This window comes from Pseudomonas sp. 2835, from assembly GCF_050435905.1.
Lineage (GTDB): Bacteria > Pseudomonadota > Gammaproteobacteria > Pseudomonadales > Pseudomonadaceae > Aquipseudomonas.
This window is the reverse complement of record NZ_JBNDLE010000001.1, coordinates 288,357-510,002: the sequence shown is the minus strand read 5'-3', so window position 1 is coordinate 510,002 and position 221,646 is coordinate 288,357. Positions and strand designations below refer to the sequence as shown.

The window sequence follows — 221,646 nt, the reverse complement described above, 5'->3', positions numbered from 1 at the left end:
TTGCTTGCTTGCTTGCTTGCTTGCTTGCTTGCTTGCTTGCTTGCTTGCTTGCTTGCTTGCTTGCTTGCTTGCTTGCTTGCTTGCTTGCTCTGCGTAAATTCCGAGTTTTGTATGGACATTGCTAATTCGTACTGTCAGAAATGAATAGGTAAAGCTACCTATCCCGCCTCCTGCTCGACATCAGACGATTCTCATTTTGGCTGAACAGCCTGATCTGCCCCTCAATCGCTGCGCTTGCTCTTTCGGCTGTATGGCCGCCGGTAGCCGATCCCCAATTCCTTGAGGACGGGCCGCCATTGGTGATGCAGATTGGAGGTTGGCTGCACACATTCTGCGTTTTTTGACGGCGCAAAGATGTACAGCGTCTCCTGTCAGATTTTGGGTTTTACGTTCTTCGCTTGCTCATCAGACAGTTTCTTGTTTCGATCGGCTTCGGCGTTAGCATCACGCGCAGCCAGCTCGTCAAACATCGATTTGACGTCGATGATGGACACCGTGTAGTGAGGCACCATTTCGTCTGGTTGTTCCGAAGCGCCAACCTCGATGATTTTCCCGCAGGTTGGGCTAAACGATTGCGGCGCGGGAAACGACACACCGGGAATGTTGCTGTTGGCGCTGCGCACGCCCTTGCATGGGCCCTCTGAGCTGGGGCCAAAGTACTGTTTCCCGTCGCGGTCGTACTGCCAGACGAGGCCGAGCGTCATCATCTGGGTAATGTTCGACGGTTTGCCGAACTTTTCAGTCAAGGCCGCTTTAAGCGCCTCTGTCTTGATGCGCGACCCATCTTCGAAGCGTTGAACACGCGCAATGAACCAGACTTTTCCGGCATCATTCTGCAGCGCTGCAAACTCGTCAGAAGGCCCCCCCGCATTGCTGAGGCCGGTTCCTTTGAGTCGGTCTGCTGTAACTGCTGTAACGCCGGCTTCCTTGCCGTCACGCAGCATCAAGGGCGAAAGCTTGAAGTTTGGGTTTGCCTCTGCAATGGCTTCTTTGGCGACAGCCAACGAGGATCCAAGGGCGACGCCCGAAATGTCATCTGCGGCCAGGACAGCCGTGCAGGTTAATGTGGCGAGAAGGGCGGCGATGCCCGAACGTTGAAAACGCATGAGAAATAGTCCTTATCAAAAATCAGCATACCTGCAAGGTATGCATGCTGCTCCTGTTGCGCAGTGCGGCGTGGCCGCGCCGAATATTAACATCAACCTGCCGGAACAGTGTCAATGCTGGCGCGCATTCAGGGGCAAGACATAGGCTTCGATGCGTATCAGGTGAAGGCAATTCGGGCGAATCGATCTGGCGAGATAAATCCGAAATTCAAAGCACGCCAGGGCGGGGTCAAGAACAGGAACAAACGCAAGGGGTGAGGCTAGCGTTGGTCATCGCGCACAGTGACCCTGATGCCCGTGGCCACAATCTCGTACTCCGTCTCGGAAATCTGTTTCACATCACCGCCGAACTGCATCTCGAAATGCTTGCGGCCTTCATGGCGAACCATGCCGTGAGATGAGCGCTCAACGGTCTCGTCCTGATAAATGTTGATCACGTACTGCACGTTGTCCGTGCCGACCCCCACGAGCTTTCCAACATATTTATCGGCCATGTTCGAACTCCTTGCGTGAAGCCTCAAGGTAGCGGGTACTGGCAGATCTATCCACTGCCTTGAACGGTGCGGGTCACCCTGCTGGTGTTTTGTGGCCTGGGCAGTGCTAGGCTTTGGGCGAACCACACCATCCAGGGAACCGGAAATGAGCTTCGACTGGCACGCAGGGCCGATTACCCGCAGCACGCCGCTGGACAAGCATTACCGCAATACCCAGGAGGTCCGGCGGTTTCTGATTGGCCAGTGCGGGGCGTCATTCAAGTTCGATCGGGCCTTCATGGCTTGGATTAAAACGGCGGAACCTCTGACGATGGGCGACGTGGCGGATGAGTGGACGCGGACTCACCGTTGATCTGATCCTGGCGTTTGCCGATACGGGCCACGGTATGAACAATGGCGCGGCGCATCAACTCGCACTCGTCGTCCGAGTCGATATCTGATCCTTCAGTCCAGTCGTCCGGGTTGTTTCCGTAAAGGTCCCTCGGCATCGCGCAGAGAAACGCGCAATCGATATGAATACCCAGTTTCACCGCCAGGCGCAGGGCATCGCCATCATCCAGCAGTGGGTTCCACAACACTGGGCGTTGCTCAACGCGCAGCAGAAAACCGTATTCACCGACCCTCGGGTGCCCTGCAATGCCTGGCCACGCGTCTGTCCAGTCGATGAGTTCATAGCCGGCAGCCCTGGCCGCCAGTTTCAGTAATTCCCGGTCCGTTGCCACAGTATTCATGCTTGCTGCTCCTTCAGAGCTGCACATGATACCCATGTTGCCCGTGCCCTGTGATTGCCTTTAGGAATCGTCTGATACAGACCTGCCGCGGGCAAGTCCAGAATCGGCGCATGACTTTCGATCCCCGCATTCCTCAGCTTGTGCGCACGCTCAAAACCGTTGCTGGCATTTTACTAGCGGTAATGGCCAGCGCTTCGGCACGGGCCGACATCACCTTCGACGGCTTTACCCGGTTCGTTTTCGAGGGCACGCAGAAGCAGTTGCCGCTGATTATCGTCAATCAGGGCAATGAGCCGGCACTGGTGCAGGTCAAGCTCGACTGGGGCGACAAGCAGGACAGCCGCGAGTTGCCCATGGCCGTGTCGAAACCCTTGTTGCTGATCCCCGCCAACAGCAAGGCATCGACCGACATTCTCTATCAGGGGCAGGGCCTGCCTGAGGACCGCGAGTCGTTCCTGTTGCTGAAGGTGCTGCAAATTCCGAAAAAGACCGCCGACAGCAACGCCATGGCGATTGCCTTGCAGCACAACCTCAAGCTGTTCTACCGGCCGCAATTACCGGGCTCGGTCAAGGAGGCTGTGGAGCAGCTGCGCTGGTCTGCAATTGCAGGCGACAGCTATGAAGCGCGCAACGACTCGCCCTATTACCTCACCCTGACCGAGGTCGGTTTGCTTGATCATTCAGGCGCCGCCTGCGGCAAGGTCATTGATCATCTGATGATTGCGCCGTTTTCAACCTATCCATTGTCCGTGAGCGGCTGCGACCGGCCCGTCGGCCAGGTGGCGTACGCCTTTATCAGCGACGCCGGGCTGGCCCATGCGCGTCGTAGCGAGCTGTAGTTGTGATTAATCCGGAAGGCGTTGCCATGTTTAGCAGACAGTTACTTTTTATTGGCGTTTTGTTTTTTTTGAGCATTCCTGACAGCTATGCGCTGAAATGCCAGAAGACCGGTTCGGCGCTCATCAATGACACGACCACCATTACCGATACCACCGCCATTCCCAACTCGTTGCCTGCCGGCACAATTCTCTGGCGACAACCCACGCAAACCATCAGCGTCGAGTGTTGGGTGGACTTTCAGGGCAGCCCTAGTGAAAAAATTTACTTCTACATGAACCCGAACAGGGTCAATCTTGGCAAGGACATCGAAATCGGCGTCACTTACCAAGGTAAAGACTATTTGTACTCTTCCCTAACGGGTGGAAAGCTGGACATCGGTTGGACTGTGGCCGGCTGTCCAAAAGGCGATACTTGCGGCTGGCAAAAAGAAAGCAAAGCCATGACCTACTCGTTGTTCTTCGTCAAGAAGTCGCCAGCAGGCGATAACAAGGAAGGACCGATCACTTCACTTGCCAACTACCGGGCGTTCCAGTTTGACGGGGTTGGCGGTGTGCGGCCCGGCGAGAGCTACAACATCACCGTCAACGGCCTGAACAAATTTCGCTACCTGCCTTGCGAGTCGTCGATCAACATCCAGCCGAGTGTCATCAATTTCGGTGCGATCCGTACCTCAGGCGCCAAGGTCGGCGCAACGATCAAGGAAGTACCGTTCACCATCACCGAACAGCGCACCTGCAATGCCGCCTACGGCCTGGGCGGATATCTGGAGCCGTTGACCGCGACCTTGAACGCGGCCCAGGACACGCTGATCCCGACCGACAATAAGTCGGTGGGCATCAGCCTGATCAACGAAGACGATCAACGCGCGTTGTTTTTCAAAAAAGAGTTCTTGCTGACCCCCAAGACCACTTCGACCACCAACACCCACAACTTACTGGCACGCCTGAAATGGATGAGCGCGACGCCGACCTTCGGTGAGTTTAACGCCGGCGCGACCCTGGATATTTTCTATAAGTAAGCTGCAGGGCTGTTGTAGACTCGCCGCTTTGCCAGGGAGGCGCAGCGGTGTATCGGTATCTTTACTGGGTTGCATTTGTGCTACTGACCGGCTGCAGCACGCAGGTGGCGCCGGTCATCGACGAGTCGTTGCTGCCGGTATATAGCCCGCAATTGCACACCAATACCTACGCACGCTGGGGGGAAGAGGGTGTGCAACGCATCAGCCGGGCCCAGCGCCAGGCGCTGTACGCTATCGCCCGCCAACCGGCCTGTGACCAGGTCACGTTTCTGGCCCTCACCGAGACCATGAGCCAGCCACCGGCAACCATCGTGACCTTCGTTCAATGCCGCAACCTCTGGCGCTTCTACATCGACCAGGATGCCCGTGTGCTCAGCAGCGAGCACCGGGGCTAGGCCACTCTTTACCTTTATAGGGAAATCCCGATGTTCAAGATGAACGCACTGGTGCCGGAACTGATCGTCAGCGACCTGCAGCGCAGCCTTAAGTTTTACTGCGACATTGGCGGTTTTGCGCTGGAGTACCAACGCCCCGAGGACAAGTTCGCCTTCCTCTCGCTGGGCAACAGCCAGATCATGCTCGAGCAGGACTGGCACAGCGAGTCACCCTGGCGCGTCGGCCCGCTTGATGCGCCTTTTGGCCGAGGCCTGAACCTGCAAATCCGCTGTGAAGACGCCACTGCACTGGCCGGCGCATTCGAGGCCGCCGGCTACCCGTTGCGGCGTGGGGTGGAGGATCACTGGTACCGCAGTGATGAGCGTGAAGCCGGCCAGCGCAATTTCCTGATTCAGGACCCGGATGGCTACTTGCTGCGCTTTTTCCAAGACCTCGGCTTTCGCCCCTGCACATAAGGACACCGGCAAATGAACACGCCCATCACTGGCTGTGCGGTTCCGGGTAATGCGCGCATCCACCTGCAACTGGCCGGCGCCTATTTCGTCGATGCGCACCGGGCGCAGGTGGCAAACGCCGAGCGCACGGCGCTGGGCCATTTCTTGCGGCTAATGAGCAGCATGCCGGGCTGGATCGATAACCTGATGGTGCTGCGCAATCGCCTGGTTCGCCTGTGCGGCCTGAAAGACCTGGGGCGCTTGTCGAGGGTCGACCTTGAGCGCGACGAGGGGTCTTACCGGGTCGATGAACGCATCGGTATTTTCACCCTGATCAGCAACAACCCCGACGAAGTGCTGCTGGTCGATCGCGACAAGCACCTGGACGTCTACATCTCCCTGCTGCGGCTACCCTTGGGCGCCGACAACCGCCGCGAGATCGTGGTGTCCACCGTGGTGCACACGCACAATCGTCTCGGGCGTTTGTACATGCTGCCGGTCGCGCCGTTTCACCGGTTTATCGCGCCCATTGCCCTCAAGCGCTTGATCCGCGCCAGGTAGAGGCTGGTCTCAGACGAAACCTTGGCCGGCAAACCCGCGTGGCAAACGCTGGCGGCCGGGCAGGGCGCTCAGGCGCTCGATCCAGGCACTGCGCCAGTCGCTGGCAGTATGTTGCGTGGCAGATCTGCGCGCCCGTCGGGCGGCATTGCGCTGGTCCTTGCGTGCGGTCTTGAACGCATCGGTGTTGCGGCAGCTACGGCATTTGACCCGATTGAGTTCGCTGGTGGCGACCAGGTTCTTGCCGTGATGACCGCAAGCAAGATGGCCGGCGGTCTTGAAGTGAGTGACCATGGGTATCCTCCTCGGCACTGTTGCTTAACAACAGGCTCTAAGGGTTGGACCGCTTGGGCAGGTGCAGGTTCGGCGCTGCTACAGGGTGACAATGGCCAGCGCCAGTTGCATGTCGCTCATCGGCCGTGGGCCGCTGCCGGCCCGGTATTCCTGCACCGCACGTTCGAAGGCGACGCCGCGTATGGCGCCGTCGGAGCCGACGAACGCGGTGGCGTCATCCTTGGCCGACTTGAACAGCGCCGGCGCACCGGTGGTTGTGATAAACGGGCTGGCCACGACGACGCTGACGCCAATTGCCACCACCATGGTGCTGCGTTCGATCGGGTTTTCGATCGGTTCACCGGCCCTGGCCGGCGATGTCAGCCCCAGCACCACCAGCAGTGCTGCAATCTTGCCCACGTCCATGTTACTGCCGCTCCGTTACTTGAGAGGGGTGTTGCGTGAAGCTGTGTGACGGTTGTATGACGGATAGCGGCGCATTTTCGTCACCGCCCAGCACAGCAGCAGGCCGACGATCAGTAATGCGCCGGCAAACCACAGGTTGAACAACAGGGTCCGGTGGAATTCTTCTGGCTGCAGGTCGGCGTAGTAGGTGATGTAGCCGGAGCCCGTGCGACCACCACGGGGCATGCGTACCCAGCCGCGTTCCTGGTCTATCCAGTACGACAGGGTCAGCCATACGGCGCCGGTCAGTGCGGCGATGGCCAGGGTCAGTACCCCCAGGTCGTTGCTGTCCCATGGGCGAATGCGTTTGCGCATAAGCGTCCTTGCTTGCTGCCGTCATCCGACGGCTGGAAAACCCCCAGCATAACAGCTGATGGCTAAAAGCCCGACGTCTAACCCGGGCGTTGCAGGCAGAACTTGTCGCTCTACGGCCTTGCGCAGTTCGCTGCACAGGCTTCATTGTACGCTTGTGCAGATTTAAAACAGAGGAGTCGGTAGTGCGCAGGATCGAGCGGTTTACAGCCAACAGGCGCGGGCGGGACGTTGCCGTGGGCGATATCCATGGGCATTTTTCACGCCTGCAGGAGCGGCTGGCAGCTATTGGCTTCGATCCGGCGGTAGACCGCCTGTTCAGCGTTGGCGACCTGGTTGACCGCGGCCCGGAGTGCCCGCAGGCCCTGGAGTGGCTGGCCAAACCATGGTTTCACGCGGTGCAGGGCAACCATGAAGCCTTGGCGATCACCCACGTCGACGGCGGCACCCTCGACTACAGCCAGTACCGCGCCGCCGGCGGCGGCTGGTTCCTGGCCCTGGACAGCGATGAACAGGCGCGCTTCGCCGAGCGTTTTCGGCGCCTGCCGCTGGCCCTTGAGGTGGAAACCGCAGGCGGGCTGATCGCCCTGCTGCATGCCGATTGCCCGTTCGGCCGCTGGTCGCAGCTGCGTGAGCTGCTGGCCGGCACGCCACCGAGCGAGGTCCAGGAGGTTTGCCAATGGTCGCGCAAGCGCCTGGCTGCCGGCGATGAGACACCGGTCGAGGGGCTGCGGGCGCTGGTGGTCGGGCACACCCCGCAGCGCGAAGTGCGGGTGCTCGGCAACATCTGGCATATCGACACCGGCGGTTGGGCCAGCGGCCAGTTCAGCCTGCTCGACCTCGCCAGCCTCACGGTGCTCAACGCCACGCCAGGTGAATGATCACTCCAAGCGCCAACACCATCAGCACCGCCCCCGACACCCGTTCAAGCGATGGCAGCAGCCGTGCAAAGCGCCGGCGCACCCGCAGGTTGCCAATGGCCGCGGCCACCAGTACGTCCCAGAGCAGTACTGCGCTGAACATCCACAGGCCATACAGCCATTTCCAGCCAGTACTGGCCTGGCTGGCCGCGACCATGCTGGCCAGGCTGACGTAGAACAGCGCGTTCTTGGGGTTGAGTATCCCCGACACGAAGCCCATCACCAGCCCCTGGAACCACGGGTTCTTCAGCAGTAGCCGGGGATCGGCCATTTGCGTCAGCGAACTGCTGCCGGCATGGCGTATGAACAGCACGCCGAGGTACAGCAAGTAGGCGCAACCGGCCAACTGGATGACGGCGAACAGCGTGCTGTCCGGGCGCAGCGCCGACACCCCGGCAAAGGCTGCGACAATGAACGCACCATTGGCCAGGGCAATGCCCAGGCAGGCGCCTGTCGCCTTGAGCCAGCCGGCGCTCATCGAGGTGCGCGCGACCAGGAAAAAATCCGGGCCGGGGGACAGCAAGGCGAGAAAGTGCGCGGCGGCAATGAGTAAAAACTGTTCCATCGGTTTCGGACTTCTTCAGCGAGAGGGCTGCTGATTGTCCGTAGCGGCGGCTGCGTCTGTATTGAAGAAAATTGCGCGTTCAGGCGCGGTACGAACCGGGCGTCACCCCGGTATGGGCCTTGAATACCCGCTGGAAGTGACTCTGGTCGGCAAAGCCCAGGCGATAGGCGATATCGGCCATGTCCTGGCCCTTGCGCAACCACTGGCGGGCGCGGTTGATGCGCTGGTTCAGCTGCCAGGCATGGGGGGTAAGGCCAGTCGCTGCGCGGAACGCACGGATTAACTGGTAACGGCCCATGCCGGCGCTGCTCGCCAGTTGCCCCAGTGAAAGGCTGCTGGCGTCTTCCTGGGCAAGGCGCTCGAGCAAGGGTTGCAGGCTGCGGTCAAGCCCATCCACCACGGTGGCTGGCGCCGGATCATCATGATCACCGATGAACTCGATCAGCGCGGTCTCTTTCTCATGAGGGCTGGCCTCGGAGAACAGCAGCTCGTTGAGCCGGGTAAAGCGCTCATAGCTGGAGGGGTTGCGGCTGATCCGTGCAGGCCTTGCCTGAACCTGTGGGGCCAGGGCCGACTCCAGGCGCAGGTCCTGCAGCCAGGCGGCGTCCAGATGGAGCATCTGGTAGCTCCAGCTCAGCCCGGGTTCAGGGTTGCAGGCGTGCACGCAGTGCGCCGGGACGAACACCAGGGTGCCGGGGAACAGGCGCGTTTGCGCTTTGCCCGCGCCAGTGAACACACTGCAGCCCTGATCGACAGCGCCAATCGAGAAGCTCGGATGGCTGTGCGCCTTGTAGCAGGCACGGCTGTCGCAAGCGCGGCGGCTTTCGACAAAGGGCAGGGTCGGATCACGCCAGAACAGTGGAGGGTTTATGCCAGTTGCCCGAAGCATGCGCGACAGTCTCAAGGGGGCGAGCTTTCGAGCTTATCAAGCTGGCGCGAGTAATTCACTGATCAACAGTTGCGCAAGGCACGTTGCCAGGAACACAGTTTTTTCACCCAGCTGTACCTTGACCCCGACTCGCTGTGCACCGGAATCTTGTGGCTCCTGTCACCGGAGACCCCCCATGGACCTGTCCACCCTCGCGCTGTTCATCCCGGCCTGCTTTGCCCTGAACATGGCCCCCGGCCCGAACAACCTGTTGTCGCTGAACAATGCCAGCCGTTATGGCCTGCGCATTGCCTGTGTGGCAGGTATTGGCCGGCTGCTGGCCTTTGCCGGGATGATCGTGCTGGCGGCCATGGGCCTGGCGGTGGTGCTGCACACCAGCGAATACCTGTTCCTGGTGGTCAAGGTGCTGGGCGCCGTCTACCTGTTCTACATCGCCTGGCAGCTGTGGCGCTCGCCAGTGGGCGAGGCGCAGGTGGCCGATGGGCGCAACCGCGGCACCTTGCGCCTGGCGCGCCAGGAGTTCTGGGTGGCTGCGGGCAATCCCAAGGCGATCCTGATCTTTACCGCATTCCTGCCGCAGTTCATCAGCGTTGGCAGCCCGGTACCGGTGGCCGAACAGTTCGCCTGGCTGGGCGGCATGTTCCTGCTGCTGGAATGGCTGGCCATCGCGATTTATGGCTGGCTGGGTGCCTACCTGCAGCGCTGGTTCAACCAACCCGGCCCACGGCGGCTGTTCAACCGGGTCAGTGCCGCGCTGCTCAGTTGCGCCGGCATCGGCTTGCTGGCAGCGCGGCGGGCCTAGTAGCTCAGGCGTATGCCAAGATTGGCGCCGACCCCTTCCTGTTGCTGGGCGTCGAGGTTGGTGGTGTAGTCGATGCCAGCATGCACGCTGAAGTTCTGGTTGATCTGCGCGACCAGGCCGGTACCGATGTCCATGGAGGTGTAACGGTAGTTGGTCTTGACCTTGTCGAGGTCGTCGAAGGTCAGGGTGTCGCGGCCACCGTCCCCGTGCCAGATGTTGACCAGCAGGTAGGGTTGCAGGGGCATGGCAGCGGGTTTGAAGTTGCCTTCCAGGCGCACACCCAGGCGCCCGGTGAGCTCGGTCTGGGCGTCGAAACTGACGTTGGCGACACTGTCGTTGGCGCTGTCCAGTGAGACCTTCTGGGCGATGAGTTGCGCCTGCGGCTCGATAGTCCAGCGTGGCGACAGGGGGAACGGGTAGCCGGCCTCCAGTGAAGCTGTCCAGGCGTGACCGTTGAGGTCGAGCTTGTCGCCGCGATCGGATTTGGCCCGGCCGTCGAGGTCCGAATACTGCAGCACGGCATCGACATACCATTGCTGCGAGCCGATCAGGGTCCAGTAGGCGCCAACGCTGTCGCTGTCCAGTTGCAGGTCGCCAACCTTGTTGTCTTCAAAGCCCAAGGCGAAGCCCTTTACATCGCCGCTCAGGCGACTGTGACCGACATACATGCCGACGTGCTGGCGCATGCCATCATCGTTGAGCCAGGCATAGAGGTCCTGGCCAACCTTGAAGCCGTACAGGCTACCATCCAGGCTTGGGCTGACAGTGCCCGACCAGCTCTGGTGGAAACTGTCGCCATAGGCCTGGCCCCAGCTGGCCGATAACGCGCCATCCTGGTTCAGCAGGCTCTGGTCGCCCTGACGCTGGTGAAAGGTACCCAGCGCCGCGCGGGCAATCAACGCCGCAGCTCGAGGCGCGGCGGCGTAGGTGGCCACCTCCGGACGGTACAGCGGGATGCTCTCGCCGGGCGCCGGCGGTGGCGGCAACTCAGGTAGGTCGGGAGCAGGGCCGGGGGTTGGGGGTGGGATCACCACTACCGGTGTACCGGGATCGACTGGCGTACCAGGATCAACCGGTGTTCCGGGTTCAACAGGTGTAACTGGCTCCGGCAACGGGGTAGGCACCACAACGGTGGAACGCAGGTACCAGCTGTCAACGCTATCAGTTGTCACCCCGCCCTTGAACAGCCGATAGTCAAAAGCACCGGCCGACAGGGTCCGGGTCTGGACGAAGGCGGTGTTGCTGCTGGTGGCGCCGTTGATGGCTTCAACCACCTGGATGCCATTCTGGCTGGTTACCGCACCGGCGCCGCCGAAGTTGCTGATCTGCAGGTTGGTGCTGCCGGAGATCGTCCCCCCGCTGACCACCAGCCGATCAGACGGCGCACCATCGCCGCCCAGTACGCTGTTGAGCTTGAGGGTGCCGCCGTTGCCGACGTAGTTGCCTTTGACGGTCAACCGCCCTTGGGCATCGCCACCACTGCTCAGGTCGATAATCCCGCTGTTGTTGACCGTCAGCGGCTGGCCGGCGGTAAACGGGCCCACCGTTCCGGAGCGCGAGACCAGAGAACTGCTGCTGTCGATGTTAAGGCTTGTGGGCGCCGCAACGGCGCTGGCATCGCCCAGGGTCAGGGGGGTGTCGAGCTTGAAAACACTGGCGTTGACCAGGTTGACGGTTTCCCAGTTGATGTAGCGATCGCCCCCTACCGGCTGGCTGTTGTTGAAGGTCAGGGTGTCGATGCCTGCCCCTCCGTTGACGGTGATGTTGAGTACCGAGCTGTCGAGGCCTTCGAGGCTCGCCACATCATCGTCGCCGCCCATGTCGACGCTGCCGCGGATAACACCGCCTTGCCATTTGAGCGAGTCATTGCCGAAACTGGCCAGCAGGTTACCTTGCAGCGTACCCCCGGTAATCACGAAGACATCGGTGCCGCCACTGGTACTGATGTTGCCGCCGATGAACCCGGCATTGAGGAAAATCTGGTCATTGCCAAAACCTGTGACCAGGTTGCCGACGATGGTGCCGCCGGACATGCTGAAAATGTTGTTGTCCAGTTTCATGTCGACCCGGCCGATGCTGCCGCCGGAGAAGAAGGCGATGTCACCGTCCTCGAAGGCGCCGATGATTTGCCCCAGTGACATATTGAACGTATCGCGGCCATCGCCCTGCGCCAGGGACTGCAAAATGCCGCCGGTCATCAGGAAGTCATCAACCAAGGGTGTCTGGACGACGACACCGTAGACATCGCCGGGGTTGACCACCAGGTTCTGGGCCAGGGCGGTGAAGGGTAGGGCGCTGAGTACCGCGATAAGCGAGGTTCGCATCAGGCAGGCTCCGTATCTTCCAGGCATTGCCCCACTGGCTGTCCAGCCTCCCTGTTAGTACCGGACGGGTCTTGCAGTGCAGGTATAGAGCATTCGGCAATATCGGCAACTGGTAAAAATGCTGGGTGGCGAATGGCCGCTACTGCCCGCAGGCTGGCGAAAGCGACAGGTACTTATAGTGAAAGGGTCTGATTCGCCTGGGAAATATGGCCTAGTCTTGGGGCTGGACCGGGCAACACGGAACCGCTGTCCGCCACCTGCCAAGGAGATGTACCGATGCTCTCGACCCTGGAGTTGCGCAATATCATAGAAAGCAGTTTCTTACCTACACGTTGCCAGTGCTCCCTGGCCGCCGACCGTTCGCTGACCGTGCGGGTGTTCGACCGCAGCTGCCAGCGGGTCGACCTGCTGGTGACCGGCATCAATGCCGAGCAACTGACCAGCAGCCGGGCGATTTCCAACCTGATCGTCGGCCTGCGCAATGACCTTGAAGACCAACGCAGTCAACGCTCGCAGCGCCGTCGCGACAGCCTTTAATCGCGGTAGAACACCTGCACCAGGTGGTAGCCGAACTTGCTCTTGATCGGGCCGTGCACGGTGCGCAGCGGCTTCTTGAAAATCACCTGGTCGATGGCGCCGACCATCTGCCCCGGACGCACTTCGCCCAGGTCGCCACCGCGCTTGCCGGACGGGCAGGTGGAGTACTTCTTGGCCAGCACATCGAACGCCTCGCCCTTGGCGATGCGTTGCTTGAGCTGTTCTGCCTCTTCAGCGGTCTTGACCAGAATATGCCGGGCCTGTGCTTTCATCTGAACCTACCTTCGCAACGGGTAAAAACCGCGCATTATGCCTGATCGCGCAGCTCTTGGCGGTCACGAAATTGCTCAAGGGCGTCGGTGCCGGCGAAAGGCATACAGTACCTGTTTGCACCGCACCGCCGCTCCCACAGGGCTGTTATTCAAGCTGCAACGCTTTATTCCACTGTAGCTTTTTTCACTTTGTTCGAAGCCGACCACACGCGGTAGCGTACTTCGACACCTTCCGGCGCATACACCACCACTGGCAGCTTGCTGTTGTAGCGCAGCAGGAAACCGTCGCCAACCACCGGCACGAACGCCTGTTTCTTCTTGCCGTCCGGGCAGGCCATCAGGGTCGAGGCCGGGCCCGAGACCTTTTCCAGGCGGTAGTAGTTGTAGCCCCAGCCTTGCAGGGTCTGCTCTTCGAGGTTGCCGCCCAGGTGCTGGCGGTTGCAGTCGACTTCCAGCTGCTTGCCAGCCAGTACTTCAAGTTTGTAGGCCGACTCGTCAGCCTGTTTTGGCAGGTGGATCACCTGGCGGGTAAAGCCTTTTTCGGCCTCGGGGTAGGGCGCTACATCCTTGAGGCTCGCGGCTTGTACCGAAGTAGCGGCCGCCAGGGTCAGGGTGAACAACGCGGTGAGGGAGAGTGGGCGCATAAGGCCTCCTTGCAGGTAAAAAAACACGATGCCGCAGCCAGGTCGAAAGCTGCCCGTCACTGGGCCAGCCAGCCGCCATCGATGTTCCAGGCAGCGCCACGAACCTGGCTGCCAGCCTCGCTACAGAGGAACAATACCAGCTCACCCAGGTGTGCGGGAGTGACGAAGGCCAATGACGGCTGCTTCTCGGCCAGCAAGTCGTGCCGGGCCTGCTGCGGATCGACCCCGCTGGCGGCACGGTCATCGATCTGTTTCTGCACCAGCGGCGTCAGCACCCAGCCGGGGCAGATGGCATTGCAGGTGACGTTGCTGGTGGCGGTTTCTAGTCCGACCACCTTGGTCAGGCCGACCACCCCGTGCTTGGCGGCGACATAAGCGGCCTTGCCGGTGGAGCCGACCTGGCCGTGCACCGAGGCGATGTTGACGATCCGTCCCCAGTTGCGCGCACGCATGCCCGGCAGCACCAGGCGGGTGCCATGGAACACTGCCGAGAGGTTGACGGCGATGATCGAATCCCAGCGCTCCACCGGGAATTCCTCGACCGCCGCCACATGCTGGATGCCGGCGTTGTTGACGAGAATATCGACGCCGCCGAACTCGCGCGTGGCATAGGCGAACAGGTCTTCGATCTGCGCCACATCGCTGAGGTCGGCCGGGTGATGGCCGACCCGGGTGCCATGGCGGGCGACCTCGGCGATCGCCGCGCGAGCATCGCCAAAGCCATTGAGGATCAAATTGGCGCCGGCCTTGGCCAATACCTGGGCAATGCCCAGGCCGATGCCGCTGGTGGAGCCGGTGACGACTGCTGTTTTGCCGTTGAGACTCATGAGGTGCTCCTTAAACGATACCGGTGGCATAGAACGTAGCAATCACCACGAACACTGCCAGGGTCTTGATCAGGGTTATGCCGAAAATATCCTTGTAGGCCTCGCGGTGGGTCAGGCCAGTGACTGCCAGCAGGGTGATCACCGCGCCGTTGTGCGGCAGGGTGTCCATGCCGCCGCTGGCCATGGCCGCGACCCGGTGCAGCACCTCAAGGGGAATGCTGGCGGCGTTGGCGGCGGCAATGAAGCTGTCGGACATCGCCGCCAGGGCGATGCTCATGCCGCCGGAAGCGGAGCCAGTAATACCGGCCAGCAAGGTCACGGTAATTGCTTCATTGACCAGCGGGTTGGGGATCGCCTTGAGCGCGTCGGCCAACACCAGAAAGCCCGGCAGCGAGGCGATCACTGCACCGAAGCCATACTCGGAAGCAGTGTTCATCGCCGCCAGCAGGGCGCCGCTGACCGCGCTTTTGCTGCCTTCGGCCAGGCGGCTTTTGATCGCGCCAAAGCCTGCCACCAGCACCAGCAAGATGCCCAGCAGCAAGGCCGCTTCCACCGCCCAGATCGCCGTGAGTTTGGCGATATCGGTCTGCACCGGCGCGCTCATGCCTGGCAAACTGAGGCTATGGGTCTTGCCGTACCAGGCCGGAATCCAGTGGGTGAACAGCAGGTTCATCACCCCCACCAGCAGCAGCGGTGATAGCGCCAGCAGCGGGTTGGGCAGCTTGAGGTCGGCGGCGGTTTCCGGCTCGTTGCGCAGATCCGTGCCATAGCCTTCGCCGGCGCGCTGGGCTTTGTTGCGCTGGCGCTGCAGGTAGAGCATGCCGGTGCAGAACACGAACAAGGTGCCGATCAGGCCCAGCCAGGGCGCGGCCCAGGCGGTGGTGTTGAAGAAGGTGCTGGGGATGATGTTCTGGATTTGCGGGGTGCCGGGCAGCGCATCCATGGTGAACGAGAACGCACCCAGGGCGATGGTTGCCGGGATCAGGCGCTTGGGGATGTTGCTCTGGCGGAACATCTCGGCAGCAAACGGGTACACCGCAAACACCACCACAAACAGCGACACGCCGCCGTAGGTGAGCAGGGCGCAGACCAGCACGATCACCAGCATGGCCTGGCGTGTGCCAAGCAGGCGGATGGCGGCGGCGACGATCGAGCGCGAAAAGCCCGACAGCTCGATCAGCTTGCCGAACACCGCACCGAGCAAAAACACCGGAAAGTACAGCTTGATAAAACCGACCATTTTTTCCATGAACACCCCGGTAAAGGCCGGGGCGACCGCAGAAGGGTCGGTCAGCAGCACCGCGCCAAGGGCGGCAATGGGGGCGAAGAGGATAACGCTATAACCACGGTAGGCAGCCAGCATCAGCAGCGCCAGGGCTGCCAGGGCGATGATCACACTCATCGAGTGTCTCCTTGGGTGCATCTTGTTTTTATGGGTGGAGAGGCGATAGCGGGAATCGTGCCATGTTTATATGTCGTTGAATTTAAAGGTAAAAAATAGATTGTTTAATGAGTTCTATTAAATCTGTCTCTATGTTGAGACAAGCCCTGTGGGAGCCGGCGTTGCCGGCGATGGGCTGCAAAGCAGCCTCAAGCCTGGCAAGGCTGCGCCTTGCATCGCCGGCAAGGCCGGCTCCCACAGGAATCGGTGTTCGTCTCTATATGGAGATCTAATTCTATTTAATGAGACTTTATGTCCAGCGCCACCAGCTTCTTGTACAGCGTCGACCGCCCCAACCCCAGCTGCCGCGCCGCTTCCGGCACATTCCCGGCACAGCGCGAAAGGGTGTTCTCCAGCAACTGCCGCTCAAAATCCGCACACGCCTGTTTATAGCTCAGCACCGGCGCCTGGACCTGCAGCGGCGCCAGGGCGCCCAGCGCCGCCAGTACATCGCGCAATCCCAGGCGCGGCTGATCGGCCAGCAAGGTGGCCCGCTCCAGTACATTGCGCAGCTCTCGGATATTGCCCGGCCAGGCATGCCTGGCCAGCAGCGCCTGGGCGTCATCGTCGAGTTCGTGCTGGCTGCCCAGCTCTTCAAGAATCGCCTCGCTCAAGGCCGGCAAATCCTCCAGGCGCTCACGTAACGGCGGCACCTGGATCGGCAGCACGTTCAAGCGGTAGTACAGGTCGGCACGAAACTCACCACGGGCCATGGCCGCCTGCAGGTCGGTGGAGGTCGCGGCAATGATTCGCACATCACTCTGGATCATCTGGTTGGAGCCGACCGGCTCGTACTCCTTCTCCTGCAAGACGCGCAGCAGCTTGCTTTGCAGCGGCAAAGGCATGTCACCGATTTCATCGAGGAACAGCGTGCCGCCCTCGGCAATCTGCAGTTTGCCCGGGCGGCCCTTGCGCTCGGCGCCGGTAAAGGCGCCCGGGGCGGTGCCGAAGAACTCGGCTTCGAGCAGCGTCTCCGGGATTGCTGCGCTGTTGATGCTGACAAAGGCCTTGTGCGCCCGCGGCGAAGCGGCATGAATGGCATGGGCCAGCAACTCTTTGCCAGTGCCGGTTTCACCCAGCAGCAACACCGGGGAGTCACTGCTGGCGCCGCGCCGGGCGCGGCGCTTGACCTCAAGGCTGGCAGCGCTGGTGCCGATGAACTGGGCAAAGCTGTACTTGGCCTGGCGGGCGCGCAGCAACGAACGGGTCGAGGCCAGTTCCTGCTGCATGCTGGCGTAGCGCTTGAGCAGCGGCGAGAGGCTGCGCAACTCGTCGAACAGGGCAAAACCGATGGCGCCGATCAGCGTGCCGGCCGCGTCGTGCACCGGCAGGCGCATGACCACCAGCGGCTCCTTGGGGGTGTCGAGCATGTCCAGCAGGATCGGTCGGCCGTTGCTCAGCACCTCGCGCATCAGGCTGCCGGGGATGACGCTCTCGCACGGCTGGCCGATGGCGCTGCTGGCGTCTTCAAGACCAAAGCGCCGGGCGTAGCGCTGGTTCATCCAGACGATGCGCGCATCGCGGTCGACGATGATCGTGCCTTCGCTGGATTGCTCGATGATCTCGAACAGCGAACGAATCGCCAGCAGGCGCACCTGCTGGTAGTCCTTGAGGCTGTCACTGTCCTGCATGGGCCGCTCCGCCGGGGTAAAGGCTGCGATTATGCCCGTGGATCGAAGGCTTCGCGCAAGGCATCGCCAATGAACACCAGCAACGACAGTATCAAGGCCAGGGCAAAGAAGGCGGTAAAGCCCAGCCACGGCGCCTGCAAATGCTGTTTGCCCTGGGTCACCAGCTCGCCCAGCGACGCGCTGCCGGCCGGCATGCCGAAGCCGAGAAAATCCAGGGCGGTGAGGGTGGTGATGGCGCCGGTGAGAATGAACGGCAAGTAGGTAAGGGTGGCGTTCATGGCGTTGGGCAAAATGTGCCGCAGGATCACCCAGCGATCCGGCAGGCCCAGGGTGCGGGCGGCCAGCACGTATTCGAGGTTGCGCCCACGCAGGAACTCGGCGCGCACCACATCCACCAGCGCCAGCCAGGAAAACAGCGCCATGATTCCCAGCAGCCACCAGAAGTTCGGCTCGACAAAGCCACTGAGGATGATCAGCAGGTACAGCACCGGCAGGCCCGACCAAACCTCCAGCAGACGCTGGCCGATCAGGTCGACCCAACCACCGTGGTAGCCCTGTAAGGCGCCGGCGGCGATGCCGATCAGGGTGCTGATCAGCGTCAGCGCCAGGGCAAACAGAATCGACACCCGGGTGCCATACAGCACCCGCGCCAATACATCGCGGGACTGGTCGTCGGTGCCCAGCCAGTTGACCGCCGACGGCGGGCTGGGCGCGGGCACCAGCAAGTCGTAGTTGGGGGTGTCGGCGCTGAACGGCACCGGTGCAAACAGCATCCAGCCGCCCTGGCCCTCGATCAGCTGGCGTACGTACTGGCTGCGGTAGTCCGGCTGAAACGGCAACTGGCCGCCGAACTGCTGCTCGCTGTAGCGCTTGAACGCCGGGTAATACAGCTGGCCCTGGTAGCTCAACAGCAACGGCTTGTCATTGGCTACCAGCTCGGCGCCCAGGCTCACCAGCAGCAACAAGGCAAACAGCCACAGCGAAACCCAGCCACGGCGGTTGCGCCGAAAGCGCTGCAGGCGCCTGCGCGATACCGGCGACAGGCTGAACATCAGTGTGCCCTCGTGGCAAAGTCGATGCGCGGGTCGACCAGGGTGTAGCACAGGTCGCCGATCAGGCGCACCAGCAGGCCGAACAGGGTAAAGATGAACAGCGAGCCGAACACCACCGGATAGTCCCGTGACACCGCCGCCTCGTAGCTCATGCGCCCCAGGCCGTCGAGGGAAAAGATCACTTCGATCAGCAAGGAGCCGGCAAAGAACACGCTGATCAGCGCCTGGGGAATGCCGGCCACCACCAGCAGGATGGCGTTGCGAAACACATGCCCGTACAGCACCCGTTGCTCGCTCAGGCCCTTGGCCCGGGCGGTGATCACGTACTGGCGGGTGATCTCGTTGAGAAAGGCATTTTTGGTCAGCAGGGTCAGGGTGGCAAAGCCGCCAATCACCAGCGCGCCCACCGGCAGCACCAGGTGCCAGAAGTAATCGGCGATCTTGCCCAGCAAGCTGAGCTGGTCGAAATCTTCCGAGACCAGCCCGCGCACCGGAAACCAGTTCAGCGAAGTCCCGCCGGCAAACAGCACGATCAGCAGCAAGGCGAACAGGAACGAGGGCAGGGCGTAGCCGATGACGATCAGGCTGCTGCTCCAGGCGTCGAACGCGGTGCCGTGGCGCACCGCCTTGCGGATCCCCAAAGGGATCGACACCAGGTAGGTGATCAGCGTGGCCCAGAAGCCCAGCGACAAGGTCACCGGCATCTTCTCGAGGATCAGGTCGGTGACCTTGGCACCACGGAAGAAGCTCGAACCGAAGTCCAGCCGGGCATATTGGCTGAGCATCAGCCACAGGCGTTCGGGCGCCGACTTGTCGAAGCCGTACTGGCGCTTGATGTCCTCCAGCAGCTTGGGGTCCAGGCCACGGCTGGCCCTGGAGCTTGCGTGCAGGGTTTCGCCGCTGGCCCCGGGGGCACCGCCGCCAATGCCCTGCAGGCGCGCCACCGCTTGCTCGACCGGGCCACCGGGGGCGGCCTGGACGATGACGAAATTGACCAGCAGGATAATCAGCAAGGTCGGGATGATCAGCAGCAGGCGGCGCAGGATGTAACCGATCATGGCCGGCTTCCCTGGCGCTCGGCCATCTGTGCGTTGGTCAGCGGTGTCGGGCTGACTTGCCACCAGCTGTCCAGGCCTTCGTCGTTACTCGGCTGCACCTTGGGCAGGCCGAAGCGGTTCCACCACACCGTCGAGCTGCCTGGTGGGTAATAGTTGGGGATCCAGTAGTAGTTCCAGCTCAGCACCCGGTCCAGGGCGTGGGCATGACGAAGCATGTCGGCCTTGGTTTCGGCCTTGACCAGGCCGTCGAGCAGGCGGTCGACTGCCGGGTCCTGGAGCACCATGTAATTGTTCGAGCCTGGGTCGGTGGCTGCCGCCGAGCCAAAATAGTTGTACAGCTCAAGCCCCGGCGACGGCGACACCGGGTAGCCGGTGACGATCAGGTCATAATCACGAGCCATCAGCCGGTTGACGTACTGCGAGGCGTCGATGCGGCGGATCTCCAGGGTGATACCGATCTGTGCCAGGTTGCGCTTCCAGGGCAGCAGTAGGCGTTCGAAACCGGCCTGGCCATTAAGGAAGGTGAAGGTCAGCGGCTGACCTTCGGCATTGACCAGTTGATCGCCGCGCGGTTGCCAGCCCGCCGCTTCGAGCAGTTCGAGGGCTTGCAGCTGCTTGTCGCGGATCAGCCCCGAGCCGTCGGTGCGCGGCGCCTCGAACACCTGGCTGAAGACCTCGTCGGGCACCTGCCCGCGCAACGGTTCGAGCAGCTTGAGCTCCTGGGCGTCGGGCAAGTGGCGCGCCGCCAGGTCACTGTTGGCGAAAAAGCTCTGCTGGCGGATGTACAGGTTGCGCATCATCTGCCGGTTGCTCCACTCGAAATCCCACAGCAAGGCCAGCGCCTGGCGCACCCGGCGGTCCTTGAACACCGGGTGCTGGAGGTTGAAGACAAAGCCCTGGGCGGTCTGCGGTGCGTCCTTGGCCAGGTGCGCGCGCTGCAGGCGGCCATCGTCCAGTGCCGGGCTGGCGTAGCCGAGGGTATAGGCGGTGGCGGAGAACTCGCGGTTATAGTCGAAGCCCCCGCCGCGCAGCACCTGGCGCGCCACCTCGGTATCGCCGAAGTACTCGATGCGCACCTGGTCGAAGTTGTAGCGGCCACGGTTGACCGGCAGTTCGCGCCCCCACCAGTTGCGGTCGCGCTCGAAGGTGATGCTGCGGCCGTTGTCGACCCGCCCGACGCTGTACGGGCCGCTGCCCAGCGGCGCCTCGAAGCCTGCGCCATTGGCGAAGTCGCGGTCTTTCCACCAGTGCTCGGGCAATACCGGCAGGGTCGCCAGGTCCAGGGGCAGGGTGCGGTTCTGGTTGTTCTTGAAGTAAAAGATGATCTGCCGTGGGTTCTCGACCTTCACCTCGCAGATATCGGCGAACTGGGTGCGGTACCTGAGATTGCCGGCGCGCATGAACAGCTCGAAGGTGTAGCGCACATCCTCGGCGCGGATCGGCTGGCCATCGGCAAAACGCGCGCGTGGGTCAAGATAAAAGCGCAGCCACAGTCCCTGCGGATCGCGCTCGAGCTTTTGCGCCACCAGCCCGTACACGGTGTAGGGCTCATCCTGGGAACGCAGCGCCAGCGGTGAATACAGCCAGCCATCGACCTCGGCAACGCCAATGCCCTTGTCGATGTAGGGAATGATGTGGTCGAACTGGCCGAGTTCGATGGCCGAGCGGCGCAGGGTTCCGCCTTTGGGCGCAGCGGGGTTGGCATAGCTGAAGTGCGAAAAACCTGCCGGGTAACGCGGTGCTTCGCCATAGACGGTCAGGGCGTGCACAGGCGCTGGCGTGGCGGCGCACGGCCAGGCGAGGGCGAGGCCGAAGACGAACAACAGGAAGGGGAAGGGAGCGATTCGCAAGCGCCTGACCACCTGAACCACGACTGTGGCTGAAGCTTAGCAGGTCACTTGCGTGAACAAACCGGCCCTGAAGGCCGGTTTGCAGAGTAGCGATCAGTCCTGACGGCTGGTCACTTCCAGCAGGTGATAACCGAACTGGGTCTTCACCGGGCCTTGCACAGTGTTGACCGGGGCGCTGAACACCACGGTGTCGAACTCCTTGACCATCTGGCCGGGGCCGAACGAGCCCAGGTCGCCGCCCTGGCGGCTCGATGGGCAGGTGGAGTTGGCCTTGGCGATTTCGGCGAAATCGGCGCCGCCTTCGATCTGGGCTTTGAGTTCGTTGCACTTGTCTTCAGTGGCAACCAGGATGTGACGGGCAGTGGCTTTGGCCATGGGAGTGGCTCCTTGGGGTAAAACCTGAAGCCTAACGTAAATAAGAGTTGGCTGATAGTAATCGCGGGGCAAGGCGGATCGCCCCGCGATAAGGCTCACAACCGCTCAGCCGCCTCACGCAGCAAGCGCTCGGTCGAATCCCAGCCCAGGCAACCGTCGGTAATCGACACGCCGTATTTCAGCGGCTGCGCGCCCAGCGTCTGGCATCCGTCGAACAGGTGTCCCTCGATCATCATACCGATCAGCGACGTATCACCCTGCAGACGTTGCTCAAGCACCTCGTTGAACACTGCCGGCTGGCGCAGCGGGTCCTTGCCGCTGTTGGCATGGCTGCAATCGACCATGATCCGCGCCGCGACCCCGGCCTTGGCCAGGCCCTGGCGAGCCAGGGCGATGCTCTGGCGGTCGTAGTTCGGGCCCTTGCTGCCGCCGCGCAGCACCAGGTGGGTGTCGGCGTTGCCCAGGGTTTCGACAATCGCCGGGTAGCCTTGCACGTCCATGCCGAAATGCCGATGGCCGTGGGCAGCGCTGCGAATCGCGTCGCAGGCGATGCCGACGCCGCCGTCGGTGCCGTTCTTGAAGCCAACCGGCAGGCCCAGGCCGCTGACCATTTCGCGGTGAATCTGCGACTCGGTAGTGCGCGCGCCAATCGCCGCCCAGCTCAGCAGGTCATCGAAGTAGCCGGCCGCCATCGGTTGCAGCAGCTCGGTGGCTACCGGCAGCCCGCATTCGAGCATCGCCAGCATCAGCCCGCGCGACAGCGCGATACCGCCGTGCATGTCGTCGCTGCCATCCAGGTGCGGATCGTAGGCCAGGCCTTTCCAGCCGACGGTAGTGCGCGGTTTTTCGACGTAGGCGCGCATCACCAGGAGCATCTTGTCGCTGACATCCAAGGCCAGGCGCGCCAGGCGCTGGGCGTACTCGCGGGCTGAACGCGGGTCGTGCAGCGAGCAAGGGCCGACGATCAGCAGCAGGCGCTGGTCGTGGCCATCGAGGATGGCGCGCACGGCCCGGCGGTGGGCTTCGACCTGGGCGGCGAGGGCGGGGGAAAGCGGCATTTGCTGCTTGAGCAACATCGGGCTCGGCAGGCGTTGGCTGACGGCGCTGTTGGCAGCGCTGGGTTCGGACAGTGGCAGAGCGAGGGTGGACGATTGCATGTTCTGGATTCCCTGGGCGGCTGGCGGGGTCTGCCCCGCGCGGACGGCCCTATCGAGGTGTTCGACAGTTGGCCGGATTGGCGTCATGTGTTTGTGTGCCACCAACAAGTGACCGAACGGAGGCGGCAGGCTGGCCCGAACGGGATTGGCTAAATCGCCAGAAGGTGAAGCTTTGGTAACGGTAGGTGGCGTAGTTCATGTTCTGTTCCTCAATGTAATTCGTTGATTGCCGGGGGCCTGAAACGCAAAACCCCCGGTCGGGGGGCCGACCGGGGGTTGAGTATTCTCGTGTTCGGCGGCCCCTTGAAAGTGGGCGCCGGTGTGGGTATCAGCGGCGCCTGTGGCTAAACCAATACCCAAAATAAAACGCTGCCGGGGAGGCAGTCGCGCACTCGGCAGCGGCCACGGGGCGCGACAGGCGACCAGTGCTGCAAGCGTGAGTGAGGGTGGTGTGCGACATGTGACTCTCCAGTTGATGTGCCCGAGCTTACTTCAGGGCTTGCCCAGGTTTCAATGGCTAATTTGCATGATGGTGATGGAGCGTGACTATCGTCGCAGGTAGGCGGTGAAGTCGATGTCGCCGGCACTGAGGATCGCCTGCACCCGGTTGTGCACGTTGAGCTTGCGCAAAATCGCCGAGACGTGGGCCTTGACCGTGGTTTCGGCGATGTCGAGGTTGTAGGCGATCTGCTTGTTCGATTCGCCCTTGGTCATGCGTTCGAGCACCAGCAATTGCTTGCGGGTCAGGGCTTGCAGCAGCTCGGGGGCAAAGCCCTGATGGTCACCCTGGTTGCGCCGGCTGCTGCTCTTTTGCGTGCGGATGATGTCCGGCGGCAGGTAGACGTTGCCGTTGAGGATCTGCTCGATGGCCTCGGTCATCTGCGAACGTGGTGAGGATTTGGTGATAAAGCCCACGGCGCCGTAGGTAATGGCCTGCAGCACGACTTGCTTGTCCTGTTCGGCCGAAACGATCACCACCGGGATGGTCGGCGCCTCGTTGCGCAGGTTGATCAAACCGCCCAGGCCATGCATGCCGGGCATGTTCAGGTCGAGCAGGATCAGGTCGAGGTCATCGTGATCGCCGGTGATCGCCAGGGCGCTGTCGAGGTCGGCGGTCTCCATCACCTCGCTGCCAGGAAAGCCGTCGCTGATGACATTGTGGATGGCCTCGCGAAACAACGGATGGTCGTCGGCGATCAGAATCTTGTACATGGCTTTGCACCTTATTGTTGTGGTTGTGCTGCACCCCTTCATTACAGGCCAGGTGCAACGCTTTGGGAATGCGACCATCGACAAGCAAAACAGTACCAAAGTAGTAGCCGGGCGCCCAGACGCGCGTTCTAGCATGGGGTAAACCTGCCGGAGCTGCGAAGATGGCCATATTGCTGGTCGATGATCACCCGATGCTGCGCCTGGGCCTGGCTGCTGCGCTGCAACAGGGTTTGCAGGGCATGCCGGTGATCGAGGCGGGCAGCGGCGAAGAGGCCCTGCACAAGGTCGCAGAGCAGTTGCCGGGGCTGGTGATCATGGACGTCGGCCTGCCCGGGATCAGCGGCCTGGAAACCACCCGAAGGTTGCGCCAGCGCCTGCCGCAACTGCGCGTGCTATTCTTCAGCGAGCATACCGACCTTGGCCTGGTGCGCCAGGCGATGGCGGCGGGCGCCTGTGGTTTTTTGTCCAAGGCGGCGGGGCCGACAGTACTGCTTGAAGCGGTGCGCCGGGTATTGTCCGGGCATGCCTACATCGAGCAGGCATTGGCCACCGACCTGGCCTGCCAGGCAGGCAGCGCCCGCATCCAGGGCCTGACCCAGCGTGAAACGGAAATCTTCCTGATGCTGGCCAAGGGCACGCCGACCCGGTTGATTGCCGAGCAGCTGTGCATCAGCGCCAAGACCGTGTCCAACTACCTGACCCTGCTTAAAAGCAAATTGCAGGTCGCCTCCCAGGCCGAACTGGTGCATCTGGCCATCGAGGCGGGCCTGCTGCGTGTAGCGGCCTAGTCCCAGGTTTTCGGGCAGCCCTGGCAGCCCTCCATGTTGCTGTCCTGGAAGTTGGCGTAATGCTGGCGGCTGCCGCGCAGGTCGGCTTGCTCCAGGTTGCTTTCGCCGAACTTGGCTTCTTGCAGGTTGGCGTCGGCCAGGTTGGCGCCCTTGAGGTCGGCCTTGCTCAGCCAGGTCATTTCCAGGTCGGCGGCCTGCAGTTTGCTGTTGTGCAGTCTGGCCCCGGACAGGCGGGCGAATTCCAGGTAGGCGGCGCTCAAGTCGGCGTTCTCGAAGTTGGCGCCCTGGGCGAACATGCCCCAGGCCTGTACCGCGATCAGCCTGGCATCGCGCAGGTCGGCCAGGCGCAGGTTGCTTTGCTGCAGGCTGGCGCGGGTGAGGTTGGCGCCTTGCAGTTGGGCTTTTTCCAGGTTGGCCAGGTCCAGGCGCGCGTGGCGCAGGTTCGCCCCGCGCAGGTCGGCACCGGCCAGGTTCATTTTGCGCAGGTCCTGGTTGCTGAGGTCGGCGTTGCGCAGGTTGGCGTTGGGGCACTGGCTTTCCTGGGCGATGGTGCAGCCGTTGAGGGTCAATGGCACGTCGTCGTCGGCGAGGGCGGCAGTGCAGGCGAGGGTGAGCAAGAGCGGGAGGTATTTCATGGAGATCTCCTGGGCTGTGAAATGGCTATCGCGGGTCAAGCCCGCTCCAACACGGAGCGGGCTTGACCCGCGATGGGCTTAGCGCTGGGCCGTCTTGGTATCCCAGGCCGGGATCTTGAACACCCAGAACGAACCACCTTGGGCCACCGGCTTGGTCAGCTCGGCCATGTCGCCGCCCCACAGCGGTACCGCGCCGCCATAGCCGACAGTCACGCCGATGTACTGCTCACCGTCCTGTTCCCAAGTGATCGGCGGCGAGACGATGCCGCTGCCGGTCTGGAATTTCCACAGCTCTTCGCCGGTCTTGGCGTTGAAGGCCTTGAAGTAGCCATCACCGGTACCGGTAAACACCAGGTTGCCCTTGGTCGCCAGCACCCCGGCCCACAACGGCAGGCGTTCCTTGTGCTCCCAGACCATCTTGCCGGTGGTCGGGTCCATGGCCCGCAGCGAGCCGACGTGGTCCTCGTACATGCGCTTGATCCTGAAACCCATGCCCAGGTAGGCCGAGCCTTTCTTGTAGTTGACCTCCTCGGTCCAGTATTCCTCTTTCCACTGGTTCGACGGCACGTAGAACAGGCCGGTGTCCTGGCTGTAGGCCATCGGGTTCCAGTTCTTGCCACCGAGGAACGGCGGCGAGACTTCCACCGGCTTGCCCTTGGTCTGCCCGGGTTCCGGCTTGGCTGGACGCTGGCCGGGGTTCTCCACCGGGCGGCCGGTCTTGAGGTCGATGTGGCTGGCCCAGGTGATGTTGTCGGCGAACGGGAAGGCGTTCTTCAGTTTGCCGTTGGTGCGGTCGACCACGTAGAAGAAGCCGTTGCGGTCGGCATGGGCGGTTGCCTTGTACTGCTTGCCGTCCTTGTCCTTGTAGTCGAACAGCACCAGCTCATTGTTGCCGGAAAAGTCCCAGGCGTCGTTGGGCGTGTGCTGGTAGAACCACTTCACTTCGCCGGTAGTCGGATCGACGCCGACCTGGCCGGAGGTGTAGAGGCTGTCATAGTCGTGCGGGTTGCCGTCCTTGGAGGTACGTGCCCAGGTGTTCCATGGCCCCGGATTGCCGGCGCCGACAATGATGGTGTTGGTCTCGGCATCGAAGCTTGCACTCTGCCACGGCGCGCCGCCACCATGGCTCCAGGCTTCGACCTTGCCAGTCTCGGTGGTCGGGTCGTTGGGCCAGGACGGTGCCTTGACGTCGCCGGTGGGGGTGCTGTCCTTGCCGTTCAGGCGGCCCATGTGGCCTTCGACGAAGGGCCGCATCCACACCTCGTCACCGGTCTCCGGGTCGCGGGCATACAGCTGGCCGACCACGCCGAACTCATCGCCGGAGCTGCCGTGAATCAGCAGCACCTTGCCGCTCTTCTGGTCCTTGATCAGGGTCGGGGCGCCGGTCATGGTGTAGCCGGCGCTGTGGTCGCCGAACTTTTTCTTCCACACCACCTTGCCGGTGTCCTTGTTCAGGGCAATGACCTGGGCGTCGAGGGTGCCGAAGTAGATCTTGTCGCCATAGATGGCGGCGCCGCGGTTGACCACGTCGCAGCACGGGCGAATGTTGTCCGGCAGGCGATGGTTGTAGGTCCACAGGCGCTTGCCGGTCTTGGCATCGAGGGCAAACACCCGCGAGTACGACCCGGTGACGTAGATCACGCCATCGTTGACGATGGCCTGGGACTCCTGGCCGCGCTGCTTCTCGTCACCAAAGGAGTACGACCAGGCCGGGGTCAGCTTGAACACGTTCTGGTCGTTGACCTGGGCCAGCGGGCTCCAGCGCTGGGCATTGGTGCCCATGCCGTACTGCAGCACGTTGCCGGTGCTCTTGTGGTCGTCGGCGATGTCTTCCCAGCTCACAGGTTTCGCCAGGGCATGCGGGACCAGGGCCAGGCTGCCGAGCAGGAGGACGGTGTGCACGGCAGCTGTCAGCGGGGAAAGCGCGGCGGGTAACGATCTTATTGTCATGGTTGGAGTTCCCAATGAAGGTTTTGGCCTGCATAGCCTGGAACGCCAAGGTCTGGATCGATACGGAAAATCTCCCGGCTTTCACGGGAAAACTTCCCAGGCCGGGCATGATTTGGCACTGCCCCACAAGCGCTACTACCAAGGGAGGAGGCCGCGGCCACCAAAGCAGCATGGGGCCCTCGTCAGCCCGTTTCTAAGATGCCGGCACAACCTTTCAGTCGAGAGGTTTTTGCGTGCAAACAGCAGTCGAGGGCAGATCAATGAAAACAGCAAAAAAAACCTGGTTGAGCCTGATCGTCAGTGCCGGCCTGATGAGCAGCGCCGGGGCTTTTGCCCATGGCAACGTCACGCCGACTGCGGTCAATACCGGCAACCTGGAAAAGCTCGGTGAGCAGTGGCGCGCAGAAAACCCCTACCGCAACAGCAAGGATCACGACGAGGCGGTGTCCATCGGTGCTTCGGCCTACAACCAGAACTGCGCTGCCTGCCATGGTCTTGAGGCCAAGTCCGGCGGCATCGCCCCGGACCTGCGCCTGCTCGACGAAGGCGCTGCCGGTGATGAGTGGTTTGTCGAGCGGGTGCGCAATGGCGCGGTACGCGATGGGCGGGTGTACATGCCGAAGATGGCCGACTACCTCAGCCAGGAGGCTTTATGGGCTGTGCGTAGCTACCTGGACAGTGTGCGGGTAGACGAGTAGAAGGGCGATCGCGTCAAGGGGCGCATTAGCTGTCCCCTTGATGCGAAGGTCACTCAAAGCGCTTGAAAATGCTTGGCAGCAATTGTCTGATTGATGTCCCCTCGCCAGATCGCTTCAGCACCCGCTCCTAGCGATTGCTGCCATTTGGCCCCCAGGTAGCGATAGTCACTCAACTTGAGGTGGGCTTTGGCAAACTGGTCGAACTCAGCCTTTGCCGAGGTGTAGTGGAAGTGTGCGTACCACAAAGGCTGTGGCGGGTTCTGGCTGAGGTCACGAATCTCGTACTCCTGCAGGAAATCGCGGCGCCCGTCCTGACGTCGGGTCAGTTCGATCGGTCCTCCCTTCTTCCTGATGTCGACGGCGCCCTGTTCAACCAGATAGTCCAGCTGGCCGGCATTGGGTTTTTGACTGACCAGTGTCTGCGCCGTTCTCAATAGCTTGCCTTGTTCGACCAGCCTTGTAGCTTTTTCGCGCAGACGGGTAACCAGCAGTTGTTGGGTACCCAGCGACTCGATTCGTTGCGCGCGGGATCTGAGCTGTGCGGCCAATTCGCTCATCAGGTCTTCCAGGTCGGCGGGTATCGAGCCGGGCTTGATGTTGTTGCTAATACGGCTGGCATCATGGTCGATCGCGTTTAACCGCTGTTGAGCTTCCCCAATCAGTTGCTGCGGGTCGAATTGAGTCGTGGAAGCCGGCGGCGGCGATTCACGGTGCCATTTTCCCCGGGCGCCTTTCACATAGATTTCGTCGATACCGCCAAGACCCGTGACCTTGAACCTTTGTGGCTGCGCGCCTGCGGCAGGAATCTGCGAGCCAATAAGTAAAAACGCATCTTCTGTTTCAAACACCCGTGCCTGCGATTGGCCGGACGCGCCAGGCTTGGGGGTTGCCGTTTGACCTTTGGGGGCTGCGGCCAATTCCTTTTTGGCCAGTTGGCGCAGTTCCTCAATGGCTGTCGACAGGGAGGGGAGAAACCGCGATTCAAAGTAGTCAGGGTAGTTGGTTGACCACACCCTGAGATTCACAATGTGTTTCTCGTACGCATCGATACAGTGATTGAGGATGGTTTTGCGCTCACTGGCAAGGCTGATCTTGTGCAGATTGTTGTGGTTGTTGGCGGCATGCACGAAACGATTCCGAGCCTGCTTTACGCTGTCATTGAAGTACTGCCACGTGAGATCGTTTGCCAGGCCATGACGCTCAACCAGCTTTAAAAGTTCACCGGTCTTGTTGGCGAAGTGATTGAAGGTCAGTACATTCGGCAAATCTTTCTTGACCGTGTTGATGGTGGCGCTGTGTATCGAGTGACTGAGCCATTTCCTTATCTCTTTTTCCAGGTGCTCAATGTGATCCATTGTCTCAATAAACTGGCGGAGCTTTTGATTAAATAAAGCATATTGCTCTTTGCTCTTGATGGGCGTGTCCAGCTTGTTGATATCGTCTTGTAGGGCACTCGCGCGATGTTTCGCATGATTCACTCGATTGAGCGAGCGCTGCAGGATAATGGTCACCGTACTGCTTTTAAGGCCGGCGTTTTCTGTTAGGTTTCTACCGGTCAACAATGCTCGATAGTTGTCCAGTTGCTCGAAGACGACTTTCGCTTGGGCGATTTCGTTGGCACAGGCTTGGTCGATTCGCGCCAGCTCGGCAGCGTCGGAGGAACCCTGTATTTTAAGTTTATCCAGGGGGGCATACTGATCGACCAGCCTGCTGTAGCTGTGCTCAGTGGCTTCCTTCAGTGCCAGGCGACGACGGTAGGTGGCATCTGTCCACCAGCGGGGCAGGCGTTCACGGACAGGAGCAGGCCACAAAGGATCAGCAAGGTCGGCCAGGCGCCCAAGGGTCTGGCCACCGCCTGCACCGCCACCGCGCAGGTGCACGCCGTACAGCGCGAAATGGGTGTCCCATCTACCGTTGTTGTTGAGCGCGATGTTTTTTCTCCAGGTCTTGAACCTGTTGCCACGAAGACGCCAGGTATGTTCCGTGTCCAGCCATTGCACCTGGCAGGGGCGGTCACCTACCAGGATGAAATCGCCATCGGCGTGCTGGTAGATGCCTTTGTATTTGCCGACTCGACCCGGTTCGATTCCGGCCAATGACAAGGGGGCCTGATACTCATAACCTTCAAAGCGTGCCAGGCGTCGGGCCGTGCTGGCGCTGACAGGGCCGATGCCCGCCGTCGGGCCAGCGTGCAGCAGTTGCAACTGGCGTTTGCGGGTGAGCAGGCGCGCAGCCAGGGCCTTGAAACTCAAGCTTGGCAGCAGGTCGATGGCGGCGTCGACGAAGGCCAGCAGGGCTTGCTCGAGGGCCTCCAGCGCTTTGTAAACTTCATCCTGCAGCAATGCCCTGACCCCCTTGGCACAGGCGTCGAAAAAGTCGTAGACACTGACGACGGTGCCTATCACCGGTATGAAACCCAGTGCCATCTTGATGTAGTTGAAAACCATCCCGCTCTGGTAGGCAAAGTTTTCCAGCCACAGGTCACGGTTCGATCGCGAGGTCGCTCTGTGGGCTTCGAGCCTGCGTCCGGCTTGGGCATCCAGCAGGTGCTGGGCCAGGGACGTGGTCAAGGGCCAGGTCGTACCCAGACCGATGATGCCGTCGAAATGGTGCTCGATGGCCTGGCGTATCCGCGAGGCGTGTGCCGCTGGACTGCCGAGCAGGGCGCGTGAGGCCAGGTAGTCGATTTCGCCGCTTTGTTTGCTCAGGTCATAGAGGGCAAGGCGGGCCTCTTTGAGGCTAGGGTATTGGTGCACCAGCCGGGTTGGATGGTCCGGGCGGTAAAGCACGGTGACGCCGCTTTTCTCGTCGCAGATGAAGGTTACCCCGGACAGGGTGGTGCCGTAGCTTTCGGTGTCCTCGCCCCCTGCGGTCAGCCGGGCGGGGAACAGGCGAATGTCGTGGCCGTCCGCTTGGTAGGCCGCTGCGCTATCCGCGTCGATGGCGATGTTGAAGATTGTCTGGCCTTTGTCGTCCAGCTCGCCCTTGGCCCTGGCCTGGGCACTTTGCAACTTGAGCATCTGACGGAAAGGTTCGCCCAGGCATTGGCGACGATAGGCCTGGGCAAAGGGGCTTTCATGAGTGCCACGATATACCTCGGAAAGTTTATTCTCGTACTTCTGGGCCAGATTCAGGTCCCTGGCCAGGTCGCTCAGATAGGTTTTGTCGATGCCGTCTGTCAACTGTTGGGCCAGCGTCTGGTCCGGCGTTTGCAACTTGAGCCTAAGAAAGCTCAAGCGGTCGCGCATCGCCTCGTCGACGTTCTCCAGCAAAAGATTTTCCAGCGTCAGGTCTACCCAAGCGCTGCTGGGCTTGAGCGTCAGCTTCGTGGCAATGCCCTGGGGGCTTGTGCTGTCGACCACAACCCGGACCCACGAGGCGCTCTGCGGCAGGTGGAGGGTGATGGGGCTGTCATCGTATTCAGGAAAGTCCAGCTTCAGGCGCTCGCTGACGAGTTGGCGGCAGAACAGGTCGATGTGCGGCAGGTCGAGGGCGACAAGTGCCTGGGCCTTGTACATGGCGTTAATGAAGCCAAGGGTGCCGGACTTCAGCTCCTGGCGGTCTCCGTCGGACAAGCCTGCCAGCCAATCCGGGGAAATGTTGCTCAGAGCGGCACTGGTTTCCTGTTCCTGGATCAAGTTGAACGCATACTCGCGGGCGGCCTGGCGAGGTACGTTCAGGCGCTGTGCCAGCGTCTCGCTCACCGCCGCGGACGATGGGGCGCCAGCGAGTGCAATCCTGGCTTGGGCAAAGTGATGGGCCAGCACCTGGGCCAGGACATCGCCGGTCACCGGGCTCAGGCCCAAGGACTGATTATCCTCGGCACTGACCGCGAAGCAGCGTGCAAGCTCGTCATGGTTGGCGCAGCGCAGCAATCCGCCGGCCTCACCTGGCCAGTACAGTAGCAGGCTGTGGGGAGCGTCATCGTTCTGCAGGGTCACCACCAGGCAGTCGTGCAGGGTGGTGCTGGTAGAGGTTTCGGCGCCCTCATCCATCGACGTCGAGGTCAGCACCGGATGTGCCGCGACGATGCTGGAGCCTGGGCGCGGGAAGCTTTCGGGGTGATCGAGAAGACTTTCCAGCCATCTCAGCTCTTCGTTGTCGATCTCTCCCAGCAAGTTCTGAAAGCGGGCATGGGCGCGCAAGCCCTGATAATGCGCCTGGAGCAAATCTTCACTGGCAACAGGGATTTGCTCGCAGGCCCAGGTGTTGGCTTGTAGCTGTTGCTCGATGGCCTGTTCTGCTTGTTGGCAGGCATCCTCCAGGGCTTGCTGATAATCCTTGAGCGATTGCAGATTGGTTTCGGCCAGGCGGTCCATCAGCGCCTGCTGGGTGGTGATCTGTTGCAGGCGGATGGGGTAGGGAACATCAAGGCTCAGGTTGCCGAAATCATAGAGCGAACGTGCCTGGGGGGCGTCGCTGTCTGGCATTTCAATAGCCGGCGCCAGGCTCAATGCACTCGAATCGCTCTGCTGGGTATCGACCCAGTGGATGAGCGCCAGGGCGAGTTCGCCAAATTGCTGGATATCTGCTCCGGGCTTGTTGTCCAGTGCATCCAGACGCTCGTTGAGAAGGCTGTTGAACAGCGGGGCGAAGCCGGCCGAGAGGCTGTCGTGGCTTTCATAGCTGAAGCTTGAGGCCGTGGAACCAATGGCCTCTTCCAGATTCGACTGGGAGGTGTAGGCACTGAAGTTGGGCGTGCTGCCGGGACGATAGAGCATCAGTTGCGGTTCGTCTTCGATGTTGAACAGCAGCGCCCCCGGCATGACCTGGCCGTCGATCGAGAGCGTCCGGATAGCGATGGGCTTGCCTTCATGGCGAAGCCATTCGGGGTTATCGAGCACACCGCTGACCGAGCGCTGCTGTTGAGCATCGAAGTTACCCGTTGCCACTGCCACATCCCAACTGGCTCTGAAAACTTCCAGGTACTGGTTCAGGGCATGGCTGCGGCGGCTGACGGCGGTATCCGAGGCCCGCGCATACCAGTAGTCATCCCACTGCCGTCGGACTGCTGCGGGAATATCCAGTTGGGCAAGTTTGGCGAGCAACTGCGTGGGTGTCAGGCGCAAAAGCCGATGATCGGCGCTCAGGCCTGTCAGCTGGGCGCGCTGGTCGAGGTCTGCCGGGGGCTGAGGATACTGGCGCGTGTGGGCCGCAAGGGCGACCAGGCTGACATCGCTGTGGTGCGTGTCAGAAATCTTGAATCGCAGGGCAGTACTGAGCGGATCGGCACCCAGCTGTTCACGGACCAGATCCAGCAGTGCCTGGTAAATGCCGGGGGCCTGGGCCAGCAGGGTGTTGAATACGTTGCGATGTTCTTTCCAACGCAGGCTGGCATCGAGCAGCAAGGCGGTGTCGCGGTGCCTGGTTGTAATGAAATCTACTGGGGAAAAGGACAGGGGGTCGAGAGTTTCAGGCGCATCGCTCATGGCGTCATCCCAAATGTGAAGTTCTGCCGGGAGTGGCGTTCACATTGGGCGCGAGGCGATGCCTGGGAGGGTGATACATATTTACGGCGGGGTGCCCCGGGCTGTGCCGGTTCAGCGCGCCAGTGCGGATCCGGTCACATGGGCTGGTCCCCCAGCCCTGGACCGTAGCGTGTTACAAGGGATAGTGCTTGAGCTCCCGGGCAATCAGCATGCGCTGGATTTCGCTGGAGCCTTCGTAGATCTGGGTAATACGCGCATCGCGGTAGTAACGCTCGACCGGGTAATCCTCCAGGTACCCATACCCGCCATGCACCTGGATCGCCTTGGAACACACCCGCTCGGCCATTTCCGAGGCGAACAGCTTGGCCTGTGAGGCTTCGCTAAGGCATGGCTTGCCGGCGCTGCGCAGGCGTGCGGCGTGGAGGATCAACAGCCGTGCAGCATTGATCTGCACCTGCATGTCGGCCAGCAGGTTGGCGATGCTCTGGTGCTCGTTGATCGGCTTGCCGAACTGGATGCGGTCACGGGAATACACCAGCGCCGCCTCGAACGCCGCGCGGGCAATGCCCAGGGCCTGGGCGGCGATGCCGATACGCCCGCCTTCGAGGTTGGACAGGGCAATGGCCAGGCCCTTGCCGCGCTCGCCGAGCATGTTGGCTGCCGGGATACGGCAGTTGCTCAGGGTCACTGCGCAGGTGTCGGAAGCGCGGATGCCCATCTTGTGCTCGCTGCGATCAACCACGAAGCCTTCGTTATCGGTCGGCACCAGGAAGGCCGAGATGCCCTTTTTGCCCAGCTGCGGGTCGGTGACCGCAAAGACGATCGCCAGCCCTGCACGGCGGGCATTGCTGACGAACTGCTTGGCGCCATTGATCACCCAGTGATCGCCCTCAAGCTCGGCGCGGGTGCGCAGGTTGTGCGCCTCGGAGCCCGCTTGCGGTTCGGTCAGGCAGAAGCATCCGATCACCTGGCCGCTGGCCAGGCGTTCGAGCCAGGTCTGCTGTTGCTCGGCGCTGCCGTAAGCGAGCAGCGGGCCGCAACCCACCGAGTTGTGGATGCTCATCAGCGCGCCAGTCGCGCCGTCGCCGGCGGCGATCTCTTCGACCGCCAGGGCGTAGGCGACATAGTCGGTGTAGCTGCCGCCCCATTGCTCGGGCACGACCATGCCCAGCAGGCCCAGTTCGCCCATCTTTTGCACCACGCCATCGTCGATCCAGCCGGCCTTTTCCCAGGCCTGGGCATGGGGGGCGATCTCGCCGCGGGCGAAGTCCCGAGCCATGTCGCGGATCATGATCTGTTCTTCAGTCAGTTCCAGGTCTTGCATCTGCGTACTCCAGGCCTCAGAGGCCTTCGAAGAATTGATCCACGCGCTGGCGGTCGAGGCCGGCGAGGGTGGCGGGGTTCCAGCGTGGCTGCTTGTCCTTGTCGATGATCAGCGCGCGCACGCCTTCGATCAGGTCGCCATGCCCGAACCACTGGCGGTCCAGGTGCAGTTCCATCTTGAAGCAGTCCTCAAGACTCAGGTGGCGACCCCGACGAAGCATCTCCAGGGTCACGGCCATGGCCAGCGGCGAGCGGCTGTCCAGCAGGTCGGCGGTTTTCAGCGCCCAGTCGTGGCTGTCGGCTACTGTCACGGCCCGCAGTTGCTCAACGATACTGGCAACGTCGGGCAGGGCGAAGAAGTGATCGATGGCCGGGCGCAGCCTGGCCAGTGGCGCGTCTTCAAGCACCTGGGTGCCGAGTTTGGCCAGTGCACCTTGCAGGTCCTTGAGCGGGTGTTCGCCAAAATTCAGGGTGTCGAGGCGTTCATCGAGGCTGGCCAGCTTGCTGCTGTCCAGGTACCAGTCGGCCAGGCCGCAGTACAGCGCATCGGCCGCCTGCACCTGGACGCCGCTGACCCCCAGGTAGGTACCCAGTTCGCCGGGAATGCGCGAGAGGAAATAGCTGCCGCCGACATCCGGGAAGTAGCCGATGGCGGTTTCCGGCATGGCCAGGCGGCTGCGCTCGGTGACCACCCGCAGGTCGGCGCCCTGGGCCAGGCCCATGCCGCCGCCGAGGGTGAAACCGTCCATCAGCGCCAGGACTGGCTTGGGGTAATGATGGATGCACAGGTCGAGGGCGTATTCCTCGACGAAGAAATCCCGGTGCAGGCTGTCACCGGCCTTGTAGCTGTCGTACAGCGAACGGATGTCGCCGCCGGCGCAGAAGCCCTTCGGACCTTCGCCACGCAATACCACGGCATGCACCTGGGTATCGGCGGCCCAGGCGTCGAGCTGGCGCTGCAGGCTGCGGACCATGTCCAGGGTCAGGGCGTTGAGGCCGGCGGGGCGGTTGAGGGTCAAGTGACCGATATGGTTGCGAACCTGGGCCAGTACATGGACGTCGGTTGGCGCTTGAGCGTGCGCGGTCATCGCTTTCTCCCTGCTTTGTTATTGATTTTCCACGTGTTTTAACACGGTCTGGATAGGCGCTAGAGGATCGAAGGATCGTATCAGTGCAAATTTGCCCAATACAATCCGTAAATCTGCAGGCTGAGTCTGCATTTTTGCATGGGTGGGCGCGCCTGATGCACCGGGTCTTGCCACTTTAGCCTTGTGACACCGACGGGCAAGGGATTAGTTCCGCCTGCGGGCAGCCGGGCTCGTTGCGCCAAAGCAGCAGGGGACTTGCGCCAAGGCAGGGTATGGCCCCTTGCCTGGCCTTTCGATAATCGCCTCCGACATTCGTCCCCCCGTTTGCGGAGAGCGCCATGCACAACAATAACAATGCCAATCGCCGTTTCCTGCCAGTGCTGACCAGCCTCGCGGCCCTGGGCCTGAGCCCGCTGGCCGATGCCGAAATCATGCTCTACGACAAGGAGCAGACGACCTTTTCCACCGACGGCTACATCAACGCCTTCTACGTCAACAGCGACGTCGATCGCGCGGGGGAGCAGTACGACCGCCGCCAGTCGCGGGTGAAGATGGGGTTTCTGCCCAACTACCTGGGCTTCAACATGACCCGTCAGGTCGACGACCTCAAGCTCGGCGGCCGGGCCTCGTTCTGGGTGACCATCAACGACAGCGAAACCAACGGCACCGACACCGCCATCGACGTGCGCCAGTTCTACGGCACCGTGTCCAACCCCGAATGGGGCGAGGTGTTGATCGGCAAGGACTTCGGCCTGTTCGCCCGTTCCAACATCCTTCTCGACGAGTTGCTTGCCGGCTATGGCCAGGTCAGTGACACCCTGGGCCTTGTTGATGGCGGCGGGGTGTCGTTCGGCAACATCGGCAGTGGCTACCCATACCCGTTCCCGACCTCGCAGATCACCTACCGCACGCCCGTCATGGATGGCCTGCGCATCGCCGTGGGGATCATGGACCCGGTCGATACCAACGACGACAGCGCGGTGGGCAAGGCCTACCAGGAAAACCCGCGCACCGAGAGCGAAATCACCTACCAGTTCGACCTCGGCGGCGCGCAGATCTACAGCTGGCTCAACGGCACCTACCAGACCTCGGACAACACCGACAGCAGCGTCGATTCGGTCACTTCCAAAGGGCTCGGCTATGGTGTGCAGGCGAAGATCGGCGGATTGTCGCTGACCGGCTCCGGTTTTACTGCCAAGGGCATCAACCCGTTCTTTACCAACAACGCCGGCGAAGCGACCTTGCGTGAGGTCGACAGCAAGGGCTACCTGCTGCAGGGCTCTTACAAGCTTGGCAAGAACCGCCTGGCGCTGTCGTATGGCAAGACCAGGGACGATGGCAATGGCGCGGTGAACACCGGCGCCGACTATGAAACCCGCGGCATTGCGCTGTTTCATGACATCAACGACAACCTCAAGCTGGTGGCCGAGTACAACCAGTTCGAGATCGACGGCCATGAAGGCGATGCGCAGAACGAAGACACCGATACCTTCGCCGTGGGCGCGGTGCTGACCTGGTAAACACAAGGCCCTGGAACACCAACAAACCTGTGGGAGCTGCGTTACTGTCAACTCCGTGGGAGAGGGCACCCACAGGTTCAGCTCTACAACCAATGCCACCCACACCCAGTACCCAAGTAGCATTCGGCCTGCTACCGCGCCTGCCTAAACTGCCTGCATCGATCAATGCCTACCCAGGAGGCACCCATGCAGCAGTTCCCGGCCGAGGGCGTGATCACTGCCGTGTCGCGGGCCAGCGCCGCCGAACTCGCCGGCCAGGAACTGGCCAGCCAGCTGCTGCACCCGCACCTGGGGTTCGTGTTGTTCTTCTGCTCCGCCGAGTACGACCTGCCGGCCCTGGCCCAGGCCCTGCAACAGAGCTTCGGCGGCATTCGCCTGGCCGGTTGCACCAGCGCCGGCGAGCTCACCCCCGATGGTTACGGGCGTGGCTGTATCACCGCCCTGGGTTTTGATCACCGGCAGTTTTCCATCGCCGCCGAGCTGATCGACGCCATGCCGCAGTTCAGCCTGTTCCAGGCCCAGGCCACGGTCGAGCGCCTGGTGGGCGAGTGCCGCAGCAACAGCCTGGCGCCGATCAAGGGCCACAGCTTTGCCCTGACCCTGCTTGATGGCTTGTCGAGCCGCGAGGAGACAGTACTGGCGGCGCTCAGCGCAGCGCTGGGCGATATCCCGCACTTCGGTGGCTCGGCCGGTGACGACAATCATCTTCACCACACCCATGTGTACTTCGACGGCGCCTTTCGCAGTGGCGCCGCGGTGGTGCTGCTGGTCAACACCGGGCTGGAATTCGAGGTATTCACCACCCATCACATCGAGCCGCGCAGCGAAAAGCTGGTGGTCACCCGCGCCGATCGCCAGCTGCGCCGGGTCTACGAGCTCAATGCCGAACCGGCAGCGCTGGAATACGCGCAGTTGATCGGCGTGCCGGTCGGCCAGATCAACCATCGCACCTTCGCCGCGCACCCGCTGGCGGTCCGCCTCAACGAGCGTTACTACGTGCGCGCCATCCAGCAGGTGCACGAGGACCTGAGCCTGAGTTTCTACTGCGCGGTGGAGAACGGCATTGTCCTCTCCGCCATGCGCCCGGGGCCGTTGTTGCCGAATCTGCACAAGCTGTTTGCCGGGCTGCACCAGCGCCTGGGCCCCTTGCTGCTGACCATCGGTTGCGACTGCTTCCTGCGCCGCCTGGAGCTGGAAGGCAGCGACAGCCTGGCCGCGGTCGGCAGCTTTCTGCGCAGCCAGCGGGTGCTGGGTTTCAACTCCTACGGGGAACAGTTCAATGGCATGCACATCAACCAGACCTTCACCGGCGTTGCCATCGGCCGACCCCGAGGCCAGCGTGAACAGTGACGCGCGCCTGGCCGAGCTGCAACGGGCTAACCACAAGCTGCTGCGCATCAACGCCGCGCTGATCGAGCGCCTGGAGTCGGGCGCGGCGCGCCCGGATGACTCCTACGCGGCGTTCCAGCATTCGGTGGTGCTGGCCGAACAGGTGCGCGAACGCACCGATGCCCTGAACCAGACCCTGGTCGAGCTCAAGGCCAGCAACCATCTGCTCAGCGATGCGCGCTTGCGCGCGGAAACCGCCCACCAGCACCTGGTGGACGCCATCGAGAGCATCTCCGATGCCTTCGTGCTGTTCGACCCGGACTTGCGCATCGTCCTCTTCAACAGCCGCTTCAAGGCGTTCTGGGCCGGCAGCCGCATCCGTATCATCAGCGGCATGCGCCTGGCCGAGGTCAAGCGCCTGATGCATGGCAGCGGCCTGTTCAGCGAAGAGCAGCGCGGTGCCAGCGACGAGCACCTGCTGTACCGCCTGCACAACGGGCGCTGGCTGCAGGTCAGCGAGCGGCCGACCCAGGACGGCGGGCGGGTGATGCTGTTCACCGACATCACCGAGGTCAAGCACAGCGAAACCCGGCGCCGCGAGCAGGCGGTGGCGCAAAAATCCTACTTGCTGCAACGGGCGGTCGACAACCTGTCCCAGGGGGTGGCGATGGTCAATGCCGAGGGCGTGCTGGAGCTGTGGAACCGGCGCTTTCTCGAGCTCAGCGGCCTGGCGCCGATCGCCGCCCATCGTGCCTTTACCGAGGTGATCGCCGACAGCGAACTGGCCTTGCTGACCCCGGCCAGCCGCGACGGCAATGGCCGCTGCGTGCATGAACTGGAACAGCGCCTGTTCGACGGGCGCATGCTCGAAATTCGTACCCATCCGCTGCCCACCGGCGGCTTCGTCAACACCTTCACCGACATCACCGAGCGCTACCAGCACGCCGAGGCCCTGAGCGAAAGCGAGCGCTGGATCCGCCTGATTACCGACCACGTGCCGGCCCTGATCGCCTACCTCAACGCCGAACTGGTCTACGAGTTCACCAACAAGGTCTACGAGCAGTGGTACTGCTGGCCACCGGGGGTGATGCTCGGGCAGAACCTGCGCGAGGTGCACAGCCCCGAGCACTACCAGCGCCTGGAGGGCTACATCGAACGGGCGCTGGCCGGCGAAAGCGTGACCTTCGAATGCGCCGAAACCCACGTCAACGGCCAGGACCGTTACATGCTGCGCTCCTACGTGCCCAACCGCCTGGCCAGTGGCGAGGTAGTGGGGATCTTCGTGCTGATCCGCGACATCACCGAACGCCGGCGCAGCGCCGAGGCCCTGCACCAGGCCTACCAGAACCTGGAGGTGCGGGTACGTGAACGCACCGCCGAACTGAGCAAGGCCAAGCAGGAAGCCGAGCAGGCCAACCTGTCCAAGACCAAGTTCCTCGCTGCGGTCAGCCACGACCTGCTGCAGCCGCTGAATGCCGCGCGATTGTTTACCAGTGCCTTGCTCGAACAGAGCAGCGCCAACCCGGCGTTGGTACGCAATGTCAGCAACTCGCTGGACGATGTCGAGAACCTGCTCGGTACCCTGGTGGATATCTCCAAACTCGATGCTGGGGTGATCAAGGCCGACCTCGCCACGTTCGCCGTCAGCGACCTGCTCGACAACCTGGCTGCCGAATATGCCCATGCCGCCGCCAGCGAGGGCCTGCGCATGGCCTACGTGCCCTGCGGCCTGAGCGTGCACAGCGATATCCAGTTGTTGGCGCGGATCCTGCGCAATTTGCTCAGCAATGCCATCCGCTACACCCCGCGCGGCCGCGTGCTGCTCGGCTGCCGGCGGCGCGGCAAGGCGTTGTCGATCGAAGTCTGGGACACCGGCATCGGCATCGCCCCAGAGCGCCGCGAAGAGGTGTTTCAGGAGTTTCGCCGTGGTGACGTACAGCGCCCGGACCAGGACCGCGGCCTGGGCCTGGGCCTGGCCATCGTCGACAAGATCGCCGGGATCCTCAGCCACCGCCTGCAGTTGCGTTCAGTGCCGGGCAAGGGGTCGATGTTCGCCATCGAAGTGCCTTGCAGCCATCAGGCACCCAGGCGGCTGGCCGAGCCCGACCTCAGCGAGCCGCTGCGTGAACGCCTGGAAGGCGCGCGAATCTGGGTGCTGGATAACGACGCGGCGATCTGCGCCGGCATGCGCACCTTACTGGAACAGTGGGGTTGCGAGGTGGTGACGGCCCTGAGCGAGCAGGACCTGGCGCGCCAGGTGCCCTGCAACAGCGCCGAAGCCGACCTGCTGATCGCCGATTACCACCTGGACAACGGCCGCAACGGCGTCGATGCGGTGGCGGCGATCAACGCCCAGCGGGCTGTGCCGCTGGCGGCCTTGATGATCACCGCCAATTACAGCAACGAGTTAAAACAGCAGGTGCGCGAGCGCGGCCATACCTTGATGCACAAGCCGGTGCGGCCGATGAAGCTCAAGGCTGCCATCAGCCACCTGCTTGGCGCCGAGCTCAGCGCGCCACGCGGCCGCTGACGTAGTGTGCGCTGTCGTTGTAGCCGTGGGTCGAGGCGTGGCCCGGGGTCACCAGCGAATCGATGAAGGCTTCGTCTTCAGCCGTGATCTGCACCGCCAGCGCGCCGCTGTAGGTGTCCCACTGGGCTTCGGTGCGCGGGCCGACAATCGCCGAGCTGACCGCACGGTTGTTGAGCACCCAGGCAATGGCGAACTCGACCATGCCGATGCCCCTGGGCTGCAGGTAGGCGTGGATCTGCTGGGCGATCTGCAGCGATTCGGGGCGCCATTCGGTTTCCAGGATGCGCTTGTCCTGGCGCCCGGCGCGGCTGTTGGCGTCGGGGCTGGCATTGGGCGCATATTTGCCGCTGAGCACGCCGCGCGCCAGCGGGCTGTAGGGCACGATCCCCAGGCCATGGTGGGCGGCGGCGCTGAACTGCTCGGGCTCGGCCTGGCGGTTGACGATGTTGTACAACGGCTGGCTGACTACAGGCTTGGGCACGCCCAGGCGCTCGGCCAGGTTGCACAGTTCGCCGATGCGCCAGCCGCGGAAGTTGGACACGCCCCAGTGGCGGATCTTGCCCTGGCGCAGCAGGTCGCCGATGGCGCTGACGGTGACTTCAAGCGGGGTGTTGTGGTCTTCGCGGTGCAGGTAGTAGATGTCCAGGTAGTCGGTACCCAGGCGGGTCAGGCTGGCCTCGATGGCATTGAAGATGTGCTTGCGGTTCAGGCCGCTGCGGTTGGGCAGGCCCTCGGCGGGGCCGAAGCCGACCTTGGAAGCGAGGATCCATTCGTGGCGGTGGCGGGCGATGGCCTCGCCGACGATTTCCTCGCTGCGCCCGGCGGTGTAAACGTCGGCGGTGTCGATGAAATTGATGCCCTGGTCCCAGGCCTTGTCGATGATGCGCAGCGAGTCTTCGGTGCTGGTCGGCTCGCCGAACATCATACTGCCCAGGGTCAGTGCCGACACCTGCAGGCCGCTTTGGCCCAGTGGACGATAAATCATGATCGAAAGGCCTTTGGCGGTTGGAATTCGATCTGTTTTACACAGTTCCCGCTCTGATTAAAAGCATCGCCGGCAAGGCCGGCTCCCACCGCTCTGGCTTGCACAGAACCCTTGTGGGAGCCGGCATTGCCGGCGATAGGGGGCGCAGAGATTGTGATTTAGTTAGCCTGCTCCTCGACCAACCGGGCGCTGCGCACCCGCGAAACCCGCAGCGCCACCAAACTACCCAACACAATCAAGCCCGCCAGCGAATACAGCGCGGCATCGGTCGAGCCGGTCTGGTCCTTGATGAAACCGACCAGGTAGGGGCTGAGAAAGCCGGCCATTTGCCCGACCGAGTTGATGATCGCCAGGCCCGCCACGGCGGTACCGGCGCTCAGCAGCGCGGTGGGCATCGGCCAGAACATCGGCAGGCCGGTGAGGGCGCCCATGGTGGCAATGCTCAAACCGATAATCGCGATCACCGGGCTGTGGCCGAAGTTCACCGCGATCAGCAGGCCCAGGGCACCCATCAGCATCGGCACCACAAGATGCCAGCGGCGCTCGTTGCGCAGGTCTGCCGAGCGCCCGACCAGCAGCATGAACACCCCGGCCAGCAGGTAGGGGATGGCGCTCAGCCAACCGATCAGCAGGGCGTCGCTGAAACCCAGGTTCTTGATGATCGACGGCAGCCAGAAGTTGATCGCATAGACCCCGCTCTGGATACAGAAGTAGACAAAGCCGAAGGTCCAGATCAGCGGGTTGGCAAACACCGACAGCAGGCTGTCGCTGGTGGTCACCGGCTTGCTGGCGGCATCGGCCTTGAGGTCGGCCTCGATCATCTGCCGTTCGGCCGGGCTTAGCCATGTGGCCTTGGCGTAGCCGTCACTGAGAAGGAAGATTGCCAGAAAGCCCAGCAACACGGTGGGCAGGCCCTGGATCAGGAACATCCACTGCCAGCCGGCCAGGCCATGCTGGCCGGCGGCAAAATGATTGAGAATCCAGCCCGAGAACGGCCCGCCGAGCAAGCCCGACACCGGGATCGCCGACATGAACAGGGCCATGATCCGCCCGCGGCGGGTCGCCGGGAACCAGCGCGAAAGGTACAGCACGATGCCCGGGAAGAAGCCCGCTTCGGCGGCGCCGGTGAACAGGCGCAACACGTAGAACTCCATGGGCGTGGTGACGAACAGCAGGCAGGTCGACAGCGTGCCCCAGGCGATCATCATCAGTGCAATCCAGCGCCGCGGGCCGAAGCGGTTGAGCGCCAGGTTGCTGGGCAGTCCGCACAGCACATAGCCGATGAAGAAAATCCCGGCACCCAAGCCGTAGATGGTTTCGCTGAACTTGAGCGCATCGAGCATCTGCAGCTTGGCGAAGCCGACGTTGACCCGGTCCAGGTAGTTGAACAGGTAGCAGATGAAGATGAACGGAATCAGCCGCAAGGTGATGCGCCGATACAGCGCATTGCGGGTGACGTCTTGGCCTTGGTCAGGGGCAGGGCTGTATGACATGATTCTCTCTCTGTTGTTATGTTTATCGCCGCAGCCTGCATCGAGGCGGCTGCTGCGACGAGTCTCGGTGAGCGGGCCGTGGCTGTCTTTGTGCTTTTGCACAGCATTTTGTCTGGCCTGCTGTGCCCCGGACCAATCATTGCGACAACAAGGATCCTCCCATGTTCGAACTGGACCATGACCTGGCGCAAGACATCGTCGAGCGGGCGATGGCGATACTGCCGTGCAACGTCAACGTCATGGACAGCCAGGGCCTGATCCTCGGCAGTGGCGAGCCGGAGCGTATCAACACCCGTCACGAAGGCGCCCAGCTGGTGTTGGCCAATGGTCGGATCGTCGAGCTCGACGTCGAAGCGGCCAAGTGCCTCAAGGGTGTGCAGCCCGGGGTCAACCTGCCGCTGCTGCTCGACGGGCGCTTGATCGGTGTGCTGGGCCTGACCGGTGATCCGCAGCAGTTGCGCACCTATGGCGAGCTGGTACGCATGACCGCCGAAATGCTCCTGGCCCAGCGTCACCTGCAGGTCGAGCAGCAATGGCGGCGCCAGCGCTGCGATGACCTGCTGGCATTGCTGCTGGGCGGCTCTGGCGATTCGCCGCGGCTGGTCGACGAGGCCCGCCAGCTAGGGCTCAAACCGCAACTGCCGCGTATTCCCTGCCTGTTCGAGCTGGATGCCGGGCCCGCCGCCGAGGCGTTGGCCAGCTGGTTGATGAGCCGTTACCCCGACAGCTGGTGCGTAAGCCCCGCGCGCCAGTCGCTGCTCTGGTGCCGGCCTGCTAGCGTGGCGCTGGATGACATCAAACTGCTGGAGCGGCTGCAACGTCATGGCTGGCAGGTGCAGCGCCTGGCCGCAGGTTCGCCGGCGCAAAGTCTGGAGCAACTGCGCCGTGGTTATCGCCGGGTTCGCGACCTGCTGGCCTATGGCCGCGAAGTGCTGCCCGCCGAGCGCGTGCTGAGCCTGAGCCGCTACCGGCTGCCAGCGCTGCTGTGGCGCCATCGCAACGATGACGCCCTGGACGAGTTGCTCGAACCGCTGCAGCGCATTCGCGCCAAGGACAACAGCGGCCAGTTGCTGGCAACCCTGCGTGCCTGGTGCGCCCACGATGGCCAGAGCCAGGCCTGCGCCGACGCCCTGGGCATTCACCGCAACAGCTTGCGCTACCGTCTGGAGCGCATCGCCGAACTGAGCGAAGTCGACCCGCTGCGTATGGAAGGGATGCTCAGCCTGTACCTGGGCTTGCAGTTGCTGCCGGCCGGCAACTGAGCCGGTTTTGGCCAAGTGCCAAACAAGCGCAGGCGGTTTTTGTGCATCCGACTGACGAACAATCAAGGCTCAACTGTCAGCATGCAGGCATCTGGATCAGGAGAATCCCCATGAAAATCGTTATCGCCCCCGACTCGTTCAAGGACAGCCTCAGTGCCGAAGGCGTCGCCGACGCCATTGCTGCCGGTATTGCCCAGGTGCTGCCGCAGGCACAACTGGTTCAGTGCCCGATGGCCGACGGTGGCGAAGGCACCATGGCGGCCATCGTCGCCGCCTGTGCTGGGGAGCTGCGCAGCCTGCAGGTGCGCGGGCCCTTGGGCGAGCCGGTCGAGGCTGGCTGGGGCTGGTTGGCCGATAGCCACACGGCGATTATCGAAATGGCCACTGCCAGTGGCCTGCAACTGCTTACCCTGGAACAGCGCGACGCCTGCCGCAGCAGCACCTTCGGCACCGGGCAACTGATCGGCGCGGCGCTGGATGCAGGCGCGCAGCGGATCATCCTGGCCATTGGCGGCAGTGCTACCAATGATGCCGGCAGCGGCATGCTGCGCGCTTTGGGCCTGCAGCTGCTGGATGCTGATAATCAGCCGCTGGCCCAAGGCGGCCTGGCATTGGCCAGGCTTGCCCGCATCGATGCCAGCGCGCTGGACCCGCGGCTACGCGAGGTGCAGCTGGAAGTCGCCGCGGACGTCGACAACCCGCTGTGCGGCAGCAATGGTGCTTCGGCGATCTTTGGCCCGCAAAAAGGCGCAAGCCCCGAGCAGGTCCAGGCCCTGGACCAGGCCCTTGGGCACTTTGCCGACCACTGCGCGCAGCTGCTGGGCATTGATGTGCGTGATTTCCCCGGCTGTGGCGCAGCCGGCGGCATGGGCTTTGCCGCCAAAGCCTTCATGCAGGCGGCCTTTCGCCCGGGGATCGAAGTGGTGGCCGAGCTTGCCGGGCTTGAGGCGGCGGTGCAGGGCGCAGACCTGGTGATTACCGGTGAAGGCCGATTCGATGCCCAGACCCTGCGCGGCAAGACGCCGTTCGGCGTGGCCCGGGTAGCCCAGCGTCATGGGGTGGCGGTGGTGGTGATTGCCGGCACGCTGGGCGAGGGTTACGAACAGCTGTATGCCCATGGCATCGACGCCGCGTTTGCCTTGACCAGCGGGCCGATGACCCTCGAGGCGGCCTGTGCCAACGCGCCGGCCTTGCTCCAGGCCCGTGCCAGCGACATCGCCCGCCTGTGGCACCGCGCCCGGGCGCTGCCCGCCGGCTGACGGGTCGGCGTCATCGCCGCTAGCCACCCGTCATGTTCATGAAGCGCAAAATCTGCACTTCGCCATTGATATCGAAATCATGGCTGTAGGGCTTGAGGGTCATGGCCTGGCGGATGGCCTTGTCCAGGCGCTCGGTATCACCCGGATGGGCGCGCAGCACCTGCTTGAGATCAACGGCGTGCTCATTGCCCAGGCACAGCAGCAAGCGGCCTTCGACGGTCAGCCGCACGCGGTTACAGCTGGCGCAAAAGTTATGGCTGTGCGGCGAGATGAAACCGATGCGGATGTCTGGCGCCTCAGCCAGGCGCCAGTAACGCGAGGGGCCCTGGGTCGATTCGGCCGATTCAATCAGGCTGAAGTGCTCGGCGATACGCGCGCGCACTTCGTCGCTTGAACAATAGGACTCGCTGCGCTGGTGCTCGCTGATCACCCCCAGGGGCATTTCTTCGATAAAGGAGATATCCAGCTGGCGGTCGATGGCAAAGCGCACCAGGTCGACCACTTCATGATCGTTGCGGCCCTTGAGCACCACGCAGTTGAGCTTGGTCCGGCGAAAGCCGGTAGCATGGGCGGCGTCGATGCCGGCAATCACCTGGGCCAGGTCACCAGTACGGGTCAGGGCTTTGAATCGCTCGGCGTTAAGGCTATCGAGGCTGATGTTCAGGCGCGACAGGCCGGCATCGAACAGCGGCTGGGCCAGGCGGGTGAGTTGCGAGCCGTTGCTGGTCATGCACAGCTCGCGCAGGCCGGGCAGGGCAGCGATGCGCGCGCACAGCTCGACGATGCCGGCGCGCACCAGCGGCTCGCCACCGGTCAGGCGGATCTTGCGGGTGCCCATGGCGACGAAACGCTCGGCCACCTGGTACAGCTCCTCCAGGGTGAGGATGCGTTGGCGCGGCAGGAACTGCATGTCTTCGGCCATGCAATAGACGCAGCGAAAGTCGCAGCGATCGGTGACCGACATGCGCAGGTAATCGATTTTACGACTGTAGCCGTCGACCAGTTGTTTGCCGTTTGCACTCATGGTGGGCAGGGCCTCTTATCGCACGCCAGGGATGCGTTTGCGCACTGATTCTTTAATGATTGTCGAGGCTATTTAAATCGTCCGGGTTGGTCAAATCACTAATAATGACCAACTGATAAGGCTCATCTATCGGTAGCTTGCAGGCCCCGTATTACGCAGGTTTCAGCGTCGTGATAGAGGGTCTTGATCGGTTCGTCATTTGTTTTGATTAGACGCCTGAGTCCACCCTCAATAGCCTGAAAGGGTAGAAAACGAAGTTCGCCGTTAATCAACCTGTCATTAACAAGTTGTTAATCGGCGAAACGTTAAAGATGTCCTGCGTGCCAAGCGAGGAAGCCCCGATGAGCCAAGATGAACATATAAAAAACTATGACGCCCCCGCCGCCGGTTGGGGCGCGCTGAAAAGCGTGACCAAGAGCTGGCTGGGCAGTGAAAACGCCTTCAAGAACCTGCGCGTTATGCTCAAGACCAACCAGAACGGCGGTTTCGACTGTCCCGGTTGCGCCTGGGGCGAGTCGCCGGAAAGCGGCATGGTCAAGTTCTGCGAGAACGGCGCCAAGGCGGTCAACTGGGAGTCCACCGGGCGCCTGGTCGATCCGGACTTCTTCGCCCGCTACAGCGTCACCGAGCTCGCCCGGCAGAGCGACTACTGGCTTGAATACCAGGGCCGCCTGACCCATCCGATGCGCTATGACGCCGCCACCGATCATTACGTCGAAACCAGCTGGGAGGACGCCTTTGCGCTGATCGCCCAGCACCTCAACAGCCTCGAGTCTCCTGACCAGGCCGAGTTTTACACCTCGGGCCGGGCCAGCAACGAGGCGGCGTTCCTCTACCAGCTGTTCGTGCGCGCCTACGGCACCAACAACTTCCCTGACTGCTCGAACATGTGCCACGAGGCCAGCGGCGTCGGCATGTCGGAAACCCTCGGGGTCGGCAAGGGCACGGTAGTGTTCGACGACCTGGAGCACGCCGACGCGATCTTCGTTATCGGCCAGAACCCCGGCACCAACCACCCGCGCATGCTCGAACCGCTGCGCGAGGCGGTCAAGCGCGGGGCCCAGGTGATCTGCCTGAACCCGCTCAAGGAGCGTGGCCTGGAGCGTTTTCAGCACCCGCAGCACCCGTTCGAGATGCTCAGCAACGGCTCCGAGCCGACCAACACCGCGTACTTTCGCCCGGCCCTGGGCGGCGACATGGCGGTGATGCGCGGCATTGCCAAGTTTTTGCTGCAATGGGAACGCGAAGCCCAGGCCAAGGGCGAGCCGGCAGTGTTCGACCACGTCTTTATCGCCGAGCACACCTCGGGGCTCGACGCCTACCTGGCCGAAGTCGATGCCACCCGCTGGGCGCATATCGTCGAGCAGTCGGGGCTGAGCCTGGCTGAGCTGGAGCTGGCTGCGCGCATGTACCGGCGCGCCGAGCGGGTGATCATGTGCTGGGCCATGGGCGTGACCCAGCACCGCCACTCGGTGCCGACCGTGCAGGAAATCATCAACCTGCAGCTGCTGCGCGGCAACGTCGGCAAGCCGGGCGCCGGGCTGTCGCCGGTACGCGGCCACAGTAACGTGCAAGGCGACCGCACCATGGGCATCGACGAGCAGCCACCGGCGCGCCTGCTCGATGCCCTGGAAGCGCGCTTTGCCTTCAAGGCCCCGCGCCTGCACGGGCACAACGCGGTGCTGGCGATCCAGGCCATGGAAGAACAGCGGGCCAAGGTGTTCATCGCCCTGGGCGGCAACTTCGCCCAGGCCACCCCGGATACCCCGCGCACCCACGACGCCTTGCGCAACTGCGCGCTGACCGCACACATCGCCACCAAGCTCAACCGCTCGCACCTGGTCACCGGCCGTGACGCCCTGATTCTGCCGTGCCTGGGCCGTACCGAAATCGACCTGCAGGCCGAAGGGCCGCAAGGCATCACCGTCGAAGACACCTTCAGCATGGTGCATATCTCCCACGGCCAGCTCAAACCCTGCTCGCCGCTGCTGCGCTCGGAGCCTTCGATCATCGCCGGCATCGCCAAGGCCACTCTCGGCGACCGGCCGATCGACTGGGAGTGGACCGTGGCCGATTACGGCCGCATCCGCGAGCTGATTGCCGACGTCATCCCGGGTTTCGAGGACTTCAATGCGCGCTTGCAGCACCCAGGCGGCTTCCACTTGGGCAACACTGCGGCGCAGCGCGACTGGCACACGCAAAGCGGCAAGGCGCAGTTCACTGCCAGTGTGCTGCCGGCGCAACTGGTCAACGAAGAGGTCCTGGCCCGTGGCGACACCCCGGACCTGATCCTGCAGACCCTGCGCTCCCACGACCAGTACAACACCACCCTGTACGGCCTCGACGACCGCTACCGCGGGGTGTTCGGCCTGCGCGAGGTGGTCTTCGCCAACGAGCAGGACATCCGCCGCCTGGGCTTCAAGCCCAACGACAAGGTCGATATGGTTTCGCTGTGGGAAGACGGCCGTGAGCGTCGGGTCAGTGGCTTTACCCTGGTCGCCTACGACATTCCACCGGGGCAGGCCGCGGCCTACTACCCGGAGACCAACCCGCTGGTGCCGCTGGAAAGCTACGGCGACCGCACCTTCACGCCGACCTCGAAATTCATCGCCATCAAGCTCGAGAAGGCCAGCGCCGACAACCTGATTCCATCAGCGCACGTCTGACGCCGCCTTCGATTCACTGAGGCAATAGCGCCCAGCATCGCACTTTTTCCGATTTGTCGGCTCTATTCATGGCCAGGCGGCGCTGATCCCCAGCGCCGCCGCCGAATACCGACCGGTGCCGATGGTTGATCCGTTTCTCGTTTTCCTGCGACACCTGCGCCTGCCCGTGATGGCGGGCGTCCTGCTTGCCAGCCTCAGCGCCTGCAGCCAGCAACAAGGCCGCAACATCGCCAGCCAGTTCAGCGAAGGCCGCCCCCAGGAGCTGTTCCAGACCAGCGTAGACCGCATGGCGACCCTGTCGATGCGCGACAACCTGCGCAGCCTGTACGTGCTGATGAACAAGCTCTACCTGCGCAACCCCAACCAGTGGCGCCAGTCCGGTTACGTCGATGCCACCACCGCCGAACGGCAGATTCGCCAGGCCATCGAGCAACGCCAGCCGTTGCCGCAACTGGGCGAGCGCCGCGACCTGGCCGCGCTCAGCTATGCGCTTAGCCCGGAGTTTCGGGGTGATCGGGTCGGCGCTTTCATCTATGCCATCGGCAGCATGCTGGTCACCGCCCACGGCGGGCGCACCGAATTCTTCATGACCGACACCATCGACCCGCAGTTCGTCAGCAATGCCGCGCGCAACATCGAAAAGGCCACCTGGCTGCTCAGCCAGCGCCAGGACGCCAATGGCGTGCTGCTGTTGTTTTCCAACGAGATCTCGGAGGAGGGCAGCAACCTGAGCTTTGCCGTGGAGTTCGGCAAGATCGTCGCGCGCCTGGACCTGCTGGCGCAGATGCTTGACGAACGCTATCGGCGTATTGGCCTTAATTACGCGCAAAGCCTGCTGCTGATGAACTTCTTGCCGGTGCAATAGGCCAGGGAACTCAAGGTACTTGCAGCAATCCTAGTTGATGTAGGTACTCTTTATCCGGAGGCACCACCATGCGCCGTTTACTGCTCGTTTCCTCGCTTGTGCTCTGTCTGCCCTTCGGCTCGGCCCTGGCCAAAGTCGACGCCGGTGATGTTGCCACCTCGGCCGGGGTATCCGCTTCGCTGTACTCGACCTTCAAGGACGACAAACGCATCATCCCGGCCCGTGACGACGCCTCGTCGTTCATTGCCAGCGACGGTGCAATCCGCGGCGTGTACCTGGAGTCGATGCTGCAGAGCATCCGCGCGCAGAACCCCGACCTTAAAGCCAGTGATGAAGAACTGGCACGGGCGATCCTGCTGCAAGACCAGTTCGGCGCCGGGCAGTAATCACCCGTAGGGGCCGGTGCAGCCAGCACATCAGGTGTCGCCTGGATTACGACCGCTGCGCGCTCGATCGCAGGCAAGGCCAGCTCCCACAGGTTCGGTGTACACAGGTCCACATTGTGGGGCTTTGCCGGCGATGAGGCCGGTGCAGTCAGCACATCAGATGTGACTGAATTGCGACCGCTTCGCGCTCGATCGCTGGCAAGGCCAGCTCCCACAGGTTCGGTGTACACAGGTCCACATTGTGGGGCTTTGCCGGCGATGAGGCCGGTGCAGTCAGCACATCAGATGTGGCTGGATCACGACCGCTTCGCGCCCGATCGCTGGCAAGGCCCCACAGGTTCGGTGTACACAGGTCCATTGTGGGAGCCGGCGTTGCCGGCGATAAGGCCGCTACAGGCCTACCTCAAAGGGCCTCAATCGCCTGCCGGTAACGCTGCCCCGCCAGGCTCATGCTGTTGTTATGCGTCGCCCCAGGCACCAGCAGCAGGTTTTTCGGCTGCTGCGCCGCAGCGAACAGTTGCTCGCTGAACCGCGGCGGCACAAAGCGGTCGTCCAGGCCATGCACCACCAGCAGCGGCATGCCGATATCGGCAATCTTGTCGATCGAGTCGAACTTCTGCGACAGCAGCCAGCGCACCGGCAGCGAGGTTTTCGCCACAGCGGTGGCGGCATCGCCCAGGGAGGTAAAGGTCGATTCGATGATCAAGCCGCGCGCCGGCACCGGACGCTGGTCTTTGTGTGCTTGCTGGCCCAGCTGCGCGGCCAGTTCGACCGCCACTGCACCGCCCAGCGAGTGCCCGTAGATCAGCCGTTTACGCGGGTCGGGCTGCAACCCCTGCAAGCGCTCCCAGGCCACCTGCGCGTCCTCGTAGACCGTCGCCTCGGAGGGCAGGCCGCCACGGCTCTGGCCAAAGCCCCGGTAGTCGATGGCCAGCACAGAGTAGCCATGGTTATGCAATTGCTGGATGCGAAACAGCTGGCCCGTGAGGTTCCAGCGCACCCCGTGCAGATAGAGGATGGCCGCGGCATCGGGGCTTTTTGCTGGCCACCACCAGGCATGGATGTTCTGCCCGGCCTTAAAGCTTTCAGGCCGTAATTCAAGCTCCTGGACGCCTGCGGGCATGCCCCGGTACCAGCTGGCATTGCCCGGCTCGATGCGAAACAGCAACTCGCGCTCCTTGTGCTCGAGCACCGCGCAGCCCACCGGCAGGCCGACCACGACGCAGGCCAGGGCCAGCCCGAAGAGCCAGCGGCGAGGGCGTTTGAGCGAGAAGAAAGCCATGGCAAATCGTTCGTCTGAATACAAAGACGCGTTTTAACAGAAGCGTCGACGAACTGCACCTCGCCTATGAACGCGCCGACGTGGTCTCTGAGTCACACAATTGGCCAAACCAGCGGTGCCGGGCAAGTTCGAGCCTGGCTTGGGTGACGCTGGCAAGCCGCGCCTGATCACTGACGGCCATGCCTTCGAGGTAGACGAAGTGCACATTCTGAAGGCCCAGGGTGCCGAGCACGTGGCGCAGGTAGGCGCTGAGAAAGTCCGGCTGGCGGGCCCGTGCCCCGCGGTGGTACCCGCCTGAACTGACGATCAGGTACACCGGCCGGTCTTTGAGCAGGCCGACCTTGCCTTCAGGGCCGGCAATGAAGGTGCGGTGGATGCGCAGCACATGGTCGATCCATAGCTTGAGCGCTGCCGGCACGGTGAAGTTATGCATGGGCGTGGCAATCAGCAGCAGGTCGCAGATTTCGAGCTCGCTGATCAGTGCCTCGGAGCTTGCAAATACCGGGTCGTGCGGCGGTACAAAGCCGGTCAGCGCTGTCGCGTAGCCGGCACTCAACGGCGCCAGCGGCGTGGCAGCCAGGTCTCGCAGGGTCACCTTAAGGTGAGGGTACTGGTGGCGGATGCAAGCGACCATCTCACCGGCCAGGCGCAAGCCGATCGAGGCGCTGCCGCGCATGCTGGCATTGACCAGGAGCAGGTTATCCATGGCGCTGCGCCTCGGCGGCGGGCAGTGCCTGAACAAAATGCATGCCTTTGGCTAAGAGCCCCTCGCGGTAATAAAAACGCTGGGCCAGTGGCATATGCAGACCGGTATCGAGCACCAGGTAGGCATGGCCGTTGCGCAGGCCATCGGCGCGCGCGGCATCGAGCAACGCGGCGCCGACCCGCAGGCCACGCATGGCCGGAGATACCACCAGGTCGTCGACGTAGGTAAAGCGTCCATAGAGCAGGTTTTCGCTAGTCCTTACCCCTGCCAGCCCCAGCAGTTGCTTGCCGTAGAAAGCCCCGAGCAAGCGGTAGCCCTGCAGCGCCTGGCGCCTGACTTGCTGCGCGAACGCGTCGGCATCCACCAGGTGCGGCCGAAGTTCGCGCATAAGCTCGAAGGCGTCGCGTTGCTCGGTGCCTTCTTGCAGGTAGCGGATGGTTGCCTGTTCGCCCACGGGTTTCTCCCAGATCAATTTGAGCCGTTACTTTACGGCGGCAACGGACTACCTTATAGGTCCAACAAATGCACAAATGACTAGGACATGCCAGCCTCCAGCCCACCGACGATGACGCCCCTCTATCGACAGATCTACCTGCGTTTTCGCGATGCCATCAGTACCGGGCGCTTGCAGCCGGGTGAGCGCCTGCCTTCGGTGCGGGCGCTGGCGGCGGAGCTCAACCTCGCGCGCGGCACAGTTGAGGCGGCTTACCAGATGCTCGGCGGTGAAGGCTATGTGCAATCCAGAGGCCCGGCAGGCACGGTGGTCGCCCCGTCGCTCAGTGCCAGGGCGATTGATGCCGATGTGCCGGGGCCAGCGCTGGCCCCGGGGCCGCAGACATCTTTGCCAATGCCGTTGCAGATCGGCTTGCCGGCGCTGGACGCCTTTCCGCGCAAGCTGTGGACGCGCCTGGTGGGGCGTACCTTGCGCCAAAGCGGGGTGGAGGGCCTGGCGTACCCGGACCCTCAAGGGCAGCTTGCCCTGCGCCATGCCTTGGCGGGTTACCTGGCGGTGTCGCGGGGCATCAGCTGTACTGCGCAACAGGTTTTCATCTGCGCAGGCTACCGTGCCTGTCTCGACCTGATCTGCGCCAGCCTGCGGGAGGACGGTGACCGCTGCTGGTTCGAAGACCCGGGTTACTTCCAGGCCAGGCGTTTTCTGGAGCAGGCCCGGGTGCAGTTGGTGCCGGTGCCGGTGGATGGCGACGGCCTTGATGTCGACGCCGCTATCGCTCGGGCTGCTGATGCGCGCTTTGCTCTGGTCACGCCCCATCACCAGAGCCCCCTTGGCGTCACGCTGTCGCTGCCGCGGCGCCAGCGCCTGCTGGACTGGGCCAGTAGCCAGGGCAGCTGGATCATCGAGGACGACTACGACAGCGAATACCGTTACCGCGGCCGGCCAGTGCCGGCACTCAAGAGCCTCGACACCGAGGGGCGGGTGCTGTACTGCGCGACCTTCAGCAAAGTACTGGCGCCGGGCATACGCCTGGCCTATCTGGTGGTTCCCCAGGCCCAGGTAGAGCGCTTCGCCAGCGTGGCCCGGGACATGCACAACCACTGCCCGCAGTTGTTGCAGGCGACGGTGAGCGCATTTATCGAAGAAGGCCATTTTGCCCGGCACTTGCGCAAGATGCGCAGCCTCTATGCCGAGCGGCGCCGGCAACTGGTCGAGGCCTTGCAGGCCGAAGTCGGTGAGTATCTGCAACTGGACAATCAGGCAGGCGGCATGCACCTGGTGGCAGATGTGCGCAGCGGCCTCGACGATTGTGCAATCGCCCGGCGCGCGCGGGCGCTTGGCCTGGCGATCGAGCCACTTTCAGGCTGGTACCGACAACCCGGGCAACGGCCCGGGTTGTTGATCGGCTTTACCAATGTCACCAGCCGCGAGCAGGCCATTGCGCTGGCCAGGCAGTTACGCCTGGCGATGGGCAATTAGCCGTGGCGGCTGTCAGTTGCGGTCCACCCACACGGTCTGCGCATTGCAGAACTCGCGCACGCCGAAGTGCGACAGTTCACGGCCAAAGCCACTTTTTTTCACGCCACCGAAGGTCACCCGTGGGTCACTGGCGCAGTAGCCGTTGATGAACACGCCGCCGGTATCCAGTTCGTCTGCCAGTTGCTCGGCCAGCGCGGCGTCAGCGGTGTAGATGGTTGAGGCCAGGCCGAATTCGCTGTCGTTGGCCAGCTCCAGGGCGTGGCGGGCATCGCGGGCGGTGATGATCGAGGCCACCGGGCCGAACAGTTCCTGCTTGAACGAGGTCATCTGGTCGGTGACGTCGGCCAGCACGGTGGGCTGGTAGTAGTTGCCGTTGCCTTCAACCTTGCCACCACCGAGCAGCAGGGTCGCGCCTTCGGCCAGGGTCGCCTGGACTTGCTGGTCGAGCTCTTCGCGCAGGTCGAAGCGGGCCATGGGGCCGATGTAGGTATCGCCAGCATGCGGGTCGCCCATGACCAGCGCCTGGGTGGCCTCGACGAATTTGCGGGTGAACGCCTCGACCACGCCTTGCTCGACGATCAGGCGCTTGGCCGCGGTGCACACCTGGCCGGTGTTCTGGTAGCGGCCGATGACGGCGGCTTTTACCGCCTCATCAAGGTCGGCATCGTTGAGGACGATAAACGGGTCGGAGCCGCCCAGTTCCAGCACGCATTTTTTTAGCGCAGCACCGGCCTGGGCGCCGATGGCGCTGCCGGCGCGTACGCTGCCGGTCAGGGTTACGGCGGCAATGCGCGGGTCGGCAATGGCCTTGGACACGCCCTCCGGGGTGACGTTGATCACCTCGAACACACCTTCGGGGAAGCCAGCGCGCTGGAACGCTTCGAGCAGCAGGTAAGCGCTGCCCATTACGTTCGGCGCGTGCTTGAGCACATAGGTATTGCCGGCCAGCAATGCCGGCACCGCGCCGCGCAGCACCTGCCAGATCGGGAAGTTCCAGGGCATCACCGCCAGCAGCGGGCCCAGCGGGCGGTATTCGATGCGTGCCTTGCCGACGGGTACCGGGGCCGGTTCAGCCTCAAGCATGGCCGGGCCATTGGCCGCGTACCACTGGCAAAGCTGCGCGCATTTCTCGATTTCGCCCCTGGCCTGGGCCACCGGCTTGCCCATTTCGTCGGTGATCATCCGCGCCATGGCCTCGGCGTTGTCGCGCAGGGCGCCGGCCAGCGCCAGCAACAGCTCGGTGCGCGCCGCTACCGGCGTGCGGCGCCAGGCGGCAAAGCCCTGGGCGGCGCGGCTCAGGGCGGCGTCGAGGGCCGCGTCGCTTTCGTAGGCGTAGTGGCCGATCTGCTCGCCGTTGGCGGGGTTGATCGACAAGGCGTGGGTGTGGAAGTTGATCGCGGTCATCACGGCGGTCCTGAGGGGAGGGGAACAGCTTCAGACTACCGCCTTGTACCTTTACCTGAAACTGAATAATACTGAGCAAAACATTCACGCAAAGAGAATGACTATGGACCTGGTGCAACTGGAGATGTTCAAGGCGGTGGCCGAGCAGGGCAGCATTAGTGCGGCGGCCCAGCACATTCATCGGGTGCCGTCGAACCTGACCACGCGGATCAAGCAGCTTGAGCAGGAGCTGGGTGCCGAGCTGTTCATCCGCGAGAAAAGCCGCTTGCGCCTGTCGCCGGCAGGCTGGAATTTTCTCGACTATGCCAGGCGCATCCTTGACCTGGTGGCCGAGGCGCGGCTGACCGTGGCTGGTGACGAGCCGCAGGGTTCCTTCGCCCTCGGCTCGCTGGAAAGCACCGCAGCGGTGCGCATCCCGACACTGCTGGCGGCGTACAACCAAGCCTACGCCAAGGTCGAACTGGACCTGACCACCGGGCCTTCCGGAGCGATGATCGACGGCGTGCTGGCCGGGCGCCTGAGCGCGGCCTTTGTCGACGGGCCGGTGCTGCACCCGGCGCTTGAGGGGGTGCCGGTGTTCGTCGAGGAAATGGTGCTGATTGCGCCACTGAACCATGCGCCGATCACCCGCGCTGCCGAGGTCAACGGCATGACCATCTACGCCTTTCGCGCCAACTGCTCGTACCGGCATCACTTCGAAAGCTGGTTTGCCCAGGACCAGGCGGTGCCGGGCAAAATCATTGAAATGGAGTCGTACCACGGCATGCTCGCCTGCGTCAGCGCCGGTGCCGGCCTGGCACTGATGCCGCGCAGCATGCTCGAAAGCATGCCCGGCTGCAGTACGGTCAGCGTCTGGCCGCTGTCCCAGCGCTTTCGCTACCTGCGCACCTGGCTGGTGTGGCGGCGCGGCACGGTGTCGCGCAGCTTGAGGACCTTCGTGCAACTGCTGGAAGAGCGCGGCGAGGTACTCAAGGTCGAGGAGCCGGTGTGACCTGATGTGCTGGCCTCATCGCTGGCAAGCCAGCGTCCACAGGCCAGCTACACTGTTTCTACTGTCCGATCCCGGAGTCCATCATGAACAGGTTGTCCTCCATTGGCCTGTGCTTGGCGTTATCGACTGCATGTGCGCAGGGCTGGGCCGAAAACGTGGTGCCGCTCAAGGGCCAGAGCGCCCAGCAGGTGCAGACCGATATCAACGATTGCCATAACGTCGCCGCGAGTTCCGCCAGCAGCGAAGCCCATGTCGGAGGCCGGGTACGCGGCGCTGCCGTCGGTGCTGCCGCCGGCGCCGCAGGTGCCGAGGTGCGTGGTCGTCAGCATGATGACGCGTATGAGCGCGTCGACGATGACGTCAAACAGCAGTACCGGCAGAACCGTGCCGGTGAAACCGCCGCTGCCGGCGCGGTCGTCGGCGGTGCCCGTCAGCGTCAGGAGCGCCGCCAGGACCGACGCAGCAATGAGGCAACCAGCGCCTCGGCCTACACCAGTTGCCTGCAGAACAAGGGGTACCAGGTCACGCCATAGGCGCCGTTGATCTGCTAGTCTGCTGGCTTTGATCTGTGTGCAGGCAGCCATGAGCAACGAAATTCCCGAACCCCAAGCGGTGTGCAGTCCGATCACCAGCAGCGCGATTTTCATGGTCGCCACCTTGGCGCCCGGCAGTGACGCGCTGCAAACCGTGCGCGAATGGTGCGCCGATATCGCCGGCCTGACCCGCTCGGTCGGCAAGCGCGTGCCGGCGGGCAACCTGTCGTGCGTGTGCGGTTTTGCCTCCAGCGCCTGGGACCAGCTGTTCGGCGGGCCACGCCCGGCGGCCCTGCACCCGTTTCGTGAGTTCGGCGTTGAAGGACGGCGCGCACCGGCAACGCCCGGCGATCTGCTTCTGCACATTCGCGCCGAGCAGATGGACCTGTGCTTTGAACTGGCCACCCAGCTGATGACCGTCCTGGGCGATGCGGTCCAGGTGGTGGACGAAGTCCAGGGCTTTCGCTACTTCGACATGCGCAGCATCATCGGTTTCGTCGATGGCACCGAGAACCCGGTCGGCCGCCAGGTGCCCGCATTCACCCTGGTCGGTGACGAAGACCCGGCCTTCAGTGGCGGCAGCTACGTGCTGGTGCAAAAGTACCTGCACGACATGAATGCCTGGAACGCGCTGCCGGTCGAGGCGCAGGAGCGGGTAATCGGCCGCACCAAGCTTTCGGACATTGAGCTGGGTGATGAAGTCAAACCGAGCAATTCTCACAGCGCCCTGACCACCATCACCGGTGCAGACGGCCAAGAGCTGAAGATCCTGCGCGACAACATGCCGTTCGGGCGCCCCGGCGCCGGTGAGTTCGGCACCTACTTCATCGGTTATGCGCGCTCACCAGCGCCGATCGAGCAGATGCTCGAGAACATGTTCGTCGGTCGCCCGGCAGGCAATTACGACCGCTTGCTGGACTTCAGCAATGCAGTCACCGGCGGCCTGTTCTTCGTGCCCTCGGCCGAGCTGCTCGAAGACCTGGCCGAGCGCACGCCGGGCTAGTGCTCATGCCGGTTTCAATTCACTGTCGAGCAGTGATCGAACTTCGGCAAAACACTTCTCGGCGATGGCCGAACGCGGCTCGGTGCGGCGCAGCAGCAGGCCGATCGGTGCATGCACGCTGGCAGCACTGATTGGCACGATGCGCAAGTGTTCACTGAGGCCTTCGAGGCCGTAATCGAGCGGCATGATCGCGCAGCACATGCCGGCGCAAGCGGCCTGGATCAACTGGTAGCTGGAGTCGCTTTCGAGCACCGCATGGGGCTGCAGGCCGCGGCTGCGAAAGCTCAGGTCGACCGACTGGCGATAGTGCATGCCCTTGCTCAACAGCCCGAGGGGCACCGCGCTGACCGCCTCCCAGGGCAGTTCAACCTGCTCGAACTGAAAATGCCGCACGTCATACAGCAGGCCCATGCGCGTTGTGCCCAGTTCGATCACTTCAAAGTAGGCGCTGTTGATCTGGTCCAGGTAGCAGATACCCAGGTCCAGCTGGTTACGGCTCAGGCCATCGGTGATCTGTTCGGAGCTCAAGGACGACAGCTGGAACTGCAGCTCCGGATAACGCTGGGCCAGGGGCTGGAGAAACTGCATGGGGTTAAAGCTCGACAGCGGCACCATGCCCAGGCGCAGGCTGCCGACGATCTGCCCGCGGCAGCTGGCGGCCTCGGCCTGCAGGCCGTCGTAGGCAGCCAGCAGGGTGCGGGCCCAGGCCAGGATACGCTCGCCGGCCTCGGTAAAACCTTCAAAACGCTGGCCTCGGGTTACCAGCACCAGGCCCAGTTCGTCCTCAAGGTTGCGCAGGCGCATCGACAGGGTCGGCTGGGTGATATGGCACAGCGCGGCGGCCTGACCAAAGTGGCGGGTCTGGTCCAGGGCGAGCAGAAACTTCAGTTGTTTGATATCCATGGCACAGCCTGGCAAGTCAGTGGGGCGGGTGGCAAAACGGTAATGCAAAGGCCCTGGGCCGTCCAATGGGCATTAGTGACCGGGTGATAGAGGCGCTTGATCAATAGACGATAGATCACCTCGATAAGCCGGTCGGATCTATCGATTGGACGCTACGGGTGATTGGTTCTAGCGTTGGCCGCAACTTCCTGACTGCTGCCAAGGGGCTGTGCATGAGTATCAAACTGGATGCGGCGTTTGTGCCGCTGAACATCGCCGTGCTGACCGTCAGCGACACCCGCAGCTTCGACACCGACACCTCCGGCGAGCTGCTGGCCAGCCGCGCGGTGGAGATGGGCCACCGCCTGGTCGAGCGGGTGCTGCTCAAGGATGACCTGTACAAGATTCGCGCCCAGGTCGCCGGCTGGATTGCCGAGGATGACGTGCAGGTGGTGCTGATCACCGGCGGCACCGGCTTCACCGCGCGCGACAGCACCCCGGAGGCGGTGGCCTGCCTGTTCGACAAGCACATCGATGGTTTTGGCGAGCTGTTCCGCGCCTTGTCGATCCTCGACATCGGCACTTCCACAGTGCAGACCCGCGCCCTGGCGGGCCTTGCCAACGGCACCCTGGTCTGTTGCCTGCCGGGTTCCACCGGCGCCTGTCGCACCGCCTGGGAAGGCATCCTTGCCGAACAACTGGATGCCCGCCATCGCCCGTGCAACTTCGTTGCCCACCTCAAGCCTGGCACACTGTGCAATACGCGAAACTGATACGCCAGGCGGTCGACATAGCTCAGGGCTTTTATCAAGCCAACGGCTTTGTGCCGATCGGCAGCGGTACCTTCAGTCGCGGCAACAGCCGCGTGGTGATTGAGATCGTCAAGATGCAGCGCCCGCTTCAGGACTGATCCGTCAGTTGCCCCGGGGCGCTGCTGTCGAGCAGCGCCAGCTCGCCGAACGACACCGACGCGTCGATATAGCGCAGCGCCGACTTGGCGTCTTTCCAGCCGACATGGCTCATCAGCGCCTTGAGCTCCCAGCCATTGCTGGTGGCCCAGGTGGCGAAACCACGGCGCAGCGAGTGCCCGGTATATAACGCTGCCGGTACGCCTGCGCGTTCGAGGATGCGTCGCAACAGGCCGATCAGGCTGTTGCTGTTGAGCGCCTGTTCACCGAGGTTGCCCCAGCGGTCGAGCTTGCGAAACACCGGGCCGCGGGCAATGCCTGCCACTTCAAGCCATTGCAGGTAAGCCTGCACCGGGCACAGCACCTTCAGTGCTGGCGCCCGATGGCGCACGCCCAGCGCCTGGCGGTCGCCCTTGCTGCGCGGCAAGTAGATCGACAGGCCGATGCCCGCCTGGGCCTGGATGTGCTCGACCTGCAGGCGCGCCAGTTCATCGCCGCGAAACCCGCGCCAGAACCCGATCAACAGCAAGGCCTTGTCGCGACTTGCGCGTAGCAGAGCGGGCAAGTCCTGCCCAGCGCGGGCCTGGAGCGCCTCTTGCTCAAGCACGGCTACGGCTGTTTGCAGATGCTGTATCAGCAATGGCGCGGCCTGCTTCGGCTCGGCGGGATGCAGGGTACGGATGCCCTTGAGTAACTGACGCACCATCGGTGCCTTGGTCGGGTCGGGAAAGCCCTGGCTGACATGCCACTGCCCGAGCGCTGCCAGGCGCTGCTTGAGGGTGCTGATCGAGTGGCTGTGCGCATGCTCGGCCAGGTAGCGGGCGATGCTGTCGGCGGTGGCCGGCAGGAAGCCGCCCCAACTCACTTCGAAGTGCTCGACCGCAGCCTGATAGCTGCGCCGCGTGTTATCGCGCACTGCGGCCTGTAGATAACGCTCGATCGTGTTCATTGCCCCGTTCCTGCCAGATGTACCGCCTTGGGCACTTTTACCCGCCATTCTAGCGCTTCACATGCGATAAGCCGTGATTATTTTATCTGAGTATTGGTTTATCCAGGCATAATCCTTGGCGATAAGATAGTATGTAAGTACATGGTACGTATCACAGTACGAAATAGTAGGAGCTGACATGGCCCGTGGTGGTATCAACAAGGCGTTAGTGCATAAGGCGCGGCAGGCGCTGCTGGCCCGTGGCGAGCATCCGAGTATCGATGCGGTACGTATCGAGCTGGGCAATACCGGCTCCAAAACCACTATTCATCGCTACCTTAAAGAGCTGGAAAGCCTGCAGCCGGCCGCACCCGCCAGCACGGCAAACCTCAGCGATGCGCTGGCGGCAGTGGTCGAGCAACTGGCCGCGCAGCTGCAGGAGGAGGCTGAGGCGCGTATCGACCTTGCCCGTAGTGCCTTTGAACAAGAGCGCCAGACCCTGCAGGCGCAAGTGCAGATCAGCCAGCAGGCGCTGGCCGCCTTGCAACAGCAGCATGAGATCCAGGCCGCAGCGCTGGCCAGCGAGGCCGAGGCCCTGGCCACCACCCGCAGCACCCTGCAAAGCGAGCAGACCCGCAACGCCACCCTCAACCAGGCGGTGGGTGAGCTGAACCTGCGCCTGGCCGACAAGGATGAGCAGGTCCGCTCGCTGGAAGACAAACACCAGCATGCCCGTGATGCCCTTGAGCATTACCGCAACGCCAGCCGCGAACAGCGCGACCAGGATCAACGCCGGCACGAGAGGCAGGTGCAGTTGCTGCAGGTGGAAGTACGCCAGTTGCAGCAGACCCTGATCGTCAAGCAGGACGAACTGACCCGCCTGAACCGCGACAACGAAGGCCTGCTGGTGCAAATCCGCACCCTCAAGGAGGCCCAGCGCGGCTTCAAGACCCAGGGCGATCGCCAGCAGGCGCAGATCAATGGGCTGCAAGTGCAGCTTGCGCAACTCAGTGGTTCACGCGATGAGCTGGAAAAGCAGAACAAGGACCTGGCCTTGAGCCTGGCCGAACGGGTGTCGGAGCTGCGCCGCCAGTTGCAACTGATCGGCAAGCAGGAGGCGCAGTTGCGCCAGGCTGAACGCGCCCGCGAACAGGCTCAGGACAACGGCTGAAGCTTCATGCGCATGGCGCAGCGACCGTTCAGGCCCTGCAGTTGTTCACGGTTCAGTTGCTGACGCAAAGCCTGGCCGAGCTGTTGGTCCGCGAGCGTCTCGAAGCCCAGACGGGCATAGAAAGGTGCGTTCCAGGGAACCGTGGCAAAAGTGGTCAGGGTCAGGGCTTTAAAGCCGTGCTCGCGGGCCCAGTGACCGACTGCGCCAATCAACCGGCGGCCATGGCCCTGGCCTTGCGCGGGCTGGGCAACCGAAAGCTCATGAATGAACAGATCCGCGCCCGCAGGTTCGGCGCAGAGGAACCCCTGCGGCACGTCGTCGGCGTCGGCCAGCACCCACTCATGGCCCTTTTCAATGAACCGGCGATGCTCGTCGCTGCTCATTACCGGCCCCGTGGCAATCCACTCAAGACCTGGCTGATGGGCAAAGACCCGGGCAGCAGAGCGTTCGACGGCAGGAAGCAGGAGCGCGTCTTCGACGCGGGCAAGGCGCAGGGTAACTGACATGGCGAACGCTATTGAAGGTGGCGCTGCAGTGTCGTCAATCGCAGGTTTTTTCGCAACGGTCGGGCGCTGCAAGCCTTTTGGACTAACGCCAAAAACGTTTAAGTGCGCTTAGGTATTAAGCCTAAAGCCAGAATCGTTTTTTTTCCCAGAACTGCTATTTCTTCAGGCAGCAGTGTGACCCCTTCGGTCATCTATGGGCAAAAGGACTGTCTAGCATGTCGATCCAGGCGCAGGTTTCCCCCCTCAATCAAAACGTCTCGTCCGCCGCTGTCACTGAAATCCCTACCAACGGCATCCTGAAACTTACCGAAAGCAGTGAAATTGCCCTTGATCTCGATCCCGAGGCGGTTGCCAGCTATTCAAAAAGCGATGCCGACCTGGTGGTGCAGCTAAAAAACGGCGAGAGCATCCGAATTGCCAATTTCTATGCCGAAGGACAGCCACCCAGTGAGCTTTTCCTGGTTCATGAAGGCAAGTTGGTGGCGGTGAGCCTGCCTCCGGTGGCGGCAGAAGGCATTCTGGCGGCCACCTACGTCGCCCAGGAAAGCGCAGCGGGCTTTGACTCGCTGACCGCTGCCGGGGGCGCCGGTGCCGGTGCGACAGCGGGCGGCCTGGGGGTAGGGGGGATGCTGCTGGCGGGCGCCGCGGTGGTTGGTGCGGGCGTTGCGGTGTCCAACAGCAGCGGAGGCGGGGGCGGGGGCGGCGGTGGTGGCGGAGGCGATACGCCAGCGGTGGACACCACCGCGCCAGGCACGGCGACAGGGCTGCAGGTGGCCACCGACGGCAGTTCGGTAAGCGGCAAGGCCGAGCCGGGCACCACCGTCGGGATCGACACCAACGGCGACGGCAAGCCCGATGCGACGGTGGTGGTCGGCGCCGATGGCAGCTTCCAGGTGCCGCTGAACCCACCACTGACCAATGGCGAAACGGTGACCGTGGTAGTCACCGACCCTTCCGGCAACAGCAGCCCGCCGACCCAGATCAACGCACCTGACACCACCGCACCGGCGCCGGCAAGCGACCTGCAGATCGCCCCCAATGGCACCCTGGTCAGTGGCAAGGGTGAGCCGGGGGCCACGGCGGGCATCGACACCGATGGTGATGGCCACCCTGACATAACGGTAATCATCGGCCCCGACGGCAGCTTCCAGGTGCCGTTGAACCCGCCGCTGACCAACGGCGAAACGGTGACCGTGGTGATCACCGACCCAGCCGGCAACAGCGGCCCGCCGGCCCAGGCCAGCGCCCCGGACACCACTGCTCCTGCGGCGCCTACCGATGTCGAGGTCGCGGCTGATGGCAGTAGCGTCAGCGGCAATGGCGAGCCGGGTGCCACTGTCGGTGTCGACACCAATGGCGACGGCCAACCGGACGTCATCGCGGCGATCGGTAGCGACGGCAGCTTCCAGGTCCCGCTCGACCCGCCGCTGACCGATGGCCAGACCGTCACCGTGGTGGTCACTGACCCTGCGGGCAACAGCAGCCCGGGCGTCAGCGTCCAGGCCCCCGATTATCCGGACGTACCCCAGGTCAATGCCAGCAACGGCAGCGAATTGTCGGGTACTGCCGAGCCTGGTGTGTCCCTGATCATCACCGACGGCAACGGCAACCCGATTGGCCAGACCGTCGCCGACGCCAACGGCAACTGGAGTTTTACCCCGGCCACGCCGTTGGCCGATGGCACCGTGGTCAATGTCGTGGCCCAGGATGCCGACGGCCTCAACAGCCCACCGGCCTCGATCACCGTCGACGCCGTGGCACCAACAGCGCCGCAGATCAACCCGAGCAACGGCAGCGAAATCAGCGGTAGCGCCGAAGCCGGCGCGACCATCACCCTGACCGACGGCAGCGGCAACCCGATCGGCCAGACCACCGCCGATGCCAACGGCAACTGGAGCTTCACCCCGGCCACGCCGTTGGCCGATGGCACCGTGGTCAATGCCGTGGCCCAGGACGCCGCTGGCAACATCAGTGGCCCGGGCAGTGTCACCGTCGATGGCGTGGCACCTGGCGCGCCGACGGTCAACCCGAGCAATGGCAGTGAGCTCAGCGGTACCGCCGAGCCCGGCAGCACGGTGATCATCACCGACGGCGCCGGTAATCCGATTGGCCAGACCAGCGCCGATGGCAGCGGCAACTGGAGCTACACCCCAGGCACGCCGATTGCCGATGGCACCGTTATCAGCGTGATCAACCAGGATGCTGCGGGTAACACCAGCCCACCGGTTTCGCTTACCGTCGACAGTTCGGCACCTGCGGCACCGGTACTCAACCCCAGCAATGGCAGTGTCATCAGCGGTACCGCTGAAGCCGGCGCCACGGTGGTGCTCAAGGACGGCAGCGGCAACCCGATCGGTCAGGTGACGGCCGATGGCAGCGGCAACTGGAGCTTCACCCCGGGCAGCCCGTTGCCCAACGGCACGGTAGTGGTGGCCACGGCCACCGACCCGACCGGCAACACCGGCGCTCCAGCGGCGACCACGGTAGACAGCGTCGCTCCGGGCGCGCCGGTGGTTAATCCGAGCAACGGCAGCACTATCAGTGGCACCGCCGAAGCCGGTGCCACTGTCACTCTGACCGACGGCAGCGGCAACCCGATTGGCCAGGTGACCGCCGATGGCAGTGGCAACTGGTCGTTCACTCCAGGCAGCCCGTTGCCCGACGGCACCGTCGTCAACGCCGTGGCCACCGACCCGGCCGGCAACACCGGCGCACCGGCTTCTGCCGTCGTGGATGCCGTCGCGCCGCCGGCGCCAACCGTCAACCTGAGCAACGGCAACAGCCTCAGCGGCACCGCCGAGGCCAACAGCAAGGTGATCATCACCGACGGCAACGGCAACCCGATTGCCGAAGTCACGGCCGATGGCAGCGGTAACTGGAGTTACGCACCGGGCACGCCGATTGCCGATGGCACGGTAATCAATGTGGTCGCCCAGGATGCGGCAGGCAACACCAGCGCACCGGCCAGCGTCACTGTCGACAGTTCGGCGCCTGCCGCCCCGGTCATCAACCCGAGCAATGGCGCCACCATCAGCGGCACCGCCGAAGCCGGCGCCACGGTTGTCCTCAAGGATGGCAGCGGCAACCCGATTGGCCAGGTGACTGCCGACGGCAGCGGCAACTGGAGCTTCACCCCGGGCAGCCCGCTGGCCAACGGCACCGTGGTGATTGCCACCGCCACCGACCCGACCGGCAACACCGGCCTGCAGACCGCCACCACCGTGGACAGCGTCGCCCCGGGCGCACCGGTCATCAATCCGAGCAATGGCACCACCATCAGCGGCACTGCCGAAGCGGGGGCCAGGGTCATCATCACCGATGGCGGCGGCAATCCGATCGGCCAGACCACCGCCGATGGCAGCGGCAACTGGTCGTTCACTCCTGCTGCGCCTTTGGCCAACGGCGTGGTGATCAATGCCGTGGCCCAGGACCCGGCAGGCAATACCAGCGGCCCGGGCACCACCACGGTGGATGCCGTACCGCCACCAGCGCCGGTGGTCAACCCGAGCAACGGCAATACCCTCAACGGCACCGCCGAGGCCAACAGCACCGTGACCCTGACCGACGGCAGCGGCAACCCGATCGGCCAGACCACCGCCGATGGCAGCGGCAACTGGACGTTCACCCCCGGTGCGCAACTGCCCAACGGCACCGTGGTCAATGTCACGGCCACCGACGCGGCCGGCAACACCGGTGCGCCCGGCACCACTACCGTGGACACCTCGCTGCCGTCGATCCCGCAGATCGACCCAAGCAACGGCGCGGTCATCAGTGGTACGGCTGATGCCGGCAACACCCTCATCATCACCGACGGCAACGGCAACCCGATTGGCCAGGTGACTGCCGACGGCAGCGGCAACTGGAGCTTCACCCCAGGCGTGCCGTTGCCGGACGGTACCGTGGTCAACGTCGTCGCGCGCAACCCGAGCGGGGTCGACAGTGCGGCGGCGGTGGTCACCATTGATGGCGTCGCACCTGCCGCGCCGGTAGTCGAGCCCAGCAACGGCGCCGAGATCAGCGGTACCGCCGAAGCCGGAGCGACTGTCCTGCTCACCGATGGCGGCGGCACTCCGATTGGCCAAACCACCGCCGATGGCAGTGGCAACTGGTCGTTCACACCCGGTACGCCATTGCCCAACGGCACCGTGATCAACGCCGTGGCCCAGGACCCGGCCGGTAATACCAGCGGCCCGGCCACGACCACGGTCGATGCGGTAGCGCCTGGCGCTCCGGTGATCAATGCCAGCAATGGTGCGGTCATCAGCGGTACTGCCGAAATTGGCGCCAAGGTGATTCTCACCGACGGCAGCGGCAACCCGATCGGCCAGGTCACGGCCGACGGCAGCGGCAACTGGACGTTCACCCCCGGCAGCCCATTGCCCAATGGCACGGTGATCAATGCCGTCGCTCAGGACGCCGCTGGCAACAACAGCGGCCCAGCCAGCACTACGGTCGACGCCGTCGCCCCCGCTGCACCGGTGATCGAGCCGAGTAACGGGGCCGTCATCAGCGGCACCGCCGAAGCCGGCGCCAAGGTGATTCTCACCGACGGTGGCGGCAACCCGATCGGTCAGGTCACGGCCGACGGCAGTGGCAACTGGAGCTTCGCCCCGGGTAGCCCATTGGCCAACGGCACGGTGGTCAACGCCATTGCCCAGGACGCTGCGGGCAACACCAGTCTGCAAGGCAGCGTCACGGTCGACGCCGTCGCCCCCGGTGCACCGGTAGTCAACCCAAGCAATGGCGCAGTCATCAGCGGCACCGCCGAGGCGGGCGCCACGGTCATCCTGACTGACGGCGGCGGCAACCCGATTGGCCAGGTGACTGCCGACGGCAGCGGCAACTGGAGCTTCACCCCGGCCAGCCCGCTGCCCAATGGCACTGTGGTCAATGCCGTGGCCCAGGACGCTGCCGGCAATAGCAGTGGCCCGGGCAGCACCACAGTGGATGCCGTGGCGCCTGCAACACCTGTGATCAACCCGAGTAATGGTGCGGTGATCACCGGCACTGCGGAAATCGGCGCCAAGGTCATTCTGACCGATGGCAGCGGCAATCCGATCGGTGAAACCACGGCCGATGGCAGCGGTAACTGGAGCTTTGTTCCGGGTTCGCCATTGGCCAATGGCACGCTGATCAATGCCGTGGCCCAGGACGCCGCCGGCAACAACAGCGGCCCGGTCAGTACCACGGTTGACGCCGTGGCGCCTGCTGCACCGGTGATCGAGCCGAGTAACGGGGCGATTATCAGCGGCACCGCCGAAGCCGGCGCCAAGGTCATTCTCAGCGACGGCAGCGGCAACCCGATTGGCCAGGTAACGGCCGATGGCAGCGGGATCTGGAGTTTCACCCCGGGTGCGCCTTTACCCAATGGCACCGTGGTCAACGCCATTGCCCAGGACGCGGCGGGTAACAACAGCGGCCCGGCCAGCACCACCGTCGATGCGCTAGCGCCGGCCACGCCGGTGATCGACCCGAGCAACGGTGCGGTGATCCACGGCACCGCCGAAGCCGGCGCCAAGGTCATCCTTACCGACGGCAGCGGCAACCCGATTGGGCAAACCACTGCCGACGGCAGCGGTAACTGGTCGTTCACCCCGGCTACGCCGTTGCCCAACGGCACCGTGGTCAATGCCGTGGCCCAGGACGCCGCGGGTAACAACAGTGGCCCGGTCAGCACCACAGTGGATGCCGTAGCGCCTGCAGCGCCGGTGATCAACCCGAGTAATGGCGCGGTCATCAGCGGTACTGCCGAAATCGGCGCCAAGGTCATTCTGACCGATGGCAACGGCAATCCGATTGGCGAAACCACGGCCGATGGCAGCGGCAACTGGAGCTTCACCCCGGCCAGCCCGCTGCCCAACGGCACCGTGGTCAACGCCGTGGCCGAGGACGCCGCCGGCAATGACAGCGGGCCGGCAACCACCACGGTCGACAGCGTGGCACCGGGTGCACCGGTGCTGAGCATCAGTGCCGACGGCGCGTTGCTCACCGGTACCGCCGAGGCCAACAGCCAGGTGCGGATTGTGGTCAACGGCGACAGCGCCAACCCGATCACGGTCAGCGTCGATGGCAGTGGCAATTTCAGCTTGCCGTTTGCACCGCCGCTGATTACCGGCGAGCCGGTGTCGGCGGTGGCGGTGGATGCCGCCGGCAACGTCAGCGGCCCGGGCAGTGTGATTGCCCCGGACCTGGCGCCGCCAACCATCAGCGTGCCGGAAGCCGCCGATACCTGGATCAACGCCGCAGAAATCAGCGATGGCATCCAGGTCAACGTCACGGTGCGGCCGACCATGCAGGCCGGCCAGGTGGTCACCGTCAAGTTCGCCGGCCAGAACGGCTACGAGGCCGAGGTCAGCCATACCCTGACGGCCGGTGATATCAGCGCTGGCAGCGTCACCCTGACCCTGACTCCGCCAGGCGGGCAGGGGCCATTCCCGCAGGGCGCCTCAACCGTCACCGCCGACATCAACGGCGGCACCGCCTCGACGCCGGCGCCGTTCACCATCGACACCGTGCCACCGGCCACTCCGGTGCTGTCGCTGGTCGGCAACCTGCTGACCATCTCTGCCGAACCTGGCACCGAACTGACGGTGACCCTGAACGTCGGCGGGGTGATAGCAACGGCAACGGTAACCGCCGACAACAGCGGGCTGGCCTCGCTGAACCTGCTCACGGACCTGGACATCGACTTCAGCTGGGACCAGTTGCTCAGTGCCCAGGTCTCGGTGGTCGGCCGCGACCCGGCCGGCAACCCCAGCAACGTCGCCAGTATCGGTATTGGCGCCAACATCGAGCAACCGGTGACCATTGGCGCCCTGGGTGTTGATGTCAGCCTCAACCCGCTGAACCCGCGCTTTGGCTTCAGTGGTACCACCGAGGCCAACTCCAGCCTGGTGATTCGCGTCATCACCCCGGTGCTGAACGTCGAACTGCTGCCAATCAACGCCGATGGCACTGGGCACTTTGCCTTGAACCTACTGAGCGGGAGCGTCCTCACTCAGTTGGGGCTGAACATTACCGACATCCTCAACCTCGGCTCGCAGATTTCCTTCAACGTTGTTGCCACCGACGGCCAGGGCAATGACAGCGCCGCCTATGGCATCACCCTGGTGCCCAACGGCCTGTCGCTGAACATCGGCCAGATCGACGTCAACGGCACCGCCGGCGACGACGTGATGTCCGGGGCCAACGGCAGCTCCGAGCACATCAACGGCGGCGCGGGCAGCGACCTGATCTTCAACGTCGGCACCGGCGATCATGTGGTGGCGGGTGACGGCAACGACACCATCCAGATCACCGCCACCAACTTTGTCAGCATCGACGGCGGGGCGGGCTTCGATACCCTGTTGTTCGCCAACGGCATCGACCTGGACTACAACGCGGTGGGGGTCGGCACGCTGAGCAATATCGAGCGTATCGACCTGGGCAAGGGCGACTCGGGCAGCGTGCTGACCCTGACCGCCGCGGAGGTCAACGCCATCACCGATGCCAACAACACCCTGCAGATCACCGGTGAAAGCAACGACACCCTGAACGTGGTCGGGGCGCTGAACACCGGGACCACCCAGGCGATCAACGGCGTCAACTATGACGTCTACACCTTTGGCGCCAACATCTTGCTGGTCGAGGACAATACGGTTCAGGTTGTCGTGTGATGGCAGCGCGCATGCAGTACGCGCGCAAGGGACGGCAGCCAGCGCAAGTAGCCCTGTGGCTGCTGGCGCTGGGCCTGCCGATGGTTGCGCCAGCCATGCCGCTGGACCAGGCGGTCCGGGCGGGGCTGGCGATTCACCCCGAGGTGCGCTCGGCGATGGCCGAAGCCGATCGCGCCGGAACTGAAGTGGAGATTGCCAAAGGCGGCTACTACCCGTCGGTGTCGGTGTCTGGCGGGCCGCAGGAGTTCGATTTTGGCGATGTGGTCTACGACCTGACCGCCTCGCAGATGCTCTATGACTGGGGCCGGGTCAACAGCAAGGTCGACAGCGCCAGCGCCACCCAGCGCAAACTGTCAGAGGCACTGCTGGTGGCCCGCGACGATGCCGCGCTGGATATCGTCGAGACCTACCTGGATGTACTGGCGGCCGAACGCCGGGTCGAGGCGGTGCGCGAGCACCTGCAGCGCCTCGGCGGCATCCGCCAGATGACCGAGGACCGTGGCGGCGATGGCTATGCCGACCGCAGCGAACTGGACCGCGCCAACCTTGAGCTGGCACGGGCCCAGGAGCAACTGGCGCTGGAGAAGGGCAACCTGCAGGATGCCCGCAATCAGTACGCCCTCCTGGTTGGCCAGGAGCCTGATGCCTTAAGCGACCCCGAGCCGCTGTCGCTCAAGCGCTACCTGGCGTCAAGCGACCTGACCCGGGTGATCCACGACGCGCCCTTGCAACGCAAGGCCCTGGAAGACGCCAACGTTGCCGAAGCCCAGGTCCGTGAAGCCAAGGCGTCGTTGCTGCCGCAACTGAACATCGAAGCCACGGCCTTGCGCCGGGAAGTCGGCGGGCACCCGGAAAGCGACTCGGTGGTGGCCCTGCGCCTGCGCATGGACACCTTTCAGGGCCTGTCCAACTTCCGCCGCCCGACCTCCGCGCAGCAACGCCTGGAGTCGGCGCGCTTTACCGCCGATGCCATGCAGCGCGACATCCGCCGCCAATTGCAGACCCTGTTCGACAACGGCGAAACCCTGGGTTGGCGGGAGAAGGCGTTGCAGCAGCAGGTGACCGAGTCGGCGCAAGTCAGTGAGCTGTACCGCGAGCAGTTCGAGGTGGGCAGGCGCGATGTGATCGACCTGCTCAACGTCCAGCGCGAACGCTTCGAGGCCGAGCGGCAACTGATCAACCTGCACATCGAACGCAAACGCATCGAGTACCGGGCGGCCGCACAGGTCGGCTTGTTGGGCCCACTGGTGGAGAATCGCTTGAATGGAAGCTGACAACAGGATTGCCGACAACGTCGTGGTGCTCAACCACGACCCTCTCAACGATCCACTGCGCGAGGGCCTGCTGTTGCTGTGCCGGCAACTGGGGCGGCCGCTGGGCGATGCCGAGCTGGTCGACGGTTTGCCGTTGGAGCACGGCCGCCTGCCGCTGCGCATGGTCGCCCGCGCGTTGCGCCGCGCCGACATCACCGCGCGGGTCGATCAACTGCCGCTGGCGCAGATGGATAACTACCTGCTGCCGGCCCTGTTGCTGCTCAACGACGGGCGCAGCCTGGTGCTGGTCAAGCTCGACGCCGAGCACGCCCAGGTACTGGTACCGCAGAGCGATGGTGGAGTTGAGCGTTTGCCCCTGACTGAACTGGCGGCGCTGTACAGCGGCACGGCGGTGTTCGCCAAGTGCCGTTTCAGGGCCGATGAGCGGGTAGGGGATTACGCCAGGGCGGTGCCCGAGCACTGGTTCTTCGGCCCGCTGAAAAAGCTCTGGCGCTCCTATGCCGAAGTGGCCGCCGCCGCCCTGGTGGCCAACGTCCTGGCGATTGCCTCGGCGCTGTTCGCCATGCAGGTGTATGACCGCGTGGTGCCCAACGCCGCCTTCGACACCCTGTGGATTCTGGCCAGCGGCGTGGCCCTGGCCATTGTCCTCGACGGCGTGCTGCGGATCATGCGTGGGCATCTGCTCAATGTGCTGGGCAAGCGCCTCGACCTGCAGCTCTCCAGCCTGTTGTTTTCGCGGGTGCTGAGCACGCGGATCGCCGCCAAGCCGGCGTCCATGGGTGCCTTCAGCACCCAGGTGCGCGAGTTCGAATCGGTACGCGAGTTCTTTACCTCTTCAAGCGCTGCGCTGATCAGTGACCTGCCGTTTGTGCTGGTGTTCCTGCTGATCATCGCCCTGATCGGTGGCCAGGTGGTCTGGGTACCCATCGTCGCCTGCGTGCTGATGGTGCTGCCGGGGCTGCTGACCCAGCGCCTGCTCGGCCACCTGTCACGGCAGAACCTGCGCGAAGGGGCGATGAAGAACGGTGTGCTGCTGGAAGCCTTCGAGCATCTGGAAACGGTCAAGGCCACCCGCGCCGAAGGCCGTTGCCTGCAGCAGTGGGAAACCCTGACCGGGGAGCTGTCGAGCACGGCGATGAAAACCCACGCCCTGGCCTCGACCCTCAGCTACGCCTCGAGCATCGTCCAGCAGCTGTGCTATGTCGGTGTGGTGGTGTTCGGTGTCTACCGCATCAGCGAAGGGGCGATGACCGTCGGGGCCCTGGTGGCCTGTTCGATCCTTGCTTCGCGGGCCATTGCGCCGCTGTCCCAGGCGGCGGGCATTCTTGGCCGCTGGCAGCACACCAAGGTGGCCATGGAAGGCCTCGACCAGTTGATGGCCGCCGAGCAGGAGCGGCCCAAGGGCAAGCGCTTCGTGCACAAGCCGCACCTGCATGGGTACTACCGCCTCGAAGGCGTGCGCCTGAGCCACGGTGACAGCCCGCCCGTGGTGGACATCCAGGCGCTGAACATCCAGGCCGGTGAGCGGGTTGCGCTGCTGGGCGGCAACGGCGCCGGCAAGTCGACCCTGCTGCGCCTGCTCAGCGGCTTGCTCGATGCTCAGGCCGGGCGCCTGTTGCTTGATGACGTTGCCCTCAGCCAGATCGACCCGGCCGACCGCCAGCGCGGCATCGGCTACCTGCCCCAGGAAGTGGCGCTGTTCCAGGGCAGCCTGCGCGACAACCTCAACCTGGAAAGCGCCGCCCTGAGCGATGACGAACTGCTGGAAACCCTCGACGGCGTCGGCCTCGGCGCGTTCGTGCGCGGCCATTCGCTGGGCCTGGACATGCCGCTGCAGGGCAACGCCAGTTTGTCTGGCGGCCAGCGCCAGGCCGTGGGCCTGGCCCGGGTACTGCTGCAGGACCCGCCGATACTGCTGCTCGACGAGCCCACCGCAGCTTTCGACCAGACCAGCGAAAAACAGGTGATCGACTACCTGCAGCAATGGCTGGGCAAACGCACGCTGATCATCACCACCCACAAAAAAAGCATGCTTGCCCTGGTCGAACGCGCGGTGGTGCTGCGCCAGGGCCGGGTGATCATGGATGGCCCGCTGGACCAGGTGGTACAGGGCAGTCAGGTACAGGCCCCACAGGCCGCAGGAGGTGCACATGGACTCTGAGCGCAAGGCGGCGAAACTGCGCCGCGAGCTGGCCGACCCGTTGCTGGCGGTGACCCACCCGGTGTACCGGCCGCTGTTGTGGCTGCTGCTGGCCTGCATCCTCATCGCCATCGCCTGGGCGGCCTGGGCCGAGCTCGACGAGGTCACCCGTGGCGATGGCCGGGTAGTGCCGTACAGCCGCATCCAGAAGATCCAGAGCCTGGAAGGCGGCATTCTCGATCGCCTGCTGGTCAAGGAGGGCGACCTGGTGGAGGTTGGCCAGCCGCTGGTGCGCCTGGACGAAACGCGTTTTCTGACCAACGTCCAGGAGTCGACCAACCAGGCCGACGGCCTGCGCGCGGCGATCGCCCGCCTGGATGCCGAGGTGCTGGGCAAGGAGCGTATCGAGTTCAGCCCGGGGGTCGACCCCGACAGCCCATTGGCGCGCTCCGAACGCGAGCTGTTCAAGTCGCGGCGCGGCAAGTTGCTGGAAAACACCCGCTCGATCCAGGCACAGATTCGCCTGGCCCAGAGCCAGCTCGACCTGGTGCGCCCGCTGGTGGCCAAGCGCGCGGTCAGCCAGATGGAGGCACTGAAACTCAGCCAGGACATCGCCACCCTCAACGGCAAGCTCACCGAGCTGAAAAACACCTACTTCCAGGACGCCTACACCGAACGCTCGCAGCGCAAGGCCGACCTCAGCGCCCTGGAGCCGATCATCCAGCAGCGCCAGGACCAGCTGCGCCGCACCGAGATCCTGTCGCCGGTGCGCGGGCGGGTCAACACCGTGCTGATCAACACCCGCGGCGGGGTGATCCAGCCGGGCGAGGCGATCATGGAGGTGATCCCGGTAGAAGAGCGTCTGCTGGTCGAGGCGAAGATCAAGCCGCGTGACGTAGCCTTCCTGGTGCCGGGCATGCCGGCCAAGGTCAAGATCACCGCCTACGACTTCTCCATCTACGGCGACCTCAAGGGCACCCTGGAGCAGATCAGCGCCGACACCATTGAGGAAGACACCCCGCGCGGCAAGGAGTCGTACTACCAGGTGCTGATCAAAACCGACGGCAGCCAACTGAAGAAGGGCGATGAAGTGCTGCCGATCATCCCCGGCATGGTTGCCGAGGTGGATATCCTCAGCGGCAAGCGCACGGTGCTCAACTACCTGATCAGGCCGCTGGTCAAAGCGCGCCTTTACTAGCTAGCTGGTTCCTGTGGGAGCCGGCCTTGCCGGCGATGGGCTGCGCAGCAGCCCTTAGTTTTTTACTCTCCAACAACCACAAAAATCATAATTTCGCCTTTCTTCGCGCTCTCCCAGAATGCGACCTACACCCTCCCACGGCCACCCGCGTGGGACAACTCAGTAGGGCGCAGACATGACAACCAATAAAACCAAGATCGATACGCTCGTAGTGGGCGCCGGGCAAGCCGGCGTGGCCATGAGTGAACACCTGAGCCGCCTGGGCGTGCCGCACCTGGTGCTGGAGCGCAACCGTATCGCCGAAGCCTGGCGCACGGGTCGCTGGGACTCGCTGGTGGCCAACGGGCCGGCCTGGCACGACCGCTTCCCGGGCCTGGAGTTCGACGGCCTCGACCCGGACGCCTTCGCCGGTAAAGACCAGGTGGCCGACTACTTCGAAGCCTACGCGCGCAAGTTCAATGCGCCGATCCGCACCGGCGTCGAAGTTACCCAGGTAGTACGCAACAGCGATCGCCCGGGTTTCACCGTGCACACCAGCGACGGCGTGATCGAAGCCCAGCAGGTGGTGGTTGCCACCGGTCCGTTCCAGCGCCCGGTGATCCCGCCGATCGCCCCGAAGCAATCGAACGTCCTGCAGATGCACTCGGCCGCCTACCGCAACCCGCAGCAGTTGCCTGAAGGCGCGGTGCTGGTGGTTGGCGCCGGCTCATCGGGGGTGCAGATCGCCGATGAACTGCAGCGCGCCGGCAAGCAGGTGTACCTTTCGGTCGGCGCCCACGACCGGCCGCCACGGGCCTACCGCAACCGTGATTTCTGCTGGTGGCTGGGGGTGCTCGGCGAGTGGGATGCCGAGACCATGCAGCCGGGCAAGGAGCACGTGACCATCGCCGTCAGCGGCGCCCGTGGCGGCCACACCGTGGATTTTCGCCGCCTGGCCCAGCAGGGCATGACCCTGGTCGGCCTGACCAAGGGCTTTGATAACGGTGTGGTCAGCTTTGAAGCCAACCTGGCCGAGAACATTGCCCGCGGCGACGAAAACTACCTGGCGCTGCTTGATGCCGCCGACGCCTACATTGCCCGCAATGGCCTGGACCTGCCGCAAGAGCCGCAAGCGCGGGAAATTCTCCCTGACCCGCAGTGCCTGACCCAGCCGTTGCTGGAACTCGACCTGGCCAAGGCCGGGGTCGGCACCATCATCTGGGCCACCGGCTATTCGGTGGACTACAGCTGGCTGCAGGTCGACGCCTTCAAGGACAACGGCAAGCCCCGGCACCAGCGCGGCGTGTCCAGCGAGCCAGGCATCTACTTCGTCGGCCTGCCATGGCTATCGCGACGCGGCTCGGCGTTTATCTGGGGCGTGTGGCACGACGCCAAGCACATTGCCGATCACATCGCCAAACAGCGCACCTACCTCAATTACCGCGACGCTTCGCAGCGCCAGGCCGAACAGCAAGCGTCCAGCCAACCAGCCAGCCTCATGGGAGCCCGTTGATGCCTACTCATACCCGCATTCGCATGTTCAACACCAAAGACACCTACCCCAACCAGACCCTGGACAACGACCTGTGCCAGGCCGTACGTGCCGGCAACACCGTGTATGTACGCGGCCAGGTGGGTACCGACTTCAATGGCCAGCTGGTCGGCCTGGGTGATCCGCGGGCGCAGGCCGAGCAGGCCATGCGCAACGTCAAGCAACTGCTGGAGGAGGCCGGCAGCGACCTCAGCCATATCGTCAAGACCACCACCTACCTGATCGACCCGCGCTACCGCGAGCCGGTGTACCAGGAAGTCGGCAAATGGCTCAAGGGCGTGTTCCCGATCTCCACCGGCCTGGTGGTCAGCGCCCTCGGCCAGCCGCAGTGGTTGATGGAAATCGACGTGATCGCGGTCATCCCCGAATAAGGAGCGTGCCATGACCTTCTCCATCGTTGGCCGCTGCGCCGAAACCGGCCAGCTGGGCATTGCCATCAGCTCTTCGAGCATCGCCGTCGGCGCCCGCTGCCCGTGGCTGCGCACCGGCGTCGGTGCGGTGTCGAGCCAGAACATCACCTTGCCGGCCCTGGGCCCGCAGATTCTCGATGGCCTGGACGAAGGCCTGGCGCCGCACCAGGCCCTGGACCGCGCCTTGACCCGCAACGGCTACAGCCAGTACCGCCAGGTGGCGGTGGTCGATGCCCAGGGCCGCACTGCGGTGTTCAGCGGCAACCATGCACTGGGCATCAACCATGCCGTGGCCGGCGAGCAATGCGTGGCCGCCGGCAACCTGTTGGCCAACAGTGCGGTGATCGAACGCATGGTCGAGACCTTCGAGCGCAGCGAAGGCTGCCTGGCCGCGCGTTTGCTGACCGCCCTTGAGGCTGGCCAGGAGGCTGGCGGCGAAACCGGGGCGGTGCATTCGGCGGCGCTGTCGGTGGTCGGCGAGCTGCTCTGGCCAATCGTCGACCTGCGCGTGGACTGGGCCGACGACAACCCCATCGGCGAGCTGGGCAAGCTCTGGAGCGCCTATGAACCGCAGCTGCAGGACTACCTGACCCGCGCCCTCAACCCGACCCTGGCGCCAAGCTACGGAGTGCCGGGCGATGAGTGAGCTGCGCAGCCGTGCGTTGCTGGCGAAGCTGATCGGCTTTGCCACGGTCAGCCGCGATTCGAACCTGGCCTTGATCGAGTTCGTGCGCGACTACCTGCACGGCCTGGGCGTGAGCTGCGAGCTGATCTACAACAGCGAGCGCACCAAGGCCAACTTGCTGGCCAGCATTGGCCCGGCAGTGGCGGGCGGCGTGGTGCTGTCGGGCCATACCGACGTGGTGCCGGTGGACGGCCAGGCGTGGACAGTCGAGCCGTTCAGCCTCACTGAGCGCGACGGCAAGCTGTACGGCCGTGGCGCCGCCGACATGAAAGGCTACCTGGCCTCGGTGCTGGCAGCAGTACCGCTGTTTCTCGAAAGCCCTCTGCGCCGGCCGGTGCACCTGGCGTTCTCGTATGACGAGGAAGTCGGCTGCCTGGGCGTACGCAGCCTGCTCGAGGTGCTGCCCCAGCGCATCGCGCAACCGGCCTTGTGCCTGATTGGCGAGCCGACCGAGCTCAAGCCGGTGCTTGGCCACAAGGGCAAGCTGGCCATGCGTTGCCACGTACACGGCGCGCCGTGCCATTCAGCCTATGCGCCGTATGGCGTCAACGCCATCGAGCAGGCGGCGCGGCTGATCACTCGCCTGGGCGAGATCGGCCAGCGCCTGGCCGCGCCGCAGCATCAGGACCAACGCTTTGACCCGGCGTTTTCCACCGTGCAGGTCGGGGTGATCCACGGCGGTACTGCGCTGAACATCGTCCCGGCCGATTGCCGCTTCGACTTTGAAGTGCGCGCTTTGCCGGCCTTCGAACCGCAAGCGGTGGCGGACGAGCTGCAAGCCTACGCAGAGCAAACGCTGCTGCCGGCCATGCAGGCGGTCAAGGCCGACACGGCGATCCGCTTCGAAGCACTCTCGGCCTACCCGGGCCTGGCCACCGCACCTGAGAGCGCCGCAGCGCAACTGGTGGCGCAACTGTGCGGCAGCGATGCCTTCAGCACCGTGGCCTTTGGTACCGAAGGCGGCCTGTTCGATGAGGCCGGAATCCCGGCGGTGGTGTGCGGGCCGGGCAGCATGGACCAGGGCCACAAGCCGGATGAATTTGTCAGCGTCGAACAGATGGCGGCCTGTGACCGCCTGATGGATCGCCTGGCCGCGTACCTCTCCAACAACGGATAACAACAAGGAGCCTGCAGTGAACGATTTCAACCAGTGGACCACCCTGGCGCAGCAGCAGCGCCTGATCGACAGCGCATTTATTCAAGGCGAGGCCTGTCAGGCTGCCAGTGGCGCGCGGTTCGAGGTGATCAATCCGGCCACCGGCAAATTGCTGGCCAAGGTCGCCGCCTGTGGCCAGGCTGAAGTTGACCAGGCGGTACGCAGCGCCCGCCATGCGTTCGAACAAGGCCCCTGGGCAAAGATGGCACCCGGCGAGCGCAAGACCGTGCTGCTGCGCCTGGCGCAGTTGATGCTCGAGCACCGCGCCGAACTGGCCTTGCTCGACTCGCTGAGCATGGGCAAGCCGGTGATGGATGCCTGGAACATCGACGTGCCGGGCGCGGCCCATGTGTTCGCCTGGTACGGCGAAAGCCTCGACAAGCTCTACGACCAGGTGGCACCGACTGCCAGCAATGCCCTGGCGACCATCACCCGCGTGCCGCTGGGGGTGATCGGTGCGGTGGTGCCGTGGAATTTCCCGCTGGACATGGCCGCCTGGAAGCTCGCCCCGGCGTTGGCCGCCGGTAACAGCGTGGTGCTCAAGCCCGCCGAGCAATCGCCGTTCTCGGCGCTGCGCCTGGCAGAACTTGCGATTGAAGCGGGCCTGCCCAAGGGCGTGCTCAACGTGGTGCCGGGGCTGGGCGAGGAGGCCGGTCGCGCCCTGGGCCTGCACATGGACGTCGATGCCCTGGTGTTTACCGGCTCCACCGAAGTCGGCAAGTACTTCATGCAATACGCCGCGCAGTCGAATCTCAAGCAGGTGTGGCTGGAATGCGGTGGCAAGAGCCCGAACCTGGTGTTCGCCGATTGCCAGGACCTGGACCTGGCGGCCGAGAAAGCCGCGTTCGGCATTTTCTTCAACCAGGGTGAAGTCTGTTCGGCCAACTCGCGCTTGCTGGTGCAGCGTTCGATTGCCGACGCGTTCATCGAGCGGCTGATCGTCAAGGCGCGCCAGTGGCAGCCGGGCAACCCGCTGAACCCGGCAAGCCGGGCCGGGGCCATTGTCGACAGCCGCCAGGCGCTACGGATCATGCACTACATCGCGCAGGCCCAGGCCGAAGGCGCGCAGCTGGTGTGTGGCGGTCGGCAGCTGAGTTTCGACGGCTCGAGCAACTTCATCGAGCCGACGATTTTTACCGGTGTCACTGCCGACATGACCCTGGCCCGTGAAGAAGTGTTCGGCCCGGTGCTGGCGGTCAGCGTGTTCGATGACGAAGACCAGGCGGTGGCCATGGCCAACGATCACATCTATGGCCTGGCGGCGTCGCTGTGGACCGACGACCTCAACCGCGCCCACCGCGTCGCCCGGCGGCTGAATGCCGGCACGGTGTCGGTCAATACCGTCGATGCCCTGGACGTCAGCGTGCCCTTTGGTGGCGGCAAGCAGTCGGGTTTTGGCCGCGATCTGTCGCTGCATTCGTTCGACAAATACACGCAGTTGAAAACGACCTGGATTCAGCTGCGTGGCTGATGGCCTGTGGGAGCGGGCTTGACCCGCGATGACGCCAGCACAGGCAACACCTCTGTTCTTCCAATAACAACAATTCGGAGCACCCGATGAACAGCAATGCAAGCGTGCAAACCGGCGCCCTGGCGCCGCCTGCAAGTCGCAAGAAACTCGGCCTTACCGCGCTGTTGGCGGTGGCCATCGGCCTGGTGGTGTCCCAGGGCGTCATGGTGCTGATGCTGCAAGGCGTCGGCATTGCCGGCCTGGGTTTCATCGTGCCGTTGGGCCTGGCTTACCTGCTGGCACTGAGTTACGCCTGTTCGTTCTCGGAACTGGCGCTGATGATCCCCCGCGCCGGCAGCCTGAGCAGCTACACCGAGGTCGCCATCGGCCAGTTCCCGGCGATCCTGGCGACCTTTTCCGGCTATATCGTGGTGGCGATGTTCGCGCTGTCGGCCGAGCTGTTGCTGATGGAGTTCATCATCGACAAGGTCTACCCGCACTCCATGCCGCCATTGACCGTGGCCCTCGGGGTGCTGGCATTGTTCACCGTGCTCAACCTGTTCAACATCGACATCTTCGCCCGCCTGCAAACGGTGCTGGCGGTGGTGATGACCGTGGTGTTGCTGGTAATGGGCCTGAGCGCGATGAACAGCGACATCGTCGCGCCCAACCAGGCGCTGTTCGACAGCGCCCACTGGAACCCGCTGGGCCTGGGGGTGATCGCCCTGACCGCGATGGCGGTGTGGGGCTTTGTCGGCGCTGAGTTCGTCTGCCCGCTGGTAGAAGAAACCCGCCGCCCGGAACGCAACATCCCGGGCTCGATGATGCTCGGTTTGACCATCATTTTTGTGATCATCAGCCTCTACGGCCTGGGCGCCTTGCTCACCGTGCCGCAGGCGGAACTGGCCAGCAACGGCCTGCCGCATTACCTGTTCGCCACTACGGTGTTCGGTGAGGCCGGCAAAGTGTTCCTGGTGACCGCCGCGATCACCGCCACCTGCAGCACCCTCAACAGTTCGCTGGCGGCGATCCCGCGCATGCTCTTTGGCATGGCCCGCAATGGCCAGGCCTTCGGCGTGTTCAAGCGCCAGGGCAAGCGCACCGGCGCGCCCTGGGTGGCGGTGCTGTTCATCGCTGCGGTCACCGGCCTGCCATTGCTGCTGATGCATGACCATGCCGATGCCATCAACCAGTTGCTGCTGTCGGCCGCCCTGGCCTGGTTGCTGGCCTACATCATCACCCACGTCAACGTCATTGCCCTGCGCCGGCGCTACCCGCACGTGGCGCGGCCGTTCCGTACGCCGTTCTACCCGTTGCCGCAGCTGTTCGGCATCGCCGGCATGCTGTTTGCGATCTGGAACGTCTCGCCCAGCCCGGACATGACCTTTTCGATTTTTGCCTACGCAGGCCTGGTGCTGCTGATCGTCTCGATCATCGCCGTGCTGTGGATCAAGGGCGTGATGGGCAAGCCACTGTTCAAGCCAGAGCCGCTGGAAAGCGTGCTGGGCACTCAAACCGATAAAAACCCGCAAGGAGATTCGCAATGACCGCTCACGTGAAACCTGCCCGTAGCACCGGCGATTACCAGGCAGCGGATGCCGCGCACCACATTCATGCCTTTCTCGACCAGAAGGCGCTGAACGCCGAAGGCCCGCGGGTGATCGTGCGTGGCGAAGGCCTGGCATTGTGGGACAACGACGGCAAGCGCTACCTGGACGGCATGTCGGGGCTGTGGTGCACCAACCTCGGCTATGGCCGCAAGGACCTGGCCGCAGCCGCCAGCCAGCAGCTGGAGCAACTGCCGTACTACAACATGTTCTTCCACACCACCCACCCGGCGGTGGTCGAGCTCTCGGAGCTGCTGTTCAGCCTGTTGCCTGCGCACTACAGCCACGCGATCTACACCAACTCCGGCTCCGAAGCCAACGAGGTGCTGATCCGTACTGTGCGCCGCTACTGGCAGATCCTCGGCAAGCCGCAGAAGAAGATCATGATCGGCCGCTGGAACGGCTACCACGGCTCGACCCTGGGCGCCACGGCGCTGGGCGGGATGAAGTTCATGCATGACATGGGCGGCGTGATCCCCGATGTTGCGCACATCGACGAGCCGTACTGGTTTGCCCACGAAGGCGACCTGACCCCGGCCGAGTTCGGCCTGCGCGCGGCGCGCCAACTGGAAGAGAAGATCCTCGAACTTGGCGCCGAGAATGTCGCCGCCTTTGTTGCCGAACCCTTCCAGGGCGCCGGCGGCATGATTTTCCCGCCAGAAAGCTACTGGCCGGAAATTCAGCGCATCTGCCGGCAGTACGACGTGCTGCTGTGCGCCGACGAGGTGATTGGCGGCTTTGGCCGCACCGGCGAGTGGTTCGCCCACCAGCATTTTGGTTTCGAGCCCGACACCCTGTCGATCGCCAAGGGCCTGACCAGCGGCTACATCCCCATGGGCGGCCTGATCCTGTCCAAACGCATGGCCGAGGTGCTGGTGGAGCAGGGGGGGGTATTCGCCCACGGCTTGACCTATTCCGGCCACCCGGTAGCGGCGGCGGTCGCAATTGCCAACCTCAAGGCCCTGCGCGACGAAGGCATCGTCAGCCGCGTCAAGCACGAGACCGGCCCCTACCTGCAGCGTTGCCTGCGCGAAGTGTTCGGCAACCACCCGCTGATTGGCGAAGTGCAGGGCGCAGGCCTGGTCGCGGCCTTGCAGTTCGCCGAAGACAAGGCCAGCCGCAAGCGCTTTGCCAACGAAAACGACATGGCCTGGCGTTGCCGCACCCTTGGTTTTGAAGAAGGCCTGATCATCCGCTCGACCCTGGGCCGGATGATCATGGCACCGGCCCTGGTGGCCAGCCACGCCGACATCGATGAACTGGTCGACAAGACCCGTACCGCCGTAGACCGTACCGCCCGCGAATTCGGTCGCCTGTAAGCCCAAAGCGGCCGGCGCGCGCGGGCGTGCCGGCCTATTAGAGGAACCGCTTCATGTCCAGATCCTTGCGTTGCTGTGTTCCCTTTGCCCTGGTTGTGCTGTGCAGCGCGGTGTCGGCCGCACCGCAGAACCTCACCGTCATCTCCTTTGGCGGTGCCACCAAGCAGGCCCAGGACAAGGCCTACTTCCAACCTTTCAACGCCAGCGGTGCAGGACGCGTCGTCGCTGGCGAATACAACGGTGAGCTGTCGAAAATCAAGGCCATGGTCGATGTCGGCCATACCAGCTGGGACGTGGTCGAAGTCGAAAGCCCTGAGTTACTGCGCGGTTGTGACGAAGGCCTGTTCGAGCGCCTTGATCCGGCCCGCTTCGGCGACCCGGCGCAGTTCGTGCCGGGCACCCTCAGCGAATGCGGAGTGGCGACCTATGTATGGTCGATGGTCATGGCCTACGACAACGGCAAGCTGGCCAAGGCGCCGAGCTCGTGGGCGGACTTCTGGAACGTTGCCGACTTCCCTGGCAAACGCGGCTTGCGCAAGGGCGCCAAGTACACCCTGGAGATCGCCTTGCTCGCCGATGGGGTCAAGCCCGAGCAGTTGTATGAAGTGCTCGGTACGCCGCAAGGGGTGAGCCGCGCCTTTGCCAAACTGGACCAGATCAAGGGCAATATCCAGTGGTGGGAAGCCGGCGCGCAACCGGCGCAGTGGCTGATCGCCGGTGACGTGGTCATGAGCGCGGCCTACAACGGCCGGATCGCCTCGGCGCAGAAAGAGGGCATGAAGCTCAGCATCGTCTGGCCGCAAAGCCTGTACGACCCGGAATACTGGGCGGTGGTCAAGGGCACGCCGAACAAGGCCTTGGCCGAGGATTTCATTGCCTTTGCCAGCCAGCCACAGACCCAGAAGGTGTTCTCCGAGGAGATCCCCTACGGGCCGGTGCACCGCGAGGCGCTGAAGCTGCTGCCGGCGAGCGTGCAGCAGCAGTTGCCGACCGCCGAGGCCAACCTGGCCGGGGCACGGGCGGTGGATGCCGAGTTTTGGGTGGATCATGGCGAGGAACTGGAGCAGCGCTTCAACGCCTGGGCGGCGCGCTGAGGCTGTTTGGCAAGGCTTTGCCTTGCATCGCCGGCAAAGCCAGCTCCCACAGGTTCAGGTGTACACCGATCCCTTGTGGGAGCCGGCGTTGCCGGCGATGAGTGCTTCAGTTCAGCCAGGCAGCAAACTGCTCCTTGCAGTAATCGACAAACAACTGCGCAGGCTTGGTCAGCTGCGCACGCTTGAGCCAGCCGGCCACCAGCGCGGAGCCGGTGACATCCTCGGCAATCTCCACACAGACCACTTCCTGGCCATCATAGGTGCTGTGGCCATGGGGCTTGGTCACCAGCAGGGCAAAGCCAAAGCCCTGGCCGACCATGCCGCGGACCATCTCGATCGACGGCGAGCTGAAGACAATGTTCGGGCTCAGTTGCAGCTCTTCGAAAATACTCACGAAATAAGTGCGGCTGGGCTGCACATCGAGAAGGATCATCGGTTCCAGCGCCAGGTCCCTGATCGACACCTGCTTCTGCCCGGCAAAACGATGGCCCGCCGGCACCAGCGCATAGGGGCGCTGGGGCGCGGTCAGGGCTTCGGTTTCGATGGTGCTGTCCAGGTCATGCTCGTAGAAGATCGCCAGGTCGAAGCGCCCGCCGGTCAGGCCTTGCACCAGTTCCTGCTGCTCACCGTCCTGCAGGCGGATCTCCACACCCGGAAAGCGCTGGCGAAAGCCTGCGATCAAGCGCGGCAGGTAGAGCGGGGCGACGGTTTCAAAGCAGCCGATGTCGATCTGGCCACAGACCACGTCGTTGTCGGCCAGGGCGTTCTGCTCGAACTCGCGGGCCATGCGCAGCAGTTCCTGGGCCTTGCGGTAGAAGCGTGCGCCACCGGGGGTCAGCGACACGCCCTGGGCGTGATGGCGGATGAACAGCTGCACGCCGAAGCTGTCTTCCAGGCCCTTGACCGCCGTGGAAATCGACGGCTGGGCGATGTACAGCTTGCGCGACGCCTCGGCGACGCTGCCGCATTCAACGGTGGTGACGAAATACTTCAGTTGACGCAAGGTATAGGACGCCACAGTGCACCTCTGGCTGATTATTTTGCTACACGATACCCCGTGTCCGGCCGGCGGCTGCAGCGGATTTTGCTGGCCATTGAGCATATTTACCCGGGCCTGCCGTTGATCGCCTGGGTGGCACTGCGGACCCGCGCACAGCCTCGAACCTGTACGGCGCGCATTTTCTTGCGCCGCTCTTGCGAGGTAACTGCCATGAGCCAGCCACGTCCCGATGATGATCCACTCTGGAAAGATCCCTTGAACAACCCGCAACGCGAGCACGATCCGGTCACCGACCCGAATGTCTCGGGTGATCCGCAGCGGCGCGACCAGCCCGAGGACGTCGAGCGGCTGCCCGACGACCCTGATGCCGAGGACCGGCTGCCCGAACCCGACCAGCCAACCCCGTTGTCGGACGAACGCCGTTAATCGGCGCTCAGCTCGTGCACCTGCCAGCGCACCGAGCTGACGGCCAACCCGGCCAAGCTGGAAGTACGCGCTGAGCTGATGGGCAGCCCTGATGCGCCCACCCAGCTGGAACGCCTGGTCAGCCGGGTGAGCCTGGAGAAAGGCGTCACTTCACCGTGCAGCGACTGCAGGCGCAGACCGCCGTTGCCGAAGCTGTGCAGCATCAGGCTGCGCACCTGGATTTCATCTTCGGCGCGGCAGGTGATGCGCACCTCGAAACGCTGCTCGGCCTCGTTGGCCGGCAGCACGTCCTGATGGTTCAGACGCTGGGCGATATCGCGCAGCAAGATATTGGCACAGAGCACCACGCAGCTGCCCAGCGCCGCCTCCAGCAACAGCCCCAGGCTGCACAGCACACCGATGGCGGCAGTACACCAGAGCGTTGCAGCGGTGTTCAACCCGCGTACGTTGAGGCCGTCGCGCATGATCACGCCACCGCCCAGAAAGCCGATGCCCGAGACCACATAGGCCGCGACGCGTGAGGCGTCGGTGGCGGCCATGCCCGGCACCGCCTGGGTCATCAGCACGAACAGGCAGGCGCCGGTGCTGACCAGGGCATTGGTGCGCAGGCCGGTCAGGCGCTGACGCAGTTGACGTTCGGCGCCGATCAGCGCCCCGAGTACCAGCGCGACGGTGACGCGCAGCAGAAATACTTTCCAATCCATAGCAAACCTCGAATCCACGGCAATACGCCGCGTTGTCATCGCCAGTGGGCGATGTACGTGAACAAAGAGAATGCGCAGGGCTACGAACCTTCAACACCGGTGAAGGTGCAAGGTGTTCGGGAAGGAGAATGAGGATTTGTCATCCGCAAGGGATGCGAATCGCCACTAACCGCCATGTTCGGCGTGCCAGTGGCAGAGGGAACCTGCTGAACTAGCGCGCCGTGTGGACCTGTCGCAATCGACTAGAGCTACTGTCCAATGCAGGACTCCTGTATAGGCATGCAAAAATGCGGGCGAGAAACTAACCCTCGGGCAGCGCAGGGTCAAGGGTAAAAACATGACAATTGTTGCATTGGCAGCGGATCGTTCCAGATATGCAACGCTGTGGGTCATCGTGTTGTCTTTCCCAGGTGCGCTTCAATAGCTACTGTTCCCTGAAAGGACTTTTGAGAGACCTGTGTGCAACCTTTGATCAATTACTGGCGGCTGGTGCTGCATCCGGGCGCGGACACCCTGCGCTTCGCCCTGCGGACCATGGTCGCCTGCCTGTTGACCCTGTACCTGGCGTTCATCTTCGACCTCGACCAGCCCAAGTGGTCGATCATGGCGGTGTTCATCGTCAGCCAGCCGCTGGGCGGCATGACCCTGCAACGCAGCTTCGCCCAGGTGCTGGGCACCACGCTTGGGGCGGCGGTGGCGGTGCTGATCATGGCGGTGTTCGCGCAGGCGCCGTTGCCGTTCATCATCACCCTGGCGCTGTGGCTGGCCCTGTGTACTGCGGGCGGCACCTTGCTGCGCTACACCAGTTCGCATGCCTTCGTACTCAGCGGCTTTACCGCCGTGGTGGTGGCGATGCTGGCGATCCCCGAGCAGGACAACACCTTGATGCTGGCCATTACCCGGGTCACCGAAACCCTGCTGGCGGTGGCCTGCGTGTGTGCGGTCAGCCTTCTCAGTGCGCGCCCGCAGGCAGTGGCCACGGGCTATTTTGCCAAGGTCGACAACCTCATCAAGCTGATGGCCAGCCACGCTGCGGCGGCAATCCGCGGTGAAGAGAGCGCAGCCGAGTTCAGCAAGCGGCAGATGCAGATCCTCGGCGAGATCAGCGCCCTGGAAGGCCTGCGCCGTCACCTGTACTTCGATGCCCCGCATTTGCGCGGGGCCAATGGCCTGGTGCAACTGCTCGGCAACCAGTTGGTACTGCTCAGCTCGCGGCTGACAGTGCTGCGTAACCAGAAGCTGATGATCGCCGAGCGCTGGCAGGGCAGTTACCCGGAATTCATCAGCCGCCTGCTGGCCGACGAGCTGGCCTTTCTTGACCTGTTGGCGCAGCAGGGCCGGGCCATGCCTGCCGAGGCACGCGAGCATTTCAGCGCCTTGCAGCGGCGTTTCGACCAGGCTGCGCTACAGGCCGAGCAGTTGCAAAGCGATCTGCCAACACCGCTGCGTTCGCTGGCCTGGGCCTTGCGCTGGGAGCAGGCGCGCCTGCTCGAACAGTTGAGCGAAATGCTCGAACTCAGCGATGCCATCCAGGAAGGCCGTGCCGGCGATTGCCTGTACCGCCAGGGGCGCAGCAACCCCTTGCACCTGGACTGGCGCCTGGCGGCGATGAACGCCAGCCGTGCCTTTATCGCTCTGGTCACGGCCGGGCTGATCTGGATCGAAACCGCCTGGGACGGTGCCCGCGCCGGGATGATCCTGGTGGGTATCCTGTGCTCGCTGATGGCGACCTTTCCGCGCCCGTTGATGGCGGCGCAGAACTACGCCCGCGGCCTCGGTCTGGCGCTGGTGGTGTCGGCGCTGTACCAGTTCTGGCTGATCCCGCAGGTGGTCGATTTCGAAATGCTCGCGCTGCTGCTGTTGCCCTTGCTCTATGTAGTGGCGGTGGGGCTGTCGGGGCCGATGACCGCCGGCATCGGCATGGGCCTGGGCCTGTCGAGCTTCTTGCTGTTCGGCCCGCAGAACATCGGCGCCTGGCAGAACACCGCGATGCAGTGGTTCGAATTCGCCGGTGCCTACGTGTGTGGAGCGGCGCTGTCGCTGATGGTGTATGCGTGGATTTTCCCGTTCAACCCGCAATTGCGCATCGAACGGCTGTTTCGCGAAACCCGTGAGCAGGTGTACGCCTTGCTCAAGGGCCCGGCCTCGGACGAGCGCCAGTTCGCTTTTGAGAGCCGCATGCTCGACCGCCTGACCTTGATTATCGGCCTGCTGCCAGCGACCCGTGATGAGCGCTCGCGGGGGCTGTTCGAGGTCAACCTGGCGTGCATGGCCCTGGGCGTTGCCTTGCGCCAGTTGCAGGAGCAGGGCAGGGCCAACCCGTTGCTGCCCGAGCCCCTGCGCGCGCAGCTTGAGCAGGTATTGCGCAACACCGGCCGCTATATCGCCGGGCGCACCGCGCTGGTGCTGCCAGACTTGCTGCAGACCCTGCAGGACCTCGGCGAACGCCTCGACAACCTGCACGGCGAACAACTGCAGGCGCCGGCCGAGCAGTTGCGCTCGTTGTTCCGCATTCGTGTGGCCTTGCTGGTGATCGCAGGCTTTTTGCGCCACTACAGCCCGTACCTTGAACCTGCTGCCAAAGGAGCCCCGGCCCTTGCCCATTGATTTCGAGATTGGCGGCGTCTACCTGCCGCCGATTGCCCAGGCCCTGCTGCTGGCCATACCGCTGTTGATTGCCGTGCTCTGGCTCCTGCAAAAGCTTGGGGTGATGCAGCGGGTCTGGCATCCGGCTTTGTTTGAAGGCGCGCTGTACGCCTGCCTGTGCGCCTTGATCATCCTGTACATGGGGAGCTGAACCTTGAACAAACTTGTGACCCAGGTCTCGACCCTGGTTGTGGTGGTACTGGCGCTGCTGCTCGGCTGGTTTGCCTGGGAGCATTACACCCGCGCGCCCTGGACCCGCGATGCGCGGGTGCGCGCCGACGTGGTGACGCTGTCGGCGGATGTCGCCGGGCGCATCGTCAGCCTCAAGGTGGCGGATAACCAGCACGTCGACCAAGGCCAGTTGCTGCTGGAAATCGACCCCGAGCGCTATGCCCTGGCGGTCGAACATGCGCGCCGCGCCATCGAAGTGGCGCGGGCCAGTGAAGGCCTGGCCCAGGCGGCAATCATTTCAAGCCAGGCGCTGCTCAAGCAGCGCCAGAGCGAAGAACAGCGCCGGCGCACCCTGAAGCAGGGCTTTGCCATCTCCGGTGAAGAATGGGAGAAATCCAGCACCGACGTGGCCGTGGCCCAGGCCGAACTGATGCGCGGCCAGGCCAACCTGAGCCTGGCTACGGCCAACGTGCAACTGGCTACTGCCGCCTTGACCCAGGCCGAGCTTGACCTGCAACGCACAAAGATTGTTGCCCCGGTCAGCGGTTATGTGACCAACCTGCTGACCCGCCAGGGCGACTACGCCACGGCCGGCGGACCTTTGCTGGCGCTGGTCGACAGCGGCTCGTTCCATATCAGCGGCTATTTCGAGGAAACCAAATTGCCGCGCATCCACCAGGGCAGCAAGGTCGACATCGCCCTGATGAGCGGCGAACGCTTCCAGGGCACGGTGCAGAGCATCGCCTACGCCATCACCGACCGCGAAAACGCGCCCGGCAACCGCCTGCTGGCCAACATCAACCCCAGCTACACCTGGGTGAAACTGGCCCAGCGCATCCCGGTGCGCATCGAGATCGACCCGGACTATGCCGGCAAGGCCGACCTGCGGGCCGGCACCACGGCCACGGTGACGGTGCGCGAATAGGGCCGAGGTGGTAGGCTTTGCGGCGTTTCTGCCCAGCCACGCGAAGCTCACGCATGATCCTCAACCTCGCTGTATTTCTCTGCACCCTGACGGCCATGGAGGGCATCGGCTACCTGGCGCATCGCTACATCATGCACGGCTGGGGCTGGTTCCTGCATCGCTCGCACCATGAGCCGCACCTGGGCGCGCTGGAAACCAACGACCTCTACCTGCTGGCCCTGGCCCTGATCGCCTTTGCCCTGGTTGCCATCGGCCGCGCCGGGCATGCGCCGTTGCAATGGGTCGGGGCGGGCGTGGCGGCGTTCGGGGTGATCTACGTGATCGTCCATGACGGCATCGTCCACCGCCACTGGCCGTGCCGCCCACGGCCGCGCAATCGTTACCTCAAGCGTTTGTACCGCGCGCACCTGCTCCACCATGCGTTGAAGGGGCGGGATAACAACGTGTCGTTCGGGTTCCTCTATGCACCGCCCATGCACAAGATCAAGCAGCAATTGCGCGCGCGGCGCCGGGGTTGACCCGCAGGCGCGCAATTTCATACAAGATTGTCCGGTGCCGCATGCGTAAGGTAGTAGTGTTCTGTACATGGAGAAGCGTATGAGCCTGCACATCGAAACCCCGTTGATCGCCTCGCGTCCGCTGAGCCTGGCCAGTGGCCTGGACATCTGGCTCAAGCTCGACGCGCTGCAGCCGTCCGGCTCGTTCAAGCTGCGCGGTATCGGCGCTGCCTGTGAAGCCTATGCCCAGCAGGGCAAGCGCCGCTTCGTGTCGTCCTCGGGTGGCAATGCCGGAATCGCCGTGGCCGTGGCCGGGCGCATTCTCGGCCTGGCGGTGACCGTGGTGGTGCCGCAAACCACCACCGAGCGGGCCAAGCAACTGATCCGCCAGGAGCAGGCCGAAGTGATCGTGCATGGCAAGGCCTGGCACGAGGCCAATGCCCTGGCGCTGTCGCTGATGGGCGAAGATGACGCCTATATCCACCCCTTCGACGACCCGCTGTTGTGGCAGGGCCACGCGAGCATGATCGACGAAGTCGCCGCCACCGGCTTCAAGCCCGATGCGGTGGTGGTCGCGGTCGGCGGCGGTGGTTTGTTGTCGGGGGTTTGTGAAGGCCTGGCGCGCAATGACTGGGGCCAGGTGCCGGTGTTTGCCGTGGAAACCAGCGGCGCTGCCTCGCTGGCGGCGGCCATGGCGCAAAAGCAACTGGTGGCGCTGGACGGCGTCAACACCGTGGCCACCTCGCTGGCGGCCAAGCAGGTGTGCCAGCGCGCCTTCGAGTGGAGCCAGGAGCGACCGGTGGTCAGCCATGTGGTCAGTGACCAGGCGGCGCTGGACGCCTGCGAGCAGTTCCTGCTCGACCAGCGCATCCTGGTCGAGCCGGCCTGCGGTGCGGCCCTGGCCCTGGCTTACGCGCCCACGGCAGAACTCAAGCAGCACCAGAAAGTGCTGGTGATCGTGTGTGGCGGCGTCACCGCAACCCTCGACCAGATCCACCAATGGCGCGCGGCCTGCTAGTTGGATAGCGTCGTCCATCAAGCCCCCGGGCATCCAGGCGTACGCCTGATCGATGCCCGCTACCAGCAATTTGCCTTTCCCCGGCATTTTCACCTGGAGTACCACATCGGCCTGATTGTCACCGGCCAGCAGCGTTACGCCGCCGGCGGCACGCGCCAGCTGGCCGGGGCAGGGGACATCCTGCTGATGGCCCCGGAACACGTACACGACGGCGCCAGCGCCGATGACCAGGGCTACGGCATCCGCATCCTGACCCTTGATCCTGGCTGGCTGGCCGAGGTCAGCCGTGACCTGAGCGACGGCCGCCAGGGCCTGCCCAACCTCAATGCCTTGCAACTGCGCCACCCGCAGTTGCAGCATTTGCTTAATGGTTTGCACCAGCAGCACGACCCGCTGGCGTTTGCAAGTCACCTGTGGGAAACCCTGGCGCTGCTGCTCGGGCTGGGTTCTACCCTCAACGTGAACGAGCACAGCAACGGTTTTGATCCGCAGCGTTGGCGGCAGTTGCGCGAATGGCTGGAGTCACGCCTGGACCAGCCGCCGAGCCTGGAAGAAATGGCTGCATTCGTTGATTTGAGCCCGTGGCAGCTGCTGCGCCGCTTTCGCAATCACTGCGGCTTGCCGCCGCAGCAATGGTTGACCCAGTTGCGCCTGGAGCGGGCCTTGCCCCGGGTGCTGGCCGGCCAGCCCTTGAGTGAAATTGCTCTGGACCTGGGGTTCTACGACCAGGCGCATTTCAGTCGCCTGTTTCGCCGCACCTATGGCGCGCCGCCGCGGGGCCTGAAGGTGATGAAACGCTAACCAGTGCAGATCTTCACCGGCTGGGCACATCACCGGCAACCGTGGTCCGGAACATCTCGCGGCGCATGCCGTGGTAGTCGGCGATCGGCAGGTGCCAGGTGCTGCGGTTGTCCCAGATCGCCAAGGTTCCCTGGCGCCAGCGCATGCGGCAGGTAAAAGCGGGCGTGGTGGCCAGGTTGAACAGGTAGTCGAGCAGCGGCCTGGCTTCTTCGCTGCGCAAGCCCTGGATGCCTACGGTGTAGGCAGGGTTGATAAACAGCACCTTCTCGCCGGTTTGCGGATGACGGGTCACCAGCGGGTGGCTGCGCATGTCCTGCGAGGTGTCGCTGCCATAGTGGATCGCCATATTTTCCAGCAGGGCGTTATGGTTGGCGCCGACCCCGTAGGCCCGCTCGGGGCTGTGTAGCGCATCGAGAGTGCCCAGCAGCGCCTGCATGCCCGCTGACAGCCATTGATAGGCCAGTGCCAGGTTGGCGTAGCAGGTATCGCCACCGTAGGCCGGGATGTCGTGGCCGTAGAGCAGGGTGAAGGCCGGCGGGCGCTGCTGGAAGGTCCAGTCGCTGTGCCAGGCGCCGCCGAACACGAAGGGCGCCTTCTCGTCGGCCTCCTTGACCACATGCACCACATGCGGATGGTCGGCCATGGGGGTCACGTAGGGTTCGCGGCCGAATTCGCCGAACTGTCGGGTGACCCGCTCAAGGTCGGCGATGCGCAGGTTCTGCTCGCGAATGAACAGCACCTTGTGCGCCAGCAGCGCCTGGCGCAGTTCGACCCAGCCTGCGTCCTCCAGGCGGTTCAGGTCGAGGCCCTCGACGTCGGCACCAAGGGCACCGGTACTGGGCAAGACGCGCAAGTGGCGGTAGTCGGCTGCGCGGTTGTGGTCGGGATGGCAGTAGATGAATTCGCTCATGACGGACACTCGTGTGGGCCTGCTGTCATCGGGATTGCAGTTCATCGCGCACTGCGGCTTCAACCGGGGCGGGCTCGTGCCCACGGCTCACCCACCAGCCAAAGCCTGCCGCCGTGAAGAACATGATCAAACTGTAGATCGCCGCCGGTATGGCCATGGTCGAGTTGTTCAGCAGGCTAGGGGCCAGCGCCAGGGCAATCGCCAGGGTGCCGTTATGGATGCCGATCTCCATGCCGATGGCAATCGCCTGGCGCTTGGGGATTTTCAGCAGCCGTGGCAGCCAGTAGCCGATGCCCAGGCTCAGCAGGTTGAACAGCAGCGCCGCGCCGCCTACCACCGGGGCATAATCGACGACGGTCTGCCAGTCCTTGACCATCGCCAGAACAATCGTGAACACCAGAAACAGCGCGGCGATGATCTTCATCGGCCGCTCCATGCGCGCTGCAAACCCCGGCGCCAGACGGCGGATCAGCATGCCGATGGCCACCGGCACGAGGACAATGGCAAACACCTGCAGCACCTTGGCAAATTGCAGCGGGATGGCCTGGTCGGCGGCCATGAAGTAGGCCAGCGACAGGTTGACCAGCAGCGGCATGGTCAGGATCGCAATCAGCGAGTTGACCGCCGTCAGGGTCACGTTCAAGGCCACGTCACCGTGGGCCAGATGGCTGAACAGGTTGGCGGTGGTGCCGCCAGGGGAGGCCGCCAGCAGCATCAGGCCCACCGCCAGAGCAGGGGCCAAACCGAAACCTTTGGCGATCAGAAAACAGATAAAAGGCAGCAGCAGGATCTGGCAGGCCAGGCCGATGAGGACCGGTTTGGGAAATTTCACCACCCGGGCAAAATCGGCCAGGGTCAGGGTCAGGCCCAGACCGAGCATGATGAAACCCAGGGCGATGGGCAGGAAGGCACTGAGCAAGGGCGATGCAGTCATGGCGCGGACTCGTAAGAAGGCGATGTCCGCCAGTGTAGGCAAGGATTTCAATATCCATTACGGATCTTGCGGTTTATGCCCGGCAAACAGTAGCATCGCCGCTTTTGCCCCAGGACCCGATTCCCGATGCAGTTTCAGCCAGGCATTCTCGCCGCCCCCGTTCCCGCCCAGGCCCGCCACCTGTTCTTCACCTTGCACTCGCCCGCCGCCTTGCCGGGCGTGCTCGATGCGCTGCTGCAGCAGGTTGATGGCAGCCGCGTGGTAGCCGGTTTCGGCGCGCCGCTGGTGCAGGCGCTGGGTGGCAGCATCGACGGCCTGCGTGGGTTTCCCCAGCTGACCGCAGCGGTCGACAACCCCTGCACCCAGCACGACCTGTGGCTGTGGCTGCGCGGTGATGACCGTGGCGAGCTGTGGTTGCACAGCCAGGCGCTTGAGCAACTGTTGGCCCCGGCCTTGAAACTGGCCGAGGCGACCGATGCCTTCCGCCACAAGAGCGGCCACGACCTGACCGGCTACGAAGATGGCACCGAGAACCCGGTGGAAGAGGCTGCCGTTGAAGCGGCGATCCTTGCCAGCGAGGTGCCGGGGCTGAACGGTTCGAGCTTTGCCGCGTTCCAGCTGTGGCGCCATGACCTGAATTGTTTCAAAGCTTTGCCGCAAGCTGAGCAGGACGACATTATCGGCCGGCGCAAGGCCGACAACGAAGAGCTCGACGACGCGCCGCAGTCGGCCCACGTCAAGCGCACCGCCCAGGAAAGCTTTGCCCCTGAAGCCTTTATCGTCCGGCGCTCGATGCCCTGGGCGGATGAGCGTGGTGCGGGGCTGGCGTTCCTGGCCTTCGGTCATTCGTTTGATGCGTTTGAAGTGCAACTGCGGCGCATGAGCGGCCTGGAAGACGGCGTGGTCGATGCCCTGTACCGCTTCAGCCGGCCGCTGACCGGGGGCTACTACTGGTGCCCGCCGCTGGGCGAGCATGGGCTGGACTTGAGCGCTGTGCTCGGGCGCTGAATGTGGGAGCTGGCTTGCCAGCGATGGGGCCAGATCAGCCAGCCTGGCCGGCGTTGCCTGAACTACGAGCGCTTCGCGCTCGATCGCCGGCAAGGCCGGCTCCCACAGGACTGGCAGTTGTAAGAAAATTTTACGGACTTTTTACGAAGAGGCGTCAAGCAGAAAGGGATACTGCCCGCGCATTTCTTCGAGACGTCCGACCGTGAGCCAAGCCGCAACTTCCGCAAGCGCCCATCCCCCCGTAAAAACCTCGTCACTGAGCCTGTTGATCGCCGCCGCCGGCGTGGTCTATGGCGATATCGGCACCAGTCCGCTGTACACCCTCAAGGAGGTCTTCGCCGGTCATTACGGCGTGCAGGCCAACCATGACGGTGTGCTCGGCATTCTCTCGCTGGTGTTCTGGTCGCTGATCTGGGTGGTGACCATCAAGTACGTGCTGTTCGTGCTGCGCGCCGACAACCAGGGCGAAGGCGGGATCATGGCCCTGACCGCCCTGGCCCGGCGGGCGGCGGCGCCGTACCCGCGCTTGAGCCGGGTGCTGGTGCTGCTCGGGCTGTTTGGCGCGGCGTTGTTCTACGGCGACAGCATGATCACCCCGGCGATTTCCGTGCTGTCGGCGGTGGAGGGGCTGCAACTGGCCTTTGACGGCATCGACCACTGGGTCGTGCCCCTGGCGGTGGTAGTGCTGGTGGCGCTATTTCTGATCCAGAAGCATGGCACCGCACGCATCGGGATCATTTTCGGCCCGGTGATGGTGCTGTGGTTCACCGTGCTTGGCGCGCTGGGGGTGTACGGCATCGTCCAGCGCCCGGAAGTGCTGCTGGCGATGAACCCGGCCTGGGCGGTGAACTTCTTCATCGTTCACCCGGGCATGGGCGTGGCGATTCTTGGTGCGGTGGTGCTGGCCCTGACCGGCGCCGAGGCGCTGTATGCCGACATGGGCCATTTCGGCCGCAAGCCGATTGCCCGCGCCTGGATCCTGCTGGTGCTGCCGGGCCTGGTACTCAACTATTTCGGCCAGGGCGCGCTGATCCTCGGCAACCCCGAGGCGGTCCGCAACCCGTTCTACCTGCTGGCCCCTGACTGGGCGCTGGTGCCGATGATCGCCCTGGCCACCCTGGCGACCATCATTGCCTCCCAGGCGGTGATTTCCGGCGCGTTCTCGCTGACCCGCCAGGCGATTCAGCTGGGCTACGTGCCGCGCATGTTCATCCAGCACACCTCAAGCCAGGAGCAGGGGCAGATCTATATCGGCACAGTGAACTGGGCGCTGATGGTCGGCGTGGTCCTGCTGGTGATCGGCTTCGAGTCGTCCGGCGCCCTGGCCGCGGCCTATGGCGTGGCAGTGACCGGCACCATGCTGATCACCACCTTGCTGTCTTCGGCCGTGGTACTGCTGTTGTGGAAGGCCCCGCGCTGGCTGGCGCTGCCATTGCTGCTGGGCTTTTTGCTGGTCGACAGCCTGTACTTTGCCGCCAACGCGCCGAAGATCTTCCAGGGCGGCGCCTTCCCGGTTATCGCCGGCATCGCCTTGTTCATCCTCATGACCACCTGGAAGCGTGGGCGCAAGATTATCGTCGAGCGTCTCGACGAGTCGGCCTTGCCGCTGCCGCTGTTTATCAGCAGCCTGGCTGCGCAACCGCCGCACCGGGTGCAGGGCACAGCGGTGTTCCTCACCGCTCGCGCCGACGCCGTGCCCCATGCCTTGCTGCACAACTTGCTGCACAACCAGGTGCTGCATGAACGGGTGGTGCTGCTTACCGTGGTGTCCCAGGATCGCCCGCGGGTGCCGGTGGCCCAGCGTTTCGAAGTACAGGCTTTTGGCGAGGGCTTCTACCGGGTCAACCTCAATTTTGGCTTTATCGAAGAGCCCGACGTACCGGCGGCACTGCAGCTGTGCCCCCTCAAGGAGCTGGACTTCAGCCCGATGGCCACCACCTACTTCCTCAGCCGCGAGACGGTGATCCCGACCAAGCGCATCGGCATGGCGCGTTGGCGCGAGGCGCTGTTCGCGTTCTTGCTCAAGAACGCCAACAGCAACCTCAAGTACTTCAACCTGCCGCTGAACCGGGTGATCGAGCTGGGGACACAGGTGGAGATGTAGCCAGGGCTGGCCTGTCATCAAATGAAAACAGCTTGTCGTCCGATGCGAAGCACCCGGTAAGCGTTGGGCATAGAGTCCAGTCAACAAGAATTGACGCACTGCGTCAGGATGACTGGAGTGACATGCATGGCCAAAGTCGTACGCTTCTATGAAACCGGTGGCCCCGAAGTTCTGCGCTATGAGGACGCCGACGTCGGCGAGCCGGGCCCGGGCCAGGTGCGCCTGCGCCAGGTGGCGGTGGGGCTGAACTACGCCGACACCTACTTTCGCAACGGCACCTACCCGATCCCGCTGCCCAACGGCATGGGCGTGGAAGCCTCCGGGGTGGTGCAGGCGGTGGGTGAGGGCGTGAGCCAGGTCGCGGTGGGCGACCGGGTGACCTACACCGGGTTTCTCAACACCCTTGGCGCCTATTGCACCGAACGCCTGATTCCGGCGGCGGCCTTGATCAAGCTCCCGGAAACCATCGCCTTTGAAACCGCGGCGGCGATGACCATGCGCGGCCTGACCTCGGCCTACCTTATGCGCCGCCTGTACGACTTCAAGCCCGGTGACAGCGTGCTGCTGCACGCCGCCGCCGGCGGTGTCGGCCTGATTGTCTCGCAGTGGGCGCGTCTGCTCGGCCTGACAGTGATCGGCACCGTGTCCACCGACGCCAAGGCCGAAGTGGCCCGGGCCCACGGCTGCAGCCACACCATCAACTACAGCCACGAAGACGTCGCCAAGCGCGTACGCGAGCTGACCGACGGGGTTGGCGTCAACGTGGTGTTCGACAGCGTTGGCAAGAGCACCTTCATGGCCTCGCTGGACTCGCTCAAGCGTCGCGGGCTGATGGTCTGCGTCGGCACCGCCTCCGGCACCATCGCGCCGTTCGACCCGCAGATCCTGGCGATCAAGGGCTCGCTGCACCTGACCCGCCCGGCCCTGGCCGACTACATCGCCGACCCGGCGGAGAAGGCAGACCTCGCCGGCGAGCTGTTCGAGCATGTCAGCAGCGGGCGGATCAAGATCGAGATCAACCAGCACTATGCATTGCAGGATGCGGTCCAGGCCCACCGTGACCTGGAAGCGCGCAAGACCACCGGCTCGTCAATCTTCGTCATCTGAAGAGGGCAACAGCATGCACATCGAACAACTGACCTGCGCCATCGGTGCCGAGATCACCGGGGTCAATCTGGCAGATGCAATTGATGACGACGACCTGTTCGAGCAACTGCGTGCGCAGTTGCTCAAGCACCGGGTGCTGTTCTTGCGCGATCAGACCTTCAGCCGCGCCGAGCACGTGGCCTTCGCCCAGCGCTTCGGCGAGCTGGAGGACCACCCGGTGGCCGGTAGCGACCCCGAGCACCCGGGCCTGGTGCAGATCTACAAGCGCCCGGAGCAACCCGCCGACCGCTACGAAAACGCCTGGCACACCGACGCCACCTGGCGCGAGGCACCGCCCATGGGCTGCGTGTTGCGCTGCGTGGAATGCCCGCCGGTAGGCGGTGACACCATGTGGGCGAACATGGTGCTGGCTTACCAGAACCTGCCGGAGGAGGTGAAGGCCAGGATCGAGGGCCTGCGCGCCCGGCACAGCATCGAGGCCAGTTTTGGCGCCGCCATGCCGATGGAAAAGCGCCTGGCGCTCAAGGCGCAGTTCCCCGATGCCGAACACCCGGTGGTGCGCACCCACCCGGACACCGGCGAGCCGGTGTTGTTCGTCAACGCCTTCACCACCCACTTCAGCAACTACCACACGCCGCAGCGGGTGCGTTTCGGCCAGGACGCCAACCCCGGTGCCAGCGACCTGCTGCGCTACCTGATCAGCCAGGCCTACCTGCCTGAGTACCAGGTGCGCTGGCGCTGGAAACCCAACAGCGTGGCGATCTGGGACAACCGCAGCACCCAGCATTACGCGGTCATGGACTACCCAGCGTGCCACCGCAAGATGGAGCGCGCCGGGATCAAGGGCGACCGTACCTTCTGACGCCCCGCAACACCCCAGGACAATAACAAGACCGAGGACTACAGCATGCAATTCTTCGACGATTCGTTGCACCCGGAAAACATGGAAAAGGTGGTGATCACCGTGGCCCCGTATGGCCCGGAATGGATGCCCGAGGACTTTCCCGAAGACATTCCGCTGACCATGGACGAACAGGTGCAAAAGGCAGTCGACTGCTATGAAGCCGGTGCCACCGTGCTTCATCTGCACGTGCGTGAACTGGACGGCAAGGGCTCCAAGCGCCTGTCGAAATTCAATGAACTGATTGCCGGCGTGCGCGAAGCGGTGCCGGAGATGATTATCCAGGTCGGCGGCTCGATCTCGTTCGCTCCGGAAAGCGACGGCGAGGCGGCCAAGTGGCTGTCCGATGACACCCGGCACATGCTCGCCGAGCTTACGCCCAAGCCCGACCAGGTCACCGTGGCAATCAACACCACGCAGATGAACATCATGGAGCTGCTGTACCCGGAGTACCTGGAGGGCACCTCCCTGGCCCATCCGGCGATCCACGCCGCCTACAGCGAAATGACCGTACCGGCCGGCCCGGCCTGGGTGCGCGAACACCTGCGCCGATTGCAAGCAAGCAACATCCAGCCGCATTTCCAGCTGACCGGCATGCACGCCCTGGAAACCCTTGAACGCATCGTGCGCAAGGGCGACTACATGGGCCCGCTGAACCTGACCTGGATCGGCATTGGTGGCGGGTTCGACGGCCCAAACCCGTTCAACTTCTTCAATTTCATTCACCGTGCGCCCAACGGCTGCACCCTGACCGCCGAATCGCTGCTGAAAAACGTGCTGCCGTTCAACACCATGGCCCTGGCCATGGGGCTGCACCCGCGTTGCGGCAACGAAGACACCATCATCGACCAGCACGGCAAGCGCTTCGGTTCGGTGCAGCAGATCCAGCAGACCGTGCGCGTGGCCCATGAGCTGGGCCGTGAGATCGCCAACGGCAAGGAAGCGCGGGCCATCTACCGCATTGGCGAGCAGTACAGCAGCATCGAGCAGACCCTTCAGGCCAACGGCATGGCGCCTAACCGCCAGCCGGGCCAGAAGGGTGTGCCGCAGCGCGCCTGATTGGCCAGGCCCGGTACGTGTTTACGTGTCGGGCCGCTGATCCGCAGCGCTGTCCGTCGGGCTTTCAAAAACAATAAAACTCACGCCAGACAACCCCAAGGAGGCAGCATGGCCGCCTATATCGCCAGCGCCACAGACGATGGCGCCGACACTTCACAGGGCATTCCACGGCGTTATGCCTGGATTGTCTTTGCCCTGACCTTTGGCCTGCTGATTTCCGACTACATGTCGCGGCAGGTACTCAATGCGGTGTTCCCGTTGCTCAAGGCCGAATGGGCCCTGAGTGACAGCCAGTTGGGCCTGCTCAGCGGCATCGTCGCGCTGATGGTCGGGCTGCTGACCTTTCCCTTGTCGCTGCTGGCCGACCGGTTCGGGCGCATCCGCAGCCTGGTGCTGATGGCCGTGCTCTGGAGCCTGGCCACCCTCGGTTGCGCCCTGGCCGACAACTACCCGCAGATGTTTGCCGCGCGCTTTCTGGTCGGCGTCGGCGAGGCCGCCTATGGCAGCGTCGGCATCGCCGTGGTGGTCGCGGTGTTCCCCCGTGACATGCGCGCGACCCTGGCCGGCGCCTTCATGGCCGGCGGCATGTTCGGCTCGGTACTGGGCATGGCCCTGGGCGGCTTGATGGCCCAGCACTTTGGCTGGCGCTGGGCGTTTGCCGGCATGGCCCTGTTTGGCCTGTTGCTGGCGTTGCTGTACCCGCTGATCGTCAAGGAAGCGAAGATCGCCCCGCAGCGGGTCAATGCCGCCGCCGGCAAGATCGCCCGGCCACTGCACACCTTGTACGGCAGCCGCTCGGTGATCGCCGCCTACGTGGGCAGTGGCCTGCAGTTGTTCGTCGGCGGCACGGTGATTGTCTGGATGCCCAGCTACCTGAACCGCTACTACGCCATGAGCACCGACCGGGCCGGCGTGGTGGCGGCCATCATCGTGCTGTGCAGCGGCATCGGCATGATTCTTTGCGCCATGCTTTGCGACCGCCTGGGCCGGCAGCGCCCGGACCGCAAAATCAGCCTGGCCATCGGTTACTGCCTGGGCAGTTGCCTGTTGCTGTCGATCGCCTTTGCGCTGCCTGCGGGCACCGCGCAACTGGTGCTGATCTGCCTGGGGATGATGGTTGCCGCCGGCACCAACGGCCCGTCCAGCGCCATGGTCGCCAACCTCACCCATTACTCGGTGCACGGCACCGCGTTTGCCACCCTGACCCTGGCCAACAACCTGCTTGGGCTGGCGACCGGGCCGCTGATTACCGGCCGGGTTTCCGACCTGATCGGCCTGCATGCCGCCTTCCAGCTGGTGCCGTTGATCAGCATCGCGGCGGCGGCGGTGTTTTTTATTGCCAAGCGTCATTACCACCGTGACATGTCCCGCCTGGAGATGAATCCGTGAAGCATGTTTTGTCGATCGAAGTGTTCTTCGACTTTATCTGCCCCTGGTGCCTGATTGGCCAGGCGCATCTGCAACGGGCCCTGGAGCAACTGCGTCGCCAGCGGCCCGAGGTCGAGGTCAAGTTGCATTTGCGCGGCGTGCAATTGCTGCCGCAGATGGCCAGGACCGGCCAGCCGTTCGAGGCCTTTTACCGCAAGCGCCTGGGCAGCGATGAGGCGGTACGCCTGCGCCAGGCACAGGTGCGCCATGCTGGCGAGGCTGCCGGGGTGAGCATCGATTTTGCCCGCATCAGCCGCATGCCCAATACTGCCGATGCCCATCGCCTGCTGCAGCGCGCCGTGGCGCTGGGGTCGGCGCAGCAAGCCGAAGCGCTGCTGGCCAGGCTGTTTGCCGCCTACTTCCAGCACGGCAAGGACCTGGGCGATCCGGTGACCTTGATGCACATCGCCAGCGCCTGTGGCCTGGAGCCTGGAAGGGTTGCCGATTGCCTGCGCGGCGATGCCAGCCCGTTCATCGGTGCCAATGACCAGGCCGCCGATGGCGTGCCGTGTTTTCGCTTCAACCAGCGCGTGCGGGTGTCGGGGGCGCAGCCAGTGGAGGTGTTGCTGCAGGCCATGGCTGAAACCCTGGAACACGAGGTGGCGGCATGAGCGGGGTGTATCCGGTACCGGCCGACAAAGTCCCGGCGCGTGGCGGGCGGGTGTTGCTGGAATGGGAGGGCAGGAGTGTCGCGCTGTTCAATGTCGCCGACAGCTACTACGCCATCGACGACAGCTGCCCGCACCAGGGCGCCTCGCTGTGTGGCGGTCGCCTGGACGGGCGGGTAATCCAGTGCTGCGCCCATGGTCTGCGCTTTGATCTGGCCAGCGGCTACTTGCTCAATTCGACCCAACTCAAGGTTGCCAGCTACCCGGTCGAGCAGCGAAGTGGGCAGCTGTTCATCGTGCTGGCGAGCACGGAGGCGGGCCAATGAGCGTGATCGCAATTGCCGCCGCCAACCACCGCGCCCGGGAACTGGCGCCGGGCTTTATCGTCAGCCTGATTGCCGCGGCGGCGGCGAGCTTTCTCAGTGAGCATTACGATGCCCCGGTGATGCTGTTTGCCTTGTTGCTGGGCATGGCGCTGAACTTTCTGGCCAGCGATGGCCGTTGCAAAGCCGGGATCGAATTTACCGCGCGCACGGTATTGCGCCTGGGCGTGGCGCTGCTGGGCATGCGCATTACCCTGGGCCAGATCGCCAGCCTTGGCTGGAAGCCGGTGGCGCTGGTGGTGATACTGGTGGTGGTGACCATCCTGGTGTCGGTGGTGGCGGCCCGGGCCCTGGGTTTTCAACGTTTGTTCGGCATGCTCACCGGCGGCGCCACGGCGATCTGCGGGGCCTCGGCGGCACTAGCCCTGGCCGCAGCCTTGCCCCATCACCCGCAAAAAGAGCGCGCCACCCTGTTTACCGTGATTGGCGTGTCGGCGTTGTCGACCCTGGCGATGATCGTCTACCCGATGATTGCCAGCTGGCTGCAATTGTCGCCGCAGCAGGCCGGGGTGTTTCTCGGCGCGACCATTCATGATGTGGCGCAGGTGGTGGGGGCGGGGTACAGCATGTCTACCGAGACCGGCGACATTGCCACGGTGGTCAAGCTGATGCGCGTGGCCATGTTGCTGCCGGTGATTGTCTGTGCGGCTATGATCACCCGTCGCGCCGGCGGTGATGCAGGCGGGCAGCGGCCACCGTTGCTGCCATGGTTTGCGGTGGGTTTCGTGCTGCTGGCCTGCATCAACAGCACCGGCTGGGTGTCGGCGGCGGTGCAGGGCGGGGTCAATGACCTGTCGCGCTGGTGCCTGGTGGTGGCGATCAGCGCCCTGGGCATGAAAACTCAGTTAAAGGAGCTGGCGGCGGTGGGCTTCAAGCCGATTGCGCTGATGGTCGGGGAGACGCTGTTCCTGGTGCTGCTGGTGTTGGCGTTGATGCACTGGGGGTTGTAGACGGTTGCCCCAGGGGGGCTGCTTTGCAGCCCTTCGCCGGCCTTGCCGGCGATGAGGCCAGTGCAGCCAGCACCTCAGGTGTCGTCTGGATTGCGACCGCTGCGCGCTCGATCGCCGGCAAGGCCAGCTCCCACCGGGCTCCGTGTACGCCGATCCATTGTGGGAGTCGGCGTTGCCGGCGATGAGGCCGGTGCAGTCAGCACCTCAAGTGTCGTCTGGATTGCGACCGCTGCGCGCTCGATCGCTGGCAAAGCCAGCTCCTACCGGGCTCCGTGTACGCCGATCCATTGTGTGAGCCGGCTTTGCCGGCGATGAGGCCGGTGCAGTCAGCACAAGAGGTGTTGACTGGGTTACGACCGCTGCGCGCTCGATCGCCGGCAAGGCCAGCTCCTACAGGTCCGGTGCATGCAGGTCCATTGTGGGAGCCGGCGTTGCCGGCGATGAGGCCGGTGCAGCCAGCACAAGAGGTGTTGACTGGATTACGACCGCTGCGCGCTCGTGTTTTACAGCGGCGGCGGCTCTTGCCGGCGCTCATGCTGCGTCCTCCAAGTCGCCGGCGGCATGCCGAACTGGGCGATGAACCAGCGGGTGAATGAGCTGGGCATCGAATAGCCGAGCATGTCGGCAATCCGCCCCAGCGAATAGGCAGGATTCTCCAGATAGCGGATCACCAGGTCGCGGCGCACGCCGTTGATCAAATCGCTGAAGGTCACCCCGCATTCCTCCAGGCGCCGCTGCAAGGTGCGCACGTTCATACCCTGGGTCTGCGCCACTTGCTCGATGGTTGCTCGCCCCATGGGCAATAGCAGGTAGATGGTCTTGCGCATTTCCAGCTCCAGCGACAGCTTGCCACCGGCCTGCAGGGTGTCCAGGTAACGCTGCGCCAGGCGCGCCATGGCCTCGTTGGCCAAGGGGTTGGCGGTGTCGAGGTCGGCGGCCGGGCAGACGATACCGTTGAACTCGCTGCCAAACACCAGCTTGCAGCCAAAAATCCGCCGGTGAATGGCCAGGTCCGCCGGGGCCGCGTGGGTGAAGTTGGCGCTGATCGGGTGCCAGTGAGCCCCCAGCAGTGCGGCGCACAGGCGCAACATTACGCCAATTGCCAGCTCTGTAGCCTGGCGCCCGCGCTGGGGCAGGTCGGTAACCACTTCTTCGCGAATGATCACGGTCTTGCCGGCTTCTTCGATATGAATGGCCAGGGCGTCGTTGAGCAAATGCCGGTACTGGACGATCACCTGCAGGGCATCACGCAGGGTGCGCTGGTGGCTGAGCAGCAGGCTGATCTCGCCAAAGTCCGACAGCTGGCGCAGCTCGGCCATGCGCAGGCCGAAGGTATCGCAACCACTGACACGCGCGGATTCCTCCAGCAGGGTGACCACGCTGGACACGGCGATGCGTTGATTGGGGTCGTCGAGCAGGGCAGCGCTGAGGCCGACCTGAGCCAGCAGGGCATGGGGGTTGAGCCCGAGGTGGCGAGACACCTCAAGGTAGTTGGTCAGGCTGGCAGCACGTACAAGGGCGGTCATTGTTGTTGTTTTCCACGCGTGGTCATCGGGCGTCCCGCTTCTGTGGCGGGTCACTCGTTATAGCGCGGGTGTCGTCAAATGAGAAGCCGCCGGCAGCAGTGCTTCGTCGGCCAACGCCTGCGATAACCGGGCGCCCGGTCGTTTGCCGGCAGTACTGTCACCAAATGAAAAGTGGCTGACGCGCAATGTAAAGCACCAGGGGGGAGGGGTGATTACTGTGACTGTGCAAGCGCTCCAGATGACCTGTGAGCGGACTGTCTTGAGCATAGGTGCCGACGTGGAAAAACTGCATACCCGCGCAACTGTCCTGATCGTCCCCGGCCTGCGCGAGCACGTTGCCGATCACTGGCAGACCTTGCTGGCGGCGCGCCTGGCCAAGGTCCAGACGGTGCCAGCGCTGCAGCGCAACGGCCTGGACTGCAACGCCCGGGTCGAAGCCATCGAGCAGGCGCTGCAGCAGATCGACGGCGATGTCGTGCTGGTCGCGCACAGCGCCGGGGTGCTGATGGTGGCCCATTGGGCCGCACGCTATCAGCGGCCGATCAAAGGCGCGCTACTGGCGGCCCCGCCAGACCTGCAAGCGGCGTGGCCCGCCGCCTACCCAAGCCCGGACAGCCTGCACGCCAACGGCTGGAGCCCGTTGCCGATCACGCCGCTGCCGTTCCCGAGCATTGTCGCCGCCAGCAGCAATGATCACCTGGCAAGCCTTGAGGCGGTGAGCAGCATGGCCCGTGGCTGGGGTAGCCAGCTACTGGAACTGGGTGCCGTCGGCCACCTCAACCCGGCAGCCGGCTACGGCCCCTGGCCCCAGGCCGAAACCCTGATCCAGGCCCTGGATCGCTAATCCTGCAGTAGCGCACGGACGCTTGAGCCAAGCCCGCAAACGACGGGCAGCGAAAAAAAACAATAACAATAAGTGGAGTCATCGCGATGCCAAACCCTCGCATTCACCGTGCTGTGAAGCCACAGCGCTGTCTGCTCGCCTGCGCCATCGGCTTGCTGGCGTTGCCCGGCGCGCAGGCCTTTGAGGTTGATACCGGCAGTGAAGACTGGGCCGTGCGCCTGGATAACACGGTCAAGTACAACTACGGCGTACGCACCGAAAGCGCCGACAAGCGCCTGCTGGCAACCCCCAACAACAACGACGGCAACTACAACTTCCGCAAGGCCGGCACTACGGTCACCAACCGTGTCGACCTGCTCACCGAGCTGGACGTGATCTACCAGGGCAACATGGGCTTTCGCGTCAGCGCCGCCAGTTGGTACGACAAGGCCTACGACAACACCGGCTCCAACGCCAACCCGTTCGTCAACGGCAACGGCGGCCAGTCGGGCATCAACCCCAGCCTCAACGGCTTGCCAGGCACCGGCGTGCCCTTGGGCAGTTCGCACCTGAGCAACTACGCCCAGCGCTACTACAGCGGCCCCTCCGGGGAAGTGCTGGATGCCTTCGTGTTCATGCGCCGAGAAGTGGGCGATTCGTCGCAGATCAGCGCCAAGCTGGGCCAGCACAACCTGTTCTGGGGCGAAACCCTGCTCAACCCGGTGCATTCGCTGAGCTACGGCCAGTCGGGCCTGGACCTGGCCAAGCTGGCGGCGTCACCCGGCACCGAAGCCAAGGAGCTGTTCGTGCCGCGCAACCAGCTGTCGACGGCGTTTTTGGTCAACCCGGAGCTGACCATTGGCGCACAGTACTTCCTCGACTGGGATGCCGCGCGGTTGCCCGAAGCGGGCACTTACTACGGCGGCTCGGACCTGGTGGGCGAGGGCGCGCAGAGTTTTCTGCTCGGCCACACCGGCACGCCCGGGCTGATCCCGGTACGTGGTGCGCTGACCAACATCCGCCGCGGCCACGACCTGACCCCGGACAAACGCGGCGACTGGGGCGTCATGGCCAAGTGGTCGCCCGAATGGCTGGGCGGCACCCTGGGCTTCTACTACCGCAAGACCTCGGAAATCCTGCCCCAGGCCTGGCTTGATGCCCGCGGCCTGACCGTCGCCAACGGCCCCTTCGGCAGCCCGCCGGGCAGCGCCCAGGGCGCGGTAGGCAACCTGTACAACTCGCTGCAAAGCGCCACCTACCAGTTCGCCTACGCCGACAACATCGACATCTACGGCCTGAGCCTGTCCAAGGATGTCGGCGGTATCAGCGTCGGCAGCGACCTGAACATTCGCCACAACATGCCCCTGGCGAGTATCCCGGCGATTCTCAGCGCACCGGGCCAGGCCGGCCTGGGCGGCGGCTTCGGCCTGCTGCCGGCGCGCTTGCCCAGCAGCGGCGTGGTTTATGAGCTGCCGTCCGACGGCGACAGCATGAGCGCCACCGGCGACACCCTGCACTGGACCCTCAACGGCCTGATGACCATCGGCGATACGCCGCTGTTCGATTCGGCGACCCTGCTGGGCGAGCTGTTCTACAGCAACCTGCTCAAGCTCGATAGCCACAACGAGGCCCTGTACAAGGGCAAGGGCAGCTACCGCGGCATCGACCAGCCGACCCGCGACAACTGGGGGATCGCGGTCAACTTCACCCCGACCTGGTACCAGGTGCTCCCTGGCATGGACCTGAGCCTGCCGCTGTCGATCAACGTTGGCCTGGACGGCGTATCGCCGGTGCAGGGCGGCGGCGCCGAGAACACCGGCAACTACGCCGTGGGCCTGAGCGCGGCGATCTACAACCAGTACTTCGTCGACCTCAAGTACGTCGATGGCTTCGGCAAGACCCAGTCCTGCAACGACGGCCAGACCGACGGCAGTACCCCCAACGCCCTGGACGGCGAACAGGACTACACCTGCTACGGCGGCGGTTACGCCGCGTTCTCTGGCGGCGCCGCCACCACCGAGGACCGTGGCGCGCTGTACCTGACCCTGAAAACCACCTTCTGAGTCACACAGGAAAACAACAACATGAACTACGTGCACACCCTGTTGGCCACGTGCCTGTCGCTGGCTGCCCTGAACCCGGCTCACGCCGCCGTCTCCAACGACCAGGCCGCGCGCCTGGGCACTAGCCTGACGCCGATTGGCGCAGAAAAGGCCGCCAACGCCGACGGTTCGATCCCCGCCTACCAGGGCGGCCTGCTGACCCCGCCGGCGGCGTACCAGGCCGGTGCAAGCATGCGCCCGGACCCGTTCGCCGCCGAGCAACCGCTGCTGGTCATCGATGGCAAAAATGCCGAGCAGTTCAAGGGGCAACTGACCGCCACCACCCAGGAGCTGCTCAAGCGCTTTCCGAGTTTTCGCGTCGATGTCTACCCCACCCACCGCACCGTGGCGCTGCCGCAGCCGGTGCTCGACAACACCCTGAAGAACGCCGTGGGGGCGCGCAGCCAGGAGGGCGGTAGCGCGGTCGACAATGTGCTGCCGGGCATTCCCTTCCCGATCCCGCAGAGCGGCGCCGAGGCCATGTGGAACTTCCTGTTGCGCTACCAGGGCGTGAGCATGACCGCCAAGTACGACTCGTGGAACGTCGATGCCGCCGGCAACGCCACCCTGAGCACCACCGGCCAGGCCAACATCAGCTACCCGATTTATGAGGACATGGCCAAGCCGATCGGCGCCAAGGACACCTACTACCAGATGAAGCTCACCTACACCGCGCCGGCCCGCCGCGCAGGTGAGGCAATGATGCTGCGCGATGCCGCCAACCCGCTGGTGCAACCGCGCAGCGCCTGGCAGTACCTGCCGGGCCAGCGCCGGGTCAAGCTGGCGCCGAACCTGGCCTACGACACGCCCAACCCGGGCACCTCGGGCTCGGGCACCTACGATGACGTGTTCGTCTTCAATGGCGCCCTGGACCGTTACGACTGGACCCTGGTCGGCAAGCAGGAAATGTACGTGCCGTACAACACCTACCGCCTGACCTACAACACCGACGTCAAGCAACTGACCACCGCCAATCACCTCGCGCCGCAGTTCGTGCGCTGGGAAAAACACCGGGTCTGGGTGGTCGAAGGCAAGCTCAAGGACGGCGCCCGGCACATCTACCACAAGCGCCGCTTCTACCTCGACGAAGACAGCTGGATCGCCCTGGCGTCGGACCAGTATGACGCCCGTGGCCAGCTGTACCGCGGCAGCTTCGCCTTCCTCAGCCAGAGCTACGACAAGCAGACCCCGGATGCCACGCCGTTCATGATCTACGACCTGATCGGCGGCACCTACAACCTCAATGGCGTGGTCGGGGCCTACGGTGGCATTCGCTATATCGAGCCGCTGTCGCGCACCCAGTGGTCGCCCGAGTCCCTGGCCGGGGCCGGCATTCGCTGAGCCCGTTGCGTACCCATCGAGGAGGATCAGGGATGGATGTTTTCAAACGCTGCAGCCTGACGCTGCTGGCCTGGGCCGCGCTGCACGGCGCGGTGCAGGCCGAGCCCTATGTCGACGTGCTCGACCTGCCGGCGCAGCCCAGCGCGCTGGCGGCGAGCAGCGCCTTGCGCGATGTCACCCGCGCCGGCACACGGATGGTCGCGGTGGGGCCGCGCGGGCACATCCTCTACTCGGATGACCATGGCAGCCACTGGCAGCAAGCCCGGGTGCCGGTGAGCGCCGACCTTAACGCGGTGAGCTTCCCGACCCCGCAACTGGGCTGGGCGGTGGGCAACGACGGGGTGATCCTGCACAGCCGCGATGGCGGCTTGAGCTGGGAAAAACAGCTCGACGGGCGCGTGCTCGGCGAGCAGGTGCTGGCCTATTACCAGGCCCGGGCGCAAGCGGGCGGCGATCAATGGGCAAGCTGGGTGAGCGAGGGCGAGCGCCTGGTCGCGGAGGGCGCCGACAAGCCGTTGCTGGATGTCTGGTTCAGCGACCCGCTGCAAGGCTACGCGGTCGGGGTTTTCAACCTGCTGCTGCACACGGTTGATGGCGGCCAGCACTGGACGCCGTGGCTGGAGCGCAGCGACAACCCGCAGGGCCTGCACCTGAATGGCCTGGCCAGTGTCGACGGCGCGCTGTACATAAGCGGCGAGCAGGGCCTGCTGCTCAAGCTGAGCGCCGATGGCAAACGATTTCAACGCCTGAGCACACCCTATGCCGGCACGCTTTTTGGTGTGACCGGTAAACCGGGGGTGCTGTTGGCCTACGGGTTGCGCGGCCATGTGTTGCGCAGCAGCGACGGCGGCAGCCAGTGGCAGACGATCAAGACGGATCTGAACACCAGCATCACCGCCGCCAGCCTCGACGCCAGCGGGCGGTTCTGGTTGTCGAGCCAGGCCGGCGACCTGCTGCAGAGCAGCGATGACGGCGCAAGCTTCAGCGCCGTGGCCCAAGCCCAGCGCGCGCCGGTCAGTGGCGCGGCCTTTGATAGCGGCGCCGAGCTGGTGCTGGTCGGTGAGCGCGGCATTCGCACCCTGGCCCTCGAACAACCGCAGCAGCCATAACAAGAGAAAACCCTGATGGCCGATATCCAACAAGACACCTTGCCGGTGATCCGCAACCTTGGCGACTTCGATGCGCGCTCCGGCAACCGCCTAGAACGCCTGGTGTTCAACCATCGGCTGCCATTTATGCTGTGCATGCTGCTGGTCACCCTGGTGCTGGGCTACATGGCCCTGACCCGCCTGGAACTGCGGCCCAGTTTCGAGAAGATGATTCCGCAGGGTCATCCCTATATCCAGAACTACCTGGACAACCGCCAGTCGTTGCGCGGCCTGGGCAATTCCTTGCGGGTGGTGGTGGAAAACACCCAGGGCGATATCTTCGACCCGGCCTACCTGCAGACCCTGCGCCAGATCAACGACGAACTGTTCCTAAGCCAGGGCGTCGACCGCGCCTGGATGAAGTCACTGTGGAGCCCGGCGGTGCGCTGGACCGAAGTTACCGAAGAGGGCTTCCAGGGCGGGCCGGTGATGCCCGATGCCTACCAGGGTTCGGCCGCCGATATCCAGCAACTGCGCCAGAACATCGAGCGCGCCAACATCGTTGGCAGCCTGGTGGCCCGTGACTTCAGCTCGAGCATGCTTATCGTGCCGCTGCTCGACCAGGCTTCGGCGACCGGCGCCGGTATCGACTATCACGGTTTTTCGCAAAAGCTTGAGCAGTTGCGCCAGCACTACGAAGCGGGCGGCGTCTACAAGCTGCACGTGATCGGCTTTGCCAAGCTGATGGGCGACCTGATCGACGGCCTGCTGCAGGTGATGCTGTTCTTCGCCCTGGCAGTGCTGACCACGCTGCTGATCATCTACCTCTATACCCGCTGCGTGCGCAGCACCTTGCTGGTGGTGCTGTGCTCGTTGACGGCGGTGGTCTGGCAACTGGGGATCGTCGCCTGGCTGGGTTATGCCATCGATCCGTATTCGATCCTGGTGCCGTTTTTGATCTTCGCCATTGGCGTGTCGCACGCGGCGCAGAAGATGAACGGCATCATGCAGGACATCGGCCGCGGCACCCACCGCCAGATCGCTGCGCGCTACACCTTCCGGCGCTTGTTCATCGCCGGGGTTACCGCCTTGCTCGCCGATGCGGTGGGCTTTGCCGTGCTGATGCTGATCGACATCCCGGTGATCAAGGACCTGGCGATAACCGCCAGCATTGGCGTGGCGGTGTTGATCTTCACCTCGTTGCTGTTGATGCCGGTGGCGCTGTCGTATGTCGGCGTCGGGCGCAAGGCCGCCGAACGGGCCCTGCGTATCGACCTGCGCGCCGCCGAGCATCGCGGCTTTGGCAAACTCTGGGACCTGCTTGATCGCTTCACCGAACGCAAGTGGGCAACCGGCGCGGTGCTGGTGGCCGCCGTGCTCGGTGCCGGCGGTTTCTGGCTGAGCCTGCAACTGAAAATTGGCGACCTCGACAGCGGCGCCCCGGAACTGCACGCCGACTCGCGCTACAACCGCGACAACGCCTACATCACTGGCCATTACGCGCTGTCCAGCGACACCTTCGCGGTAATGATCAAGACCGCCCCGGAAGGCTGCCTGCGCTACCAGACCCTGGTGCTCGCCGACCGCCTGGCCTGGGCCCTGCAACAGAACCCGCAGGTGCAGACCACCGTGTCGCTGACCAACGCGGTGCGCCAGATCACCGCCGGCACCTACGAGGGCAACCCCAAGCTGAGCAGCATCCAGCGCAACCAGGACGTGCTCAATTACGCCGCCCAGCAAGCCTCGGTGAACGCCCCGGAACTGTTCAACAACGACTGCTCGCTGATGCCGGTGATCGCCTACCTCAAGGATCACAAGGCCGACACCCTCGATCAGGTGGTGGCGATCGCCGAGCGTTTTGCCCAGGCCAACGGCAGCGAAGAGCGCCAGTTCCTGCTGGCGGCCGGCAGCGCCGGGATCGAGGCGGCGACCAATATCGTGGTGCGCGAAGCTAACCGCAGCATGCTGTTGCTGGTGTACCTGGCGGTGACGCTGTTCTGCCTGATCACCTTTCGCAGCTGGCGCGCGACCCTGGTGGCGGTACTGCCGTTGATGCTCACCTCGATACTGTGCGAGGCACTGATGGTGATGATGGGCATTGGCGTCAAGGTCGCCACCTTGCCGGTGATCGCCCTGGGCGTGGGCATTGGCGTGGACTACGCGCTGTACCTGCTCAGCGTGCAGCTGCATTACCAGCGCCAGGGCCTGACGCTGGCGCAATCCTACAAGAACGCCGTGGCCTTTACCGGCCGGGTGGTCGGCCTGGTCGGCATCACCCTGGCCGCCGGCGTGGTGGGCTGGGCCTGGTCGCCGATCAAGTTCCAGGCCGACATGGGCATCCTGCTGACTTTCATGTTCCTCTGGAACATGCTCGGCGCACTGGTGCTGATCCCGGCGCTGTCGCACTTCCTCTTGCCCGCCAGCCAGGCGCGGGCGCCTTCACCCAGCCCCACCAGCGTCGAGGGGCTTAACCTCAACAGCCAAAAAGCCGAGTGTTCATCGCATGTCTGATTACCTACCGCCGTTGCGCGACATGGAGTTTCTGTTCAACGAAGTATTCGACATCCCCGGCCAGTGGGCGCGCATTCCGGCCCTGGCCGAGCAGGTTGATGCCGACACCGCACGGGCGATTCTCGAGCAGGCCGGCAAGCTCATCGCCCAGCAGGTGGCACCGCTCAACCGCAGCGGCGACGAGCAAGGCTGCCAGTGGCACGCGGGCCGGGTGACAACCCCGGACGGCTTTGCCCAGGCCTACCGCAATTACGCCGAGGATGGCTGGGTGGGTGTGGCCGGGGCCAGCGAGTACGGCGGCATGGGCATGCCCAAGGTCATCGCCGCCCAGGTCGAGGAGATGCTCAACGCCGCCAACCTGTCGTTCGCCCTGTACCCGATGCTTACCGCCGGGGCTTGCCTGTCGTTGCTCAACCATGCCAGCGATGCGCTCAAGGCGCGCTACCTGCCGCCCATGTATGAAGGGCGCTGGTCGGGGTCGATGTGCCTGACCGAACCCCATGCCGGCACAGATCTTGGGTTGATCCGTCCCCGGGCCGAACCCCGCGCCGATGGCAGCTACCGGGTCAGCGGCACGAAGATCTTCATCACCGGCGGCGAGCAGGACCTCACCGAGAACATCATCCACCTGGTGCTGGCCAAGCTGCCGGACGCCCCGGCCGGCGCCAAAGGTATCTCGCTGTTCCTGGTGCCCAAGGTGCTGGTGGATGAAGACGGCGCGCTGGGTGAGGCCAACGCGGTGAGTTGCGGCTCGATCGAACACAAGATGGGCATCAAGGCCTCGGCCACCTGTGTGATGAACTTCGACGGCGCAGTCGGCTACCTGGTGGGCGAGGCCAACAAGGGCCTGAATGCCATGTTCACCATGATGAACTACGAACGCCTGGGCGTCGGTATCCAGGGCCTGGCCTTGGGCGAGCGCTCGTACCAGAACGCCGTGGCGTACGCCCGCGAACGCCTGCAAAGCCGCGCTGCCACTGGCCCGGTAAACCCGCACCAGAGCGCCGACCCGATCGTCGAGCACGCGGATGTGCGGCGCATGTTGCTGACCATGAAGGCCCTGAACGAAGGCGGGCGGGCATTCTCCACCTACGTGACGCTACAACTGGACCTGGCCAGATACAGCGAAAATGCCGATGAGCGCAGCCAGGCCGAGGCGCGGGTCGCGCTGCTGACCCCGGTGGCCAAGGCATTCTTGACCGACATGGGCCTGGAAACCACCGTGCATGGCCAACAGGTGTTCGGCGGCCACGGCTATATTCGCGAATGGGGCCAGGAACAGCTGATTCGCGATTGCCGCATCACCCAGATCTATGAAGGCACCAACGGCATTCAGGCCCTGGACCTGCTCGGGCGCAAGCTGGTCGCCGACGGTGGCCGCAGCTACGCGGCACTGGCCCAGGAGATCAAGGATTACGCCCAGACCCTGGCGGCCTCACGCGCAGAGTTCAAGACGCCGTTGCTCCTGGCGCTGGCCAATCTCGACGACCTGACTGCCTGGGTGCTCGATCGCGCCCAGGGCAACCCTCGGGAAATCGGCGCGGCGGCGGTGGAGTACCTGCAGGTGTTCGGTTACACCCTGTATGCCTACCTGTGGGCGCGCATGGCCGATGTCGCCCTGGACCAGGACGGCGCCTTCTACCAGAGCAAACTAGGCAGCGCCCGCTTCTATTTCGCCCGCCTGCTGCCGCGCATCCATTCGCTCAGCGCCAGCGTCAAGGCCGGCAGCCACAGCCTCTATCTGCTGGAGGCCGAGCAACTGTGAAGGACACCTACGTGACCACCACCCGCATCATGCAGCCGGCCCCCGGCGCTTACAGCTACCCGTTGCTGATCAAGCGCCTGCTGCTGTCGGGCGTGCGCTATCAACCCGGCCAGGAAATCGTCTACGCCGACAAGCTGCGCTACAGCTACAGCACCTTGCTCGAGCGCATCCAGCGCCTGGCCAATGTGCTGACTGCGGCCGGGGTCAAGCCCGGCGACACCGTGGCCTTGCTCGACTGGGACAGCCACCGCGCGCTGGAGTGCTTTTTTGCCGTGCCGATGCTCGGTGCGGTGCTGCACACCGTCAACGTGCGGCTGTCCCCCGAGCAGGTGCGCTACACCATGAACCATGCCGAAGACCACCTGGTGCTGGTGCATGACGACTTTGTGCCGCTGATGACCCAGTTGCGCGAGCAGTTACCGACGGTCAAGGGTTACCTGCGCCTGAGTGACGGCGCTGATGTGCACACAGAGCTGCCGCTGCTGGGCGAATACGAAGCGCTGCTGGCCGGTGCCGACAGCCACTTCGACTTTGCCGATTTCGACGAGAACTCGGTGGCCACGCTGTTCTACACCACCGGCACCACCGGCAATCCCAAGGGCGTGTACTTCAGCCACCGCCAACTGGTGCTGCACACCCTCAATGAACTCGGCACCTTCGCTGCCTGCGGGGGCGAGCCGTTGCTGCGTGCTGGCGATGTCTACATGCCGATCACGCCAATGTTCCATGTGCATGCCTGGGGCGTGCCTTACGTGGCCACGGCCCTGGGCATCAAGCAGGTGTATCCCGGCCGCTACGAGCCCAACCAGCTGGTGCGGCTGATGCGCGAAGAGCAGGTGACCTTCTCGCACTGCGTGCCGACCCTGTTGCAGATGATGCTCGACTGCGACGAAGGCCAGCGCACCGACCTGGCAGGCTGGAAGATGCTGCTGGGCGGCAGCGCGCTGACCCAGGGCCTGGCCGCGCGGGCCAGTGCCAGGGGCATTCGCGTGCACTGCGGCTATGGCATGTCCGAGACCTGTCCGCTGCTGAGCATCACCAGCCTCAGTGCGCAAGACCTGACGCTGCCCATGCAGGCGCAACTGCCATTGCGCATCAACGCCGGGGTGCCGATCCCGCTGGTAGACCTGCGCATCGTCGATGAACAGGGCCAGGAGGTGGCCCATGACGGCGAAAGCCTGGGTGAAATCGTCGTACGTGCGCCGTGGCTGACTCAGGGTTACCTCAAGGAGCCGGAGCAGGGCGCCGCCCTTTGGGCCGGCGGCTGGCTGCACACCGGCGACATGGCCTGCATCGATGAGCGCGGCGCGGTGCAGATCCGCGACCGGATCAAGGACGTGATCAAGACCGGCGGTGAGTGGATCAGCTCGGTGGAGCTGGAAAGCCTGATCAGCCAGCACAGCGGCGTCGATTCGGTGGCGGTGGTGGGGGTAGCGGATGCGCAGTGGGGCGAGCAGCCGCTGGCCCTGGTGGTCTGCGTTGCCGGCGTCGAGCTGGATCAGCCGGCGCTAGCCCGGCACCTGCAGCCATTTGTCGACAGCGGGCGCCTGAACAAATGGGCGATTCCGCGCCTGGTGCGCTTTGTCAGCGAAATTCCCAAGACCAGCGTCGGCAAGATCAACAAGAAGCTGATTCGCGAGAACCATTGTGGCGTCTGAATAAAGCGAGTGGGCATTCGACTTGCGCCGCGATGGGCTTGACCGGCCTCATCGCGGGGCAAGCCCGCTCCTACCTGTCAGACTTCAGTGAGGTCCGAGGTGGGCGGGGTGGGGGTGTTGACGCTGTCCAGTTGCTGGTCGGCCAGATCCTGAGCCAGGGCGACCATGGTCATGGTCGGGTTCCACGAACCACTGGCCGGCCACAGCGCACCGCCGGTGACGTAGACGTTCTCCACGCCATGGGGGCGGTAGTCCAGGCCAACCACGCTATCGTCCTTGTCGCCGATCCACAGGGTCGAGCCCTCGTGCACCAGCCCGGCCACCCGCCGTTCAGGGATGCCCGGCCTTTCGCTGGTCCAGTGGCCCAGGTTCGGGTCGCCGTGCCAGTACTCGACCTTGCCTTCGGGGGCGAACACCCGCTCCATCATCTGGAAAGTGCCTTCGTCCATGGTGTCCCAGGTTTGCTGGTCGGTTTTGCTGGCCAGCACTTGCAGGTTGACGTTGGTGGTCGGGTCGGCCTGGTCGTTGAGGTGGAAGTGGTTGTCGGGGTTGCGAAAATCAATTTCGCCAAGCACAGCGCAGACGAACACCAGATGGTCCTTGGACGACTCCAGTTGCGCCATCGACGCCGTGGCGACCACGTCCGGCATGTAGCGCGCGGCTTTCTGCGCGTTCTTTGCAGGTTCCCGGTCTGACAGCACCGACAACTGCACGTGGTACTGCATGCCGCTTTGCTTGTTTTTGCCGGCCAGGTAAATGGCCGCCAGTTCCAGCTCGGCAAGTTTGTCGGCGAACGGGTAGTCCTTGCGCGGTACCCGTGCCACCACCGAGGTGATGAAGTGCGCGGTGAAGCGATCACCGGCGCGCTTGATCTGCGGGAACGAGTTCATCAACAAGGTCGCCGGCGGCAGGGTGCCCATGGCCAGGATCAGCTTGGCGTTGCCGATGTTGATCACCCCGCGCGAAGTCTGCAGCGCCGTAGCCGCGCCATCTTGCTGGTGAATGCGCTCAACGATGCACTCGGTGATGATCCGCAGCGGGTTGCCAGTACCGGCAGCGGCAAGCTCGGCCTGTTTGCCGGCCAGCTCCATGATTGCCGCCGGGGTCGAGAACTTGGCAAAGTCCACGCCACCGGCGCGATCGGCCGCGGCGGCCAGTGGCGCCGGTAACCAGCGGGTGGCCGAGTCGATCTTGTTGATGTTGTGCTCGAGCATGTTTTGCAGCTCAAGCTGCAGGGTGCCGTAGACCGGGCGCTGCTCGGTGACATGGGCGCGCACCTGCGGGTCGAGCTGGGTGTCGATCTTGTCGGCCGGGATGACGTTGAGCAGCTTTTCGGCCGATGCGAAGCGCGCTTCGGCGGCGGCGATGGTCTGCTCGGGCCAGTAGGCCATTTCCTCCTTGGTCGGCCGTGGGCACCAGGCGCTCCACATGATGCTGCGGCCACCGAAGAACGGCACCATGCCGTGCTGCCAGCCGATATTGCCCGGTGGCTGGCTGGCGGTGCGCGCCGAGAGGGTCCAGGGGAAGGTTTCGGAGAAGCCGCCGAGGGTCTTCTGGTAAGGGATCGGCAGGTTCTGGAAGTGCTCGGGGAGGAAGAACGGCCCGCGCTCGACCATCAGGATCCGCGCCTTGGGGTTGCTGTCGAGGATGCGTTCGGCGAAGGCCAGGGAACAGAAGCCGGTGCCGATGATGATGAAGTCGAACTGTTCTTCTTCGCGAACCTGCTTCCAGGCCGATTCGGAGAGAAAGAACACGTGGTCCAGCACCTTCTGGGCGTTGGGTGTTTGTGGACCGGGGGTAGGGTAGCCGTGACCGAAGTTGGTCGAACTGGTGACTGCGCTCATTGTTGCCTCCAATCATTGTTGGCAGAGGGTCTATCGTCCTTGTGCAGCGTGCAGCCGGGGGGCTGCGCTGCTAACGCTAGCAGAGCGAAGTGGCAATTCAAGATCACTTGGTCGGGGGGAGTCGGGGGCCTCAGGCAACCCCGGAATACTTCACCGCAGCCGCCGCCCGCGACGGCACATTGAGGGTGCGCAACAACGACGACACATGAATGCGCACGGTAAACGGCGAGATGTCCAGCGCGCGGGCGATTTCCTTGTTGGTCTTGCCCTGGGCGATCAGGCGCAGCACCTCTTGCTGGCGTGCGGTCAGGGTTGTGGCGACGGCGTGGCTGTCCAGCGGCAGGAGCCCGGAGGGAGCAAAACGCACCAGCACTTCACCTTCACGAATGGCCAGGATCGCCTGGCCAATCTCGTCCGGGGCAATATTCTTGCCGATAAAACCGTCGATGCCGGCAGCCATCACCTCGCCGATCAGTTCCTCGTCATCGACCATCGATACCACGATCAAGGTGGTGCGCGGCAATTGCTGGCGCAGCTCGACCAGCTGGCTGATGCAGGTCAGCCCCGGGAAGCGCAAGTCGAGGATCAGGGTGTCGGGTTCCGGGCCGTTGGCGACCAGCTTCAGCACGCTGTCGAAATCACCGGCCTCTTCGCTCTGGGCATCGGGCAGCAGGCGCTGGACAGTACGCAGCATCGCTTCGCGAAACAGCGGATGGTCGTCGGCTATGATTATCCGGCATGCCATGGTGAGTGCCTCCCTGGGCGTGGCGTTCCTGACGGGCGTGTTACTTTACCACCGGGTAAGGGCACTGCCCGGTGTTCATGCTGGATATGACGACTGTCGCACAAGGATGTTCAGATGAAGTTCGAGAAAAACTCCGAGCTCGACCAGGCTAACCTGCGCATCATTGTCGCCGGTATTGCCGTGGTTTATATCAGCGTGCTGGGCTTTCTGCCCGGGCAGCGCTTTGAAACCTACCGGCCGATCGTGATCTACATCATCCTGTTCCTGCTGCTGTCGGTGGTTATACGCCAGGTTATCGTGCGCTGGCCGGGGGTGTACCCGGCGCGGCGCATTTTCAGCATGGTCCAGGACTACACCGGCACCTGTTTCGGCCTGGTGGTGGGCGGCGAAGCGGCGCTGCCGCTGTACGCGGTGATGGTCTGGGTCAACCTGGGCAACGGCATGCGCTTCGGTTCGCGCTACCTGGCGATCGCCACCGCCCTGGCGTTGCTGGCGCTGCTGTGCGTCTACCGGCTGACGCCGTACTGGCAGGCGCAACCGTTCATGGTGCTGATGCTGATGATCACCAGCACGGTCATCCCGATGTACGCGCACCTGCTGCTCGAACGCACGCGCAAAGCCTCGGAAGAGGCCACCGCCGCCAACCTGGAAAAGTCGCGCTTCCTGGCCCAGGCCAGCCACGACCTGCGTCAGCCCATTCACTCCATCGGCCTGTTCACCGCCTGCCTGCGTGAAGCGCGCCTGGGCGATGAAGAACGCCGGCTGGTCGATAACATCGACCGCTCGCTGCTCAACGTCTCGCAGCTGTTTCGCTCGATCCTCGACCTCTACACCCTCGACAACGGCCGGTTGCAGCCACGCCTGCAGAGCGTGCAACTGGGCGAGTTCCTCCACGACCTGTTGCGCCAGAACGCCGAAGCGGCGCGCTGGGCAGGCGTTGAGCTGCGCCTGCGCCCCTGCGAGCACTGGGTACAGGTGGACCCGGCGTTGCTGGCGACCATGGTCCAGAACGTGCTGTCCAACTGCTTCAAGTACGCGCCGCAGCGCCCGGTGCTGATCGGCGTGCGCAAGCGTGGCGAGGGCCTGGCCATCGTCATCTACGACCAGGGCCGCGGTATCGAAGCGGAGGAACTGCCGAAGGTTTTCGAAGAGTTCTATCGCGTGCGCCAGTTGCGCGACAAGGACGTCGAAGGTGTAGGCCTGGGCTTGTCGATTGTCCGGCGCCTGGGGCAGATGATGGCCATGCAGGTGACGATACGCTCGCGGGTGGGCCATGGCACGGCCGTGAGCCTTGAAGGTTTGCGCGAAATGACCGCGCCGACGCGTCAGGTCTACCGTGAAGACCCGAGCCAGGTCGGCCTGCTGACCGGTTTGAAAGTCTGCCTGGTGGAGGATGACCGCAACGTGCTGCTGGCCACCAAGGCCTTGCTCGAGCGCTGGGGCTGTGAAGTGCAGGCCGAACTGAGCGGCAAAAACCTCGCCAGTGACTGCGACATCATCGTCGCCGACTATGACCTGGGCAACCACGCTACCGGTATCGAGTGCATTGACCTGTTACGCGCGCAACGGGGCAGGGCGGTGCCAGCGCTGATTCTTACCGGGCATGAAGTGGAGAAGATCCAGGCGGCCCTGCACGACCGCCAGATCGCGATCCTGTCCAAACCGGTGCGCCCGGCCGAGCTACGCGCAACCCTGCGGGCGTTGCGCGAAACCTCGGCAGCGCCGGTTTAGCGCGCAATCAGTAGCGTTGCAGCGGATTTTGCGGGCGGCCACTGTTCTTGTTGTAGCATTGCGCGCCCATGCCCATGCCCATCGAGGCGATACCGACCATGACGCCGCTGGGCAGCTCGCAGTTGTAATCACCCGAAGCGGTGCTGGCGATGTAGTAGGTGGAGCTGTGGTCGCTACGCACGTTGGAAATCTTCGTCACCGGCTCGCCGATGGTGGTTTGCGCGGTGGACTTGAGGCGGTCTTCGTTGGGTTTCATGGTCTGGCAACCGGCGACGGCGACCAGCAGGGCGCTGAGCAGGGTGATCTTGGTGAATGCTGATTTCATGGTGCATCTTCCTTGGTGTTGTTCTGTTTTACGGGCACAACGATCCCTCACGCCGCACAAGCGCGGCGTTGGGGAACACTGGGGTTGCCGGGGAATATAGCGCCAGGGAGGAGGGGGGTCGATTAGCACAGATGGGCTAATAGCATATTGATATAATTTTTTATCTATCGTCGTGACAAGGATATCCGCATGCCCATTTATCTGGCAGCAGAGCAACAACTGAACGTAGGACAGGCCACCGTCATCGAGGCACCGGCGCAGGAGGGGCCTTTTGTCGTGGTCTTCGAAGACGATGAAAATACCGCCTATTTCTACGCCCTGGACAGCAGCGCCAGTGACAACCCGATCCAGGATGCACTGCATATCTATAACGTCGAGGATATCTCCGACCGGGAGAAGCCCTCGACAGTGAAGATCGGCTGGTCCATGGACCACAGCAAGGCGGTGCTGCTGATCAATGAGTATCCCCATGCCGTGTTTGATTTTACCGGCCAGCAGGGTTACTGCCACTCCGGCTTTCCGCCGTCTGTGGGGAAGGGCTGGTCGCCGCAGGGGCATGAGTGGCAGGAAGACGTACTCAAGCTGTTTGCCTGAGGCGTGAATATATAACTCAACTAAATAGTTATTTAGTTGAGTTATATTTCAGCGCTATAAAAAGAGTAGGGCAGTTGCGTACTTTCAGCATCACCTTTGTTCAATGGCAGCGTGTGGAAACTCCTCGCGCAAAGCCTGGTTCAACCATTCGATAAACCAGGCGGCATCTTCCGACAACGGCTGTTGCGGTGTCAGCACTTGGTAGCTTTCAAGTGCAACTTGCGCATCGGTACAGCGCACGAGGGAGCCGTCTGCCAGTTCGTGCTTGACCAGTACCTCGGTGGCCAGAGCAATCCCGTGCCCACGCCGGGCCAGATTCAAGGCAATGTCGTTGCTCATGTGCGAGGCTTCGGACCTGACCTTGTGCGGTAACTGTTGCGCCGCAAACCAGCTGTTCCACCAGGTGCCGTCGTCGACGTGAATCAGCTCGCAGTTCGGCAAGTCCTGCACCTGCAGGGCTTTATTCGGCAATTTTGCCAGGTACGTCGGCGAACAGACCGGGAAAACCGGCGGTTTGATCATCCTCAGAAACACCCCTGAATGCTCGCCCGTCAGGCCAAAACCGATACCCAGGTCAGCCTGACGGGCATCCACTGACGTGAACGAGGCATTAGGCTCGATGGCCAGCTTCAGGCCCGGGCGCAGGCTGCGCACTGCATCGATACGCGGCGTCAACCAGCGCGAAGCGAAGGCCGGCACACACAGGATGCGCAGCCAGCGCTCCTGCTGGCGACGGGCAACCCGCGAGCCGGCATCGGCGAGAATCTTCAGGGCCTGGGTCGCTGCCTGCTGGAACTCAAGCCCGGCCGCTGTCAGGGTAACGCCGCGGGGTGTGCGCTCGAGCAGTTGTACACCCAGCCAGTCTTCGAGGTTTTTCACGTGCCGGCCGATTGCGGGCTGGGTCACGTGCAGCGCTCGCGAAGCGGCGACATAACTGCCCAGGCGGGCAGCCGCCTCGAAGGCACGAATGGCATTGAGCGGGGGCAGCCGGTCGCTGGGCATGGCGTTCACTGCTGTTAGTTTTTTTAATATCGACCCGGACTTTATTGTTCTTTTCCCGTTTCCGCAAGTTGATAAGCTCGAAATCGACTGGCGCAATTTCATTGAAAGTCGAGGACGTACCGATGTTACGCAGAACAATAAAAAAACAATCCACCCAGGCTGTTTCGGTATTGGCATTGACCATCGCCGCACTGGGATTGACCCACAGCGGTACCAGCCTGGCTGACAGCCAAGCCGCACATTGTGGCGTTCCGGGGCTTAACGTTTGCCCGCAACCCTTTGATAAAACGCTGCCGGACCCGCACAACATGCTGACCTGGGACCAGGCCACACGGGTGGTGGGTTTCCGTAATACCTACCGCCTGTACGAAGGCGATGTATTCAGCACCCAAGGCGCCAAACCGTCGCCGTTAACGCTGGCCAGCAACCCGTTGCCAGCTATTCGCTATGCAATGAACGGCAATCACTACAACCTGGATAACTACATCGCCAACCAGAACGTCACCGGCCTGTTGATCCTCAAGGACGGCAAGATTGCCTACGAGTACTACGGCAAAGGCAACAGCGAAAACACCCTGTGGACCTCGCGCTCAGTGGCCAAATCAGTCGTCAGCGTGCTGGTGGGCGTGGCTATAAAGGAAGGCAAGATCAACTCGGTTGACGACAAGATCACCCGGTACATCCCTGAACTCAAAGGCACGGCCTGGCAAGAGGTGACCTTGCACCAATTGCTGCAGCACACCTCGGGCGTGGTCTGGGATGAAAACTACGCATCACCTGACTCAGATTTCTCCCACATGACCCAGTGCGAAGCCAAGCCTGCGCCATATGACTGCGTGCTCAACCTGGTCAAATCGGTGAAACGCAAACCCGGGGTCAAACCGGGCGAAGTCTGGTCCTACAACACCGGCGGCGCCTGGCTGGTAGGCCGCGTGCTGGAAAACGCCACCGGCATGACCCTGGCCAAATACCTCGAAAGCCGCATCTGGAGCCGTTACGGCATGCAACAGGATGGCGTCTGGCATGCCTTGGTCAAAGACAAAGTCGACATGGGCGGCCACGGCTTCAACGCAGCGTTGCGTGACTGGGGCCGCTTTGGCCAGTTCGTGCTCAGCGGCGGCCAGTTGCCGTCAGGCGAGAAGATTCTGCCGGATGACTGGATTGCACGCTCGACACACTGGACGACTGCCAAAGGCTCGGTCACGCCATCGGCGCCGAACGGACAGTACGGCTATCAATGGTGGTACTCGGCGCCGGCACCTGATGCCAATGCCGAACCCAAGAAAACCGCCACCAGTGAACAAACGCTCTGGGCGCTTGGGATTTACGGCCAGACCATTGCAATCAACCCGGCGGAGAAACTGGTCATGGTGCAGTGGTCGACCTGGAAGAACGCAGAGACGCCGAGCTCGCTGTATGACGAGCAGGCGTTGTTTGTGAATGCGGTGAGTGAAGCGTTGCACGGCAAGTAAAGGGGTAAAGGCTTAAACGGGTTGTGCCAGGCTTGAAATCTGGCCTGGCACTGCCCGTGGGCTGCTATAGATGACTGCGCATAATGTATATTATGTTAAATCAGGTGCTATGTCACAAATGTTCATGAGGCTAGTAAGGTACTGATTCGACGAATCCGTTTTTGCCATCCTATGTCAGCATCGGTACAGTACATCTCTCACCCATGCCCACCCGAAGGCCCACTGCCTAGGACTACTGCTCGATATCGAGCCGTATCGAATACAGGCAGTTATTGGCTCCATCTGGAATCACCAACTCCTCGCCGACTCGATAGATTGGCCCAACCAGCTCGCCGCTCATTGCGTACAGACCGTTATCGACAATTTGAAAGCGCTGCACTCCCTGGTCATTAAGCACAGCGCGCCCCTTTTCTAGCCGGCTCGCTTTCGCTGCCGAATTCACCAAACTGGAAAAGCTCGGTGCGTAGTCGGCCCGATTACTTCAGAACGCCCACACGCCAGACAACGAAATGGACTGATCACGCATACCAGGCGCTCGTTCAGTCATGTAATCCAGTCCCATCGACAGGCCATGCTTGGTTTGAACGCTGATGTTTCCGTTCACCCTCAAGATGTTCCGCTGTAAAGGCCGCCCAGCGATGGCAAATTCTTCGCCGTGGGACTGGAACTGCATGTCCGTCTGGGTGGAAACATCCGAAAGGGCATGCTTCCAGGCTGCGCCGGTCTGAAAGTTAACCGTCACCTTCTCGCTAAGTTGAACAGGATAATTAACCCGCGCACCCAGTCTGCCGGCATAGACTTCTTGAACATCGCGGTAACCTTTCAAAGAGAACAGCTTTTTTTCCTCGGAAGAACCAGAAAGGTCATGACGCGTATATGAGAGCCCGATGTAGGGCTCAACACTCGCTCGACCCAAGTCCAAGCCGTAAGCCAGTTCCGTGAAGAGTTGAAGTGTGGTGCCATGGTAGCTGGCTTCAGGTGTCGAGACCTGGTCTTTGTAATAAATCCGCCGCTTGGTAGAGACATCGTGCCACGCCACATTCGCACCCTGACTCGCAGTCCAGGCGTCAAAGCGCTTGGCGCCATAGATCCCAAGGGAGTAGGTTTCTACATCGGCGGATGCGAGTGCTTGCGATATCGAGGTCTTCTGATAACCACCGAACACACCAACGCTGATGTCCTCTACCTCCACGTCAGATCCGAGAACGAAGCCCTGGCTATTGCGACTCAGGCTGGCAAGACCACGGGTGCTTTGCTCCGAGCCCTCAGAACCGAACATGTGCCCCCAGGCCCCTGCCCCCACCAAGCCCTTGCGAGTTTCATATAAACGATGAGTGACCGACGCTTGAGTATGAGATGAGCCGTAATCCAGAACCGTGGCAATGGTCGGATGAATTTCTCCTGGCAGGGAGGTCGAAAAAGCCATGAACTCGGAACGGGACATCCCCAGCACAACTCGGTTTTCAAGTGTCAGCAGCCCAGATTCGCCGTCGCCCAGAAAGCCTTCGCTGAGAGGGTTCGGGGCTGCAGCAGTAGACATGAGCGATTCTTCAGGTTGGGGGGGAGCCGTTACCGCTAGGGCTTCAGGCTGCACAACACTCGGAGCCTCTACTACCGGGGCTGGTGTTTGCGCCACGCTTGGAGCCTCTATTACCGGCGCTGGTGTTTGCGCCACGCTTGGAGCCTCTATTACCGGCGCTGGTGTTTGCGCCACGCTTGGAGCCTCTGTTACCGGCGCTGGTGTTTGCGCCACGCTTGGAGCCTCTACTGCAGGCGCTGGTGTTTGCGCCACGCTTGGAGCCTCTGTTACCGGCGCTGGTGTTTGCGCCACGCTTGGAGCCTCTATTGCCGGCGCTGGTGTTTGCGCCACGCTTGGAGCCTCTACTGCAGGCGCTGGTGTTTGCGCCACGCTTGGAGCCTCTATTACCGGCGCTGGTGTTTGCGCCACACTCGGCGTCTCTACAATCGGCGTTGGTGTTTGCGCAATGACTTCAGGTGCCACGGCCGACGGAAGCAGTTGTGCACAAGCGGATTTGCCGTTTTCCCCCTCGCACAGGTCGGCAGGCCTGACATCATTACGTAACAGCAATAAGGCCACGTCGCTAGCCCCATATTTCAAGCTGGGTTCAAGGAAAGAAAAATTTGACGTAACGTTATCAAAGCTTCCTATCACACCGTGTTGTGCTGACAGTACTAAGTACTGGGTTTGGAAGCCGTAATCACCCGCTTCGGCATTGACTTGAAGTTCGCCGCCTCTGATATACGCGGTACCGCCCGCATTGATGCTATCGCTCAAAGATGCTGGATTTACCTCCACCTTGTACATCGCTCCCTTATTGAACGTCACGTCTCCCATCACGTTCAACGTTCCGATGGAGTTTCCAGGGGCTACGGCGGCACCGTGCTCAAGTGTTATCGACCTGACGCTCCCAGAACCGTACACGAAAGCACCATCGTTGACATGGACGTCGACGGCTGACATCACGCTATTGAGCCCCAACCCGCCGCGGTTAACCTCAGCTCGCCCTTCCATGCTCACTAAGCCGGTCAGGCTCAGTGAGCCGCTTCCCGCTTTTACGAGTGTACCAGAGCCGTGTATTTCGCTGCCGAACACCCGGTTGTCACTCCTATTGAACTCCACGATCGACTCATTGTGAACAGGTTGATCTATCCACCCCCTGTCAGTACCGTCACCAATCTGCAAGATGCCTTCTTTTACCATAGACATTACAGTATTGTTGCCGCTCAACACTAGGCGGCCAGGGCCACTCTTCAATAGCGGCCCGCCCGAGGCATTACCGCTGTACGTAAGAGTCGAGTTTATGTTGGCTACATCGATAGCGGCACCACTTTTACCCTCCTCAGCGCCGATCAACAAGTCGGAGCTGAACGCTTGGGTATAGATATTCGAATTGAGGTTCTCAGCAGCACCATCAAAATATAAAACTCCCCCGTCGATACGAACTTCACGCGATAAGGCGTCGGCGGCTTGCTGAAGGCTCAGGTCTAGGAGACCGCCTATAATATAGTGCCTGACCGTGTCTTTTTTTTCTTGCACAGCGGTAAGGTCGACAAACGCGTCGAAATAAGCGTTGTACCCACCTCCTTGCCCCTCCACCCGGTTGCGTATAGATTTCGAAGGTGTTCGCAAATAATCCGTGTAGGCATTTGCGAAAACCCTACTCGTATTGACACTCGGGTGAAGGCCATCCTGGGTGAGGTATCGATCTTCCTTGGCATCTCGAGCATGCTTGCACTCGGCTACTGCGTCGCACGACAATTTCAGACTTCCATCGATACCATACAACTCTCCCTGCCCGGCGATATGCCCCAGCATTTTGAATGTATCGAATAGTGTGACCGTCACCCCCGGGTGCCGCAGTAGCGTGTTTAACACCATGGGCGTCGTGCTGGCATTAATGTCGTCTGTTAAGTGTGAAATATTAGTCCATGCACTTTTAGCGTCCCTCGCAATGCCGAGATGCAGCCCGTTTTGCTCGCCTTGGCGCCAATTCAGAAGTGTCGGCGTCAGCCTGATATCCGGGATATTTCCGAACAGGATATTTTTTGCACCTATGTGTATCACATCGACCAGAAGCTTCTGCCTACTTTCTGCCACTTCTCTTCTCGCGATGGTTGTCTGCCTAGCACCAGTGTAGCCCTGTTCAATAATGTCATTACCACCTGCCATGATAATAGCTAAGTCATCGTTGCTGAAAACACCACCGCCTTCACTGAAACGCAGGGGTTGCTCCGAAATTTTATTTATCAACGTAATATTTCGCTCACTCATCCTGCTGAGCACAAAATTTATGGCTCCATCAGCCATGCTTCTAAAAATCCATCTACTGCTCGTGGGCAACTTCTCAATGAACCCGCTCACCGCTTGGCGAGCGATGGTTTTCTGAATATCCTTGCTGGCACCCGGAAATGTCGAACTCAGCTTACCACCGCCTTGTGCCATATTCACATGAGCGTCATTTCTTATGAACTGCTTACCACCTTCACTTTCAACTTCAACTTTCACGTCATACCCAAAGGGAGAAAAAGTCTCTGACCAATATATGGGGTTCGCGTTAATGATCGGCTCATTCAATAGCTGCTGAGCAAAATTTCCAGCTCCCGGCGTGAAAGGCGCGCCTAGCGGCAGTGTTACAGGCAGGCGGTTAGCGAAGATATTTTTAGTGATATTACCCACGTCGAGTTGGCTATCACCGAACATCACAATACGCGAATACTTTTGTTTGACGACTGCTCTGTCCACCTCGGGAGGATTCAGCTGAACGTGATCCTCTGCCCTTGCCAGGTCGTAAACGACACAGAGCGTGGACGATGCGAATAGCGTAAAAAATATATTGGCTTTGACTTTCATACCTGCTCCTTTTTTATTTTTATCACCGCGGTGGCGTACTACCTGTTACTGATAGATTATCGTGAAGGTCGCCGAAGCCTTGGCAGGACCTGGGGTCACTTTGCTTTCGGTCTGCAGATAACGGGCACGCAGGGGAATGGCATAGCTTGCTTCAGTGTTTCTCAGAGTGAGACCACTATCCCGAACTGTTCCTAGAGGCAATGGGCTGTTGTTGGTCGAGGCGATCTGGACACCCACACCCGTTGCGGCGCGCGCCCCAGCCGTGGGTGCGGATTCGAGACGTAGTACACCGTTATTCGAATTGATCGCAGGCAGGAGTGGATCTATGCGAAACCTCAACATATTTTTACTCGCCCCGTGAAATGCAGGACAATTAGTTAAGTTGATTGAAAAATCGACCCACGGTGCGGCGCTATTGTTGCCGGTGAAAATCTTGGTCATGTTTGCCCCCATATTAACTTCCACTGGAGTTGCAAGGCAGGTTTTTGACGCGACCGTAACATTCGCCTCAATTGAGAGCACGAACATCCTCTTAAGATTTGCACGCCCAACACTATATTCTTGAACAATGTTTGGCAGATCAATGAGCTGACCCGGCTCTGCGTGAGCAGTTTTAATTAATACGATTTTTAATCGCGGATCCTGAGTCGGTACACATTTAGTATTAAGCTTACAGCTATCGCCATTAATCCCCATAAAATTCCGGATACTCCAGATTTCATTATCAGGGAAAGTCGCTCCAGTCCAAAAATTTACAATAGCGAACCCGATTCCCGCCACATTAGTTTTGTAGACGTTACGGTATCCGGCGACTGAACCCGGAACTGCGGTTCCCGAAATGCTCGATATAATATCTACGGATCCGTTCCGCGTAAAAGTACAAGTTAGGCCGGTGGAAAAATTTCTACTAGGCTTGAAATCCTCACTGTAGATCTCGCTCCCCACTGGCACATCGCGCCCGACGGTAAGCCCTGACACCTTTAACACCATGTTTTCTTTCACGACGCCGTTTGCGAGTTCACACGTAGGATTAGCCATCGCTCCATTTGCCAGCGCGCCCACCGCAACTAACAACAACGCAGCTTTAATCCAAACAGAACACCTCATAATAAAATCCTCTGGACGTGAACATTCACATCGTTGAACGCCCAATAACTGCCAAACATAAAACACGCAGGCCTGGCCGGAAACTTCCCAGTGTTATCCCCTGTGTCGCCCTGCCTCTGCCTTCAATGAGTGGGTACACGTGTCGTCAAACTCACCGTGCTCGAAGATAACTGCGCCCTGGCACGCGGCCGCTTCAACTAGAAGTGAGCATTTCACAAAGGAATCTTTCGAGTGTCAGGCAGAGCGCTGTCAGCTACCTCCTTACCGGCTGCACAAACAGCGTCCAATTGTTGGAGCTGTTGCTCCTTGTCAGGTGCGGGGGGAATCACCAGCGCGCAACGTTGCAGCGCCTTGCTTCCCCAGTTGACCAACAACTGCCGGGTCTCGGGCTTAATCCGCGCATACAGTTGCCCGCCCTGCCCTACGGTGCCCACCGAAGTACCCTCGCCGTCCACCACGCTGGCGCCAAACGGCAAACTGCTGCCATCATCCAGGCGTACATTGAGCAATACCGCACGCCCTTTGGTGGTGGTGTATCGCAGGCGCACCACGGCACCAGAACGTGGGGCCACTTGCTGACTGGTCTCGTTCAGCTCCACATCCAGCGAACTACCAATCGGATCAATGCCCACTTCATTGAGCTGATAAGGACGCAGGTAAGGCACCACGGCATTGCCGCTGCTATCCAGCTTGAGACCTGGATAGCCGGCTACCTTCGCCCCTTCGGCGCCTGCCGCGCTCACGATCGCCATGGTTTCGCCACGATAGGGTGTCAGCGTCAAGCCGTCGGAATGGGCAACCAACGTACCACTGGCTCCCAGCGACATACTGGTGTAATCGGCACCACGTCCCAAGGAAGCGTTTAGCATGGTCCGAGCGCCTGTGTACTGGCCGTTGACCGAAGCGCTTTTCGTGCGGCTCGCACCGTCGTGACTGAAATTCGCGCCGTAACCGAACTGACGGTTTTCACCGGCGGAGCCATTGATCCCCACCTGCTGATCGAAATTGCCTTGTGCATCTCGGCCGATTTGAGCGGTCATTTGCGGACTGAAGACCGAAGCGCCAAACTCCAGCGGCATGCTCACTGTCAGCAAGAAGCTGTTTTGCATATCGCCCAGCCCACTGCGACTGCGATTGGCGTTAAAACTGAAGCTCACCCGGTCGAACTGCCTGCTGTAGCTGAGTTGGTACTGCACATCGCTGCCTGGCAGGTTCCAGTAATTCTGCGTGAAGCCGCTGACTGCTAGCTGCCCCCATGGGCCCAGGCTTTGGTCTGCGGTAATAGAAAAGCGGCTGCGCGGGCGCCCGAGCTGACTCACATCCTCGCCACTCTTCTCAGCATCCAGCAGTTGCAGCGCATTGCTGAAGTCTAAGTAGTTATGAGTGGAAAACCGGTAGGCTGCCACTGAGAAGTTGCTGCCAGTGCTGAGGAGGTTCTTGTTATAAGACAGCCGCAGGCTTTGGCCTCTGGCGGTACCACTTGCCAGTGTCGTCTGGGCATGAGTCATGTCGGCGGCCATCGCGCCAATAGGGGTATCAAACGCCAGGCCCGAAAGTACCGCCAGGTATTCTTCGCTCGACTGTACGCCTGCAAAGCCTGTGAACGTGTTGTTCAGGCCATATTGCAGCGTACCTTGCAGCAGATGTGCCTGTTCGTTGAGGTAGCTGTCTCTGGTTTGACCGGCAGTGAGGCTGAAGCGCGAGGTACCAGGCCGTAGTAGTTGGCTGACCGAAGCGTAGGGAACGATAAAGCTCTGCTGGCTACCGTCCGCTTCGAGCACGCTCACGTCCAGGTCGCCCCCGTAGCCTGTGGCATACAGGTCATCGATGACGAAAGCACCAGGGGCTACAGTGGTTTCCATCAGCACATTGCCGTCCTGGCGAATGACCACCCGCGCATTGGTCCGCGCAATACCGCGAATGACCGGCGCGTAGCCGCGCAAGGAGTCAGGCAGCATGCGATCATCACTTGCGAGTTGCACGCCGCGGTATGACAACGTATCGAAAAGTTCGCCGCTGGTGTTGGATTCGCCAACCGTCAATTGGCTTTTCAATGTGGTGACATCGCGCTGGGCATAGCTGTTAAGCGCCTGGTAGTCATTTCCCCGGTGTGACTGCCAGCTCATCGAACTATTATGACGCAGGCGCCAGTCACCCAGGTTGAGGCCGGCATTTAGCCCCAGGTAAGCAGAGTCTTGGTCGCCAGTGCGCGTATGGTTGCGATTGCTGTTGAAGTTGTAACTGAGCAGGCCGGCAGTGATACCGCGGTCCCACAACTCCGGGCTGACATAACCCCGTGCATTACGCTTGAGTGAAACTTGAGGAATGCTGAGGTCGAGCCTTTGACTGTCGGGCGAGAAACTCGCAGTGGCGCCTGGTACCAAACGCCCCAGTGCTGGGCATTCCTCATTGTCGAGGGCCAGGATAGCCTCGGCCGCCAGCTTGGTCATTTCCACGCCTTGACGTTCCAACAGCGCCCGGCTCATGCAAACCTGGGGGTTGCGACCATCGGGTTGAGACTCAATGCGAATGTCGTGACGAAAGCTCAACTGCCCGTTGAGCACCACATCAGCGCGGTAAACTCCCGGCATCACGGGGTTACCTGTCTGGTAAGCGCCAATATCCAGGTCGCGCGAGCCCTCAGGCAGGAATGCATCGTTGAATTGCACTTCCTGGGCCACTACGGACGGACCACAGCAGGCGCCGAGGATAGTGAACAGCGCCTTCAACAGCGAAGCCGCTAGCGGATCCAAGGCGAAGTGAGGGCGCTTCCCCGACAGAGGCCCGGGAAGGGATGGCTTATGCATAAGTGGCTCGCGCTTAAAATCGTACAGGATTACTTAGAGCTGATTGCCTTGCTGACAGGAACCAGAGCGCCATAGTCATTGATGGCATTGAACTGGACGCGAGCGGCAGCTCCCGGCCGGGCTTTCAGTGCTGGCAGTGGAAAAGCACGCGTCTCACCTGGCGCGATCATCCCGTCCTCGCTGCGCTCACGCTTACCGCCATCGACGAGATCAAGCTCTATCAGCGAGACATGGAAGGCCGACGGATTGAATGCCTGCAGCTCCCATCCTTGGCCATTGCGGGCAGGCACCACATGCCACTGCACCTGTTCAATTGCCTCACTGGCTGTACCCGCCAACTTCTCTGGTCGGTAGAACAACTTGATCCGCGAACGAAACGCCATCTGGAGAGTATTCAGATCACCCTCGCCCTGCGGCTTGGGCGGGATATCAAGCACGTTAAGCCAGAACACCGACTCTCTGTCTTGCTCCATCGCAGCGCCGGTGAACATCACCCGCAGTGTTTGCCCCTTACCAGGATCGATACGCGCCACAGGAGGCGAGATCAAAAACGGGGCCTTGGACTGCGTAGGCGTCGATTCAACATTGCCGGTATCCAGCCATGACTGGGTCAATGCGGGCTGTGTGCCTGCATTGTCGAGCTTGACCGTGATCTCCTTTTGACCAGCCGGGTAGATCAGCCGGGTACCGGTAATCACTACGCCCGCAGATGCCTGGGCGGCTGCGAGCCCTGCCAAGCCCACCAAAAGCAGACGCTTGAATGTAACTAAGCGCATCATGGAATTGTCCCGTTGCCGCGAGGACTCGCCCGCTTGAACTTAAAGCGTGCGAGTCCTTTGTTGCGACTTACTGATAATTGATGGAGTAAGTCACGGAACTCACCACGGTGCCGGGGCCGGTAGCCGCTTCCGCAAAGTATTGAACCGCATAAGGCAGATCGGCCGACAGGCTCTGCTTATCGAGATCAATACGGCTGGTAGTGGTAATCTGGTCGCCGCTTCCCGCTTTAATCGGTTTACCATTAGCGGCATCGACCAGTTGCAGTTGAACCTTAGTGGCCGTACCCGAGTTCTTCAGGTTACCGCTTTTCGGGTCGACGGTGCCGCCGGCCTCGAAAAATGCAGCTGCAGTCTTGAGTGCGGTAGAGCAATTACTGAGTTTAATATTGAAGCCGGTCTGACCTGCAACTTTTCCAGCTTCAGCCAGCGCAGAAGTTGCAAACGTTGGCAGGGTGACGACCGAAGTGCCACCGCCGTTTACCGAGACCTGGCAGGTCTCTGCCTTAAGCTCGCCGTTGAAATTGATAGTGCCATCCGCAGCCATTGCAGCGGAGGTAGTGGTAGCAGCGACCAGCATGGCAATAGCGCAAGCTGTATAGTTCATGTAAAGACTCCGAAACAACCATATTCATAATTTAAGTGGAGGCCTTTTTAGCGGAGACACTCCTGTTGTGTTGCAGGCGAAATACTAGAGCTGCTCCCACACTCATGAAATAGGAGCGCTCCTAAAAACAACGACTCGAAATATTGAACAAATGACGCCTCTCGCCGATACCCGTCGATAACGTCGCTCTTCAATAGGACTGGTCCCAAAAAACCGGATAACTCAAACTTTATGGTAGGTTTTTATGAATTGTCGCCATGCAGCGAACGTGAAAAGCCAAAAAATGAGGAGCGGGTGCCGTTGCGCATAACTTAACGAGTTGCGCATCAGTATTCCCAGGCTGTTCTCCACGCACCATGCACCTCTTGCCGGTGCGCTTCATACAAAACTGAGTCAGGTACGGGTGCGCGCGGCGACGTCTCTAAGAGGCGGGCATGTATCCAGGTGCTTGAGCGACGCGGCATAACTCAGCCCACTGCGTGAGCAGCACACGCAGCGGCGGTACCAGGGCCTCTGCAGGCCAATCAACGCTGTCCTTCAACAATTGATCGATCAACTCGAGGGTGGGGATAAGGCGCGCAAAGTCTTGCGGCTGCGCAATGCGCCATTGATGCAGAACCTGCGAAGCTCGACGACTGTCATGCATCGCCAACGCTTCGACGAGGTTACTGACATGCGTGCGCAGCTCAGGGGAGAACAATGTTCTCTCGGCGTTTTCGACGTGGCTGGACAATTCGGGCGTCAGCGGTAAATCGCACCACAGCGCGATGATTTGCTCCAGCTGACCTAACTGTACGGGCTTGGTCAGCAGGCCGTCCACCCCGGCATCGAAACAGTGCTCCAGGCCTTCATGCCCCGCAGGCGTCCCCAGGGCGATGAGGGGGCAGGACGGTCGCTGCCGTTGATGTTGAGATTCGCGAAACGCCTCGACCTGGCCTAGAGGGCCACCCCCCTCCAGCGAGTCCCAGTCCAGCAACGTCAGGCTAAATGCGTGCTCACGAAAGAGCGCCAGGCCCTCCTCTGCATCCTCCGCCAACAAGGTTTCGCAGCCTAAGCGCCGGAGTAACTCGACCAACACCTGCCGCTCTACGCTCGGCTTCTCGACCAGCAGTACCCGCACACTCGTGGGGGGTGCAGTGTCCGCCACCACAGCATGTATCTCCTCGCTGCCGCACGCAGTGGCGACACGTGGGGCCAGCACCAGCGGCAGAGTCATGTCTATGCGCGTGCCCTTCCCAAGCTCGCTGGCCAGCGTTAGTCGGCCTTTCATCAGGCTTACCAACCGACGACAAAGCACTAAGCCCAGCTTCGTGCCCCCCATGCGACTGGTAGAATGGTTGAAGCGCCAGGACGGTCGAAACAGGGAGCGCTGTGCTTGCTTGGACAGCCCCACGCCTGTGTCAATGACACGGATACGTAAATGGTCGGTACCACCCCCACCGCTCAACCTCCGCAATTGCACCTGGACCTTTCCGCACTCGGTGTACTTGACTGCATTGGCAACCAGGTGGCGTACCACCTGAGTTACACGACGCTTGTCCAGCAACAGACACGGTAACTGGCGGTCGCCGGTAATTGTCAGGCCAATGCCTTTTTCCTCTGCAGACTGCCGGTAGCTCTCGACCACCTCATCGGCAAGCGTCCAAAGGTCCGTAGGCTCGGGGTCAAGTTGAAGTTTTCCGGCCTCCATCTTGGAGATATCAAGCACATCATCCACCAGACGCAGCAAGGTATTGGCGCCGCTGTTGACGAGATTGGTTAGTTTGCGCTGGTGGTCATCGAGCGGTGTGTGCTGCAGCAATTCCACCGCAGCCAGAACGGCGTTCATGGGCGATCGTACTTCATGACTCATCACCGCCAGGAACATCGCTTTTTTCCGCTCGCCACGTGCGGCACGTACACTTTGAACCCGGCTTTGCCAGACTAGCATCAGCAGCAATAACACTATGGCCAGCAGAAACCACAACTCCGATTCGTAATGTTCGGCAATGACTTGAACCGTTGGAATATCGACATTCAGTTCGGCCAACCAATCGTCGCAAATCCCCTTGCGCTCATCTGTACTAATGGAGGCCAGCACCTTCTCCAAAATGGAAAAAAGCATGACATCTGTATCGCGCACGGCCATGCTCACCCCCCGATGCAACGAGGGAACCACTCCGGAAATCTGCAACACCCCTTTGTATTGGCGTGACAAGTAGGGAATGACCAACCATTCGGAAGCAATGGCGGCATCGGCCCTTCCGTCATTGACCATCGCTAGCATGTCCACCGCGTTTTTTGCATCGATCAACGTGACGCCGCGAATCTGGCTGCTCAAAAAAGCGGCATAGCCCTCACGACCAAGCATGACCAACCGCTGGCCGGTCAAATGCTCCAAGCCCACAAAAGGCTGGTCGGAAAAGCGACTTACGAGAATGGTCGAACTGGTATTGTAGGGCTGCGTGTAAAGCATACCCTGGTCCGCCTTGGGGTCGACGGACGTACGGCGCGTGGACAAGACATCGACTTCACCACTGAGCAGCATGTCTTTTCGGGCACTGCGAGTGGTAGTAATCACCGGTTCAAATTTCAACCCGGTGCGCTGTGCGATCAGTCGCAGATATTTGGCTGACAGTCCTCGCAGCTCACCGCCGCTCATGTATTCAAATGGCTGCAAGTCGTCAAAGACCCCGACCCGTAGGACTGGATGGGCCGCGATCCAGTCCCTCTCCTGCTGGCTCAGGTTCATCGGTATCGGCTCGATTTCCGCACAGGCGCCACCCCTGCCACCAACCAATGCCAACGCAAGCCCCCCCACCAGAAGCAGCATGTTCACGACTGCCCCCTCCAGGTAGTCAGTGACAGTTGCAGCACATCCGGTGACATACCGTCGCTCGAAGCGTGCCAATGTCGAACGACTGATTGCAGTGCCTGCGCGTATGCCGGGTCATCCCAACCCCTGCCGTCGCGCAGCAGTTCCTCCATATGCCCTGCTGCGTAACCTAGCTCCGACCACCCCATGATCAACGCCGCGCCCCGCACCCGATGGGCGAAGCGCAGTGCGCAAGCACGCTCACATAGCGCCACGGCCTGGATGAGGCACCCCAGGTCAGCGGCCATTTCCTCGCTAGCTTCGGCCGGTAGCCAAGCAGGTGAAGCCGCAATCGGCGAGGGCAATGTCAGGTTGACATCGCACCAGCGCTCGATGAGCTCACTCAGTTGTCCAAGGCGGATAGGCTTGCTAAGCACCCCATCCATTCCTGCCTCCTTGCAGCGCCTGGAATGCGGGCCACCAGTCGACGCGGAAATCGCGATGATCGGGCAACGCGTGCGCATGAGCTGCGACTCGGCAGCGCGCAGCTCGCGAGTCAGGCTGTAGCCATCTTGGTCGGGCAGGTCGCAGTCCATCAGGATCAGGTCGTATTCACGCTCTTCAAACAAAGCCTTCGCCTGCGCAGCGTCAGCCGCGATCATCGGGTGACAGCCCAGTCCATTGATCTGGGCCAGCAGCACTTCCTGGTTGGCGCGTGTGTCCTCCACGACCAGGATCCATAGTCCACTGTGGGACAGCGGCGTGAGTATGCTGAACGCTTTCGGCATTTCCTCCGTTTCAGGAGCGTTGGCCGCGGGCAGACAAATAGTGACAGTGGTACCAACCCCCGGTGTGCTGTCGAATGTCATGAATCCTTGCATGGCAGTTACCATCTGCTGGCATATCACCAAACCGAGCCCTGTGCCACCAAACTTCTTGTCAGGCAGGGCTTGCACATAAGGCTTGAACAACGATGCTCTTGCCGACTCGGACACGCCATCGCCCGTATCGCGGACTACGATTCGCAAACACTGGGCCTTATCTTGCGAAGACACTAGGCTCACCGTCACCTTCACGCCGCCGGCTTCAGTGAATTTAATTGCGTTGGACAGAAGGTTGTGGATGACCTGCGTCAGGCGTGAGCCGTCAAGCAGCAGCAGGGGCAAACGTGCAGGGGCATCCAGCTCGAGTTCCAATTCCTTTTGCTGCGCCCGTAAACGATGCAAACCCACCACCGCATCCAACAATGCCCCCACTTCGGTAGGCTCGACTGCCTGCTGTCCAGTCAGTCCCGGTTGTGATGTTTCCAACACGTTCAAACTGTCATCCAACACGTGCCGCAATGCGGTTATGCTGCTGTTGGCCAAGTTGGAAATGTGCCGCTGCTGAGTATTGAGCCGGGTATGTAACAACAGCTCCATCGCGGCAAGTACGGCATTCATGGGTGAGCGAAGCTCACGGTTCATGTGGCGCAGGAATCTCGCTTTGTGCCGCTCGTTATGCACCGCTCTGCGCCAGTGGCGATAGCCACGAAACACAAATACACACAAGCCGGCAAATGCCAGGATCGCCAGGATCAGGACATGAAAATAGTGGCTGCTTATGCTCAATAGCGTGGGCGTATCCACGTTGAGATCCTGGTACCACCTATCGTACATCGCCTTGCGTTGCGCTGGGGAAACGGCCCCCAGCACTTTCTCAAGAATCGACACCAGTAGCGCATTGTCCGCGCGAACGGCCATACTCACGTCCAGCAGTTGACTCCCAACCACCCCGGATATCTCCAACACCCCCTGAAACCGCCGGTACAGATACGGCATGAGAAACGTTTCGGTGGCGACCACTGCATCGGCGCTGCCATCCGCCACCCTGCTCAACATTTCCTGCGCCGACATGCTCTTTATTAGGTGGGCATGAATTGACCGTTCGCTGAACATTCGCGCGTAGCGCTCAACATCCGGGATCATTACGGTCTTGCCCTGCAACTGATCGAGGTCGAAGATGTCTGGGCGATCGACACGCGTTACAATAATCGGGGAAGTGGTGTGATAGACAAGCGTTTTGATCGCCGGATTGCCAGGCTGGGATTTGAACTGCAAGTGGGAAGATAGTAGATCGACCTGGCCCTCCAGAAGCATTTGATCACGCACCGACACGCTTTTACCCGGCACGTACTGGAATTTAAGCCCGGTGGCAAGACTGACGAACTCTAAGTATTGTTTTGCCCGCCCGTGCAGGACGGCCCCTCTGAGGAACTCGAAAGGTACCAGGTTCTCGTCTACGCCCACTCGCAACACTGGATGCTGGGCGATCCAAGCGCGTTCCTCCGGGCTTAGTTCGATTGAGCTGGCCTGAATCAGAGGTGCCGCCACTATCAGCAACCACAGCATCAGCCCCTTGCGCACATATCGCGTCATGGCGGGCTGATAATTTTACTGAGTTTGAACAGTTCGTTGTTCGACGTCACGCCAAGTTTGCGAAACGCCGCCGCTTTCTGAGTACTGATGGTCTTGAGACTGCGATTGAATTTCTTGGCGATCTCACTCACAGTCATCCCCGCCAGATAACAACGAATAACCTCTTGTTCTCGGCTGCTGAGATCTGCCCGGGCGAAGGCGTCTGACGTATCCGTGCCCTGCTTTGGCGGGTCGCTGGTAACCGCTTCAGCCAAACGCTATGTCATCTCCGTGCTGAGGTACGCCGCACCGGAGGCCACTTGTCGTATCGCCTTGAGCAACTGCTGCATGTCCTCTCCCTTGCCAACGAAGCCGCGGGCACCGAGACGCATCGCCAGGCTCACGGTCGCTGGATCGTGGTGCGCGGACAGCACCAGGACCTGGCAACTGGGGTATTTGACCCGCACAGCACGAATTAGGGATGCACCATCCAGTTCGTCAGGACCCAGGGAGAAATCCAGAACCAGCAGGTCCGCGGGGGCTTTTGCCAGCCCGCCGATAAGATCGCGACTCCGTCCATATACACCAACGACCTTCAGGTCCGCTTCAGCCGCCAGCGCATCGACCAGCCCATGCCTGACAACTGCATGGTCATCTAATAACGCAATACGTATAGATTTCATCGCGTTTTAACTCACTCAAGCCAGCACGTACATCGCTGTCAAAAAATAAACACAAGCAACACAACGCACAGTTCAGACTAGTATAGCCACAGTTGCAAATGGGCTAGCCGGAGCACAAAAAACGTTTCACTTTCCCTGCCCCTTAAACGTTACGCATCTCACAACTGAATTTGCCTGCGTCAATCGTCCGTCTGCCCACCTCGCCAAACCACTCCATTCACCATTTCAACCTTCTCCAACCGTACGCGAGTGCTTTGTCATCGGAGCAAATGGCCCCCGCCACGCTCCCTAAGAACGGCGACGGCGTGCGTTGGTAGGTAGCCACGAGCCTCACGCCGCGCAGTCCGTTATTTACCTCTACGGGAACGGGTATGCCCAGGGTCGACGAGTTGGATGTTTTTTATCTAGGCTGAATACTTCGCGGCGGCGCTCTTTAACTATTTTTGTTTTCTCATGAACATCATAAAGTCATCGAACTCCATGGGATGCGCCAACGCATACCCTTGGCCAACTCTGCAGCCTAAACGATACAACAGGGGAATCGTCGACTCATCTTCGATACCTTCTGCGACTAAATTAAACTTCAGTAGCCGCGCCCAGTTGACAAGACCGCTGATGACCTTGCCCGAGGATGAACACTCTCCAAGGGCCCGGACAAAAGATCCATCAATTTTCATTTCATCGAATGAAACATTGACCAGCAGGTTCATCGTCGCCGCCCCAACGCCAAAATCGTCTAGTGACACCTGGAAGCCTTTGGCTCGAATGGCGGTCAACGCTGCAGATAACAAGAGCTCATCGGGCTCTGGCACGTCTTCGGTCAGTTCCAGCTTCAGCAAACGGGCTGGCAAACCTACCCCATGCATGCGCGCTGCCAGCCGCTCGGCGAATTTCGGCGTACAGAGTGTCTTTGCCGAAGCATTGACGGCGATGGGAATCCCGAAGTTCTCGCGCTTGAGCGCGAGCATGACCCTGACCGCCCACATTTCCACCAAGCTGAACAACAGCAGGTCCAATCCCAGTCGGTTGACCAGCGGGATCATGATAGAAGGGGGGATGTCACCTAGCCGGTGGTGCTTCCAGCGTATTAATGCCTCGGCCCCGACAACGCGCCGACTCAAAAGATCGAACTGTGGCTGGAACACGAAACGCAGTCCCTCCCCCGTGGTGAGTGCACTGATCAGTTCTTCTTCGGTCAACAACTCGAAGTCCGCCTGGGCGGGCCCTGAATCGAGTTTGGTACGGATCAGCAGCGCCGCTCGTAAGGCATCATTCAAGACCATTGCCCCCTCCCGATGCAGGATTTCCACATGAATACCTGCCGCCTTGGCCAAGCGCGCGAGGGAATCCAGCGCAGTCATGGCTACCCCGCCCATGCACTCGATCCCTGCCGTCTGAACTGTTGCAGGCAGTCTAGAGCCATAGTTGACATCACCGGGGCAAGTCGCGGCGATCATTGACGTTTCCCCCATCCAGAACAGGCTGGGCAACTGCTCCAATTTACCGTTTTTATGCATTCGATTGAGCACGCTCAGCAACATCAAGCCTGCATCACTTTCAGGACAAATTTGGCAAACGATGACATCGACCGGACCGTTGCTCAAATATACTTCGACCTCGCCCAGTGTAACGAAGCTAGCCACAGGCGTAATACCGCTAGCCATAAGCATACCCCTCATACGTTGAGCAGGGACTGCGCCCACCGCTAACATAATGACGCGCAATGCTGCAAACGTACTGGGCGCAATTACATTCAATCGCATGAAATAGTTTCCCGGTTTTGCTGTCTCCAAATAAGCTTACCAACCCTGGCACAAAACAAAATAGGACTGGGACTAAAAGAAGCCTGTAACTTCCGCCGAGCGGAGCGCGCGGATTGGTCATTTACTCACCCGCTGTTGGCCGTTCTGATCGCCGTTCGTTGACAGTTTCGTATAGGACTCGGGTAGAAACAGACCCAAAACGAGCGCTCGAAAAATCAGACTGGTCCTATAGGCAACCCCGGGTAAAGCTATCGACCACCATTATAAGTCACGCGCCGAAGCGTGACCTGCTCCTATCTGAAGGAGTTCACGATGAATTTTTTACGTTTATCGGCGCATTCTCTAAGAAAAAATCCTACCTCCACTCATAAATAAGATTCGTCTGACACCCATGACCAATAGTGGCGCGTAAGCTCCTGTTTTGCAGGCAGTGATCAGCTGATTGCTGCCTTCTAGCTTCTAGCTTCTAGCTTGGAAGCGTGCCCACAGATATGCCTAATGAACCGAAGATAGCGAGGCCTCTATCCTTCAGTATCGCGTCGGTAGCTTACCCGTACAAAAGTCCTGAACAACCCTGCGCCGGATTTTGGGTTCAGCCTGTTTTACCAAGCTTCAACCCAGCACACTCCGCCTGACAGTACCTCGTCGCCTAGCAACACGGTGGCTAAAGTCTATACCCAACGCTGTCTACAAATTGCTGTTTCGTTTACACCAGCCACGCCCCCTCCCCGAATAACTTGGGCGGTCGAGATGTATGGTAATTGGCCCCGCCGTCTATCGACAGCAAGGGCGTCGCACTCGGAATCGATTTAAGGCCGAAAGCCATCCCCACGAGTGAGCACTTCAAAATCTTGTCTCTCGGCGTGCGTTTATCCAGCTTCTACAGTTCGTTTTGGTCTACGTCTAATTTTCACTCGCCTCAGGTATTCTTATTTAACCAGCCAGACAACTTCGACATTAGTGTGCCGGCCGACGACCTCGATCAAATTAGAACGGCTATCACTAAGGAAACTTCCAGCATCAAAACGAAGGTGGTGACAAATCGACAACCATACGGTCACCCGCTCAACAAACCCAGGGTTTATTGGCAAAACTACGAATCTACAAAAAATACGCAGCCAAATCATCTATTAGCCTACATCGATGTTGACCTTACAGCTGAGAGAATACATATCAAAGGCGCCGATTCTGAGGTTAATGTCGCCACTCTTTTAGACTTGTCTCAGGCTAATGACTACGAACGTACCATGGAATGGTCGATCTACGACCACTTCACCCTGGTGGCGCCTTCCGGCCAGGTACTGATCGGCGCGCTGTGGCCAGAATCGCCGTTGCATGAAGGGATCAACTTCAAGCCCGAAGGCCTGGTGTTCAAGCTGGTCAACCACAATGGCCCGGGAAAGCCCGGCATCACGCCGGGCTTCACCTTCCCCTCTAAGCTCGCCGCTTGATCGCCACCTTCGCCCACAGCGTAAACGCCACTGGTGGTGTCCAGCCTGAGTTTGATACGTGCTCTTGCAGGCACACGTAATTATTGCCTTCGTAACTCACGCCATCCTCCTTGCGATACCGTTGGTTCAACTGCCACTCGGGGAACGCTGGATCGGTGATGTCTCCCGCCGTTCGAATGCTCAGGTTCTTGCTCGGAAGCGACTGATTCCCCTGAGCGTCTGTTGCGGTGACAAAGTAGCTGTACTGAGTGTTCGCTGTCAGGCCGGCGTCCTTCAGCGTTAAGGCTGGCGTATTGCCTATCGCAGCCCCGTCCCGGTATAGCGTGTATGTCTCGATCGGCCGAGGGCCGCTTGAAGCCCCCCAACTCAAGGTCATACTGATTTCGGTGACGTCCCTGGCCGACAGGTTCGCCGGAGCCGTTGGCCGGTCACCAGGCTGCGATTCGCCGTGAATCAACGGTGCGTAGCGATCGTAGAACTCCCAGTTGTAGGCAACATTGTCCCGGGTAACGCCGTCGTCCCAGTTGATAGACCAGGTCATCAGCCCCTTGATGGAATGGCCAGCAGCGTCGAGACGCTTGAATGCATTGACAACGGCCGCAGGATCTATCACATAGCCAGTGGCGGCAGCGTCATTATTGGCCGGTAAGCCAATGACGAATTTATCTGCGGGAATGGCGATGTAATCCCGAGTGCCGGTCACCAGGCTTTCGGTCAGGTAGTAGAGGAAATCCTCTTTCATCTTGTCATCGCCCTGGGCAATCCAGGCCCCTTTACCACCGTTGGCCTCTTGTACCCAGACCCCATCGCCACCCTGGTTGTAATACTGCGGCGCGATGAAATCGTAGTAGCCCTCAAGGGCCTGAATGTAGCCAACGTACTTGCCATTAACCCTGAGGTAGGGAAACTCGGGTGCCATGCTGATGATGAAATGTTTTCCTTCGTCCTTGTAGTGATCCTTCACCAGTTTCAAGGCCGCCGGCAACACCGTCTTGTTGTCAGCATAATCAATCGCGCTTTGCTCCAGGTCGATATCCAGCCCGTCAAAGCCGTAGACTTCAACCAGGCGAATGATTTCATTCGCCAGTGGCTGCTCATCGCCCTTGTGCAACTCAATATGAGCGTCGGCGCCGCCCAATGAGATCAGCACCGCCCTCCCCTGGTTGTTGAGCACGCCGACCTGACGGCGAAACTCATCGTCGGAGAGGTTGTAAGGCCTGAAGGTAGGAATACCTTGGCCTTTCATGAAAGCCACAGCAACAACGTTGTAGTCCTTGGGTACATCCACCAGATTCAGATTGGCAAAGTGCCCACCTTGATAACCGTCACTATGGCCGGCTTGCCAGTTATGCCAGAACCCCATGAGGATTTTTTTATTGGCAATGCTCGGCATCAATGATGCTGAATCATTGACGTTGGACTTCTGCGATGAAAAATCAATTTTAGACATTGTTCTATTCCCTCAGAACTTTATTAAGGGCCGTACATGGCCCGGCTGATCTGCTCCCAGGAGGAGCACTCTGAGGCTAGCGCAAGGTGTTGGATTTGCCACCACGGAGCGTCTGGCAGGAGGACGTTACTCGATATCGATGACAACCTTACCCACGGCCTTACCCGAACCCTGCAACACCTGCGCATCCTGGGCTTGGGCCAACCCAAAACGGTGAGGGTCCATCAGCGGTTTGAGCTTGCCCTCTTCTGCAAGCCGCGTCGCATGCCGCAGGATTTGCCCATGGTGCGCGCGCCCTTCGCCGCTGAGCATGGGCAAAAGCACGAATATGCCTGACAGCGTCACGCAACGCAGGGAGCCAGGGGCCAGGTTGTGGGAGGCGAAAGCAAAACAACTGGCGACATGGCCATAGGCTTTGGCCGCAACCAGGGAGTCGTCCAGGCTCTGTCCGCCCACGGTGTCATACACGATGTCGAAGCCTTTGCCTTCAGTGAACTCCGCAACGTATTGCTCGACGGTTCTGGCGTTGTAATCAATAGGCGTAGCGCCAAACGATGCGACGATTGCCTGCTTGCCGGCGGACGCTGTCGCGTACACCTCAGCGCCGTGTGCGGCGGCAATCTGGATTGCTACATGGCCGACTCCGCCAGCGCCGCCTTGCACCAATACTCGCTGGCCGGGCTGGACAGCGGCGCGATCGACCATGCCTTCCCAGGCGGTCAAAAATACCAGCGGAAGTGCCGCGGCTTCGCGCATGCTCAGGTTCTTCGGTTTCAATGCCAGCAGCGCAGCGTCGACCGCAGCATATTCGGCCAGCGAGCCCTGCAGCCCGCGAACGCCTCCGGTGAGTCCGTAAACCTCATCGCCGACGTTGAAGGCCGTCACCTCCGGCCCGGTTTCAACCACGACGCCTGCAAGGTCGGTACCGAGAATCGCGGGCAACTCCGGCATGGCGTAGGGGGCAAGCCCCAGACGAATCATGTTGTCGATGGGGTTAACGCCGCTGGCTGCAATGCGCACGAGTACTTCACCCGCCCGTGGCGACGGGCGCTGTACGGTTTGCTCCAGCAATGTTCCGCTCGCGTAGTCGTCTAGCACCATGGCTCGCATTGTCGACTGGCTGCTCATTCTGATCTCCTTAGAGGTTGTTTACAGTGTGTAATTCAGGGATTAGGGTTAGCTTGAGCCTTTAGGTATCATCTGTCGATTAGGCACTTTTTTGAAACGTAGGCACCCAATGGTAACCATGACGACACCCACTGTTCGCGATCCCGGTATTCCCATGGTGGTCTGTGAGCAATGCCCACCTCGTAGAATTCACGCGCTATTGGCGCCGAAATGGTCGTCCATGGTGATTTATGTGCTGAGTTTCGGCTCGATGCGCACAGGCCAGCTTCAGCGCACGATGCCGGGAATTTCAAAGAAGATGCTTACCCAGACCCTGCGCGAGCTGGAGAGTGATGGTTTGCTCGCGCGCAAGGTGCACCAGGTGGTGCCGCCCATGGTCGAGTATTCACTGACCGAGGTGGGGCACAGATTTGTCGAGCCGCTGATGGCGCTCTATGAGTGGGCGGAAGATAACGCCGAGCTGCTGGATGAGATTGAAGCCAATCGGGCGGCTGCGGGTGGCAATTTAAAGGTCGGCTAAAGCCACACCACCTCACTGGCGCAAAACCGGCACCTTGCTGCAAAGCGCCTGCTACTTTGCCCCTGCATCCCTTGAAGCGTGACTGTCAGCAAGCGGCGCAGCCCGAAAGTTTTCGGGCTGCGCCGCTTGCCAACGAACCACTACCACTGATGCGTATAACTGGCCGTCAACACCGTCCCCGGCGCCGGCAGGTGGCTGGTGTTGTTGCTGTTGCGCATCAGCTGGCTGTACAGCGGGTAGTAATCGCGGTTGAACAGGTTCTGGATACCGACGCTGACCTGATCGTCGGCGGTCACCTGGTACTGGCTGATCAGGTCGACCGTGGTGTAGCCATCGACCTTGCGCCGACCGAAGCTGGCAACGCCATCCAGGCGATAGTCATCGCCGTCAAAATAGGTGGCTTGCACGCGGTTGCTCCACACCTCGCTGGGCTTGAACTGCACATAGGCGGTCAGTTTCAGCGGCGGGATGCGGTAGCCGGTCATGTCTTGCCAGTCGCCGCCGTCCGGCTGCTCGCGGCCTTTCATCCAGGTAAAGCTGCCACCGGCGCCCCAACGCTCATCGCCGGTCAGCCAGTCGGCACTGCCTTCCACGCCATAGATGCGCTCCTTGGTGCGGGTGAGGATCAGACCGTTGTTGAAGCTCTGCACATCGCCCAGCTTGGAGGTGGTGTAGAACACCGCCAACGACGCCAGGGTCTGCTCGCCCACGGCGCCGCGCCAGCCCAGCTCGTAGTTGTTGGTTTTCACCGGCTCCAGGTTCGACGAATCGATATCAAAGCCGCGCCGGGCATTGCGCAGTTGCACGCCAATATCGGGCAGCTGGAAACCCTGGCTGAACGCCGCATAGAGCTCCTGGCCGGCCACCGGTGAGTAGGTGACGCTGAGGTTGGACAGCACCGAGTCGTAGTGCACCTCGCCACCCTGCACCGTGGCCGGCTGGGCGGCGGCCGATTCCGACAGCGGGATGAAGTCATCGTACTCGGCGGTGGCGTACTCGTAGCGCACGCCGCCTTCCATCGACCAGTGCTCATTGAACTTGTGCTGCAACTGGGCAAAGCCACCGACACTGCGCGAGGTCAGGTCGGGCATGTAGGTCAGCTTGCCGATCTTGTCGAACACCCGGCCGCCGCTGGCGTCGTACACCTGCGGGTCGAAGATGTCGATCGGCATGTCGCTGCGTTCCTGGTTGAAGTCGCCGCCCCACAGCAGCTCGGTCGTGCCCGCGCTGCCGATCGGGGTGCGCAGGGTCACGCGGCTGCCGAATACTTCGCTGTTCTGCATCACCTGGTCGACATTGCGCCCGCGGGTGGCCACCGCCCGCGCATCAAACGGCGTGAAGCGGGTGAAGTAGTCGCGGTAGTAAAGCTGCGCATTGAGCGTGCCGCCGAGGATGTCGGTGTGGGCGTATTCAAGGTTGAGCAAGGTGTTCTTGATCTGGTTCTGCTCATCCAGCGACAGCCCCGACAGCGGCCTTGCCGGCACCGAACCTGGCGGTAACCGTGCAACCGAGGGGTCGGAGGTGTAGTCGGAGTTCTGCTCGGCGTTGTAGTGGCTGGCCGACAGCTGGATGCGCTGCACATCGTCGATGCGCAAGCCCAGTTTGCCGCCGATGTTGTAGGTGTTGGAGTCAAACAGGTCGCCCTGGCTCGGCTCGGGCGCTATACGGTGGCCTTTGGCGTCATAGGAGGCGCCAATGTGCCGGGCGCCAAAATCCAGGGCGTAATCGACCTGGCCCTGGGCGCCCGACAGGTGATGCTGCAACTGCCCGCCGAGGCCGTCGCTGTCTAACTGGCTCAGTGGCGATACGGCGCTGAGGGTGGTTTGCGCACGCGGCTCGCCGCCGGCCGGGCGGGTGGTGATGGAGATGATCCCGCCGGTGGCCCCCGCACCATAAATGGCGCTGCTGCCACGAATCACTTCGATGCGCTCGATCAGCGCCGGGTCGATGTTGGCCAGGTTGCGCGAGGAATCGCGGTTGGTGTTCAGCGGTACGCCGTCGACCAGCACCAGCATCGTCCGCCCACGCAGCGTCTGCCCGTAGTCGGTGATGGTGCGGCTGGAGTCCGCCATGCCGGGGATGCTTTTCGCCAGCAGGGTGGCCAGGCCATCAGAGCCTTGGCGCAACTGCTGCAGTTGTTCACGCTCGATGACATTGACCTGCCGGGCTTGCGGCACCAGGTCGCTGTTCAGGCGCGACGAGCTGATCTCCAGGCTGGCCAGTTCCACTGCAGCCGAATCGCTGGCGGGCGCTTCGTTAACAGCTGAAGTGGCGACCGGCAGCACCAGGTAGGTATGTTCGTCGCGCTCCTGGGCGGTCAGCCCGCTCTTGCCCAGCAGCCGCTGCAGTGCTTGCTGCAAGGTGTAGCGCCCGCGCAGCGCAGGTGCGCTCTTGCCGGCAGTGATGTCGCTGGCAAAGAGGATCTGCGCCGAGGATTGGCGGGCGACGGCGTTCAGGGATGTTTCCAGCGAGCTGGCGGGCACATCGAAATCGACCGGTGCCGATTGCGCCAGCGACCACTGGCTCAGCAGCAGGCCGCTGGCCAGCAAAGACAGGCGCACAGGCGCACGCAGGAAGGGCTGACTCACGTTTTTATGCTCCACAAAGTAAGGTTGCAGAGAGATAGCCGTCAGCAAAGCCGCGCAACCCTACCTCTGGCGCAGATTATTTTTCGTGTCGCGGGATTTGATCAGCACCGCGCCATCAGCCGCGGTTGCAACGCTGACCGGCAGGATTGCCGGCAACAGCGCCAGCAGACGCTCGACATGCGCGCTGTCGAACACCCCGGATACCGGCAAGCGGGCCATGCCCGGGTCGATCAGCCTGATCGGCTGGCGGTGATAGCGCTGCAGCGTGCCGATCACCTCGGCCAGCGGCGTGCTTGCAAACACCAGGCGGTTGTCTTTCCAGGCCGTGACATCATCGGCGCTGACCCGGGTCATCGGGCCGGCGATGCCATCGCGCACGCGCAGTTGCTGGCCAGGTTCGAGCAACGTCACCGCCTCGGTGGCACGCCCGCGCACCGCGACCTTGCCTTCGGCCACGGTCACCTGCACGTCTTGCCCGTTGCGGTTGACGTTGAAGCGGGTGCCGACCACCCGCACCCCTGCCCCGCCGGCATCGACCAGAAACGGCCGGTAGACCCTCGGCGACACCTGGAACAGCGCCTGCCCCCGTTGCAGCTCGACCTGACGGGTGCGCAGGTGCCAGCTGATGGTCAGCTCGCTGTCGCTGTCGAGCAGCACCTGGCTACCATCGGCCAGCTGCAGGGCCTGGCGCTGGCCGACCTGGCTGGCGATATGTTGAGTTTGATACGCAGGGTCCAACCACAGCGCGCCAGCCGCCAGGGCCAGCACAACCAGCCCGAGGGTTTTGCCGGTGGCGCGCTTGCGCTTGGCGGGTGTTGGCGCCGGCAGCGGGAATCGCTGCTTGAGCTCCTCGCGAAAACGCGCCAGGGCTTCGTCTTCTTCGCGGTAGTCCTGGGGCTTGCGGCTCATGGTTGCAGCTCCGAGGCCAGGTGTTTGCGGCACGCACTCATGCCCAGGCGCAGGTGCTTTTCTACAGTCTTGAGCGAGATGCCCAGGCGTTCGGCCACTTGCGCTTGCGGCAGTTCGTGCAGTTTGTGCATGACGAACACCGCCTGGCAGCGCGCCGGCAAGTTGGCAATCGCATCGGTCAGCAGCGCCAGGGTGCGTTCAGCGTCAAGATGGCGTTCCTGGCTTGGGGCGCCACTGGCGACCTCAGGCAAGGCATCAACGCCGATTATCCAGCCCTGGCGACGGTGCTCGCTACGGTAGCGGCTAACCGCAATGTCGTGGGCGATCTTGCGCAACAACGCCACCGGCGTGCGCACGTCCTGTTTTTCGTCCTTTTCCAGCAACTGCAGGCACAAGTCATGCACCACTTCACGGGCGAACACCCGCTCGCCAAAACGTCGGCGCACATGGTCCACCAGTTCGTCATAATGACGGACCAAGGTTGCCAGGAGTGTGGGTTTGCTGGGCTCGACCTGCACGATGACCTGCGCGAAGGGAATGCCAAGGGAGGCGTGGCCGCGCAGTATAAATGCGAATACTTTACATTTAAAGCAAATACCGCATTCACGCCTCCAGGCCCTTGACTAGGGTTTGTACGAAAAGTCGCCGAGCGGCGATCAGGCAAGGCGAAAACAGGCGAGGAACGGCCGGGGTCGCGCACGACTTTACGAGTTGTAAATGAGCATTCCGAGCCTGTTTTCAACGCAGCATGATCGTCGCGCAGGCACTTTTCGTACAAAGCCTAGCCCTCTACCCGCGAATGAGCGCTGAAGCAGGTCTCGATCATCTTCCACTGCCCATCGATGCACCGGTAACGATCCTGGTAGATGCCACCCAGTTGCCGCGTGGCGCCGCTCTCACCATCCAGGTTGAAGTAGTACAGGGCCCAGCGGCCCTGGGCCTGGTCGTCACCGGTCAGGTGTATTTCCGGGTTGGCGCCGTGATGCAGGTCGATCACCCGCGCGTTGCACGCCAGTTGCTGATAGAGCGCGACGAAACTGTCGCGATCGCGAAACGTCCCCACCGGGCCGTAGTCGATGAGGATCTCGCCTTCGGCAAAGCAGTCGCGGATGACCTCCACCTGCTTGAGGTCGCAGGCGTTGAAATAGCGGTGCTTGAGCTGGCGAATGGCGTCAAGCGCCTCCAGGCGGGCAATGCGGTGTTCCAGGCTCATTCGGCTGACCTCACAAGTGGGTGTGGCTTGAGTCTATCGAGCCGCAGGCGGGTGCTGATCGTCCGTTGGGACTAGCTGTGGCAAAGCGTTTGAACAGGGGCCAGCGCTAGTCTGTTCGGAGGATTCCGTGGTTTCGCGTTGCCCCCAGCATGGCTTTGGGTCGATACCCCGCCCGTTCATTGACCAACTGCGAAGGACCTTGATCGCCATGGAAAAAGTCATCTACCTGCTCTGGCGCGACACCCAGACCCCGCGCGAAACCTTTGCCCGGCAACTGCGCTGCGAAGTTGCCGCGCAACTGCAGGCGCTGGGTGCGCAAAGGCTGCAACTCAACCTGGCCGACAGCGACGTCGACGCGGCGGCAGGCCTGCGCCAGGAGAACAACCGGCCACTGCCGCACGCCTGCCTGTCGCTGTGGCTGGACAGCGCCAACGCCAGTGCCAGGCAGCCGTTCGACCGGCTCGTCACGGCGGCAACCGCGCGTATGGCGGCCTATCTGGTGTGTGAGTCCGAGGCCATCGCTAACACACGCTTTGCTTGCGCGCCGGGCGAGCGAACCTACGGTTTTGCGCAAGTAGCCCTGCTGACCCGCCCTCCTCGCCTGACCCCGCAAGCCTGGCTGGACATCTGGCGCAACCACCACACGGCAGTGGCCATCGACACCCAGGACAACTTCCAGTACGTGCAGAACCTGGTGGTGCAGGTGCTGACCCACGGCGCCCCGCCGATCGACGCCATCGTCGAAGAGTGCTTCCCGCCGGCGGCGATGACCGACCCTCAAGCCTTCTTCGACGCGGTCGGCGACGAGGCGAAGTTCCAGCGCAACCTGGCAATCATGATGGACAGCTGCGCACGCTTTATCGATTTCGACAAGATCGACGTGCTGCCCACCAGTCAATATCGCCTCTAGGGCCGGTCAAACAGGTTGGCCGTGACCTTGAGCTGCGCAGGTATCGGTGAGGTCACGGTTTCAAACAGGCGCTGGTAGCTTGTGGCAACGATCAACCAGCGCCCGTCACGCTTGACGTAGGCATCCTGGTACAGCGCCGTGCCGTGCAGCAGCCAGTCGCCCTCAAGGTCGATGGCGTGATCTTCCAGGTACCAGCTGCCACGCGCGGTGTCGGCCCCGAGGATTTCGATCTGCGGATGGTGCCCGTGGTGTTTGCACAGGAACGTCGGCCGGTCGAGTATCGCCTTGAGCCCGTCAATAAAGGCTGCCCGGCTGTCGAAGCTGTATTTGCCGCCGTCCAGGGCGGTGGTCAGGTCTTCGGCAAGGCACCCCTCCAGTGCCGCCCAGTCATGGCAATCAACCGCAAGAAAGTAACGGTACTTGAGCTGCTTGATGTGCTCGATCTCGACAAGGTCGTCCAAAGTAAGGGCCATCAGTGGTACTCCTGGGGGTGGGGAGGCATCGGCACAGGATAGGTCGATGCCCACTGATGTCATCGTCCGGCTAGACTACAGGGCTACACGTTTTCGGAAGCCACCATGCTGCAGATCTTTGAACGCCGCCTCGACCCCTTCCCGCCCGACGAAGTACCACCGCCACCGGTAGGCCTGTTGCGCTTTCTGTGGGCCTGCACCCGTGGCGCGCGCGGCTATGTGCTTGCGCTCGCGCTGCTCAGTGCCAGTGTGTCGATCTACGAAGCCTGGTTGTTCGCCTTTCTCGGCCAGGTGGTCGACCTGCTCTCGACCTGGCAGGCCGGTGGCGCCACCGACGGCGAGGAACGGCGCGTGCTGTGGGGCATCGGTATCGTGCTGTTGACCAGCATCGGCCTGGTGGCGCTGCGCACCATGGTCCAGCACCAGGTACTGGCGATCAACCTGCCGCTGCGCCTGCGCTGGGACTTCCACCGGTTGATGTTGCGCCAGAGCCTGTCGTTCTTTTCCGATGAATTCTCTGGGCGGGTGACCACCAAGGTGATGCAGACCGCCCTCGCCGTGCGCGAGGTGCTGTTCACCCTGATCGAGATCATCCCCGGCATCGGCGTGTACTTCATCGCCATCATCGCCCTGGCCGGTGGCTTCGCCCTTAAGCTGATGCTGCCTTTTATTGCCTGGGTCGCCTTGTTCGGCCTGGCCATGCTGTACTTCGTGCCGCGCCTGGGCAAGGTCGGGCAGGAGCAGGCCCATGCCCGCTCTTCAATGACCGGGCGTATCTCCGACGCCTACACCAACATCACCACGGTCAAGCTGTTCTCCCACTCCAAGCGTGAAGCGCACTTCGCCCGCGCGGCGATGGAAGATTTCAAGCAGACCGGCTTTCGCCAGATGCGCCTGGTCAGCCAGTTCGAAATCGTCAACCAGGCGCTGGTGGTGGCCTTGATCATCGGCGCCGGCGGCTACGCCCTGTGGTTGTGGCACCAGGGTGACGTCGGCACCGGCGCGGTGGCGGCGATTACCGCCATGGCCCTGCGCATCAATGGCATGTCGCACTGGATCATGTGGCAAATGACCGCGCTGTTCGAGAACATCGGCACCGTCCAGGACGGCATGGCCACCCTGACCCGCGGCCCCAAGGTGCAGGATGCGCCGAACGCCGGCGTGCTGCAGACCCGCGGCGGCGCGGTGAGTTTTGACAATGTCAGCTTTAACTACAACGGCGAGCGGCAGGTGCTCGATGGCCTCAACCTGAACATCCGCGCCGGCGAAAAGGTCGGCCTGGTGGGCCGCTCCGGCGCCGGCAAGTCGACGTTGATCAACCTGCTGTTGCGCTTCTACGACGTCGACAAGGGGGTGATCCGCATCGACGGCCAGAACATCGCCGAGGTCACCCAGGACAGCCTGCGCAGCGCCATCGGCATGGTCACCCAGGACACCTCCCTGCTGCACCGCTCCATCCGCGACAACATCGCCTATGGCCGCCCGGATGCCACTGACGCGCAAATCCGCGCGGCGGCCTACCACGCCCAGGCCGATGGTTTTATCAGCCAGCTGAGCGACAAGCAGGGCCATAGCGGCTACGACACCCTGGTCGGTGAGCGCGGCATCAAGCTCTCGGGCGGCCAGCGCCAACGCATTGCCATCGCCCGGGTGATGCTCAAGAACGCGCCGATCCTGCTGCTCGACGAGGCTACCAGCGCGCTGGATTCGGAAGTGGAAGTAGCAATCCAGGAAAGCCTCGGCGAAATGATGCAAGGCAAGACCGTCATCGCCATCGCCCACCGGCTCTCCACCATCGCGGCGATGGACCGGCTGATCGTCATGGACGAGGGGCGCATCATCGAGCAAGGCACCCACGCCGAACTGCTCGCGCGCAACGGCACCTACGCGCGGCTGTGGCAGCACCAGAGTGGCGGCTTTCTGGGTGAGGACCAGGGGCTGGTGCTGGCCGAGGAATAGCTGGCCGAGAAACAGTAGCCGTTGCTAGGGTCTGTATGAAAAGTCTTGAGACGCAGGTCAGGCAAGGCGAAAACAGCCGAGGAAGCGGAGTTTACGGGTTGTAAATGAGCATTCCGAGGCTGTTTTCAACGCTGCATGACCAAGTATCAAGGCTTTTCGTACAGAGCCTAGTGCAGGACTGCATAGATCGACGAAACCACCTGCCGGGTGGCTTCCTCGATCGTGCCTTCATTGCGGCACAGCACCCAACCGTTATCGGCAACCGCGCGCTCGAACGCCTGGGTACTCGCCACGTGCTCTTCGAGCCTGTGCATCACCGTGCTGTTCAGCCCGCGGTTGCGTGCCGCGGCCCTCGCCCACGACACTTGAGGGTCGGTGACCACCCCGACATGCAGGTCCGGCACCCGTACGTTGCGCTCCAGGTTCAACTGCAGAATCTCGGCAAACGGCACCAGGCGGCGAAACGCTGCATCGGACGGGTACCAGCGATCGATGAGGATGATGCTGTCGGCGGGCTGTTTAGTCAGCACATGCTCGGATATCCAGGTGCGGCTGTCGGCCAGGCGCTCGCACACGGCCAGTTCCAGATCCCGGCAGGGATTGCGCACCAGCTGGTTGACCAGGGCCATGGTTGCACCGCGAAAGGGATCGCTTTTTTTCTCGCACAGGCGGATCACCTTGTGCTTGTCGGCGCGCAGGGCTTTGGTCACGGCCTCCAGGAGCGTGGTCTTGCCGGTGCCCTTGGGCCCATCGAGGGAAACAAACAGCGGACGGTTCATGCTTCAAGCAACAATTGAGGGAGTGACGCGCACTCTACTGGTTTCTGCCGATCATTGGGCTTGCTCCCACAGTAAACAGCGACAAATCGCGACGCTGTAGGTGTTTTCTGTAAGACCGTTCTGAATCATACTTCCGCCGCCGTTGCGCTATTGTGCCGAGCCTTTTATGGCCCTAGGCTGCTGCCGTCGTTGGAAGATCAACGATCGGATTTAGCAGTCCGGAACATTCATATGAGGTCGACGGCACACCGCTGTTATGGCGGTTGTACGTGGGGCGCCTTCGGGTGCGCCGGGGTCCTCTATGACCGGTCTGCTAACCCGCGTACAGCTGCCACCCTTCGTTTAGCAGCGAAGCGTGGTTGCTCCACTCCTACATAGAGGTCAACCATGAAAAAGCCAGTCCCCGATCCCCCCAGCCTCGAACTGTCCACCGCAACCACCGCCAGCACCCCGTTTGGCAGCAATCACATGTTCACTGTTCGCGCCGGCATTCCCGCTGAAGAAGCGCTGCTGCATGCCTGCCAGTTGCTGAAATGCGCCGAGGCCACGGTCAGCGACGCGCTCGACCACCTGACGCTCAACGACCACTCCCTGGTGTACGGCGCCGGCCAGCACATCGAGACGGCGCGGGCGCTGATTGATGCCGTGCTTGATGGTGGGGGCGTGAACCGGGTCTTTAGCCCCCGCTAGACAGTGGGATCAGGGGCGAGTGGAGCAAGGGCAGCTATTGGTTCAATACCTCAGGAGCCAATCATTGGCTATGATGCCTGCCCGTCAGACAACTGGAAGTCCGATCCTCATGCTCAAGCCCCTGGCCCTGCTGACTCTCGCTGGTGCGTGTGGTTACGCCAGCGCCGCGCCCAGCGACCTTGCCGGCGTCTGGCAAGGCACGCTGGGCAAAGCGCCGATCACCGCCTGTTTCAACGCCGCCCCCGACCGCAACGGCAGCTACTACTACCAGCGTTTTCTCAGCCCCATCTCGCTTGGCCAGGAGATGGCCGGAGAACCCTGGGTGGAAGCCGGCAAGACCGGCTACTGGCAACTGGACGCGCCCGAGGGCGACAGGCTGAGCGGAACCTGGAGCAAGGCTGCGGGCAGCACGCCGTTGCCCCTGGCGCTGACCCGCACCAGCGCCGAAGGCTGTGGTGGCGACGCCTATAACGCGCCCATGGAGGCGGCCCCCCTGCCGGTAAAGGTCGAGAAAAAGACCTTCGGCACGCATGCCTATCAAGTGCGCACCCAAGGCGCCCAGGTCACCTTGAAGCTCAACGGCAATACCCCGGCCATCCATAAAATCAATCAACACCTGGCCCGCCTGGCCGCAAGCCCCGAAGGCCAGAACACATTCTTCAGCGAGCGCCGCGAATTCCTCGGCCGCAGCGGCTCCGCCGAGACAAGCGAGATCAGCGTCGAACCCACCTACTGGTCATCACAGTGGATCACCGTCAGGTTCTACCGCTGGAGCGCAGGCTATGGTCGCGGCGGCATCAGCTGGGGCCTGCACAGCTGGAACCTGCAAACCGGCGAAAGCGTCGACCCCTGGACCTGGATCGGTACGCGCTTTGCGTGGGACAGCCCCTACACCGGGCATGTCGAGCTGCCGAAAAAATTCGCCAGCTGGCTACAAACCCAGACCACGGCAGACAGCGACTGCCCGGATGTCGCCAGCTACAGCAGCTACGACCTGAGTTTCGACACCCAGGGCCTGCGCCTGGCCAACCAGCCCAGCGGCGATGGCTGTGATGTCGACCTGAGCTTCACCTGGCAACAACTGCAGCCGCTGCTCTCGGCGCAGGGTCGGGCCGCACTGCCGAGCTTGCAGGTGCCGTGACAGGTTCGCCAAACATAGACAACTCCCGAGGTAGCCAGTCAATGGACCCGACCCACACCCAGGCCCTGCAACAACTGCGCAGCGCCATCTCCATCGGCCTGCGCCATGCCCTGGCCTTGCTGGAGCGCTGCGCAGGCGACCCGCAGCAAGCCGCCGAGTGCTACAAGGCCGAGCTGCTGCAGGTGCTGGTGGACAAGTCCGGGCTGCCCGCCGATCAGGCCCGGGCGCACCTGCACAACGCAGGCTACGACCTGAACCGTGCCCTGAGCGCCATTGAAAATGCGCGCTTCGGCCTGACCCAGCGCATCCTGCGCAAGCATCACCGGGACAGGGCCCAGGCCCTGAACCTGATTGCCCAGGCGCTGGAAACCGCCGCGCAACTGCCGCGCCAGTACTGGCTGGACTTCGCGCAGCTGGAGCAACTGCCCCCGGCCACGCGCTGTTTCATGGTGCTGCACGAATGGCTGGCCTTCGAGGACTGGGAGGGTTTTGACTGTGCCCTGTACTTTCACCTGCCGCAGGCCATCGCCCAGTTCAGGCATCTGCAACGGGATGCCCTGGCGGACACCCTGGTACAGGCCGACCAGCGCCAACAACAGCTGCGGGCAGCCCACGGCGGGAGCGAAGGCGCGGTCGAGCTCGCTGCGCGGGTCAACCAGGACGCCTTGTTCACTGCCTGCCACAAGCGCTTCACCGAGCAGCGCCCGCAGCTCGACGAGTGCCTGTACGCGTGGATAGAGCGCCATGTCGAGCAGTTTCCCGCCTGAGCCACGGGCCGCTACGGGGCAAAAACCGGTAGACTGCCGCCCCCACCGAATACGGACCTCGGATCAAACCCGCCATGGAATTGCACTACTGCATCACCCCCGCCCATCTCCAGACCTGGATGGCCGAACGGCTCGAGCATGAGTTGCTCAAGCAGGATCAGCAGCAAGCCCGGGCCATGGCCACCTTTGCCCGTTGGCAAAGCCGCTTGGTCGGCCCGCTGATGTTCACCCTGTGCCTGGTCGGCGGCCTGCTGGCGATCTATTTCCCCGAACGACGCTTCACCCCGCAAAAAGTCATCACCCTGGGACTGTTCGTGCTGCTGTTCATCCCGCTCTGGTGGCGGTTTTCCGGGCGCTGGATCACACACCTGCAAGCACGCATCGCCGCCAACCACGCCAAGCCCCGGGCACCGTTGCGCGGGCTCAATCAGCGGCTGATCGAAGCCCGCTTGCGCGCGCCGCTGAAATCGATCGAAGGCAGCTATTGCCTGCGCTTCGACGAGCAGGGCTTTAGCCTCGACAAAGCCGGCGTCGGCACCAGCGTCCTGGCCTGGGAGCAGATCGTTCAGGTGCAGGAATCGCCGTACTGCTACCTCGTGGCGAGCGCGCCGATGGTGAGCCAGGGCCAGGCCTTGGTGATTGTCAAAGACAGCGAGCTTATGCCGGCCGAGGACTACCAGCAGGGCCTGCAGGCGTTCCTCGGCCGGTGCCCTCCCCCCGGTACTGTGCATTGACGAACACTGCGGTGAGTTGCAGCGCCTCGCGGATATCCGGTTTGGCTATGCCATGCCGGTTGGCAAACAGCTCCAGCGCCGCCGTATCAAAACGCTGGGTCTGGATAAAGTCCAACGCTTCGACGCTGGTGTTCAAAAACCGCGCGATGGGAGGCAGGCGCAGGAGCCATTTCATCAGTCGCAGCGACAGGTGATGCCTTGGCGGTTTCACACCAAGCGGCTGCGCCATTTGGGCCAGGAGTTCGCGTAGATTGGGTGTCCGCTCATCAAGGGCGAGCAGCTCCTGGCCAACCATGGCGTCATCAAAGGCGCAGGCTGCCAGCAGCTCAACCAGATAGTCCACGGTAACCAGTGGCAGCCAATGCTCGGGGGTACCTGGCACTGCCGCCAGCTTTCCTTGCGCCAGGTTGCGTATCAGCGTCGCCAGGGGCTGGCTCTCAAGGATATGACCGGTGCGGCTGTGACCGCACACGGTCGCAGGGTGGACAACGGTTACCTCCCCTCCTTGGGCCGACATGACCTGCAGGGTGGCAAAATGCGCCTCCAGCTTGCTTGCCTCGTAACCACCGACCTTGCGGTAGACGGCGGGCCAGTCCGTCAGCTGCGCACGCTGAGGATCGATGCCGATCGTGCGCAGGTGCTGGTGATTCTTCAGCATGTAGCCGCCGACCGTCACCAAGCGGCTCTTTTGTTCCGCGGCCAACAGTGCCACTTGCCTGGCCCCCTCGACGTTCACTGCCCGTGACTGTTGCAGCGTCAGCCCCCAGGTGAACTGGACACCCAGATGAAACACGATGCTGGCCTGCCTTAGCAGTGCCCGGTCAGCCATACTCAGGCCCAGTTTGCTGCGCTGCAAATCGCCCGCCACGGCAAACACCCGGGCGGCGTTGCCCCCCAGGTTGGCGACGTGTTCACGCAACTCGGCCAAGCGTTCCGGGCGACGCATCAAGACCCGAACCGTATGCCCCTGGGCACTCAAGTGGGCCACCAGGTGCTGACCGATGAAACCCGTCCCCCCTGTGACAAAACACTCCACGCTCATTTTCCTGCTCCTTGGTAAGGTGAAAAACCAAGCGTAAACTGTCGACCCAACTCTACAGTCAAGCGGTGTTTTCATGAGAATCGGCGAACTGGAAGCCCGCAGCGGAGCGAGTCGACACACCCTTCGTTACTACGAACAGATCGGCTTGATATCACCCCAGCGGCGGACGAACAACTACCGCGTCTACAGCGCACAAACCCTGCAGGACCTGGACTTTATCCAGCGCGCACAAAGCATGGGCTTTTCCCTTGGGGAAATTGGCGAGATTCTCGATGCACAGCGCAACAAGCTGATCGATTGCGCTGCCGGGGCAAAGCTGATTGAAAAAAAGATGGCCGAGCTCAAACAGAAAATCGTCAACCTCCAGAATATTTATCGGTATCTGGACGAAGAGCGCATCAACCTTGAACGCAGTGCCGCCGAGCAAATTGAACTGCAGAAGCTCAATAGCGCGTGCAACTGACAGACACCTTAAGCCAACACCTGCTCACGCAAGCGCAAATCAAGGAATGGAACGCAGTGGATAAGGAAATCATCTTGATGCGACATGGCCAGCCGTCGCTGGCCACCTCCGGCAACATTTCAGCGCGCGATATGCAGCACTGGATCGAGCAGTACGAACGTTGCGAAATCAACAGCCAGCCCGCGCCAAAGGTTAGCGTTGAGCTGGCAGCTACCGCCCAAGTGATTGTATCGAGCACCGCGCCTCGGGCACTGCAATCCGTTCGGGCGCTGGGCTTGCAGCCCAGTCTGGTAGACGAGCTGTTCTGCGAGGCGCAATTGCCTCATGGGCGTTGGGCTCTACCGCGCCTTTCGCCGTTTACCTGGGCCTTCATTCTTCGTGTCTTATGGTTTTGCGGTTTCTCAGGCAGGATGGAATCTGCCCGCGAGGCCAGCGTACGAGCTGGCCAGGCAGCGCAACGGCTTCAGGCCCTTGCTGCTGAAGGGCCCGTGCTGCTGCTTGGCCACGGCATCATGAATCAGTTGATCGCCAGGCAGCTGGAGGCTGCCGGCTGGACTCGCCAACAGCGCAATGGCAATAGCTACTGGAGCGCCACGGCCTATCGTCTGAGGCAAGCGTAAGATCGCTATCGGCGCGAAGATCTTAGGCTGAGAGCACAACGTCTTCACCGAAAAATCGACAGTGACGCCCGATGGCTGCTGCCTGGCCAGCGTGGTTACGGCTGCGACGAAGGCCGTCGAGCGTCTGCCAGGGCTTTCTCCAGCATCTTCGTTACGAGTCGGTGACCCGACAGGTGAGCAGTTGATTCGTTTCCAGGAACACGAAGAGCGAAGTCAGTCCAGCCTCTACGCTGGATCTGCGCGCAGGCTCATTGGCATAGGCCTCAAGTATCTGATCAATGTCCCACACTGCGTAGTCTTCGCTCATTCAGTCCCTCACCATTGCCTTGAGCAATGCTTCATTCAAATACGCCACATTCAACCGCGTCCATGGGTTCACCCGGGCCTGCTCGGGCGAAAAGATATGCCCGGGGGCAATCATGAAGCCCTTGGGCAACAGCTGGCGGGTCAGCGCTTTGGCATCCTCGACCCCGGGAAACCGCGCCCACAGGTACAGGCTCTGCTCTGGCCGCACAAACACCTCTGCGCCGATCTCGTCGAGCATCTGCAAACCCGCCGTGGTGGCGGCTTTCAGGCGTTCCTGCAGGCGGATCAGGTGGCGCAGAAAGTGCCCTTCGGTGAGGATCACGTCAACGGTGCGCTCGCACAATTCCGAGCTGCTGGTGTGCAGGAGCATCTTCAGGTCGCCCAGCTCGTCGATAACCTCCTTGCTGCCGGCAATGAAGCCGACCCGCAGCGCCGCCGACACCGACTTGGAAAAACTGCCGACGTACAGCGAGCGCTGCAGCTGGTCCAACGCCGAGACCTTGATCGCCGAGGCCGGTTTGAAGTCGGCCAGGGCATCGTCGTCCACCAGGATGAACTGATGTTCAGCGGCCAGTTGCACCAGCCGATGGGCCTTGCTTGGGGAAATGTCCGAGCCGGTCGGGTTGTGGCCCACCGACTGGATGAAAAACAGCTTGGGCTTGTGCAGGCGCAGGTGCTGCTCCAGCACGTCAATATCCGGGCCATCCGCCAGCCTGGGCACCGCGAGCATCCGCGCCCCTTGCAGTTGCAGCTTGCCGAACAGCGGGTAATAGCCCGGGTCTTCGACCAGCACGCTGTCGCCCGGGGCGACGAAGCGGCGGATGATCAGGTCCAGGGCATGGTTGGCGCCGTGGGTGGTGACGATTTGCCGGGGGCTGGCGTTGATTGCATAGCTGGCGAGCTTCTGCACCAGGTGCTGGCGCAGGCTGGCGTTGCCCAGGCGGTTGCCATAGCGAAACAGCGTGGTCACCCCGGTGCGCATGATCTGCCGGGTGAACTTGTCCAGGCGCATGTCCATCAGCCACTCGACCGGCGGGAAGCCCTCGCCCAGCGGTGAGTGGCCGGGCTCACGGACGAACTGCTGGCGCATCAGCCAGATGGTGTCCATCGCCCGCTCGTAGGGCATCGGTTCTTCGGCTTCGTGGCCGTTGGGTGCGCCTTGCTTGACGAAAAAGCCCTGCCCGTGCCGGGCTTCGACCAGCCCTTGGGCGGCCAGCGCTTCATAGGCGTTGATCACCGTGTTCTTCGAATGGCCGAACAGGCGCATGCACTCGCGCAGCGACGGCAAGCGTTCGCCGACCCGGTAGGTGCCATTGCCGATCTGCCCGGCCAGGGATGCCGCCAGTTGTTCTGCGAGTGTCAGCCGCGCCATCGTCAGGTGTCCTGAATGCCTTTTGTCCACTGAGGGTACAGCTTGGGTACTGTCTGTCCAAACTGTACCTTCTTTAGCACAACAGTTCGGACTAGGGTGGCGCCATCTCACAACAATAACTGCAAGAGAGCCTCCCCATGAGCATCGACTCCCGCCTGCCCATGTTCCGCGCCATGTCGCCTGCTGAACGCTTGAGCCACTTGCAAGCAGTGCTCGACCTGCCCGAGCAGGACCTCGCCCTGCTCCGCGATGCCGGCGCCCTGCCGCTGGAAATCGCCGACGGCATGATCGAGAACGTCCTTGGCACTTTCGAATTGCCCTACGCCGTGGCCAGCAACTTCCAGATCAACGGCCGCGACGTCATCGTGCCGCTGGTGGTCGAAGAGCCTTCGGTGGTCGCCGCCGCCTCGTTCATGGCCAAGCTGGCCCGCGAGGCCGGTGGCTTCCAGACCTCCAGTTCGCTGCCGCTGATGCGTGCCCAGGTGCAGATCGTCGAGATCGACGACCCGTTCAATGCCCGCCTGAGCCTGATGCGCCGCAAGGACGAGATTATCGAACTGGCCAACCGCAAGGACCAACTGCTCAACAGCCTCGGTGGCGGCTGCCGCGACATCGAAGTACACACCTTCGCCCAGAGCCCGCGCGGGCCGATGCTGGTCGCCCACCTGATCGTCGACGTGCGCGATGCCATGGGCGCCAACACCGTCAACACCATGGCCGAGGCGGTGGCGCCGCTGCTGGAGGAAATCACCGGCGGCAAGGTGCGCCTGCGCATCCTTTCCAACCTCGCCGACCTGCGCCTGGCCAGGGCTCAGCTGCGCATTGCTCCCGAGCATTTGGGCACGGGCGCCTACAGCGGTGAAGAGGTCATCGAGGGCATCCTCGATGCGTACAATTTTGCCGTGGTCGACCCCTACCGGGCCGCCACCCACAACAAGGGCATCATGAACGGCATCGACCCGTTGATCGTCGCCACCGGCAACGATTGGCGCGCGGTGGAAGCCGGGGCCCATGCCTATGCCTGCCGCAACGGCCACTACGGCTCGCTGACCACCTGGGAAAAGGACCGCCAGGGCCATCTGGTCGGTACCCTGGAGATGCCGATGCCGGTCGGCCTGGTCGGCGGCGCCACCAAGACCCACCCGCTGGCGCAACTGTCGCTGCGCATCCTCGGGGTGAAAACTGCTCAGGAACTGGCCGAAATCGCCGTCGCCGTGGGCCTGGCACAAAATCTCGGGGCACTGCGGGCACTCTCGACCGAAGGCATTCAGCGCGGGCACATGGCCTTGCACGCACGCAACATTGCCCTGGCAGCCGGGGCCCGCGGCGATGAGCTCAACTGGCTGGTCAAGCAGATGGTCGAGGCCCGCGATGTGCGCGCCGACAAGGCGGCGGAACTGCTCAAGCACAAGCGGGCGCAGTAATGGACGCGGTACGGCTGGTCGAAGTGGGCGCACGCGATGGCCTGCAGAATGAAACCCTGACGCTGTCGCCGCAGGTCCGTGTGCAGTTGCTGCAACGCCTGGCCGACGCCGGGCTGCAAACCCTGGAGGCCGGGGCGTTTGTCTCGCCGCGCTGGGTACCGCAGATGGCCGGCTCCGATCAGGTGTTCAAGGCATTGCCCGTGCGCCCGGGGGTAACCTGGACGGCGCTGGTGCCCAACCTCAAAGGGCTGGAGGCGGCAATAGCCGCAGGCTGCCGGGAGGTCGCGGTGTTCGCCGCTGCCTCCGAGGCGTTCTCGCAGAAGAACATCAACTGCTCGATTGCGCAAAGCCTGCGCCAGTACCAGCAGGTCATGGTCCGCGCCCGTGACGCCGGCATCCGCGTGCGTGGCTACGTGTCGTGCGTCATGGCTTGCCCGTTTACCGGTGCAGTGAAGCCTGAAGCTGTGGCTGCGGTCAGCGCTGAATTGTTTGCCATGGGCTGCTACGAAATCAGCCTCGGCGACACTATCGGCAGCGGTACGCCGGCGGCGACCCGGGCGCTGATCGCGGCCTGTCGCCAGGTGGTGCCGGTCAGCGCCCTGGCCGGGCATTTCCACGATACTTACGGTATGGCCATCGCCAATATCCATGCGGCGCTGGAAGCCGACGTACGGGTGTTCGACAGTTCGGTCGCAGGCCTGGGTGGCTGCCCGTATTCGCCCGGCGCCACCGGCAATGTCGCCAGTGAAGAACTGGTGTACCTGCTCGACGGCCTGGGCGTGAGCCATGGCGTCGACCTTGGCGCCCTGATCGATGCCGGTGAGTTCATCAGCGCCGAACTCGGCCGGCCAAGCGGCTCCAGGGTCGCCCGTGCCCTGCTCGCCCAACGCCGCCTGTGTGCAATGCATTAAGCGTTATCTCTTCACCTTCATAACAATAAAAGCCCGCAAGGGCAGTGGGAGAATCCCGATGAAAGCCGAACTGTTCGAAGTCTGGGGCGACACCGTCGACGGTCGTCACCTGATCTGTTCCATCGCCATCGGCGCCTGTGTCAGCCTCGGCGCGTTTTTCACCGCCCAGCACCTGCTGACGGGCTGGGTCGAGTCGCTGCAAATGGCCCGCGCCTACGCCATGCTGGTCGGTATCGTCGGTTGCCTGGCAGGCGGCGCCATCAGCGCAGCGCTGTTCAAGCCCAAGCGCAACGTCGTCGAGCACCTGGCAGACCCGGCCTGGCGGGCGAAAATTCTTGTGGAGCTGCAGAACGAATTCGGCCCGCTTGGCAGCTTGAGCGACCTGCCGGCGGCGACGATTGCCGAACTGCGCGAGATGGACCTGTATGACCTGTTCGCCGACTACGAAAAAGGCCTGCGCTCGCCCCCGGACAACCCTGACGTGACACCTGCCGTGGTGGTCCGCGCCGCAGGAGGCCGCTCATGATTGCCCTGTTGATGGATCAGTTTCTGATCGCCCTGGGCATGGGTATCCTCGGCGCGGTGATCTTCGCCGGTATCGGCCTGATCTCCGGCAGCGATGAAACCACTACCCTCGCGCCGCTGACGCTGTTGGTGGTGCTGCTGGGCGTGCCAGCCCCCGGCGTGCTGACCTTCTTTCTGGCCGGCGCCGTGGCCAAGCACATGACCCATGCGGTGCCGACCGCCTTGCTCGGCATCCCGGGCGACACCATGGCCACGCCGTTGATGCGCGAGGCGAACTTTTTGCGCAACCTCGGGGTTCCGCACATCGCCCTGCGCAAGATGATTTCCGGCGCGGTGATCGCCGCCCTGATCGCCGTGCCCATGGCGGTGTTGTTTGCGGTGATGCTGGCGCCATTCGGCGACATGATCAAGCATGCGGCGCCCTGGGTATTCCTGCTGGCGGCGGTGGCCATCGCCTGGTTCTCCAAGGGCCGCCTGGCGGCGGTACTGACCCTGATCCCGTTCGTCATGGTGATTATCGGCCTGCAGACCCTGACCGCGCAGCATGGGGTCAAGCTCAGCGTCAGCTACTTCCTCGGCATTGCCATCGGCCCGTTGATCGCCGCGCTGTTCTCCCTGCTGGCGCCGGCCGAGCGCGCCAGCATGCGGCGCCAGCAACCGCGGACCTTCTCGTTGTCGCCTGACGTTAAAAGCTGGGGCGGTTTCTTTCCCAACCCGCTGCGCGTGCTCGACAGCAAGCAGAGCCTGTGGACGGCCGTTACTGCGGTGGTCTCCAGCGCCACCTTCGTGTTCAGCCCGGTGGCCATGACCGTGATCATGGGTGAGGCCGTCGGTTCGCGGGTCAAGCATGTCTACCATCGCCTGACCACAGTGATCACCGCGCGCAACGGCGTCACCGAGTCCACCTACATCGCCGAAGCGCTGATTCCGCTGATTGCCTTCGGCCTGCCGCTGAGCCCGGTCGCCGCCGGCCCGGCTGCGCCGCTGTTCAACGCGCCACCGCGCTTTAGCGTCGATGCCGCCAGCGGCCAGGTCAACAACCTGCATTCGCTGCTCAGCACCTGGGAGTTTCTCGGCTACGGCATGCTGGCGGTGATTGTCGCCATCCTGATTGCCTACCCCTTCACCATGAACTACGCGCACCGGGCAGCCTCCTACGTGTCGCGCAAGATCAGCCATGAAGCGGTGATCGCGACCTTTGTCGGCCTGATCCTGGTGATCGGCATCTGGGAAGGCGGCCTGCTCGGCTTGCTGGTGATCGTCACCATTGGCCTGCTGGGCGGATTTCTCTCGCGCTTTCTGGGCTTCAACATCGGCGTGCAGTTCATGGGCTACTACACCGCCGTGCTCACCGTGCCCGCACTGGTTGCCCTGATCGGCGCCTGACCCCCACTCCCTTGGTAAACGCCATTTTTCGCAGCCTTTGCGCTGCGAGGGCTTGCTGCGCTCACTAGAAAGGAAATAACAATAATGAAGATCCTTGCACGCACCAAAACCGTTAACCTTGCGTCACTGTTCATCTGCTCGACGGCCTCGCTTGGCGCCTCGGCAGCCGGCCTGGTCGACGACACCACGGCGTCGCTGAACCTGCGCAACTTCTACCACAACCGCAATTTCGTAAACCCGGCCTACCCCCAGGGCAAGGCCGAGGAATGGACCCAGAGCTTCATCTTCGACCTGCGTTCGGGCTTCACCCAGGGCACCGTGGGCTTTGGCGTCGACCTGCTGGGGCTGTACTCGGTCAAGCTCGACGGCGGTCGCGGCACGGCCGGTACACAACTGCTGCCGGTGCACGATGACGGCCGCCCGGCCGACGACTTTGGCCGCCTGGGGGTTGCGCTCAAGACCCGCTATTCGAAGACGGAACTGAAAGTCGGTGAATGGGTTTCGCTGTTGCCGATCTTGCGTTCCGACGATGGCCGCTCGCTGCCACAGACTTTTCGCGGCGCCCAGCTGACTTCGCGGGAAATCGACAACCTGACCCTCTACACCGGCCAGTTTCGCGGCAACAGCCCGCGCAACGACGCCAGCATGGAGCGCATGTTCATGACCGGCCGGCCCGATGCAACTTCCGACCGTTTCAACTTTGCCGGCGGCGAGTACCTGTTCAACGACAAGGCCACGCAGGTGGGCCTGTGGTATGCCCAGCTCGAGGACATCTACCAGCAGCAGTACCTGAACCTGATTCATAGCCAGGCCGTGGGCAACTGGAAGCTGGGCGCCAACCTTGGCCTGTTTCTGGGCGATGAACATGGCGCGGCCAAGGCCGGTGAGCTGGACAACAAAACCGCGACCCTGATGCTGTCTGCCAAAACCGGCGCACACACCTTCTCCCTCGGCCTGCAACGGGTGTACGGCGAGACCGGCTGGATGCGGGTCAACGGCACCGCTGGCTACCCGATGGCCAACGACACCTACAACTCCAGCTACGACAGTGCCCGCGAACGTTCCTGGCAGTTGCGTCACGACTACGACTTCGTTGCCCTCGGCGTGCCGGGCCTGACCCTGATGAACCGCTACTTGGCGGGTGATCATGTACACACCAGCGCCACCGACAACGGCAAGGAATGGGGCCGCGAGACGGAGCTGGGTTACGTGTTCCAGAGCGGCCCGCTCAAGGACCTGTCGCTGCGCTGGCGCAATTCGACCCTGCGCCGGGATTTCAGCAGCTACGACATTGACGAGAACCGCCTGATCGTCAATTACCCGATCAAGTTTCTTTAACCCCGGGCGCCCTCAACAATCTGTCGCCGCTGCCGATAAAGTGTGAGCCAGGCCGTATACTCTGCCTGGCATCTATTTTCAGGGGCAGACAGGATTCGATATGAACGAGATGGGTATGGCGTTGGCCAACAAGTATTGCCAGGGTGCCGGTCTGGAGATTGGCGCCGCCAGCCATAACGCTTTTTACTTGCCAGACTGCCTCAATCTGGGCCCCTGTGACGGTGAGTCGTTTCTGTACCCGCTGGACTTGCAAGACTTCAACCTCTACAAGAACGAACAGGCCAACTACCAGGTCCCGCCTGCCCGGATCGACGCCCTGGGCGATTTCACCGACATACCGTTCGCCGATCAAACCTTCGACTACCTGATCAGCTCGCACGTCATCGAACACGTGCCCAACCTGTTTGCCGCCTACATCGAGGCGGCGCGGGTGATCAAGGACAATGGCGTGTTCTTTTGCATCTTCCCGAAAAGAAACGCCGACCCCAATGACCGGGTGCGCGCCCTGACCACCCTGGAGTCGATGATCGATGCGTTCGAAAAACGCGTCGACATGAGCGTGATGCCAGAATACAACTGGCGCGGGCACTACCATGTGTTCTCGCTGCAGAGCATGCTGCGGGCGATCAACATGATCAACTCGGTAGGCCTGGGGCACTGGCTGATCGAAACCATTGAAGAAACCGACTCGAAAGTCGGCAACGGCCACACCGTGGTGTTGCGCAAGCAGCCCGGGCTGTCGGCCCTGCGGGTCAGCGACGCCGGCCAGTTCAACGAGGCATTCAATGCACGCTATCAGGCCCAGGACTTCGAGGGGGCATTGCAGCTGGTAAAGGTCGCGCTGTCGTACGATTTCTTCAATGCCCAGAACCTGTACCTGGCCTTCGCCCTCAATTGCCAGCTGGACAATGCCCGCGAGGGCGTGGAGTTTCTGCGCCAGGCACTGATCCTTACCCCTGAAAACGAAGAGTTTCGCAAGCTGTTCGTCCAGGTCACCGGTGGGCCGTTCATCAACCCGGTGCAGTAACAACGCAGGGTGGCGTGATCAATCATCGCCCCCTGCACCCTGCCCCTTATTGCGTCACACCCACCACCTGCTCAGGCGCGACTTGTGCATTGCCAATCGGCGCCTTGAGCAACAGGAAGTACGCCAGCGCCGAACACAGCGCGACGATCGCACTGATCATGAACGCGGTATTGAACGATCCCGAGTACTGGATGCTGAAACCGGTGACGATCGGTGCGACGGAGCCGGCAATGTAGCCGCCAAAGTTCTGGATCGAGCCGAACGAGGCCACCCGGCGGCTGTCGACGATGGTGTTGACGATCATCCAGGCCGTGGCACTGGCCATGTTGATGCTGAACAGCGCCAGGCACAGCAGGACGATGCACGCGGTCAAGCCACTGACATACGAAAGCGGCAAGGTGAACAGCGCGGCCAGCACCAGGCCGGTGATCACGCTGAACTTGCGGCTGCCCAGGATGCTCAGGCCACGGCGTACCAGCAGGTCGCAGAAGCGCCCGGCGACGATGGTGCCGACGGCGCCAAAGCCATAGGCCAGCGATACCACCCAGGCGGTCTTGTACAGGTTCAGGCCGTGCTCGCGCTCAAAGTAGCCGGGCAGCCAGGTCAGGTGCAGCCAGAGCATATAGATGACCCCCATGAAACCGAGGATCGCGCCCCAGGTGCTGCGGTGCTTGAACAGGTCGAGCCAGCCGGCGAAGTACGATGCCTTGGGCACGGCCGCAGGCTGCGGCGCCTGGTATTCGCCCGGCAAGGGTTTGCCCTGGGCGGCAAGCTCGGCCAGGTACTGCGCCTTGCTTTTGAAGAAGGTCAGCCAGCACAGGGCCAGGACGATGCCGAGCACGCCGGTGATGATGAACATGCCACGCCAGCCGAAGTTGACCATGAACAGCGTCAGCAACGGCGGCGCCAGGCAAGGGCCCAGGCAGGTCGACGACCAGACGATGCCGGTGGGCGTGCCGCGTTCATTGGCATCGAACCACTCCGACAATGCCTTGGCCGCCGAGGGGAACATTGGCGCCTCGCCAATCCCCAGCAGCACGCGCAAGCCCATGAAGCCGGCAAAACTGTTGACCATGCCGAACGCCGATTGCGCCACCGACCAGGCCAGCAACGAGGCGCCAAGGGCGATCTTGCTGCCCAGGCGGTCGATGATCAGGCCCATGGGCAACTGGGCGAAGGCATAGGCAATGGAAAACGCCGAGAGCAGGATGCCCATCTGCGACGGGCTGATCATCATGTCCTTCTGGATCGAGGTGTTGGCGATCGACAGCGCGCTACGGTCCAGGTAGTTGACGATGCCGATCAACAGCAGGAAGACAACGGTGATGCGCTGGTACTTCTTCAGTGTGTTCATCTGATGGCCTTTATTATTATTGTTGCAGCGGTTTCAACGCCGGGGCGATCCTTCAGGCGGTCACACACTCATCCTTGGGCAACTTCGGTGGTTCAGGGCTGACGGGCGGTTACCGCCACCTCCAGCAGGCCTCGGCGACCCAGGCTGTCGATCAGTGCGCGCAAACCGAACGTCCACTGCGGCGCCAGGTCACTGGTGGTCACCCGGTTGCACAGGCTGCCCAGTTGCGGGTTGCTGATGGTGACCACGTCACCAGGCTTGTGGGTAAAGCCGTTGCCCGGCTGGTCGCGGTCCTGCTTGGGCGCGAACAGGGTGCCGAGAAACAGCACCAGGCCGTCGGGGTACTGGTGGTTCTCGTTCAGGGTCTGCTGCACCAGGTCGAGCGGGTCGCGGCTGATCTGGCGCATCGAGCTGCGGCCCTGGAGCACAAAGCCGTCCAGGCCTTCGACCCGTAAGTCGACCTCGGCGCCACGCACGTCATCAAGGCTGAAGGTCTCGTCGAACAGGCGCAGCAGCGGCCCCAGTGCGGTCGAGGCGTTGTTGTCCTTGGCCTTGGACAACAGCAAGGCGCTGCGCCCTTCGAAGTCGCGCAGGTTGACATCGTTGCCCAGGGTGGCGCCCTGCACCGTGCCGTTGCTCGACACTGCCAGCACCACTTCCGGCTCGGGGTTGTTCCAGCTCGACTTCGGGTGAATGCCGATATCGGCGCCATGGCCGACCGCCGACAACGGCTGGGCCTTGGTGAAGACCTCGGCGTCCGGGCCGATGCCCACTTCCAGGTACTGCGACCACAGCCCCTGCTCGACCAGGACCTTGCGCAAGGCTTCAGCCTGCGCCGAGCCCGGGACGATCTGCGACAGGTCGGCACCGATGCGGCTGGCTAGCGTCGCCCTGATCGCGTCGGCCTTGGCCGGGTCACCCTTGGCCTGCTCCTCGACCACCCGCTCCAGCAGGCTGGCGGCGAAGGTCACGCCGGCGGCCTTGACCGCCTGCAGGTCGATCGGCGCCAGCAGCCAGGGCAAGGCCGGATCGCGATGATTCGGGTCGCTGTTGGCCAGCAGCGCCGGCAACTCGATCAACGCCTGGCCCAGCGGCAGAGAACGCAAGTAGGCCACCGGCTCAGGTACTTCGAGCAAGGCCGACACGGTCGCCACATGGGCGCTGATATCGTGCACGGCGCCGGCCTTGACCAGCACCACGGCCGGGCCCTGCTGCGCCAGCCAGACGCGGCCGATCCAGGTGCCGGTGTTGAATAACGCTGCGTCTTTGCTCAGTTGCAGCGGTGCTTGGGTGTTCGCTTGGTCTGTCATGTCAGCGCTCTTGTTGTCGGTTAATGCGAAAGTGTCGGGCACTGCAGTTGCCCGGTGAGCTGGTTGAGGTCATCGATCAGCTGTGGCGACAGGCTCAAGCCTTCGCTCAAGGCCTGCTTGCGCCGTTTCAATCCCGCTTGCCCAGGCAGGCGCACCGGGCGCTCGGGGTCGACCGGGCGGCTGGCGAGCACCATTTGGCCGAGGAACGAGGTTTCATCGGTGAAGGCGTCAAGCCCGCCAAAAAAGCGCGGATCAATAACCACGGCGGTAGCCGAGGCGCCCCACTGATCCGGCGCGTCCTTGCGGCCATGGCCCGCCAGCCCCGAGGTCAGCGCCTCGACCAGCAGCGCCAGGGCAAAGCCCTTGTGGCCGAAGGCCTGGCCGCCCAGGGGCAGGATGCTGCCGCTCGGGGTGGTGAAAAAATCTTGCGGGTTGTCGCTCAGTTGCCCGTCGTTGCCCAGCAACACCGGGTGCGGCAGTCGCTGCCCGCTGTCGCGGCACTGGCCGACCAGGCCGAGGGTCACGGTCGACATGCTCACATCGAGCAAAATCGGCTCGCCACGGGTCGGAATGCCGGCGGCAATCGGGTTGGGCGTGTACACAGGTTCAATACCGCCGTGGGCGCAAACCAGCGCCACCGACGGGTCGCTGGAATACAGCATGGCCACCAGGCCACGCTCGGTGAACGGCTGCAGGTAGGCCGCCAGGCAACCGATGTGCGCCGCCCGGCGCACCACGGCAATGCCAATGCCTTGTGCCGTTGCGCCCTGGGCCGCGCAGTCGAGGGCGCGGCTGACGCAGTACGGGCCGAGCAGATAATGACCGTCGAACAGGCTGGAAATACCGCTGTGCGCAAGCTGTTCGAGCAGCCCTGCCTGGGCCTTGACCTGCCCTGCCTGGATACCGCCGATATAGCGGCTGACCAGGTTCAGGCCATGGGTGCGATGGCCCAGCAGCTCGCCTTCGAGCAGTACCCGGGTGACTACCCGGGCGACCTCGGCATCGGCACCGGCGGCTTCAAACAATTGCTCGACGAAGGCTGTGAGGCTTTGCACATCTACGCGGCTGGCGTGGCTCATCGCTGTTGCTCCGTGATCAGTTCAGGGCCGCGTTGCTCGGCTTGCCATCGACCAGGCGCTGGATACCCAGCGGGTTGGCATCGCGCAGCGCTTCGGGGAGCAAGGCATCGGGCACGTTCTGGTAGCACACCGGGCGCAGGAACCGGTCGATCGCCAGGGTGCCGACCGACGTGCCACGGGCATCGGAGGTCGCCGGGTACGGGCCGCCATGGACCATCGCATCGCACACCTCGACGCCGGTCGGGTAGCCATTGAGCAGCACCCGCCCGACCTTCACTTCGAGCACCTCGAACAGCTGGCCAAAAGCGGCCAGGTCGTCGCTGTCGGCCAGCAAGGTGGCGGTCAGCTGGCCATGCAGGGCGTTGACTGCGCGCAACAGCTCGGCCTCATCATTGACCTCGACCACCACCGTGCACGGGCCGAAGACTTCTTCCTGCAGCAGCTCATCCTGCTCCAGCAGCAGGCTGACATCGGCCTTGAACAGCTGCGGTTGCGCCTGGTTGCCGGATTGCGTCAGGCCGCTGAGTTTTTCTACACCGGGGTGGGCCAGCAGTGCCTGGATACCCTTGCCATAGCTTGCCAGGGTGCCGGCATTGAGCATGGTCTGCGGCGCCTGTTCGGCCATATGGCCGCTGAGCTGCTCGATAAAGGCACTGAAAGCCGGCGAGCGAATCCCCAGCACCAGGCCCGGATTGGTGCAGAACTGGCCACAGCCCTGCACCACCGAGGCGCTCAAGTCTTTGGCCAGCTGCGCACTGCGGCTGGCCAGGGCGTGTGGCAACACCAGCACCGGGTTGATGCTCGACATCTCGGCGAATACCGGGATCGGCTGCGCCCGGGCGGCGGCCATGTCGCACAGGGCGCGGCCGCCCTTGAGCGAGCCGGTAAAGCCCACGGCCTGGATGCCCGGGTGCTTGACCAGCGCCTCGCCGACGCCGCCACCAAAAATCATATTGAACACACCCGCCGGCATGCCCGTACGCTCGGCAGCACGCACCAGCGCCTCGGCAACCCGCTCGGCAGTGGCCATGTGGCCGCTGTGGGCCTTGAACACCACCGGGCAACCGGCAGCCAGGGCCGCGGCGGTATCACCGCCGGCGGTGGAGAACGCCAGGGGGAAGTTGCTGGCACCGAACACCGCCACCGGGCCGACGCCAATCCGGTACTGGCGCAGCTCCGGGCGCGGCAGTGGCGTGCGCGCTGGCAAGGCGCGGTCGATGCGCGCGCCATAAAAATCGCCACGGCGCAGCACCTGGGCAAACAGGCGCATCTGGCCGCTGGTACGTGCGCGCTCGCCAACAATGCGCGCACTGGGTAGCGCGGTTTCCTGGCAGGTCACGGCGATAAAATCCTCACCCAGGCTGTCGAGCTCGTCAGCGATGGCGTCGAGAAACTGCGCCCGGCGCTCGGCCGAGAGTTTGCGATAGGCCGGGAACGCGGCGCTGGCTGCTGTCACCGCATTGTCGACTTCGTCCAGGCTGGCCTGGTGAAAGGCGCCCGGCAGGCGCTCGCCCGTGTGGGCATCGACGCTGTAGACCAGGGTATCGCCCAGGGCGCTGCGCTGGCCGCCAATGAAGTTGTATCCGCTAAAGCTCATGTGCATGTCGCCTCGTCAAGAAGGTTGCAGGGCTGTCAATCAGGTCACGGCACCGGTCTGCCAGGGCACGAATTCGTTCTGCCCGTAGCCGTGCTGTTCACTCTTGCTGCGCTCACCGGAAGCGATGCGCAGCATCTGCTCGAAGATGTAGGCGCCGCGTTCTTCGATGCTGGTGCTGCCGTCGGCGATGCCGCCGCAGTTCACATCCATGTCTTCGAACTGGTGCTCGAACACCCGGTTGTTGGTGGCCAGCTTGATCGACGGCGCCGGCGCGCAGCCGTAGGCCGAACCCCGGCCGGTGGTGAAGGCAATCAGGTTGGCGCCGCCGGCGACCTGGCCGGTGGCCGAGACCGGGTCGTAGCCGGGGGTGTCCATGAACACCAGGCCTTTGGCGCGCACCGCTTCGGCGTACTGGTAGACGTCCACCAGGTTGCTGGAGCCGGCCTTGGCCACTGCGCCGAGGGATTTCTCCAGAATCGTGGTCAGGCCGCCAGCCTTGTTGCCAGCCGAGGGGTTGTTGTTCAGCGCGGCGTTCATGCGCTGGCAGTAGTCTTCCCACCAATGGATGCGGGCGATGAGCTTCTCGCCCACTTCGCGGCTGACCGCGCGGCGCGTGAGCAGATGCTCGGCGCCGTAGATCTCCGGGGTTTCCGAAAGAATCGCGGTGCCGCCGGCCGCCACCAGGCGGTCAACGGCATTGCCCAGGGCCGGGTTGGCGGTGATTCCCGAGTAGCCGTCGGAGCCGCCGCATTGCAGGCCGACGACCAGATGGCGGGCGCTGACCGGCTCGCGCTTGACCTGGTTGGCGTCGGCCAGCAGCGCCTTGACCTGCTCGATGCCGGCGGCGATGGTCTTCGAGGTACCGCCGATGCCCTGAATGGTAAAGGCGCGCAACTGATCGCTGGTTTGCAACTGCTGGGTTTGCAGCAGGCTTTCGATCTGGTTGGTCTCGCAACCCAGGCCGATGATCAGTACGGCGGCAAAGTTGGGGTGAATGGCGTAGCCGCCCAAGGTCCGGCGCAGCAGGCCCAGGGCTTCACCACCGGGGTCAACCGCGCAGCCGGCGCCATGGGTCAGGGCGACCACGCCGTCGATGTTCGGGTAGGCGGCCAGCGCCTCGGGGTGAATGTCGCGGCGAAAGTGGTCGGCCACGGCGCGGGCGACGGTGGCCGAGCAGTTAACCGAGGTGAGAATGCCGATGTAGTTGCGCGTCGCGACCCGGCCGTCGGCACGCACGATGCCCTGGAACTGCGCCTCGCTGGCAGGCGTTGGCCTGGCGTCGACGCCGAAGGCATAGTCGCGGGCAAAATCGCCCATCTCGACGTTGTGTACGTGCACATGCTCGCCGGCCTCGATCGCTTGCGAGGCAAAACCGATGATCTGCCCGTAGCGGCGCAGCGGCTGGCCTTGCTCGACGCGCTCAGTGGCGACTTTATGCCCGGAGGGGATCGGCTGGCGCACGGTGATGTTTTCGGCGTCCAGGCGCTGGCCTTCCACCAGGGCCTGGCGGGCAATCAGTACATTGTCCAGGGGGTTCAGGCGGATAACGGCAGGGTCGCCGCTGTGAGTGCTGGCAATCAGTTGCATGGGACCTCTCAGGGCGGATGCGGCCGGCTTCTTGTTATGGCGCCGCCCGAGCTGTGCCGGGCGAATCTGCGATAACTCTAAGGAGCCGGGCGCAACATTCCCAATGAGATGATCCGATCAAGCGATAACCCAGGGTTATCGCATGCACTCAGCGAGCCGTATTTATCAATCGCTGGCGGTGCCCTGCCCCGCACGGCGCTGGCGGGCGAAATCCAGCAGCAGGTCGACAAACGCCTGGGCCGAAGCACTCAAGGGTTCGTCCTTGCGGGTAATCACCCCGTACTCCAGCGGCGCAAGTTGCAACGGCGACTGCAGCTCGCAGAACTGGCCGCTGCTCAACTGCGCCGCCACCATCGAGCGCGGCAACATGGCAATCATCGGCCCGGACTCGAGCAGATGCAGGAACATCGGCATCGAGATGGTGTTGACGCTGTCGGCCGGGGTGGCGATGCCGGCCGCCCTGAAGGCCTGCTCCAGACGCTCGCGCAACGGCGTGCCGACCGGGTACAACACCCAGGGCCAGTCGCCCAGTGCCTGCAGTGGCGTGTCGCCCTGCTGAATAAGCGGGTGATCCTTGTTGACCACCAGGCTGAAGGGTTCCGGCTCCAGGGCCTGGAAGTCGAACAGCTGGCTGAAGCGCTCCTCGGTGAAGCGGCCGATCATCAGGTCGAGCTTGTTCTGCTCAAGCATGGCCAGTAGGTGGTCGCTGGACTGCTCGACCACTTCGATCGACAGCAGCGGGCTGCGCGCCTTGATCGCGGCAATCGCCTGGGGCAGCACCAGGGGCGTCGCGGCAAAAATCCCGCCGACGCGAATAAAGCCATGGCCGCCCTTGCGCAGGCGGTTGACCTGGTCGACGAACTGCTGCGACTCGGCCAGCGCCCCTTGCGCATAGCGCACCACGTACTCGCCAAGTTCGGTGGGCGGCATGCTGCGCGGCAGGCGCTCGAACAGGGCAAAGCCGAACTGCTCTTCAAGGTCGCGCAGCATCTTGCTCAAGGCCGGCTGGCTGAGGTTCATGCGCGTGGCGGTGGCGTGCATGTTGCGCGTGCGCGCCAGGGTGTCGATCAACACCAGGTGCTTGAAGCGTATCCAGTTGCAGAAACTGGCGTGGGTAATATCTGAAGCCATCAACGAACTGCCTCTTGCAGATGAAAGCGCATGGCTATTGGGCCCGCAGGTAGTGCAGCAAGGTGTCCAGGGCTACCGAGCGCGGCCGCGAACGCAAGGTCAGCAGCCCCAGGTTGACCATCGAGATCGGCAGTTCAACCGGCAGGATGGCAACCATGGCGTAACGGGCATAATGCTCGGCGACGTCGTTGGGCACCACTGCAATCATGTCCGAGGCTTCGAGCATGGCCGTGGTGGCGAGGATCGACGCGGTCTCGACGATGTCCAGCGACTGCACCATACCCGCCGCCTGCAGGGCGTTCTCGACCCGCCGGCGCATGGGGCTGCCGATCGGGTGGAGGATCCAGGTCAGCTCCACCAGGTCGGCCAGCGCAAGGCGTGCGGCACTGGCCAGCGGATGGCCGGCACGGGCAACCACGCGCATCTGTTCGTCGCTGTCGAGCAACTCGATGTTCAGCTCATGGCTGTCGCTCTGGTCCGGCAGGCGCCCGACCACCAGGTCGAAATCGCCGCGCAGCAGCGACGGCAGCAAGGTGTCGCTGGTACCAACCTCCAGCGAGATACGCACCTTGGGATGCTCGCGCTTGTAGGCCAGCACCGCCTGGGTCAGCAGCCCCGGCACCGGGCCCATGACGCTGCCGACCCGTACCAGGCCTGCAGCACCACGGGCCAGTTCAGCGATCTGCGCCTGGGCGTGCTCGAACTCGTGCAGGGCGCCCTGGGCATAACGGATCATCACCTCGCCATACAGGGTCGGCTGCATGCCCCGAGGCAAGCGCTCGAACAGGCGCACGCCGAGGCGCTCTTCCAGTTGCTGCAACAACAGGCTGGCCGCAGGTTGGGTTGTGTGCATCGCCGCAGCGGCGCGGCGCAAATTGCCGAACTCGCCCAGGGCATTGAGCAAGGTGATCTGCCGGCTGGAGATTTTCAGCGCCCCCAGGCTGGCGGGGGCCGGTAGCGCGTGCTCGGGCTTGGAAGACATATCAAATCCGGTATCCCTACTTAGGAATTGGCGATTATGCCTGTATCGCTCGACAACCTACAGTCAGGCCTCCCTGTGCCACCCCAGAACAAGAGCCCGCCATGAGCATACGCATTACCCACCTGAGTGTTCGCGACATCCGCTTCCCTACTTCGCTGTCGCTGGACGGCTCCGACGCGATGAACAGCGCCCCGGACTACTCGGCCTCCTATGTCGTGCTGCACACCGATGCCGCCCACCTCGAAGGCCACGGCCTGACCTTCACCATCGGGCGCGGCAACGAGATCTGCGCCGCCGCCGTGCAATCGCTTGCGCCGCTGATCGTCGGCCTGACCCTTGAAGACATCGTCGCCGACATGGGCGGTTTCTGGCATCGCTTTACCGCGGGCGACAGCCAGTTGCGCTGGCTGGGCCCGGAAAAGGGCGTGATCCACCTGGCCACCGCCGCCATCGTCAACGCCGTCTGGGACCTGTGGGCCAAGCATGAAGGCAAGCCGGTGTGGAAGCTGCTCGCCGACATGAGCCCCGAGCAACTGGTGGGCTGCCTGGACTTCAGCTACGTCACCGACGTGCTCACCCCCGAAGAAGCCATCGCCCTGCTGCGCCGCCAGGTGCCAGGCAAGGCCGAGCGCGAGGCGCAGATGCTGCGCGAAGGCTACCCGGGCTACACCACCGCACCCGGCTGGCTCGGCTACAGCGAAGAGAAAATGCGCCAGCTGACCCGCGAGGCGATCGCCGAAGGCTGGACCCATATCAAGCAGAAAATCGGTGCCAACCTTGAAGACGACATTCGCCGCGCCGGCATCCTGCGCGACGAGATGGGCTGGGAGCGCACGTTGATGATGGACGCCAACCAGGTCTGGAGCGTCGATGAGTCGGTGGCCAACATGCGCCGCCTGGCGGTCTTCGAGCCGCTGTGGATCGAAGAGCCGACCAGCCCCGATGACATTCTCGGCCACGCTGCGATCCGCCAGCGCATTGCACCGATCGGCGTCGCCACTGGCGAGCATTGCCACAACCGGGTGATGTTCAAGCAGATGTTCCAGGCCGGGGCACTGGATTTCTGTCAGCTGGATGCCGCGCGCCTGGGTGGCCTCAACGAGGTGCTGATCGTGCTGCTGATGGCGGCCAAGTACGATGTGCCGGTGTGCCCTCATGGCGGCGGCGTCGGCCTGTGCGAATATGTGCAGAACATCGCCCTGTTCGACTACATTGCCGTCTCGGCCTCGTTGCACAACCGCGTGCTGGAGTACGTCGACCACCTGCACGAACACTTCATCGACCCGGTGGTGATCCGCCGCGGTCGCTACATGCCGCCGCAACGCCCTGGCTACAGCATCGAAATGCACGCCGAAACACTGGAGCGCTACCAGTATCCCGATGGCGCCGTGTGGCTGGACATCAACCGTGACTGACTGACCTACCCTTGCGCGCCGCAGCACCTGCGGCGCGCAGTTCGCACATTTGACGGGGAAAAAACAATGACAATCCTCACTACTGCGACAGCGGCCGCCGCGCCTGCCGTCGCCGACGACCAGCGCCTGAACCGCCTGCTCCTGCGCAAGCTGATGCCGCTGCTGATCGTGGTCTACGTGATGAGCTTTCTGGACCGCACCAACATTGCCCTGGCCAAGGCCAGCATGGGCATTGACCTGGGCCTTTCGGCCGCAGCCTATGGCCTGGGTGCCGGGCTGTTCTTCCTGACCTACGCGCTGGCCGAAGTGCCGAGCAACCTGATCATGCACCGGGTCGGCGCGCGCTTCTGGATCACCCGCATCATGATCACCTGGGGCCTGCTGTCGGCGGGCATGGCCTTCGTCCAGGGCGAAACCTCGTTCTACATCATGCGCCTGCTGCTGGGCGTAGCCGAGGCAGGCCTGTTCCCCGGGGTGATGCTCTACCTGACCTACTGGTTCGACCGTGAGCAACGGGCGCGGGCCACCGGTTACTTCCTGCTCGGGGTGTGCCTGGCGAATATTCTCAGCGGCCCACTGGGCGGCGCCTTGCTCGAACTCGATGGCCTGCTGGGCTGGCATGGCTGGCAGTGGCTGTTCGTCATCGAAGGCCTGCCGGCGGTAGCCCTGGCCTATGTGGTGTGGAAAAAACTACCGGACGGCCCGGCCTCGGCGCCCTGGCTGTCGGCGGCCGACGCTCAGGACATCGAGCGGCGGCTGAACGCCGAAAAAGCCGCCGCGCCGCAACAGAGCCGGCTCGGCCAGATGTTTGCCGACAAGCAGATCTGGCTGGCGATCGCGGTGTATTTCGTGCACCAGATCACCATCTATACGGTGATCTTCTTTCTGCCGGGCATTATTGGCACCTACGCCGCCCTGACCCCGTTGCAGATCGGCCTGCTGACCTCGGTGCCGTGGATTGCCGCGGCGATCGGCGCCGCCACCCTGCCACGCCTGGCGACCTCGCCTGGGCGCTGCCGTACCTTGCTGTTCTTCGGTTTGCTGACCATGGCCGCCGGCTTGCTGCTGGCGTCGTTGTCCAACTCGTTCATCGGCCTGATCGGTTTCTCGCTGACCGCGTTAATGCTGTTCGTGGTGCAGTCGATCATCTTCGTCTTCCCCTCCAGCCGCCTGAGCGGCAACGCCCTGGCGGCGGGCCTGGCCTTCGTCACCACCTGCGGGCTGCTCGGCGGCTTTGTCGGGCCGTCGGTGATGGGCCTGATCGAACAGACCACCGGCAATACCCGCAACGGCCTGTGGCTGATCGCGGCGATGCTGGTGCTGGCGGCGCTGATCAGCACACGCTTGCGTCAGGGCCAGGAGCCGTAGAACAGCCGGAGGTCACTCCGTCCATCGCAAACCGGCCAGGCCTGTCTGTTTTTTGACAAGGCTTGGCCTGCAGATTGCACAGGCTGGCGCTGTCGTCGTCGGGTGACGTAATCCTGACGCAACGGCGACTCAACCTAACGCTTATGGACGCCAGCAAACGCCTTGCTCGGTCACCGGAGAAGTCACGTGTCTACCCTCACTGAAATTGCAGCCAACCACGCCCGAATGATCAACGCCGTGGCCGCAGGCACAAACGAGCCAAGCGAGCGCCAGCCGCTGTTGGTGGTGGGTTTCCAGGCCCCCGCCGCCCTTGAGGGGCTGGCCCCGGTTCCGCTGGAATTGATGCTGGCAGCCCAGGAACCCAGCCACTTCACGTGCCTGTCATAACTCACGCCCGGTGGTGAAGGCCAAATGACTAGTTAATAATTTTTATAAATAGAACTACGTCAGGGCGTGCGCCTTCAAGAACGTCATCAATGCCTGCGCCGCTGGCGACAGGCTGCGGCCCTTGCGCGTCAACAGGCCGATCTGGCGTTCGACCTTGGGCTCGGCCAGCGGCAGGAAGGCCAGTTTGTCGTTCTCCAGGGGGAAGGCCAGGTACGGCAGCGTGCTGATGCCAACCCCCTCTTCGAGCATGGCGATCAGCGAAATCATGTTGGAGACGAACAGCCGGCTGTGGGCCAGCAGGCCCTCGGCGTCGGTGCCTTCGAGCAGCCGCGAGGTGCCGTTGCGGATCATTGCCAGGCCCTGCAGCTGCGACCAGTGCAAGGCCTCGCCGGCCAGCGCCAGCGGGTGATCGGCGCGGCACACCACCCCGACCTGGTCGTGGAGCATCGGCGCGAACTCGATCTGCTCGTCGGCCATCCACAGGCTGCTGATGGCGAAATCCACCTGGCCCTGGGTCAACAGTTGCTGGACGCTGTCGGCGCTGCCGTCCTGGATGCTGATCTGCATATTCGGGTGCTCGGCGACGAAACGCGCCAGCGGCGCCGGCAGCACGCGGCTGGCCACCGACGGCACGGTGGCGATGCTGACCTGGCCAATCTCGTGCTGAACCAGCAGTGACACCTCGCGGGCAATCCGGTCGTGGTGCTCGATCAGGCCGCGAAACAGCGGCAGGCAGTGCTCGCCAAAGGGCGTCAGCTCGACCCGCCCACCGCCCTTTTCGATCAGCGCCTGGCCCAGCTTCTGCTCAAGCTCACGCACCGCCAGCGATACCGCAGGCTGGGTGCGGTAGGCCTGGCGGGCAGCGGCGTTAAAGCTCTTGAGCTCGGCCACCAGCAGGAAGTAGCGGATCTGGGCGATTTTCAGCTCGGGCAGCATCTTAGCAATCCTTATCGAATCATTTTTTTTATTAATTTTTATTTGCGTCATATTGCTCGCAAGATGAGAGCTAGGCAAACGGAGGCTTCTCAATGTCACTCACTCCCTACAAAAACTACATCGATGGCCAGTGGTGCGACGGTCACACCACGCTGAGCAACCACAGCCCCTCGGACACCTGCGACCTGATCGGCGAGTACCACCAGGCCACTGCCGAGCAGACCCGCCTGGCTATCCAGGCCGCCCGCGCCGCGCAACCGCAGTGGGCCGCCAGCGGCCTGGAAGCGCGCCAGCAGGTGTTGATGGCCATCGGCGACGAGTTGATCGCCCGCAAGGAGGAGCTCGGCCAGTTGCTCTCGCGCGAAGAAGGCAAGCCCCTGGCCGAGGGCATCGGCGAGGTCAATCGCAGCGGCCAGTTCTTCCATTACTACGCCGCCGAGGTGCTGCGCCAGATGGGCGAAACCGCCGCCTCGGTGCGCCCCGGCATCGATATCGAGGTGCACCGCGAACCGGTCGGCGTGGTCGCCATCATCACCCCATGGAACTTCCCCATGGCCACCGCCGCCTGGAAGATCGCCCCGGCCCTGGCCTTCGGCAACGCCGTGGTGTTCAAGCCGGCCAACCTGGTGCCGGCCAGTGCCTGGGCGCTAACCGAGATCATCAGCCGCCAGGCCCTGCCCCGCGGCACCTTCAACCTGCTGATGGGCAGCGGTGCCAGCGTTGGCGAAACCCTGGTGCAGTCGGCCGAGATCGACGCCCTGACTTTCACCGGCTCGCTGGCCACCGGCCGTCACGTGGCGCAGGCGACCGCCGCCAATCTGGTGCGCTGCCAGCTGGAGATGGGCAGCAAGAATGCCCTGGTGGTAATGGACGATGCCGACCTCGACACTGCCGTCGAATGCGCGCTCAACGGGGCGTTCTTCGGTACCGGGCAAAAGTGCACGGCGTCATCACGGCTGATTGTCTGCGCCGGTATCCATGACCGCTTTGTCGAGGCCCTGCGGGTACGCATGCGCCAGCTCAAGGTCGGCCATGCACTGGCGGCCGGCGTGCAGATCGGCCCGGTCGCCGAGGCGCGGCAACTGCAACAGAACCTTGAGTACCTGCGCCTGGCCCAGGCCGAAGGCGCCACCCTGGTCGAAGGCGGTGAGCGCCTGCAGCTGGACAGCGACGGCTACTACATGCGCCCGGCGCTGTTCATCGACAGCCACAACGACATGCGCATCAACCGTGAGGAAGTGTTCGGGCCCATCGCCTGCGTCATCCGCGTGGCCGATTTCGACGAGGCCGTGACCACCCTCAACGACACCGAATACGGCCTCACCGCCGGGATCATCACCCAGTCGCTGCGCTATGCCTGCGAGTTCAAGCGCCGCGCCCGGACCGGCTGCGTGATGGTCAACCTGCCGACTGCCGGCACCGACTACCACGTGCCGTTTGGCGGGCGCAAAGCCTCAAGCTTCGGCCCGCGTGAACAGGGCCAGTACGCCCGTGACTTCTATACCGTGGTCAAGACCGTTTATGTCCGCCCTTGAGGGAGTAACTGCCATGCACGACCTGCTGATGATCGACGGCCTGCAGTACTCCAACTGGAGCCCGGACATATTCCGCCAAATGCAAGCCGGCGGCTTGAGCGCGGTGCACGCCACCATCGCCTACCACGAGAACGCGCGGGAAACCCTCTCGCGCCTGGGCGAATGGAACCGCCGTTTCGAAACCTGGCCCGAGCTGATCCGCCCGGTGCGTTCGGCCAGCGACATCCGCCTGGCGCAGCAGGAAGGCCGGGTGGGGATCTTCTTCGGCTTCCAGAATTGCTCGCCGATCGAGGACGACATCGCCCTGGTGGAAATCTTCCGCCAGCTCGGGGTGTTCGTCATGCAGCTCACTTACAACAACCAGAGCCTGCTCGCCAGCGGCTGCTACGAGCGCGAAGACAACGGCATCAGCCGCTTCGGCCGCCAGGTGATCGCCGAGATGAACCGTGTCGGCATGCTCATCGACATGTCCCACAGCGCCGAACGCAGCACCCTGGAAGCCATCGAGCTGTCGAGCCGGCCGGTGATCATCTCCCACGCCAACCCGTCGAGCTTCCATGCCGCCAAGCGTAACAAGTCCGACGCAGTGCTGCGCGGCATCGCCGAGTCGGGCGGGCTGCTGGGCTTCAGCACCTACCCGTTCCACCTCAAGGGCGCCTCCAGCTGCAGCCTCGAAAGCTTCTGCGACATGATCGCCAGCACGGCCGACCTGATGGGCGTCGAGCACATTGGCATCGGCACCGACCTGTGCCAGGCGCAACCGCTGGCGGTGCTCGAATGGATGCGCAATGGCCGCTGGAGCAAGGACAAGGACTACGGCGAAGGCTCCCGCGACAACGCCAACTGGCCCGAGCCGCTGGGCTGGTTCCGCGACAGCCGTGACTTCACCAACATCGCCCGGGGCCTGCGCGCCCGCGGTTTCGCCGAAGAGGATGTCGGCAAGATCATGGGCTTGAACTGGCTGCGCCTGATGGAAACCGCCACCACGGCGCAGGCCTGAGCCATCCCTGCACGGACAGCATCAACAATAACAACAATCGCAGGTTCCGGAGGCTTCATGAAAAACCCAACCACCCTGCAGGCTGACCGCCAGGCCATGGGCCTGCCGCTCGCGCGGGACATCGACTGGCCGCTGTTCGTGATCAGCGGCGGTTTTCTCGGTGCGTTCCTGATCGCCGCGCTGGTCGACATCGACGTTGTCTCGACCCTGGTCAACACCCTGTTCGCCTGGTCGACCAAGGCCTTTGGCCTGTACTGGCAGGTACTGATGCTAGCGACCTTCGTGGTCAGCCTGGGCATCGGTTTCTCCAAATGCGGGCGCGTGCGCCTGGGCGGCGTCAGCCAGCGCCCGGACATCAGCACCTTCAACTGGATCGCGGTGATCATGTGCGCCCTGCTCGCCGGCGGCGGCGCCTTCTGGGCGGCGGCCGAGCCGTTGATGCATTTTGCCAGCCCGCCACCGTTCTTCGCCGGCATCGCCCCGCACACTCAAGCGGCGGCCACCGCGGCACTGGCGCAGTCGTTCGTGCACTGGGGCTTTCTGGCCTGGGCGGTGCTCGGCAGCCTGCTGGCCATCGTGCTGATGCACCTGCATTACGACAAGGGCCTGCCCCTGGCGCCGCGCACCCTGCTCTACCCGCTGTTTGGCCAACGCGCCCTGAAAGGCCCGATCGGCACCTTCGCCGACGCCGCCTCGATCATCGCCGTGGTCGCCGGCACCATCGGCCCGATCGGCTTCCTTGGCCTGCAGATCAGCAGCGCCCTGCATGCGGTGTGGGGCGTGCCCAACGGCATCGTCACCCAGTCGATCACCATCGTGCTGGTCACCTTGATGTACACCACCTCATGCCTGGTGGGCCTCAAGGGCATCCGCTTCGTCAGCGAAATCAACGTCTGGCTGATGCTGGGGCTTGCGCTGTTCATGGTGGTGTTCGGGCCGACGCTGTTCATCCTCGGCGGCTTTCCTTCGGCCTTCGCCCTGCATGTGGAGCACTTCATCCCGCTGACGATGTTCCGCGCCGATCCCAAGTGGCTGGACTGGTGGACGGTGTTCTACTGGGGCTGGTTCATTGGCTACGCGCCTATGGTGGCGCTGTACGTCGCACGGATCTCGCGGGGCCGGACCATTCGCGAGATCATCATGACCCTGTCGATCATCGCCCCGCTGGTGACCATGTTCTGGTTCACCGTGGTTGGTGGCACCGGCATCGGCCTTGAGCTGCAAACCCCGGGGATCGTCACCGCCCATGGCAGCCAGCCCGAAGACCTGCTGCTGGGCGTCACCCAGAACCTGCCGCTGGGTGGCCTGATCAGCGCGCTGTTTCTGTTTTTGAGCTTTATCTCGGTGGCCACCAATGGCGACGCCATGGCCTTCACCGTGGCCCTGGCGATGTCCAGCAACGACAAGCCGAAGAAATGGTTGTGCGGCTTCTGGGCGATCGGCATGGGCCTGGCTGCGGTGGTGCTGATTACCATCGGCGCCGGCGGCGTCACCGCCCTGCAGTCGTTTATCGTCATCACCGCGGTGCCGGTGTCGCTGGTGATCCTGCCAGCGCTGTGGGATGCCGTGCGCATCGCCCGGCACATGGCCCGCGAACAAGGCCTCTGACCATGATGCAGCCAGGAACAATAACAATGTCCAGCTCCGCCCCTGCCGCACCCGCGTTGCGCCCCGCCAGCCAGGTCATGGACCTGGCCCGGCTGGGCAGCCACTTCCAGAGCCCGTTGAGTTTCGTGCGCAGCAGCATGCGGCGGATGATGAACCAGCAGTGGCGCATCCAGCGCAGCCGCTTCGACCTTGACGCTGAAGGCTTCGGCACCGCGATCTACCGCATCGACACGCCGAACGCGCACTACCACTGCGTGATCTTCTCGGCCTACCTGCCGCCGGAAAAACGCAGCGACCGGGTGATCGCCGATCAATGGGATGTGTGCTTCGTGCTGGTTGCCGGCGATATCGACGCGGCGCAACTGGCCGACCTGCAGCGCAACGTGCCGTTGCAGGAAGCCGGGCGCTTCGATGCGCGGGTACTGGTGCTGTCTCGGGCCAACCGCAGCCTGCGCAATTTCGAACGTTTCGTCAGCGCCCTGGCCGAGGGCACCCAGCCCGACCCGCGGCAACTGGCCGACGTCGGCTACCTGTACCGCACCACCGCCGTGTACGGCAACGGCAAGTTCGGCATCGCCGACTTCGGCTGCCTGCAGGACAACCCCGACTTCAACCAGCCGTTCAGCGCGCAGATGTTCACCGTGTACCTGCTGCGCCATTTCAGCATCGAACAGATCGAGCACATGGCCCGCGCCCGCGATCCGCAGCGAGCGGTCACCCTCGCCCCGGCGCTGCAGCGCTACCTGGGCGTCGGCAACTCGACCGGGCTGGGCATGGCGCCGTTTCTGCTCAACCACCCGCAACTGGTCAACCAGTGGCTCTGGGCCCGGGAAACCGCCCTGGGCCGGGTGCTCGCGCAAGCGGCCGAGCCGGCCCGCCTGCAGCGCTTGCAGGCGCTGCTGCAACGGGCGCAGCTGCACCTGCGGCAAACCCTGACCGAAGACCTGCGCCAGCACCAGCAAGACCAGCAAACCCTGGCCGAGCTGGCCGCCCTGGGCGACTGGCTCAACCGCCAGCCGGCCAGCGCCGACCTGTGGCCGCGCTTGCTGGCCTGGAGCGAAACCCACGCCGGCATCGGCTGCCAGGAACTGCTGGTGAGCCTGTTGCTGGAGCTGTACCCCGAACAAGTGACGCCGCTGGCCGAGCAGATGGGCGTCAACGAAGGTTGGCGCCTGCAGGCGCAGATGCCCCTGGCCGAGCTGCGCGAGCTGATCGAAAACCACTACGCCTGGGCCCTGGCCTACGACTTCAGTGCCAGCGATGCCGAGCACTTCTTCTGGTACCGCTCGGCGGAAAAAGAAGAGCCGCGCCTGGGCATGCGCGCCAAGGAACCGGGCGCCGACAAAGAAATGCAGCTGGGCATCGCCCGTAACATCCAGCGTTGCTACCACGCCCTGGTGGAGCACCTGTGCGCCCATCCCGGGGAGTTGACCGCGCACTTTCTGATCGCCCAGCCGGCCTTCAAGGGCACGGTGCGCCGCTTGCAAGGCATGGCCCTGTGCGCCTATGGCGAGATCCGCGCCAACCTGCTGGCCCACGACATGCTGCCGATCCACTTGCTGCGCTGCAAACTGGCGTTCTTCGGCGCCGGCAAGTTCGACCCCAAATCCAGCCGCTGGGTGCGTATCACCCTGTTTCAGGGGGCGCCGCTGGTGAGTGACATTGGCCAGCCGTTCGCCGACGACTGGAACTTTGCAGTGATGCCGGACGGAGCCCAGTGACCATGCGAGTATCGCTCAATGAAATCCAGGTGATGTGCCGCAAAGCCTTCGAAGGCATGGGCTTTGCCCCCGGCGACTGCGAAGACGCCGCCGACATGATCGGCTGGTTGCAACTGCAAGGGCTGGACGGCCTCGGCGCCGTGGACAAGGCCCTCGACTACTTGCAGCGCGAAGCCCGGCAGCCCTTTGCCCTGAGTTTTGAAGACAACGCCCTGCTGGTGATCGATGCCCAGGGCCAGAGCGTACTGCGCTGCGCCGCCACTGCCGTGGAGCTGGCCCTGGCCAAGGCGCAGGCCAGCGGCCAGGCAGTGTTGCGTATCCAGCATTGCCACAACCGCCTGCTGTTGCTTGGCTACCTGTGCCGCGCCGCCGAACTGGGGCTCAAGGTCCAGGCGCGCTGGAGCGATGCCCGCCAGGTACACATCGCCGCCTTTGCTGCCGGCAGCAACCGCCCGCAATTGCACCTGCAAGCGCATGCTGGCGCCGCCCCGCTTGAGCAGAGCATTACCGTCACCTTCAGCCGTCCGCCAGCGCCGGCCCAGCCCCAGGGGCGCGTGCACGCGGCGCTTGGCCAGGGCTTTAGCGTCAGCCCAGAAACCTGGCAGCGGCTCAAGCAACGGGCCGAACACGTGCTGGTGGAAAGCAGCGAAGCCTCGCGCCGGCACGGTGCCGGCGGCGGCAGCGATGCCGATTGACTGTTCGCCCTTCGACTTACAAGGACACCCTCGATGAAATACGCCATCAAGACCGAGCTATTCGCCGCCAAAGCCCCGCTGGAATGGGCAGTGGTCGGCAACGGCACGCTGTACACCGCGCAAATCCCCATCGATGCCCAGGGCCAGGTGGTGGCCGGCGGCATCGAAGCCCAGGCGCGCCAGACCCTCGACAACCTCAAGCACACCCTGCACGCCGCCGGCAGCTCGCTCCAGGCCGTGGTCCAGGTGCTGATCTACGTCACCGAGCGCAGCTACCTGGCGACGGTCAATGCGGTGTACGCCGAGTACTTCCAGGCGCCCTACCCCAACCGCGCGGCGCTGGTGGTGGCGGGCCTGGCGCGGGAAGAAATGCTGGTCGAGCTGGTGGTCTATGCGTGCCTGGCCGATAGCGCCGGCTGAGGCCAGGTGCAATTTGCGGCTGAGCGTCGCAGGCAGGCGTTCAAATGGTGAGGATATGCACATAAAAATATTTCAGCGCAATAAATCACCAATAACTTCAACTTTAAGGCGATCAACAAAGGCTTCTTCACCCCTCACTGGCAAAATTAGCAATTATTTCTAGATGTAACAGCGCTAGAATTGGATCCCATCTGCGATTGGCATCGGTTGCTCGCGGGCAACCGGCGCTGCGCAAAACCGTAGGCACAGGAGAACGCCGCCATGATGTTGAAGGATCCTTCTACCAAGTACCGTCACTTCACCACCGTCGACCTGCCGGACCGCCAGTGGCCGAACCGGGTCCAGCAGGTCGCCCCGACCTGGTGCAGTGTGGACATGCGCGACGGTAACCAGGCGCTGATCGAACCGATGAACGCCGAGCGCAAGCGACGCTTCTTCGACCTGCTGGTCAAGGTCGGCTTCAAGCAGATCGAGGTGGGTTTCCCGGCGGCGTCGCAAACCGACTTCGATTACGTACGCGAGCTGGTCGAGAGCGGCGCCATCCCTGACGACGTCACCATCCAGGTGATGACCCAGGCGCGCAGCCACCTGATCGAGCGCACCTTCGAGGCCCTCAAGGGCGTGCCACGGGCCATTGTCCACGTCTACAACGCCACCGCACCGGTGTTTCGCGAAGTGGTGTTCGGGGTAGACCGCGCCGGCTGCATCGACATCGCTACCCAGGCCACCCGCGAGATCAAGGCCCACATGCAGGCCAATCCGCAGACCCAGTGGACCTATCAGTACTCGCCCGAGACCTTCTGCTTTACCGAGCTGGATTTCGCCCTGGAGATCTGCGAGGCGGTGACCGAGGTGTTCCAGCCCTCGCCGGCCAACAAGATGATCCTCAACCTGCCGACCACCGTCGAGGTGTCGACTGCCAACGTCTTCGCCGACCAGATCGAGTGGTTCTGCCGCCACTTAAGCTGCCGCGACAGCGTGGTCATCAGCGTGCACCCGCACAACGACCGCGGCACCGGCGTGTCGACCGCCGAGCAGGCCTGCCTGGCGGGCGCCGAGCGGGTCGAGGGCACCCTGTTCGGCAACGGTGAGCGCACCGGCAACGTCGATATCCTGACCCTGGCGATGAACCTCTACACCAGCGGCATCAGCCCGCAGCTGGACTTCTCGGACATCATCCACGTGCAGCGCGAAGTCGAGTTCTGCAACCAGTTGCCGACCCACCCGCGCCACCCGTATGCCGGCGAACTGGTGTTCACGGCGTTTTCCGGCTCGCACCAGGACGCCATCAAAAAAGGTTTCGCCCACCGGCGCAACAACCCCGAGGGCTACTGGCAGATCCCCTACCTGCCGATCGACCCGGCCGACATGGGCCGCAGTTACGAAGCGGTGATCAGGGTCAACAGCCAGTCCGGCAAAGGCGGCGTGGCTTACCTGCTCGAGCAGCACGGCATCGTCCTGCCGCGGCGCCTGCAGATGGAGTTCAGCGGCCTGGTGCAACGGGTGGCTGACGAGGCCGGCCAGGAGATCACCAGTGACATGATCCTGTCGTGCTTCACCGATAACTACCTTGAGCAAGGCAAGCCCTACACCCTGCTGCAGCCAAGGCTTGCCAGCGAAGACACCTGCACCTTCCTCGATGCCCAGCTGGACATCGACGGTGCGCGCCTGGCGCTCAGCGGCGAAGGTAACGGGCCGCTGGCGGCGCTGGTCAATGCCTTCGCCCAGCAGGGCCTGAACTTCGACATTGCCGACTACCACGAGCATGCCATTCGTGACGGCGCCCAGGCCGAGGCCATCGCCTACGTCGAAATCCGCGTCAACAGCCAGCTGCTGTTTGGCGTCGGCAAAGACAACAGCATCCTCCAGGCGTCGCTCAAGGCGGTCGTCGGTGCGGTGTCGCGGGCAACCCGCCAGGGCTTGCTCGAGCCGCTGCGCACCGCCACCGTTTCGGCCTGAGGGAGAGCCAGGCATGGAACCATTAGCGATGGACTATGAACATGGCGAGGTAGTGGGCAGCCACTGCCATGTCGAGGACCAGCTGATCTACGCCACCAGCGGCGTCATGCGCGTGTGCAGCGATGAAGGCAACTGGGTGATCCCCTGCGGGCACGCCCTGTGGGTACCGGCAGGGATCGGTCATGAGGTGCGCATGAGCGGCGAAGTGAGCATGCGCACCTTGCTGCTCAGCTCGCGGGTCGACCGCTGCCAGGTGATCGTGGTCTCGGGGCTGCTGCGCGAGCTTATCCTGGCCTCATCACGCATGCAGGAGCAGCGCGATGAGTCGTTGGGCGAGCATGTGCGTGCGCTGATTCAGCGCGAGCTGGAAGCGGCCGAACGCATCGAGGCGCATGTGCCGGTGCCACAGCATCCACGCCTGCGGGCCTGGTGCGAGCGCTTTCTCGAAGACCCCGCGCAAGACCTCACCCTGGAGCAATGCGGCGCGCAGCTGAACATGAGTGCACGCACCGTGGCGCGATTGTTCCAGCGCGAGGTGGGGATGTCCTACGGTGAATGGCGCACCCGCACACGCATGATTCTCAGCCAGCAGCGCCTGGCCGGAGGCATGCCGATCCTGCATGTGGCGCTCGAACATGGCTACCAGAGCGCCAGCGCCTTTGCCGCGATGTTCAAGCGCATCCTCGGCTACACCCCTCGCGACTGGCAGGTCAGCGCCCTGGAAGGTAACGCCTCGCGCGCCCACTGACACCTGCAGCGAGGAAGGCCGCCGCGCCCTCCTCGCTGCCGGGCGAGGTTGTCCCGGTCACGGCCACGGTTGTCCCGCTTGCGGCAGAAGCGCTGCACGCCCCTCGTTAATCTGGCATCACGACCCTAGATGTGACTTTCGTGATGCGTTTACTTCGATCCCCGCCTTTCCCCGCCAGGCTTTTCGCCGCCACCAGCCTCCTGGCTGTGCTCTCGGCGTGCACCGGCCACTCCTCGACGACCCCGGCGCCGTTGGCACTGCAGGCCGATCCGCTGGCCGGCCTGCCCGCCGGCGTCAGTCAGCAGGCCTTGCCCGAACGCTGGTGGGAGCTGTACCAGGACCCGCAGCTCAATGCCTGGGTCCGCCAAGCCCTGCAGCATAACCAGGACCTGGCCCAGGCCGAGGCCAACGTGCAGGCCATGCTGGCCGGCATCGGCGAGTACGACGCCAGGCTCTGGCCCTCGACCTCGCTGGAGTTCGGCGCCAGTTACGGCAAAAGCGCCGACGACCAGACCCTGGCCCAGGCCACCGACAGCCACGCGCCGTCGCAATGGGAGTTCAACCCCGGCATCGAGCTGGCCTACCAGGTCGATGTCTGGGGCCAGGTGCGGGCCGCCATCGAGCGCGCCCGTGCCCAGGCCGAGGCGACCCGTGAGGCCCTGGACCTGGTGCGCTTGCAGGTAGTGACCCAGACCAGCCGCGCCTATGTCGATCAATGCGTCTATGGCGCGCGCATCCAGGAGACCGAACAATCCCTGCAGACCCTGGAGCGCAGCGTGCAGCTCAGTGACCGCCAGCGCCAGGCCGGGATCGCTACCGAACTCGATGCGGTGCGCCTGCGCGGGCTGCGCGAGCAGGTCCGCGCGCAACTGCCGATGCTTGAAGCGCGGCGGCAGATGGCGCTGTTCGAACTGAGCGTGCTCAGTGGCCAGCCGCCTGCGGCGATTGCTGCCGGCGCCAGTGCCTGCCGGAGCATCCCGACCCTGAAGGCACCACTGCCTGGTGGTGACGGCTGGCAACTGCTGGCCCGTCGCCCGGATGTGCGCAAGGCCGAGCGCGACCTGCGCGCCGCTGACCTGGAAGTCGACATCGTCAAGGCCGACCTGTACCCGAAGGTCAGCTTCGGTGCCTCGCTGACGTCCTCCGATCATCACCTCTCCAACCTCGGGGACAGCAGTGCGGTGATGTTCGCCGTCGGCCCGCTGATCAGCTGGGAGTTTCCCAACATCAAGGCCAACCGCGCGCGGGTCAACAAGGCCCGGGCCCTGCAACAAGCACAGATCGCCCACTACCGCGGCGTGGCCCTGAACGCGCTCAAGGACGTGCGCAAGGCCCTGGCCGGTTACGACGGTGAACGCCAGCGGGCCCAGGCCCTGGACAGCGCCCTGGCGCATAGCCAGCGCGGTTTTGCCCTGGCCCAGGACAACTATCGCGCCGGCGCCGTCGATGCCCTCGAGGTGCTCGACAGCGAGCGCGACCTGATCAGCGTCCGCGCCCGCCATGTCGAGGCCCAGGGGCGCCTGGCGCGAGCACAAATCAATCTGTTCCGGGCCCTGGGCGGCAGCTGGCAAACGCCACCGGCTGCGGCCGCGACCCTGGTGCAGAGCGCATCTACCGAAACTGGAAAGCAACCATGAATATTGCCGTTGAAAAACCACCGCTGGCTGCCGACGAGCAGCAGCACCAAGCCCCTTCGCGCACCCTCACCCGGCGGCGCCTGGCGCTGTACGCCACAGGCGGCCTGAGCGTGGTGGCGGTGCTGGTGTTCGGCGGCTACTGGTTCAGCACCGGGCGCTTCCTGGAGACCACCGATGACGCCTACGTGCGCGCCGACTGGGTGGCCTTGAGCCCGCGCGTGGCCGGCTATGTCGCCCGGGTCGAAGTCGATGACGACCAGGCAGTGAAAGCCGGCGACGTGCTGGTGCGCCTGCAAAGCCGCGACTACCAGGCCCGTCGTGACCAGGCCGAAGCCGGGGTCGCCGAGGCCCAGGCTGCGCTGACCGCCGCCCAGGCCAGCCAGCAGGTGGCGGTCGAGCACATCAACCAGCAGCAGCAAGCCATCCTCCAGGCCGAGTCAGCTGTGCACAGCGCCGAGGCCGAGCGGCGCCGCAGCGAACTGGACATGCAGCGCTACCAGGGCCTGGTGCGCGACAACGCCGCCACCGTGCAGCGCCTGGAATCGGCCAACGCCAATGCCATCCAGGCCCGCGCCGCCTTGCAAAGCGCCCAGGCCCGGCTGCGCGAGCAACAGTCGCAACTGGCGATGGCCAAGGCCCAGGCGCTGCTGGCCGAGGCGCAGATCAAACAACGATCGGCAGCCCTGGCCAGCGCCAAGGCCCGGCACGCCCTGGCCGACCAGGACAGCCAGGACACGGTGATCCGCGCCCCTATCGATGGCGTGGTCGGCCAGCGCCGGGTACGTGCCGGGCAATACGTGGTCCCCGGCCAGCCGCTGCTGGCGGTAGTGCCGCTGCACCAGACCTACGTGGTTGCCAACTACAAGGAAACCCAGCTGGCCCGCATGCGCCCGGGGCAGCCGGTGGAAATCAGCATCGACAGTTTTTCCAGCCAGCACCTGCGCGGCCGGGTGGCCAGCTTCTCGCCGGCTTCGGGCAATGTCTTTGCCCTGCTGCCGTCGGACAACGCCACCGGCAACTTCACCAAGATCGTCCAGCGCTTTCCTGTGCGCATCCTGCTCGACCAGGCCGAGGACGGCGTGCAGGTGCTGCCGGGGATGTCGGTGGTAACCACCGTCGACACCCGTGGGGAGCCTGCCGATGAGCACTGAGCAACCGGTCTCGTTGCGGGCCTGGGTGGCCGTGATCGGCGGCTTGTTCGGCTGCTTCATGGCCGGCATGAACGTCCACGTCACCAGCGCCGCGCTGCCGGAAATCAGAGGCTCGCTGGGTGCCAGTTTCGAGGAAGGCTCGTGGATCTCGACCGCCTACCTGGTGGCAGAGATCGTCATGATTCCGCTGACGGCCTGGCTGGTCGAGGTGTTCTCCATGCGCCGGGTGATGTGGACCGGCTCGTTCATCTTCCTGCTGGCTTCCATCGCCTGCTCCTGGGCACCCAACCTCGAGGCGATGATCATCATCCGGGTGATCCAGGGCGCGGCCGGCGCGGTGCTGATCCCGCTGTCGTTCCAGCTGATCATCACCGAACTGCCGGCCAGCAAGATGGCCATGGGCATGGCCCTGTTCAGCCTGTCCAACAGTGTTGCCCAGGCGGCGGGGCCGTCGATTGGCGGCTGGTTGACCGATGCCTATTCCTGGCGCTGGATTTTCTACCTGCAGTTGTTCCCCGGCGTGGCGCTGTTGATTGCCATCGCCTGGTCGATCGAGGCCAAGCCGATGAAGCTTGAGTTGCTGCGCCGCGGCGACTGGCTGGGGATCTTCGCCATGGTCGTGGGGCTGGGCGGCCTGCAGATCGTGCTCGAGGAAGGTGGGCGCCTGGACTGGTTCGGCTCGGGCTACATCCTCGGCATGTCGGTGGCTGCCGGGATCGCCCTGGTGGTGTTCGTGGTCACCCAGCTGTACGGCAGCCGCGCCTTCATCAACTTGCGCCTGCTCGGGCGCTACAACTTTGGCGTGGCTAGCGTGGCCATGTTCATCTTTGGCGGCGCCACCTTCGGCCTGGTGTTCCTGGTACCCAACTACCTCTCGCAGTTGCAGGGTTTCAGCGCCCGCGATGTCGGCGTCAGCCTGATCGCCTATGGCCTGGTGCAACTGCTGCTGGCGCCGCTGATGCCACGGCTGATGGCCTGGACCAGCGCCAAGTTCATGGTTGCCAGCGGTTTTCTGATCATGGCCCTGGGCTGCTGGCTGGGCGCCAGCCTCAACGTCGACAGCGCAGACAACGTGATCATCCCCTCCACCGTGGTTCGCGGCATCGGCCAGCCGTTCATCATGGTGGCGCTGTCGGTGCTGGCGGTGGCGGGCCTGGACAAGCGCGAAGCCGGCTCGGCATCGGCGGTGTTTTCCATGCTGCGTAACCTGGGCGGCGCCATCGGCACTGCCGGGCTGACGCAGATCGTTGCCACCCGCGAGCGCTACCACAGCGAACGCATCCACGAACATGTCACGGTGTTTTCGCCCGGTTTGCAGGAGCGCCTCAACCAGGCGGTGCACACCTGGCTGCCGCAACAGCAGCAGATACTGGAGGGTCTGGCTGCAACCATACGCCGCGAGGCGTACCTGATGGCCTACAGCGATGCGTTTTATGTCGCCTGCCTGGCCCTGATTGGCTGCGCAGTGGCAGCGCTGGTGCTGCGCACCCAGCGTGCGGCCTGAAGTTTCATGTAATTTAAAGTTATAACGGTATAAGCGAACAGGGAGTTCAGTGGTATGGATTGTGTTAATCCTAATTAAATAGCGATAAAAATCGCTATTAACAGCCTCTTGCCGCCTGGCAACTTCAGCAATGAAGTTGCCTTTTTGGCGTGTCTGCAAGTTATTAATCGACGCTTAAATTTTATGTTCAGCACGTCTTGATTTGTAACTTCTTATGTCTTAGCTTTCCGTTGCCTGGCGCCCTATCGGTGCCGGCCACTGCATGACGCAAACGTGCCAACAGGCCAGTTTCTGGTCACCTGTGCGGCTGCCCTAAAAACGATAACGCTGTTTTATATTCCGACAAAAAACCTGATAACCGAGGAAAACATGCACAATCAAAAAGCCGTTCTTGAAAATAACAAAACCGAACTTGGCAACCATCCGATCTTTGCTGAAATCGGCTCATTGCAGGTATTGCGCACCTTCATGGAAACCCATGTTTTTGCGGTGTGGGACTTCATGTCGCTGACCAAGCGCCTGCAGCAGGAACTGACCTGCACCCGCCTGCCGTGGCTACCACCGCTGGATCCGGCCGCGGCCCACCTGATCAACGAAATCGTCCTCGGTGAAGAGTCCGACCAGAACCTGCAGGGCGGCCACTACAGCCACTTCGAACTGTACCTGCATGCCATGCGCGAGATTGGCGCGAGCACCGACCGTATCGAGCATTTTGTCCGCCTGCTGCGCGGTGGCGTCGGGCTTGACGAAGCCCTGCAGCATTGCCATGCCTCGCCGGCAGCCGTGCGTTTTGTCAGCAATACCCTCGACACCGCCATCAACGCCAAGCCTCATGAAGTCGCGGCAGCCTTTTTGCACGGGCGTGAAAGCGTGATCCCACGGATGTTTCAGACCATTCTCGATGACTGGGACATCGGCGCCGACCAGGCCCCGACCTTCCGCTACTACCTGCAGCGCCATATCGACGTTGACTCGGACGACCACGGCCCGGCCGCCGAGAAACTGCTCGATCGCCTGGTTCAGGGCGACCCGCAGCGCCAGCAGGAAGTCTACGCCGCCGCCATTGCCGCGGTCGAAAGCCGCCGCGTGCTGTGGGACGAACTGCGCGCCGAAATGGCCGTGCAGATCGCCGAGTGCGTCGCATGAAGTTCGAAGTTATCGAGCACGACCAGGCCACCTGGCAAGCCGTCAGCAGCGAGCGCGGCATCACCCTGACGGTGTTCAAGGACACCCTCGACGCCAGTACCCGCACCGGTATCCGCACACGCCTGGTGCGCTTTAACCCCGGCGGCGGAACGCGTGAAATCTATACCCATGATTATCACGAGGAAGTGTATCTGATCGAAGGTGATCAAACCGAACAGGCCGCACCCGGGCGTGCACAAAGAACGTACGGGCAAGGCAGTTACTTCTTTCGCGCGGCGCACACGGAACATGGTCCGTTTCATTCGGATCAGGGCTGCCTGTTATTTGAAGTTCATTACTATTGAACGGTGGGCAAGGTTAAATGAACGCACATGAGTATCAGTCTTTCGCCGATTCCTGGGAGCGGCGAGCGACCATTCGAACGCGTCCGCGGCGCACCGTGGAAGATGACGGAAAGTTGATCTATCCGACCAGTCGTCAACCCTTGGTCACCAGCGCGGTATTTATGGAACAGTGCCCGCACTTGACAGACTTTGCCCTGGTGCAAAGTCTCTACAAGTTCATTAATGACGTGGTGATCTTCGAAACCGAGATTGTCGACAAGACCGCGCGCAGCATTGCCAAGGACAGCTTTGCGATCCGCTTTCCGTTTGCCTGTCGTTACGACGCCATGACCGTGGTGGTGGACGAGGATTATCACGCCCTGGTGGCCATGGACTACCTGCAGCAGACCATCGAGCTTACCGGTATCGAGCCCATCACCCTGCCCCGGGAAATCGAGCTCAGCCGCTCGATCCCCACAGCCATGGAGATGGCCCCCGAGCACCTGAAAGCGGCCGTGGAACTGATCTGCGTAGCAGTCGCCGAGAACACCCTGACCAATGATGTCGCCGCCTTCGCCCGCGACGACACAGTCAAGGAGTCGGTCAAGGGCCTGATGGCTGACCACCTGGCCGACGAGGGCCGGCATTCGAGCTTCTGGGCGCGGCTGACGCGCATCTACTGGAGTGCGGCGCCGGCTGAAGACCGGCAGATCCTGGCCTCGATCATGCCGGTGTTCCTCAGCCACTACCTGACCAACGACATCCAGAAAGCCTTCGACCTGGCGCTGATCGCCCACCTGGACACCAGCGAACAGGTCAAGGCGGCCTTGCGCCAGGAGGTCGAAGCCATGGACTTCCCGATCACCCCGGGGCATCCCCTGGTGGGCAACATCATGCGGTTTTTCCGCGCCAGCGCAATGCTCGAAGATCCGGCCGTGCAGTCTTCCCTGGCCGCCTACCTGATCTGACATCAAAGGAATCAATGCCGATGAGACGTCTTGAAATTCTGCTGTGCGGGAGCAGCCGCGGGCTGGCCTGCCTGGCGGACGAGTTGCGGCAGATGGGGCATGGCACCCATGTGCTCGACACGCCGGCCAGTTACGATCACTGGCAACTCCACGCCTCGGACCTGGTCATCGACGACGCCACCCTGGCGCCGTGGCCGGAAATGGGCAACACCTGGCAAGTCTCGTTGCAGGTCAGCGGCTGCGACCTCAGCGACCCGCAGCAAGACCTGCAGTTGCACCTGCTGGGCCGCCAGGGCAGTCAGCCCTGGCAATGCCTGGAACGCCAGGATGTACCTGCAGAGGCCTCGGGCAATGGCGCCGACCTGGTGAGCAGGGCCTTGCATGAACTGGTCGAGGTGGCTGCGGCGCATGTCAGCGGCTACTCGCGCAATGACCAATACTTCAGCCAGTACCGCTTCCAGGCGCTGGGCCAGGTGCCAACGGCCGGGCTCGGGGTGCTGGACACCCTGGCCTTTGCCCACCGTTGCAACCGCACGGCAGCACCGGCCATTACCGAGGCGGCCAGCGTGTCGTTCATCCAGCGCCTGGCCAGCAGCCTGCGCCAGCATCATGACGCCCCGGCCTTGCTGGTCGAGGGTCGCAGCGTCAGCTATGGCGAGCTGCATGCCCTGAGCGTGGCGATCCAGGAGCGGCTGGTACCGCTGCTGGGCGATGACCACGAACAGCCGGTGGTGGCCATCGCCCTGGGCAAGGGCCTCGCCCTGTACGCGTCGATCCTCGCCGTGCTCGGCTGCGGCGCCCTGTACCTGCCGCTGGACCCCAGCCACCCTGCCGAACGCCGGGCGCTGATCGTCGAACATGCCCGGGCGCGGATCGTCATCCACGACGATAACGTCGACATTCCCGCCGGCTGCATCGGCCTGGATGTCGGCCACCTGAGCGCCGTGCACCAGGGCGCCGATGGCCACCAGAGCATTGCCCTGGCAGCGCATCAGTCGCTGCTGCGCGGCACCTGGGAAGGTGCGCGGCCGTGCGTGGCGATCTACACCTCCGGCACCACCGGCACACCGAAGGGCGTGCAGTTGACGGTCGCCAACCTCAGCCACTTCTGCGCCTGGTATGCCGCGCATGTCGAGGTCGGGCCCAGGACCCGGGCGTTGCAATTCTCGACCATCAACTTCGACGCGTCGCTGCTGGATATCTTCCCGACCCTGCTTGAAGGCGGCTGCCTGGTGGTACCCAATGAAGACCAGCGCCGCGACCCGCTGGCCCTGGCGCAACTGGTGATCCAGGCCGAGGTCAGCCATGCCTTCCTGCCACCGGCGCTGCTGAGCATCCTGCCGCTGCACAGCCTGCGCGGCATGACTCACCTGATCACCGGCGGCGATGTGTGCGAGCCCCACGTGATCGACGCCCTGGCCGATCACTGCCACCTGCACAACATCTATGGCCCCACCGAAACCACGGTGCTGGCCACCAGCCGGGTGATGCGCGCCGGCGACTCCAATCGCCTGCTCGGCCTGCCGATCGCCAATACCCGCCTGTACCTGCTCGACGAGCATGGCTTGCCGGTGTCCGAGGGCCAGAGCGGTGAGATCCACATCGCCGGGCCCGGCGTCGGCGCCGGCTACCTGCACAACCCCGCCGCCAGCGCCGAGCGCTACCTGGACGGCAGCGGCGGCCTGCATGGCGAGCGCTTGTACCGCACTGGCGACCTGGCACGCTGGGGCCGCGCCGGGGTGGAGATCATCGGCCGCCTGGACAACCAGGTGAAGATCCGCGGTTTTCGGGTTGAGCCCGAGGAAATCGAGCACGTGCTGCGCAGCAGCAACCTGTTCGGCCAGCAGGCGGTGGTGATCGACGAGCAGCGGCGCATCCTGGCGTTCTTCGCCGAGCCGCGCAACGCCGATGCGCACAGCGCCACCGAGGCCTTGAAGGCCCATGCCCAGCAGCACCTGCCGGACTACATGCGCCCTGCCCGCTGGCGCCTGCTCGAGACCTTGCCCGCCACCGCCAACGGCAAGATCGATCGCAAGGCACTGCGCCTGATGCCCGACGACAGCCGCCAGCGCCAGGTCCGCGCCCAGCCGCTGAGCGCGGCCACGCAAAGCCTCCTGGCGATCTGGGCCAAGCTGCTGGAGATCGACGCCGACGACATCGGCCTGGACGAGAGCTTCTTCAACCTCGGCGGCCATTCGATCCTGCTCTCGCGCATGCTCATGGACATTCGCGAGACCTTCGCCAAAGGCGTGTCGATCAACCGTTTCATCGAACAGCCGACACTGACCAACCTGGCGCGCCTGCTTGAGCAGGATGACGCCGCCGATGCCGTGGTCAGTGCCCGGGCACTGGCCGATGCCAACCTCAGCGTCGACCTTGAGGTGCTGCCGCTCAGCCGCCAGGGTGACGTGCACAAGGTCATCGTCACCGGTGCCAATGGTTTTCTCGGTGTACACCTGGTCGAGGCTTTGCTCGAACTGGGCTCCAGCGAAGTCGCCTGCCTGGTACGCGCCTCCCCCGGCCAATCGGCGCAGCAGCGGTTTGCCCAGGCCCTGGTCGACAATCGCCTCGAACACCTGGACATGAGCCGTGTGCGGGTCCTGGCCGCGGACATCAGCCAGCCGCTGCTGGGCCTGAGCGCCGAAGAGTACGAGCGCCTGGACCGCGACTATGGCGCGCTGATCTACAACGCCGCCAACGTCAATCACGTGCTCGACTACGAGTCGCTGATCAAGGACAACGTGGCGCCGCTGCTTGAGTGCCTGAAGCTGTGCGAGGGGCGCAGCAAGAAGATCTTCAACTTCATCTCCACCCTGTCGGCCTCCAGCAGCATCGACGCCCAGGGCCGGGTGCTGGAAACACCGCCCGCGCCGACGCCGCCGATCTACATCCGCAATGGCTACAACCTGTCCAAGTGGGTCGGCGAGCGGATTCTCTGGAACGCCTGCGAGCGTGGTGTGCGGGTCAATATCTATCGCCCCGGGAACATAGCCTTCAATACCCGCACCGGCGTCTGCCAACCGCACCAGAACCGCCTGATGCTGATGCTCAAGGGCTCGCTGCAACTGAAGGAAGTGCCGCAGCTGTCATTGAACTTCGACCTGATGCCGGTGGATTTCCTGGCGCGCTTCATCGGCTTTCATGCCAGCCGCCACACCATCAGCCGCGCGGTGTTCAACCTGCACAACCCGACGCCGCTGAGCTGGGACAACTACGTCGAGGCGTTCCGCCACATGGGCCACGACTTCCAACTGGTGCCGGTGAGCCGCTGGCAGCAGCGGCTGTCGACCATCGGCAGCGACAACGCCCTGTTCGGGGTGGTCGGTTTCTACCTCAATGGCTTTGAGGAAGACATCGGCGACATCTCGATGATCGAGCACGGCAATGCCCGCCACGGCATCGACAACATGGGCGAGGAGTATCCCGCCAAAAGCCCGACCCTGCTGCGCCGGGGTTGTGAATTCCTCAAAGAAATCGATTTCATCTAACCCGTCAAAGGAGCTGGACATGTCACATCTGGAACCCGATACCCTGATCAAAAACCCTGTTGGCGAGCCCGTGGTTGCCACGGTGGCCGTTAATGCCGACGCCCGCAGCGTGTGGAACATCGTCGGCAACTTCGCCGGTTTTCCGGTGTTCATCCCGGCGCTGTCGCACATCGAAATGACCGGCAGCGGCGTGCGCTCGGTGCGCAAGAAGCTGTTCAAGGATGGCAACGTGGTAATGGAGCAACTCAACAGCTTTGATGACCAGCAGATGGTCATGACCTGGTCGTTGATCCACACCTCGCTGAACATCGGTAACCTCTGGGCGCGCATGGAGGTCAAGGCCCAGGGCGCGAATCAGTCGCTGGCGACCTGGACCATCATCGGCGAACCCCGCACCGGTACCGCTCAGGACCTGCCGGCATTCCAGGCGTTTCTTCAGGGCTTTGCCGATGGCGCGATGAACAACGTCAGGCAGATGTTCGCCTAAGCCCCAACGCAAGCCCGCTGCTACCGCCCGGTAGGCGCGGGCTTTGCCTCGCAGTTCACTACGCCACGCCGCCGGGCAAATGCCCGCCGATGTCCTACCCTCATAAGCTGGGAGTTCAACAACCGAACCGGGCATTACCATGCGCAATGCGTTGCAGATCATCGGCTTCATTGCCCTCACCCTGCTGCTGCCCAGTGCCTGCGGCCTGTTGGCCGCCGAGCCGCCGGCCCCGTCTGCGGCAAGCGCTGTCGCCCCGGCGGTCCAGGTTACGCAAAAAGACCTGCAAGCCCTGCAACTGCGCCTGGACAGCCTCAAGCAGCAGATTTCCCAGGCCAACAACTACAACCAGCTCGAAGGCCCGCAAGACCGGCTGCAAGCGCTGATTGTCGATATCGACCGGTTGTCTACCGCGCTGTTGCCGGAACAGGCGCAACTGCGCGCGCAGCTGGAGGTGCTCGGCCCTGCCCCGGCTGAGGCGCTGGTACCGGGCAAGTCGGATATCGCCGCGCAGCGCACGGCCCTCACCGAGCAAAAAAACACCCTCGATACCACCCTTAAAACCCTGGCCACGCTCAAGGAGAACGCCACCAACCTGCTGTCGCAGATTTCCGCCATCCGCCGCACCATGCTCGAAAGCGAGCTGACCCTGAGCACCCACAGCCTGCTCAACCCGGCATTCTGGTCACCGGTGTTCAACCCTTCGGCTGACGACCTACAGCGTTTGCAGGCGTTCTTCGCTGAGGTCAGCGATACCGCCCACGCCGTCTGGCAGCCCGGCCAGCGTTTCTCCACGCTACTGCTGGTGCTGCTCGCCGTGCTGGCCTGGACCCTCGGCCGCCGGCTGCTGGAGCGCTGGCTGGCCTGGGTATGCATGAACCGCGTGCCTGAGGGCCGCCTGCGGCGCAGTTCGCTGGCCCTGGCCTCGGTGCTGGCCACCCTGCTGGCTACCGGCGTTGCCCTGGAGCTGCTGTTTTACGCCTGCACCCGCCACCTGCCGCTGCCGGCGATGCTGGCAACCTTTTCCGAAGAGTTCGAAAAACTTGCCTATACCTGCGTGCTGATCACCGGTTTGAGCCGCGCGCTGCTGTCGACGTCGCATCCATCCTGGCGCCTGCCGGACCTTGCCGACCCGGTGGCCCTGGCCCTGCAACCCTTTGCCCGCTGGCTGGCCACGACCTTGCTGGTGCTGGTGACCCTGGTGCAGATATCCAACGCTGCCGGCATGAGCAGCCAGCTGGTGATCGCCGGCCGTGGTATCGCCGCGCTGGTGATCAGCGGCCTGATCATCGCCCTGCTGGTACGCACCAGCAGCACTCGCCGGGCCATGGCCGCCGCCGGGGATGTGCCGGAAGCGGCCTCGACCATGGCCGGGCTGATCTACACCATCGCCAGCATCGCCATGGTCACTTCGGTGATTGCCCTGTTAACCGGCTACGTGTCGCTGGCGCGCTTCGTGACCTACGAGGTGGTGTGGATATTCATTCTGCTGGCCGGCTTCTATTTGCTCATGCAAGTGTTCAAGGACGGTTGCGAGTATGTGTTTTCGCCACGCCAGGCCAGCGGCAAGGCACTCAAGGAACTGCTGGGCATCGGCGACCGGCGCCTGGAGCAGGTCGAAACGCTGATCTCGGGTTTCGGCCGCGCGGCGCTGTTGCTGCTGGCGGTGGTCACCCTGTTCGTCGGCGGCATCGGTACCACCCTGGGGCAGTTGATCAGCAACATCGTCGCCTTCCTCGGTGGCGCCGGTTTGCGCCAGTTCAACATCATCCCCGGGCACCTGTTCAATGCCGTGCTGGCGCTGGTGCTGGGCATCTACCTGATCCGCACGTTGCGCCGCTGGCTGGACAACGAGTTCCTGCCCAAGACCGACATGGACCCGGGCATGTGCGCCTCGCTAAGCACCCTGTTCGCCAACATCGGCTACGCCCTGGTGATCCTCCTGACCCTGTCGTCGCTGGGGGTGAAGTGGACCAACCTGGCCTGGATCGTCAGTGCGCTGTCGGTGGGCATCGGCTTCGGCCTGCAGGAAATCGTCAAGAACTTCGTCTCCGGGCTGATCCTGCTCACCGAGCGCCCGGTCAAGGTCGGCGACCTGATCAGCATCAGCGGGGTCGAGGGTGATATCCGCCGCATCAACGTGCGCGCCACCGAGATCCAGTTGAGCGACCGATCGATCGTCATCGTGCCCAACTCGCAACTGATCTCGCAGAACCTGCGCAACGTCACCCTGGGTGGCAGCGCCCAGGGCGTGGCGAGCCTGGAGCTGGTGTTCCCACTGGACATCGACCCCGAGCAGGTGCAGACCCTGCTGTATGAAACCTACCGCGAGCACGAGACCATCCTCGACAAGCCGGCGCCGTTCGTGCGCTTCAGCAAGCTCACCGCTGACGGCATCACCCTCACCGTAACCGGCTACGTCAGCAGCCCGCGCATCGTTGGCACCACCAAGAGCGACCTGCTGTTCGAAATCCTCAAGCGCCTGGGCGCGGCGGGTATCGAGCTGGCCAAGTCGGCAGCGCCGGCAAGCTGAATTGCCAGGGTCGGCGTACACCGATCCATTGCGGGAGCCGAGCCAGCACATCAGGTGGCGTCTGGATTACGAGAGCGCTGCGCACTCGATCGCTGGCAAAGCCAGCTCCGGCGTACACCGATCCATTGTGGGAGCCGGCGTTGCCGGCGATGAGGCCGGTACAGCCAGCACATCAGGTGGCGTCTGGATTACGAGCGCTGCGCACTCGATCGCTGGCAAAGCCAGCTCCCACAGGTCCAGCGCATGCAGATCCATTGTGGGAGCCGGCCTTGCCGGCGATGAGGCCGGTACAGCCAGCACATCAGGTGGCGTCTGGATTACGAGCGCTGCGCACTCGATCGCTGGCAAAGCCAGCTCCCACAGGTCTGGTGCATGCAGATCCATTGTGAGAGCAGGCCTTGCCGGCGATGAGGCCGGTACAGCCAGCACATCAGCTGGCATCTGGATTACGAGCGCTGCGCACTCGATCGCTGGCAAAGCCAGCTCCCACAGGTCCGGCGCATGCAGATGATCTCGATTGAACCCGCTCAAGCAATGGCCCTCTCTATGTCATCGACACAGGAGATCGAGCGGATGGGCAACATCATCACCGACCAGTCCGAGGCGCTTCGCGAAAGCCATGACTACCTCATGTTCGGCTCGCCGAAGGACCGGCTGGATTTTTATCGCAAGGAAATCCACTACGAAACCACCATGCTCTCCAGCCGCACTAACGCCTACCTGACGTCCCAGTCGTTCCTGGTGATCGCCTATGGCTCGAGCATGAGCAATATCAACCCGGAATGGGGCAAGGTGTTTACCCTGGTGGTGCCAATGCTGATGGCGATTCTGGGGCTGATCAGCTCGCTCCACGCCTGGCCCGGGATGAAAGCCGCCTACGAGATCATCGATCACTGGTACTTCAAGCAGAGCCATCTGCTGCAAAGCGAGTTGAGCATGGGCCACGTCTTCGATGAATCGCCGTTGTTCACCAAGAGTGAGTCCACGCAAAGCGGCTACCGCAAAGGCCTGCAGTTCTCTATGCGCACGCCGTGGATTTTCAGCGGCTTCTGGCTGCTGCTCGGGGTGTTCACGGTGTACGTGCAGTTCGCCTGAGCTAGCGCGCAAGCTGCAGCCTTGACTGCGAACGGTAGCCCAGCGGGCTGGTGCCCAATTGCCGCTGGAAACTGCGGCGCATGCGTTCTTCGTTGCCGAAGCCGGTGGTTTCGGCGATGCGCTTGATCGGCTCCTGGCTGGTTTCGAGCAAGCGGCAGGCGGCCTCAAGCCTCAAGGTCTCGACGGTTTGCGCCGGGGTGCCGCCGGTGGCGGCGGCGTAAGCGCGGGCAAAATGCCGGGGGCTCATGCCGAACCTTTCAGCCAGGCGTTCGACGCGCAGGTCGCCATTGAGGTTTGCCGCGATCCAGGCATGCAGGCGCACCAGGCGCTGGTCGCGATCCCGGCGCAGGGCCTCACTTTGCGCCTTGAGCGGCGCGCTGAGCTGGGCCTGCTCGGCCGAGCGTTGCACAAACACCGTGAAGTAACGCGCCAGGGCCAATGCTGCCTGGGCGCCGAGGTCCTGTTCGAGCAGGGCCAGCCCCAGGTCGATGCCGGCCGCGGCGCCGCCGCAGGTCCACAACCGGTCGTCATGCAGGTACAGCGCTTCGCGCTCCACGGTCAGCGCCGGGTAGCCTTGCTGCAGGGCCTCGGCAAAATGCCAGTGGGTGACCACCCGGCGCCCGTCCAGCAGCCCGGCGGCAGCCAGGGCGAAGGCGCCGGTGCCGATCGAACACAGGCGCCGCGCAGCGGGCGCGCGGCGTTGCAGCCAGGCGATCACCTGCGGGTCACGCTCAAGCTCGGCAACCCCCGGCCCGCCGATCACGATCAGGGTATCGAGCACCCGCTCGCTTTCGACCTCGGCCAACGAACGGGTCATCACGCCAATCCCGGAGATCGTCTCGATCTCGCCGCCCTGTGCCGACGCCAGCACCACCCGGTAAGGCGGGTTATCCACCCGTTCGCCACCCAGCACCCGCGACGCCGCGGCAAACACCTCAAGGGGCCCTGCGGCGTTGAGCAGCAGCGCGCCGGGGAACGCCAGTACCAGCACCGTACGGGCACTGTGCATGGCAGAAAAAGTGGGGTGTTTGACATGGTGGCTGCAGGGCTGCGTCGACATACTCAAGGCACACGTGATTCGAGAGCCCAGACGATGCCTAGAAAGTCTTTCACTGCCAAGCACCTTGTGATGCTGAGCGCTCTGCTGGCCACCTTGCAGGCTTGGGCGGCGCCCGCGCCGGAGCTTGAAGTCGGCGACCAGAGCGGCCTGACCCAGGCGCTGCTGGTGGCGGCCGGCGAAGACCAAGGGCTGGCCTACACCCTCGACTGGCACCCGTTCGGCGCCGGTACTGCGCTGATGGAAGCACTCAATGCCGCCGCCATCGACGTCGGCGTGGTCGGCAATGCGCCGCCGGTGTTTGCCCAGGCCGGCGGCTTCGAGGTGCGCGTGGTCGCTGCGGCCGAAGGTGCACAGAACAACAACGCGCTGCTGGTGCAGGCTGATTCGCCGATTCGCCAGGCGGCCGACCTCAAGGGCAAGCGCATCGCCGTAGCCAAGGGCAGCAGCGGTCACTACCTGCTGCTGGCCACCCTCGCCCGCGCCGGGCTGCAGCTCAGTGACGTCAACGTAATCTACGCAAGCCCGGTGGATGCACAGAATGCCTTTGCCAGCGGCAAGCTCGATGCCTGGGCAGTGTGGTACCCCTTTGTCGGCCAGGCCACGGCGCGCGGCGCGCAAAAACTGCTGGACGGCAGCCCGTGGCCGGAAACCGGGCTGAACTTTACGGTGGCAAGCCTGGCGGCCCTCGACGATCCGCACAAAGCCGAGGCGCTGGGCGATTTCATCCAGCGCCTGGCCCGCGCCCAGGCCTGGGCCACGGCCAACCCCGAGGCCTGGGCCGAACAGCTCGCCAGGGTCACCCGCCTGCCCCTGGCGCTGGTGCGCGACATGCTTGCCCAGCAGCATTTGCACTACGTGGCCCTCGACGCCCGGGTCATCGGCCTGCAGCAACGCCTGGCCGACAGCTTTGCCCAGGCACGGTTGATTCCGCGCCCGCTCAAGGTCGCCGAGGCCTTCGACGACCGCTACAACCACCTGCTGCCTTAACCCCCCTGCCCTTGTCGCCATGCCGCAAACGCCGGCAGGGCGGCGTTCATCTGGAGAAACCTGATGCCCACCCTCGATAGCACCACCTTGCGCCGCCAGGCCACCGGCCTGCTGGCCGTCGACACCGAACGTTCGGCCGGCGGCTACACCTTGTTTGCCCCGCAAACCGCTGGCGGCAAGGTGTTTTTGATCGACCTGCACGGCGAGGAAGTACACCGCTGGCAGCTGCCCCAGCGCCCCGGCCGCGACGCGGTGATCCTCGCCAACGGCAACCTTGGCTACAACGGCAATCACCCGGATTCGCCCGAGCTTTTTCCGGGCTGGTCGGTGTGGCATGGCGGTGCCTTCAGCGAGGTGACGCCCGAGGGTGAAGTAGTCTGGCAGCACACTGATCTCGGCCATCATCATGACGCCCAGTGGCTGGCCAACGGCAACCTGCTGTACACCACCGCCGAGCCGCTGCCGCTGGACATCGCCCGCCGCGTGCAAGGCGGTATCCCCGGCAGCGAGGCGCCCGGCGGGGTGATCTACGGCGACGTGGTCAAGGAAGTCGATCGCGCCGGCAACCTGCTCTGGCAATGGCGCAGCTGGGAACACCTGGCCCCGGAGGACTACCCGCTGCACGCCTGCTTCGAGCGCTATCACTGGCCGATGACCAACAGCGTGACGCCGGGGCGCGACGGCAAGGTCATCCTCAGCCTGCGCAGCGTGTCGGCGGTGATCGCCGTCGACAAAGCCAGCGACCGCGTACTCTGGCGCCTGGGCCATGACCTGGTGGCGCAGCAGCATTGCCCGAGTGAACTTGCGGACGGCCGCATCCTGGTATTCGACAACGGCATCTCGCGCCCGCAGGTGTCGATGCCGCATTCGCGGGTGATCGAGATCGACCCTGTGCGCCAGCGCATCGAGTGGCAATACGCCGATACCCCAGGCTACGCCTTCTTTACCCCGTTCATGGGCGGCGCCCAGCGCTTGCACAATGGCAATACGCTGATCACCGAGGCCAACTTCGGCCGCCTGTTCGAGGTTACCCGCGGCGGCGAGGTGGTCTGGGAATACATCAACCCGCACTTTGCCGCCTACCCGGATGCCGCTTCGCGGGCTTACCTGCCGGGTGAGAACAACGCGATTTTCCGCGCGCACCGTTATCAAGCGCAGGATATCGCGTGGCTGCGGCTCGCCTAGCCTCTATAATCCGACAGCCCGCTGCTACGGGTGATTCGCAATTATTGCAAGGCACCTGAATGGATAAATACGCGACCCGCCAGTGGCTGCCCCATGAAAAACCGTCGATGCCGGGCTCGCCGTCGACCCCCCTGCACCCTGTGCCCAAGCGCCTGGCGTTTGGCCTGGTCGGCTTGCTGGTGGCCATCACCGGCGGCCTGGGCAACGCCCTGGTGACCGCCAACCTGCAGTTTTTGCAAGGCGCCCTGGGTGCCACCACGGCGGAAATGGCCTGGTTGCCAGCCGCCTACGTGATGACCAACGTGTCGATGAACCTGCTGCTGGTGAAGTTTCGCCAGGAGTTCGGCCTGCGCGCCTTCACCGAGATCTTCCTGGTGCTGTACGCCCTGGTGACCTTTGCCCACCTGTTCGTCAACGACCTCAATTCGGCCATTGCCGTGCGCGCCGCCCACGGCATGGTCGGCGCGGCGCTGAGTTCGCTGGGGCTGTACTACATGATCCAGGCGTTCCCGGCCAAGTGGCGGCTCAAGGCCCTGGTGCTGGGCCTGGGCGCCTCGCAACTGGCGCTGCCGCTGGCGCGGATCTTCTCCGAAGACCTGCTGCAAATCGCCGAATGGCGCGGCCTGTACCTGTTCGAACTGGGCCTGGCACTGACCGCGCTGGGCTGCGTATTGCTGCTCAAGCTGCCGCCCGGTGACCGCTTCAAGACCTTCGAGCCGCTGGACTTTCTCACCTTCGCGATCATGTCCAGCGGCGTCGCCCTGCTCTGCGCGGTGCTGTCGCTGGGGCGCATCGACTGGTGGCTGGAAGCGCCGTGGATCGGCGTCGCCCTCGCCGCCTCGATCGCCCTGATCATCACTGGCCTGGCCATCGAGCACAACCGCAGCAATCCGCTGTTGATGACCCGCTGGCTGGGCAGCGGCGTGGCCCTGCGCCTGGCGTTCTGCGTGATTTTGATCCGCATGGTCACCTCCGAGCAGTCCACCGGCGCCGTGGGTTTTCTCCAGGCGCTGAACCTGGGCAGCGAGCAGATGCGCAGCCTGTACCTGGTGATGCTGCTGGGCGCGGTGTCGGGGCTGGTGGTCAGTGCCCTGACCATCAACCCGCAGCACCTGGTGCTGCCGTTGTTCATTTCCCTGGCGCTGATGGCCACCGGCTCGTTCATGGACAGCTCGTCGAGCAACCTGACCCGCCCGGCGCAGATGTACTTCAGCCAGTTCCTGCTGGCCTTTGGCGGTACGTTCTTTCTGGGCCCTACCATGGCCCTGGGCATCAGCCACATCCGCACCAACCCGCGCAACCTGGTCAGTTTTTCGGTGATGTTCGGCATCTGCAACAACCTCGGCGGGCTGATTGGCGCGGCGTTGCTCGGCACCTTCCAGATCGCCCGGGAGAAATTCCACTCAAGCTACCTGGTCGAGCAACTGACCCTGCTCAACCCGCAGGTGCTCGGCCGCATACAAAACGGCGCGGCGTCCTATGCCGGGGTAATCGGCGACCCGGCGCTGCGCACCGCGGTGGGCAACCGCCTGCTGGCCAACGCCGCCACCCGCGAGGCAAACATCCTCGCCTACAACGATGTCTTCATTCTGATCGGCAGCATTGCCATACTGACCATGATCTGGATTTTCATCCGCAGCCTGTGGCTGTGGCACACCACCCGCACCGTCAGTGCGGTTGCAACCCTGGACTCTAGCCGTGGTGCCCCTGCGCAATGACCGAACCGACAACCACGACCACCACCGCCATCGCTGAAACCCCCGAAGGGCTCACCCCGCCTGCCAACGCCGCCAGTGAACAACGCTCCACCCGCCGACGGCTGCTGTCCTCCATGCTGTTTGCCAGCGTGGCCATCGTCGGCGTGCTGGTGGTGCTCTATGCCTGGCAGTTGCCACCGTTCAGCAGCGCCATCGAAAGCACCGAGAACGCCCTGGTGCGTGGCCAGGTGACGATCATCGGCCCGCAGCTCAGCGGTTATGTGTTCGAAGTGCCGGTGCAGGATTTTCAGTTCGTCAAGGCCGGTGACCTGCTGGTGCGTCTGGACGACCGCATCTACAAGCAGCGCCTGCACCAGGCCCAGGCCCAGCTTGAACAGCAAAAGGCAGCGCTGGCCAATAACCTGCAGCAACGCAACAGCGCCGAGGCCACCATCCTCCAGCGCCAGGCGGCGATTGCCGATAACCAGGCGCAGGCGCGCAAAAGCCGCGCCGACCTGCAGCGCAACCAAGAACTGATTGGCGATGGCTCGGTTTCACGCAGCGACCTGGACATCACCCGCGCCGCCGACGCCCGTGCCGCGGCGGCCCTGGCCCAGGCCAGAGCAGCGCTGGAAATCGCCCGCCAGGACCTGCAGACCGTCATCGTCAACCGCGCCTCCCTGCAAGCTTCGGTCGAGAACGCCAAGGCCGCCCTCGAGCTGGCGCGCATCGATCTGGACAACACCCGGGTCACCGCCCCGCGTGACGGCCAGCTGGGGCAGATCGGCGTGCGCCTGGGGGCCTATGTCAATTCCGGCGCGCAGTTGATGGCCCTGGTGCCCGACACCCTGTGGGTGATTGCCAACATGAAGGAAACCCAGATGGACAACGTGCGGATCGGCCAGCCGGTGACCTTCACCGTCGATGCGCTCAACCATCTGAAGCTGCACGGGCATGTGCAGCGTATCTCACCGGCCACCGGCTCCGAGTTCGCCCTGCTGCAGTCGGACAACGCCACCGGCAACTTCGTCAAGATTGCCCAGCGCATCCCGGTACGCATCAGTGTCGACCCCGAACAGCCCGCAGCGCAGCGGCTGCGCCCGGGCATGTCGGTGGTGGTCAGTATCGATACCCGGTATGTCGTCGAGAGCGAGCGCACTGCCCGGGATCAGTGAGCGATCCTGTCCTGCGGGAAGTCCGCCCCGGCCACCGCCAGCAAGTAAGCGGCATCCGCTTCGAACCTGAGGTCGCGGCATTCCTCCCAGGAAATCACCCGCAGGCGTTGCAGCTCATCGGCGCTGCGCAAGAGCGCGTCGTGGTAGCTGTTGGGGCAACTCATGCGCAGCGCACGGTCATCCAGCAGGGCCCGCCAGGCGCCGATGGCATTCAACCGGTGTTGCTCTGCGGCGCTGAGCTGTGAACCTCTGATCGTGCTCATGGCATGAACTCGCGGTGCTTTCAGAGAAGAACCGCCGACGTACGGGGGTGTTCCCGGCAGCTGATCAGCGGCATCGATGCCAGCGCCTTCTAAGCTCAACGAAACGCTCAGGCCATTCGAGGCGCAGCGATGAGTTTCATTCTCTGGATGGCGGTGCTCGGCGCCGTATTGCTGGCCCTGGCCCTGGCGGCGTCGTATTTGCGCTGGTTGCCGGTGACCACCTCGGCGGTGTGCCTGGGGCTGGGCATCGCCATCGGCCCCGCAGGCCTTGGCCTGCTGCAGCTGGACCTGGCAGCCGCGGCGCCATGGATGGAGCACCTGACCGAAGTTGCGCTGCTGTTCTCGCTGTTTGTCAGCGGCCTGAAACTGCGCCTGGCCCTGAGCCGGCGCCTGTGGCGCGTTGCCTTTGGCCTGGCCGGGCCGGTGATGCTGCTGTGCATTGCCGGCCTGTGCCTGGTGCTGCACCTGTTGCTGGGTTTGCCCTGGGGCGTGGCCTTGCTGGTTGCGGCGATACTGGCGCCTACCGACCCGGTGCTGGCCTCGCTGGTGCAGGTCAGCAATGCCCAGGACGTGGATGCACTGCGCTTCGGACTTTCGGGGGAAGCCGGGCTCAATGACGGCGTGGCCTTCCCCTTTGTGCTGCTCGGCTTGCTGATCATCAGCCCCGGCGACCTGCAACCGGACGCCCTGCTCCACTGGACGTTGCACGACCTGCTGTGGGCAGTGCCGGCCGGGCTGCTGCTCGGCTACGGCATGGGCCGCGGGCTTGGGCGAATCACCCTGGCCCTGAGCATCCGCAACGACGACAGCACGGTATCACCCAACGACTACCTGACCCTGGCGCTGATTGCCCTGGCCTACGTCGGTGCCGAAATGATCGAAGGCTATGGCTTTCTTTCAGTATTCGCTGCGGGCCTGGGGCTGCGCCAGGCCGAAGTAAGCTCCAGCGGCTATGCCTCGGTGCCTGCCGAGCACCGGGTGCAGCCGGTGGTTGGCCATCAGCATCTGGAGCCCGATCAGGCGGTGCACGGCGACACCGCGGCACTGGACGATAGCGAAGTGGCCGCCGGTATCATGATGGGCGACATGCTGGCCTTCGGGAACCTGGTGGAACGGGTGATGGAGGTATTTCTGGTCACCCTGCTGGGCATCGTGTTGCTCACCCACTGGGACTGGCGCGCCTTGAGCGTGGGGCTGATCCTGTTTGTGCTGATTCGCCCGCTGGCGGTGCTCGTGCTGCCCTGGGGGACGCTGCTCGATCGCCAGCAACGGCTGCTGGCGGGCTGGTTCGGGATCCGCGGGATCGGCAGCCTGTACTACCTGTTCTATGCCCTGAACCTCGGCGTGCCGGCCGCTGTTGCCGAGGATTGCACCGGGCTGGTGCTGTCGATCGTGGCCATGAGTATCGTCGTGCATGGCCTGACCACCCAGCCGGTGCTGGCCAGGTATCGGCAATAGTCACCTGTGGCGGTCGCGCTCATGCTCGCGGGCAATGCGCTCTTCACGGCGCCGGCGCCGGGCCACCGCCGCGCCCCAGGCCAACACGCCGACCGAAGCGATCAGCATTGCCGCCAACAACAAGTAGCCCCAGTGAACATTCATCATGCTGCGACACCTGGGGCCCGAAACAAGCCCTCACTGATCGATACACCTGGGTCCGCGCGACTTCGACCGGTGAGCCAGTACCTGAAGCTCAAGTATAGTCAATGATGGTAATGAGTTTGATCAGCAACAGATGCAGCGGATAGAACCAGTAGCCCCAGCGCCCGACGCGCCACACCTGGCGCTGCACCTGCAGGCGCAGCAGGGCCAGACCAACGGGCGCGGACAGCCACGCGGCGCTCAGGGCCATGAGCGAGATCGCCTGCAGCGGATGGTCGCGCAGCCAGAGGTTGGTCATATTGGCCGCCACCGCCAAGCCGGCGGGCAGCAACCAGGCCAGCGAACGGTAGCGCAGGGCCAGAACAAAAGCCCCGGGTAGCAGCACACCCGCCAATCCGTACATCAGCCGATCGGACGCCAGGCCAGCCGTCAATGCGGTGGCCAGCGCCATCAGCCCCGCCGCGCGGGTTCGATGATGCAGGCCCCAGGCGACCAGCAGGCCCAACGCCAGGGTCGGCATGATGTTGAGCGTCGGCGACGGGCCATTGAGCCAGCGATAAGGCCACTCCGACAGCAGCGCAAAAATCACCAGCCCCTGCAGGTAGCGGGCATTGGCCGCGGTAAAAGCCTGCCCGGCAACGCTGCGCGCAACGTTGGCGGCAATTGCCAGGCAAAACCACGGAAACGCCAGGCGGCCGACGACGAACAGCCAGTGCTCGGCGGGCCAGATGAAACGCAGGTGATCGGCGATCATGCTGATGATTGCCAGCCACTTGAGCAGGTCCAGGCCGATGTCCCGTTTGGCGCCAAGTTGCTCGGCCATGTCAGCCCCGGTCGATAGATAGGTTACCCAGACAATGCCACAGGCACCTGCAGTTTGTCGGCTGGGCTGGCAAAAGGTTGCAAACATGGATTACTGTATATCCATACAGCAACAACAGGTAACCATGATGAACGACTACGACGAAGACTTCGCCGCGCCTGATTCGCCGACCCTGGTGGAAATGTGGAAACATCAGGTGGTGCTGATGACCAACGAAGCCGAGTACCTGAACAGCGAATTGCTCAAGGCCCGCCAGAATATTGCCAAGCTGGTGGTAATCAATGCCGAGCTTGCCGAGCAGTTGCGCGGGGTGCGCAGCAGTTAAACCTGGCCCGGCTGATCCTCGCGCCGGCGCTGCTGACGCCCCAGCCACCAGCCGCTGCCTGCCCAGCCCAGGGCAATCCCCGCGCCGATGAACATCGCCAGCTGCGGGTGATCGCCCATCCCATCCAGGCCGCGCTTGAGCCAACCACTCACGGCATCGGCACCGCGATAAACCACGGTGTCGGTAAAGTTCTTGGCCTTGTACTTCTGCCCGGGCTCAACCACGGTGTAGAGCATTTCGCGTCCCGGCCGCACCAGCGCGTACTCGCCCACCCGGCGCACCACCATGACCAGCACGAACACGGCAAACAGCGGCGCCAGGGCCAGCCAGATGAACCCCAGCACCATCACCAGCGGCACCGCCACCAGCAACACCCCGACCCCGAGCTTGCGAGCGACATGCCCGGTGACAAACAGCTGGGTGAGGATCGCCAGGGCCTGCACGGCGCTGTCGATCAGGCCGAACACCTGGGTCTGTTCGGTACGGCTGGTGAAGTGCTCGGCCACCAGCCGCGCCTGCTCGAAGTACAAGAAGGTGCTGACGCTGGCCAGCAGCACCACGAACAGCGCTATACCCAGCAAGTAGGGCGAGCGCAATACCTGGCTGGCACCGGCAAAGGGGTTGCCGCCCAACGGCTGTGAACGCGGATGCTCGGTTTGCGCCGGCAGCGGGTACAGGTCGCGCCAGTGCTGCAGGTACATGGCCGCCACCACACTGGCGAGCAGGCACACCGTGGCCAGCACCACCAGCCCGGCATGGCCGATCAGGCCCACCAGCAACGTCCCGAGCAATGGCCCGAGCAAGCCACCGCAGCTCGCCCCCGCCGCCAGCAGGCCGAACAGTCGCTTGGCCTGCTCGCTGGAGAACAGGTCGGCGAGCACGCTCCAGGCCAGAGAGATGGTCAACAGGTTGAACATCGACAACCAGATATAGAACGCCCGCGCGCCCCAAAGGTTATCGGGTTGCACGGCGAACAAAGCCGCAAACAGCAACAGGTTGCTGGCCATGAACCCGTAGGTCCAGGGCAGGATGCGCCGGCGCTGTACTTTCGAGGCCAGCCAGCCAAACAGCGGCAAGGCGATCAGGGTGACGACAAAGGTGCCGGTGAACAGCCACTGCAGGTTCTCCACGCCACCGGCTACGCCCATGGTTTCGCGCACCGGGCGCAGCATGAAGTAACCGGCGAACAGCAGGAAGAACAAGGCCAGGCCGGCAACCACCGCCGGCGCTTCGCCAGGCCTGACGTTGAACACGCGGGTGCCCAGGCGTTTCATGGCTTCAGGCGAACTGCTTGATCAGGTCTTGTTGCTGCGCGCTGGTGAGCAGTGGCCCGCTACCGGCCTTGAGCTGATCGAGCTGGCGGTCCGGGCGGCTGGTGGCCGGGATCACCGTGGTCACCGCCGGGTGGCTGATGGCGAACTTGAGAAACAGCTGCGCCCAGCTGCCGATCCCCGCCTCGGTCGCCCAGCCGGGCAGCGCCTGGCCTTTGACCCTGGCAAACAGCCGGCCATCGTCAAAGGCGCGGTTGATCAACACCGCAACGCCGTTGTCCTGGGCCAGGGGCAGCACGGTGCGCGCAGCCTTGGGCGAATTGACCGAGTAATGGATCTGGATAAAGTCCAGGGCCTCACTGCGCAGGATCTGCACAAGGTCGTCCAGGCCGCTGTCAATGTAGTGGGTCACGCCAATGTAGCGGGTCAGGCCCTGGGCCTTGAGCTCGCGGGCATAGGGCAACTGGCGCTGCCAGTCGCGCAGGTTGTGAATTTGCAGCAGGTCGACCTTGTCGGTGCGCAGCTTTTGCAGGGTCCCGGCCCACTGCGCTTCGGCGACGGCGCGGCTGTCGGCGGCGATCTTGGTGGCGATAAAGGTTTTGTCCCGCCAGCCGCCCTCCTTCAGCAACTGGCCAAGGATGGCGTCGGCGCCGCCGTAGTTGGGCGAGGTGTCGATAACCCGGCCGCCGCCAGTGAAAAACACCTTGAGCACTTGCTTGAGCTGCTGGTACTCGGGCGAACCGGCCTCGACCTCGAAACTGCCGGACGTACCGGCACCGATCACCGGCAGCGCCTCACCCGTGGACGGGATCTTGCGGGTGAGCATTGCGCTGCTGGCCTGGGCCAAGGGCAAGCCATTGAGGGCCAGCCCGGCGGCCAGGGTGGCGCTGGCGGCAATAAAGTGGCGACGGGTGGGCATGGCACACCTCCTGGGAAGACCTGGGCTCAAGGGCTGAAAGCTTAGTGCCAGCCCGATCAGCATGCCGTTTGAGACCCGCAGGTATTGGTAACTTGATGTAAACCAACAAGGAGTACATTTGTACTCCAGCACGTCATCCGCCCACGCCCAAGTCAGCAGGCAACCCCTGCTCTTCAGGGACCTTGACGAAAACACTGTATTTGCCGCCCTCCATTTCTTCGAAGGCAATCAGTTTGCCAACCAACGCCGCGCTCAGCACTTTGCCGGCATTGAGCAGGAGCATGCCGTTGTCGGCATTGAGGTTGCGCGCCAGGACCATGCCGCCCTCAAGTTCGCGGGTGGTCAGGACCTTGACCGACGGATCGGCCAGGGTCACGTCACTGAGGAACTCGGCGCAGACCTGGACGAAATCTTCCACCAGCCCCGGGTCGTAGAGCTTGCCGGCGTATTTGCGGATGTACACCAGCGCCTCGTCGCTGTTCATCTGCCGCTCCAGCACCAGGCCGCGTTGCAGCTCGATAAAATCCACCGCCAGTTTCAGCCAGCGCGCCGCCAGGGGAATCGCCTCGCCCTTGAGGCGCTCGGGAAAGCCGCTGCCGTCCCAGCGTTCCTGGTGATGAAGAATGATCCGCGCCGCTTCCTTCATCGGCTCCAGGGTCATCACCAGCGATTCGCTGTGTTTCGGGTAGGCCCGGTACAGGTCACGCTCGGTGTGTGGCAGCAGGTCCGCCGGGCAGGTCAGCATGCTGTCGTTCCAGCTCATCTTGCCGATGTTGTACAGCGCCGCGGCCATGGTCAGGTCGCGGCTGCGGTTTTCGTCCAGGCCGTGGCGCGCGCAGTACACGCGGATCAGCTCGATGACCTGGCGATTGGTCTGCTTGGCCTTGGGCAGGCGCAGGTTGGCCAGCAGCGAGAACACTTCGGTGCCGGTCACGTAGCTGCGCTTGAGCTCTTCGTAGGCAAGATCGAGCATGTCGGCAGTCTGCTGCAGCTCGACCGTGCGCGCGGCGACGCGCTGTTCGAGGCTGGCGTTGAGCGCCTTGAGTTGCTGGTTCTGGGTCTGGGTCAGTTGCTCCAGGCGCCGCCGTTCACTTTCCGAATGCTGGTAGGCGAGCGCCTGGCGCAGGGTCACCAGCAGCTCTTCGTCGTTCCAGGGCTTACTGATGTAGCGATGGATCTGGCCGTCGTTGATCGCCTTGGCGATAGTGTCCATGTCAGCATAGCCGGTCAGCAGGATGCGCAAGGTCGTCGGGTAGCGCTGGTGGATGTGCGCCAGCAAGGTGGCGCCGTCCATGCCGGGCATGCGCGCATCGCTGACCACCAGGCTGACCGGGCGCTGCTCAAGCATTTCGAGCGCCTGGGCACCGCTCTCAGCCAGCAGCACGTCGTACGGCTGGCTGCGCAACAGCCGACGCAGGCTGCTGAGGATCGAGGTTTCATCGTCAACCAGCAGTACCAGCGGTTTTTCCATCTCGGGCTCGTCCATGCTCCCCTCCCTGTCGCCAACAGTGTCCCTGTTCACAGGCTAGATGACATTTGCCCCGCTGGTTAGCGCATGGCTCCTGGCCTGACTATCCTCAGGCACATAGCGCATGGTCACCACGGAGGGTTGCTCGATGCCTAGCGCGTTTATGCCTTGCCGGCTCGCAGGCATGCTGGTGCTGCTGCCCGCCGTGGCCCTGGCGCTGCCCCTCGACGGCCCGCTGTCACCCTTGCCGGCGCCGCCCGAGCTTGCCCCGCAGCGCGTAGAGCTGGGCCGCAAGCTGTTCAACGACCCGCGCCTGTCGCGTAACAGCAGCCTGTCCTGCGCTAGTTGCCATCGCCTTGAGCAAGGCGGCGCCGACAACCAGGCGCTGTCGCCGGGTGTCGATGGCCGGCCGCTGGCGGTCAACACGCCTACCGTGTTCAACGCCAGCCTGAATTTTCGCCAGTTCTGGGACGGCCGCGCGCACACCCTGGAGGAGCAGGCGCATCTGGTGGTGCAGAGCCCCAGTGAAATGGGCAGCGACTGGCAGGTGGTGGTGCAGCGCATCGCCGATGACCCTGACTACCGCGCAGGCTTCGCCCAGGCCTATGGCCAGGAGGTCGACAAACACACCATCGAAAATGCCCTGGCGACCTTTCAGCGCACCTTGCTGACCCCGGGCTCGCGCTTCGATCGCTACCTGCAAGGCGATACCGCGATCCTCACCATCGAAGAAAAGTACGGCTACCAGCGCTTTCAGGAATACGGCTGCATTGCCTGTCACCAGGGGGTCAACATCGGCGGCAACATGCTGCAGAAGTTCGGCGTGCTGGGTGACTACTTCCAGGACCGTGGCAACCCCAGCGCCGCCGACCTCGGCCGCTTCAACGTCACCGGCGACGAAGAGGACCGCCACGTGTTCAAGGTCCCCAGCCTGCGCAATGTCGCCGTCACCGCCCCGTATTTCCACGATGGCTCGGCGGCCACCCTGGAGGCGGCGGTGGATGTCATGTTCCGCTACCAGCTCGGGCGCACGCCGAGTGCCGAAGACAAGGCACTGATCATCCAGTTCCTCAAGACCCTCACCGGCCAATGGCAGGGCAAACCGCTATGATCCTGACCCGCCGCCGCAGCTTGCTGTTGCTGGCCACCGGCGCCGCGCTGCTGGCCTCGGTGCTGGTGTACCTGTACCTGATGTCCAAGGCCGACGAAAGCGACACCTACGCCCAGGCCCGCGACCTGATCCGACAGATCAAGCAGAACGACTCGCAATGGGAAAACGAGATTCTCAAGGCGCGCATCACCATCAACTACAACTACGACCCGCTGGTGGCGCCGCTGCTGGAAATGAAACGCCTGTGGAATGCCTTCGAGCACATCGAGGCCCGCCACCAGCACGGCGATACGCCGGCCTGGCGCACGGCCTACAGCGACTATCAGCAGGCCTTCGAAGACAAGTCCCGGCAGGTTGAGCGCTTCAAGTCGCACAACGCCGTGCTGCGCAACTCCCTGGCGTTCCTGCCCACCGCCGCCGATGGCATCCAGGCGCAGCTCGGGCAGTTGGCCGATGCCGACACCCTGCGCTTGCACAGTATCGCCACCGACACCTACGACCTGATGCTCAGCAGCCTGGAATTTGCCCAGCGGACCACCGATGACAAGGCGGCGGATATCCTCGTGGGCTTGAACACACTGGCGGTCAACAAGGAGCGCCTGCCCGCGGTATTCCACGCCCCCATCGATACCCTCAGCAACCACATTGCCTTGATCTTGCGCGAGCAACCCAAGGTCAACCAGTTGCTGGAGCAGATCGAGGCGGTACCGCTGGCCGAGCGCCTGGACGCCATTACCCAGATGCTCGACCGCGACGAACGCGCCGTGCTGTTGATCGACCAGCGCTACCACTTTTACCTGCTGGTGTTTTCCACGTTGCTGGTGTTGTTGCTGCTGTACATGGCGGTGTGCCTGATGCGCAGCTTTGCGGAAATCAACCGGG

General features: G+C 63.1%; 187 protein-coding genes and 3 pseudogenes (1 of these 190 cut by a window edge). 111 read left to right on the top strand and 79 right to left on the bottom strand.

What is annotated here, in order from left to right; all coding sequences use genetic code 11:
• Positions 1-371: 371 nt before the first annotated feature.
• Positions 372-1,106 (bottom strand): hypothetical protein, encoded by a 735-nt coding sequence (locus ABIE20_RS01980; protein WP_429502371.1) that lies wholly within the window; start codon positions 1,104-1,106, stop codon positions 372-374.
• A 260-nt stretch (positions 1,107-1,366) separates the two neighbouring features.
• Positions 1,367-1,600, bottom strand: a complete 234-nt coding sequence (locus ABIE20_RS01975) for a hypothetical protein (RefSeq protein WP_429502369.1) — start codon at positions 1,598-1,600, stop codon at positions 1,367-1,369.
• A gap of 145 nt (positions 1,601-1,745) precedes the next feature.
• On the opposite strand from ABIE20_RS01975, the gene ABIE20_RS01970 reads away from it, so the two are divergent.
• Positions 1,746-1,952 (top strand): DUF6434 domain-containing protein, encoded by a 207-nt coding sequence (locus ABIE20_RS01970; protein ID WP_429502367.1) that lies wholly within the window; start codon positions 1,746-1,748, stop codon positions 1,950-1,952.
• On the opposite strand, the gene ABIE20_RS01965 is transcribed toward ABIE20_RS01970, so the two are convergent.
• On the bottom strand, positions 1,888-2,331 hold the full coding sequence (locus ABIE20_RS01965) for a hypothetical protein (RefSeq protein ID WP_429502365.1): 444 nt from the start codon (positions 2,329-2,331) through the stop codon (positions 1,888-1,890). The two genes, ABIE20_RS01970 and ABIE20_RS01965, sit on opposite strands and share 65 nt — an antisense overlap.
• Before the next feature lie 110 nt (positions 2,332-2,441).
• Here ABIE20_RS01965 and ABIE20_RS01960 point away from each other — a divergent pair, with 110 nt between their 5' ends.
• Genes ABIE20_RS01960 through ABIE20_RS01940 form a run of 5 tightly spaced genes read left to right on the top strand, consistent with a single transcriptional unit; the run spans position 2,442 to position 5,580 of the window.
• Complete coding sequence (locus ABIE20_RS01960; RefSeq protein WP_429502363.1) at positions 2,442-3,170, top strand: fimbrial biogenesis chaperone; 729 nt, start codon at positions 2,442-2,444, stop codon at positions 3,168-3,170.
• Between the two features lie 26 nt (positions 3,171-3,196).
• Positions 3,197-4,189, top strand: coding sequence for a fimbrial protein (locus tag ABIE20_RS01955; RefSeq protein ID WP_429502362.1), 993 nt, complete (start codon positions 3,197-3,199; stop codon positions 4,187-4,189).
• A gap of 47 nt (positions 4,190-4,236) precedes the next feature.
• Positions 4,237-4,584, top strand: a complete 348-nt coding sequence (locus ABIE20_RS01950; RefSeq protein ID WP_429502360.1) for a hypothetical protein — start codon at positions 4,237-4,239, stop codon at positions 4,582-4,584.
• 30 nt (positions 4,585-4,614) lie between these two features.
• Positions 4,615-5,040 (top strand): bleomycin resistance protein, encoded by a 426-nt coding sequence (locus ABIE20_RS01945; protein WP_429502359.1) that lies wholly within the window; start codon positions 4,615-4,617, stop codon positions 5,038-5,040.
• A 12-nt stretch (positions 5,041-5,052) separates the two neighbouring features.
• Positions 5,053-5,580 carry a DUF2867 domain-containing protein gene (locus ABIE20_RS01940; protein WP_429502357.1) on the top strand — a complete coding sequence of 176 codons (528 nt, stop codon included), beginning with the start codon at positions 5,053-5,055 and terminating at the stop codon, positions 5,578-5,580.
• Between the two features lie 9 nt (positions 5,581-5,589).
• On the opposite strand, the gene ABIE20_RS01935 is transcribed toward ABIE20_RS01940, so the two are convergent.
• The 3 genes from ABIE20_RS01935 to ABIE20_RS01925 form a co-directional block, all read right to left on the bottom strand.
• Positions 5,590-5,871, bottom strand: a complete 282-nt coding sequence (locus ABIE20_RS01935) for a hypothetical protein (RefSeq protein ID WP_429502355.1) — start codon at positions 5,869-5,871, stop codon at positions 5,590-5,592.
• 78 nt (positions 5,872-5,949) lie between these two features.
• Positions 5,950-6,276, bottom strand: coding sequence for a DUF2388 domain-containing protein (locus ABIE20_RS01930; protein ID WP_429502353.1), 327 nt, complete (start codon positions 6,274-6,276; stop codon positions 5,950-5,952).
• A 15-nt stretch (positions 6,277-6,291) separates the two neighbouring features.
• Positions 6,292-6,630: a hypothetical protein gene (locus ABIE20_RS01925; protein ID WP_429502351.1), complete on the bottom strand. Its 339-nt coding sequence runs from the start codon at positions 6,628-6,630 to the stop codon at positions 6,292-6,294.
• A 182-nt stretch (positions 6,631-6,812) separates the two neighbouring features.
• Between ABIE20_RS01925 and ABIE20_RS01920 the strand changes: the two genes are divergently transcribed.
• Entirely contained in the window at positions 6,813-7,508 is a 696-nt protein-coding gene (locus ABIE20_RS01920; protein ID WP_429502349.1) for a metallophosphoesterase, read from the top strand.
• On the opposite strand, the gene ABIE20_RS01915 is transcribed toward ABIE20_RS01920, so the two are convergent.
• Both ABIE20_RS01915 and ABIE20_RS01910 read right to left on the bottom strand, forming a co-directional pair.
• The gene (locus tag ABIE20_RS01915) at positions 7,486-8,112 is read right to left on the bottom strand and encodes a LysE family translocator (protein ID WP_429502347.1); all 627 of its coding nucleotides are present in this window, start codon (positions 8,110-8,112) and stop codon (positions 7,486-7,488) included. The two genes, ABIE20_RS01920 and ABIE20_RS01915, sit on opposite strands and share 23 nt — an antisense overlap.
• Before the next feature lie 79 nt (positions 8,113-8,191).
• Entirely contained in the window at positions 8,192-9,001 is an 810-nt protein-coding gene (locus tag ABIE20_RS01910) for an AraC family transcriptional regulator (RefSeq protein ID WP_429502346.1), read from the bottom strand.
• A gap of 175 nt (positions 9,002-9,176) precedes the next feature.
• Between ABIE20_RS01910 and ABIE20_RS01905 the strand changes: the two genes are divergently transcribed.
• Positions 9,177-9,803, top strand: a complete 627-nt coding sequence (locus tag ABIE20_RS01905) for a LysE family translocator (protein ID WP_429502344.1) — start codon at positions 9,177-9,179, stop codon at positions 9,801-9,803.
• On the opposite strand, the gene ABIE20_RS01900 is transcribed toward ABIE20_RS01905, so the two are convergent.
• Positions 9,800-12,127, bottom strand: a complete 2,328-nt coding sequence (locus ABIE20_RS01900) for an autotransporter outer membrane beta-barrel domain-containing protein (protein ID WP_429502342.1) — start codon at positions 12,125-12,127, stop codon at positions 9,800-9,802. The two genes, ABIE20_RS01905 and ABIE20_RS01900, sit on opposite strands and share 4 nt — an antisense overlap.
• A gap of 276 nt (positions 12,128-12,403) precedes the next feature.
• Between ABIE20_RS01900 and ABIE20_RS01895 the strand changes: the two genes are divergently transcribed.
• The gene (locus ABIE20_RS01895; protein ID WP_429502340.1) at positions 12,404-12,664 is read left to right on the top strand and encodes a DUF1652 domain-containing protein; all 261 of its coding nucleotides are present in this window, start codon (positions 12,404-12,406) and stop codon (positions 12,662-12,664) included.
• Here the strand turns inward: ABIE20_RS01895 and ABIE20_RS01890 are convergent.
• The 11 genes from ABIE20_RS01890 to ABIE20_RS01840 all read right to left on the bottom strand — a co-directional run bounded on the left by ABIE20_RS01890 (position 12,661) and on the right by ABIE20_RS01840 (position 24,183).
• Entirely contained in the window at positions 12,661-12,936 is a 276-nt protein-coding gene (locus ABIE20_RS01890) for a peptidylprolyl isomerase (protein ID WP_007932676.1), read from the bottom strand. The two genes, ABIE20_RS01895 and ABIE20_RS01890, sit on opposite strands and share 4 nt — an antisense overlap.
• Positions 12,937-13,100: 164 nt before the next feature.
• On the bottom strand, positions 13,101-13,580 hold the full coding sequence (gene eco / locus ABIE20_RS01885; RefSeq protein WP_429502337.1) for a serine protease inhibitor ecotin: 480 nt from the start codon (positions 13,578-13,580) through the stop codon (positions 13,101-13,103).
• 56 nt (positions 13,581-13,636) lie between these two features.
• Positions 13,637-14,407: a 3-hydroxybutyrate dehydrogenase gene (gene hbdH / locus ABIE20_RS01880; protein ID WP_429502335.1), complete on the bottom strand. Its 771-nt coding sequence runs from the start codon at positions 14,405-14,407 to the stop codon at positions 13,637-13,639.
• Between the two features lie 10 nt (positions 14,408-14,417).
• The gene (locus tag ABIE20_RS01875) at positions 14,418-15,809 is read right to left on the bottom strand and encodes a GntP family permease (RefSeq protein ID WP_429502333.1); all 1,392 of its coding nucleotides are present in this window, start codon (positions 15,807-15,809) and stop codon (positions 14,418-14,420) included.
• A gap of 278 nt (positions 15,810-16,087) precedes the next feature.
• On the bottom strand, positions 16,088-17,479 hold the full coding sequence (locus ABIE20_RS01870; protein ID WP_429502331.1) for a sigma-54 interaction domain-containing protein: 1,392 nt from the start codon (positions 17,477-17,479) through the stop codon (positions 16,088-16,090).
• Between the two features lie 29 nt (positions 17,480-17,508).
• The gene (locus ABIE20_RS01865; RefSeq protein WP_429502330.1) at positions 17,509-18,531 is read right to left on the bottom strand and encodes an ABC transporter permease; all 1,023 of its coding nucleotides are present in this window, start codon (positions 18,529-18,531) and stop codon (positions 17,509-17,511) included.
• A complete protein-coding gene (locus tag ABIE20_RS01860; RefSeq protein WP_429502328.1) occupies positions 18,531-19,589 on the bottom strand; it encodes a microcin C ABC transporter permease YejB in 1,059 nt (352 codons plus the stop codon). The genes ABIE20_RS01865 and ABIE20_RS01860 overlap by 1 nt, the downstream gene beginning before the upstream one ends.
• On the bottom strand, positions 19,586-21,439 hold the full coding sequence (locus ABIE20_RS01855; RefSeq protein ID WP_429502326.1) for an extracellular solute-binding protein: 1,854 nt from the start codon (positions 21,437-21,439) through the stop codon (positions 19,586-19,588). The genes ABIE20_RS01860 and ABIE20_RS01855 overlap by 4 nt, the downstream gene beginning before the upstream one ends.
• A 93-nt stretch (positions 21,440-21,532) precedes the next feature.
• Positions 21,533-21,814, bottom strand: a complete 282-nt coding sequence (locus ABIE20_RS01850; RefSeq protein ID WP_069075821.1) for a peptidylprolyl isomerase — start codon at positions 21,812-21,814, stop codon at positions 21,533-21,535.
• A 95-nt stretch (positions 21,815-21,909) separates the two neighbouring features.
• Positions 21,910-22,971: a 3-deoxy-7-phosphoheptulonate synthase gene (locus ABIE20_RS01845; RefSeq protein WP_429502323.1), complete on the bottom strand. Its 1,062-nt coding sequence runs from the start codon at positions 22,969-22,971 to the stop codon at positions 21,910-21,912.
• A gap of 546 nt (positions 22,972-23,517) precedes the next feature.
• Positions 23,518-24,183 carry a response regulator transcription factor gene (locus tag ABIE20_RS01840; RefSeq protein ID WP_045201960.1) on the bottom strand — a complete coding sequence of 222 codons (666 nt, stop codon included), beginning with the start codon at positions 24,181-24,183 and terminating at the stop codon, positions 23,518-23,520.
• A 161-nt stretch (positions 24,184-24,344) separates the two neighbouring features.
• Between ABIE20_RS01840 and ABIE20_RS01835 the strand changes: the two genes are divergently transcribed.
• Entirely contained in the window at positions 24,345-24,971 is a 627-nt protein-coding gene (locus ABIE20_RS01835; protein ID WP_429502321.1) for a response regulator, read from the top strand.
• On the opposite strand, the gene ABIE20_RS01830 is transcribed toward ABIE20_RS01835, so the two are convergent.
• Positions 24,968-25,606 carry a pentapeptide repeat-containing protein gene (locus tag ABIE20_RS01830; RefSeq protein ID WP_429502319.1) on the bottom strand — a complete coding sequence of 213 codons (639 nt, stop codon included), beginning with the start codon at positions 25,604-25,606 and terminating at the stop codon, positions 24,968-24,970. The genes ABIE20_RS01835 and ABIE20_RS01830 overlap by 4 nt on opposite strands.
• 78 nt (positions 25,607-25,684) lie before the next feature.
• Entirely contained in the window at positions 25,685-27,556 is a 1,872-nt protein-coding gene (gene exaA / locus ABIE20_RS01825) for a quinoprotein ethanol dehydrogenase (RefSeq protein WP_429502317.1), read from the bottom strand.
• Between the two features lie 260 nt (positions 27,557-27,816).
• Between exaA and pedF the strand changes: the two genes are divergently transcribed.
• Complete coding sequence (gene pedF / locus ABIE20_RS01820) at positions 27,817-28,254, top strand: cytochrome c-550 PedF (RefSeq protein ID WP_429502316.1); 438 nt, start codon at positions 27,817-27,819, stop codon at positions 28,252-28,254.
• A gap of 53 nt (positions 28,255-28,307) precedes the next feature.
• Here pedF and ABIE20_RS01815 read toward each other — a convergent pair whose 3' ends face one another.
• From ABIE20_RS01815 to ABIE20_RS01805, 3 genes are all read right to left on the bottom strand, one after another.
• A complete protein-coding gene (locus ABIE20_RS01815; protein WP_429502314.1) occupies positions 28,308-33,683 on the bottom strand; it encodes a dermonecrotic toxin domain-containing protein in 5,376 nt (1,791 codons plus the stop codon).
• A 172-nt stretch (positions 33,684-33,855) separates the two neighbouring features.
• The gene (locus tag ABIE20_RS01810; RefSeq protein WP_429502313.1) at positions 33,856-35,007 is read right to left on the bottom strand and encodes an acyl-CoA dehydrogenase family protein; all 1,152 of its coding nucleotides are present in this window, start codon (positions 35,005-35,007) and stop codon (positions 33,856-33,858) included.
• A 16-nt stretch (positions 35,008-35,023) separates the two neighbouring features.
• On the bottom strand, positions 35,024-36,094 hold the full coding sequence (locus ABIE20_RS01805) for an enoyl-CoA hydratase/isomerase family protein (protein ID WP_429502311.1): 1,071 nt from the start codon (positions 36,092-36,094) through the stop codon (positions 35,024-35,026).
• A 338-nt stretch (positions 36,095-36,432) separates the two neighbouring features.
• On the opposite strand from ABIE20_RS01805, the gene ABIE20_RS01800 reads away from it, so the two are divergent.
• The 3 genes from ABIE20_RS01800 to nahK all read left to right on the top strand — a co-directional run bounded on the left by ABIE20_RS01800 (position 36,433) and on the right by nahK (position 41,473).
• Positions 36,433-37,614, top strand: a complete 1,182-nt coding sequence (locus ABIE20_RS01800; RefSeq protein WP_429502309.1) for a porin — start codon at positions 36,433-36,435, stop codon at positions 37,612-37,614.
• A 186-nt stretch (positions 37,615-37,800) separates the two neighbouring features.
• Entirely contained in the window at positions 37,801-38,964 is a 1,164-nt protein-coding gene (gene nosP, locus ABIE20_RS01795; protein WP_429502307.1) for a nitric oxide-sensing protein NosP, read from the top strand.
• Positions 38,894-41,473, top strand: a complete 2,580-nt coding sequence (nahK, locus tag ABIE20_RS01790; RefSeq protein ID WP_429502305.1) for a hybrid sensor histidine kinase/response regulator NahK/ErcS' — start codon at positions 38,894-38,896, stop codon at positions 41,471-41,473. Before nosP ends, nahK begins: the two co-directional genes overlap by 71 nt.
• On the opposite strand, the gene ABIE20_RS01785 is transcribed toward nahK, so the two are convergent.
• Positions 41,451-42,458: an aldo/keto reductase gene (locus tag ABIE20_RS01785; protein WP_429502303.1), complete on the bottom strand. Its 1,008-nt coding sequence runs from the start codon at positions 42,456-42,458 to the stop codon at positions 41,451-41,453. The two genes, nahK and ABIE20_RS01785, sit on opposite strands and share 23 nt — an antisense overlap.
• A gap of 158 nt (positions 42,459-42,616) precedes the next feature.
• Positions 42,617-43,951: an MFS transporter gene (locus ABIE20_RS01780; RefSeq protein ID WP_429502301.1), complete on the bottom strand. Its 1,335-nt coding sequence runs from the start codon at positions 43,949-43,951 to the stop codon at positions 42,617-42,619.
• Between the two features lie 161 nt (positions 43,952-44,112).
• Here ABIE20_RS01780 and ABIE20_RS01775 point away from each other — a divergent pair, with 161 nt between their 5' ends.
• On the top strand, positions 44,113-45,213 hold the full coding sequence (locus ABIE20_RS01775; RefSeq protein ID WP_429502299.1) for a sugar diacid recognition domain-containing protein: 1,101 nt from the start codon (positions 44,113-44,115) through the stop codon (positions 45,211-45,213).
• 110 nt (positions 45,214-45,323) lie between these two features.
• On the top strand, positions 45,324-46,472 hold the full coding sequence (locus ABIE20_RS01770; RefSeq protein WP_429502297.1) for a glycerate kinase: 1,149 nt from the start codon (positions 45,324-45,326) through the stop codon (positions 46,470-46,472).
• Between the two features lie 19 nt (positions 46,473-46,491).
• On the opposite strand, the gene moaA is transcribed toward ABIE20_RS01770, so the two are convergent.
• Positions 46,492-47,496 (bottom strand): GTP 3',8-cyclase MoaA, encoded by a 1,005-nt coding sequence (gene moaA, locus ABIE20_RS01765; protein ID WP_429502295.1) that lies wholly within the window; start codon positions 47,494-47,496, stop codon positions 46,492-46,494.
• Between the two features lie 341 nt (positions 47,497-47,837).
• Here moaA and ABIE20_RS01760 point away from each other — a divergent pair, with 341 nt between their 5' ends.
• From ABIE20_RS01760 to ABIE20_RS01750, 3 genes are all read left to right on the top strand, one after another.
• Positions 47,838-50,162, top strand: coding sequence for an FdhF/YdeP family oxidoreductase (locus ABIE20_RS01760; protein ID WP_429502293.1), 2,325 nt, complete (start codon positions 47,838-47,840; stop codon positions 50,160-50,162).
• 121 nt (positions 50,163-50,283) lie between these two features.
• Positions 50,284-51,027, top strand: coding sequence for a hypothetical protein (locus ABIE20_RS01755; RefSeq protein WP_429502291.1), 744 nt, complete (start codon positions 50,284-50,286; stop codon positions 51,025-51,027).
• A gap of 68 nt (positions 51,028-51,095) precedes the next feature.
• Positions 51,096-51,413 (top strand): DUF2388 domain-containing protein, encoded by a 318-nt coding sequence (locus tag ABIE20_RS01750; RefSeq protein ID WP_045201991.1) that lies wholly within the window; start codon positions 51,096-51,098, stop codon positions 51,411-51,413.
• A gap of 403 nt (positions 51,414-51,816) precedes the next feature.
• Here the strand turns inward: ABIE20_RS01750 and ABIE20_RS01745 are convergent, their stop codons facing one another.
• The 3 genes from ABIE20_RS01745 to ABIE20_RS01735 all read right to left on the bottom strand — a co-directional run bounded on the left by ABIE20_RS01745 (position 51,817) and on the right by ABIE20_RS01735 (position 53,855).
• Positions 51,817-52,695: an alpha/beta hydrolase gene (locus ABIE20_RS01745; protein ID WP_429502289.1), complete on the bottom strand. Its 879-nt coding sequence runs from the start codon at positions 52,693-52,695 to the stop codon at positions 51,817-51,819.
• A 64-nt stretch (positions 52,696-52,759) separates the two neighbouring features.
• Positions 52,760-53,401, bottom strand: coding sequence for an FMN-dependent NADH-azoreductase (locus tag ABIE20_RS01740; RefSeq protein ID WP_429502287.1), 642 nt, complete (start codon positions 53,399-53,401; stop codon positions 52,760-52,762).
• Positions 53,394-53,855 carry a GNAT family N-acetyltransferase gene (locus ABIE20_RS01735; protein WP_429502285.1) on the bottom strand — a complete coding sequence of 154 codons (462 nt, stop codon included), beginning with the start codon at positions 53,853-53,855 and terminating at the stop codon, positions 53,394-53,396. Before ABIE20_RS01735 ends, ABIE20_RS01740 begins: the two co-directional genes overlap by 8 nt.
• Positions 53,856-53,942: 87 nt before the next feature.
• On the opposite strand from ABIE20_RS01735, the gene ABIE20_RS01730 reads away from it, so the two are divergent.
• A complete protein-coding gene (locus ABIE20_RS01730; protein WP_429502284.1) occupies positions 53,943-55,334 on the top strand; it encodes a PLP-dependent aminotransferase family protein in 1,392 nt (463 codons plus the stop codon).
• A 12-nt stretch (positions 55,335-55,346) separates the two neighbouring features.
• Here the strand turns inward: ABIE20_RS01730 and ABIE20_RS01725 are convergent, their stop codons facing one another.
• The gene (locus ABIE20_RS01725) at positions 55,347-56,738 is read right to left on the bottom strand and encodes an aldehyde dehydrogenase family protein (RefSeq protein WP_429502282.1); all 1,392 of its coding nucleotides are present in this window, start codon (positions 56,736-56,738) and stop codon (positions 55,347-55,349) included.
• Positions 56,739-56,841: 103 nt separating this feature from the next.
• On the opposite strand from ABIE20_RS01725, the gene ptrR reads away from it, so the two are divergent.
• From ptrR to ABIE20_RS01710, 3 genes are all read left to right on the top strand, one after another.
• Entirely contained in the window at positions 56,842-57,729 is an 888-nt protein-coding gene (gene ptrR / locus ABIE20_RS01720) for a putrescine utilization regulator PtrR (RefSeq protein ID WP_429502280.1), read from the top strand.
• Positions 57,730-57,812: 83 nt separating this feature from the next.
• The gene (locus ABIE20_RS01715) at positions 57,813-58,262 is read left to right on the top strand and encodes a hypothetical protein (protein WP_429502278.1); all 450 of its coding nucleotides are present in this window, start codon (positions 57,813-57,815) and stop codon (positions 58,260-58,262) included.
• Positions 58,263-58,311: 49 nt separating this feature from the next.
• Positions 58,312-59,265, top strand: a complete 954-nt coding sequence (locus ABIE20_RS01710; protein ID WP_429502276.1) for a Dyp-type peroxidase — start codon at positions 58,312-58,314, stop codon at positions 59,263-59,265.
• Positions 59,266-59,268: 3 nt separating this feature from the next.
• Here the strand turns inward: ABIE20_RS01710 and ABIE20_RS01705 are convergent, their stop codons facing one another.
• Positions 59,269-60,168: a LysR family transcriptional regulator gene (locus tag ABIE20_RS01705; protein WP_429502274.1), complete on the bottom strand. Its 900-nt coding sequence runs from the start codon at positions 60,166-60,168 to the stop codon at positions 59,269-59,271.
• A gap of 212 nt (positions 60,169-60,380) precedes the next feature.
• On the opposite strand from ABIE20_RS01705, the gene moaB reads away from it, so the two are divergent.
• Positions 60,381-60,920: a molybdenum cofactor biosynthesis protein B gene (gene moaB / locus ABIE20_RS01700; protein WP_429502272.1), complete on the top strand. Its 540-nt coding sequence runs from the start codon at positions 60,381-60,383 to the stop codon at positions 60,918-60,920.
• Positions 60,902-61,057, top strand: a complete 156-nt coding sequence (locus ABIE20_RS01695) for a hypothetical protein (protein ID WP_429502270.1) — start codon at positions 60,902-60,904, stop codon at positions 61,055-61,057. Before moaB ends, ABIE20_RS01695 begins: the two co-directional genes overlap by 19 nt.
• Here ABIE20_RS01695 and ABIE20_RS01690 read toward each other — a convergent pair.
• On the bottom strand, positions 61,048-62,004 hold the full coding sequence (locus ABIE20_RS01690) for a site-specific integrase (protein WP_429502268.1): 957 nt from the start codon (positions 62,002-62,004) through the stop codon (positions 61,048-61,050). The genes ABIE20_RS01695 and ABIE20_RS01690 overlap by 10 nt on opposite strands.
• 178 nt (positions 62,005-62,182) lie before the next feature.
• Between ABIE20_RS01690 and ABIE20_RS01685 the strand changes: the two genes are divergently transcribed.
• Entirely contained in the window at positions 62,183-63,154 is a 972-nt protein-coding gene (locus ABIE20_RS01685) for a DNA-binding protein (protein WP_429502266.1), read from the top strand.
• Here the strand turns inward: ABIE20_RS01685 and ABIE20_RS01680 are convergent.
• Positions 63,139-63,660 (bottom strand): GNAT family N-acetyltransferase, encoded by a 522-nt coding sequence (locus tag ABIE20_RS01680; RefSeq protein WP_429502264.1) that lies wholly within the window; start codon positions 63,658-63,660, stop codon positions 63,139-63,141. The genes ABIE20_RS01685 and ABIE20_RS01680 overlap by 16 nt on opposite strands.
• Before the next feature lie 215 nt (positions 63,661-63,875).
• Here ABIE20_RS01680 and ABIE20_RS01675 point away from each other — a divergent pair, with 215 nt between their 5' ends.
• The 12 genes from ABIE20_RS01675 to ABIE20_RS01620 all read left to right on the top strand — a co-directional run bounded on the left by ABIE20_RS01675 (position 63,876) and on the right by ABIE20_RS01620 (position 85,179).
• Positions 63,876-71,315: an Ig-like domain-containing protein gene (locus ABIE20_RS01675; protein ID WP_429502262.1), complete on the top strand. Its 7,440-nt coding sequence runs from the start codon at positions 63,876-63,878 to the stop codon at positions 71,313-71,315.
• The gene (locus ABIE20_RS01670; RefSeq protein ID WP_429502260.1) at positions 71,315-72,589 is read left to right on the top strand and encodes a TolC family protein; all 1,275 of its coding nucleotides are present in this window, start codon (positions 71,315-71,317) and stop codon (positions 72,587-72,589) included. Before ABIE20_RS01675 ends, ABIE20_RS01670 begins: the two co-directional genes overlap by 1 nt.
• Entirely contained in the window at positions 72,579-74,750 is a 2,172-nt protein-coding gene (locus ABIE20_RS01665) for a type I secretion system permease/ATPase (RefSeq protein WP_429502258.1), read from the top strand. The genes ABIE20_RS01670 and ABIE20_RS01665 overlap by 11 nt, the downstream gene beginning before the upstream one ends.
• Positions 74,740-75,927 (top strand): HlyD family efflux transporter periplasmic adaptor subunit, encoded by a 1,188-nt coding sequence (locus ABIE20_RS01660; RefSeq protein ID WP_429502256.1) that lies wholly within the window; start codon positions 74,740-74,742, stop codon positions 75,925-75,927. Before ABIE20_RS01665 ends, ABIE20_RS01660 begins: the two co-directional genes overlap by 11 nt.
• Positions 75,928-76,102: 175 nt before the next feature.
• Positions 76,103-77,419: a flavin-containing monooxygenase gene (locus ABIE20_RS01655; protein ID WP_429502254.1), complete on the top strand. Its 1,317-nt coding sequence runs from the start codon at positions 76,103-76,105 to the stop codon at positions 77,417-77,419.
• Positions 77,419-77,829, top strand: coding sequence for a RidA family protein (locus tag ABIE20_RS01650; protein ID WP_003201555.1), 411 nt, complete (start codon positions 77,419-77,421; stop codon positions 77,827-77,829). Before ABIE20_RS01655 ends, ABIE20_RS01650 begins: the two co-directional genes overlap by 1 nt.
• Before the next feature lie 10 nt (positions 77,830-77,839).
• On the top strand, positions 77,840-78,514 hold the full coding sequence (locus ABIE20_RS01645) for a DUF1028 domain-containing protein (RefSeq protein WP_429502252.1): 675 nt from the start codon (positions 77,840-77,842) through the stop codon (positions 78,512-78,514).
• Complete coding sequence (gene argE, locus ABIE20_RS01640; protein WP_429502250.1) at positions 78,507-79,670, top strand: acetylornithine deacetylase; 1,164 nt, start codon at positions 78,507-78,509, stop codon at positions 79,668-79,670. Before ABIE20_RS01645 ends, argE begins: the two co-directional genes overlap by 8 nt.
• A gap of 16 nt (positions 79,671-79,686) precedes the next feature.
• Complete coding sequence (locus ABIE20_RS01635; protein WP_429502248.1) at positions 79,687-81,180, top strand: aldehyde dehydrogenase; 1,494 nt, start codon at positions 79,687-79,689, stop codon at positions 81,178-81,180.
• A gap of 86 nt (positions 81,181-81,266) precedes the next feature.
• Entirely contained in the window at positions 81,267-82,706 is a 1,440-nt protein-coding gene (locus ABIE20_RS01630; RefSeq protein WP_429502246.1) for an APC family permease, read from the top strand.
• On the top strand, positions 82,703-84,085 hold the full coding sequence (locus ABIE20_RS01625) for an aspartate aminotransferase family protein (RefSeq protein WP_429502244.1): 1,383 nt from the start codon (positions 82,703-82,705) through the stop codon (positions 84,083-84,085). The genes ABIE20_RS01630 and ABIE20_RS01625 overlap by 4 nt, the downstream gene beginning before the upstream one ends.
• Positions 84,086-84,138: 53 nt before the next feature.
• Entirely contained in the window at positions 84,139-85,179 is a 1,041-nt protein-coding gene (locus tag ABIE20_RS01620) for an ABC transporter substrate-binding protein (RefSeq protein ID WP_429502243.1), read from the top strand.
• Positions 85,180-85,280: 101 nt separating this feature from the next.
• On the opposite strand, the pseudogene ABIE20_RS01615 reads toward ABIE20_RS01620, so the two are convergent.
• A pseudogene (locus ABIE20_RS01615) lies at positions 85,281-86,197 on the bottom strand (LysR substrate-binding domain-containing protein); the annotation flags it as partial.
• A 192-nt stretch (positions 86,198-86,389) separates the two neighbouring features.
• Between ABIE20_RS01615 and ABIE20_RS01610 the strand changes: the two are divergent.
• On the top strand, positions 86,390-86,605 hold the full coding sequence (locus tag ABIE20_RS01610) for a hypothetical protein (RefSeq protein ID WP_429502241.1): 216 nt from the start codon (positions 86,390-86,392) through the stop codon (positions 86,603-86,605).
• Between the two features lie 45 nt (positions 86,606-86,650).
• Positions 86,651-86,758, top strand: a pseudogene (locus ABIE20_RS01605) (MgtC/SapB family protein); the annotation flags it as partial.
• On the opposite strand, the pseudogene ABIE20_RS01600 reads toward ABIE20_RS01605, so the two are convergent.
• Positions 86,755-87,309 (bottom strand): annotated as a pseudogene (locus ABIE20_RS01600) (MgtC/SapB family protein); the annotation flags it as partial. The pseudogenes ABIE20_RS01605 and ABIE20_RS01600 sit on opposite strands and share 4 nt — an antisense overlap.
• A 459-nt stretch (positions 87,310-87,768) precedes the next feature.
• On the opposite strand from ABIE20_RS01600, the gene ABIE20_RS01595 reads away from it, so the two are divergent.
• The 6 genes from ABIE20_RS01595 to ABIE20_RS01570 all read left to right on the top strand — a co-directional run bounded on the left by ABIE20_RS01595 (position 87,769) and on the right by ABIE20_RS01570 (position 93,367).
• Entirely contained in the window at positions 87,769-89,916 is a 2,148-nt protein-coding gene (locus ABIE20_RS01595) for an FUSC family protein (protein WP_429502240.1), read from the top strand.
• Complete coding sequence (locus tag ABIE20_RS01590; RefSeq protein WP_010226052.1) at positions 89,906-90,106, top strand: DUF1656 domain-containing protein; 201 nt, start codon at positions 89,906-89,908, stop codon at positions 90,104-90,106. The genes ABIE20_RS01595 and ABIE20_RS01590 overlap by 11 nt, the downstream gene beginning before the upstream one ends.
• 3 nt (positions 90,107-90,109) lie before the next feature.
• Positions 90,110-91,051 (top strand): HlyD family secretion protein, encoded by a 942-nt coding sequence (locus ABIE20_RS01585; protein WP_429502238.1) that lies wholly within the window; start codon positions 90,110-90,112, stop codon positions 91,049-91,051.
• A 53-nt stretch (positions 91,052-91,104) separates the two neighbouring features.
• Entirely contained in the window at positions 91,105-91,569 is a 465-nt protein-coding gene (locus tag ABIE20_RS01580) for a sterol desaturase family protein (protein ID WP_429502236.1), read from the top strand.
• A 79-nt stretch (positions 91,570-91,648) separates the two neighbouring features.
• Positions 91,649-92,566, top strand: coding sequence for a pyridoxal-phosphate dependent enzyme (locus ABIE20_RS01575; protein ID WP_429502234.1), 918 nt, complete (start codon positions 91,649-91,651; stop codon positions 92,564-92,566).
• Complete coding sequence (locus ABIE20_RS01570) at positions 92,567-93,367, top strand: AraC family ligand binding domain-containing protein (RefSeq protein WP_429502232.1); 801 nt, start codon at positions 92,567-92,569, stop codon at positions 93,365-93,367.
• A gap of 13 nt (positions 93,368-93,380) precedes the next feature.
• On the opposite strand, the gene ABIE20_RS01565 is transcribed toward ABIE20_RS01570, so the two are convergent.
• Both ABIE20_RS01565 and ABIE20_RS01560 read right to left on the bottom strand, forming a co-directional pair.
• Entirely contained in the window at positions 93,381-94,277 is an 897-nt protein-coding gene (locus ABIE20_RS01565; RefSeq protein WP_429502230.1) for a TauD/TfdA dioxygenase family protein, read from the bottom strand.
• Positions 94,278-94,302: 25 nt separating this feature from the next.
• A complete protein-coding gene (locus ABIE20_RS01560) occupies positions 94,303-95,211 on the bottom strand; it encodes a bile acid:sodium symporter family protein (protein WP_429502228.1) in 909 nt (302 codons plus the stop codon).
• 126 nt (positions 95,212-95,337) lie between these two features.
• On the opposite strand from ABIE20_RS01560, the gene ABIE20_RS01555 reads away from it, so the two are divergent.
• The 9 genes from ABIE20_RS01555 to ABIE20_RS01515 all read left to right on the top strand — a co-directional run bounded on the left by ABIE20_RS01555 (position 95,338) and on the right by ABIE20_RS01515 (position 104,759).
• Positions 95,338-96,219: a Dyp-type peroxidase gene (locus ABIE20_RS01555; RefSeq protein WP_429502226.1), complete on the top strand. Its 882-nt coding sequence runs from the start codon at positions 95,338-95,340 to the stop codon at positions 96,217-96,219.
• Positions 96,220-96,421: 202 nt separating this feature from the next.
• A complete protein-coding gene (locus ABIE20_RS01550) occupies positions 96,422-98,323 on the top strand; it encodes a potassium transporter Kup (RefSeq protein ID WP_429502224.1) in 1,902 nt (633 codons plus the stop codon).
• Positions 98,324-98,449: 126 nt separating this feature from the next.
• Positions 98,450-99,430: a quinone oxidoreductase family protein gene (locus tag ABIE20_RS01545; protein ID WP_429502222.1), complete on the top strand. Its 981-nt coding sequence runs from the start codon at positions 98,450-98,452 to the stop codon at positions 99,428-99,430.
• A gap of 13 nt (positions 99,431-99,443) precedes the next feature.
• Entirely contained in the window at positions 99,444-100,292 is an 849-nt protein-coding gene (locus tag ABIE20_RS01540) for a TauD/TfdA dioxygenase family protein (protein ID WP_429502220.1), read from the top strand.
• 45 nt (positions 100,293-100,337) lie between these two features.
• The gene (locus ABIE20_RS01535; protein WP_429502218.1) at positions 100,338-101,390 is read left to right on the top strand and encodes a 3-keto-5-aminohexanoate cleavage protein; all 1,053 of its coding nucleotides are present in this window, start codon (positions 100,338-100,340) and stop codon (positions 101,388-101,390) included.
• Positions 101,391-101,498: 108 nt separating this feature from the next.
• Positions 101,499-102,779 (top strand): MFS transporter, encoded by a 1,281-nt coding sequence (locus ABIE20_RS01530; protein WP_429502216.1) that lies wholly within the window; start codon positions 101,499-101,501, stop codon positions 102,777-102,779.
• Complete coding sequence (locus tag ABIE20_RS01525; RefSeq protein WP_429502214.1) at positions 102,776-103,429, top strand: DsbA family oxidoreductase; 654 nt, start codon at positions 102,776-102,778, stop codon at positions 103,427-103,429. The genes ABIE20_RS01530 and ABIE20_RS01525 overlap by 4 nt, the downstream gene beginning before the upstream one ends.
• Positions 103,426-103,752 carry a Rieske (2Fe-2S) protein gene (locus ABIE20_RS01520; RefSeq protein ID WP_429502212.1) on the top strand — a complete coding sequence of 109 codons (327 nt, stop codon included), beginning with the start codon at positions 103,426-103,428 and terminating at the stop codon, positions 103,750-103,752. Before ABIE20_RS01525 ends, ABIE20_RS01520 begins: the two co-directional genes overlap by 4 nt.
• Entirely contained in the window at positions 103,749-104,759 is a 1,011-nt protein-coding gene (locus ABIE20_RS01515) for a YeiH family protein (RefSeq protein ID WP_429502210.1), read from the top strand. The genes ABIE20_RS01520 and ABIE20_RS01515 overlap by 4 nt, the downstream gene beginning before the upstream one ends.
• Positions 104,760-105,262: 503 nt before the next feature.
• Here the strand turns inward: ABIE20_RS01515 and ABIE20_RS01510 are convergent.
• Positions 105,263-106,285 carry an AraC family transcriptional regulator gene (locus ABIE20_RS01510; protein WP_429502208.1) on the bottom strand — a complete coding sequence of 341 codons (1,023 nt, stop codon included), beginning with the start codon at positions 106,283-106,285 and terminating at the stop codon, positions 105,263-105,265.
• A 277-nt stretch (positions 106,286-106,562) separates the two neighbouring features.
• On the opposite strand from ABIE20_RS01510, the gene ABIE20_RS01505 reads away from it, so the two are divergent.
• The 7 genes from ABIE20_RS01505 to ABIE20_RS01475 all read left to right on the top strand — a co-directional run bounded on the left by ABIE20_RS01505 (position 106,563) and on the right by ABIE20_RS01475 (position 117,573).
• A complete protein-coding gene (locus ABIE20_RS01505; protein ID WP_429502206.1) occupies positions 106,563-107,129 on the top strand; it encodes an RBBP9/YdeN family alpha/beta hydrolase in 567 nt (188 codons plus the stop codon).
• 86 nt (positions 107,130-107,215) lie between these two features.
• Entirely contained in the window at positions 107,216-109,171 is a 1,956-nt protein-coding gene (locus ABIE20_RS01500) for a DUF1302 domain-containing protein (RefSeq protein ID WP_429502204.1), read from the top strand.
• 21 nt (positions 109,172-109,192) lie between these two features.
• Positions 109,193-110,551 (top strand): DUF1329 domain-containing protein, encoded by a 1,359-nt coding sequence (locus tag ABIE20_RS01495; RefSeq protein WP_429502202.1) that lies wholly within the window; start codon positions 109,193-109,195, stop codon positions 110,549-110,551.
• Between the two features lie 32 nt (positions 110,552-110,583).
• Entirely contained in the window at positions 110,584-111,660 is a 1,077-nt protein-coding gene (locus tag ABIE20_RS01490) for a WD40/YVTN/BNR-like repeat-containing protein (protein WP_429502200.1), read from the top strand.
• Positions 111,661-111,675: 15 nt separating this feature from the next.
• Positions 111,676-114,150 (top strand): efflux RND transporter permease subunit, encoded by a 2,475-nt coding sequence (locus tag ABIE20_RS01485; protein ID WP_429502198.1) that lies wholly within the window; start codon positions 111,676-111,678, stop codon positions 114,148-114,150.
• Positions 114,143-115,915 carry an acyl-CoA dehydrogenase C-terminal domain-containing protein gene (locus tag ABIE20_RS01480; RefSeq protein ID WP_429502196.1) on the top strand — a complete coding sequence of 591 codons (1,773 nt, stop codon included), beginning with the start codon at positions 114,143-114,145 and terminating at the stop codon, positions 115,913-115,915. The genes ABIE20_RS01485 and ABIE20_RS01480 overlap by 8 nt, the downstream gene beginning before the upstream one ends.
• Positions 115,916-115,944: 29 nt before the next feature.
• The gene (locus ABIE20_RS01475) at positions 115,945-117,573 is read left to right on the top strand and encodes a fatty acid--CoA ligase (RefSeq protein WP_429502384.1); all 1,629 of its coding nucleotides are present in this window, start codon (positions 115,945-115,947) and stop codon (positions 117,571-117,573) included.
• Positions 117,574-117,650: 77 nt separating this feature from the next.
• On the opposite strand, the gene ABIE20_RS01470 is transcribed toward ABIE20_RS01475, so the two are convergent.
• Entirely contained in the window at positions 117,651-119,417 is a 1,767-nt protein-coding gene (locus ABIE20_RS01470) for a GMC oxidoreductase (protein ID WP_429502194.1), read from the bottom strand.
• A gap of 130 nt (positions 119,418-119,547) precedes the next feature.
• Complete coding sequence (locus ABIE20_RS01465) at positions 119,548-120,162, bottom strand: LuxR C-terminal-related transcriptional regulator (protein ID WP_429502192.1); 615 nt, start codon at positions 120,160-120,162, stop codon at positions 119,548-119,550.
• Positions 120,163-120,276: 114 nt separating this feature from the next.
• Between ABIE20_RS01465 and ABIE20_RS01460 the strand changes: the two genes are divergently transcribed.
• On the top strand, positions 120,277-121,893 hold the full coding sequence (locus ABIE20_RS01460) for an ATP-binding response regulator (protein ID WP_429502190.1): 1,617 nt from the start codon (positions 120,277-120,279) through the stop codon (positions 121,891-121,893).
• Between the two features lie 7 nt (positions 121,894-121,900).
• On the opposite strand, the gene ABIE20_RS01455 is transcribed toward ABIE20_RS01460, so the two are convergent.
• Positions 121,901-122,218: a hypothetical protein gene (locus ABIE20_RS01455; protein WP_429502189.1), complete on the bottom strand. Its 318-nt coding sequence runs from the start codon at positions 122,216-122,218 to the stop codon at positions 121,901-121,903.
• Positions 122,219-122,407: 189 nt separating this feature from the next.
• Here ABIE20_RS01455 and ABIE20_RS01450 point away from each other — a divergent pair, with 189 nt between their 5' ends.
• Positions 122,408-122,812, top strand: coding sequence for a DUF2251 domain-containing protein (locus ABIE20_RS01450; RefSeq protein WP_429502187.1), 405 nt, complete (start codon positions 122,408-122,410; stop codon positions 122,810-122,812).
• Positions 122,813-122,902: 90 nt separating this feature from the next.
• On the opposite strand, the gene ABIE20_RS01445 is transcribed toward ABIE20_RS01450, so the two are convergent.
• On the bottom strand, positions 122,903-123,814 hold the full coding sequence (locus ABIE20_RS01445) for a LysR substrate-binding domain-containing protein (RefSeq protein WP_429502185.1): 912 nt from the start codon (positions 123,812-123,814) through the stop codon (positions 122,903-122,905).
• On the opposite strand from ABIE20_RS01445, the gene ABIE20_RS01440 reads away from it, so the two are divergent.
• Positions 123,813-124,040 carry a hypothetical protein gene (locus ABIE20_RS01440; protein WP_429502183.1) on the top strand — a complete coding sequence of 76 codons (228 nt, stop codon included), beginning with the start codon at positions 123,813-123,815 and terminating at the stop codon, positions 124,038-124,040. The genes ABIE20_RS01445 and ABIE20_RS01440 overlap by 2 nt on opposite strands.
• 82 nt (positions 124,041-124,122) lie before the next feature.
• Positions 124,123-125,286, top strand: coding sequence for a serine hydrolase domain-containing protein (locus tag ABIE20_RS01435; protein ID WP_429502181.1), 1,164 nt, complete (start codon positions 124,123-124,125; stop codon positions 125,284-125,286).
• Positions 125,287-125,767: 481 nt separating this feature from the next.
• On the opposite strand, the gene ABIE20_RS01430 is transcribed toward ABIE20_RS01435, so the two are convergent.
• From ABIE20_RS01430 to ABIE20_RS01385, 10 genes are all read right to left on the bottom strand, one after another.
• Entirely contained in the window at positions 125,768-129,658 is a 3,891-nt protein-coding gene (locus ABIE20_RS01430; protein ID WP_429502179.1) for an autotransporter domain-containing protein, read from the bottom strand.
• A 45-nt stretch (positions 129,659-129,703) separates the two neighbouring features.
• Complete coding sequence (locus ABIE20_RS01425; RefSeq protein WP_429502177.1) at positions 129,704-130,765, bottom strand: fimbrial protein; 1,062 nt, start codon at positions 130,763-130,765, stop codon at positions 129,704-129,706.
• A gap of 212 nt (positions 130,766-130,977) precedes the next feature.
• Positions 130,978-133,494 carry a fimbria/pilus outer membrane usher protein gene (locus tag ABIE20_RS01420; RefSeq protein WP_429502175.1) on the bottom strand — a complete coding sequence of 839 codons (2,517 nt, stop codon included), beginning with the start codon at positions 133,492-133,494 and terminating at the stop codon, positions 130,978-130,980.
• Between the two features lie 107 nt (positions 133,495-133,601).
• On the bottom strand, positions 133,602-134,351 hold the full coding sequence (locus tag ABIE20_RS01415) for a fimbrial biogenesis chaperone (protein ID WP_429502173.1): 750 nt from the start codon (positions 134,349-134,351) through the stop codon (positions 133,602-133,604).
• A gap of 67 nt (positions 134,352-134,418) precedes the next feature.
• Positions 134,419-134,955: a fimbrial protein gene (locus ABIE20_RS01410; RefSeq protein WP_429502171.1), complete on the bottom strand. Its 537-nt coding sequence runs from the start codon at positions 134,953-134,955 to the stop codon at positions 134,419-134,421.
• Between the two features lie 421 nt (positions 134,956-135,376).
• Entirely contained in the window at positions 135,377-137,767 is a 2,391-nt protein-coding gene (locus ABIE20_RS01405; RefSeq protein ID WP_429502382.1) for an ATP-binding protein, read from the bottom strand.
• A 2-nt stretch (positions 137,768-137,769) separates the two neighbouring features.
• Positions 137,770-140,154, bottom strand: coding sequence for a hybrid sensor histidine kinase/response regulator (locus tag ABIE20_RS01400; RefSeq protein ID WP_429502169.1), 2,385 nt, complete (start codon positions 140,152-140,154; stop codon positions 137,770-137,772).
• Between the two features lie 8 nt (positions 140,155-140,162).
• Positions 140,163-140,420 (bottom strand): helix-turn-helix domain-containing protein, encoded by a 258-nt coding sequence (locus ABIE20_RS01395; RefSeq protein ID WP_429502167.1) that lies wholly within the window; start codon positions 140,418-140,420, stop codon positions 140,163-140,165.
• Positions 140,421-140,423: 3 nt separating this feature from the next.
• A complete protein-coding gene (locus tag ABIE20_RS01390; RefSeq protein WP_429502165.1) occupies positions 140,424-140,828 on the bottom strand; it encodes a response regulator in 405 nt (134 codons plus the stop codon).
• A gap of 437 nt (positions 140,829-141,265) precedes the next feature.
• A complete protein-coding gene (locus ABIE20_RS01385) occupies positions 141,266-142,591 on the bottom strand; it encodes an EAL domain-containing protein (RefSeq protein WP_429502163.1) in 1,326 nt (441 codons plus the stop codon).
• A gap of 761 nt (positions 142,592-143,352) precedes the next feature.
• Here ABIE20_RS01385 and ABIE20_RS01380 point away from each other — a divergent pair.
• Positions 143,353-144,042: a hypothetical protein gene (locus ABIE20_RS01380; RefSeq protein ID WP_429502162.1), complete on the top strand. Its 690-nt coding sequence runs from the start codon at positions 143,353-143,355 to the stop codon at positions 144,040-144,042.
• On the opposite strand, the gene ABIE20_RS01375 is transcribed toward ABIE20_RS01380, so the two are convergent.
• Both ABIE20_RS01375 and ABIE20_RS01370 read right to left on the bottom strand, forming a co-directional pair.
• Entirely contained in the window at positions 144,026-145,492 is a 1,467-nt protein-coding gene (locus tag ABIE20_RS01375; RefSeq protein WP_429502160.1) for a glycosyl hydrolase family 18 protein, read from the bottom strand. The two genes, ABIE20_RS01380 and ABIE20_RS01375, sit on opposite strands and share 17 nt — an antisense overlap.
• 126 nt (positions 145,493-145,618) lie before the next feature.
• The gene (locus ABIE20_RS01370) at positions 145,619-146,620 is read right to left on the bottom strand and encodes a zinc-dependent alcohol dehydrogenase family protein (protein ID WP_429502158.1); all 1,002 of its coding nucleotides are present in this window, start codon (positions 146,618-146,620) and stop codon (positions 145,619-145,621) included.
• A 118-nt stretch (positions 146,621-146,738) separates the two neighbouring features.
• On the opposite strand from ABIE20_RS01370, the gene ABIE20_RS01365 reads away from it, so the two are divergent.
• Positions 146,739-147,140 carry a winged helix-turn-helix transcriptional regulator gene (locus ABIE20_RS01365; protein ID WP_429502156.1) on the top strand — a complete coding sequence of 134 codons (402 nt, stop codon included), beginning with the start codon at positions 146,739-146,741 and terminating at the stop codon, positions 147,138-147,140.
• Positions 147,141-147,280: 140 nt separating this feature from the next.
• On the opposite strand, the gene ABIE20_RS01360 is transcribed toward ABIE20_RS01365, so the two are convergent.
• The 4 genes from ABIE20_RS01360 to ABIE20_RS01345 all read right to left on the bottom strand — a co-directional run bounded on the left by ABIE20_RS01360 (position 147,281) and on the right by ABIE20_RS01345 (position 151,850).
• A complete protein-coding gene (locus ABIE20_RS01360; RefSeq protein ID WP_429502154.1) occupies positions 147,281-149,728 on the bottom strand; it encodes a TonB-dependent siderophore receptor in 2,448 nt (815 codons plus the stop codon).
• Positions 149,729-149,788: 60 nt separating this feature from the next.
• Positions 149,789-150,637 (bottom strand): FecR family protein, encoded by an 849-nt coding sequence (locus tag ABIE20_RS01355; RefSeq protein ID WP_429502152.1) that lies wholly within the window; start codon positions 150,635-150,637, stop codon positions 149,789-149,791.
• Entirely contained in the window at positions 150,634-151,155 is a 522-nt protein-coding gene (locus ABIE20_RS01350; protein ID WP_429502150.1) for an RNA polymerase sigma factor, read from the bottom strand. The genes ABIE20_RS01355 and ABIE20_RS01350 overlap by 4 nt, the downstream gene beginning before the upstream one ends.
• A gap of 263 nt (positions 151,156-151,418) precedes the next feature.
• A complete protein-coding gene (locus tag ABIE20_RS01345; protein WP_429502148.1) occupies positions 151,419-151,850 on the bottom strand; it encodes a nuclear transport factor 2 family protein in 432 nt (143 codons plus the stop codon).
• A 208-nt stretch (positions 151,851-152,058) separates the two neighbouring features.
• Between ABIE20_RS01345 and ABIE20_RS01340 the strand changes: the two genes are divergently transcribed.
• Positions 152,059-152,760, top strand: coding sequence for an EthD domain-containing protein (locus ABIE20_RS01340; protein ID WP_429502146.1), 702 nt, complete (start codon positions 152,059-152,061; stop codon positions 152,758-152,760).
• Here ABIE20_RS01340 and ABIE20_RS01335 read toward each other — a convergent pair.
• Positions 152,757-153,233 (bottom strand): nuclear transport factor 2 family protein, encoded by a 477-nt coding sequence (locus tag ABIE20_RS01335; protein ID WP_429502144.1) that lies wholly within the window; start codon positions 153,231-153,233, stop codon positions 152,757-152,759. The two genes, ABIE20_RS01340 and ABIE20_RS01335, sit on opposite strands and share 4 nt — an antisense overlap.
• A 105-nt stretch (positions 153,234-153,338) precedes the next feature.
• On the opposite strand from ABIE20_RS01335, the gene ABIE20_RS01330 reads away from it, so the two are divergent.
• The gene (locus ABIE20_RS01330; protein ID WP_429502142.1) at positions 153,339-155,192 is read left to right on the top strand and encodes an ABC transporter ATP-binding protein; all 1,854 of its coding nucleotides are present in this window, start codon (positions 153,339-153,341) and stop codon (positions 155,190-155,192) included.
• A 167-nt stretch (positions 155,193-155,359) separates the two neighbouring features.
• Here ABIE20_RS01330 and ABIE20_RS01325 read toward each other — a convergent pair whose 3' ends face one another.
• The gene (locus ABIE20_RS01325; protein WP_429502140.1) at positions 155,360-155,971 is read right to left on the bottom strand and encodes a dTMP kinase; all 612 of its coding nucleotides are present in this window, start codon (positions 155,969-155,971) and stop codon (positions 155,360-155,362) included.
• 387 nt (positions 155,972-156,358) lie between these two features.
• Here ABIE20_RS01325 and ABIE20_RS01320 point away from each other — a divergent pair, with 387 nt between their 5' ends.
• From ABIE20_RS01320 to ABIE20_RS01305, 4 genes are all read left to right on the top strand, one after another.
• Entirely contained in the window at positions 156,359-156,661 is a 303-nt protein-coding gene (locus tag ABIE20_RS01320) for a DUF6124 family protein (protein WP_429502139.1), read from the top strand.
• Between the two features lie 109 nt (positions 156,662-156,770).
• Complete coding sequence (locus ABIE20_RS01315) at positions 156,771-157,802, top strand: hypothetical protein (protein WP_429502137.1); 1,032 nt, start codon at positions 156,771-156,773, stop codon at positions 157,800-157,802.
• A gap of 41 nt (positions 157,803-157,843) precedes the next feature.
• The gene (locus tag ABIE20_RS01310; protein ID WP_429502135.1) at positions 157,844-158,569 is read left to right on the top strand and encodes a hypothetical protein; all 726 of its coding nucleotides are present in this window, start codon (positions 157,844-157,846) and stop codon (positions 158,567-158,569) included.
• 74 nt (positions 158,570-158,643) lie between these two features.
• Complete coding sequence (locus ABIE20_RS01305) at positions 158,644-159,303, top strand: YcxB family protein (protein WP_429502133.1); 660 nt, start codon at positions 158,644-158,646, stop codon at positions 159,301-159,303.
• On the opposite strand, the gene ABIE20_RS01300 is transcribed toward ABIE20_RS01305, so the two are convergent.
• A complete protein-coding gene (locus ABIE20_RS01300) occupies positions 159,227-160,345 on the bottom strand; it encodes an SDR family oxidoreductase (protein ID WP_429502132.1) in 1,119 nt (372 codons plus the stop codon). The genes ABIE20_RS01305 and ABIE20_RS01300 overlap by 77 nt on opposite strands.
• Before the next feature lie 73 nt (positions 160,346-160,418).
• Here ABIE20_RS01300 and ABIE20_RS01295 point away from each other — a divergent pair, with 73 nt between their 5' ends.
• Positions 160,419-160,808, top strand: a complete 390-nt coding sequence (locus ABIE20_RS01295; protein WP_429502130.1) for a MerR family transcriptional regulator — start codon at positions 160,419-160,421, stop codon at positions 160,806-160,808.
• A 56-nt stretch (positions 160,809-160,864) separates the two neighbouring features.
• Complete coding sequence (locus tag ABIE20_RS01290) at positions 160,865-161,428, top strand: histidine phosphatase family protein (RefSeq protein WP_429502380.1); 564 nt, start codon at positions 160,865-160,867, stop codon at positions 161,426-161,428.
• 307 nt (positions 161,429-161,735) lie between these two features.
• Here the strand turns inward: ABIE20_RS01290 and ABIE20_RS01285 are convergent, their stop codons facing one another.
• Complete coding sequence (locus tag ABIE20_RS01285) at positions 161,736-163,106, bottom strand: PLP-dependent aminotransferase family protein (RefSeq protein ID WP_429502128.1); 1,371 nt, start codon at positions 163,104-163,106, stop codon at positions 161,736-161,738.
• A gap of 137 nt (positions 163,107-163,243) precedes the next feature.
• Here ABIE20_RS01285 and ABIE20_RS01280 point away from each other — a divergent pair, with 137 nt between their 5' ends.
• The 6 genes from ABIE20_RS01280 (at position 163,244) to ABIE20_RS01255 (ending at position 169,717) form a co-directional block, all read left to right on the top strand.
• Positions 163,244-164,530: a hydroxymethylglutaryl-CoA reductase, degradative gene (locus tag ABIE20_RS01280; RefSeq protein ID WP_429502126.1), complete on the top strand. Its 1,287-nt coding sequence runs from the start codon at positions 163,244-163,246 to the stop codon at positions 164,528-164,530.
• A complete protein-coding gene (locus ABIE20_RS01275) occupies positions 164,530-165,441 on the top strand; it encodes a hydroxymethylglutaryl-CoA lyase (protein WP_429502124.1) in 912 nt (303 codons plus the stop codon). Before ABIE20_RS01280 ends, ABIE20_RS01275 begins: the two co-directional genes overlap by 1 nt.
• Before the next feature lie 58 nt (positions 165,442-165,499).
• Entirely contained in the window at positions 165,500-165,967 is a 468-nt protein-coding gene (locus ABIE20_RS01270; RefSeq protein WP_429502122.1) for a hypothetical protein, read from the top strand.
• Positions 165,964-167,352, top strand: coding sequence for a tripartite tricarboxylate transporter permease (locus ABIE20_RS01265; protein WP_429502120.1), 1,389 nt, complete (start codon positions 165,964-165,966; stop codon positions 167,350-167,352). Before ABIE20_RS01270 ends, ABIE20_RS01265 begins: the two co-directional genes overlap by 4 nt.
• 84 nt (positions 167,353-167,436) lie before the next feature.
• Entirely contained in the window at positions 167,437-168,690 is a 1,254-nt protein-coding gene (locus ABIE20_RS01260) for an OprD family porin (RefSeq protein ID WP_429502118.1), read from the top strand.
• Positions 168,691-168,790: 100 nt separating this feature from the next.
• A complete protein-coding gene (locus ABIE20_RS01255; RefSeq protein WP_429502116.1) occupies positions 168,791-169,717 on the top strand; it encodes a class I SAM-dependent methyltransferase in 927 nt (308 codons plus the stop codon).
• A 46-nt stretch (positions 169,718-169,763) separates the two neighbouring features.
• Here the strand turns inward: ABIE20_RS01255 and ABIE20_RS01250 are convergent, their stop codons facing one another.
• The 7 genes from ABIE20_RS01250 to ABIE20_RS01220 all read right to left on the bottom strand — a co-directional run bounded on the left by ABIE20_RS01250 (position 169,764) and on the right by ABIE20_RS01220 (position 178,757).
• Positions 169,764-171,071 carry an MFS transporter gene (locus ABIE20_RS01250; RefSeq protein ID WP_429502114.1) on the bottom strand — a complete coding sequence of 436 codons (1,308 nt, stop codon included), beginning with the start codon at positions 171,069-171,071 and terminating at the stop codon, positions 169,764-169,766.
• Positions 171,072-171,163: 92 nt separating this feature from the next.
• Positions 171,164-172,381 carry a fumarylacetoacetate hydrolase family protein gene (locus ABIE20_RS01245; RefSeq protein WP_429502112.1) on the bottom strand — a complete coding sequence of 406 codons (1,218 nt, stop codon included), beginning with the start codon at positions 172,379-172,381 and terminating at the stop codon, positions 171,164-171,166.
• Positions 172,382-172,401: 20 nt separating this feature from the next.
• Complete coding sequence (locus tag ABIE20_RS01240; protein ID WP_429502110.1) at positions 172,402-173,460, bottom strand: Ldh family oxidoreductase; 1,059 nt, start codon at positions 173,458-173,460, stop codon at positions 172,402-172,404.
• 16 nt (positions 173,461-173,476) lie between these two features.
• Positions 173,477-175,057, bottom strand: a complete 1,581-nt coding sequence (locus ABIE20_RS01235) for an aldehyde dehydrogenase (NADP(+)) (RefSeq protein ID WP_429502108.1) — start codon at positions 175,055-175,057, stop codon at positions 173,477-173,479.
• Positions 175,058-175,096: 39 nt separating this feature from the next.
• Positions 175,097-176,644, bottom strand: coding sequence for a UxaA family hydrolase (locus ABIE20_RS01230; RefSeq protein ID WP_429502106.1), 1,548 nt, complete (start codon positions 176,642-176,644; stop codon positions 175,097-175,099).
• A 165-nt stretch (positions 176,645-176,809) separates the two neighbouring features.
• The gene (locus tag ABIE20_RS01225) at positions 176,810-177,775 is read right to left on the bottom strand and encodes a LysR family transcriptional regulator (RefSeq protein ID WP_429502104.1); all 966 of its coding nucleotides are present in this window, start codon (positions 177,773-177,775) and stop codon (positions 176,810-176,812) included.
• A gap of 34 nt (positions 177,776-177,809) precedes the next feature.
• The gene (locus tag ABIE20_RS01220) at positions 177,810-178,757 is read right to left on the bottom strand and encodes a LysR substrate-binding domain-containing protein (protein WP_429502102.1); all 948 of its coding nucleotides are present in this window, start codon (positions 178,755-178,757) and stop codon (positions 177,810-177,812) included.
• Between the two features lie 101 nt (positions 178,758-178,858).
• Between ABIE20_RS01220 and ABIE20_RS01215 the strand changes: the two genes are divergently transcribed.
• From ABIE20_RS01215 to ABIE20_RS01205, 3 genes are all read left to right on the top strand, one after another.
• The gene (locus ABIE20_RS01215) at positions 178,859-180,172 is read left to right on the top strand and encodes an L-fuconate dehydratase (protein ID WP_429502100.1); all 1,314 of its coding nucleotides are present in this window, start codon (positions 178,859-178,861) and stop codon (positions 180,170-180,172) included.
• A 66-nt stretch (positions 180,173-180,238) separates the two neighbouring features.
• A complete protein-coding gene (locus ABIE20_RS01210; RefSeq protein ID WP_429502098.1) occupies positions 180,239-181,540 on the top strand; it encodes an MFS transporter in 1,302 nt (433 codons plus the stop codon).
• Positions 181,541-181,726: 186 nt separating this feature from the next.
• A complete protein-coding gene (locus ABIE20_RS01205; RefSeq protein WP_429502096.1) occupies positions 181,727-181,927 on the top strand; it encodes a hypothetical protein in 201 nt (66 codons plus the stop codon).
• Positions 181,928-181,981: 54 nt separating this feature from the next.
• Here ABIE20_RS01205 and ABIE20_RS01200 read toward each other — a convergent pair whose 3' ends face one another.
• Complete coding sequence (locus ABIE20_RS01200) at positions 181,982-182,863, bottom strand: LysR family transcriptional regulator (protein ID WP_429502094.1); 882 nt, start codon at positions 182,861-182,863, stop codon at positions 181,982-181,984.
• A 92-nt stretch (positions 182,864-182,955) separates the two neighbouring features.
• Here ABIE20_RS01200 and ABIE20_RS01195 point away from each other — a divergent pair, with 92 nt between their 5' ends.
• From ABIE20_RS01195 to ABIE20_RS01110, 18 genes are all read left to right on the top strand, one after another.
• On the top strand, positions 182,956-184,398 hold the full coding sequence (locus ABIE20_RS01195; protein ID WP_429502092.1) for an aldehyde dehydrogenase family protein: 1,443 nt from the start codon (positions 182,956-182,958) through the stop codon (positions 184,396-184,398).
• A 13-nt stretch (positions 184,399-184,411) separates the two neighbouring features.
• Positions 184,412-185,398 carry a dipeptidase gene (locus ABIE20_RS01190; protein ID WP_429502090.1) on the top strand — a complete coding sequence of 329 codons (987 nt, stop codon included), beginning with the start codon at positions 184,412-184,414 and terminating at the stop codon, positions 185,396-185,398.
• A 57-nt stretch (positions 185,399-185,455) separates the two neighbouring features.
• On the top strand, positions 185,456-187,006 hold the full coding sequence (locus tag ABIE20_RS01185) for a BCCT family transporter (protein WP_429502088.1): 1,551 nt from the start codon (positions 185,456-185,458) through the stop codon (positions 187,004-187,006).
• Positions 187,007-187,032: 26 nt separating this feature from the next.
• A complete protein-coding gene (locus tag ABIE20_RS01180) occupies positions 187,033-188,727 on the top strand; it encodes a hypothetical protein (RefSeq protein WP_429502086.1) in 1,695 nt (564 codons plus the stop codon).
• A gap of 2 nt (positions 188,728-188,729) precedes the next feature.
• The gene (locus ABIE20_RS01175; RefSeq protein WP_429502084.1) at positions 188,730-189,422 is read left to right on the top strand and encodes a DUF3726 domain-containing protein; all 693 of its coding nucleotides are present in this window, start codon (positions 188,730-188,732) and stop codon (positions 189,420-189,422) included.
• Positions 189,423-189,455: 33 nt separating this feature from the next.
• Positions 189,456-189,842, top strand: coding sequence for a RidA family protein (locus ABIE20_RS01170; protein WP_429502082.1), 387 nt, complete (start codon positions 189,456-189,458; stop codon positions 189,840-189,842).
• 261 nt (positions 189,843-190,103) lie between these two features.
• Complete coding sequence (gene leuA / locus ABIE20_RS01165; RefSeq protein ID WP_429502080.1) at positions 190,104-191,801, top strand: 2-isopropylmalate synthase; 1,698 nt, start codon at positions 190,104-190,106, stop codon at positions 191,799-191,801.
• A 13-nt stretch (positions 191,802-191,814) separates the two neighbouring features.
• The gene (locus tag ABIE20_RS01160; RefSeq protein WP_429502078.1) at positions 191,815-192,549 is read left to right on the top strand and encodes an AraC family transcriptional regulator; all 735 of its coding nucleotides are present in this window, start codon (positions 191,815-191,817) and stop codon (positions 192,547-192,549) included.
• 143 nt (positions 192,550-192,692) lie between these two features.
• On the top strand, positions 192,693-194,186 hold the full coding sequence (locus tag ABIE20_RS01155; protein WP_429502378.1) for an efflux transporter outer membrane subunit: 1,494 nt from the start codon (positions 192,693-192,695) through the stop codon (positions 194,184-194,186).
• Positions 194,183-195,337 (top strand): HlyD family secretion protein, encoded by a 1,155-nt coding sequence (locus ABIE20_RS01150; RefSeq protein WP_429502076.1) that lies wholly within the window; start codon positions 194,183-194,185, stop codon positions 195,335-195,337. Before ABIE20_RS01155 ends, ABIE20_RS01150 begins: the two co-directional genes overlap by 4 nt.
• The gene (locus ABIE20_RS01145; protein WP_429502075.1) at positions 195,327-196,841 is read left to right on the top strand and encodes a DHA2 family efflux MFS transporter permease subunit; all 1,515 of its coding nucleotides are present in this window, start codon (positions 195,327-195,329) and stop codon (positions 196,839-196,841) included. The genes ABIE20_RS01150 and ABIE20_RS01145 overlap by 11 nt, the downstream gene beginning before the upstream one ends.
• Positions 196,842-197,210: 369 nt before the next feature.
• Positions 197,211-197,987, top strand: coding sequence for a DUF3050 domain-containing protein (locus ABIE20_RS01140; protein ID WP_429502073.1), 777 nt, complete (start codon positions 197,211-197,213; stop codon positions 197,985-197,987).
• Positions 197,984-198,331 carry a DUF4437 domain-containing protein gene (locus ABIE20_RS01135; protein WP_429502071.1) on the top strand — a complete coding sequence of 116 codons (348 nt, stop codon included), beginning with the start codon at positions 197,984-197,986 and terminating at the stop codon, positions 198,329-198,331. Before ABIE20_RS01140 ends, ABIE20_RS01135 begins: the two co-directional genes overlap by 4 nt.
• Positions 198,332-198,348: 17 nt before the next feature.
• Positions 198,349-199,278 carry a diiron oxygenase gene (locus tag ABIE20_RS01130; protein WP_429502069.1) on the top strand — a complete coding sequence of 310 codons (930 nt, stop codon included), beginning with the start codon at positions 198,349-198,351 and terminating at the stop codon, positions 199,276-199,278.
• 20 nt (positions 199,279-199,298) lie between these two features.
• Positions 199,299-202,766, top strand: a complete 3,468-nt coding sequence (locus ABIE20_RS01125; protein WP_429502067.1) for an amino acid adenylation domain-containing protein — start codon at positions 199,299-199,301, stop codon at positions 202,764-202,766.
• Positions 202,767-202,785: 19 nt separating this feature from the next.
• The gene (locus ABIE20_RS01120; RefSeq protein ID WP_429502065.1) at positions 202,786-203,253 is read left to right on the top strand and encodes an SRPBCC family protein; all 468 of its coding nucleotides are present in this window, start codon (positions 202,786-202,788) and stop codon (positions 203,251-203,253) included.
• 139 nt (positions 203,254-203,392) lie between these two features.
• Entirely contained in the window at positions 203,393-205,783 is a 2,391-nt protein-coding gene (locus tag ABIE20_RS01115; RefSeq protein WP_429502063.1) for a DUF3772 domain-containing protein, read from the top strand.
• A 573-nt stretch (positions 205,784-206,356) separates the two neighbouring features.
• Positions 206,357-206,878 (top strand): hypothetical protein, encoded by a 522-nt coding sequence (locus ABIE20_RS01110; protein ID WP_429502376.1) that lies wholly within the window; start codon positions 206,357-206,359, stop codon positions 206,876-206,878.
• A gap of 1 nt (position 206,879) precedes the next feature.
• On the opposite strand, the gene ABIE20_RS01105 is transcribed toward ABIE20_RS01110, so the two are convergent.
• Positions 206,880-207,887: a GlxA family transcriptional regulator gene (locus tag ABIE20_RS01105; RefSeq protein WP_429502061.1), complete on the bottom strand. Its 1,008-nt coding sequence runs from the start codon at positions 207,885-207,887 to the stop codon at positions 206,880-206,882.
• 120 nt (positions 207,888-208,007) lie between these two features.
• On the opposite strand from ABIE20_RS01105, the gene ABIE20_RS01100 reads away from it, so the two are divergent.
• From ABIE20_RS01100 to ABIE20_RS01085, 4 genes are all read left to right on the top strand, one after another.
• Positions 208,008-208,925: an ABC transporter substrate-binding protein gene (locus ABIE20_RS01100; protein ID WP_429502059.1), complete on the top strand. Its 918-nt coding sequence runs from the start codon at positions 208,008-208,010 to the stop codon at positions 208,923-208,925.
• Between the two features lie 63 nt (positions 208,926-208,988).
• Positions 208,989-210,110, top strand: a complete 1,122-nt coding sequence (locus tag ABIE20_RS01095) for an aryl-sulfate sulfotransferase (RefSeq protein WP_429502058.1) — start codon at positions 208,989-208,991, stop codon at positions 210,108-210,110.
• 59 nt (positions 210,111-210,169) lie between these two features.
• Positions 210,170-211,828, top strand: coding sequence for an MFS transporter (locus ABIE20_RS01090; protein WP_429502057.1), 1,659 nt, complete (start codon positions 210,170-210,172; stop codon positions 211,826-211,828).
• Positions 211,825-212,982: an HlyD family secretion protein gene (locus ABIE20_RS01085; protein WP_429502055.1), complete on the top strand. Its 1,158-nt coding sequence runs from the start codon at positions 211,825-211,827 to the stop codon at positions 212,980-212,982. Before ABIE20_RS01090 ends, ABIE20_RS01085 begins: the two co-directional genes overlap by 4 nt.
• Here ABIE20_RS01085 and ABIE20_RS01080 read toward each other — a convergent pair.
• The gene (locus ABIE20_RS01080; protein ID WP_429502053.1) at positions 212,976-213,245 is read right to left on the bottom strand and encodes a hypothetical protein; all 270 of its coding nucleotides are present in this window, start codon (positions 213,243-213,245) and stop codon (positions 212,976-212,978) included. The genes ABIE20_RS01085 and ABIE20_RS01080 overlap by 7 nt on opposite strands.
• A gap of 129 nt (positions 213,246-213,374) precedes the next feature.
• Here ABIE20_RS01080 and ABIE20_RS01075 point away from each other — a divergent pair, with 129 nt between their 5' ends.
• Positions 213,375-214,703, top strand: a complete 1,329-nt coding sequence (locus ABIE20_RS01075) for a cation:proton antiporter (RefSeq protein ID WP_429502051.1) — start codon at positions 213,375-213,377, stop codon at positions 214,701-214,703.
• Here the strand turns inward: ABIE20_RS01075 and ABIE20_RS01070 are convergent, their stop codons facing one another.
• On the bottom strand, positions 214,704-214,850 hold the full coding sequence (locus ABIE20_RS01070; RefSeq protein WP_429502049.1) for a hypothetical protein: 147 nt from the start codon (positions 214,848-214,850) through the stop codon (positions 214,704-214,706).
• 88 nt (positions 214,851-214,938) lie between these two features.
• The gene (locus tag ABIE20_RS01065) at positions 214,939-215,670 is read right to left on the bottom strand and encodes a TraX family protein (RefSeq protein ID WP_429502048.1); all 732 of its coding nucleotides are present in this window, start codon (positions 215,668-215,670) and stop codon (positions 214,939-214,941) included.
• A gap of 85 nt (positions 215,671-215,755) precedes the next feature.
• Here ABIE20_RS01065 and ABIE20_RS01060 point away from each other — a divergent pair, with 85 nt between their 5' ends.
• Positions 215,756-215,995 (top strand): hypothetical protein, encoded by a 240-nt coding sequence (locus tag ABIE20_RS01060; RefSeq protein WP_429502046.1) that lies wholly within the window; start codon positions 215,756-215,758, stop codon positions 215,993-215,995.
• Here the strand turns inward: ABIE20_RS01060 and ABIE20_RS01055 are convergent.
• The 3 genes from ABIE20_RS01055 to ABIE20_RS01045 form a co-directional block, all read right to left on the bottom strand.
• Positions 215,992-217,269: an NTP/NDP exchange transporter gene (locus ABIE20_RS01055; protein ID WP_429502044.1), complete on the bottom strand. Its 1,278-nt coding sequence runs from the start codon at positions 217,267-217,269 to the stop codon at positions 215,992-215,994. The two genes, ABIE20_RS01060 and ABIE20_RS01055, sit on opposite strands and share 4 nt — an antisense overlap.
• A gap of 4 nt (positions 217,270-217,273) precedes the next feature.
• Complete coding sequence (locus tag ABIE20_RS01050; protein WP_429502042.1) at positions 217,274-218,185, bottom strand: aldo/keto reductase; 912 nt, start codon at positions 218,183-218,185, stop codon at positions 217,274-217,276.
• A gap of 133 nt (positions 218,186-218,318) precedes the next feature.
• Complete coding sequence (locus ABIE20_RS01045; protein WP_429502040.1) at positions 218,319-219,671, bottom strand: HD domain-containing phosphohydrolase; 1,353 nt, start codon at positions 219,669-219,671, stop codon at positions 218,319-218,321.
• Between the two features lie 130 nt (positions 219,672-219,801).
• Here ABIE20_RS01045 and ABIE20_RS01040 point away from each other — a divergent pair, with 130 nt between their 5' ends.
• Complete coding sequence (locus ABIE20_RS01040; protein WP_429502038.1) at positions 219,802-220,764, top strand: cytochrome-c peroxidase; 963 nt, start codon at positions 219,802-219,804, stop codon at positions 220,762-220,764.
• A protein-coding gene (locus ABIE20_RS01035; RefSeq protein ID WP_429502036.1) for a DAHL domain-containing protein crosses the window boundary here: on the top strand, positions 220,761-221,646 show its beginning. Its footprint extends 926 nt past the window's final position; the window shows 886 of its 1,812 coding nt (coding positions 1-886); its start codon is at positions 220,761-220,763; its stop codon lies off the right edge, out of view. The genes ABIE20_RS01040 and ABIE20_RS01035 overlap by 4 nt, the downstream gene beginning before the upstream one ends.

Bases quoted from the DNA above. Each gene is read 5' to 3' on its own strand.
- ABIE20_RS01980 (WP_429502371.1), bottom strand. From the start codon at position 1,106: ATGCGTTTTCAACGTTCGGGCATCGCCGCCCTTCTCGCCACATTAACC.
- ABIE20_RS01975 (WP_429502369.1), bottom strand. From the start codon at position 1,600: ATGGCCGATAAATATGTTGGAAAGCTCGTGGGGGTCGGCACGGACAAC.
- ABIE20_RS01970 (WP_429502367.1), top strand. From the start codon at position 1,746: ATGAGCTTCGACTGGCACGCAGGGCCGATTACCCGCAGCACGCCGCTG.
- ABIE20_RS01965 (WP_429502365.1), bottom strand. From the start codon at position 2,331: ATGAATACTGTGGCAACGGACCGGGAATTACTGAAACTGGCGGCCAGG.
- ABIE20_RS01960 (WP_429502363.1), top strand. From the start codon at position 2,442: ATGACTTTCGATCCCCGCATTCCTCAGCTTGTGCGCACGCTCAAAACC.
- ABIE20_RS01955 (WP_429502362.1), top strand. From the start codon at position 3,197: ATGTTTAGCAGACAGTTACTTTTTATTGGCGTTTTGTTTTTTTTGAGC.
- ABIE20_RS01945 (WP_429502359.1), top strand. From the start codon at position 4,615: ATGTTCAAGATGAACGCACTGGTGCCGGAACTGATCGTCAGCGACCTG.
- ABIE20_RS01940 (WP_429502357.1), top strand. From the start codon at position 5,053: ATGAACACGCCCATCACTGGCTGTGCGGTTCCGGGTAATGCGCGCATC.
- ABIE20_RS01935 (WP_429502355.1), bottom strand. From the start codon at position 5,871: ATGGTCACTCACTTCAAGACCGCCGGCCATCTTGCTTGCGGTCATCAC.
- ABIE20_RS01930 (WP_429502353.1), bottom strand. From the start codon at position 6,276: ATGGACGTGGGCAAGATTGCAGCACTGCTGGTGGTGCTGGGGCTGACA.
- ABIE20_RS01925 (WP_429502351.1), bottom strand. From the start codon at position 6,630: ATGCGCAAACGCATTCGCCCATGGGACAGCAACGACCTGGGGGTACTG.
- ABIE20_RS01915 (WP_429502347.1), bottom strand. From the start codon at position 8,112: ATGGAACAGTTTTTACTCATTGCCGCCGCGCACTTTCTCGCCTTGCTG.
- ABIE20_RS01910 (WP_429502346.1), bottom strand. From the start codon at position 9,001: ATGCTTCGGGCAACTGGCATAAACCCTCCACTGTTCTGGCGTGATCCG.
- ABIE20_RS01905 (WP_429502344.1), top strand. From the start codon at position 9,177: ATGGACCTGTCCACCCTCGCGCTGTTCATCCCGGCCTGCTTTGCCCTG.
- ABIE20_RS01900 (WP_429502342.1), bottom strand. From the start codon at position 12,127: ATGCGAACCTCGCTTATCGCGGTACTCAGCGCCCTACCCTTCACCGCC.
- ABIE20_RS01895 (WP_429502340.1), top strand. From the start codon at position 12,404: ATGCTCTCGACCCTGGAGTTGCGCAATATCATAGAAAGCAGTTTCTTA.
- ABIE20_RS01890 (WP_007932676.1), bottom strand. From the start codon at position 12,936: ATGAAAGCACAGGCCCGGCATATTCTGGTCAAGACCGCTGAAGAGGCA.
- eco (WP_429502337.1), bottom strand. From the start codon at position 13,580: ATGCGCCCACTCTCCCTCACCGCGTTGTTCACCCTGACCCTGGCGGCC.
- hbdH (WP_429502335.1), bottom strand. From the start codon at position 14,407: ATGAGTCTCAACGGCAAAACAGCAGTCGTCACCGGCTCCACCAGCGGC.
- ABIE20_RS01875 (WP_429502333.1), bottom strand. From the start codon at position 15,809: ATGAGTGTGATCATCGCCCTGGCAGCCCTGGCGCTGCTGATGCTGGCT.
- ABIE20_RS01870 (WP_429502331.1), bottom strand. From the start codon at position 17,479: ATGCAGGACAGTGACAGCCTCAAGGACTACCAGCAGGTGCGCCTGCTG.
- ABIE20_RS01865 (WP_429502330.1), bottom strand. From the start codon at position 18,531: ATGTTCAGCCTGTCGCCGGTATCGCGCAGGCGCCTGCAGCGCTTTCGG.
- ABIE20_RS01860 (WP_429502328.1), bottom strand. From the start codon at position 19,589: ATGATCGGTTACATCCTGCGCCGCCTGCTGCTGATCATCCCGACCTTG.
- ABIE20_RS01850 (WP_069075821.1), bottom strand. From the start codon at position 21,814: ATGGCCAAAGCCACTGCCCGTCACATCCTGGTTGCCACTGAAGACAAG.
- ABIE20_RS01845 (WP_429502323.1), bottom strand. From the start codon at position 22,971: ATGCAATCGTCCACCCTCGCTCTGCCACTGTCCGAACCCAGCGCTGCC.
- ABIE20_RS01840 (WP_045201960.1), bottom strand. From the start codon at position 24,183: ATGTACAAGATTCTGATCGCCGACGACCATCCGTTGTTTCGCGAGGCC.
- ABIE20_RS01835 (WP_429502321.1), top strand. From the start codon at position 24,345: ATGGCCATATTGCTGGTCGATGATCACCCGATGCTGCGCCTGGGCCTG.
- ABIE20_RS01830 (WP_429502319.1), bottom strand. From the start codon at position 25,606: ATGAAATACCTCCCGCTCTTGCTCACCCTCGCCTGCACTGCCGCCCTC.
- exaA (WP_429502317.1), bottom strand. From the start codon at position 27,556: ATGACAATAAGATCGTTACCCGCCGCGCTTTCCCCGCTGACAGCTGCC.
- pedF (WP_429502316.1), top strand. From the start codon at position 27,817: ATGAAAACAGCAAAAAAAACCTGGTTGAGCCTGATCGTCAGTGCCGGC.
- ABIE20_RS01815 (WP_429502314.1), bottom strand. From the start codon at position 33,683: ATGAGCGATGCGCCTGAAACTCTCGACCCCCTGTCCTTTTCCCCAGTA.
- ABIE20_RS01810 (WP_429502313.1), bottom strand. From the start codon at position 35,007: ATGCAAGACCTGGAACTGACTGAAGAACAGATCATGATCCGCGACATG.
- ABIE20_RS01805 (WP_429502311.1), bottom strand. From the start codon at position 36,094: ATGACCGCGCACGCTCAAGCGCCAACCGACGTCCATGTACTGGCCCAG.
- ABIE20_RS01800 (WP_429502309.1), top strand. From the start codon at position 36,433: ATGCACAACAATAACAATGCCAATCGCCGTTTCCTGCCAGTGCTGACC.
- nosP (WP_429502307.1), top strand. From the start codon at position 37,801: ATGCAGCAGTTCCCGGCCGAGGGCGTGATCACTGCCGTGTCGCGGGCC.
- nahK (WP_429502305.1), top strand. From the start codon at position 38,894: ATGGCATGCACATCAACCAGACCTTCACCGGCGTTGCCATCGGCCGAC.
- ABIE20_RS01785 (WP_429502303.1), bottom strand. From the start codon at position 42,458: ATGATTTATCGTCCACTGGGCCAAAGCGGCCTGCAGGTGTCGGCACTG.
- ABIE20_RS01780 (WP_429502301.1), bottom strand. From the start codon at position 43,951: ATGTCATACAGCCCTGCCCCTGACCAAGGCCAAGACGTCACCCGCAAT.
- ABIE20_RS01775 (WP_429502299.1), top strand. From the start codon at position 44,113: ATGTTCGAACTGGACCATGACCTGGCGCAAGACATCGTCGAGCGGGCG.
- ABIE20_RS01770 (WP_429502297.1), top strand. From the start codon at position 45,324: ATGAAAATCGTTATCGCCCCCGACTCGTTCAAGGACAGCCTCAGTGCC.
- moaA (WP_429502295.1), bottom strand. From the start codon at position 47,496: ATGAGTGCAAACGGCAAACAACTGGTCGACGGCTACAGTCGTAAAATC.
- ABIE20_RS01760 (WP_429502293.1), top strand. From the start codon at position 47,838: ATGAGCCAAGATGAACATATAAAAAACTATGACGCCCCCGCCGCCGGT.
- ABIE20_RS01755 (WP_429502291.1), top strand. From the start codon at position 50,284: ATGGTTGATCCGTTTCTCGTTTTCCTGCGACACCTGCGCCTGCCCGTG.
- ABIE20_RS01750 (WP_045201991.1), top strand. From the start codon at position 51,096: ATGCGCCGTTTACTGCTCGTTTCCTCGCTTGTGCTCTGTCTGCCCTTC.
- ABIE20_RS01745 (WP_429502289.1), bottom strand. From the start codon at position 52,695: ATGGCTTTCTTCTCGCTCAAACGCCCTCGCCGCTGGCTCTTCGGGCTG.
- ABIE20_RS01740 (WP_429502287.1), bottom strand. From the start codon at position 53,401: ATGGATAACCTGCTCCTGGTCAATGCCAGCATGCGCGGCAGCGCCTCG.
- ABIE20_RS01730 (WP_429502284.1), top strand. From the start codon at position 53,943: ATGCCAGCCTCCAGCCCACCGACGATGACGCCCCTCTATCGACAGATC.
- ABIE20_RS01725 (WP_429502282.1), bottom strand. From the start codon at position 56,738: ATGACCGCGATCAACTTCCACACCCACGCCTTGTCGATCAACCCCGCC.
- ptrR (WP_429502280.1), top strand. From the start codon at position 56,842: ATGGACCTGGTGCAACTGGAGATGTTCAAGGCGGTGGCCGAGCAGGGC.
- ABIE20_RS01715 (WP_429502278.1), top strand. From the start codon at position 57,813: ATGAACAGGTTGTCCTCCATTGGCCTGTGCTTGGCGTTATCGACTGCA.
- ABIE20_RS01710 (WP_429502276.1), top strand. From the start codon at position 58,312: ATGAGCAACGAAATTCCCGAACCCCAAGCGGTGTGCAGTCCGATCACC.
- ABIE20_RS01705 (WP_429502274.1), bottom strand. From the start codon at position 60,168: ATGGATATCAAACAACTGAAGTTTCTGCTCGCCCTGGACCAGACCCGC.
- moaB (WP_429502272.1), top strand. From the start codon at position 60,381: ATGAGTATCAAACTGGATGCGGCGTTTGTGCCGCTGAACATCGCCGTG.
- ABIE20_RS01690 (WP_429502268.1), bottom strand. From the start codon at position 62,004: ATGAACACGATCGAGCGTTATCTACAGGCCGCAGTGCGCGATAACACG.
- ABIE20_RS01685 (WP_429502266.1), top strand. From the start codon at position 62,183: ATGGCCCGTGGTGGTATCAACAAGGCGTTAGTGCATAAGGCGCGGCAG.
- ABIE20_RS01680 (WP_429502264.1), bottom strand. From the start codon at position 63,660: ATGTCAGTTACCCTGCGCCTTGCCCGCGTCGAAGACGCGCTCCTGCTT.
- ABIE20_RS01675 (WP_429502262.1), top strand. From the start codon at position 63,876: ATGTCGATCCAGGCGCAGGTTTCCCCCCTCAATCAAAACGTCTCGTCC.
- ABIE20_RS01670 (WP_429502260.1), top strand. From the start codon at position 71,315: ATGGCAGCGCGCATGCAGTACGCGCGCAAGGGACGGCAGCCAGCGCAA.
- ABIE20_RS01665 (WP_429502258.1), top strand. From the start codon at position 72,579: ATGGAAGCTGACAACAGGATTGCCGACAACGTCGTGGTGCTCAACCAC.
- ABIE20_RS01660 (WP_429502256.1), top strand. From the start codon at position 74,740: ATGGACTCTGAGCGCAAGGCGGCGAAACTGCGCCGCGAGCTGGCCGAC.
- ABIE20_RS01655 (WP_429502254.1), top strand. From the start codon at position 76,103: ATGACAACCAATAAAACCAAGATCGATACGCTCGTAGTGGGCGCCGGG.
- ABIE20_RS01650 (WP_003201555.1), top strand. From the start codon at position 77,419: ATGCCTACTCATACCCGCATTCGCATGTTCAACACCAAAGACACCTAC.
- ABIE20_RS01645 (WP_429502252.1), top strand. From the start codon at position 77,840: ATGACCTTCTCCATCGTTGGCCGCTGCGCCGAAACCGGCCAGCTGGGC.
- argE (WP_429502250.1), top strand. From the start codon at position 78,507: ATGAGTGAGCTGCGCAGCCGTGCGTTGCTGGCGAAGCTGATCGGCTTT.
- ABIE20_RS01630 (WP_429502246.1), top strand. From the start codon at position 81,267: ATGAACAGCAATGCAAGCGTGCAAACCGGCGCCCTGGCGCCGCCTGCA.
- ABIE20_RS01625 (WP_429502244.1), top strand. From the start codon at position 82,703: ATGACCGCTCACGTGAAACCTGCCCGTAGCACCGGCGATTACCAGGCA.
- ABIE20_RS01620 (WP_429502243.1), top strand. From the start codon at position 84,139: ATGTCCAGATCCTTGCGTTGCTGTGTTCCCTTTGCCCTGGTTGTGCTG.
- ABIE20_RS01610 (WP_429502241.1), top strand. From the start codon at position 86,390: ATGAGCCAGCCACGTCCCGATGATGATCCACTCTGGAAAGATCCCTTG.
- ABIE20_RS01580 (WP_429502236.1), top strand. From the start codon at position 91,105: ATGATCCTCAACCTCGCTGTATTTCTCTGCACCCTGACGGCCATGGAG.
- ABIE20_RS01575 (WP_429502234.1), top strand. From the start codon at position 91,649: ATGAGCCTGCACATCGAAACCCCGTTGATCGCCTCGCGTCCGCTGAGC.
- ABIE20_RS01565 (WP_429502230.1), bottom strand. From the start codon at position 94,277: ATGAGCGAATTCATCTACTGCCATCCCGACCACAACCGCGCAGCCGAC.
- ABIE20_RS01560 (WP_429502228.1), bottom strand. From the start codon at position 95,211: ATGACTGCATCGCCCTTGCTCAGTGCCTTCCTGCCCATCGCCCTGGGT.
- ABIE20_RS01555 (WP_429502226.1), top strand. From the start codon at position 95,338: ATGCAGTTTCAGCCAGGCATTCTCGCCGCCCCCGTTCCCGCCCAGGCC.
- ABIE20_RS01545 (WP_429502222.1), top strand. From the start codon at position 98,450: ATGGCCAAAGTCGTACGCTTCTATGAAACCGGTGGCCCCGAAGTTCTG.
- ABIE20_RS01540 (WP_429502220.1), top strand. From the start codon at position 99,444: ATGCACATCGAACAACTGACCTGCGCCATCGGTGCCGAGATCACCGGG.
- ABIE20_RS01535 (WP_429502218.1), top strand. From the start codon at position 100,338: ATGCAATTCTTCGACGATTCGTTGCACCCGGAAAACATGGAAAAGGTG.
- ABIE20_RS01530 (WP_429502216.1), top strand. From the start codon at position 101,499: ATGGCCGCCTATATCGCCAGCGCCACAGACGATGGCGCCGACACTTCA.
- ABIE20_RS01520 (WP_429502212.1), top strand. From the start codon at position 103,426: ATGAGCGGGGTGTATCCGGTACCGGCCGACAAAGTCCCGGCGCGTGGC.
- ABIE20_RS01515 (WP_429502210.1), top strand. From the start codon at position 103,749: ATGAGCGTGATCGCAATTGCCGCCGCCAACCACCGCGCCCGGGAACTG.
- ABIE20_RS01510 (WP_429502208.1), bottom strand. From the start codon at position 106,285: ATGACCGCCCTTGTACGTGCTGCCAGCCTGACCAACTACCTTGAGGTG.
- ABIE20_RS01500 (WP_429502204.1), top strand. From the start codon at position 107,216: ATGCCAAACCCTCGCATTCACCGTGCTGTGAAGCCACAGCGCTGTCTG.
- ABIE20_RS01495 (WP_429502202.1), top strand. From the start codon at position 109,193: ATGAACTACGTGCACACCCTGTTGGCCACGTGCCTGTCGCTGGCTGCC.
- ABIE20_RS01490 (WP_429502200.1), top strand. From the start codon at position 110,584: ATGGATGTTTTCAAACGCTGCAGCCTGACGCTGCTGGCCTGGGCCGCG.
- ABIE20_RS01485 (WP_429502198.1), top strand. From the start codon at position 111,676: ATGGCCGATATCCAACAAGACACCTTGCCGGTGATCCGCAACCTTGGC.
- ABIE20_RS01480 (WP_429502196.1), top strand. From the start codon at position 114,143: ATGTCTGATTACCTACCGCCGTTGCGCGACATGGAGTTTCTGTTCAAC.
- ABIE20_RS01475 (WP_429502384.1), top strand. From the start codon at position 115,945: ATGCAGCCGGCCCCCGGCGCTTACAGCTACCCGTTGCTGATCAAGCGC.
- ABIE20_RS01470 (WP_429502194.1), bottom strand. From the start codon at position 119,417: ATGAGCGCAGTCACCAGTTCGACCAACTTCGGTCACGGCTACCCTACC.
- ABIE20_RS01465 (WP_429502192.1), bottom strand. From the start codon at position 120,162: ATGGCATGCCGGATAATCATAGCCGACGACCATCCGCTGTTTCGCGAA.
- ABIE20_RS01460 (WP_429502190.1), top strand. From the start codon at position 120,277: ATGAAGTTCGAGAAAAACTCCGAGCTCGACCAGGCTAACCTGCGCATC.
- ABIE20_RS01455 (WP_429502189.1), bottom strand. From the start codon at position 122,218: ATGAAATCAGCATTCACCAAGATCACCCTGCTCAGCGCCCTGCTGGTC.
- ABIE20_RS01450 (WP_429502187.1), top strand. From the start codon at position 122,408: ATGCCCATTTATCTGGCAGCAGAGCAACAACTGAACGTAGGACAGGCC.
- ABIE20_RS01440 (WP_429502183.1), top strand. From the start codon at position 123,813: ATGGCGTTCACTGCTGTTAGTTTTTTTAATATCGACCCGGACTTTATT.
- ABIE20_RS01445 (WP_429502185.1), bottom strand. From the start codon at position 123,814: ATGCCCAGCGACCGGCTGCCCCCGCTCAATGCCATTCGTGCCTTCGAG.
- ABIE20_RS01435 (WP_429502181.1), top strand. From the start codon at position 124,123: ATGCTGACCTGGGACCAGGCCACACGGGTGGTGGGTTTCCGTAATACC.
- ABIE20_RS01430 (WP_429502179.1), bottom strand. From the start codon at position 129,658: ATGAAAGTCAAAGCCAATATATTTTTTACGCTATTCGCATCGTCCACG.
- ABIE20_RS01425 (WP_429502177.1), bottom strand. From the start codon at position 130,765: ATGAGGTGTTCTGTTTGGATTAAAGCTGCGTTGTTGTTAGTTGCGGTG.
- ABIE20_RS01415 (WP_429502173.1), bottom strand. From the start codon at position 134,351: ATGATGCGCTTAGTTACATTCAAGCGTCTGCTTTTGGTGGGCTTGGCA.
- ABIE20_RS01410 (WP_429502171.1), bottom strand. From the start codon at position 134,955: ATGAACTATACAGCTTGCGCTATTGCCATGCTGGTCGCTGCTACCACT.
- ABIE20_RS01405 (WP_429502382.1), bottom strand. From the start codon at position 137,767: ATGCTGCTTCTGGTGGGGGGGCTTGCGTTGGCATTGGTTGGTGGCAGG.
- ABIE20_RS01390 (WP_429502165.1), bottom strand. From the start codon at position 140,828: ATGAAATCTATACGTATTGCGTTATTAGATGACCATGCAGTTGTCAGG.
- ABIE20_RS01385 (WP_429502163.1), bottom strand. From the start codon at position 142,591: ATGCGATTGAATGTAATTGCGCCCAGTACGTTTGCAGCATTGCGCGTC.
- ABIE20_RS01375 (WP_429502160.1), bottom strand. From the start codon at position 145,492: ATGTCTAAAATTGATTTTTCATCGCAGAAGTCCAACGTCAATGATTCA.
- ABIE20_RS01370 (WP_429502158.1), bottom strand. From the start codon at position 146,620: ATGAGCAGCCAGTCGACAATGCGAGCCATGGTGCTAGACGACTACGCG.
- ABIE20_RS01365 (WP_429502156.1), top strand. From the start codon at position 146,739: ATGACGACACCCACTGTTCGCGATCCCGGTATTCCCATGGTGGTCTGT.
- ABIE20_RS01355 (WP_429502152.1), bottom strand. From the start codon at position 150,637: ATGAGCCGCAAGCCCCAGGACTACCGCGAAGAAGACGAAGCCCTGGCG.
- ABIE20_RS01345 (WP_429502148.1), bottom strand. From the start codon at position 151,850: ATGAGCCTGGAACACCGCATTGCCCGCCTGGAGGCGCTTGACGCCATT.
- ABIE20_RS01340 (WP_429502146.1), top strand. From the start codon at position 152,059: ATGGAAAAAGTCATCTACCTGCTCTGGCGCGACACCCAGACCCCGCGC.
- ABIE20_RS01335 (WP_429502144.1), bottom strand. From the start codon at position 153,233: ATGGCCCTTACTTTGGACGACCTTGTCGAGATCGAGCACATCAAGCAG.
- ABIE20_RS01330 (WP_429502142.1), top strand. From the start codon at position 153,339: ATGCTGCAGATCTTTGAACGCCGCCTCGACCCCTTCCCGCCCGACGAA.
- ABIE20_RS01325 (WP_429502140.1), bottom strand. From the start codon at position 155,971: ATGAACCGTCCGCTGTTTGTTTCCCTCGATGGGCCCAAGGGCACCGGC.
- ABIE20_RS01320 (WP_429502139.1), top strand. From the start codon at position 156,359: ATGAAAAAGCCAGTCCCCGATCCCCCCAGCCTCGAACTGTCCACCGCA.
- ABIE20_RS01315 (WP_429502137.1), top strand. From the start codon at position 156,771: ATGCTCAAGCCCCTGGCCCTGCTGACTCTCGCTGGTGCGTGTGGTTAC.
- ABIE20_RS01310 (WP_429502135.1), top strand. From the start codon at position 157,844: ATGGACCCGACCCACACCCAGGCCCTGCAACAACTGCGCAGCGCCATC.
- ABIE20_RS01305 (WP_429502133.1), top strand. From the start codon at position 158,644: ATGGAATTGCACTACTGCATCACCCCCGCCCATCTCCAGACCTGGATG.
- ABIE20_RS01300 (WP_429502132.1), bottom strand. From the start codon at position 160,345: ATGAGCGTGGAGTGTTTTGTCACAGGGGGGACGGGTTTCATCGGTCAG.
- ABIE20_RS01295 (WP_429502130.1), top strand. From the start codon at position 160,419: ATGAGAATCGGCGAACTGGAAGCCCGCAGCGGAGCGAGTCGACACACC.
- ABIE20_RS01285 (WP_429502128.1), bottom strand. From the start codon at position 163,106: ATGGCGCGGCTGACACTCGCAGAACAACTGGCGGCATCCCTGGCCGGG.
- ABIE20_RS01280 (WP_429502126.1), top strand. From the start codon at position 163,244: ATGAGCATCGACTCCCGCCTGCCCATGTTCCGCGCCATGTCGCCTGCT.
- ABIE20_RS01275 (WP_429502124.1), top strand. From the start codon at position 164,530: ATGGACGCGGTACGGCTGGTCGAAGTGGGCGCACGCGATGGCCTGCAG.
- ABIE20_RS01270 (WP_429502122.1), top strand. From the start codon at position 165,500: ATGAAAGCCGAACTGTTCGAAGTCTGGGGCGACACCGTCGACGGTCGT.
- ABIE20_RS01265 (WP_429502120.1), top strand. From the start codon at position 165,964: ATGATTGCCCTGTTGATGGATCAGTTTCTGATCGCCCTGGGCATGGGT.
- ABIE20_RS01260 (WP_429502118.1), top strand. From the start codon at position 167,437: ATGAAGATCCTTGCACGCACCAAAACCGTTAACCTTGCGTCACTGTTC.
- ABIE20_RS01255 (WP_429502116.1), top strand. From the start codon at position 168,791: ATGAACGAGATGGGTATGGCGTTGGCCAACAAGTATTGCCAGGGTGCC.
- ABIE20_RS01250 (WP_429502114.1), bottom strand. From the start codon at position 171,071: ATGAACACACTGAAGAAGTACCAGCGCATCACCGTTGTCTTCCTGCTG.
- ABIE20_RS01245 (WP_429502112.1), bottom strand. From the start codon at position 172,381: ATGACAGACCAAGCGAACACCCAAGCACCGCTGCAACTGAGCAAAGAC.
- ABIE20_RS01240 (WP_429502110.1), bottom strand. From the start codon at position 173,460: ATGAGCCACGCCAGCCGCGTAGATGTGCAAAGCCTCACAGCCTTCGTC.
- ABIE20_RS01235 (WP_429502108.1), bottom strand. From the start codon at position 175,057: ATGAGCTTTAGCGGATACAACTTCATTGGCGGCCAGCGCAGCGCCCTG.
- ABIE20_RS01230 (WP_429502106.1), bottom strand. From the start codon at position 176,644: ATGCAACTGATTGCCAGCACTCACAGCGGCGACCCTGCCGTTATCCGC.
- ABIE20_RS01225 (WP_429502104.1), bottom strand. From the start codon at position 177,775: ATGGCTTCAGATATTACCCACGCCAGTTTCTGCAACTGGATACGCTTC.
- ABIE20_RS01220 (WP_429502102.1), bottom strand. From the start codon at position 178,757: ATGTCTTCCAAGCCCGAGCACGCGCTACCGGCCCCCGCCAGCCTGGGG.
- ABIE20_RS01215 (WP_429502100.1), top strand. From the start codon at position 178,859: ATGAGCATACGCATTACCCACCTGAGTGTTCGCGACATCCGCTTCCCT.
- ABIE20_RS01210 (WP_429502098.1), top strand. From the start codon at position 180,239: ATGACAATCCTCACTACTGCGACAGCGGCCGCCGCGCCTGCCGTCGCC.
- ABIE20_RS01200 (WP_429502094.1), bottom strand. From the start codon at position 182,863: ATGCTGCCCGAGCTGAAAATCGCCCAGATCCGCTACTTCCTGCTGGTG.
- ABIE20_RS01195 (WP_429502092.1), top strand. From the start codon at position 182,956: ATGTCACTCACTCCCTACAAAAACTACATCGATGGCCAGTGGTGCGAC.
- ABIE20_RS01190 (WP_429502090.1), top strand. From the start codon at position 184,412: ATGCACGACCTGCTGATGATCGACGGCCTGCAGTACTCCAACTGGAGC.
- ABIE20_RS01185 (WP_429502088.1), top strand. From the start codon at position 185,456: ATGAAAAACCCAACCACCCTGCAGGCTGACCGCCAGGCCATGGGCCTG.
- ABIE20_RS01180 (WP_429502086.1), top strand. From the start codon at position 187,033: ATGTCCAGCTCCGCCCCTGCCGCACCCGCGTTGCGCCCCGCCAGCCAG.
- ABIE20_RS01175 (WP_429502084.1), top strand. From the start codon at position 188,730: ATGCGAGTATCGCTCAATGAAATCCAGGTGATGTGCCGCAAAGCCTTC.
- ABIE20_RS01170 (WP_429502082.1), top strand. From the start codon at position 189,456: ATGAAATACGCCATCAAGACCGAGCTATTCGCCGCCAAAGCCCCGCTG.
- leuA (WP_429502080.1), top strand. From the start codon at position 190,104: ATGATGTTGAAGGATCCTTCTACCAAGTACCGTCACTTCACCACCGTC.
- ABIE20_RS01160 (WP_429502078.1), top strand. From the start codon at position 191,815: ATGGAACCATTAGCGATGGACTATGAACATGGCGAGGTAGTGGGCAGC.
- ABIE20_RS01155 (WP_429502378.1), top strand. From the start codon at position 192,693: ATGCGTTTACTTCGATCCCCGCCTTTCCCCGCCAGGCTTTTCGCCGCC.
- ABIE20_RS01150 (WP_429502076.1), top strand. From the start codon at position 194,183: ATGAATATTGCCGTTGAAAAACCACCGCTGGCTGCCGACGAGCAGCAG.
- ABIE20_RS01145 (WP_429502075.1), top strand. From the start codon at position 195,327: ATGAGCACTGAGCAACCGGTCTCGTTGCGGGCCTGGGTGGCCGTGATC.
- ABIE20_RS01140 (WP_429502073.1), top strand. From the start codon at position 197,211: ATGCACAATCAAAAAGCCGTTCTTGAAAATAACAAAACCGAACTTGGC.
- ABIE20_RS01135 (WP_429502071.1), top strand. From the start codon at position 197,984: ATGAAGTTCGAAGTTATCGAGCACGACCAGGCCACCTGGCAAGCCGTC.
- ABIE20_RS01130 (WP_429502069.1), top strand. From the start codon at position 198,349: ATGAACGCACATGAGTATCAGTCTTTCGCCGATTCCTGGGAGCGGCGA.
- ABIE20_RS01125 (WP_429502067.1), top strand. From the start codon at position 199,299: ATGAGACGTCTTGAAATTCTGCTGTGCGGGAGCAGCCGCGGGCTGGCC.
- ABIE20_RS01120 (WP_429502065.1), top strand. From the start codon at position 202,786: ATGTCACATCTGGAACCCGATACCCTGATCAAAAACCCTGTTGGCGAG.
- ABIE20_RS01115 (WP_429502063.1), top strand. From the start codon at position 203,393: ATGCGCAATGCGTTGCAGATCATCGGCTTCATTGCCCTCACCCTGCTG.
- ABIE20_RS01110 (WP_429502376.1), top strand. From the start codon at position 206,357: ATGGGCAACATCATCACCGACCAGTCCGAGGCGCTTCGCGAAAGCCAT.
- ABIE20_RS01105 (WP_429502061.1), bottom strand. From the start codon at position 207,887: ATGCACAGTGCCCGTACGGTGCTGGTACTGGCGTTCCCCGGCGCGCTG.
- ABIE20_RS01100 (WP_429502059.1), top strand. From the start codon at position 208,008: ATGCTGAGCGCTCTGCTGGCCACCTTGCAGGCTTGGGCGGCGCCCGCG.
- ABIE20_RS01095 (WP_429502058.1), top strand. From the start codon at position 208,989: ATGCCCACCCTCGATAGCACCACCTTGCGCCGCCAGGCCACCGGCCTG.
- ABIE20_RS01090 (WP_429502057.1), top strand. From the start codon at position 210,170: ATGGATAAATACGCGACCCGCCAGTGGCTGCCCCATGAAAAACCGTCG.
- ABIE20_RS01085 (WP_429502055.1), top strand. From the start codon at position 211,825: ATGACCGAACCGACAACCACGACCACCACCGCCATCGCTGAAACCCCC.
- ABIE20_RS01080 (WP_429502053.1), bottom strand. From the start codon at position 213,245: ATGAGCACGATCAGAGGTTCACAGCTCAGCGCCGCAGAGCAACACCGG.
- ABIE20_RS01075 (WP_429502051.1), top strand. From the start codon at position 213,375: ATGAGTTTCATTCTCTGGATGGCGGTGCTCGGCGCCGTATTGCTGGCC.
- ABIE20_RS01070 (WP_429502049.1), bottom strand. From the start codon at position 214,850: ATGATGAATGTTCACTGGGGCTACTTGTTGTTGGCGGCAATGCTGATC.
- ABIE20_RS01065 (WP_429502048.1), bottom strand. From the start codon at position 215,670: ATGGCCGAGCAACTTGGCGCCAAACGGGACATCGGCCTGGACCTGCTC.
- ABIE20_RS01060 (WP_429502046.1), top strand. From the start codon at position 215,756: ATGGATTACTGTATATCCATACAGCAACAACAGGTAACCATGATGAAC.
- ABIE20_RS01055 (WP_429502044.1), bottom strand. From the start codon at position 217,269: ATGAAACGCCTGGGCACCCGCGTGTTCAACGTCAGGCCTGGCGAAGCG.
- ABIE20_RS01050 (WP_429502042.1), bottom strand. From the start codon at position 218,185: ATGCCCACCCGTCGCCACTTTATTGCCGCCAGCGCCACCCTGGCCGCC.
- ABIE20_RS01045 (WP_429502040.1), bottom strand. From the start codon at position 219,671: ATGGACGAGCCCGAGATGGAAAAACCGCTGGTACTGCTGGTTGACGAT.
- ABIE20_RS01040 (WP_429502038.1), top strand. From the start codon at position 219,802: ATGCCTAGCGCGTTTATGCCTTGCCGGCTCGCAGGCATGCTGGTGCTG.